General features: G+C 63.4%; 210 protein-coding genes, 2 tRNA genes, 1 other RNA gene and 2 pseudogenes (2 of these 215 cut by a window edge). 106 read left to right on the forward strand and 109 right to left on the reverse strand.

Annotation, left to right across the window (positions count from 1 at the left end; genetic code table 11):
* Positions 1 to 51, forward strand: partial view of a beta-ketoacyl-[acyl-carrier-protein] synthase family protein gene (locus KPG71_RS07095; RefSeq protein ID WP_216337409.1) — the final stretch only. Its footprint begins 1,161 nt before the window's first position; 51 of the gene's 1,212 nt are visible here — the last part of the coding sequence; its start codon lies beyond the left edge, outside the window; it ends in the stop codon at positions 49 to 51.
* 90 nt (positions 52 to 141) lie between these two features.
* On the opposite strand, the gene KPG71_RS07100 is transcribed toward KPG71_RS07095, so the two are convergent.
* Positions 142 to 831 (reverse strand): invasion associated locus B family protein, encoded by a 690-nt coding sequence (locus KPG71_RS07100; RefSeq protein ID WP_216337410.1) that lies wholly within the window; start codon positions 829 to 831, stop codon positions 142 to 144.
* Positions 832 to 1,317: 486 nt separating this feature from the next.
* On the opposite strand from KPG71_RS07100, the gene KPG71_RS07105 reads away from it, so the two are divergent.
* On the forward strand, positions 1,318 to 2,868 hold the full coding sequence (locus KPG71_RS07105) for a helicase HerA-like domain-containing protein (RefSeq protein WP_216337411.1): 1,551 nt from the start codon (positions 1,318 to 1,320) through the stop codon (positions 2,866 to 2,868).
* 11 nt (positions 2,869 to 2,879) lie between these two features.
* Here KPG71_RS07105 and KPG71_RS07110 read toward each other — a convergent pair whose 3' ends face one another.
* Positions 2,880 to 3,842, reverse strand: a complete 963-nt coding sequence (locus KPG71_RS07110) for a phosphotransferase (RefSeq protein ID WP_253196148.1) — start codon at positions 3,840 to 3,842, stop codon at positions 2,880 to 2,882.
* Positions 3,843 to 3,945: 103 nt separating this feature from the next.
* Here KPG71_RS07110 and KPG71_RS07115 point away from each other — a divergent pair, with 103 nt between their 5' ends.
* From KPG71_RS07115 to dxs, 3 genes are read left to right on the forward strand one after another with little or no spacing between them, the layout of a single operon-like run.
* On the forward strand, positions 3,946 to 4,188 hold the full coding sequence (locus tag KPG71_RS07115) for an exodeoxyribonuclease VII small subunit (RefSeq protein WP_216337413.1): 243 nt from the start codon (positions 3,946 to 3,948) through the stop codon (positions 4,186 to 4,188).
* Between the two features lie 5 nt (positions 4,189 to 4,193).
* The gene (locus KPG71_RS07120; protein WP_216337414.1) at positions 4,194 to 5,063 is read left to right on the forward strand and encodes a polyprenyl synthetase family protein; all 870 of its coding nucleotides are present in this window, start codon (positions 4,194 to 4,196) and stop codon (positions 5,061 to 5,063) included.
* A 29-nt stretch (positions 5,064 to 5,092) separates the two neighbouring features.
* Positions 5,093 to 7,021, forward strand: coding sequence for a 1-deoxy-D-xylulose-5-phosphate synthase (dxs, locus tag KPG71_RS07125; RefSeq protein ID WP_216337415.1), 1,929 nt, complete (start codon positions 5,093 to 5,095; stop codon positions 7,019 to 7,021).
* A gap of 109 nt (positions 7,022 to 7,130) precedes the next feature.
* Here the strand turns inward: dxs and KPG71_RS07130 are convergent, their stop codons facing one another.
* From KPG71_RS07130 to KPG71_RS07155, 6 genes are all read right to left on the reverse strand, one after another.
* Positions 7,131 to 8,435, reverse strand: coding sequence for a branched-chain amino acid ABC transporter permease (locus KPG71_RS07130; protein ID WP_216337416.1), 1,305 nt, complete (start codon positions 8,433 to 8,435; stop codon positions 7,131 to 7,133).
* Positions 8,432 to 9,442, reverse strand: a complete 1,011-nt coding sequence (locus tag KPG71_RS07135; RefSeq protein WP_216337417.1) for a branched-chain amino acid ABC transporter permease — start codon at positions 9,440 to 9,442, stop codon at positions 8,432 to 8,434. The genes KPG71_RS07130 and KPG71_RS07135 overlap by 4 nt, the downstream gene beginning before the upstream one ends.
* Entirely contained in the window at positions 9,442 to 9,801 is a 360-nt protein-coding gene (locus KPG71_RS07140) for a hypothetical protein (RefSeq protein WP_216337418.1), read from the reverse strand. Before KPG71_RS07140 ends, KPG71_RS07135 begins: the two co-directional genes overlap by 1 nt.
* A complete protein-coding gene (locus tag KPG71_RS07145; RefSeq protein ID WP_216337419.1) occupies positions 9,798 to 10,514 on the reverse strand; it encodes an ABC transporter ATP-binding protein in 717 nt (238 codons plus the stop codon). The genes KPG71_RS07140 and KPG71_RS07145 overlap by 4 nt, the downstream gene beginning before the upstream one ends.
* An 81-nt stretch (positions 10,515 to 10,595) precedes the next feature.
* Positions 10,596 to 11,378 (reverse strand): ABC transporter ATP-binding protein, encoded by a 783-nt coding sequence (locus KPG71_RS07150; protein ID WP_216337420.1) that lies wholly within the window; start codon positions 11,376 to 11,378, stop codon positions 10,596 to 10,598.
* 108 nt (positions 11,379 to 11,486) lie between these two features.
* The gene (locus tag KPG71_RS07155) at positions 11,487 to 12,677 is read right to left on the reverse strand and encodes an ABC transporter substrate-binding protein (protein ID WP_216337421.1); all 1,191 of its coding nucleotides are present in this window, start codon (positions 12,675 to 12,677) and stop codon (positions 11,487 to 11,489) included.
* A 167-nt stretch (positions 12,678 to 12,844) separates the two neighbouring features.
* Between KPG71_RS07155 and KPG71_RS07160 the strand changes: the two genes are divergently transcribed.
* A complete protein-coding gene (locus KPG71_RS07160) occupies positions 12,845 to 13,915 on the forward strand; it encodes a PQQ-dependent sugar dehydrogenase (protein ID WP_216337422.1) in 1,071 nt (356 codons plus the stop codon).
* Positions 13,916 to 14,091: 176 nt separating this feature from the next.
* Here the strand turns inward: KPG71_RS07160 and KPG71_RS07165 are convergent, their stop codons facing one another.
* A complete protein-coding gene (locus KPG71_RS07165) occupies positions 14,092 to 15,096 on the reverse strand; it encodes a GlxA family transcriptional regulator (protein ID WP_216337423.1) in 1,005 nt (334 codons plus the stop codon).
* A 175-nt stretch (positions 15,097 to 15,271) separates the two neighbouring features.
* Here KPG71_RS07165 and KPG71_RS07170 point away from each other — a divergent pair, with 175 nt between their 5' ends.
* Positions 15,272 to 16,645, forward strand: coding sequence for a class II 3-deoxy-7-phosphoheptulonate synthase (locus KPG71_RS07170; RefSeq protein ID WP_216337424.1), 1,374 nt, complete (start codon positions 15,272 to 15,274; stop codon positions 16,643 to 16,645).
* 116 nt (positions 16,646 to 16,761) lie between these two features.
* Here KPG71_RS07170 and KPG71_RS07175 read toward each other — a convergent pair whose 3' ends face one another.
* Positions 16,762 to 17,430 (reverse strand): PAS domain-containing protein, encoded by a 669-nt coding sequence (locus KPG71_RS07175; protein WP_253196149.1) that lies wholly within the window; start codon positions 17,428 to 17,430, stop codon positions 16,762 to 16,764.
* 180 nt (positions 17,431 to 17,610) lie between these two features.
* Here KPG71_RS07175 and KPG71_RS07180 point away from each other — a divergent pair, with 180 nt between their 5' ends.
* The 10 genes from KPG71_RS07180 to phoB all read left to right on the forward strand — a co-directional run bounded on the left by KPG71_RS07180 (position 17,611) and on the right by phoB (position 27,153).
* Positions 17,611 to 18,501, forward strand: a complete 891-nt coding sequence (locus KPG71_RS07180) for a YicC/YloC family endoribonuclease (protein WP_367397319.1) — start codon at positions 17,611 to 17,613, stop codon at positions 18,499 to 18,501.
* A gap of 82 nt (positions 18,502 to 18,583) precedes the next feature.
* The gene (gmk, locus tag KPG71_RS07185; protein ID WP_216337425.1) at positions 18,584 to 19,228 is read left to right on the forward strand and encodes a guanylate kinase; all 645 of its coding nucleotides are present in this window, start codon (positions 18,584 to 18,586) and stop codon (positions 19,226 to 19,228) included.
* Positions 19,225 to 19,755 (forward strand): gamma carbonic anhydrase family protein, encoded by a 531-nt coding sequence (locus KPG71_RS07190; RefSeq protein WP_216337426.1) that lies wholly within the window; start codon positions 19,225 to 19,227, stop codon positions 19,753 to 19,755. Before gmk ends, KPG71_RS07190 begins: the two co-directional genes overlap by 4 nt.
* Complete coding sequence (locus KPG71_RS07195) at positions 19,752 to 20,789, forward strand: cell wall metabolism sensor histidine kinase WalK (protein WP_216337427.1); 1,038 nt, start codon at positions 19,752 to 19,754, stop codon at positions 20,787 to 20,789. The genes KPG71_RS07190 and KPG71_RS07195 overlap by 4 nt, the downstream gene beginning before the upstream one ends.
* A 181-nt stretch (positions 20,790 to 20,970) precedes the next feature.
* Positions 20,971 to 22,011 (forward strand): substrate-binding domain-containing protein, encoded by a 1,041-nt coding sequence (locus KPG71_RS07200; RefSeq protein ID WP_216337428.1) that lies wholly within the window; start codon positions 20,971 to 20,973, stop codon positions 22,009 to 22,011.
* 86 nt (positions 22,012 to 22,097) lie between these two features.
* Positions 22,098 to 23,570 (forward strand): phosphate ABC transporter permease subunit PstC, encoded by a 1,473-nt coding sequence (gene pstC / locus KPG71_RS07205; protein ID WP_216337429.1) that lies wholly within the window; start codon positions 22,098 to 22,100, stop codon positions 23,568 to 23,570.
* Positions 23,567 to 24,895 carry a phosphate ABC transporter permease PstA gene (gene pstA, locus KPG71_RS07210; protein WP_216337430.1) on the forward strand — a complete coding sequence of 443 codons (1,329 nt, stop codon included), beginning with the start codon at positions 23,567 to 23,569 and terminating at the stop codon, positions 24,893 to 24,895. The genes pstC and pstA overlap by 4 nt, the downstream gene beginning before the upstream one ends.
* A gap of 18 nt (positions 24,896 to 24,913) precedes the next feature.
* Positions 24,914 to 25,711 (forward strand): phosphate ABC transporter ATP-binding protein PstB, encoded by a 798-nt coding sequence (pstB, locus tag KPG71_RS07215; RefSeq protein ID WP_216337431.1) that lies wholly within the window; start codon positions 24,914 to 24,916, stop codon positions 25,709 to 25,711.
* 12 nt (positions 25,712 to 25,723) lie between these two features.
* Entirely contained in the window at positions 25,724 to 26,443 is a 720-nt protein-coding gene (gene phoU / locus KPG71_RS07220) for a phosphate signaling complex protein PhoU (RefSeq protein WP_216337432.1), read from the forward strand.
* Positions 26,444 to 26,463: 20 nt separating this feature from the next.
* On the forward strand, positions 26,464 to 27,153 hold the full coding sequence (gene phoB / locus KPG71_RS07225; RefSeq protein ID WP_216337433.1) for a phosphate regulon transcriptional regulator PhoB: 690 nt from the start codon (positions 26,464 to 26,466) through the stop codon (positions 27,151 to 27,153).
* Positions 27,154 to 27,381: 228 nt separating this feature from the next.
* On the opposite strand, the gene KPG71_RS07230 is transcribed toward phoB, so the two are convergent.
* Positions 27,382 to 28,293, reverse strand: a complete 912-nt coding sequence (locus KPG71_RS07230) for a LysR substrate-binding domain-containing protein (RefSeq protein ID WP_216337434.1) — start codon at positions 28,291 to 28,293, stop codon at positions 27,382 to 27,384.
* A gap of 106 nt (positions 28,294 to 28,399) precedes the next feature.
* Between KPG71_RS07230 and KPG71_RS07235 the strand changes: the two genes are divergently transcribed.
* The 4 genes from KPG71_RS07235 (at position 28,400) to KPG71_RS07250 (ending at position 32,445) form a co-directional block, all read left to right on the forward strand.
* Positions 28,400 to 29,623, forward strand: a complete 1,224-nt coding sequence (locus KPG71_RS07235; protein WP_073031409.1) for an acyl-CoA dehydrogenase — start codon at positions 28,400 to 28,402, stop codon at positions 29,621 to 29,623.
* 119 nt (positions 29,624 to 29,742) lie between these two features.
* Positions 29,743 to 30,999 carry an FAD-binding oxidoreductase gene (locus tag KPG71_RS07240; RefSeq protein ID WP_216337435.1) on the forward strand — a complete coding sequence of 419 codons (1,257 nt, stop codon included), beginning with the start codon at positions 29,743 to 29,745 and terminating at the stop codon, positions 30,997 to 30,999.
* 250 nt (positions 31,000 to 31,249) lie between these two features.
* Positions 31,250 to 31,693, forward strand: coding sequence for a type II 3-dehydroquinate dehydratase (gene aroQ, locus KPG71_RS07245; RefSeq protein ID WP_216337436.1), 444 nt, complete (start codon positions 31,250 to 31,252; stop codon positions 31,691 to 31,693).
* The gene (locus tag KPG71_RS07250; protein ID WP_216337437.1) at positions 31,690 to 32,445 is read left to right on the forward strand and encodes a LuxR family transcriptional regulator; all 756 of its coding nucleotides are present in this window, start codon (positions 31,690 to 31,692) and stop codon (positions 32,443 to 32,445) included. The genes aroQ and KPG71_RS07250 overlap by 4 nt, the downstream gene beginning before the upstream one ends.
* Positions 32,446 to 32,783: 338 nt before the next feature.
* Here KPG71_RS07250 and tsf read toward each other — a convergent pair whose 3' ends face one another.
* Both tsf and rpsB read right to left on the reverse strand, forming a co-directional pair.
* On the reverse strand, positions 32,784 to 33,659 hold the full coding sequence (gene tsf / locus KPG71_RS07255) for a translation elongation factor Ts (protein WP_216337438.1): 876 nt from the start codon (positions 33,657 to 33,659) through the stop codon (positions 32,784 to 32,786).
* A 78-nt stretch (positions 33,660 to 33,737) separates the two neighbouring features.
* Positions 33,738 to 34,520 carry a 30S ribosomal protein S2 gene (rpsB, locus tag KPG71_RS07260; protein ID WP_216337439.1) on the reverse strand — a complete coding sequence of 261 codons (783 nt, stop codon included), beginning with the start codon at positions 34,518 to 34,520 and terminating at the stop codon, positions 33,738 to 33,740.
* Between the two features lie 226 nt (positions 34,521 to 34,746).
* On the opposite strand from rpsB, the gene KPG71_RS07265 reads away from it, so the two are divergent.
* From KPG71_RS07265 to KPG71_RS07280, 4 genes are all read left to right on the forward strand, one after another.
* Positions 34,747 to 35,655 carry a pseudouridine-5'-phosphate glycosidase gene (locus tag KPG71_RS07265; RefSeq protein WP_216337440.1) on the forward strand — a complete coding sequence of 303 codons (909 nt, stop codon included), beginning with the start codon at positions 34,747 to 34,749 and terminating at the stop codon, positions 35,653 to 35,655.
* 118 nt (positions 35,656 to 35,773) lie between these two features.
* Entirely contained in the window at positions 35,774 to 36,475 is a 702-nt protein-coding gene (locus KPG71_RS07270; protein WP_216337441.1) for a DUF502 domain-containing protein, read from the forward strand.
* Positions 36,476 to 36,591: 116 nt separating this feature from the next.
* Positions 36,592 to 38,229, forward strand: a complete 1,638-nt coding sequence (locus tag KPG71_RS07275; protein WP_216337442.1) for a tetrathionate reductase family octaheme c-type cytochrome — start codon at positions 36,592 to 36,594, stop codon at positions 38,227 to 38,229.
* Positions 38,222 to 38,884 (forward strand): cytochrome b/b6 domain-containing protein, encoded by a 663-nt coding sequence (locus KPG71_RS07280; protein ID WP_216337443.1) that lies wholly within the window; start codon positions 38,222 to 38,224, stop codon positions 38,882 to 38,884. The genes KPG71_RS07275 and KPG71_RS07280 overlap by 8 nt, the downstream gene beginning before the upstream one ends.
* Positions 38,885 to 38,890: 6 nt before the next feature.
* Here KPG71_RS07280 and KPG71_RS07285 read toward each other — a convergent pair whose 3' ends face one another.
* Complete coding sequence (locus KPG71_RS07285; protein WP_216337444.1) at positions 38,891 to 39,907, reverse strand: patatin-like phospholipase family protein; 1,017 nt, start codon at positions 39,905 to 39,907, stop codon at positions 38,891 to 38,893.
* 96 nt (positions 39,908 to 40,003) lie between these two features.
* Positions 40,004 to 40,777, reverse strand: a complete 774-nt coding sequence (locus KPG71_RS07290; RefSeq protein WP_216337445.1) for a 3-hydroxybutyrate dehydrogenase — start codon at positions 40,775 to 40,777, stop codon at positions 40,004 to 40,006.
* Between the two features lie 302 nt (positions 40,778 to 41,079).
* Between KPG71_RS07290 and KPG71_RS07295 the strand changes: the two genes are divergently transcribed.
* From KPG71_RS07295 to KPG71_RS07305, 3 genes are all read left to right on the forward strand, one after another.
* On the forward strand, positions 41,080 to 42,915 hold the full coding sequence (locus KPG71_RS07295) for an extracellular solute-binding protein (protein ID WP_216337446.1): 1,836 nt from the start codon (positions 41,080 to 41,082) through the stop codon (positions 42,913 to 42,915).
* 22 nt (positions 42,916 to 42,937) lie between these two features.
* Positions 42,938 to 43,051: an entericidin EcnA/B family protein gene (locus tag KPG71_RS07300; RefSeq protein ID WP_159437749.1), complete on the forward strand. Its 114-nt coding sequence runs from the start codon at positions 42,938 to 42,940 to the stop codon at positions 43,049 to 43,051.
* A 215-nt stretch (positions 43,052 to 43,266) separates the two neighbouring features.
* Positions 43,267 to 43,887, forward strand: a complete 621-nt coding sequence (locus KPG71_RS07305) for a thiamine phosphate synthase (protein ID WP_216337447.1) — start codon at positions 43,267 to 43,269, stop codon at positions 43,885 to 43,887.
* Positions 43,888 to 43,973: 86 nt separating this feature from the next.
* Here the strand turns inward: KPG71_RS07305 and KPG71_RS07310 are convergent, their stop codons facing one another.
* The 3 genes from KPG71_RS07310 to KPG71_RS07320 all read right to left on the reverse strand — a co-directional run bounded on the left by KPG71_RS07310 (position 43,974) and on the right by KPG71_RS07320 (position 45,874).
* The gene (locus tag KPG71_RS07310) at positions 43,974 to 44,705 is read right to left on the reverse strand and encodes a lysophospholipid acyltransferase family protein (protein ID WP_367397320.1); all 732 of its coding nucleotides are present in this window, start codon (positions 44,703 to 44,705) and stop codon (positions 43,974 to 43,976) included.
* Positions 44,706 to 44,803: 98 nt separating this feature from the next.
* On the reverse strand, positions 44,804 to 45,574 hold the full coding sequence (locus tag KPG71_RS07315; protein ID WP_216337608.1) for a GNAT family N-acetyltransferase: 771 nt from the start codon (positions 45,572 to 45,574) through the stop codon (positions 44,804 to 44,806).
* A gap of 117 nt (positions 45,575 to 45,691) precedes the next feature.
* The gene (locus tag KPG71_RS07320; protein ID WP_073031381.1) at positions 45,692 to 45,874 is read right to left on the reverse strand and encodes a DUF3553 domain-containing protein; all 183 of its coding nucleotides are present in this window, start codon (positions 45,872 to 45,874) and stop codon (positions 45,692 to 45,694) included.
* Positions 45,875 to 45,901: 27 nt separating this feature from the next.
* On the opposite strand from KPG71_RS07320, the gene KPG71_RS07325 reads away from it, so the two are divergent.
* Entirely contained in the window at positions 45,902 to 46,507 is a 606-nt protein-coding gene (locus tag KPG71_RS07325; RefSeq protein ID WP_216337448.1) for a histidine phosphotransferase family protein, read from the forward strand.
* On the opposite strand, the gene KPG71_RS07330 is transcribed toward KPG71_RS07325, so the two are convergent.
* The 8 genes from KPG71_RS07330 to KPG71_RS07365 form a co-directional block, all read right to left on the reverse strand.
* Positions 46,504 to 47,769 carry a glutamate-5-semialdehyde dehydrogenase gene (locus KPG71_RS07330; RefSeq protein ID WP_216337449.1) on the reverse strand — a complete coding sequence of 422 codons (1,266 nt, stop codon included), beginning with the start codon at positions 47,767 to 47,769 and terminating at the stop codon, positions 46,504 to 46,506. The genes KPG71_RS07325 and KPG71_RS07330 overlap by 4 nt on opposite strands.
* Before the next feature lie 47 nt (positions 47,770 to 47,816).
* Complete coding sequence (proB, locus tag KPG71_RS07335) at positions 47,817 to 48,923, reverse strand: glutamate 5-kinase (RefSeq protein WP_216337450.1); 1,107 nt, start codon at positions 48,921 to 48,923, stop codon at positions 47,817 to 47,819.
* Positions 48,911 to 49,948 carry a GTPase ObgE gene (obgE, locus tag KPG71_RS07340; RefSeq protein WP_216337451.1) on the reverse strand — a complete coding sequence of 346 codons (1,038 nt, stop codon included), beginning with the start codon at positions 49,946 to 49,948 and terminating at the stop codon, positions 48,911 to 48,913. The genes proB and obgE overlap by 13 nt, the downstream gene beginning before the upstream one ends.
* A 31-nt stretch (positions 49,949 to 49,979) precedes the next feature.
* Positions 49,980 to 50,519 carry a GNAT family N-acetyltransferase gene (locus KPG71_RS07345; protein WP_216337452.1) on the reverse strand — a complete coding sequence of 180 codons (540 nt, stop codon included), beginning with the start codon at positions 50,517 to 50,519 and terminating at the stop codon, positions 49,980 to 49,982.
* Between the two features lie 170 nt (positions 50,520 to 50,689).
* Entirely contained in the window at positions 50,690 to 50,959 is a 270-nt protein-coding gene (gene rpmA, locus KPG71_RS07350) for a 50S ribosomal protein L27 (protein WP_216337453.1), read from the reverse strand.
* Positions 50,960 to 50,973: 14 nt separating this feature from the next.
* Positions 50,974 to 51,648: a 50S ribosomal protein L21 gene (locus KPG71_RS07355; protein WP_216337454.1), complete on the reverse strand. Its 675-nt coding sequence runs from the start codon at positions 51,646 to 51,648 to the stop codon at positions 50,974 to 50,976.
* Between the two features lie 193 nt (positions 51,649 to 51,841).
* Entirely contained in the window at positions 51,842 to 52,681 is an 840-nt protein-coding gene (locus KPG71_RS07360) for a DUF2059 domain-containing protein (RefSeq protein WP_253196150.1), read from the reverse strand.
* Positions 52,678 to 53,535 (reverse strand): DUF2059 domain-containing protein, encoded by an 858-nt coding sequence (locus tag KPG71_RS07365; RefSeq protein WP_253196151.1) that lies wholly within the window; start codon positions 53,533 to 53,535, stop codon positions 52,678 to 52,680. Before KPG71_RS07365 ends, KPG71_RS07360 begins: the two co-directional genes overlap by 4 nt.
* Before the next feature lie 119 nt (positions 53,536 to 53,654).
* Between KPG71_RS07365 and KPG71_RS07370 the strand changes: the two genes are divergently transcribed.
* Together KPG71_RS07370 and KPG71_RS07375 are read left to right on the forward strand one after the other, a co-directional pair.
* Positions 53,655 to 53,744 (forward strand) — tRNA-Ser (locus tag KPG71_RS07370).
* Positions 53,745 to 53,903: 159 nt separating this feature from the next.
* Positions 53,904 to 54,110 carry a hypothetical protein gene (locus tag KPG71_RS07375; protein WP_216337455.1) on the forward strand — a complete coding sequence of 69 codons (207 nt, stop codon included), beginning with the start codon at positions 53,904 to 53,906 and terminating at the stop codon, positions 54,108 to 54,110.
* Positions 54,111 to 54,125: 15 nt separating this feature from the next.
* Here KPG71_RS07375 and KPG71_RS07380 read toward each other — a convergent pair whose 3' ends face one another.
* Both KPG71_RS07380 and KPG71_RS07385 read right to left on the reverse strand, forming a co-directional pair.
* The gene (locus tag KPG71_RS07380; protein ID WP_073031364.1) at positions 54,126 to 54,842 is read right to left on the reverse strand and encodes an RlmE family RNA methyltransferase; all 717 of its coding nucleotides are present in this window, start codon (positions 54,840 to 54,842) and stop codon (positions 54,126 to 54,128) included.
* Positions 54,842 to 55,954: a Ppx/GppA phosphatase family protein gene (locus KPG71_RS07385; RefSeq protein WP_216337456.1), complete on the reverse strand. Its 1,113-nt coding sequence runs from the start codon at positions 55,952 to 55,954 to the stop codon at positions 54,842 to 54,844. The genes KPG71_RS07380 and KPG71_RS07385 overlap by 1 nt, the downstream gene beginning before the upstream one ends.
* 234 nt (positions 55,955 to 56,188) lie before the next feature.
* Between KPG71_RS07385 and KPG71_RS07390 the strand changes: the two genes are divergently transcribed.
* The 3 genes from KPG71_RS07390 to KPG71_RS07400 are packed head-to-tail and all read left to right on the forward strand — an operon-like array spanning position 56,189 to position 58,535.
* Positions 56,189 to 56,485 (forward strand): virulence factor, encoded by a 297-nt coding sequence (locus tag KPG71_RS07390; RefSeq protein WP_216337457.1) that lies wholly within the window; start codon positions 56,189 to 56,191, stop codon positions 56,483 to 56,485.
* Between the two features lie 26 nt (positions 56,486 to 56,511).
* Positions 56,512 to 57,447, forward strand: a complete 936-nt coding sequence (locus KPG71_RS07395; protein ID WP_216337611.1) for a methylenetetrahydrofolate reductase — start codon at positions 56,512 to 56,514, stop codon at positions 57,445 to 57,447.
* A gap of 20 nt (positions 57,448 to 57,467) precedes the next feature.
* Positions 57,468 to 58,535, forward strand: a complete 1,068-nt coding sequence (locus KPG71_RS07400; RefSeq protein ID WP_216337458.1) for a methyltetrahydrofolate cobalamin methyltransferase — start codon at positions 57,468 to 57,470, stop codon at positions 58,533 to 58,535.
* A gap of 90 nt (positions 58,536 to 58,625) precedes the next feature.
* Here the strand turns inward: KPG71_RS07400 and KPG71_RS07405 are convergent, their stop codons facing one another.
* Positions 58,626 to 59,231, reverse strand: coding sequence for a response regulator transcription factor (locus KPG71_RS07405; RefSeq protein ID WP_216337612.1), 606 nt, complete (start codon positions 59,229 to 59,231; stop codon positions 58,626 to 58,628).
* Positions 59,232 to 59,450: 219 nt separating this feature from the next.
* On the opposite strand from KPG71_RS07405, the gene KPG71_RS07410 reads away from it, so the two are divergent.
* The 6 genes from KPG71_RS07410 to KPG71_RS07435 all read left to right on the forward strand — a co-directional run bounded on the left by KPG71_RS07410 (position 59,451) and on the right by KPG71_RS07435 (position 72,524).
* Complete coding sequence (locus tag KPG71_RS07410; RefSeq protein WP_216337459.1) at positions 59,451 to 59,894, forward strand: molybdopterin-dependent oxidoreductase; 444 nt, start codon at positions 59,451 to 59,453, stop codon at positions 59,892 to 59,894.
* Positions 59,785 to 62,493, forward strand: coding sequence for an ATP-binding protein (locus KPG71_RS07415; protein WP_216337460.1), 2,709 nt, complete (start codon positions 59,785 to 59,787; stop codon positions 62,491 to 62,493). The genes KPG71_RS07410 and KPG71_RS07415 overlap by 110 nt, the downstream gene beginning before the upstream one ends.
* A gap of 154 nt (positions 62,494 to 62,647) precedes the next feature.
* Positions 62,648 to 63,769, forward strand: coding sequence for an efflux RND transporter periplasmic adaptor subunit (locus tag KPG71_RS07420; protein WP_216337461.1), 1,122 nt, complete (start codon positions 62,648 to 62,650; stop codon positions 63,767 to 63,769).
* Positions 63,766 to 66,858 carry an efflux RND transporter permease subunit gene (locus KPG71_RS07425; RefSeq protein WP_216337462.1) on the forward strand — a complete coding sequence of 1,031 codons (3,093 nt, stop codon included), beginning with the start codon at positions 63,766 to 63,768 and terminating at the stop codon, positions 66,856 to 66,858. The genes KPG71_RS07420 and KPG71_RS07425 overlap by 4 nt, the downstream gene beginning before the upstream one ends.
* A gap of 93 nt (positions 66,859 to 66,951) precedes the next feature.
* Positions 66,952 to 68,754, forward strand: coding sequence for an autotransporter assembly complex family protein (locus KPG71_RS07430; RefSeq protein WP_367397321.1), 1,803 nt, complete (start codon positions 66,952 to 66,954; stop codon positions 68,752 to 68,754).
* Complete coding sequence (locus KPG71_RS07435) at positions 68,754 to 72,524, forward strand: translocation/assembly module TamB domain-containing protein (protein ID WP_216337463.1); 3,771 nt, start codon at positions 68,754 to 68,756, stop codon at positions 72,522 to 72,524. The genes KPG71_RS07430 and KPG71_RS07435 overlap by 1 nt, the downstream gene beginning before the upstream one ends.
* Before the next feature lie 78 nt (positions 72,525 to 72,602).
* Here KPG71_RS07435 and KPG71_RS07440 read toward each other — a convergent pair whose 3' ends face one another.
* Positions 72,603 to 73,250 carry a phosphoribosyltransferase gene (locus tag KPG71_RS07440; protein WP_216337464.1) on the reverse strand — a complete coding sequence of 216 codons (648 nt, stop codon included), beginning with the start codon at positions 73,248 to 73,250 and terminating at the stop codon, positions 72,603 to 72,605.
* 126 nt (positions 73,251 to 73,376) lie between these two features.
* Complete coding sequence (locus KPG71_RS07445) at positions 73,377 to 74,300, reverse strand: LysR family transcriptional regulator (RefSeq protein ID WP_216337465.1); 924 nt, start codon at positions 74,298 to 74,300, stop codon at positions 73,377 to 73,379.
* Positions 74,301 to 74,467: 167 nt separating this feature from the next.
* Here KPG71_RS07445 and KPG71_RS07450 point away from each other — a divergent pair, with 167 nt between their 5' ends.
* The 5 genes from KPG71_RS07450 (at position 74,468) to eda (ending at position 81,598) form a co-directional block, all read left to right on the forward strand.
* Positions 74,468 to 75,478, forward strand: coding sequence for a TAXI family TRAP transporter solute-binding subunit (locus KPG71_RS07450; protein ID WP_216337466.1), 1,011 nt, complete (start codon positions 74,468 to 74,470; stop codon positions 75,476 to 75,478).
* A gap of 99 nt (positions 75,479 to 75,577) precedes the next feature.
* Positions 75,578 to 77,821, forward strand: a complete 2,244-nt coding sequence (locus KPG71_RS07455; RefSeq protein WP_216337467.1) for a TRAP transporter permease — start codon at positions 75,578 to 75,580, stop codon at positions 77,819 to 77,821.
* Positions 77,805 to 79,064 carry an FAD-binding oxidoreductase gene (locus tag KPG71_RS07460; protein ID WP_216337468.1) on the forward strand — a complete coding sequence of 420 codons (1,260 nt, stop codon included), beginning with the start codon at positions 77,805 to 77,807 and terminating at the stop codon, positions 79,062 to 79,064. The genes KPG71_RS07455 and KPG71_RS07460 overlap by 17 nt, the downstream gene beginning before the upstream one ends.
* 63 nt (positions 79,065 to 79,127) lie before the next feature.
* Positions 79,128 to 80,948 carry a phosphogluconate dehydratase gene (gene edd / locus KPG71_RS07465; RefSeq protein ID WP_216337469.1) on the forward strand — a complete coding sequence of 607 codons (1,821 nt, stop codon included), beginning with the start codon at positions 79,128 to 79,130 and terminating at the stop codon, positions 80,946 to 80,948.
* Complete coding sequence (eda, locus tag KPG71_RS07470; protein ID WP_216337470.1) at positions 80,948 to 81,598, forward strand: bifunctional 4-hydroxy-2-oxoglutarate aldolase/2-dehydro-3-deoxy-phosphogluconate aldolase; 651 nt, start codon at positions 80,948 to 80,950, stop codon at positions 81,596 to 81,598. Before edd ends, eda begins: the two co-directional genes overlap by 1 nt.
* Here eda and KPG71_RS07475 read toward each other — a convergent pair.
* A complete protein-coding gene (locus KPG71_RS07475; protein ID WP_216337471.1) occupies positions 81,589 to 82,293 on the reverse strand; it encodes a GntR family transcriptional regulator in 705 nt (234 codons plus the stop codon). The genes eda and KPG71_RS07475 overlap by 10 nt on opposite strands.
* A gap of 241 nt (positions 82,294 to 82,534) precedes the next feature.
* Between KPG71_RS07475 and KPG71_RS07480 the strand changes: the two genes are divergently transcribed.
* The 12 genes from KPG71_RS07480 to KPG71_RS07535 all read left to right on the forward strand — a co-directional run bounded on the left by KPG71_RS07480 (position 82,535) and on the right by KPG71_RS07535 (position 95,078).
* Entirely contained in the window at positions 82,535 to 84,079 is a 1,545-nt protein-coding gene (locus tag KPG71_RS07480; RefSeq protein ID WP_216337472.1) for an ABC transporter substrate-binding protein, read from the forward strand.
* A gap of 97 nt (positions 84,080 to 84,176) precedes the next feature.
* On the forward strand, positions 84,177 to 85,142 hold the full coding sequence (locus tag KPG71_RS07485; RefSeq protein WP_216337473.1) for an ABC transporter permease: 966 nt from the start codon (positions 84,177 to 84,179) through the stop codon (positions 85,140 to 85,142).
* 12 nt (positions 85,143 to 85,154) lie between these two features.
* Entirely contained in the window at positions 85,155 to 85,994 is an 840-nt protein-coding gene (locus KPG71_RS07490; RefSeq protein ID WP_200797764.1) for an ABC transporter permease, read from the forward strand.
* A gap of 3 nt (positions 85,995 to 85,997) precedes the next feature.
* Positions 85,998 to 87,608, forward strand: a complete 1,611-nt coding sequence (locus KPG71_RS07495; RefSeq protein WP_216337474.1) for an ABC transporter ATP-binding protein — start codon at positions 85,998 to 86,000, stop codon at positions 87,606 to 87,608.
* Positions 87,605 to 88,984: an amidase family protein gene (locus KPG71_RS07500; protein WP_216337475.1), complete on the forward strand. Its 1,380-nt coding sequence runs from the start codon at positions 87,605 to 87,607 to the stop codon at positions 88,982 to 88,984. The genes KPG71_RS07495 and KPG71_RS07500 overlap by 4 nt, the downstream gene beginning before the upstream one ends.
* 109 nt (positions 88,985 to 89,093) lie before the next feature.
* Entirely contained in the window at positions 89,094 to 89,828 is a 735-nt protein-coding gene (locus KPG71_RS07505) for a succinate dehydrogenase/fumarate reductase iron-sulfur subunit (RefSeq protein ID WP_216337476.1), read from the forward strand.
* A complete protein-coding gene (locus tag KPG71_RS07510) occupies positions 89,821 to 90,153 on the forward strand; it encodes a succinate dehydrogenase (RefSeq protein WP_216337477.1) in 333 nt (110 codons plus the stop codon). The genes KPG71_RS07505 and KPG71_RS07510 overlap by 8 nt, the downstream gene beginning before the upstream one ends.
* Entirely contained in the window at positions 90,150 to 90,491 is a 342-nt protein-coding gene (gene sdhC, locus KPG71_RS07515) for a succinate dehydrogenase, cytochrome b556 subunit (RefSeq protein ID WP_253196152.1), read from the forward strand. The genes KPG71_RS07510 and sdhC overlap by 4 nt, the downstream gene beginning before the upstream one ends.
* Before the next feature lie 3 nt (positions 90,492 to 90,494).
* A complete protein-coding gene (locus tag KPG71_RS07520) occupies positions 90,495 to 92,252 on the forward strand; it encodes an L-aspartate oxidase (RefSeq protein ID WP_216337479.1) in 1,758 nt (585 codons plus the stop codon).
* Positions 92,249 to 93,208 (forward strand): fumarate hydratase, encoded by a 960-nt coding sequence (locus KPG71_RS07525; protein ID WP_216337480.1) that lies wholly within the window; start codon positions 92,249 to 92,251, stop codon positions 93,206 to 93,208. Before KPG71_RS07520 ends, KPG71_RS07525 begins: the two co-directional genes overlap by 4 nt.
* Complete coding sequence (locus KPG71_RS07530) at positions 93,205 to 94,413, forward strand: CaiB/BaiF CoA-transferase family protein (protein ID WP_216337481.1); 1,209 nt, start codon at positions 93,205 to 93,207, stop codon at positions 94,411 to 94,413. Before KPG71_RS07525 ends, KPG71_RS07530 begins: the two co-directional genes overlap by 4 nt.
* Positions 94,410 to 95,078, forward strand: a complete 669-nt coding sequence (locus KPG71_RS07535) for a fumarate hydratase C-terminal domain-containing protein (RefSeq protein ID WP_216337482.1) — start codon at positions 94,410 to 94,412, stop codon at positions 95,076 to 95,078. Before KPG71_RS07530 ends, KPG71_RS07535 begins: the two co-directional genes overlap by 4 nt.
* Before the next feature lie 2 nt (positions 95,079 to 95,080).
* Here KPG71_RS07535 and KPG71_RS07540 read toward each other — a convergent pair whose 3' ends face one another.
* The 3 genes from KPG71_RS07540 to KPG71_RS07550 are packed head-to-tail and all read right to left on the reverse strand — an operon-like array spanning position 95,081 to position 97,868.
* Positions 95,081 to 96,214, reverse strand: a complete 1,134-nt coding sequence (locus tag KPG71_RS07540; protein ID WP_216337483.1) for a mandelate racemase/muconate lactonizing enzyme family protein — start codon at positions 96,212 to 96,214, stop codon at positions 95,081 to 95,083.
* A complete protein-coding gene (locus KPG71_RS07545) occupies positions 96,211 to 96,954 on the reverse strand; it encodes a sulfite exporter TauE/SafE family protein (protein WP_216337484.1) in 744 nt (247 codons plus the stop codon). Before KPG71_RS07545 ends, KPG71_RS07540 begins: the two co-directional genes overlap by 4 nt.
* Positions 96,951 to 97,868, reverse strand: a complete 918-nt coding sequence (locus KPG71_RS07550; protein ID WP_216337485.1) for a LysR family transcriptional regulator — start codon at positions 97,866 to 97,868, stop codon at positions 96,951 to 96,953. The genes KPG71_RS07545 and KPG71_RS07550 overlap by 4 nt, the downstream gene beginning before the upstream one ends.
* Positions 97,869 to 98,017: 149 nt before the next feature.
* On the opposite strand from KPG71_RS07550, the gene KPG71_RS07555 reads away from it, so the two are divergent.
* From KPG71_RS07555 to KPG71_RS07570, 4 genes are all read left to right on the forward strand, one after another.
* Positions 98,018 to 98,995 (forward strand): tripartite tricarboxylate transporter substrate binding protein, encoded by a 978-nt coding sequence (locus KPG71_RS07555; protein WP_216337486.1) that lies wholly within the window; start codon positions 98,018 to 98,020, stop codon positions 98,993 to 98,995.
* Between the two features lie 76 nt (positions 98,996 to 99,071).
* Positions 99,072 to 99,563, forward strand: coding sequence for a tripartite tricarboxylate transporter TctB family protein (locus KPG71_RS07560; protein WP_216337487.1), 492 nt, complete (start codon positions 99,072 to 99,074; stop codon positions 99,561 to 99,563).
* Positions 99,560 to 101,086 (forward strand): tripartite tricarboxylate transporter permease, encoded by a 1,527-nt coding sequence (locus KPG71_RS07565; RefSeq protein WP_216337488.1) that lies wholly within the window; start codon positions 99,560 to 99,562, stop codon positions 101,084 to 101,086. The genes KPG71_RS07560 and KPG71_RS07565 overlap by 4 nt, the downstream gene beginning before the upstream one ends.
* The gene (locus KPG71_RS07570) at positions 101,076 to 102,659 is read left to right on the forward strand and encodes a thiamine pyrophosphate-binding protein (protein WP_216337489.1); all 1,584 of its coding nucleotides are present in this window, start codon (positions 101,076 to 101,078) and stop codon (positions 102,657 to 102,659) included. The genes KPG71_RS07565 and KPG71_RS07570 overlap by 11 nt, the downstream gene beginning before the upstream one ends.
* Here the strand turns inward: KPG71_RS07570 and KPG71_RS07575 are convergent.
* The 4 genes from KPG71_RS07575 to dctP all read right to left on the reverse strand — a co-directional run bounded on the left by KPG71_RS07575 (position 102,656) and on the right by dctP (position 107,237).
* Positions 102,656 to 103,912, reverse strand: a complete 1,257-nt coding sequence (locus tag KPG71_RS07575) for an aminotransferase class V-fold PLP-dependent enzyme (protein ID WP_216337490.1) — start codon at positions 103,910 to 103,912, stop codon at positions 102,656 to 102,658. The two genes, KPG71_RS07570 and KPG71_RS07575, sit on opposite strands and share 4 nt — an antisense overlap.
* Before the next feature lie 253 nt (positions 103,913 to 104,165).
* Complete coding sequence (locus KPG71_RS07580; RefSeq protein ID WP_216337491.1) at positions 104,166 to 105,467, reverse strand: TRAP transporter large permease; 1,302 nt, start codon at positions 105,465 to 105,467, stop codon at positions 104,166 to 104,168.
* Positions 105,467 to 106,210: a TRAP transporter small permease subunit gene (locus KPG71_RS07585; RefSeq protein WP_216337492.1), complete on the reverse strand. Its 744-nt coding sequence runs from the start codon at positions 106,208 to 106,210 to the stop codon at positions 105,467 to 105,469. Before KPG71_RS07585 ends, KPG71_RS07580 begins: the two co-directional genes overlap by 1 nt.
* On the reverse strand, positions 106,164 to 107,237 hold the full coding sequence (gene dctP / locus KPG71_RS07590; protein ID WP_216337493.1) for a TRAP transporter substrate-binding protein DctP: 1,074 nt from the start codon (positions 107,235 to 107,237) through the stop codon (positions 106,164 to 106,166). Before dctP ends, KPG71_RS07585 begins: the two co-directional genes overlap by 47 nt.
* Positions 107,238 to 107,946: 709 nt before the next feature.
* Here dctP and KPG71_RS07595 point away from each other — a divergent pair.
* Both KPG71_RS07595 and KPG71_RS07600 read left to right on the forward strand, forming a co-directional pair.
* Positions 107,947 to 109,023 (forward strand): zinc-binding dehydrogenase, encoded by a 1,077-nt coding sequence (locus tag KPG71_RS07595; RefSeq protein WP_216337494.1) that lies wholly within the window; start codon positions 107,947 to 107,949, stop codon positions 109,021 to 109,023.
* A gap of 188 nt (positions 109,024 to 109,211) precedes the next feature.
* Positions 109,212 to 110,153, forward strand: a complete 942-nt coding sequence (locus KPG71_RS07600) for a DMT family transporter (protein WP_216337495.1) — start codon at positions 109,212 to 109,214, stop codon at positions 110,151 to 110,153.
* 126 nt (positions 110,154 to 110,279) lie between these two features.
* Here the strand turns inward: KPG71_RS07600 and KPG71_RS07605 are convergent, their stop codons facing one another.
* Both KPG71_RS07605 and KPG71_RS07610 read right to left on the reverse strand, forming a co-directional pair.
* On the reverse strand, positions 110,280 to 111,122 hold the full coding sequence (locus KPG71_RS07605) for a thioesterase family protein (protein WP_216337496.1): 843 nt from the start codon (positions 111,120 to 111,122) through the stop codon (positions 110,280 to 110,282).
* 201 nt (positions 111,123 to 111,323) lie between these two features.
* On the reverse strand, positions 111,324 to 112,508 hold the full coding sequence (locus tag KPG71_RS07610) for a CaiB/BaiF CoA-transferase family protein (RefSeq protein WP_216337497.1): 1,185 nt from the start codon (positions 112,506 to 112,508) through the stop codon (positions 111,324 to 111,326).
* Between the two features lie 486 nt (positions 112,509 to 112,994).
* Here KPG71_RS07610 and KPG71_RS07615 point away from each other — a divergent pair, with 486 nt between their 5' ends.
* Entirely contained in the window at positions 112,995 to 113,999 is a 1,005-nt protein-coding gene (locus KPG71_RS07615) for a LysR family transcriptional regulator (protein ID WP_216337498.1), read from the forward strand.
* Positions 114,000 to 114,088: 89 nt separating this feature from the next.
* Here KPG71_RS07615 and KPG71_RS07620 read toward each other — a convergent pair whose 3' ends face one another.
* From KPG71_RS07620 to KPG71_RS07705, 18 genes and pseudogenes are all read right to left on the reverse strand, one after another.
* On the reverse strand, positions 114,089 to 115,105 hold the full coding sequence (locus KPG71_RS07620) for a 3-hydroxyacyl-CoA dehydrogenase family protein (protein WP_216337499.1): 1,017 nt from the start codon (positions 115,103 to 115,105) through the stop codon (positions 114,089 to 114,091).
* The gene (gene bktB, locus KPG71_RS07625) at positions 115,102 to 116,286 is read right to left on the reverse strand and encodes a beta-ketothiolase BktB (protein ID WP_216337500.1); all 1,185 of its coding nucleotides are present in this window, start codon (positions 116,284 to 116,286) and stop codon (positions 115,102 to 115,104) included. Before bktB ends, KPG71_RS07620 begins: the two co-directional genes overlap by 4 nt.
* Before the next feature lie 94 nt (positions 116,287 to 116,380).
* Positions 116,381 to 117,397, reverse strand: a complete 1,017-nt coding sequence (locus KPG71_RS07630) for a phosphotransferase family protein (RefSeq protein WP_216337501.1) — start codon at positions 117,395 to 117,397, stop codon at positions 116,381 to 116,383.
* A complete protein-coding gene (locus KPG71_RS07635) occupies positions 117,394 to 118,602 on the reverse strand; it encodes an acyl-CoA dehydrogenase family protein (RefSeq protein WP_216337502.1) in 1,209 nt (402 codons plus the stop codon). The genes KPG71_RS07630 and KPG71_RS07635 overlap by 4 nt, the downstream gene beginning before the upstream one ends.
* Before the next feature lie 11 nt (positions 118,603 to 118,613).
* Positions 118,614 to 119,342 carry an SDR family NAD(P)-dependent oxidoreductase gene (locus tag KPG71_RS07640; RefSeq protein WP_216337503.1) on the reverse strand — a complete coding sequence of 243 codons (729 nt, stop codon included), beginning with the start codon at positions 119,340 to 119,342 and terminating at the stop codon, positions 118,614 to 118,616.
* A gap of 9 nt (positions 119,343 to 119,351) precedes the next feature.
* The gene (locus KPG71_RS07645) at positions 119,352 to 120,539 is read right to left on the reverse strand and encodes an acyl-CoA dehydrogenase family protein (protein WP_216337504.1); all 1,188 of its coding nucleotides are present in this window, start codon (positions 120,537 to 120,539) and stop codon (positions 119,352 to 119,354) included.
* Positions 120,540 to 120,557: 18 nt separating this feature from the next.
* Positions 120,558 to 121,496, reverse strand: a complete 939-nt coding sequence (locus KPG71_RS07650; protein WP_216337505.1) for a hydroxymethylglutaryl-CoA lyase — start codon at positions 121,494 to 121,496, stop codon at positions 120,558 to 120,560.
* Complete coding sequence (locus tag KPG71_RS07655; RefSeq protein ID WP_216337506.1) at positions 121,493 to 122,275, reverse strand: enoyl-CoA hydratase/isomerase family protein; 783 nt, start codon at positions 122,273 to 122,275, stop codon at positions 121,493 to 121,495. Before KPG71_RS07655 ends, KPG71_RS07650 begins: the two co-directional genes overlap by 4 nt.
* Entirely contained in the window at positions 122,262 to 123,203 is a 942-nt protein-coding gene (locus KPG71_RS07660) for a 3-keto-5-aminohexanoate cleavage protein (protein ID WP_216337507.1), read from the reverse strand. Before KPG71_RS07660 ends, KPG71_RS07655 begins: the two co-directional genes overlap by 14 nt.
* Positions 123,204 to 123,218: 15 nt before the next feature.
* Positions 123,219 to 124,472: an acetyl-CoA hydrolase/transferase family protein gene (locus tag KPG71_RS07665; protein WP_216337508.1), complete on the reverse strand. Its 1,254-nt coding sequence runs from the start codon at positions 124,470 to 124,472 to the stop codon at positions 123,219 to 123,221.
* Positions 124,473 to 124,581: 109 nt separating this feature from the next.
* The gene (locus KPG71_RS07670; RefSeq protein WP_216337509.1) at positions 124,582 to 125,016 is read right to left on the reverse strand and encodes a Zn-ribbon domain-containing OB-fold protein; all 435 of its coding nucleotides are present in this window, start codon (positions 125,014 to 125,016) and stop codon (positions 124,582 to 124,584) included.
* Positions 125,013 to 126,182, reverse strand: coding sequence for a hypothetical protein (locus KPG71_RS07675; RefSeq protein ID WP_216337510.1), 1,170 nt, complete (start codon positions 126,180 to 126,182; stop codon positions 125,013 to 125,015). The genes KPG71_RS07670 and KPG71_RS07675 overlap by 4 nt, the downstream gene beginning before the upstream one ends.
* A 511-nt stretch (positions 126,183 to 126,693) precedes the next feature.
* A complete protein-coding gene (locus KPG71_RS07680) occupies positions 126,694 to 128,166 on the reverse strand; it encodes an aldehyde dehydrogenase (protein WP_216337511.1) in 1,473 nt (490 codons plus the stop codon).
* 368 nt (positions 128,167 to 128,534) lie between these two features.
* Positions 128,535 to 129,758, reverse strand: coding sequence for an efflux RND transporter periplasmic adaptor subunit (locus KPG71_RS07685; protein WP_367397322.1), 1,224 nt, complete (start codon positions 129,756 to 129,758; stop codon positions 128,535 to 128,537).
* A gap of 2 nt (positions 129,759 to 129,760) precedes the next feature.
* Positions 129,761 to 132,124: an ABC transporter permease gene (locus KPG71_RS07690; RefSeq protein ID WP_216337512.1), complete on the reverse strand. Its 2,364-nt coding sequence runs from the start codon at positions 132,122 to 132,124 to the stop codon at positions 129,761 to 129,763.
* A complete protein-coding gene (locus KPG71_RS07695; RefSeq protein ID WP_216337513.1) occupies positions 132,124 to 132,849 on the reverse strand; it encodes an ABC transporter ATP-binding protein in 726 nt (241 codons plus the stop codon). The genes KPG71_RS07690 and KPG71_RS07695 overlap by 1 nt, the downstream gene beginning before the upstream one ends.
* A gap of 382 nt (positions 132,850 to 133,231) precedes the next feature.
* Positions 133,232 to 133,315 (reverse strand): annotated as a pseudogene (locus KPG71_RS19625) (IS6 family transposase); the annotation flags it as partial.
* A gap of 167 nt (positions 133,316 to 133,482) precedes the next feature.
* Entirely contained in the window at positions 133,483 to 134,172 is a 690-nt protein-coding gene (locus KPG71_RS07705; RefSeq protein WP_216337514.1) for a helix-turn-helix domain-containing protein, read from the reverse strand.
* 225 nt (positions 134,173 to 134,397) lie between these two features.
* On the opposite strand from KPG71_RS07705, the gene KPG71_RS07710 reads away from it, so the two are divergent.
* Both KPG71_RS07710 and KPG71_RS07715 read left to right on the forward strand, forming a co-directional pair.
* Positions 134,398 to 135,825 carry an FAD-binding oxidoreductase gene (locus tag KPG71_RS07710; RefSeq protein WP_367397323.1) on the forward strand — a complete coding sequence of 476 codons (1,428 nt, stop codon included), beginning with the start codon at positions 134,398 to 134,400 and terminating at the stop codon, positions 135,823 to 135,825.
* Between the two features lie 74 nt (positions 135,826 to 135,899).
* Positions 135,900 to 136,274 (forward strand): group 1 truncated hemoglobin, encoded by a 375-nt coding sequence (locus tag KPG71_RS07715; RefSeq protein WP_216337516.1) that lies wholly within the window; start codon positions 135,900 to 135,902, stop codon positions 136,272 to 136,274.
* A gap of 370 nt (positions 136,275 to 136,644) precedes the next feature.
* Here the strand turns inward: KPG71_RS07715 and KPG71_RS07720 are convergent.
* The 12 genes from KPG71_RS07720 to KPG71_RS07775 all read right to left on the reverse strand — a co-directional run bounded on the left by KPG71_RS07720 (position 136,645) and on the right by KPG71_RS07775 (position 150,257).
* A tRNA-Ser gene (locus tag KPG71_RS07720) sits at positions 136,645 to 136,734 on the reverse strand.
* Between the two features lie 59 nt (positions 136,735 to 136,793).
* Positions 136,794 to 137,513, reverse strand: a complete 720-nt coding sequence (locus KPG71_RS07725) for an alanyl-tRNA editing protein (RefSeq protein ID WP_216337517.1) — start codon at positions 137,511 to 137,513, stop codon at positions 136,794 to 136,796.
* A complete protein-coding gene (locus KPG71_RS07730) occupies positions 137,513 to 140,008 on the reverse strand; it encodes a DUF3772 domain-containing protein (protein ID WP_216337518.1) in 2,496 nt (831 codons plus the stop codon). Before KPG71_RS07730 ends, KPG71_RS07725 begins: the two co-directional genes overlap by 1 nt.
* Positions 140,005 to 141,036 carry a cysteine synthase A gene (locus KPG71_RS07735; RefSeq protein ID WP_216337519.1) on the reverse strand — a complete coding sequence of 344 codons (1,032 nt, stop codon included), beginning with the start codon at positions 141,034 to 141,036 and terminating at the stop codon, positions 140,005 to 140,007. The genes KPG71_RS07730 and KPG71_RS07735 overlap by 4 nt, the downstream gene beginning before the upstream one ends.
* A 56-nt stretch (positions 141,037 to 141,092) precedes the next feature.
* Positions 141,093 to 142,238 carry an NUDIX domain-containing protein gene (locus KPG71_RS07740; RefSeq protein ID WP_367397324.1) on the reverse strand — a complete coding sequence of 382 codons (1,146 nt, stop codon included), beginning with the start codon at positions 142,236 to 142,238 and terminating at the stop codon, positions 141,093 to 141,095.
* A complete protein-coding gene (locus tag KPG71_RS07745) occupies positions 142,210 to 142,668 on the reverse strand; it encodes a TrgA family protein (RefSeq protein ID WP_216337520.1) in 459 nt (152 codons plus the stop codon). The genes KPG71_RS07740 and KPG71_RS07745 overlap by 29 nt, the downstream gene beginning before the upstream one ends.
* Complete coding sequence (locus KPG71_RS07750) at positions 142,668 to 143,876, reverse strand: cyclopropane-fatty-acyl-phospholipid synthase family protein (RefSeq protein WP_216337521.1); 1,209 nt, start codon at positions 143,874 to 143,876, stop codon at positions 142,668 to 142,670. The genes KPG71_RS07745 and KPG71_RS07750 overlap by 1 nt, the downstream gene beginning before the upstream one ends.
* Positions 143,877 to 143,954: 78 nt before the next feature.
* Positions 143,955 to 145,376, reverse strand: coding sequence for a deoxyribodipyrimidine photo-lyase (locus tag KPG71_RS07755; RefSeq protein ID WP_216337522.1), 1,422 nt, complete (start codon positions 145,374 to 145,376; stop codon positions 143,955 to 143,957).
* A gap of 51 nt (positions 145,377 to 145,427) precedes the next feature.
* Positions 145,428 to 146,648, reverse strand: a complete 1,221-nt coding sequence (locus KPG71_RS07760; protein ID WP_216337523.1) for an aminotransferase class V-fold PLP-dependent enzyme — start codon at positions 146,646 to 146,648, stop codon at positions 145,428 to 145,430.
* An 87-nt stretch (positions 146,649 to 146,735) separates the two neighbouring features.
* Positions 146,736 to 148,439, reverse strand: coding sequence for a BCCT family transporter (locus KPG71_RS07765; RefSeq protein WP_216337524.1), 1,704 nt, complete (start codon positions 148,437 to 148,439; stop codon positions 146,736 to 146,738).
* 340 nt (positions 148,440 to 148,779) lie between these two features.
* Positions 148,780 to 149,175, reverse strand: a complete 396-nt coding sequence (locus KPG71_RS07770; protein WP_216337525.1) for a VOC family protein — start codon at positions 149,173 to 149,175, stop codon at positions 148,780 to 148,782.
* A 170-nt stretch (positions 149,176 to 149,345) separates the two neighbouring features.
* Entirely contained in the window at positions 149,346 to 150,257 is a 912-nt protein-coding gene (locus KPG71_RS07775) for an MBL fold metallo-hydrolase (protein ID WP_216337526.1), read from the reverse strand.
* A gap of 854 nt (positions 150,258 to 151,111) precedes the next feature.
* Here KPG71_RS07775 and ssrA point away from each other — a divergent pair.
* The 7 genes from ssrA (at position 151,112) to KPG71_RS07810 (ending at position 156,058) form a co-directional block, all read left to right on the forward strand.
* Positions 151,112 to 151,467, forward strand: a transfer-messenger RNA (tmRNA) gene (gene ssrA, locus KPG71_RS07780).
* Between the two features lie 108 nt (positions 151,468 to 151,575).
* Positions 151,576 to 152,823 (forward strand): chromate efflux transporter, encoded by a 1,248-nt coding sequence (chrA, locus tag KPG71_RS07785; protein WP_216337527.1) that lies wholly within the window; start codon positions 151,576 to 151,578, stop codon positions 152,821 to 152,823.
* Between the two features lie 59 nt (positions 152,824 to 152,882).
* Positions 152,883 to 153,362 carry an SspB family protein gene (locus tag KPG71_RS07790; protein WP_216337528.1) on the forward strand — a complete coding sequence of 160 codons (480 nt, stop codon included), beginning with the start codon at positions 152,883 to 152,885 and terminating at the stop codon, positions 153,360 to 153,362.
* Between the two features lie 107 nt (positions 153,363 to 153,469).
* Entirely contained in the window at positions 153,470 to 154,027 is a 558-nt protein-coding gene (locus KPG71_RS07795; RefSeq protein WP_216337529.1) for a class I SAM-dependent methyltransferase, read from the forward strand.
* Positions 154,028 to 154,081: 54 nt separating this feature from the next.
* Positions 154,082 to 155,476 carry a class II fumarate hydratase gene (fumC, locus tag KPG71_RS07800; protein ID WP_216337530.1) on the forward strand — a complete coding sequence of 465 codons (1,395 nt, stop codon included), beginning with the start codon at positions 154,082 to 154,084 and terminating at the stop codon, positions 155,474 to 155,476.
* Positions 155,477 to 155,571: 95 nt separating this feature from the next.
* Positions 155,572 to 155,751, forward strand: coding sequence for a DUF4169 family protein (locus KPG71_RS07805; protein ID WP_073032005.1), 180 nt, complete (start codon positions 155,572 to 155,574; stop codon positions 155,749 to 155,751).
* A gap of 82 nt (positions 155,752 to 155,833) precedes the next feature.
* On the forward strand, positions 155,834 to 156,058 hold the full coding sequence (locus tag KPG71_RS07810) for a ribbon-helix-helix domain-containing protein (RefSeq protein ID WP_216337531.1): 225 nt from the start codon (positions 155,834 to 155,836) through the stop codon (positions 156,056 to 156,058).
* A 5-nt stretch (positions 156,059 to 156,063) separates the two neighbouring features.
* Here KPG71_RS07810 and KPG71_RS07815 read toward each other — a convergent pair whose 3' ends face one another.
* From KPG71_RS07815 to KPG71_RS07840, 6 genes are all read right to left on the reverse strand, one after another.
* Positions 156,064 to 156,684, reverse strand: a complete 621-nt coding sequence (locus tag KPG71_RS07815; RefSeq protein WP_216337532.1) for a class I SAM-dependent methyltransferase — start codon at positions 156,682 to 156,684, stop codon at positions 156,064 to 156,066.
* A gap of 47 nt (positions 156,685 to 156,731) precedes the next feature.
* Positions 156,732 to 157,553 (reverse strand): DUF2189 domain-containing protein, encoded by an 822-nt coding sequence (locus tag KPG71_RS07820; RefSeq protein ID WP_216337616.1) that lies wholly within the window; start codon positions 157,551 to 157,553, stop codon positions 156,732 to 156,734.
* A gap of 110 nt (positions 157,554 to 157,663) precedes the next feature.
* Positions 157,664 to 158,791 (reverse strand): peptide chain release factor 2, encoded by a 1,128-nt coding sequence (prfB, locus tag KPG71_RS07825; RefSeq protein ID WP_216337533.1) that lies wholly within the window; start codon positions 158,789 to 158,791, stop codon positions 157,664 to 157,666.
* Positions 158,792 to 158,909: 118 nt separating this feature from the next.
* Positions 158,910 to 161,432, reverse strand: coding sequence for a PBP1A family penicillin-binding protein (locus tag KPG71_RS07830; RefSeq protein WP_216337534.1), 2,523 nt, complete (start codon positions 161,430 to 161,432; stop codon positions 158,910 to 158,912).
* A 90-nt stretch (positions 161,433 to 161,522) separates the two neighbouring features.
* Positions 161,523 to 162,737, reverse strand: coding sequence for an N-acetylmuramoyl-L-alanine amidase (locus KPG71_RS07835; protein WP_216337617.1), 1,215 nt, complete (start codon positions 162,735 to 162,737; stop codon positions 161,523 to 161,525).
* 151 nt (positions 162,738 to 162,888) lie between these two features.
* Entirely contained in the window at positions 162,889 to 164,040 is a 1,152-nt protein-coding gene (locus KPG71_RS07840) for a pyridoxal phosphate-dependent aminotransferase (RefSeq protein ID WP_216337535.1), read from the reverse strand.
* A 61-nt stretch (positions 164,041 to 164,101) separates the two neighbouring features.
* Here KPG71_RS07840 and KPG71_RS07845 point away from each other — a divergent pair, with 61 nt between their 5' ends.
* The 3 genes from KPG71_RS07845 to KPG71_RS07855 are packed head-to-tail and all read left to right on the forward strand — an operon-like array spanning position 164,102 to position 166,720.
* Positions 164,102 to 165,430, forward strand: a complete 1,329-nt coding sequence (locus tag KPG71_RS07845; RefSeq protein ID WP_216337536.1) for a M48 family metalloprotease — start codon at positions 164,102 to 164,104, stop codon at positions 165,428 to 165,430.
* A 4-nt stretch (positions 165,431 to 165,434) separates the two neighbouring features.
* Positions 165,435 to 166,187, forward strand: coding sequence for a DsbA family protein (locus KPG71_RS07850; protein WP_216337537.1), 753 nt, complete (start codon positions 165,435 to 165,437; stop codon positions 166,185 to 166,187).
* Positions 166,187 to 166,720 carry a glutaredoxin family protein gene (locus tag KPG71_RS07855; protein ID WP_216337538.1) on the forward strand — a complete coding sequence of 178 codons (534 nt, stop codon included), beginning with the start codon at positions 166,187 to 166,189 and terminating at the stop codon, positions 166,718 to 166,720. Before KPG71_RS07850 ends, KPG71_RS07855 begins: the two co-directional genes overlap by 1 nt.
* A gap of 2 nt (positions 166,721 to 166,722) precedes the next feature.
* Here the strand turns inward: KPG71_RS07855 and hisI are convergent, their stop codons facing one another.
* Complete coding sequence (gene hisI / locus KPG71_RS07860; protein ID WP_216337539.1) at positions 166,723 to 167,085, reverse strand: phosphoribosyl-AMP cyclohydrolase; 363 nt, start codon at positions 167,083 to 167,085, stop codon at positions 166,723 to 166,725.
* Between the two features lie 67 nt (positions 167,086 to 167,152).
* Here hisI and KPG71_RS07865 point away from each other — a divergent pair.
* Positions 167,153 to 167,470: pseudogene (locus KPG71_RS07865) on the forward strand (iron-sulfur cluster assembly scaffold protein); the annotation flags it as partial.
* A gap of 47 nt (positions 167,471 to 167,517) precedes the next feature.
* Here KPG71_RS07865 and KPG71_RS19830 read toward each other — a convergent pair.
* The 7 genes from KPG71_RS19830 to KPG71_RS07890 form a co-directional block, all read right to left on the reverse strand.
* A complete protein-coding gene (locus KPG71_RS19830; RefSeq protein ID WP_367397331.1) occupies positions 167,518 to 167,586 on the reverse strand; it encodes a hypothetical protein in 69 nt (22 codons plus the stop codon).
* A gap of 73 nt (positions 167,587 to 167,659) precedes the next feature.
* Positions 167,660 to 168,022 (reverse strand): hypothetical protein, encoded by a 363-nt coding sequence (locus KPG71_RS07870; protein WP_216337541.1) that lies wholly within the window; start codon positions 168,020 to 168,022, stop codon positions 167,660 to 167,662.
* Positions 168,023 to 168,325: 303 nt separating this feature from the next.
* Entirely contained in the window at positions 168,326 to 168,448 is a 123-nt protein-coding gene (locus tag KPG71_RS19750; protein WP_268238414.1) for a hypothetical protein, read from the reverse strand.
* A 145-nt stretch (positions 168,449 to 168,593) separates the two neighbouring features.
* Positions 168,594 to 170,684 carry an ATP-dependent DNA helicase RecG gene (gene recG, locus KPG71_RS07875; protein WP_216337542.1) on the reverse strand — a complete coding sequence of 697 codons (2,091 nt, stop codon included), beginning with the start codon at positions 170,682 to 170,684 and terminating at the stop codon, positions 168,594 to 168,596.
* Positions 170,681 to 172,930, reverse strand: coding sequence for an NAD-dependent DNA ligase LigA (ligA, locus tag KPG71_RS07880; protein WP_216337618.1), 2,250 nt, complete (start codon positions 172,928 to 172,930; stop codon positions 170,681 to 170,683). The genes recG and ligA overlap by 4 nt, the downstream gene beginning before the upstream one ends.
* A 173-nt stretch (positions 172,931 to 173,103) precedes the next feature.
* On the reverse strand, positions 173,104 to 173,820 hold the full coding sequence (gene ctrA / locus KPG71_RS07885) for a response regulator transcription factor CtrA (protein ID WP_216337543.1): 717 nt from the start codon (positions 173,818 to 173,820) through the stop codon (positions 173,104 to 173,106).
* A gap of 97 nt (positions 173,821 to 173,917) precedes the next feature.
* Positions 173,918 to 174,199 (reverse strand): DUF1153 domain-containing protein, encoded by a 282-nt coding sequence (locus tag KPG71_RS07890; protein ID WP_216337544.1) that lies wholly within the window; start codon positions 174,197 to 174,199, stop codon positions 173,918 to 173,920.
* 123 nt (positions 174,200 to 174,322) lie between these two features.
* On the opposite strand from KPG71_RS07890, the gene mnmA reads away from it, so the two are divergent.
* Positions 174,323 to 175,462, forward strand: coding sequence for a tRNA 2-thiouridine(34) synthase MnmA (mnmA, locus tag KPG71_RS07895; protein WP_216337545.1), 1,140 nt, complete (start codon positions 174,323 to 174,325; stop codon positions 175,460 to 175,462).
* Between the two features lie 43 nt (positions 175,463 to 175,505).
* On the opposite strand, the gene KPG71_RS07900 is transcribed toward mnmA, so the two are convergent.
* The 8 genes from KPG71_RS07900 to KPG71_RS07935 all read right to left on the reverse strand — a co-directional run bounded on the left by KPG71_RS07900 (position 175,506) and on the right by KPG71_RS07935 (position 183,285).
* Positions 175,506 to 176,135 (reverse strand): FMN-binding negative transcriptional regulator, encoded by a 630-nt coding sequence (locus KPG71_RS07900; RefSeq protein ID WP_216337546.1) that lies wholly within the window; start codon positions 176,133 to 176,135, stop codon positions 175,506 to 175,508.
* A 145-nt stretch (positions 176,136 to 176,280) separates the two neighbouring features.
* On the reverse strand, positions 176,281 to 177,072 hold the full coding sequence (locus tag KPG71_RS07905) for a xanthine dehydrogenase family protein subunit M (protein ID WP_216337547.1): 792 nt from the start codon (positions 177,070 to 177,072) through the stop codon (positions 176,281 to 176,283).
* A 13-nt stretch (positions 177,073 to 177,085) separates the two neighbouring features.
* Positions 177,086 to 179,455 (reverse strand): xanthine dehydrogenase family protein molybdopterin-binding subunit, encoded by a 2,370-nt coding sequence (locus KPG71_RS07910; RefSeq protein ID WP_216337548.1) that lies wholly within the window; start codon positions 179,453 to 179,455, stop codon positions 177,086 to 177,088.
* A 58-nt stretch (positions 179,456 to 179,513) separates the two neighbouring features.
* Positions 179,514 to 179,999: a (2Fe-2S)-binding protein gene (locus tag KPG71_RS07915; protein ID WP_216337549.1), complete on the reverse strand. Its 486-nt coding sequence runs from the start codon at positions 179,997 to 179,999 to the stop codon at positions 179,514 to 179,516.
* An 81-nt stretch (positions 180,000 to 180,080) separates the two neighbouring features.
* Positions 180,081 to 181,076, reverse strand: a complete 996-nt coding sequence (locus KPG71_RS07920; protein WP_216337550.1) for a molybdopterin-binding protein — start codon at positions 181,074 to 181,076, stop codon at positions 180,081 to 180,083.
* Positions 181,073 to 182,038, reverse strand: a complete 966-nt coding sequence (locus KPG71_RS07925; protein WP_216337551.1) for an XdhC family protein — start codon at positions 182,036 to 182,038, stop codon at positions 181,073 to 181,075. The genes KPG71_RS07920 and KPG71_RS07925 overlap by 4 nt, the downstream gene beginning before the upstream one ends.
* A 110-nt stretch (positions 182,039 to 182,148) precedes the next feature.
* On the reverse strand, positions 182,149 to 182,730 hold the full coding sequence (locus tag KPG71_RS07930) for a YeeE/YedE thiosulfate transporter family protein (protein ID WP_216337552.1): 582 nt from the start codon (positions 182,728 to 182,730) through the stop codon (positions 182,149 to 182,151).
* A 3-nt stretch (positions 182,731 to 182,733) separates the two neighbouring features.
* Positions 182,734 to 183,285 carry a YeeE/YedE thiosulfate transporter family protein gene (locus KPG71_RS07935; RefSeq protein ID WP_216337553.1) on the reverse strand — a complete coding sequence of 184 codons (552 nt, stop codon included), beginning with the start codon at positions 183,283 to 183,285 and terminating at the stop codon, positions 182,734 to 182,736.
* A 163-nt stretch (positions 183,286 to 183,448) separates the two neighbouring features.
* Between KPG71_RS07935 and KPG71_RS07940 the strand changes: the two genes are divergently transcribed.
* Positions 183,449 to 183,841 carry a nuclear transport factor 2 family protein gene (locus KPG71_RS07940; RefSeq protein WP_216337554.1) on the forward strand — a complete coding sequence of 131 codons (393 nt, stop codon included), beginning with the start codon at positions 183,449 to 183,451 and terminating at the stop codon, positions 183,839 to 183,841.
* An 11-nt stretch (positions 183,842 to 183,852) separates the two neighbouring features.
* Here KPG71_RS07940 and KPG71_RS07945 read toward each other — a convergent pair whose 3' ends face one another.
* Together KPG71_RS07945 and KPG71_RS07950 are read right to left on the reverse strand one after the other, a co-directional pair.
* Complete coding sequence (locus tag KPG71_RS07945) at positions 183,853 to 185,115, reverse strand: VWA domain-containing protein (protein WP_216337555.1); 1,263 nt, start codon at positions 185,113 to 185,115, stop codon at positions 183,853 to 183,855.
* 33 nt (positions 185,116 to 185,148) lie between these two features.
* Positions 185,149 to 186,072, reverse strand: coding sequence for a MoxR family ATPase (locus KPG71_RS07950; protein ID WP_216337556.1), 924 nt, complete (start codon positions 186,070 to 186,072; stop codon positions 185,149 to 185,151).
* A 220-nt stretch (positions 186,073 to 186,292) separates the two neighbouring features.
* Here KPG71_RS07950 and KPG71_RS07955 point away from each other — a divergent pair, with 220 nt between their 5' ends.
* The 12 genes from KPG71_RS07955 to KPG71_RS08010 all read left to right on the forward strand — a co-directional run bounded on the left by KPG71_RS07955 (position 186,293) and on the right by KPG71_RS08010 (position 197,255).
* The gene (locus KPG71_RS07955; protein ID WP_216337557.1) at positions 186,293 to 187,255 is read left to right on the forward strand and encodes a phosphoadenosine phosphosulfate reductase; all 963 of its coding nucleotides are present in this window, start codon (positions 186,293 to 186,295) and stop codon (positions 187,253 to 187,255) included.
* A 79-nt stretch (positions 187,256 to 187,334) separates the two neighbouring features.
* The gene (gene pyrC / locus KPG71_RS07960) at positions 187,335 to 188,375 is read left to right on the forward strand and encodes a dihydroorotase (RefSeq protein WP_216337558.1); all 1,041 of its coding nucleotides are present in this window, start codon (positions 187,335 to 187,337) and stop codon (positions 188,373 to 188,375) included.
* Between the two features lie 76 nt (positions 188,376 to 188,451).
* Complete coding sequence (locus KPG71_RS07965) at positions 188,452 to 189,126, forward strand: orotate phosphoribosyltransferase (RefSeq protein ID WP_216337559.1); 675 nt, start codon at positions 188,452 to 188,454, stop codon at positions 189,124 to 189,126.
* 255 nt (positions 189,127 to 189,381) lie between these two features.
* Positions 189,382 to 190,869, forward strand: a complete 1,488-nt coding sequence (locus KPG71_RS07970; protein WP_216337560.1) for a replicative DNA helicase — start codon at positions 189,382 to 189,384, stop codon at positions 190,867 to 190,869.
* A gap of 134 nt (positions 190,870 to 191,003) precedes the next feature.
* Positions 191,004 to 192,041 (forward strand): alanine racemase, encoded by a 1,038-nt coding sequence (alr, locus tag KPG71_RS07975; protein WP_216337561.1) that lies wholly within the window; start codon positions 191,004 to 191,006, stop codon positions 192,039 to 192,041.
* Entirely contained in the window at positions 192,038 to 192,823 is a 786-nt protein-coding gene (locus tag KPG71_RS07980; protein WP_216337562.1) for an ABC transporter permease, read from the forward strand. The genes alr and KPG71_RS07980 overlap by 4 nt, the downstream gene beginning before the upstream one ends.
* An 11-nt stretch (positions 192,824 to 192,834) precedes the next feature.
* Positions 192,835 to 193,479, forward strand: coding sequence for a hypothetical protein (locus tag KPG71_RS07985; RefSeq protein ID WP_216337563.1), 645 nt, complete (start codon positions 192,835 to 192,837; stop codon positions 193,477 to 193,479).
* Positions 193,476 to 194,222, forward strand: coding sequence for an ABC transporter ATP-binding protein (locus KPG71_RS07990; protein ID WP_216337564.1), 747 nt, complete (start codon positions 193,476 to 193,478; stop codon positions 194,220 to 194,222). The genes KPG71_RS07985 and KPG71_RS07990 overlap by 4 nt, the downstream gene beginning before the upstream one ends.
* Positions 194,223 to 194,273: 51 nt before the next feature.
* Positions 194,274 to 194,735 (forward strand): paraquat-inducible protein A, encoded by a 462-nt coding sequence (locus tag KPG71_RS07995; RefSeq protein ID WP_216337565.1) that lies wholly within the window; start codon positions 194,274 to 194,276, stop codon positions 194,733 to 194,735.
* Positions 194,736 to 194,774: 39 nt separating this feature from the next.
* A complete protein-coding gene (gene radA / locus KPG71_RS08000; RefSeq protein ID WP_216337566.1) occupies positions 194,775 to 196,139 on the forward strand; it encodes a DNA repair protein RadA in 1,365 nt (454 codons plus the stop codon).
* Positions 196,140 to 196,161: 22 nt separating this feature from the next.
* Complete coding sequence (locus KPG71_RS08005; protein ID WP_216337567.1) at positions 196,162 to 196,773, forward strand: CvpA family protein; 612 nt, start codon at positions 196,162 to 196,164, stop codon at positions 196,771 to 196,773.
* A 35-nt stretch (positions 196,774 to 196,808) separates the two neighbouring features.
* Positions 196,809 to 197,255 carry a DMT family transporter gene (locus tag KPG71_RS08010; protein ID WP_216337568.1) on the forward strand — a complete coding sequence of 149 codons (447 nt, stop codon included), beginning with the start codon at positions 196,809 to 196,811 and terminating at the stop codon, positions 197,253 to 197,255.
* Here KPG71_RS08010 and KPG71_RS08015 read toward each other — a convergent pair.
* Positions 197,249 to 198,484 carry an alpha/beta fold hydrolase gene (locus KPG71_RS08015; RefSeq protein WP_216337569.1) on the reverse strand — a complete coding sequence of 412 codons (1,236 nt, stop codon included), beginning with the start codon at positions 198,482 to 198,484 and terminating at the stop codon, positions 197,249 to 197,251. The genes KPG71_RS08010 and KPG71_RS08015 overlap by 7 nt on opposite strands.
* 157 nt (positions 198,485 to 198,641) lie before the next feature.
* Between KPG71_RS08015 and KPG71_RS08020 the strand changes: the two genes are divergently transcribed.
* The 3 genes from KPG71_RS08020 (at position 198,642) to KPG71_RS08030 (ending at position 200,939) form a co-directional block, all read left to right on the forward strand.
* Complete coding sequence (locus KPG71_RS08020; protein ID WP_216337570.1) at positions 198,642 to 198,842, forward strand: hypothetical protein; 201 nt, start codon at positions 198,642 to 198,644, stop codon at positions 198,840 to 198,842.
* A gap of 195 nt (positions 198,843 to 199,037) precedes the next feature.
* On the forward strand, positions 199,038 to 200,492 hold the full coding sequence (purF, locus tag KPG71_RS08025) for an amidophosphoribosyltransferase (RefSeq protein WP_216337619.1): 1,455 nt from the start codon (positions 199,038 to 199,040) through the stop codon (positions 200,490 to 200,492).
* A 180-nt stretch (positions 200,493 to 200,672) separates the two neighbouring features.
* On the forward strand, positions 200,673 to 200,939 hold the full coding sequence (locus tag KPG71_RS08030) for a pilus assembly protein PilP (protein ID WP_216337571.1): 267 nt from the start codon (positions 200,673 to 200,675) through the stop codon (positions 200,937 to 200,939).
* A 138-nt stretch (positions 200,940 to 201,077) separates the two neighbouring features.
* Here the strand turns inward: KPG71_RS08030 and KPG71_RS08035 are convergent, their stop codons facing one another.
* Positions 201,078 to 201,650 (reverse strand): biotin transporter BioY, encoded by a 573-nt coding sequence (locus tag KPG71_RS08035; protein WP_216337572.1) that lies wholly within the window; start codon positions 201,648 to 201,650, stop codon positions 201,078 to 201,080.
* 114 nt (positions 201,651 to 201,764) lie between these two features.
* Between KPG71_RS08035 and KPG71_RS08040 the strand changes: the two genes are divergently transcribed.
* The 4 genes from KPG71_RS08040 to KPG71_RS08055 all read left to right on the forward strand — a co-directional run bounded on the left by KPG71_RS08040 (position 201,765) and on the right by KPG71_RS08055 (position 205,171).
* Positions 201,765 to 202,418, forward strand: a complete 654-nt coding sequence (locus tag KPG71_RS08040; protein ID WP_216337573.1) for an SDR family oxidoreductase — start codon at positions 201,765 to 201,767, stop codon at positions 202,416 to 202,418.
* Positions 202,419 to 202,500: 82 nt separating this feature from the next.
* Positions 202,501 to 203,283, forward strand: a complete 783-nt coding sequence (gene surE / locus KPG71_RS08045) for a 5'/3'-nucleotidase SurE (protein ID WP_216337574.1) — start codon at positions 202,501 to 202,503, stop codon at positions 203,281 to 203,283.
* Positions 203,280 to 203,936 carry a protein-L-isoaspartate(D-aspartate) O-methyltransferase gene (locus tag KPG71_RS08050; protein WP_216337575.1) on the forward strand — a complete coding sequence of 219 codons (657 nt, stop codon included), beginning with the start codon at positions 203,280 to 203,282 and terminating at the stop codon, positions 203,934 to 203,936. The genes surE and KPG71_RS08050 overlap by 4 nt, the downstream gene beginning before the upstream one ends.
* Positions 203,937 to 203,998: 62 nt before the next feature.
* Positions 203,999 to 205,171, forward strand: coding sequence for a LysM peptidoglycan-binding domain-containing M23 family metallopeptidase (locus tag KPG71_RS08055; protein WP_216337576.1), 1,173 nt, complete (start codon positions 203,999 to 204,001; stop codon positions 205,169 to 205,171).
* 70 nt (positions 205,172 to 205,241) lie between these two features.
* On the opposite strand, the gene KPG71_RS08060 is transcribed toward KPG71_RS08055, so the two are convergent.
* The 8 genes from KPG71_RS08060 to KPG71_RS08095 all read right to left on the reverse strand — a co-directional run bounded on the left by KPG71_RS08060 (position 205,242) and on the right by KPG71_RS08095 (position 212,131).
* Complete coding sequence (locus KPG71_RS08060) at positions 205,242 to 206,078, reverse strand: ATP-binding protein (RefSeq protein WP_367397325.1); 837 nt, start codon at positions 206,076 to 206,078, stop codon at positions 205,242 to 205,244.
* Complete coding sequence (gene tatC / locus KPG71_RS08065; protein ID WP_216337577.1) at positions 206,075 to 207,061, reverse strand: twin-arginine translocase subunit TatC; 987 nt, start codon at positions 207,059 to 207,061, stop codon at positions 206,075 to 206,077. Before tatC ends, KPG71_RS08060 begins: the two co-directional genes overlap by 4 nt.
* Complete coding sequence (tatB, locus tag KPG71_RS08070; RefSeq protein WP_216337578.1) at positions 207,058 to 207,537, reverse strand: Sec-independent protein translocase protein TatB; 480 nt, start codon at positions 207,535 to 207,537, stop codon at positions 207,058 to 207,060. The genes tatC and tatB overlap by 4 nt, the downstream gene beginning before the upstream one ends.
* Positions 207,538 to 207,544: 7 nt before the next feature.
* A complete protein-coding gene (locus KPG71_RS08075) occupies positions 207,545 to 207,769 on the reverse strand; it encodes a twin-arginine translocase TatA/TatE family subunit (protein ID WP_216337579.1) in 225 nt (74 codons plus the stop codon).
* 174 nt (positions 207,770 to 207,943) lie between these two features.
* Entirely contained in the window at positions 207,944 to 209,029 is a 1,086-nt protein-coding gene (locus KPG71_RS08080; RefSeq protein WP_216337580.1) for an ABC transporter ATP-binding protein, read from the reverse strand.
* 89 nt (positions 209,030 to 209,118) lie between these two features.
* Positions 209,119 to 210,261 (reverse strand): PLP-dependent aspartate aminotransferase family protein, encoded by a 1,143-nt coding sequence (locus KPG71_RS08085; RefSeq protein ID WP_216337581.1) that lies wholly within the window; start codon positions 210,259 to 210,261, stop codon positions 209,119 to 209,121.
* Complete coding sequence (locus KPG71_RS08090) at positions 210,261 to 211,007, reverse strand: aspartate/glutamate racemase family protein (RefSeq protein ID WP_253196153.1); 747 nt, start codon at positions 211,005 to 211,007, stop codon at positions 210,261 to 210,263. Before KPG71_RS08090 ends, KPG71_RS08085 begins: the two co-directional genes overlap by 1 nt.
* The gene (locus tag KPG71_RS08095; RefSeq protein WP_216337582.1) at positions 211,004 to 212,131 is read right to left on the reverse strand and encodes an anhydro-N-acetylmuramic acid kinase; all 1,128 of its coding nucleotides are present in this window, start codon (positions 212,129 to 212,131) and stop codon (positions 211,004 to 211,006) included. The genes KPG71_RS08090 and KPG71_RS08095 overlap by 4 nt, the downstream gene beginning before the upstream one ends.
* A gap of 63 nt (positions 212,132 to 212,194) precedes the next feature.
* Here KPG71_RS08095 and tyrS point away from each other — a divergent pair, with 63 nt between their 5' ends.
* Positions 212,195 to 213,448 (forward strand): tyrosine--tRNA ligase, encoded by a 1,254-nt coding sequence (tyrS, locus tag KPG71_RS08100; RefSeq protein ID WP_216337583.1) that lies wholly within the window; start codon positions 212,195 to 212,197, stop codon positions 213,446 to 213,448.
* 186 nt (positions 213,449 to 213,634) lie between these two features.
* The gene (gene arsB / locus KPG71_RS08105) at positions 213,635 to 214,654 is read left to right on the forward strand and encodes an ACR3 family arsenite efflux transporter (protein ID WP_216337622.1); all 1,020 of its coding nucleotides are present in this window, start codon (positions 213,635 to 213,637) and stop codon (positions 214,652 to 214,654) included.
* 214 nt (positions 214,655 to 214,868) lie between these two features.
* On the opposite strand, the gene aroB is transcribed toward arsB, so the two are convergent.
* Both aroB and KPG71_RS08115 read right to left on the reverse strand, forming a co-directional pair.
* Positions 214,869 to 215,984: a 3-dehydroquinate synthase gene (gene aroB, locus KPG71_RS08110; protein WP_216337584.1), complete on the reverse strand. Its 1,116-nt coding sequence runs from the start codon at positions 215,982 to 215,984 to the stop codon at positions 214,869 to 214,871.
* Positions 215,981 to 216,541, reverse strand: coding sequence for a shikimate kinase (locus KPG71_RS08115; protein WP_367397327.1), 561 nt, complete (start codon positions 216,539 to 216,541; stop codon positions 215,981 to 215,983). Before KPG71_RS08115 ends, aroB begins: the two co-directional genes overlap by 4 nt.
* Before the next feature lie 112 nt (positions 216,542 to 216,653).
* Between KPG71_RS08115 and KPG71_RS08120 the strand changes: the two genes are divergently transcribed.
* From KPG71_RS08120 to KPG71_RS08135, 4 genes are all read left to right on the forward strand, one after another.
* Entirely contained in the window at positions 216,654 to 216,803 is a 150-nt protein-coding gene (locus tag KPG71_RS08120; protein ID WP_188744968.1) for a hypothetical protein, read from the forward strand.
* The gene (locus KPG71_RS08125; RefSeq protein WP_253196154.1) at positions 216,790 to 218,316 is read left to right on the forward strand and encodes a hypothetical protein; all 1,527 of its coding nucleotides are present in this window, start codon (positions 216,790 to 216,792) and stop codon (positions 218,314 to 218,316) included. Before KPG71_RS08120 ends, KPG71_RS08125 begins: the two co-directional genes overlap by 14 nt.
* Before the next feature lie 4 nt (positions 218,317 to 218,320).
* Positions 218,321 to 219,295, forward strand: coding sequence for a site-specific tyrosine recombinase XerD (locus tag KPG71_RS08130; protein ID WP_367397328.1), 975 nt, complete (start codon positions 218,321 to 218,323; stop codon positions 219,293 to 219,295).
* A 158-nt stretch (positions 219,296 to 219,453) separates the two neighbouring features.
* Positions 219,454 to 220,764, forward strand: a complete 1,311-nt coding sequence (locus tag KPG71_RS08135; protein WP_216337586.1) for an HlyC/CorC family transporter — start codon at positions 219,454 to 219,456, stop codon at positions 220,762 to 220,764.
* A gap of 115 nt (positions 220,765 to 220,879) precedes the next feature.
* On the opposite strand, the gene KPG71_RS08140 is transcribed toward KPG71_RS08135, so the two are convergent.
* Positions 220,880 to 223,309: an FAD-dependent oxidoreductase gene (locus tag KPG71_RS08140; protein ID WP_216337587.1), complete on the reverse strand. Its 2,430-nt coding sequence runs from the start codon at positions 223,307 to 223,309 to the stop codon at positions 220,880 to 220,882.
* Positions 223,310 to 223,533: 224 nt separating this feature from the next.
* Here KPG71_RS08140 and KPG71_RS08145 point away from each other — a divergent pair, with 224 nt between their 5' ends.
* On the forward strand, positions 223,534 to 225,951 hold the full coding sequence (locus KPG71_RS08145; protein WP_216337588.1) for an FAD-dependent oxidoreductase: 2,418 nt from the start codon (positions 223,534 to 223,536) through the stop codon (positions 225,949 to 225,951).
* 157 nt (positions 225,952 to 226,108) lie between these two features.
* Positions 226,109 to 226,708, forward strand: coding sequence for an NTP transferase domain-containing protein (locus KPG71_RS08150; protein ID WP_216337589.1), 600 nt, complete (start codon positions 226,109 to 226,111; stop codon positions 226,706 to 226,708).
* A 134-nt stretch (positions 226,709 to 226,842) separates the two neighbouring features.
* Here the strand turns inward: KPG71_RS08150 and KPG71_RS08155 are convergent, their stop codons facing one another.
* Positions 226,843 to 229,294 carry the 3' portion of a Hint domain-containing protein gene (locus KPG71_RS08155; RefSeq protein WP_216337590.1) on the reverse strand. 2,231 nt of this gene lie beyond the right edge of the window, so 2,452 of the gene's 4,683 nt are visible here — the last part of the coding sequence; its start codon lies off the right edge, out of view; its stop codon occupies positions 226,843 to 226,845.

The following is a 229,294-nucleotide window of genomic DNA, read 5'->3' on the forward strand; positions in this document are numbered from 1 at the left end:
TTTGCCTTTGGCGGGCTGAACGCGGTTCTGGCGCTCAGGAAATTCGCCTGATCGCCCCCCAACATGACACAGCCCTGAAAAGAAATGGCGCCGCGTGATCCTCTCAGGCAGCGCCTTGTTTGCAATCTGCTTGGGGGCAGATCAGTTCTGCACCACCGTCACATTGTCGAAGGCAGCGGTGAACCCGTCCAGCGAGGCCTTGATATTGACCGTCTGATCCGGGGCCTGTGCCGGAACGATCTGCAGGTTTGCAGCCCCACCGGCCTTGAACGCGTTGATGTCTTCCTGCGTCAGGCCGATCCGGGCAAAGCAGCCCACCATCGAGCAGAAGGAATAGGTATAGGTCTTGGCGCGACCGCCATCGACAGAGATGCGCAATTCTTCGGTCAGCAAGGTCCCGAGCGGCACGACGATGGTCGCCCCGGCCACGGCCTGCGCCCCTTCGGCCAGACGGAACAGGCTGAACTCGGCCACCGGATTACCGGCCTCTTCGGTCAGGAGCTGGTACATCTGGCAGGGGTCTTCCTCGGCTTCGCTGCGGAAGCATTTCAACTGCCAGTCACCGTATTGTTCCTTGATATAGGTGGGGTCCTGCCGCTGGCGGCCCATGTCCAGCGCCTCTTCGTCAGAGCCCGCTTCCTCTTCGCTGCCGTCTGCGGTTTCCCCGGCATCCTCGGCTGCGGCACCCTGATCTGTCGCGGTATCCGCTGCAGGTTGCTCTTCGGTCGCGGTCTCCGCAGCAGCGTCGCCGCTGGCCTCTTCCTGGGCGTGAAGGGCGGTGCCGAGGCTGAGCAGAGCCACCAGAGGCAGGGTCGAAATAAGTCTTGGCATATGATCCCCATGGAATGACAATTTGTACTGTGCGCGCATCTATCACGATGCCGCGCGGCTGTCAGGATAAAACAGAACTGCGTGGCGGGGTGCAAGGCGGAAATCCGCTTTGGGCCTCCCATGCCAAACTGCCGTTGGGACAGCGCGATTGCAGGCTATGTCCGAGGTCCGGACGCAGGCCGCCCGACGGTAGCAACCGCCATAAAAACGGAAAAGAGACCTTTCGGTCTCTTTCCCTAGTATCTCCCTGTCGGACTGGCCGACTTAGTAATTGAGGGAACGCTAAGACAGTTATCGCTATCCGTCAACAGGCTAACTGAAAGAGTTTCGCCTAAAAAATGCCGCGCCCGAAGGCGCGGCCAGTTCAGACAGGGAGGAAGTGCCCCGCCCAGGAGGACATGAAGGGCCGGGCACCGCGATTCACACTGGCACCAAATGGTTAAGGTTGTATGTTCACAGCGTGAAAAACCGGCAGGGGGCAGTGACGTGGACAACAAGGTATTCGTTGGCGGCGGTGGCGCGGACTATGGCATCAAGCAGGGGCTGACGCTGAAATACGCCAACCGGCACGGGTTGATCGCCGGGGCGACGGGCACCGGCAAGACCGTCACACTGCAAATCCTGGCCGAGGGCTTTTCCGCTGCCGGGGTTCCGGTGTTCCTGTCCGACGTCAAGGGCGACCTCTCGGGGCTGGCGGCGGCGGGCAGCGCGGATTTCAAGCTGCACAAATCCTTCACCGAACGGGCCACGACCATCGGTTTCGACGATTACGGCTATGCGGCCTTCCCGGTGACCTTCTGGGACCTGTTCGGCCAGCAGGGCCACCCGGTGCGCACCACGCTGGCGGAAATGGGGCCGCTCCTGCTCAGCCGCCTGATGGATCTGTCCGAGGCGCAGGAGGGCATCCTGAACATCGCCTTCCGCGTGGCCGACGAACAGGGCATGCCGCTTCTCGACCTCAAGGATCTGCAATCGCTTCTGGTCTGGGTGGGCGAGAACCGGCAGGAATTGTCGCTGCGCTATGGCAATGTCTCGCCGCAATCGGTGGGCGCGATCCAGCGCCAGCTTCTGGTGCTGGAAAATCAGGGGGCCACCGATTTCTTTGGCGAACCCGCGCTCGATCTCGCCGACATGATGACCACCGATGCCGATGGCCGGGGCCGGATCAACATTCTGGCGGCGGATCAGCTCATGGGCTCGCCGCGCCTCTATGCGACCTTCCTGCTGTGGCTTCTGTCGGAACTGTTCGAGGAACTGCCCGAGGTGGGCGATCCCGACAAGCCGAAACTGGTGTTCTTCTTCGACGAGGCGCATTTGCTGTTCGACGACGCGCCCGACGCACTGGTCGAAAAAGTCGAACAGGTGGCCCGCCTCATTCGTTCCAAGGGCGTCGGGGTGTATTTCATCACGCAAAACCCCGATGACGTGCCCGAGGATATCCTCGGGCAGCTCGGCAACCGCGTGCAGCACGCGCTGCGCGCCTTTACCGCGCGCGACCGCCGGGCGCTGAAACGGGCCGCGGAAACTTATCGCCCCAACCCCCGCTTCGATACCGCCGACGCGATCCGCGATGTCGGCGTGGGCGAGGCCGTGACCTCGATGCTGGAAGACAAGGGCGTGCCCGGTATTGTCGAACGCACCCTTATCCGCCCGCCCTCGTCGAAACTCGGGCCGATTGATGACGCGACCCGGCGCACGGTGATGGCCGCATCGCCCGTAGCGGGCAAGTATGACACCGTTCTGGATCGCGAATCGGCCCATGAAATCCTCACCCGCCGCGCCGCCGAAGCCGCGCAAAAGGCCGAACAGGCCGAAAAAGCCGCCGAAGAGCAATCCATGGCCGAACGCGAATTCAACGCCGGTCGCCGCTATTCCGGCAAACGGGTCGGGCGCTCGACCTCGGGAAGTGCCGAGGAGGGCGGCATCGCCGGGTCCATCGGCGCGGCCATCGCCGGTGTCGTGATGAAGGAACTCAAGGGCACCACCGGCAAACGCATCGTGCGCGGGATACTGGGCGGGCTGTTCAAGGGGCGCTGACGCCCGGCGCCTCACAAGGCGCGTAAATCCTCCAGCAACGCGGCGGACATCCGCCGCGCCCGCCGGATGCGCGAGTCCGACAGGGCAGGGGTCTCCACCCTCAGCAACGCCTCGATTCCCAGCATGAAGGGCATGATGACCAGCCGTTCGGTCCCGCTCATCGCAAAGCGCTCGGCAAAGGCCTCCAGCCCCATACGATCCACCCCCAGATACATATGCCCCGAGGGGATCATGCCGCGCCGCCCCATATGCATCAGGAACCGCGCAATATCCTTGTAGATCGGCATTTTGGCCGACCCGCCGGTGTCGATCCCGGTCAGGGTGCCGCCGCACGCAATCAGGTTGTTGGGGTGGAAATCGCCATGGCTGATCGCGACGCGCCACTCGATACCGTCGATTTGCCGCGCCAGACGGCCGAGTTCCGACAGGATCGCAGCCTCCAGCTTGCGCAATTCCTCGAACGGCTGTTTGCGCGCCGCTCGTTCGGCCCGCTGCAACCAGCCGATATGCCCCGCCTCCTGCCAGCTTTCCGAACTTTCGGTATATTGGCGCAGCCATTGCGCCGCCGGGTCCAGCCATTGGGCACGTTTGCGCGGCGGGGCCTTCCACAGCAGTTTGAACAGCGGCTTGCCCTCGACCTCCTGCACCGCGATCATCCCGTGTTCGGGCGAGAAATAAAGCGGCTCGACCACGCGGAACGGGCCCTTGTTCATTTCGGGCCAGATGCGTTGCAATTCGGCCCATTCACGGGCCGCCGCGGTGTCGTGCCCGTCCAGAAAGAAGCGCCAGACACAGGGCCGCCCGTCGATATGACCCCGGCAAACGGCTCGTTGCCCCGGCACCAGACGCAACATATCGTCCATCCCGGCCCCGGCCAGCGCCGGATCGTCCGCACGCGCCGCCTCGAACCGTTCGGCCAGGGCCCAAAGGGCCTCCATGTCCGGCAATCGCGATGTCGCATCTGCATCTGTCATGCGCGCACAATCCCGCAGCCCCGTGACAGCGTCAACCGAATTGAACCCGTCCGGCTGCGCGGATAAGGTATGCGCACATTCCTTAAGCTGACAGGGCGCGCAGATGACCGACACCCCCGTAAACGAAATGTCTTTCGAGCAGGCCATGAAGGAACTTGAGCAGGTCGTGGGCCAGCTCGAGCGCGGCGATGTGGCGCTGGAGGATTCGATCAAGCTCTATGAACGCGGGGCCGAGTTGAAGAAACGCTGCGAGACCAAGCTGAAAGAGGCCGAGGAAAAGGTTGCCGCGATCACGCTGGACGGCGATGGCACGCCCACCGGAACCACCCCGGTCGAGGGTCTCTGACGCCGATGAAGGATGAAACTGCGGGGTATCAGGCCGCCCGCGTGCAATCTCATCTCGATCAGGTTCTGGCACCGTTTGGCGACGGGCCGGTGGCGCAGGCCATGCGCTATGCGGTGTCGGGCGGCAAGCGCATCCGCGCCCGGCTGGTGATCGAAGGCGCGCGCCTGCATGGCGTGGCCGATTCCCGCGCGCTCTGGCCCGCTGCCGCGATCGAGGCGATGCATGCCTATAGCCTCGTGCATGACGATCTGCCCTGCATGGACGATGACGACATGCGCCGGGGCCAGCCCACCGTGCATGTCAAATGGGATCAGGCCACCGCCGTTCTAGCCGGGGACGCGCTGCAATCGTTGGCCTTTGAACTGGCCGCCCATCCCGACGGTGCCCAAACCGACGCGGCCCGCGCCGATCTGGCGCTCAGCCTTGCGCGCGCGGCGGGCGGGCAGGGGATGGTGCTGGGGCAGGCGCTCGACATCGCCGCCGAAACCGCCAGCCAGCCCCTGACGCTCGAGGAAATCACCCATCTTCAGGCGGGCAAGACCGGCGCCCTGATCGAATGGGCCGCCTGCGCCGGGCCGCGCATGGCGCAGGCCGATCGTGCCCCGCTGGCCTCTTACGCGCAGGCGCTCGGGCTGGCCTTCCAGATTCAGGACGACGTGATCGACGCCACCGGCGATGCCGCCACGGCAGGCAAGGCCGTGGGCAAGGACGCGACCGCCGGAAAGGCCACCTTCGTGTCGCTGCTTGGGCTCGACGCCGCCCGCGCCCGCGCCGAAACCCTTGTTGAGCGGGCCTGCGAGGCCCTATCTGTCTATGGTGACCGAGCCGAGACCTTGCGGGCGCTGGCCCGCTTCGTTATCTCGCGCAATAGCTGAGTATTGCCCCAAGGAGGGCGCGCGCCATCATGTCCACCCGACCCGAAACGCCCCTGCTGGATCAGGTCAACAGCCCCGCTGACCTCAAACGGATGTCCGATGCCGAATTGACGCGGCTCGCGGACGAGCTGCGCGCCGACACCATCGCGGCGGTGTCGGAAACCGGCGGACATCTGGGGGCCGGTCTGGGTGTCGTGGAACTGACCGTCGCGCTCCATGCGGTGTTCGACGCGCCGCGCGACAAGATCATCTGGGATGTCAGCCATCAATGCTATCCCCACAAGATCCTGACGGGACGGCGCGACCGGATGCGCACCCTGCGCCAGAAGGACGGGCTCTCGGGCTTCACCAAACGCTCGGAATCGCCCTACGATCCCTTCGGCGCGGCGCATAGCTCCACCTCGATCAGCGCCGCGCTCGGCTTTGCCGTGGCGCGCGATCTGGGCGGCGCCAGCGACACGGGTCATGGCGACGCCATCGCCGTGATCGGCGACGGGGCCATGTCGGCGGGCATGGCCTTCGAGGCCCTGAACCACGCGGGCCATCTGAAAAAGCGCATGATCGTCATCCTGAACGACAACGAAATGTCCATTGCCCCGCCCGTGGGCGCGCTGTCGTCCTACCTGTCCCGCCTCTATGCCGGTGCACCGTTCCAGGAATTCAAGGCCGCCGCCAAGGGGGCCGTCTCGCTCCTGCCTCCGCCGTTTCAGGAGGGGGCGAGACGCGCCAAAGATATGCTCAAGGGCATGACCGTGGGCGGCACCCTGTTCGAGGAACTGGGCTTCAGCTATATCGGCCCCATCGACGGGCATGACATGGACCAGCTTCTGCCGGTCCTGCGGACCGTTCAAGCGCGCGCCACCGGGCCGACCCTGATCCACGTCATAACCAAGAAGGGCAAGGGCTACGCCCCGGCGGAATCGCGCCGCGATGGCGGCCATGCCACGGCGAAATTCGACGTCGCCACCGGCGAGCAGAAGAAAGCCCCCTCAAACGCGCCCAGCTACACCCGCGTCTTTGCCGAGGCGCTGCTGGATCACGCCGGACAGGACGACAAGATCTGCGCCATCACGGCAGCCATGCCCGATGGCACGGGGCTGGATCTGTTCGACAAACGCTATCCCTCGCGCTGCTTTGACGTGGGCATCGCCGAGCAACACGCCGTGACCTTCGCCGCCGGTCTGGCGGCGGGCGGCATGAAACCGTTCTGCGCGCTCTATTCCACCTTCCTGCAACGCGGTTACGATCAGGTCGTGCATGACGTGGCCATCCAGCGCCTGCCGGTGCGTTTCGCCATCGACCGCGCCGGGCTTGTGGGGGCCGACGGCCCCACCCATGCGGGCGCGTTCGACGTGGCCTATCTGGCGAACCTGCCGGGATTCACCGTCATGGCCGCCGCCGACGAGGCCGAACTGAAACACATGGTCGCCACCGCCGTCGCGCATGATGACGGGCCCATCGCCTTCCGCTATCCGCGGGGCGAGGGCGAGGGGGTGGAAATGCCCGCACGGGGCGAACCGCTGGAGATCGGCAAGGGCCGCATGATCCAACAGGGCGGGCGCGTGGCGCTCCTGTCCTTCGGCACCCGTCTGGGCGAGGTGATGAAAGCCTCCGAAGGATTGCGCGCGCGCGGCATCACGCCCACCGTGGCCGATGCCCGTTTCGCCAAACCGCTGGACGAGGCGCTGATCCTCGACCTGGCGGCAAATCACGAGGCGCTCATCACCATCGAGGAAGGCGCCATCGGCGGCTTCGGCAGCCATGTGGCACAGCTTCTGGCCGAACACGGCGTTTTCGATCACGGGCTGAAATTCCGCTCCATGGTGCTGCCCGACATCTTCATAGATCAGGCCAGCCCGGCGGATATGTACGCCACCGCCGGCCTCAACGCCGCCGATATCGAGGCCAGGGTGCTCGACACGCTCGGCATCGCCCGGATCGGCAGCCAACGCGCCTGACACCGCCCACCACGCCGCGGAGCATTATTGCCCACCGACAAGACGGGTGCGTTTCCTTCATCTTTCCCGAAATACTCCGGGGGGTCGGGGGCTGGCCCCCGATCCGGCCCTATTTTTCCGGGATCAGCCCGCGCGGGCTGAATCGCAGCACCAGCAGCAGGATCAGCCCCATCGTCAGCAGCCGCATATGCGCCGCACTGTCCAACAGGTGCGCTTTCAGGGCGCTGCCATCGGCCATCGGCGCGGTGATCGTCTGCATCAGCCAATGGCCCATCGGCTCCACCTGCACCCACAGGAACCAGATCAGGAACCCGCCCAGAACGGCCCCGAAATTGTTGCCCGAGCCCCCGACGATCACCATCACCCAGATCAGGAAGGTAAAGCGCAGCGGCTGGTACGAGGTCGGAATCAACTGCCCGTCCAGCGTGGTCATCATCGCCCCCGCGATGCCGCACACCGCGCTGCCCAGAATGAAAATCTGCAAATGCCGCCGGGTCACGTCCTTGCCCATGGCCTGCGCCGCCACCTCGTTGTCGCGAATGGCGCGCATCATCCGGCCCCAGGGGCTTTTCAGCGCCAGCTGCGCCGCCACCAGGATCAGCACCAGAACCACGGTGAACAGCGCCGCATAGCCCAGCTTGATATAAAGCGACGAGGCCGTGACCGGATCGAGCCCCAGCCCCTGCACCTGCTCCACAAAGCCCGGATCGTTCTGCAGGTCGATCTCATAGGGCACCGGGCGCGGGATGCCGTTCACGTTCTTCACGCCCCGGCTCAGCCAGTCCTCGTTTTTCAGCACCGCAAGGATGATCTCGGCAATCCCCAGCGTGGCGATGGCCAGGTAATCGCTGCGCAGGCCCAGGGCCGCCTTGCCGATGATCCATGCCGCGCCCGCCGCCAGCACCCCGCCCACGGGCCATGCCAGCAACACCGGCAGGCCCAGCCCGCCCAGATACCCGGTGCCGGCGGGGTTGACCGCCTCGACCGCCTCGACGCCGGGATCGAACACCGCGCGATAGGCAAAGAAACCGCCCACGAGGATCGCCAGCATCACCAGCCCGCGCAGCTTGGACGGGGCCATGAAACGATGCGCCAGAATGGCGGTCCCGATCACCGCCGCGCCACAGATCAGCCCCGCAATCACTTGAACGCCGCCCGCCGCCCAGGCCTCGGTCGTGGGCGGCATCGCCACCAGAACCGTGGCCAGCCCGCCAAGCGCCACGAACCCCATGACACCCACGTTGAACAGCCCCGCAAACCCCCATTGCAGGTTCACGCCAAGGGCCATGATGGCCGAAATCAGCCCCATGTTCAGGATCAGGAGCGCCGCGTTCCAGCTTTGGAACAGGCCCGTCCCCACGATCAGCGCCGCAACCCCGGCGAACAGCGCGGTGTTTCTCATTGTCTCGCTCATACCGCTTTCCCCCGGAAAAGGCCCGTCGGGCGGAACAGAAGCACGATCAGCAGGATGACGAAGCTGACCGCGAATTTGTAATCGGTGCTCAAAAGCTGCACCAGCCCCTCGGGTTCAAGACTTTCGGGCAGGGTATAGCCCAGCACCTTTTTCCACGCATAGGTGATCGTGACCTCGGAAAAGGCGATGACGAACCCGCCCGCGATCGCCCCCAGCGGATTGCCAAGCCCGCCGACGATGGCGCTGGCAAAGACCGGCAGCAGAAGCTGGAAATAGGTAAACGGCTTGAAACTCTTGTCCAACCCGTACAGCACCCCCGCCACGGTGGCCAGTGCGGCGACGATCAGCCATGTCACCATCACCACCCGGTCCGGGTTGATCCCCGACAGCAGGGCCAGATCCTCGTTGTCCGAATAGGCGCGCATGGATTTCCCGGTGCGCGTGCGATTCAGGAACCAGAACAGAAGCGCCACAACGATCACCGCCGTGATCACCGTCAGGCCCTGCGTGGTCTTGATCGCCAGCCCCTCGCGCAGCCCGGTCATTTCCTTGAAATCGCGCGCCGAAATGATGAACCGCTCGCCATCGGCGAACCGCTGGTCGCCGGGGCCGATGATGAAGCGCACCAGACCGTTCATGATGAACATCACGCCGATGGACACGATCACGAGGATCACCGGCTTGGCCTTCTGCTCGCGATAGAACCGGTATACCGCCCGGTCAGTCAGCAGCAGCAGCGCCATGCAGCCCAGAATGCCGAACGGCAGCGCCAGAAGCGCGGTGGGCAGCGGCCCAAGGCTCAGCCCCCAGCCCTGGAACAGCCATGTGAACAGGATCGTGGTCATGGTGCCAAAGGCCATCGTGTCGCCATGGGCAAAGTTCGAGAACCGCAGGATGCCATAGATCAGCGTGACCCCAAGCGCACCAAGCGCCAACTGACTGCCGTAGGCAATCGCCGGGACCAGCACGAAATTGGACAGCGCGACAAACGCGTTCAGCAGGTCCATTACAACTCTCCCTCGCAGGTTCCGGTGAATTCCTTGGCGCCGTTGCCGCGATAGAGGAACCCGCCATCGGCGTGCAGGTCCATACCGTGACTGCCGCCGAAATTATCCAGTGTGATCCGCGTGATACCGCCGCTGCGTGCGATCCGCGCAGGGTAGGGGCCTTGCCGGTCGATCCAGAGCCGCGCCTTCGCCGCGCCGGTCGGGCTCACCTCGATGCTCAGGCGGGACGCCGCGCATCCGCCGCCATCCGTCCGGCACCGTTCGCTGGCCACGCAATCCAGCCCCCGGGCAAATACAGGCCCGGCCAGTCCGGCCCATAGTGCTGTGGCCCCGATGATCCCGGACACCCGCATGCTCATCCCCCCAGAAAGCTGCGGCGCACGTCGGGATCGGCCAGCAACTCCTTGCCGCTGCCGGTATGCGCGTTCGCCCCCTGCACCAGAACATAGCCCTTGTCGGCGATCTCCAGCGCCTGTCGGGCGTTCTGTTCCACCATCAGCACCGGCAGCCCGGTGCGCGCGATTTCAAGGATGCGGTCGAACAGTTCATCCATCACGATGGGGCTGACCCCCGCCGTCGGCTCGTCCAGCATCAGAACCTTGGGCTTGGTCATCAGCGCACGGCCCACGGCGACCTGCTGACGCTGACCGCCGCTCAACTCGCCCGCTGCCTGATGGCGTTTTTCGCGCAGGATGGGGAACAGGTCGTATACCTGCTCCATCGTGTTGCTGAAATCGTCCTCGCGGATGAACGCCCCCATCTCAAGGTTCTCTTCCACGCTCATCGAGGTGAAGATGTTATGCGTCTGCGGCACAAATCCCATGCCCTGACGCACCCGTTCCTGCGGCGACAGCGCGGTGATGTCCTGCCCGTCCAGCCGCACCGCGCCCTTGCGCAGGCTCAGCATGCCGAACACGGCCTTCATCGCCGTGGACTTGCCCGCGCCGTTCGGCCCGACGATCACCGCGATCTCGCCGCGATCCACCGCCACGGTGCAATCGTGCAGGATGTCTGGCCCGGTCTTGCCATAGCCGCCGGTCATCGCCTCGCCGATCAAAAAGGGTTCAGACATGACGCCCCCCTTCTTCCGTTTTCAGTATCCGGTGGGCAAGCGGCGCCCCGACAGCGGATGACGATGCTCTTGCACTCGCGATCATGCGCCCACCATGTCCTTGTTTTTCAGCCCCGTGCCCAGATAGGCCTCGATCACCTGCTCATTGGCCTTGATCTCGGCCAGCGTGCCCTCGGCCAGAACCTTGCCCTCGGCCATGCAGATCACCGGATCGCAGATGCGTTCGATGAAATCCATGTCGTGCTCGATCACCACGAAGGTATAGTTGCGCTCGCGGTTCAGTTGCAGGATCGCGTCGCCGATGGTGTTCAGCAGCGTGCGGTTCACGCCCGCGCCCACCTCGTCCAGAAAGACGATGCGCGCATCCACCATCATCGTGCGGCCCAGTTCCAGCAGCTTTTTCTGCCCGCCCGAAACCTCGCCCGCGCGCTGTTCGGCCAGATGCTCGATGGTCAGGAATTCCAGAACCTCGTCGGCCTTGGCGCGCAGCGCGCGTTCCTCATCGGCGATGCGGCGGCGACCGAACCATGTGTTCCACAGGGTTTCCCCCGATTGTCCGCCCGGCACCATCATCAGGTTTTCCCGGCAGGTCATCGACCCGAATTCATGCGCGATCTGAAAGGTGCGCAACACCCCCTTGTGAAACAGCTCATGCGGCGGCAACCCGGTGATGTCCTCGCCCGCCATGCTCACCCGCCCCGAGGTCGGCGGCAGCACACCGGCGATCACGTTGAACAGCGTCGTCTTGCCCGCGCCGTTCGGCCCGATCAGCCCGGTGATCGACCCTTCGGCAATCGACAGCGTCGCGCCGTCGACCGCATGAAATCCGCCGAAATGCTTGTGCAGGTCGTGAACCTCGATCATCGCCCCGTCATCCCCCGGTTCGCATGTCTGTCATCATGATCCGCCCTTTTACGCAAACAGCCCGAGGAGTCCATCCTCGGGCCGTTCTTCTTTACGCAGGGAAAACCCTCAACGATAGCGGACCGTAACGATCTCGCCGTTCTCGATCTCGATCTCGCGGAACACGCCGGCGGCTTCTCCGGGGCCGATCAGTTCGACATCGGTCGCGCCGACATAATCCACCTCACCGCCTTCGGCCAGAATGTCCAGCGCCTTGCCCAGCTCGCCCGGCAGGATCTTTTCACCCGGCGCATTGGCCACGTCCATGATCCGCGACTTGAACTCGTTCGCATCGGTCGAGCCCGCCGCCTGCATGGCCATCAGGATCAGCGCCGCGGCGTCATAGGCCTCCTTGGAATAGACCGATCCCCCTTCGACACCGGCCGCTTCGGCCATGTCCTCGTAGATCTTCGCGCCTTCGCTGTCCGAGCCCGGATTCTGCCCGAACGAGCCGTCGATCGCATCGCCGAAATTCTCGACCAGCGCGTCGCCGACCATCCCGTCGGGGAACACGAACGTGTCGAACGCGCCGGTGTCCAGCGCGGCCTGCACCACGCCCGATCCGCCCTGATCGACATACCCGGCCACCACCAGCGCATCGCCCCCGGCCGCGGCCAGCGCGCCGACTTCGGCGGAATAGTCGGCCTTGCCGTCCTCATGAGGCGTCGACAGCGTGACTTCGCCGCCAGCCGCCTCGAACGCCTGCTGGAAGCTGTCCGCCAGCCCCTTGCCATAATCGTTGTTGGTATAGGTCAACGCGACGCTCTGGATACCGCGCTCCATGATGACCTCGGTCATGATCGTGCCCTGACGCGCATCCGACGGGGCGGTGCGGAAGAACAGGCCGTTATCCTCGACCGACGACAGCGCCGGCGATGTCGACGAGGGAGAGATCATCACGATCCCGTTCGGCACGGCGACATTGGACAACACGGCGCCCGATGCGCCCGAACACATCGCGCCCATGATGGCCGAAACGCCGTCGGACGTGACAAGGCGTTCACCGGCAGCGGTGGCCGCGCCCGCGTCGATGCAGGTGGCGTCGCCGCGCACCGGCTCGACGGTCTTGCCGTCCAGCAGCTTGCCGCTGTCGCTCACCTCGGCAATCGCCACCTCGGCGCCACCGGCCATCGCCGGGGCCAGCGATTCCAGAGGCCCGGTAAAGCCCAGCAGAATACCGATCTTGACGGTGTCGTCAGCAGCGCTCGCGGCGCCCGCGCTCAGCGCGGCGGCGGCAGTGGCCATCAGGAATTTCTTCATCGTCTCTCTCCCATGCAGAAGGTTGTCTTCAGACCGGACCCTATCCCGCCATTTGCGAAACGCAAGAGCATAACGCGCGCCACAACCGCGCCGCGCCGGTTGACCGGACGGCAACGCACCCCATGTGATAGACAGTCCCCATAGCCGTCCCCCCGCAGGAGGTGCCGATGATCCGCCTGATCGCCACGCTTGTCGTTCTCGGCCTTGCCGCCGCCCCGGCAATGGCCCAACGCATCACGCCGGTCGCCGACGGTTTCGACGCCCCCTGGTCCATCGGCTTCCTGCCCGACTGCAGCGTTCTGGTGACCGAACGCGATGGCCGCCTGTTGCGCCTCGACGGCGATACCCGGCACGAGATCACCGGCCTCGGCCCGATCGCCGCACAGGGGCAGGGCGGCCTGCTCGACGTTCTGGTGCCGCGCGACTTCGCCAGCAGCCGGACCCTGTTCTTCTCCCATGCCAAACCGCAGGCCAACGGCGCGGGCACCGCCGTGGCCCGCGCCCGCCTGTCAGACGACAACCACAGCCTGACCGACTGGCAGGTGATCTGGGAAATGCGCCCCGGCTCCTCCGGCGGGCGGCATTTCGGCTCGCGCCTGGTCGAGACCCCCGACGGCGCTCTTTTCGTCACGGTCGGCGAGCGCGGGGATCGCCCATCCGCCCAGGACCTGAGCCGTGAAAACGGCTCGGTCCTCCGCATCGCGCGCGACGGCTCGGTGCCGCCCGGCAATCCCTTTGCCGCGCGTGCCGATGCACGCCCCGAAATCTGGTCCTACGGCCACCGCAACCCGCAAGGCGCGGCGCTGGACCTTTCGGGGCAGCTTTGGGTGGTGGAACACGGCGCGCGCGGCGGGGATGAAATCAACCGCATCACACCGGGCGCCAATTACGGCTGGCCGGTGATTTCCTACGGCACGCATTATTCCGGGGCGAAAATCGGCGAGGGCACGTCGAACCCCGGCATGGAACAGCCCGCCTATTACTGGGATCCGTCCATCGCCCCCTCGGGCATGATGATCTATTCCGGCGCGCTCTGGCCCGACTGGCGCGGCGATTTCTTCGTCGGCAGTCTCAAATTCGACCATATCGCGCAGCTTTCGGGCGATCCGCTGCGCGAGGTCCGCCAGATCGCCACCCCCGAAACCCTGCGCGTGCGCGACATCCGCGAAGGCCCCGATGGCGCGATCTGGTTCCTGTCCGTGGGGCAGGGCGCGCTCTATCGCATGACGCCCGACTGACAACGCCCCGGCAGGCGAGACACGTGCATCGGCCTGACGGCGCAGCGCCTTGCCTTCATCTTTCCTGAAATACTCCGGGGGGTGAGGGGCGTCCCGGAAACGATCTGCAGGATCGTTTCAGCCCCGAACAAGCCCGCAAGGGCGACGGGGGCAGCGCCCCCGCACCGCGCGTCCGGTCAGACCGACAACCGGCTCGATTGCGTGCCGCGCTCGCGGTAAGGCGTGGTGTTGTAATGCGCCCGGTAGCATTTCGAGAAATGCGAAGGGCTGGCGAACCCGCAGGCCAGCGCCACGTTGATCACCGTCATGTCGGTCTGCATCAGCAGGTTGCGCGCCTTTTGCAGGCGCAGTTCCATGTAATACCGCTTGGGGCTGCGGTTCAGGTAGCGGCGGAACAGCCGTTCGAGCTGCCGGGTGGACATGCCCACATCCTTGGCCAGGACCGAGGGGCTGATCGGCTCCTCGATATTGGCCTCCATCATCTGGATCACCTGGCTCAGCTTGGGGTGGCGCACGCCGATCCGGGTCGGCACGCTCAGCCGCTGGGTGTCCTGGTCGGTGCGGATCGAAGAATAGATCAGCTGATCGGCCACCGAATTGGCCAGTTTCTCGCCGTGGTCGTCCGCGATCAGCTTCAGGAACAGGTCGATCGAGGATGTCCCGCCCGCGGTGCTCATCCGGTTGCCGTCCACCACGAAGACCGACTTGGTCAGTTCCACCTCGTCGAACTCCTCGACGAAACTGTCGTGGTTCTCCCAATGGGTCGTGGCGCGCTTGCCATCCAGCAGCCCCGCGCGCGCCAGCGTGTAGGCCGCCGTGCACAGCCCGGCGATCTTGACGCCCCGGCGGGCCTCGCGGCGCAGCCAGTTCAGCATTTTCTTGGTGGTGGCGGCCTGCACGTCTGCACCCCCGCACACGATGACGGTATCGTCGCGGTTCAACTCGTCGAGCCCCATGTCCGTTTCAAACACCGCCCCCGCCGAACAGGCGATTTTCCCGTCCTCTGAATCGGCCGCCAACGCCCAGGAGTAAAGTTCCTGACCGGACATCCGGTTGGCGATGCGCAGGCTGTCCAGAGCGGCGGAAAAACTCAGCAGCGTGAAGTTTTCCAGCAACACGAAAACGAACCGGCGCGGGGCCGTCGGGCTGTCTATGGCGACTGTTGGCGTAGCAGGCTTCATATTCGCTCGGACTTTCCTTTTCCGCTCCCTGACCCATTTGGCTGTTGCGCGTGATTCTGTCGTTTGACAAAAGTCAGACCCGCGCCTTTGCGTCAAGAGCGTCAAATCATATATGGTATCCCGATACTCGCTTTTGTATAGCAAAGGTTCCGAAGCCTCAAACCGGAGACGAACAATGACGACGACATGGCAGAAGTCCGACTGGCGCGCGAAACCGCGGGTCCAGATGCCGGATTATACCGATCCCGCCGCCCTGGCCGAGGTCGAGGCCCGCCTGTCGCACTATCCGCCGCTTGTCTTCGCCGGTGAGGCGCGCCGCCTCAAGCGTGAACTCGGCGCCGCCTCGCGCGGCGAGGCGTTCCTGCTGCAGGGCGGCGATTGCGCGGAAAGTTTCGAACAGTTCTCGGCGGACGCGATCCGCGACACGTTCAAGGTGATGCTGCAGATGGCGATGGTGCTGACCTATGGCGCCAAGGTGCCGGTGGTCAAGGTGGGCCGCATGGCCGGTCAGTTCGCCAAACCGCGCAGCGCGCCGACCGAAACGGTCGATGGCGTCGAACTGCCCAGCTACCGCGGCGACATCATCAACGAACTGGCCTTCACCGAACAGGCCCGCATCCCCGATCCCAACAAGATGCTGCAGGCCTACACGCAGGCCGCGGCCACGCTGAACCTGCTGCGCGCCTTTTCCACGGGCGGGTTCGCCGATGTGCACCGGGTGCATTCCTGGACGCTCGGCTTCACCGACGACGAAAAGGCCGCCAAGTACCGTGAAATGGCCAACCGCATTCAGGACACGCTGGATTTCATGGCCGCCGCGGGCATGACCGCCGAAACCCAGCACGAGCTGGGCACCGTGGATTTCTACACCAGCCACGAGGCCCTGCTGCTGGAATACGAAGAGGCGCTGACGCGGCTCGATTCCACCTCCGGCAACTGGCTGGCGGGGTCGGGGCACATGATCTGGATCGGCGACCGCACCCGTCAGCCCGACGGAGCGCATGTGGAATTCGCCCGCGGGGTGCTGAACCCCATCGGCCTGAAATGCGGCCCCAGCATGGAAACCGACGACCTCAAGCGCCTGATGGCCACGCTCAACCCGGAAAACGAGGCCGGGCGCCTGACCCTGATCGCACGGTTCGGCGCGGGCAAGGTGGGCGATCACCTGCCGCGCCTCATCCGCGCGGTCGAACAGGAAGGCGCCAAGGTGGTCTGGGTCTGCGACGCGATGCACGGCAACACGATCAAGTCGGCCACCGGCTACAAGACCCGGCCGTTCGACTCGGTCCTGCGCGAGGTGCAGGAATTCTTCGCCGTCCACCGCGCCGAGGGCACGATCCCCGGCGGCGTGCATTTCGAGATGACCGGCCAGGACGTGACCGAATGCACCGGCGGGATGCGCGCGGTGAGCGAGGAAAACCTCTCGGACCGCTACCACACGGCCTGCGATCCGCGCCTCAACGCCAGCCAGTCACTGGAACTGGCCTTCCTCGTGGCCGAGGAACTGTCGAACCTGCGCGAAAGCCGCCAGACCGCACAAGCGGTCTGATCCGGCGCCGCGACAGCCGACCCGGAAACGGAAAGGGGCCCTTGCGGCCCCTTTTTTATCTGCACCACACCAGCCAAAACTCCGGCCCGGACTGCAAGGCCGGGCCGCGCCCCCTTTCAATCCTTCGTCACCAGCCGCAGGTACGGCCGCTCGCTCATCAACGGGGCGCGCGTCGCCGACAGGGCAGGGGCGGGGCGCTCCGGCTCGGCGACTGCGCCCGTATCTATCCCGGTGATCCGGCTGCGGCTGATCGCAAAGCGGCGCGGCGCGAGCCCGCACGGCCCCTCCGTCACCAGACACCCCAGGGCGCGCGAGATATCGCCCAGATCGCTGCGCAAGGGCATCATCACCAGCCGCCCGGTCAGCGGCGCAGAGCCCATCCGCCGTTCGGCCACCAGATCCAGATCCAGCGTCGCGGGCCTGTCGAACAGATCGACCAGACACTCGGCCAGCCTGTCGCGGTCGCCGGGGCGCAGGAAACTGCTCAGCGGCATGCCACGCACCTCCATGCCCATCAGGTCGTTCAGATGGTTGCCCGCGATCCGCAGCCGCACCAGCCCCGGCGCGATCCGTTCGGCGACAAAGGCCTCGGACAGAACCGGCGCGATCCCGCGCGGGTCGATATCCGACCGGCGCGGCACATCGCCCGACTTGCGCATCCTGCTCCAATACCGGCGAAAGGCCTCGATATCGCGGGCCCGCAGGCCCTGTGCGTGTCGCGCCAAACCCGGCGCTCCGGTCAGATCCGTGATCATCTGCTCACCTGTTCCCCATGTGACGGACATCGCGCATTCGGGCGGAGATCCCCCGCGCCTCGTTGCAATCTGCCACGGTTCCATATGAATTTGTCTAAAATTCCAACCAAATGGTTAACCGTCCGGCGCCCGGCCGCCCGGTATGGCAATGCTTGCCTCGCCGGGGCAGAGTGGCTAGGACAAACCCGCAACCGTGCCGGAGGAATACCCGTGCTCAACTCTATGACGGCCTTCGCTTCGGCCACCGGAACCCATCAGGCCCATGGCTGGACATGGGATTTGCGCAGCGTCAACGGCAAGGGGCTGGATTTGCGCCTGCGCGTTCCCGACTGGATCGAGGGGCTCGAAGCCGCGCTGCGCGCCCGGCTCGGCAAGGCGCTGACGCGGGGCAACGTGAACCTGTCGCTACGCGTCCATGCCGAGGACCAATCCGGCCAGCTCACCGTCAACGACGCCCTGCTCGACGATATCCTGACCGCGATGGCCCATGTCGAAGCCCGCGCCATGCAGACCGGCGTCACGCTGGCCCCGTCCACGCCCGCCGACCTGCTGGCCATGCGCGGGGTGCTCGACGCGGGCGGCGGCGACCAGGACACCGCGCCGCTGCGCGATGCGCTGCTCAAGGATTTCGAGACGCTGCTCACCGGCTTTCTGGAGATGCGCGCCAGCGAGGGCGCGGCGCTCCGCTCCATCCTGTCCGGGCAACTCGACCAGATCGCCAAGCTGGTGGAGCAGGCCGCCGCGGCCGCACAGGTCCGGGAGGGGCAGATGGCCGAGACGCTGCGCGCGCAACTGGCCCGCGTGACGGACAATGCCGATCCGGTCGACGAACCCCGTGTCGCGCAGGAACTGGCGCTGATCGCGGTGAAATCCGACATCACCGAAGAGCTCGACCGCCTGCGCGCCCATGTCGGTGCCGCGCGCGATCTGCTGTCGCAGGGCGTGCCCATCGGGCGCAAGCTGGATTTCCTGTCGCAGGAATTCAACCGCGAGGCCAACACGCTCTGCGCCAAGTCGCAACATACCGGGCTCACGGCGATCGGGCTGGACCTGAAGGCGGTGATCGACCAGATGCGCGAACAGGTTCAGAACGTGGAATAGGCCCGACGTGGCGCAGCCGGGGGTTTCACCCCCGGACCCTCGAGAGTATTTGGGGAAAGATGAAGACAAGGAACTGGGACAGATGAGCAACCGCCGCGGCCTTTTGATCATTCTCAGCTCGCCCTCGGGCGCGGGCAAATCGACGCTGACGCGGCAATTGCGCGACTGGGACCCGAGCCTGAGCTTTTCGGTCTCCGCCACCACCCGCACCCCGCGCGAGGGCGAGGTGGACGGCAAGGATTATCATTTCCTGTCCGAGCCCGAGTTTCAGCGCCAGGTGGCCAATGGCGACATGCTGGAACATGCCCATGTGTTCGGCAATTTCTACGGCTCGCCGCGCGGCCCGGTGCAAACGGCCATCGAGGGCGGCGATGACGTGCTGTTCGACATCGACTGGCAGGGCGCGCAGCAGATCCAGAACTCGGCCCTGGGCCAGCATACGCTGTCGATCTTCATCCTGCCGCCCTCGATCCGCGAATTGCACCGCCGTCTTGTGAAACGCGGGCAGGACAGCGCCGAGGTGATCGCCAAGCGCATGCGCAAAAGCTGGGACGAGATCAGCCATTGGGCCGAGTACGATTACGTGCTGATCAACGACGATCTCGACGCCACCTTCGAGCGGCTGAAGACCGTGGTTCAGGCGGCGCGGCTCAAGCGCATTCAACAGCCGGGCCTCAACGCCCATGTCAAACAGCTTCATACGGAATTCGAGGAAACCACATTATGACCCTGTATTCGCTTGACGGCCACGCCCCGCAGATCGCCGACGACACATGGACCGCGCCCGACGCCAACCTGATCGGGCGGATCGTGCTGGAGCGGGCGGCCTCGGTCTGGTTCGGCAGCACCCTGCGCGGCGACAACGAGGAGATCGTGATCGGGCCGGGCAGCAACGTGCAGGAGAACTGCGTGATGCACACCGATATCGGCTTTCCGCTGACCGTCGGCGCGGGCTGCACCATCGGGCACAAGGCGATGCTGCATGGCTGCACCATCGGCGACAACACCCTGATCGGCATGGGCGCGACGGTCCTGAACGGCGCGGTGATCGGCCGGAACTGCCTGATCGGCGCGGGGGCCCTGGTGACCGAAGGCAAGGAGATCCCCGATGGCAGCCTCGTGATGGGCGCACCGGCCCGTGTGGTGCGCAGCCTCGATGACGCGGCCATCGAGGGGCTGCGCGCCTCGGCCCTGCATTACCAGCAGAACATGCGCCGCTACCGCGATGGCCTGATACCCCTCTCCGGGTCATGACCGAAGGCAAGATCTCGACCCTGTTGCAGGCCATTCCGCTGCCCGCCCTCCTGATCGGGCAAGGCGAGCGGATTCTGGGGGCCAACGCACAGGCGCTGGCCCTTCTGGGGCAGCAGATCGTGGGGCGGCATTTCATCACCGCCCTGCGCCAGCCCACCGTGCTGGACGCCATCGAAGGCACCCTGCGCGACGCCAAACCGCGCAAGACCCGCTATCTCGGCAGCGATGGCGCGCAGGACACCAGTTTCGTGGTCAGCGTGTCCAAGGTGGAGACCGAACTGGGGCAGGGGGCGCTGGTCTTTTTCGAGGATGTCACCCATCTCGAACAGGCCGGGCAGATGCGCCGCGATTTCGTCGCCAATGTCAGCCATGAGTTGCGCACGCCGCTGACCGCGCTGATGGGCTTCATCGAAACCCTGCAAGGCCCCGCCAAGGGCGATGCCGCGGCCAGCGAGCGCTTCCTGTCGATCATGATGGCCGAGGCGCAGCGCATGGAGCGCCTGGTGCGCGACCTCCTGTCGCTCAGCCGGGTCGAGGCCGAGGAGCGCGTGCGCCCCACCGACAAGGTGGATCTCAAACAGATCGTCGAAAGCGTGCTGCATTCGCTGCGCCCGGTGGCCAGCGCGTCGGATGTGACATTGCAAACCGACATGGACGACACCCCGGTCATCGTGCCCGGCGACCGCGACCAGCTGATTCAGGTCGTCACCAACCTGACCGAGAACGCCATCAAGTACGGCGGCGGAAACGGCACCGTCACCCTCTCGCTCAGCACCACCGAGCGCGCCCCGCAACTGCGCGGCCCGGCGGCGATTCTCAGCGTCTGCGACACCGGGCCGGGAATCGACCAGGTTCACATTCCCCGCCTGACCGAACGGTTCTACCGCATCGACACCCACCGCTCGCGCGAGCAGGGCGGCACGGGGCTGGGGCTGGCGATCGTCAAGCATATCGTCAACCGCCACCGGGGCCGCCTCAGGATCGAATCCGCCCCCGGCCAAGGGGCCGAATTCAGGGTGATTCTGCCCCTGTGACCCGTCGGCGCGCCGCCCGCGTAGCCGCGCCCGGCCACAATGCGATAATTTCGGCATAATCCGGCGGCTGTCATGAAACTGTTACAAAACTTTAACAAAAGCGTCGTCACCCACCGATAGCACCGCGCCAAGAGGTACCGCCTGGGGCCTCCGAACCGGACACACCAATCAGGAGCTATCCATGTCCTATATCAAGATGACCGCCTCGACGCTCGCCATTGCCGCCGTCTCGGCCACCGCCGCTGCCGCGCGCGACAACGTACAGGTCGCCGGCTCGTCGACCGTGCTGCCTTACGCCTCGATCGTGGCCGAACTCTTCGGCGACAACACCGACTTCCCGACCCCGGTTGTCGAATCGGGCGGTTCGTCGGCCGGTCTCAAGCGCTTCTGCGAAGGCGTCGGCGAAAACACCATCGACGTGGCCAACGCCTCGCGCGCCATCCGCGAAAAAGAAATCAAGGCCTGCGCCGAGAACGGTGTCACCGACATCATCGAAGTGCGCATCGGCTATGACGGCATCGTGTTCGCCAGCCAGCAATCGGGCCCGGCCTACACCGCCTTCCAGCCTGCCGACATCTTCAACGCCATCGGCGCCACCGTCCTGAAAGACGGCGCACTGGTCGAGAACCCCCACAATACCTGGGCCGAGTTCAACAGCGATCTGCCCGACGCCGAAATCGCCATGTTCATCCCCGGCACCAAGCACGGCACCCGCGAAGTCTTTGAAGACAAGGTCCTGCTCAAGGGCTGCGAAGACACCGGCGCCATGCAGGCGATGATGGACAGCGGCATGGACGAAGACGCCGCCGAAGACGCCTGCCTCGACGTTCGCCAGGACGGCAAGTCGGTTGATATCGACGGCGACTACACCGAAACCCTGGCGCGCATCGACGCCAACACCAACGGCATCGGCGTGTTCGGCCTGGCGTTCTACGAGAACAACACCGACAAGCTGAAAGTCGCCACCATGGGCGGCGTGTCGCCCTCGACCGAAACCATCGCTTCGGGCGAATACCCGGTCTCGCGCCCGCTGTTCTTCTACGTGAAGAAGGCCCATATCGGCGTGATCCCCGGCCTCAAGGAATACGCCCAGTTCTTCGTGGCTGACGAGATCGCAGGCCCCGGCGGCCCGCTGTCGAACTACGGCCTCGTCGCCGACCCGGAACTGGCCGGCACCCAGACAGCCGTCGCTGACGAGACGACCATGGGCGAAGGCATGTAATCGAAAACGGTTACAGGCGGGGGGCGGCATATTCCGCCGCCCCCTTTTCCTTTTAGGACCTTTTCAAAACAACCTGCGAGGGGCACATGCCACTGTTCTGGCTCATCATGATCGTCCTGGCGATCGCCGCTGTCGGCTATATCCTGGGCCGGCAACGCGCCCTGGCAAGCGCCGGGGGCAATACGTGTCACCTGCACTCCTTGCCGTCCTATTACGGCTGGAACGTCGCCATGAAGGCGGCTGTCCCGGCCTTCCTCCTTCTGATCGTCTGGCTGCTGGTGCAGCCGTTCTACATCAACGCCACCGTTGCCGAGATGATCCCGGACCGCACCGTGGCCGATAACGCCTCGCGCGGGCTGGTGATGGCCGAGGTGCGCCGCACCGCCGAAGGGCTGGACAACGCCGTGGCTCAGGGCCTCATGGCCGAAGGTTTCGCCAGCGATCTGCGCGCCGATATCACCGATGTCACCCAACGCCTCAAGGACGCGGGCCAGATCGTCACCTCCACGGTGACCCAGCCTGTCCTGAACGCCGCACAGCGCTACCGCGTGATGAACGCCACCGGCACGCTGTGGATGTCCATTGCCGTGATCGTGCTGGCCCTCGCCGGGGCCTTCTGGGGACTCAGGGAGGCGCATTCCGATTTCCGCGCCCGCAACACCGTTGAACAGGGCATTCGCGCCATCCTCATCGGCGCCGCCTCCATCGCCATCCTGACGACCGTGGGCATCATTCTCAGCCTCGTGTTCAACACGATCGAGTTCTTCCGCCTCTACCCGGCCTGGGATTTCTTTACCGGGCTCAACTGGGCGCCCAGTTTCTCGGGCCGCGGCGGCAGTTCCGATCTCGGCGTCCTGCCGCTGCTCTGGGGCACGTTCTACATTTCCATCGTGGCGCTTGCGGTGGCCGTGCCGGTGGGGCTTTTCTCCGCCGTATATCTCTCGGAATACGCAAGCCCCCGTGTCCGCTCCATCGCCAAGCCGATGCTCGAGGTGCTGGCCGGTATCCCGACCATCGTCTACGGCCTGTTCGCCCTGCTGACGGTCGGCCCGCTGCTGGTCTCGGTCTTCGGGCGCGACGGGCTGGGCTGGATGCAGGCGGGCACCGCCGTGATGACCGCCGGACTGGTCATGGGCATCATGCTGATCCCCTTCGTCAGCTCGCTCTCCGATGACATCATCAATGCCGTGCCGCAGGCCATGCGCGACGGGTCTTACGGGCTGGGCGCGACCCGGTCTGAGACGATCAAACAGGTGATCCTGCCCGCCGCCCTACCGGGTATCGTCGGCGCGATCCTTCTGGCCGCCAGCCGCGCCATCGGGGAAACCATGATCGTGGTGCTGGGGGCAGGGGCCGCCGCGAAACTCTCGCTCAACCCGTTCGAGGCCATGACCACCGTCACCGCCAAGATCGTCAGCCAGTTGACCGGCGACGCCGATTTCGCCTCGCCCGAGGCGCTGGTCGCCTTCGCCCTCGGCATGACCCTCTTCGTGATCACCCTGGGCCTCAACGTCTTCGCCCTCTACATCGTGCGCAAATACCGGGAGCAGTACGAATGACCGACGCATCGCTCAACACTTCGGGCGCGCCGCGCAAGGGCTCGCTCCATGTGCAGGACGCCAGAACCACCCGCCGCAACCGCGCCGAGGCCCGCTTCAAAGGCTACGGGATCGCCGCGATCCTTGTGGGGCTGTTCTTCCTCGCCGTGCTGACCGTCTCCATCGTGCGCTCGGGCGCACCGGCCTTCACCCGCACCGTGGTCGATGTCGATTTCACCATGACCGCCGCACAGGTGGACGCCGCCGAAAGCGAACTGTTCAAGACCAAGGCCTATCAGACCGTCTTCATCGACGCGCTGAAATCGCAACTCGACGAAAGCGGCCTAGAGGTCGAGGTCGACAATGACGCCATCGAACGCCTGCTCGGCAAGATCGGCGGCGACCTGCGGACCTTCTATGCCGACAACCCCGACAAGGTGGGCGAGAGCGTTTCGTTCCAGCTTCCGGCCTCCTCGCGCGTGGATGGCTACTTCAATGGCCGGATCACCCGCGACAGCATCGAAGACAGCCGCTTCCTGATGGCCACCGACCTCGATCTGGTGGACGCGCTGCAACAGGCCGGGATCATCAAGGGCGCGATCAACTGGACCTTCATCACCGGCACCGACGCGGGCGTGGATAACCCCGGTGGGGCCGGCATCGGCGCTTCGGTCGTCGGATCGTTCTTCATGATGCTGGTGGTGCTGTTCCTGTCGCTGCCCATCGGCGTGGCCGCCTCGATCTACCTTGAAGAGTTCGCACCGCAAAACCGCTTCACCGACCTGATCGAGGTGAACATCTCGAACCTCGCCGCCGTGCCCTCCATCGTGTTCGGCATCCTTGGCCTTGCGGTGTTCATCCAGTTCATGCACATGCCCCAATCCGCGCCGCTGGTGGGCGGGCTGGTGCTGACGCTGATGACCCTGCCGACGATCATCATCTCGACGCGCGCCTCGCTCAAATCCGTGCCGCCCTCGATCCGCGACGCGGCGCTCGGGGTGGGGGCGTCGAAAATGCAGGCGGTGTTCCACCACGTCCTGCCGATGGCCATGCCCGGCATCCTGACCGGCACCATCATCGGCCTCGCGCAGGCGCTTGGCGAAACCGCGCCGCTCCTGCTGATCGGCATGGTGGGCTTCGTCGCGCGCGGCTACCCCGACGGTATCATGGCCGGCTTCACCGAGGCCAACTCCGCCATGCCCGCCCAGATCTACACCTGGGCCGCCCGCGCCGACGCCAGCTTCTACGAGAAAGCCTGGGGCGGGATCATCATCCTGCTGGCCTTCCTGCTGACCATGAATATCATTGCCATCATCCTGCGCCGCCGCTTCGAGCGCCGCTGGTAAGCCAAAGGGACCCCTCCCATGTACGACGCCCCAACCCCGGAGAACCGCGTGACCGACCAGACAATCAAATTCTCCGCCCGCAAGGTGCAGGTCTATTATGGCGACACCCATGCCATCAAGGACGTGGATGTCGATATCGCCGACAACACCGTGACCGCCTTCATCGGGCCATCCGGCTGCGGCAAGTCCACCTTCCTGCGCTGCCTGAACCGGATGAACGACACCATCGACGTCTGCCGCGTCGAGGGCGACATCCTGCTCGACGGCGAAGACATCTACGACAAGAAGGTCGATCCCGTGCAACTGCGCGCCAAGGTCGGCATGGTGTTCCAGAAGCCCAACCCCTTTCCCAAGTCGATCTACGACAACATCGCCTATGGCCCGCGCATCCACGGTCTCGCCAATTCCAAGGCCGACCTCGACGAGATCGTCGAAAAGGCCCTGCGCCGCGGCGCCATCTGGGACGAGGTCAAGGACCGGCTCGATGCCCCCGGCACCGGGCTTTCGGGCGGCCAGCAACAGCGCCTGTGCATCGCCCGCGCCGTGGCCACCGAACCCGAGGTGCTGCTGATGGACGAACCCTGCTCGGCGCTCGACCCCATCGCCACGGCCCAAGTCGAGGAGTTGATCGACGAGCTGCGCCAGAACTACTCGGTCGTCATCGTCACCCACTCGATGCAGCAGGCCGCCCGCGTCAGCCAGAAAACCGCGTTCTTCCACCTCGGCAGCCTCGTGGAATTCGACGACACCGAACAGATCTTCACCAACCCCAAAGATGAGCGCACCGAAAGCTACATCACCGGCCGTATCGGCTAAGGAGTGACCCAAATGTCCGATCAGCATATCGTTTCATCCTTCGATCGCGACCTCGAAGGCATCCAGGCCCATATCATGAAGATGGGCGGCCTTGTCGAAAAGGCTATCCTCGATGCGGCGACCTCGCTGGAAACCCGCGACGAGGAACTGGCCGAAAAGGTCCGCGCCGGAGACCGCGCCATCGACGCGCTCGAAGAGCAGATCAACGAGGAAACCGCGCGCCTGATCGCCCTGCGCGCGCCCACCGCCATCGACCTGCGCCTGATCCTCAGCGTGATGAAGATCGCGGGCAATCTCGAACGGATCGGCGACTACGCCAAGAACATGGCGAAACGCACCACCGTCCTGTCGCAGATGTCGCCGATCAACGGCGCCACGGCGGCGCTGCGGCGCATGGCGCGCGAGGTCGAACTGATGCTGCGCGACGCGCTCGATGCCTATATTCAGCGCGATCCCGACCTGGCCGGCGACGTGGTGCAGCGCGATCACGATGTCGATCAGATGTATAATGCGCTGTTCCGCGAATTCCTGACCTTCATGATGGAAGACCCGCGCAGCATCACGCCCTGCATGCACCTGCATTTCATCGCCAAGAACACCGAACGCATGGGCGATCACGTCACCTCGATCGCCGAACAGGTGATCTATCTCGTCACCGGCGAGATGCCGGACGAGCCGCGCCCCAAGCGCGACCGCACCTCGCATGACGCCAGCATCGCCCCCGAGGCCTGAGTTAAGGAAAGACACAGATCATGGCCACCGATCAGCCTTCCGTTCTTCTGGTCGAGGACGAACCGGCGCAGCGCGAGGTGCTGCGCTACAACCTCGAAGCCGACGGGTTCAGCGTGACCGCCGCCGAAAACGGCGAAGAGGCCCTGTTGCTGGTGGACGAGGCCGCGCCGGACCTGATCGTTCTGGACTGGATGTTGCCCAATGTCTCGGGGATCGAGGTCTGCCGGCAGCTCAAGACGCGCTCGGACACCCGCAGCGTGCCGATCATCATGCTCTCGGCCCGCTCCGAAGAGGTGGATCGCGTGCGGGGCCTCGAAACCGGGGCCGACGATTACGTGATCAAACCCTATTCGGTGATCGAACTGATGGCCCGCATCCGCGCGCAACTGCGCCGCACGCGGCCCTCGGTGGTGGGCCAGCGCCTGGAATACGAGGACATCATCCTCGATGCCGAAACCCACCGCGTGACCCGCGATGCCAAGGAGTTGAAACTCGGCCCGACGGAATTCCGCCTGCTCTCGACCTTCATGGAAAAACCGGGGCGCGTGTGGTCGCGCGAACAATTGCTCGACCGGGTCTGGGGGCGCGACATCTATGTCGATACCCGGACAGTGGACGTTCATATCGGACGGCTGCGCAAGGCGCTCTGCAAGCACGGCGGCGACGATCCGCTGCGCACCGTGCGCGGGGCCGGGTACGCCCTCGGCTGAGGCCCCGGAAAATTCAAAATTTTCCGGCCCGGAGTTTTTTCAAAACTCCGGCAACTCCGCCCGAAAATCGCGGTTTGCGTCCATGTTGGGCGCAAATTCTTCCACAGCCCCCGATTTTCGTACAAAACCCGCGTACACATCGTACAAAACGTACGAAACGCTCGCTGGCACGCGGTTTTCGCAACCATGCATACCCCGCATGATCGCCTCATGCGCAAATATCATGGATCAGCGGGGCAGGGCGTCTTCGTCCTCGACCTGCGTCGCCAGCCACTCGCGAAACTTTTTCAGGGCCGCATCGCGCGATTTTTCCACCGGCCAGACCAGATGATAGGCGCCAGGGCTGGTCGTCGGCCCGCCCCAGGCGCGCACCAGCCGCCCGGTGGCAAGGTCCTGTTCCGCCAGGTAATCGGGCAGCAGCGCCACGCCCAGCCCGTGCAGCGCCGCCTGTGTGATGGTCGCGAACTGGTCATAGATCGTCCCCGTCACCGGGCCGGTTTCGATCCCGTGCGCCGCGAACCACGCCCGCCATGCCTCGGGACGGGTCTCGATATGGAGCAGCGGCAGGGCCAACAAATCCTGCGGCCCGCGCGGCGCTTTCCCGGCAATCAGGCCCGGCGCGCACACTGCCACCACCGCCTCGGCCTTCAGCCGCAGCGCCTGCGTTCCCGGCCAGTCCGCCGCGCCGAAATGTATCGCCGCATCAAAGGGTTCCGCGCCAAAGCTGAACGGTTTCAGACGTGTGGACAGGTTGATCGTCACCTCCGGGTGCAGGCGGGCGAACTCGGCCAGGCGCGGCACCAGCCAGCGCATCCCGAAGGTCGGCAGGATCGCAAGATCCAGACTGCCGCCCGACGGGTTCACGCTCAGCTTCAGCGTCGCCTGCGTGATCTTGTTCAGCGCCGCGCGGATTTCGGCGGCGTAATCGGCCGCCTCGGGCGTCAGCACCATGCGCCGCCCTTCGCGGATCACCAGCGTCACGCCGGTCTGGTCCTCCAGCGCCTGTATCTGGCGGCTGACCGCGCTCTGGCTCAGGTTCAGATCGTCCGCGGCGGCGGTGGCGCTGCCCAGACGGTCCAGCGCCTCCAGCGCCCGCAAAGCGCTGGTCGAGGGCAGGAAGCGGCGGGGCAGGGTGGCCATGTATGCGTAAACCTCATGAATAAATGCAGTTTTCGCGTTATTTCTTACCCGAAGGTTAATGTATGGTGCAAGAAACCCGCAATTTCCTCATAAGGAGCGCCGAAAAATGAGCCTCGACACCCCCGCCCTCAAGGCCAAGGACAAACCGGACCTCGGATCGTTCAACTGGGAAGACCCGTTTTTGCTTGAAAATCAACTGCTTGAAGAAGAGCGTATGATTTCGCAAAGCGCCCGCACCTTCGCGCAGGAAAATCTTCAGCCCCGCGTGACCGAGGCCTACGCCCAGGAAAAAACCGACCCCGAAATTTTCCGCGAAATGGGTGAAATGGGCCTTCTGGGCACCACCATTCCCGAAGAATATGGAGGTTTGTCAGCGGGTTACGTCTCCTACGGCCTCGTGGCGCGCGAAATTGAACGCGTCGATTCGGGCTACCGCTCCATGATGAGCGTCCAATCCTCCCTCGTCATGTATCCCATCTACGCCTACGGCAGCGAAGAACAACGCCGTAAGTATTTGAATGGATTGGCAAAAGGCGAGTTGATCGGTTGCTTCGGCCTGACCGAACCCGATGCAGGCAGCGACCCGGCAGGCATGAAAACCCGCGCCGAAAAGATCGACGGCGGCTATCGCCTCAACGGCTCCAAGATGTGGATCTCTAACAGCCCGATCGCCGATGTCTTCGTGGTTTGGGCCAGGTCCGAAGCCCATGACGGCAAGATTCGCGGCTTCGTCCTGGACAAGGGCATGAAGGGTCTGAGCGCCCCGAAAATCCAGGGAAAACAAAGCCTTCGCGCCTCGATCACCGGCGAAATCGTGATGGACAACGTCGAGGTGGGAGAAGATGCGCTGCTGCCCAATGTCGAAGGGCTGAAAGGGCCTTTCGGATGTCTTAACCGGGCGCGCTACGGCATCGCCTGGGGCGTCATGGGCGCCGCCGAAACCTGCTGGCACGCCGCCCGCCAATACGGCCTCGACCGCCACCAGTTCCGCCGCCCCCTGGCCCAAACCCAGTTGTTTCAAAAGAAACTCGCCGACATGCAGACCGAAATCGCGCTCGGCCTTCAGGCCGCGCTCCGTGTGGGCCGCCTGATGGACGACGCCAGCGCCGCGCCGGAAATGATCTCGCTGATCAAACGCAACAATTGCGGCAAGGCTCTGGATATCGCCCGCATGGCCCGCGACATGCATGGCGGGAACGGAATTTCCGAGGAATTTCAAGTCATTCGCCACATGATGAACCTTGAAACCGTGAACACCTACGAAGGCACACATGACGTTCACGCGCTGATTTTGGGCCGCGCGCAAACCGGCCTTCAGGCATTCTTCTGAAGAGCGGACACGCGGGGTGTTGCCTTTGGCGTCAGGCGCGGTAACGTGCCTGAACCGTTTCAGAATACCGTCAGCATGAGCCAGCACATTTCACCCCCGAAACATGCCGGGGCCGTCTCATGAGCGGCCTCGGCTCCCTCTGGCGCGACAGCGCCGCCGAGACCTTCACCGCGCGCACCCTGCAAGGCGAGTTCAGCGCCGATCTGGTGATTCTCGGCGGCGGCTTCACCGGCCTCTCCGCCGCCCTCGAAGCCGCAGGGCAGGGGGCCGATGTCATCCTGCTCGAGGCCGAAACCATCGGGCATGGCGGATCGGGCCGCAATGTCGGGCTTGTGAATGCAGGGCTCTGGCTGCCGCCCGACGCCGTATGCGCCACGCTTGGGCAGGATGCCGGGGAACGCCTGAACAGCGCGCTCGGCGCCGCGCCCGAACTGGTGTTCAACCTGATTGAATCCCACGACATCCAGTGCGAGCCGCGCCGCAGCGGCACCTTGCATCTGGCGCACGCGCCCAAAGGCGCTGCGGACCTGAAAAAACGCTACGATCAACTGGCCGCGCGGGGCGCTCCCGTCAGCTTGATCGACAGCGCCGAAACCGCGCAGAGAACCGGGGCGCAGGGGTTTCACGGTGCATTGCACGACGCCCGCGCCGGAACGATTCAGCCCCTGGCGTATGCCCGTGGCCTGGCCCGCGCCGCCGAAGCCGCGGGTGCGCGGATTTTCGAACAGACCCCCGTGATGTCGGCCATGCGGCATGGCGGGCAATGGGTTGTCCGGTCCTCCGGGGCCAAGGTGCGCGCCAAGGCGCTGCTGATCGCGACGAACGCCTATCATAAGCCGCTCGAACAGATGGCAATCCCGCAGGTTCCGACGGTGAATTTCTTCCAGCTCGCGACCGAACCGCTTGGCGACAATATCGCCGGGACGATCCTGCCGGGCGGCGAGGGGTGCTGGGACAGCGCGCTGATCATGTCGTCGCTGAGGCGCGATGCGGCCGGGCGCATCATTCTGGGCGGCATGGGCGACGAGAGCGACATTCAACAAGGATGGGCACGCCGCAAGCTCATCCGGCTGTTTCCGCAACTGGAAAATGTCGCGATCACGCATTCCTGGGCCGGAAAGATTTCGATGACATCCGATCATTTGCCGAAGATCCTGCGCCTCGGGCCACAGGGGATGTCCGTCTTCGGCTATTCCGGCCGCGGGATCGCACCCGGCACATTGTTCGGTCGCGAAGCGGCCCGTGCTTTGCTGTCAGGGGACGAAGCCGGATTGCCGATAAACCCCATCGAACAGCACAGCGAACGGTTTACCCGGCTCAAGACCGCCATATTCGAAACCGGCGCACGCATGGTGCACGGCCTCAGCGCCAGATGAAAACACCGGGTGGAGGGCGGTTCTGGATATATACAAAAGGCACATAATCAGTATTATGTAAATAATTAATACTGCAAAGCAGTACCCGTAGAAGACAAAATCGGTTTACAAACAACGCTCAACGCAACATCTTTAATGTCAGACACGGATATATCCGTTTGCGCGACTATCTCAATCACCGCGCAACTCCCACTCGACTCGCGCCATGTTCACGGGCTATTAAACTGGATAGCACAAGGAATTTAACTCCATGACCTCTATTCTCGTCCTGAACGGGCCGAACCTGAACCTGCTGGGACAACGCCAGCCCGAGGTCTATGGCACGACGACACTGGCCGATATCGAAGCACTGTGCCGCGATACCGCCAGCGCCCTGAGCGTTGAACTGACCTTCGTCCAAAGCAACTCCGAAGGCGCTCTGATCGACGCAATCCATGCCGCGCGCGGAACGCATGACGGGATCATTCTGAATGCCGGCGCCTATACCCATACATCGGTGGCGCTGATGGACGCGCTAAGCTCGGTCGACCTGCCCGCCATCGAATTGCACTTGTCCAATGTTCACGCGCGTGAAGAGTTTCGTCATACGTCCTATATCGCCAGGGTCGCCGTCGGCGTGATCTGCGGCTTTGGCGCCCATGGTTATGCGCTTGCGCTTCGGGCCATGGCACAGCATCTCGACGCCAGCGGATGATTTCAAGCGACCAAATCAACACCCTGATCAACGCCAGCAGCATCGAAGAGCTGTGGACGCGGCATACGCGGCAAATGGCTGATTTCGGGTTCGACCGGATCATGTACGGCTATACCCGGTACTGCACCGAAACGTCTTTCGGCGACCCGGAAGATTTCGTGTTGCTGACCAATCATTCCAGCGACTACACCGACGTGTTCATCGGCGAAGGCCTGTATTTCCATGCGCCGATGCTGCGATGGGCTCTGCACAACGAAGGCGCCTGTTCCTGGACGATCCTGCGGGAATGGGGTGACGCCGGCACACTGTCGGACGATCAGCGCAAGGTTCTCGAATTCAATCGTTCCAAGGGCGTGTGCGCGGGCTATTCCATCAGTTTCAAATCGGTGGCGCCACGGTGCAAGGGTGCGATTGCGCTGACCGCCCGCGACGGGCTTGACCAGGTCGAGGTCGATCGGGTCTGGGAACGGCACGGCAGGGAAATTCTGACCCTCAACAATGTCGTGCACCTGCGCATTCTCACCCTGCCCCATACCTCGCCGGGACGGAAACTGACCAAACGACAATCCGAGGTTCTGGGATGGGTCGGCGACGGCAAGACCATACAGGATATCGCCCTCCTGATGGGGCTGACCCCCGCCACCGTCGAAAAGCACTTGCGACTCGCCCGGCAGTCGCTGCGGGTCGAGACAACCGCGCAGGCGGTTCTCAAGGCGGCATTGCAGAACCAGATGTTTGTTATTGAACCCTAAAAGATTACTGCAAAACCAATAATTTAGAGAAAATTAATCGTTTGGTAAGGAAAATCTTACTTTCTTAACGGCGAAATTCCGCGCAAACTGGTTGACGTTCCGTGAGTGGTGGCTTTGAGCCAGGGAACATCAGGCCGTCAAATCTCCGTTATTATGGGGCTCTGTCGCCTGCCGGTTTTACAGCCGGACCCCGGTCGCCAGTTCTATTGTTTCGGACTGGCGGCCGGACCTTATACCCCGACAGATCCCGGTGACTTTCCTTGCCCCCTGCCCCTGCGCAGTAAAAAACGGCGCCGCCCACAAGGACCGGCGCCGCAATTCCGCGATGAAGGATTCGCTTAGCCCTGAACGGCCTTGGCCACTTCGGCAGCGAAATCTTCTTCTTTTTTCTCAATGCCTTCGCCCACTTCCAGACGGACATAGCCGGTGATCTCGGCCCCGGCGTCCTTGGCGGCGGCCTCGACGGTCAGATCGGGGTTGATCACAAAGGCCTGGCCCAGCAGGGTCACTTCCGCCATGTATTTCTTCATGCGGCCTTCGATCATCTTCTCGATCACGTTGTCCGGCTTGCCCGACTCTTTGGCGATGTCGATCTGAACCTGGCGTTCCTTGTCGACAACCGACGCATCCAGTTCGGCTTCGTTCAGCGCGGCGGGGTTGGTTGCGGCGATATGCATGGCAACCTGCTTGCCGAACGCCTCGTCGCCGCCCTTCAGCGCGACCAGAACGCCGATCTTGCCCATGCCATCGGTCATGGCGTTGTGGACATAGGACACGACAGTATCCCCCTCGATCGAGGCCATGCGGCGCAGCGACATGTTTTCGCCGATGGTGGCGATCTTGTCGGTGATGGTGTCGGCAACGGTCTTGCCACCCAGATCGGCGGCGTTCAGCGCGTCGATGTCAGCGGCGCCCAGGGCGGCTTCGGCGATCTTGCCGACCATCTCCTGGAACTCGGCGTTCTTGGCGACAAAGTCGGTCTCGGCGTTCACCTCGACAGCCACGCCCTTGCCACCGTCTACCTTGACGGCAACCAGGCCTTCGGCGGCGGTGCGGCCCGATTTCTTGGCGGCCTTGGCCAGACCCTTGGTGCGCAGCCAGTCAACGGCGGCGTCCATGTCGCCGTCGTTTTCGGTCAGGGCTTTCTTTGCATCCATCATGCCTGCGCCGGTTTTGTCGCGCAGTTCTTTTACCTGTGCAGCTGTGATCGCCATTTTGGCTCTCCTTGGGGAATCATCGAATGGGTCAGAGGCGGGCTTGCCCGCCTCTCATGTCAGTTTCGTGAAAGCGGCTCAGCTTTCTGCCGCGGCCTCTTCGGCGGCTTCGGCAGCAACCTCTTCGACCGGCGCATCGACCATCGCGCCCACGTCGACGCCGGCGGCGTTCATCTGGGCTGCGGTGCCGTCCAGAGCGGCGCGGCTGACCAGATCGCAATACAGCGAAATGGCGCGTGCGGCGTCGTCATTGCCGGGGATGATGTAATCCACGCCATCAGGCGAGCAGTTGGTATCGACCACAGCCACGACCGGGATGCCCAGCTTGTTGGCTTCGGCCACGGCCAGCGCTTCTTTCTTGACGTCGATGACGAACAGCATGTCGGGCAGACCGCCCATCTCACGGATGCCGCCCAGGCTGGCCTGCAGCTTCTCCTGGTCGCGCTCGAGGCCCAGACGTTCCTTCTTGGTCAGGCCTTCACCGCCTGCGCCCAGAACTTCGTCGATCTCCTGCAGACGCTTGATCGACTGCGAAACGGTTTTCCAGTTGGTCAGCGTGCCGCCCAGCCAGCGGTGGTTCATGTAATACTGGGCGCATTTCTCGGCCGCATCCGCGACCGGCTGCGAGGCCTGGCGCTTGGTGCCGACAAACAACAGACGGCCACCCTTGGCGGCGGTTTCGCGCACGGCGTTCAGCGCGGCGTCGAGCAGCGGAACTGTCTGCGTCAGGTCCATGATGTGGATGCCGTTGCGCGCACCGTAGATGAACTCGCCCATGCGGGGGTTCCAGCGCTGCGTCTGGTGGCCAAAGTGAACGCCAGCTTCCAATAGCTGACGCATGGTGAACTCAGGAAGAGCCATGGTCTTTATCCTTTCCGGTTTCTGCCTCGGCACGGGGAAGAGAAGCGGATGCTTCAACCGGTGGACTGCTGGGGATGTCTCCCCCAACGGCCCGCCCGTACCTGCGGTGTAAGTGGCGCGCGTATACGCCCATGTTTCGCGCAGCGCAACCCCCCTGCCCCTTGCATCGTCGCATTATGCAGGGCCAAATGCCGCAGACCTGTCCGCAACAGCCGGAAAGACGCGCATGACCCTTCTGCATATCGCGCCCGACGTGGCCCGCGCCCTCGACGCGGGCGCGCCCGTGGTGGCGTTGGAATCGACGATCATCACCCACGGTATGCCGTGGCCGCAGAATATCGAAACCGCCCGCATCGTGGAACGGACCGTGCGGGATGCGGGCGCGACCCCGGCCACCATCGCCGTGCTGGAGGGGCACTTGCATATCGGCCTGACCGATGCGCAACTGACGGCCCTCGCCCAGGCACGCGGCACCGCCAAGCTCAGCCGCGCCGATCTGGCCGCCTGCATGGCCAGCGGCGGCACCGGGGCCACCACCGTCGCCGCCACCATGATCGCCGCCGCCCGCGCCGGCATCGACGTGTTCGCCACCGGCGGGATCGGCGGCGTGCATCCCGGTGCGGAAGACACGTTCGACATTTCCGCCGACCTGCACGAACTGGCCCAGACCCGCGTCAGCGTGGTCAGCGCCGGGGCCAAGGCGATCCTCGACCTGCCCAAAACGCTGGAGGTTCTGGAAACCCTCGGCGTGCCGGTCATCACCTGCGGCCAGGACGATTTTCCCGCCTTCTGGTCGCGCCGCTCGGGCCTGCCCGCACCGCTGCGCATGGATGATCCCGCCACCATCGCCCGCGCCCACCGGCTCCGCGCCGCACTGGATTTGCCCGGCGGGCAACTCATCGCCAACCCGATCCCACCCGAGGCCGAGATTCCGCTGGAAACGCTCATGCCCCTGATCGACCGCGCCCAGTCCGACGCCCGCGCCCAAGGCATCACCGGCAAGGCGCTCACGCCGTTCCTTCTGCAGCGCATCTTCGATCTGACCGACGGGCGCTCTCTGCGTGCCAACATCGCACTGGTGTGCAACAACGCGGCCCTCGCCGCCCGGATCGCCGCCGCAATTTGCGCCAGCTGAACGCCCACCGATCGGGCAGCCCGCGCCACCCGGCCGCGATGCGTGGCGCAAACCCATTGTGAGCGCCCTGCAAACCCCTTAGATAGCGGATATTGCTCAGCAAAGCAGTTATGCCCAGATGACCACGCCTTTCGACGACCTTCCAGACCCGACCCGCAAACCCGGCAGGTTCGCCGGGCTGCGCGCCAGCTTCCTGACGGGGATCGTCGTGATCGCCCCCGTCGCCCTGACGATCTGGCTGATCTGGTCGCTGATGGGCTGGGTGGACAGCGTGGTGCTGCCGCTGGTTCCGGTCAACCTGCGCCCCGAGCATTACATCGGCATCAACCTGCGCGGCGTCGGCCTGATCATCTTCCTGATCTTCACCGTGATCGTCGGCTGGATCGCCAAGGGGCTGATCGGCAAGTCCCTGATCCGCTTCGCGGAATCTCTGGTCAACCGGATGCCGGTGGTCCGCTCGATCTATTCGGGCGTCAAACAGATCGCCGAAACCGTCTTCGCCCAGTCCGAGCGCAGCTTCGAAAAGGCCTGCCTCGTGCAATACCCGCGCAAGGACATCTGGGCCGTGGGCTTCATCTCCACCGCCGCCAAGGGCGAGGTGAATGACAAGGCCGAAACCGGCTCGGACCTGCTCAGCGTCTTCGTGCCCACCACCCCGAACCCGACCAGCGGCTTCCTGCTGTTCTTTCCGCGCGAAGACGTGATCGAACTGGACATGAGTATCGAGGACGCGGCCAAGCTCGTGATTTCGGCGGGGCTGGTCTATCCCGGTCAGGCCGACCCGGACGAATCCCGGCCCAAGGCCGGCAAATCCGACTGATCGCGCGCCCATACAGAAAACGCGCATGTTTCACCTTGCGCCAGATCAAGGCCACGGGCGACAAAATCATATTCCAATTTCGGAATGCAGATTCTGTCAACGCCTAAGGTGCGCCCATGATTCGCCTCTTGCCACCACTCCTGCTGTCGGTCCTCGCCGTCGCGGGGTCCGCCCTCGCCCAACAGGGCACGGCCCCCGCCCTGCCCGGCTCCGGCAGTACCGCGGATCACTCCAAGTTCGAGAGTCTGCAAAAAGAGTTCACCTCGGGCCCCGAAGTCACCCGTGCCTGCCTGTCGTGCCATACCGAGGCCGACGATCAGGTCATGCATTCCATCCACTTCAAATGGGAGTTCGAACACCCCGAAACCGGCCAGATGCTGGGCAAGCGCAACGTGATCAACGCATTCTGCGGCTCGGTCGCCGGAAACGAGCCGCGCTGCACCTCCTGTCATGCCGGCTATGGCTGGGAGGACATGAATCAGAGCTCGGCACAGGCGCAGGCGACGCCCGATTGCCTCGTCTGCCACGACACTTCGGGGCAATACACCAAAACCGCCACCGGCGCGGGCCACCCGCCGCTCGATCCGGTGCCGGAAAATTCCAAAACCATCACCGGCGCGAAATCCTGGGCCGTCGATCTGGGCAAGGCCGCGCGCAGCGTCGGCATGCCGGGGCGCGACAATTGCGGCAACTGCCACTTCTACGGTGGCGGCGGCGATAACGTGAAACACGGCGATCTGTCCTCAGCGCTTTACCAGCCCGCGCTCGCCACCGACGTGCACATGTCCCCCGACGGGCAGAATTTCACCTGCGCCACCTGCCATGTCAGCGATCAGCACAACTGGGCCGGATCGCGCTACATGATGCAGGCCACCGATCCCCACGGCACCGGCAAACCCGGCGAGGCGCGCGGCGCCGCCACCTGCGAAAGCTGCCACGGCAACACGCCCCACCCGGCGGGGCTGAAGGGCATGAAGCTCAACGACCATACCGACACGCTGGCCTGCCAAAGCTGCCACATCCCCGAATTCGCCCGTGGCGGCGTGGCCACCAAAACCGTCTGGGACTGGTCCACAGCGGGCAAGCTCGACGAACAGGGCCGCGCGATTTCGATCTCGGACTATCTCGAATCCGACGGCGATCACCGCCACACCTACCTGTCCACCAAGGGCGATTTCGAATGGGGCGAAGAGGTGGTGCCCTATTACGCATGGTTCAACGGCGTGGTCGAATACACCACCGGCGACCTCAAGATCGACCCGACCCGGACGGTCGAGATTAACCCGATCCACGGCACGCCCAACGCGCCCGACAGCCGCATCTGGCCCTTCAAACGCATGGAAGGCCGCCAGCCCTATGACAGCGTGAACAACGAACTGGTCTATACCCATGTCTGGGGCCCCACCACCGACACCGCGCTCTGGACCAATTTCGACTGGGCCAAGGCGATCGACGCGGGCATGAAAGCCGCCGGCGAGGAATATTCGGGCGAGTTCGACTTCGTCGATACCTATATGTACTGGCCCATCACCCATATGGTCGCCCCCGCCGAGGACGCCGTGGACTGCGAAAGCTGCCACGCCAAAGACGGCCGCATGGCCGGGATCACCGGCGTGAACATGCCCGGCACCGCCCCCTACGATACGGCGGGCATCCTGGGCCTCGCCATGTTGCTGGCCTCCCTGGGCGGGGTGCTGATCCACGCCGCCATCCGCCTGCTGCGCCCTTCGAAAAACGGAGCCTCCCATGACTGAGCGTTACGTCAAGGTCTACCCCCGGTTCGAGCGCTTCTGGCACTGGACGCAAATGGTGCTGATCGTGGCGCTGCTGTTCACCGGCCTGGGGCTGAACGGGCTGCACGCGCTGATCCCCTTCGGCCCTGCGGTGATGCTGCATACCGTGGCCGCGCTGGCGCTGATCGTGCTGTGGGTCTTCGCCATCTTTTGGCACCTGACCACCGGCACGTGGAAACATTACGTGCCCACCCGCAACGGGCTGGTCCGGGTGGCGAAATTCTACCTGTTCGACATCTTCAAGGGCGATCCCCACCCCTATCGCAAGGCCTATTGGCGCAAACACAACCCGCTGCAGTCGATCACCTACCTCGCGCTCAAGGTCATCCTGTTCCCGGCGATCTGGATCACCGGCCTTCTGGCGCTCGGCTGGAATGTCTGGGAAGGCGCCGAAAACGCCACCGCGCTGGCGGGCTGGGTCACGGGCATCCACCTCGTCGCCGCCTACGCCATCGCCGCCTTCGTGATCGCCCATGTCTACCTGCTGACGGTCGGGCATTCCTTCCGCGAGCACGTCAAACCGATGATCACCGGCTTCGACAAGATCGACCTCACCCCCGAGGAAGAGGCCTATCTCGAAACCGACGAACCGGACCGTATCAAACCGCTGACCTGAGCGGGCTCACGAAAACATCGCCGCCATATCCACCGTGCCGCGCCTGTTCAGCGCGCCGCGGTGCTGGCTCAGGAAGGTCTCCGCCGCCGCCCGGCCCGCATCGCGCAGCTTGTGCAGGACCCAGGGCGTCGGCACCAGCTTGCTGGCCACCGACAGCTCTCCCATCAGCGCGTCATCCGAAATCATGTGCACATGCACCCGCTTCATCGCCCCTTCGCTCATCGCCCCCTGATCCAGCAGGCGCTGCACGAAATGAATGGCGCGCAATTCGCGCAACAGCGACGAATTGAAACTGATCTCGTTGATCCGGTTCTGAATCTCCTGCGGGCTGCGCGGCACCTCTTCGCGCTCCAGCGGGTTGATGTTCACGATCACGATATCCTCTGGCAGATCGGGCTCGAACAGCGGAAACAGCGCCGGATTGCCGGTATAGCCCCCGTCCCAGTAATGCGCCCCGTCGATCTCGACCGCCTGGAACAGCGTCGGCAAACAGGCCGAAGCCAGAATGCTGTCGGTCGAAATTCCGTCTCCGGTGAACACCCGGATCTTGCCCGAATGCACGTTCGTCGCACTGACGAAAAACCGCGGCCCCTCGTCGGCACAGACCGTTTCGTAATGAAATTGCTGCACGATCCGCTCCAGCGGATTGCGATAAAACGGCCCATAGGCATAGGGCGACATGACCCGGCTCATGGTGTCCACGGCGGCAAAAGGCATGGACGCCTCCAGCGCCGCGCTCATCAGCCCCGGCGCAGGCCCCGCCATCCAGGCGGGCATCCGCATGTCCTGCACCGCTCCCATCTGGCCCCACAGCCAGTCCAGATTGGCTTTCGCGCCCGCGCGCCCGTCTTCCAGCAACCCCGACTTGAACGCCGCCCCGTTCAGCGCCCCCGCCGAGGTGCCCGAGATCGCCGCCACCTCGATCCCGTCATCCTCTAGCAAACGGTCCAGCACGCCCCAGGTGAACGCGCCATGCGCGCCCCCGCCCTGAAGCGCCAGATTGATCCGCTTCTTTTTGCTCACACCGCTCCCCGTTTCTTCTTGCCCGAAATATCCCGGGGAGCGCGAGGGGCTGGCCCCTCGCCCCGGTCGGATCGCGCCAGCGATCCGAGGCCCCGATCACAACGCCGTCCAGCCGCCGTCGACGCTGATCGTCGTGCCCGTCACCTGCGCCGCCGCATCCGAACACAGGAACAACGCCGTGCCGCCCAGTTGCTCGACCGTGGCGAACTCCTTCGAGGGCTGGCGCTGCAACATCACGTTCTTGATCACGTCCTCGCGGGACATGTCGTATTCCTTCATCGTGTCGGGAATCTGCGCCTCGACCAGCGGCGTCAGAACGTAACCGGGGCAGATCGCGTTGGCGGTGATCGGCTCCTGCGCGGTTTCCAGCGCCGTGACCTTGGTCAGCCCGACGATCCCGTGCTTGGCCGCCACATAGGCGGATTTGAACGGGCTGGCGGTCAGCCCGTGGGCGCTGGCGATGTTCACCACCCGGCCCCAGCCCGCCTTGCGCATCATCGGCAGCGCTGCGGCGGTGGTGTGAAACGCCGAATTCAGGTTGATCGCGATGATCGCGTCCCATTTCTCGGTCGGAAACTCGGCAATCGGCGCGACATGCTGGATGCCCGCATTGTTGATCAGGATATCGCAGGCCCCCGCTTGTTCGATCAGCGCGCGGCATTCCTCGGGCTTCGACATGTCCGCCCTGATGTAGCGCGCGCTCACCCCATGCTCTTTTCCGATTCGCTCCGCCAGCGCGTGATCGTCCTGCGAATCGGTGAACGAATTCAGAACCACGTTGACCCCGGCCTTCGCCATCTCCTCGGCGATGCCCAGCCCGATCCCCGAGTTCGATCCGGTAATGACGGCTGTCTTGCCTGCGACACTCATCTGCGTACCCTCCATGACATATGCATACGCAGCATAATTGCCGCATTCGCGAATGCCACCGGAAAACACGAACACTCGACTGTGCCCTTTTGCGCGGCCCGGAACCGGACGAAAAAAAACGCCGGCACAAGGCCGGCGTTAAGTTATTGAGGCAGGTTTCATACAGGCAAGAAACCTATCGAGCAGTGACCCCTTTATAAGCAATCCGGCGCTCTCATCCAAGCTAAAAGTTTGAAAACCCATGAATCCGTCACTACGGTCCCGGCTCAAGCACACAAGGCGCAGCGGAGATTGTTGCCAGAATGAGACCGTTTTTTTTCCTGCCATTAAAGGCCGCCGCACTGCTCGTGGCCGGGCTTTTCACCTGTCAAGCGGCATGGTCCGACCCCGCGCATGGCATAGCTATGTATGGCGACCCCGCCCTGCCACCTGATTTTGTGTCCCTGCCCTATGCCAATCCGGACGCGCCCAGGGGCGGGCGCGTGGTCACCGGCAATGTGGGCAGCTTCGATTCGCTCAATCCCTTCGCGCTGAAAGGCACGCCGCCCTGGCAGTTGCGCCACCTCACGCACGAATCCCTGATGGGCCGATCCTGGGACGAACCGTTCACGCTCTACGGTCTTCTGGCCGAATCGGTCGAGACCGGGCCGAATCGCGAATGGGTGGAATTCACCCTCCGCCCGCAGGCCCGATTCTCCGACGGCAGCCCCGTTACCGTCGCCGATGTGATCTGGTCCTACGAAACGCTCGGCACCAAGGGGCACCCCCGCTACCGCACCTTCCAGGACCAGGTCGCAAGCATCGAACAGACCGGCCCGCGCAGGGTCCGGCTGACCTTCAACACCGAAGACCGCGAACTGGCGCTCATTGCCGGGCTGCGCCCGATCCTGCAGAAGGCCCAATGGGAGGGGCGCGATTTCGCCGATGCCACCCTGCGCGACATTCCCATCGGCTCGGCCCCCTATGTGGTGGCCGATTACGAGGTGGGCCGCCACGTCATCCTGCGCCGCAATCCCGACTACTGGGGCAACGATCTGCCCCTGCGGCGCGGCACCAACAATTTCGACGAGATCCGCATCGAATTCTACGGCGACAACACCGTGCTGAAAGAGGCGTTCAAGGCCAAGGCCCTGTCATGGATTCGCGAATTCAACGCCGACCGCTGGGAAACCCAGTACGATTTTCCCGCCATCCGCTCGGGCGAGATCGTCAAATCGGAGATCCCCCATTCCAAACCCTCGGGCATGACCGGATTCGTGATGAACACCCGTCGCCCGCCGCTGGAGGACTGGCGGGTGCGCGCGGCGCTGATCCACGCCTTCAACTTCGAATATATCAACGACACGCTCACCGGCGGGCGGCAGCCGCGCATCACCTCGTATTTCTCGAATTCCGACCTGGCGATGCAGCCCGGACCGGCTACGGGGGCCGTGCGCGCCCTGCTGGAACCCTTCGCCGAAACCCTGCCCCCCGGCACGCTCGAAGGCTACGCCCTGCCCACCGGCGATGGCTCGGCCCGCAACCGGAGCAACCTGCGCAAGGCGATGGCGCTTCTGGAACAGGCCGGGTGGACGGTACAGGACGGCGTGCTGAAAAACGCCGAGGGGCAGCCGCTCGAACTGACCGTCCTGTTGCAGCAGGATGCGCTGATTCAGCAGGCCACCGCGATCATGGATATCTACGCCCGCGCGCTGGAACGCCTCGGCATCGCGCTCGACGTGCAATCCACCGACAAGGCGCAATATGCCGAACGCGAGCGCATGTTCGATTTCGACCTGACCTTCATGCGCCGCTCGCTCTCGCTCAGCCCTGGCAACGAACAACGCTTCTACTGGGGCTCCGAGGCCGCCGACCAGCCCGGCAGCCGCAATCTGATGGGCATGCGCTCGCCCGCCGCCGACGCGATGATCGACACCATGCTGACCGCGCGCAGCCGCGAAGACTTTGTCGCCGCCACCCGCGCGCTGGATCGCGTGCTGACCGCCGGGCGCTATGTGATCCCCATTCATCAATACGCCGTGGGCAGAATTGCCCATATCCGCGAATTGCGCTATTTAAAGGATCATCTGCCGATCTACGGGGACGGCATCGGTTTCCTCCCCGAGGTCTGGTGGTACGAAAAAGATCAAGAGCAGTAAGACCCACAAAGAGGTAAACCCCATGCGCAACCTGATCGCTCTGGCCCTGATCGCGGCCCTGTCGGCCTGCGCCACCGTCGATGGCGTCGGGCGCGACATCTCCGGCGCGGCGCGCGGCGTGCAAAGCTGGTTCTGAGGCTGGCGCAGCCCCGCGCGGAATCGACAGTTTAGGAATAGGCGGTGTTGAGGACTTTCTCCTGCGCGAAACAGCGCCGAAGGCGCCGCGCCACAAGGAAACACGCCTCCAGTCCTCTGTCGGTCATCCTGCCCCGTCACCAACAAACCCCACTTGGCGCGCCCGGTCCTTCCACGCTATAGGGGCGGGAACCGATAACGCAGGAGCGCCCGACAATGGCCGAGCCCGAGCAGCCGCAGATCTACCTCATCACCCCGCCCGAGATCGAGCTCTCCACCTTCCCGGATCGGCTGGCTCGCGTGCTGGACGCGCACGAGGTCGCCTGCGTGCGCCTCGCGCTGGCCACGCGCGACGAAGACCGCCTGTCGCGCGCCGCCGACGCCTGCCGCGAGGTGACCCACGCCCGCGACATCGCGCTGGTGATCGACAGCCACCTGATGATGGTCGAACGGCTGGGGCTCGACGGGGTTCACCTGACCGACGGCGCGCGCTCGGTCCGTGCCGCGCGCAAAGAACTGGGTGCCGAGGCCGTCGTCGGATCGTTCTGCGGCACCTCACGCCACGAAGGCATGAACGCCGGTGAGGCCGGGGCGGACTATGTCAGTTTCGGCCCCGTAGGCGCGACCGGCCTTGGCGACGGGTCCGTGGCCGATCCCGACCTGTTCGAATGGTGGTCGCAGATGATCGAACTGCCCGTCGTCGCCGAAGGCGCGCTCGATGCCGCTCTGATCCGGGCCCTGACGCCGGTCACCGACTTTTTCGGCATCGGGGACGAGATCTGGAAAGCCGACGATCCCGCCGCCGCCTTGGGCGATTTGATCGCCGCGATGGGCTGAGTTGCGTCCCTGATGGACACAGGTTCCGGCTGACGGCGCTGATTTCGTACTAAACCCGCGTACACTTCGTACAAAACGTACGAAACTCAGCTCATCCGCCGCTCAGGCGGCAGGCCTTGCCGCACGACCTGCTCCACATGCGCCGCCAGATCCTTTCGGCTGGCGAATTTATCAACCTTTTCAGGGGGATGGTAAACGACTTTGACCCCACCCTGCCGCGCCGAGGCCAGCACCCGCAACAAATGCGGCCCAAACTCCATATCACCCCACCACCCGTAAAACCGCGCATCCGCCCCCTCCGGCGCGGTATAGATCAGGCTGACCGGCTGTATATACATTTCATGCCTCAGATCGGGCGTGAAGAACGCCTGAAAAAGTGCTGATTTAAAAGGTAAAACCCGCATATTGTCGGTCGATGTTCCTTCGGGAAAAAACAGCAGTTTATGCCCCGCCAGCAACCGGGCCTCGAACATTTCCTTCTGCCGCTTCGCCTCTCGCGGATCGCGGTTGATGAACACGGTCCCCGTGATCTTCGCCAAAGTCCCAATCCCCGGCCACCCGGCCACCTCGGATTTGGAAACAAAATAGATTCGCTTACGGGCGTTCAGGGAAAAAATATCCAGCCATGACGCATGGTTAGACACCACTGCTCCAGCGTTTTTCATGGGCGTTCCACGGCTTTCAAACCGCATCCCCAGGATCACGAACGCCATACGGCAAACCCATTGCGTGATGAACGGCGTCCAAGGTCGATGCAACCCGTACAACACCCGCTCAGGCCCACGCAGCAGCACCGTGGCCACCACGCCCGAGGTCAACACGAACGTCAGAACCCCGCCCCTCAATACCGCATATACCCACCCCAAAGGCGGGATCGGATCATCGGGTGGAACATCCCCCGAATTCCAGATGAAATTCACCTTGTAACGCCCTTGGAATAAATAGTTTTTTGCTTTTCGCTCATATCGCTTGTATCCACGACAAGGCAAACATCCGTGGTATTGAATGCCCGATCGACAAAGGCCCCGTCGCCGACGAATCCGCCGAGCCGCAGATAGGCCTTGATCAACGGCGGCACCTGCAACATCGCCGCCCGCCGGTCCAGGTTTTCCTCGGGAATCAGGTTCATCGTCTGATAATGCGCCGCCTGCGCACGCACCCGCAACGCCTCGGGCGCCAGGTGTCGGTGATAGAGTAATGATAACGGCTGCGCCAGGTCCTGCGGGTTGGTGCCATGAAAACTGGCGACCCCGAACAGGATTTCCACCTCATGTTCCGCGATATATGCGGCCAGTGCGCTCCACAGGTGATAAAGACCGGCCCCACCGCGATAATCGGGATGAAGGCACGAGCGGCCAAGCTCCATAACCTTTCGATTACAATGCCTTAGAGAGGAAAGTTCATATTCGTCTTCGGAATAGAACTGCCCGGCATCTGCCGCCTGATCGTCGCGCAGCAGGCGATACACGCCCACCACCGCACCATCGGCGGCATCGTCGAGCAATAGCAGATGATCGAAAAACGGATCGAAACGATCCTGCTCCAGCCGCGCGTCGTGATCGACCATCGGCCCACTTCCGCCCAGTTCCTTGATGAACACGTCATAGCGCAAACGCTGCGCCGCACGCAGTTCGTCAGCGGTGGCCGCCAGTTTGACGCGGAATTGCGGGGGTTTGTCCGGGCTCATGGGCGTCTGGATGTCCTTGCGCGTTGTGCCGGGGTTGTAGGAAAGCTGCGTTGCAAAGGCAACGGTCTGAAAAACGGCGATCACCCGCAAGGGGCGTTAACCGTTTGATAACCAAAATTATGGATCAATCACGGGAACAAGTCCAATACGCGAACCATCAATCACGACCTTGCCAACCTCTTGAAAGTTCACGGTAATTCTGTTGCCTATATTGGACTGAACTTGCCCGGTCCCCCAATCCGGTTGATCGGGGTGGCGCACCAGCATACCGGGTTCCAGTAACGCGTTCAGGTCTGACATCGCCTGTCCTGTCTTAGGGAGTAAAACATGACCCATCATAGCGACATGATAGCGGCACTGGTAGGGTCGCGCATCTGTCACGACCTGATCAGCCCCGCAGGGGCTGTCAGCAACGGGATCGAACTCCTGGGCATGGCCGGGGCTACCGATGGACCGGAAATGCAGCTTCTGCGCGACAGCGCCGCCTCCACCAACGCCAGGATTCGCTTGTTTCGTCTGGCTTTCGGACAGGCATCTGACGGGCAAGGCGTAGCCCGCGATGAGATCACAGGCCTTTTGTCCGAGCTTCACGAAAACCGGCGGATCAGCCTGGCGGCCTTCCCCGATCAGGATTTCGACAGGATGCAGGCCAAGGCCCTGATGCTGGCGGTGCTCTGCGCGGAACAGGCATTGCCCTTTGGCGGACAGCTACGTGTAAACATGCATGAGGGCCTGTTTCAAATCCGCGCCGAAAGCGACAGGCTCGGTGCCGACCCGGCCCTTTGGGCCTTGTTGCAAGGCGATCCCGCGACCGATGTGCAAGACGTGCCGCCCTCTGCCGTCGAGTTCCTGTTGCTGCCCCGGCTGCTCGGACGGATGGGCCGTCCTTGTGAGGTACAGATCACCGGAAAAACCGCCGAGATTGCCTTTTAGCCGCGAACCGCGCCGTCGGCCTCGACCAGATACTTGAAGCTCGTCAGCTGCGTCGCCCCCACCGGGCCGCGCGCGTGCAGCTTGCCGGTGGCGATACCGATTTCCGCGCCCATGCCGAATTCGCCGCCATCGGCAAACTGGGTCGACGCATTACGCATCAGGATCGCGCTGTCCAACTGCTTGAAAAACTTCGACGCAACCTGATCGTCTTCGGTGATGATGCAATCGGTATGATGCGAGCTATAGCGCCGGATATGCGCAATCGCCTCGTCCTCGTCCGCGACGACCCGAGCGGCGACAATACTGTCGAGAAACTCCTTGCCCCAATCTTCATCGCCCGCAGCTTGTGTTCCGGGGATGACTTGCAAGGTTTCGTCGGCGCGCACTTCCACACCGGCGTCGATCAGGGCGCGCAGAAGCCCCTGTCCGATGGTATCCACCACTTCGCGATGAATCAGCAGGCATTCGACAGCGCCACAAATTCCGGTGCGGCGAGTCTTGGCATTCATCACCACTTTCAGCGCCTTTTCAGGGTCGGCCTCGCGGTCGATATAGATATGCACGATCCCTTCGAGATGCGCAAAGACGGGCACGCGCGCCTCGCGCTGGACCAGCCCGACCAGCCCCTTACCGCCACGGGGAACGATCACGTCAATCATGTCCACCATGGTCAGCATTTCCTGCACCGCTGCACGGTCCCGCGTGGGCACCAGTTGCACCGCGTCTTCGGGCAGACCGGCGGCACGCAAGCCTTCGACAAGGCAGGCATGGATCGCCCCGGAGGAATGAAAGCTCTCCGATCCGCCCCGCAGGATCACCGCGTTCCCCGATTTCAGGCACAGCGCCCCGGCATCGGCCGTGACGTTGGGCCGACTTTCATAGATCACGCCAATCACCCCGATCGGCGTGCGCACCCGGCGGATATGAAGGCCCGACTCCATGTCCCACTCGGCCATGATCTCGCCCACCGGGTCGGGCTGTGCGGCCACGGCGCGCAGACCGTCAACGATCCCCCTGATCCGATCCTCGGTCAAAAGCAGGCGATCCATCATCGCCTCGGTCAGTCCCTTGTCGCGACCATAAGCGAGATCCTTTTCATTCGCCTCGATGATCTCGGCACGGCGGGCCCAGACGGACTCGGCGGCGCTCTGCAACGCCTGCGCCTTGCTTTCCGACGTGGCCACAGCCAGCTCTGCCGCGGCGGCTTTGGCGCGGGCACCGATATCGGCCATCAGGGCGGGAATGTTATCTGTATCGCTCATCGGGACATATCCTTGAAAGTCGGCTTTAGTCTGTCTTCGGAGGTGGTTCAGAACGCCATGTCATCACGGTGAATCAATGGCCCGCGGGCAGGATAGCCCAGAACCGGCTCGATTTGCGCCGAACGAAGCCCCTTGATCTGATCTGCGTCCACAGCATCATAGCGCGTCAACCCCTGCCCCAGAACATGGCCCTCGGGATCGACGATTTCCAGCGGATCGCCGCGCCCGAAACGCCCCTCGATGGCCTTTACGCCGGCGGGCAACAGGCTGCTGCCGCTGCGCAGCGCGCGCGCCGCCCCGGCATCCACCACCACGCGCCCGCGCGGTTTCATCGCCGCGATCCACGCCTTGCGTTTCTGTTGCGGATCGCCTTGTGCCTTGAACCATGTCGCCGCCGCGCCCTTGGCCAGTTCCTGAACGGGATTGAATACCGAGCCTTCGGTGATCGCCATGTCACAGCCCGCCGCCGTGGCGGTCTTGGCCGCCATCAGCTTGGTTTTCATTCCCCCTTTGGACAGGCCCGACCCCGCATCCCCAGCCATGGCCTCTATCTCGGGGGTGATCGTTTCGATCACGTCAAAACGGCGCGCATCCGGGTTTTGTGCCGGGTTGGCCGAATAGAACCCGTCGACATCCGATAACAGGATCAACTGATCGGCTCCTGCAGTCACCGCCACCTGTGCCGCCATCCGATCATTGTCGCCATAGCGGATTTCATCCGTCGCGACCGTGTCGTTTTCATTGACGATAGGCACCGCGCCCAGGCTCAGCAATTGCTCCAGCGTCGCACGCGAGTTCAGATAGCGGCGGCGGTCGGCGCTGTCTTCCAGCGTGACCAGAACCTGCGCGGCCTGCAATCCATGTTCAGCCAAGGCCTCGGCATAGGCGCGAGCCAATTGGATTTGCCCAACCGAGGCCGCCGCCTGCGATTGTTCGAGCATGAGTTCCGACATCGGCAGTCCAAGCGCCCCGCGACCAAGGGCGATAGACCCGGACGAGACGAGGATCACATCCTTGCCCTGATCCCGCAACCACGCAACGTCCTGCACAAGCGCACGCAGCCATGCGGCGCGCAACTGGCCGCTGTCGCGATCCACCAAAAGCGCCGAGCCGATCTTGATGACCAGTCGTTTGGCCTCGGTTACGGTTGCCACGGCTCGGGCTCTTCATCTTGGGCGGTGCGGCGCAGGCGGTCGTCGTCAATCCGGGAACGCAGCGCACGCAGCACCTCGGTCGTGCCCTGACGTGCGACGCCCGACATTTCCAGTACCGTACCGCCACAAGCCTGTTCCAACTCGGCCCGCGCAGCGGCACGTTCTTCTTCATCCAGCGCGTCGATCTTGTTCAGGACGGTGACACGCGGTTTATCGGCCAGATCGCCGCCATAGGCCTCCAGTTCATGAATGATGGTGCGGTAATCCTCGGCGATGGTGTCCGAGGTGCCATCCACCAGATGCAGCAAAACCGCGCAACGCTCGACATGCCCCAGGAACAGGTCGCCAAGCCCCCTGCCCTCGCTTGCGCCGCCGATCAGGCCGGGGATGTCGGCCACGACAAATTCGACGTCGTCCACGCCCACGACCCCCAGATTGGGATGCAGCGTGGTGAACGGATAGTCGGCGATCCTGGGGCGCGCGTTCGACGTGGCGGCCAGGAAGGTCGATTTGCCCGCATTGGGCAAGCCCAGGAGACCCACATCTGCAATCAGCTTCAACCGTAGCCACAGGGTACGCTCCACCCCCGGCTGGCCGGGATTGGAGCGGCGCGGTGCCTGATTGGTGGAGCTTTTGAAATGCAGGTTGCCCCAGCCCCCGTTGCCGCCCTTGGCCAGCAGTACGCGCTGGCCCACCTCGGTCATATCGGCGATGACGGTTTCCTGATCCTCGTCCAGAATCTCGGTCCCGACGGGCACGCGCAGCACGATGTCGTCGCCATCCTTGCCAGTACGTTGCTTGCCCATTCCGGGTTGGCCGTTTTTTGCAAAGAAATGCTGCTGATAGCGAAAGTCGATCAGCGTGTTCAGGCCGTCGACAGCCTCGGCCCAAACCGACCCGCCTGTGCCACCGTCTCCGCCATCGGGACCGCCATATTCGATATATTTTTCACGGCGGAAGCTGATACAACCGCCACCGCCGCTGCCAGACCGGATATAGACCTTTGCCAAATCGAGAAATTTCATGTCGTCTCCTTAAGCAAAGGTCTCACCCGGCTCAATCCATTTTGAGGCTGTAGGTCCAGGTGGCGACCTTTGCATTGCGCGCCACACTGAACGATTCCGCGTCCCCGAGATACTGGAATCCGTTATTGGTCAACACCCGCGCCGAAGCCGCATTGTCCTGAAACACGGTGGCAAAGAAGGTCCGGCATTCCAACGGATTGGCCCCGATCAGGGCCGCTACCGCGCTCGACGCCACGCCCGAGTTCCAATAGGCCGGGGCCACCCAATACCCGATTTCACACTGGTTGCAGTCCATCCGGTCAAGGCTGATCACGCCCATCAGTTCGGGACCGCCTGCTTTCGTGCCGTCCATGGCCCAGACATATTCATCGTTTGCATCGTCGCAAGCACGCGCAACGAAGGCCTCTATCGTACCCGGCGGCAAGGGATGCGGGATCGAGGTCGTTGCCTTTGCGACGCGTTCGTCGCTGGCATAGAATTCGATCAAACCGGCATCCGAGGCGCGCAACGGGCGCAGGTCGAACCTGTCTGCCTCGATCGCGGGTTGATTAACGATGGGGTCGTGTAACATTCGCCTTCTCCTCCTGGCGATACGGATGAACAATGATCACTCGGGACTGGCCTGTCTCCTCTTCAAGCGCGGTCCGTCAATTGTCAGGCGATGCGCCCGATTGCCCAAACAACGAAAAAGGGACCGGCGTTTCCGCCGATCCCCTGGATTTCTAACCCTGTACGGTCGGCTTACTCGGCGGCCTCTGCCGCTGGCATGACCGAAATGAAGGTACGGCCCTTGAGGCCCTTGTGGAATTTCACAGCACCTTCGATGGTGGCGAACAGCGTGTGGTCCTTGCCCTGGCCAACATTGGCACCCGGCCAGAACTTGTTGCCACGCTGACGCACGATGATGTTGCCGGGAATGACGGCTTCGCCGCCATACTTCTTGACGCCAAGGCGGCGACCCGCTGAGTCGCGACCGTTACGGGAGGAACCGCCTGCTTTCTTGTGTGCCATATCGTGTTACTCCTTTAGCCCTTGACCAGTTCTTTGGCCTGATCGACCCAGCCTTCACGCTCGATCCGGCCTTTGAAGGACAGCTTTTCATCCATATCAGCAATGTCCGCTTCGGTCCATGCTGCGATCTGCGCGAAGGTGGTGACACCGGCTTCGAGCAGTTTTTTCTCCAGCGCGGGACCGACGCCCGACAACTGTTTCAGATCGTCACCAGCGGCATCGGCCTTCTTGGCGGCTTTCTTGGGTGCGTCTTTCTTGGCTTCGGCCTTTTTCGGCTCGGCTTTCTTGGCCGGCTTCTTGGCTTCGGCAGCACCGGCGGCCACGGCAGCGACCGACCCGGCACCGACAGCGGCCTTGACGCCCGACTTGTCGCCACCTTTTTCCAGAATCTCGGTCACACGCAGCAGCGTCAGTTGCTGACGATGGCCCACCGTGCGCTTCGAGCCATGCTTGCGGCGACGCTTGACGAATTTGATGACCTTGTCACCCTTGACCTGGTCGACCACCTCGGCCTGAACGGCCGCACCCTCAACGAAGGGCGCGCCGATCACCGGCTTGTCGCCGCCCAGCATCAGCACTTCGTTGAACTGAATTTTTTCACCGGCATCGGCTGCCAGCTTTTCAACGCGCAGAACGTCACCCGACTGCACCTTGTACTGCTTGCCACCGGTTTTGAGAACCGCAAACATCTGCATTTCCTTTTCCATTGCCGCGTTCTGTGGTCGCCCGCGTCCCTCGCGGGTGTTTCCGGCCCCTGGCCACCTCGAACTGCGCGCCCTTCATTCCGGGCGATAGTTACACCTCCCGCGCAGGATCTCCTGCCGGGATGCGCGCTTATTCAAAAGATCGCGGTCGAAGTCAAGGGGCCGATCCCCTTAATCGTCAGAGTTTTTCGCTCTGCATATGCCGGGCCACGGCGCGGCCCAGAATATAGGACAACTCTTCGTACATGCGATTGAACGCGTCGAACATCGCCCGGTTCAAAACACGCCCGGCCGGAGTACGGTAAAATTCGACATAGGCTTGCAAATCCTCTGGTTCCAAAGGCTCATAGGCCATGAGAAGAAAGGCGTTCATCCAGTCGCGCGCATCTTCACGAACGGTATCTTCCTGACTCCAGACATCGGACAGGATATCGTCCTGCGACATCTCCAGAGCCCCACCGTCGACCAACCCGTTATAAAACATCAGGTTCGAGTTCAGCGCCCCGGTAACATTGCGCTCGATCAGGTCGCTGTCGCGTATCAGTTGCGAGATCTGCTCCAGCACCGGCGCATTTTCGTCGCGGCGCTGTTCCAGGCGGTCGCGCGCGGCTTCTTCCACCGCACTGTCCAGAAATGCCCGCCGCGCAGCAATTTCCAGCCCCACGATATTCTGCCCGCGCGGAGTTTGCATAAAGTCCAGCATCGGCGTCAGATCTTCACCGGCCAGCGCATCGGCAAATCCCCGTACGACGAGCGCGCGCATCTTGTCCGCGTCATGGATGCGGTTCACGACCCGCTGCCAGCTAACCGCATCGGCATCGGGCAACATGTCGGCACCGACCTCCTTGCCATATGCCACACCCTCGTCGTGCATGACATGCACGGTTTCCTTGATCTGAAGGGCGTTCAGCAGCGCCTCGAATTGCGCCTGCGTTTCGTCAGCCGTGGCAGAACCGGCCAGCAGAAGCAGACCGCCGAGCATGGCGCTCAGCATCAGCGAGGCCGCCCGCCTGATCATAGGTCCTGTCCCCGGCTCAGAGTGGCCATGCGCGCGGCCAAAACCTCGAACCGGCTGGCCATGATTTCATACTGGACGGCGTTCATCAATTCATAGACCCGTTGCATCTGCGGCTCTTTCAGTGCCTCAAGATACGCGACCAGATCGTCGTTGGAAATATCACGATACGTATAAGCGGCTCCGGACAAAGCGGATTTACTCAGCGAAACGCGCAGGTCGGACTCGTTGGCGCGCATCAGGGCGCGCAGCGCACCCTCGTCCAGTTCGTTTTCCAGAACCCCGGCATAAGACGCCGCCATCAGAAAGCGCACCTGCACTTCCTGAACGGCGCGCATAGCCACGTCATCGCCATTCACCGCAGTGGTCAACCCGCGCAGCACATCAATTCTTTGGTCGCCCTGTTCCACCATTTCGCCAATCAGCGCCTCGCCCCGCTCGGCCTTGGCGGCGTCATCCTCGGTCATGTGCGAGGCGTTCTCGACCTCGACCAGACGCTGCCCGAGCGGCGAGGCATAGAACGCAGCGGCATGGGTCAGCAATTCGTCGCTCAGAGTTTGTTCCAGAATAGCCAACGCAGTCGCACGCATCCCGTCGGTGTCAAACACGTCTTCTGCCGCATGGCGCCATTCGGTTCCGAAATCACTGGCCTGCATACCGAGCATCTGCGGCGCATCCGTTGCAGACAGGGCGATACTGTCCAGCGCAACACCGAATCCCGTCACCTCCAGAAACGCCTGCAACCTGTCGCGATCGGCGGCCCCGGCCGGGAACGTCGCAACTGTAAGGGCAAGGATCGCCAGTATCAGCCGTACCGGGCGCATTGCGACTGCTGCTGGTTGGGTCAGGACTGTCATGCGCGCTCCTTTCTCTGCAGGGCCTTTTTCCAACCTAGGTGAAAACGACGCGTAAACAATGCAAAACCCCCCTTGTCATCGCCGCGAAAGGAAATTAAACGCAGCCCCCAGACCCCCGCGGAGAGGTGCCGGAGTGGTCGAACGGGGCGGTCTCGAAAACCGTTGATCCTTCACGGGATCCCAGGGTTCGAATCCCTGTCTCTCCGCCATCTATCCGGCTTCCGGATTGTCGACGGCATCCCATATCATGCACTGCGCTGTCGGCGATGAGACCCGATTTGCCACGCTTGGGCTATAGTTTCGCACCGCTCTGGCCTTAATGCTGTGTCAAGGGTCATATCGCACCCTTGCTGTGAAAGGTGACGATCATGACCCGACCCGGACATCCTGTCTTTCCGGCCCGCCATGAGCGGCTGTTCGAATTGATCCGTCAGCGCAATATGGCTAGGGATGTCCAGTCGCGGCTGACCCTCGGTCAGCACATGGCATTGAGCGACGTTCAGGAACGGCAGGCATTTCTGGCAGACGCGATACGCTCTCTGACGGTCGGGCACGACCAATCGCCGGTCGCATAAGGAATGCGGGCGATGTCAGCCCCGGAACCCGGTGGCAACAACGAATTTTTCGGAACTGTCGGGCCGTGATGCGGGCGGCTTGACGTTGGCCACCTTGGCAAACCGTTGTTTTAACAGTTTTTGCAACTCGCCCTCGGCCCCGCCCGCCAGCACCTTGGATACAAAGGTGCCGCCCTCTTCCAGCACGTCGAATGCCAGGTAGGCCGCCGCCTCGCACAGCGCGATGATCCGCAGGTGATCGGTTTGCTTGTGCCCGGAGCTGGCGGCAGCCATATCGCTCATCACCACGTCGGCCTTGCCGCCCAGCCAGGCCTTGACCTTCTCATCGGCGTCGTCCTCCATGAAATCGAGCTGGTGGATTTCGCAACCCGCGATCGGTTCGACCTCCTGCAGATCGACGCCTAAAATGCGCCCTTGCGCCTTGCCCTGCTTTTCTCCGAGTGCGTTCACGCGCGGCACCGCCACCTGACACCATCCCCCCGGGGCACAGCCCAGATCGACCACCCGCGCACCCGGAACGAGGAACCGGTATTTGTCATCCAGCTCCATGATCTTGAACGCGGCGCGACCACGATAGCCTTCGGCCTGTGCTCGTTTGACATAGGGATCGTTCAATTGCCGCTGCAGCCATCGTGTCGATGACGATTTACGCCCCCGTGCCGTCTTGACCTTGACCGTCAGGTCACGTTGTCCACGCCCCGAGGTGTTCTTGCCGTCCGGTCGTTTCGCCATTAGCCCTGTCCATCTTTCAGCGCGCCGTCACCCGACATCAGCGCATATAACATCCCCTCGCGCAGCCCCCTGTCAGCGACCGATAACCGGTCGGTGGGCCAGCAACGCAACAACGCCTGCAGAATCGCCGCACCGGACATGATCAATGCCTGCCGGTCCATTCCGATCCTCGGGTCGCGCCGCCGCCCCGCCGGGCCGAGCGCAAGGTATTTCCGAATGACGAGGTCGATCTCGTCGCTGGTCATGCACAAGCCATCAACCTTGTTGCGGTCATAGCGCCGTAGCCCCAAATGGCTGGCGGCCACGGTCGTGACGGTGCCGGATGTCCCGATGATCTGGAACCCGTCGCGGGATTGCTCATTCTTGTACGGCGCGAATTCGGCCAGGTTTTCTTCGAAAAACCAGCTCATCAATGCGAATCGTGCACTGTCATCTTCAACGTCATGGAACTGGTCGCGCAAGGTAGCCACGCCAAGCGGCACACTGATCCAGTCGACCACCCGCGCACCGGGGCGCCCATCGTCGGTGCGGTAGAACCCGCTGTGCATTCGCATGATCGCGCGAGAGCGCTCGGGCGCGGGAACATCGCGCAGGTCGATCCACACCAGTTCGGTCGATCCGCCGCCGATATCGACGACCAGCAATTGCTCGGTTCCGGGATTGACCAGCGGTGCGCAGGACACCACGGCAAGCTGCGCCTCTTCCTGCGGCTTGATGATGTCCAGATACAACCCGGTTTCCTTGCGCACGCGGCTCAGAAACGATTTGCCGTTGCTGGCGCGTCGGCAGGCCTCGGTCGCGACCAACCGCATACGACCCACGTCATGGCGTCTGATCTTCTGCTGGCATACGCGCAGCGCCTGGAGCGTACGATAAATGGCCGAACGCGACAGCCGCCCGGTTTTCTCAAGCCCCGCCCCGAGCTGAACGGATTTCGAAAAGCTGTCCACGACTTTGAACTGATTGCCCTCGGGCCGGGCAATCAGCATACGGCAACTATTTGTGCCCAAATCCAGCGCGGCATAAAGGTCCGCCGGACCGGGGGAGCTCAGTGCGGGGCTCTCTACCTGTTTCGGGAGTGCGCCCGCACCGTCGGGACGCCTGGGCGCCATTTTGCACGCCCTCCATTTCGAGTTACGTCGAAAGTAGTGCCTCGGGCGGCGCGGCGCAAGCACTGCCGCGCTTCATGATCATCATGAACGCTTTTCCGGCAGCGGGCTGTGGCGGCCCGCCCTGCCCGACAGTATTCTGAAAACGTCGCTTGATGCGCGCGTTCTGTCGAAAACCGTCCCCGCGTGTCGATGCGACTGCATTACAGAGGGACCACTGAGGAAGAGGAATCAGCGATGGTTGACGTCACAGTCGTATATTGGCGGGACATTCCCGCGCAGGTGATTGTCGGCAAGGGCCGCCGGGGTGCGAAAAAGCAACTTCCCGAACGGTTCGAGCAAGCCATTGACCGCGCCGCGATGAAAATCGGCGCACAGGATACCGATGCCTATCTGGCCGAATGGCGCAAGGCCGCGCCCTATCCGGTCGAAGGCGATGCTTCCGAGGTGGCCGAGGCCGAAGCGGCCCGGTTGGACGCCGAATACGATCAGGAGCGCATCAAGGCCCTGATCGCAAATGATGGCTGGGCATGAAACCCGGATCGCTATGGGAGGCCGCGATGGCTTTGTTGAACTTCAGAAAGCGTGACGCAGGCGCTGCGGCCCCTGCCCCCGTCAATCCACAGGTCGAGGCCTTTCTCAAGGGCTATTCGATCGAGGTGATGCCGCGCACGGCCGAAAAGGTCGATACCTTCCGCGATCTGCTGCCCGAGGGGACGCGCGTCTATATTGCGCATATCGAAGGCACGCCGATCGACGACATGGTCGCCACCGCCGCCCGCCTGGCGCGCGAAGGCTATCCCGTCATGCCCCATTTCCCCGCCCGCATCATCCGGGATCAGGCCACCCTCGCCGACTGGATCGCTCGTTATCAGGGCGAGGCCGGGGTTGACCAGGCCCTGTTGCTGGCCGGTGGCGTGGAAAAGCCGCACGGCAGGTTTGACAGTTCCATGCAATTGCTGGAAAGCGGTGAATTCGACAAGGCGGGGTTCAAACGCCTGCATTTCGCCGGTCACCCCGAGGGCAACAAGGACATCGACCCCGACGGCAGCATGAAAAACGTCGAGGAGGCCCTGCGCTGGAAACAGAAATTCTCGGAGCGCACCGATGCGCAGATGGCACTGGCCACGCAGTTCGCCTTTGACGCCAAGCCGATCATCGCCTGGGCCGACAACCTGCGCGAGGCCGGGATCGACCTGCCCGTCCATATCGGCATCGCCGGCCCCGCCAAATTGCAGACACTGATCAAGTTCGCCATCGCCTGCGGCGTCGGCCCGTCTTTGAAAGTTCTGCAAAAACGCGCTATGGACGTGTCGAAGCTCCTGCTGCCCTACGAACCGACCGAGGTTCTGACCGATCTGGCCGCCCACAAAGCCGCCAACCCCGATTTCAATATCGAGTCGGTCCACTTCTTCCCGCTGGGCGGCATCAAGACCAACGCCACCTGGGCCATCGAACACGGTGGAACCTCCACCGTGCCCGCAAACGCATCCTGAGCGAAGGACAGAAAGAAAACATGACCCGCACAGTCGTCGAAAGCAAAACCAAAACCGCCATTATCGGGTTCGATCAGCCCTTTTGCGTGATCGGGGAACGGATCAACCCTACCGGTCGCAAGAAACTGGCCGCCGAGCTTGAGGCTGGCGATTTCTCGACCGTCGAAAAGGATGCCATCGCACAGGTCGAGGCCGGAGCGACCGTTCTCGACGTGAATGCGGGTGTGGTTTACAACTCGAACCCCAACCCGAACGAAACCGAACCGCCTTTGATGACCAAGATGATCAATATGGTTCAGGGGCTTGTCGATGTGCCGCTGTGCATCGACAGTTCGGTGCCCGGCGCGCTCAAGGCCGGGCTCGAGGCTTGCGAAGGCCGCCCGTTGTTGAACTCGGTAACCGGCGAAGAGGATCGGCTCGAACTGGTTCTGCCACTGGTCAAGAAATACAACGTGCCGGTCGTGGCGATTTCAAACGACGATACCGGTATCTCCGAAGATCCCGATGTGCGCTTTGCCGTGGCCAAGAAGATCGTGGAACGCGCCGCCGATTTCGGCATTCCAGCCCATGACATCGTTGTTGACCCGCTGGTCATGCCGATCGGTGCAATGGGGACCGCCGGTTTGCAGGTGTTCACCCTTGTGCGCCGCCTGCGCGAAGAACTGGGCGTGAACACCACATGCGGCGCATCGAACATCAGTTTCGGCCTGCCCAACCGTCACGGCATCAATAACGCCTTCCTGCCGATGGCGATGGGCGCTGGCATGACCTCGGCGATCATGAACCCGGTGGCCCTGCCGGTGAAACAGTCCGAGATCGAGGCCAAGAAGGCCGAAGTTGCCGCATCCGGCCTCGAACTGCCTGCCGACATGGACGACGAAACCTTCTGCCAGTTGTTCGGCCTGGGATCGACCAAGCCGCGCCCCGGCAAGGAAATGGAGGCCATTCGCGCCGCCAACTTCCTGACCAACAACGACCCGCATGGCGGTGAGTGGATCAGGTTCAACAAGGCCCCGGCCAAACCCGGCGAAGAGGCCGCTGGCGGTCGTGGCGGCCGCGCAGGTGGCCGCCGCCGCCGCCGCGCCTGACAATATCTTTGTTCCAGAGAAAAACCCCGCGCCGGTCATACGGCGCGGGGTTTGCATTTCAATCGGCGTCTTGCAGGTGCCCTGTTCGCATCAGCACAGGTCGAGATCACGTGCCAGCATCGCCGCATGCGTCCGGTTGCGGGCGTCCAGCTTGCGCGACAAGGTCTTGACATGCAGCTTGACGGTGACCTCCTGAATATCCAGATCGCGCGCGATCTCCTTGTTGGACATGCCATCGGTCAACCGGCGCAACACATCGGTTTCGCGCGGTGTCAGCTTGACCTCCGACAATCCACGTCCCCGCTGCAGTTCGACATCCTCGGGCACATAGATCTCGCCGGCAATCATGTGCTCGACTGCCGCGACCAAGGCGTTGGGCGCCAATGTCTTTGGCACAAATCCCGCAGCCCCCATGCGCAGCGCCCGTTGCGCAACACCGGTGGGGGCCGTTCCCGACAATATCGCCACCGGGCCCGTCGTTTGCGCAATCATCCGGGTCAGACCGTTCAGGCCATCCATCTCGGGCATGGAATAATCCAGTAAAACAAGCTCGTAAGGGCCATTCCTGTTCTCTATGGAGAGAGCGTCATCAAGACTGCAGGCTGTCTCGATTTCAATGTCCGTTTGTTGGCGCAAATAATCCGCGATGGTTTCACGTACCAAATCATGATCATCGGCGATCAGTATTTTTTTCATTGAGCCCTCTTTGACGGAGTCGCCGAACTTATAAGCCAATTCGCGATCCACTCTAGGCCCTCCCTATCCGGTTGCATAGGGACATGGTGCAGTTTTGAGCACTATAATCTATGTAAGTATACCGCGATGTACGTATTATTCGAGTTGAGGGGGGGGTATTCATTGACCCGGATTCTGGCAGGTTTTCTTCTGTTCGCATTCGTTTTGGCAACCGCATACGTGACCCCGGCTCACGCGGAACCCGATACGGTGGTATTGTCCATAGACATCGACGATGGCGACTCTGCAACACACCATATCGAGTTGACGCTCGAAGACCTGCAGGCCCTGCCCGCCACGCAATTTGCCACCACGACCATCTGGACAAGCGGACCACAGGTGTTTTCGGGCGTCTGGTTGTCTACCTTGCTGGAACAGTTGGAAATCACCAGTGGCGTTATCGAACTGCAGGCGATCAACGATTATCGCGTCAGCCTGCCGGTCGAACAGGTAGAACCACGGGGGGCGCTGGTGGCGTATCGACGCAACGGGGATGTCATGACGGCACGCGAAAATGGGCCGCTCTGGCTGGTCTACAATTATGATTCAGACCCCGAATACAGATCGGAGACCTACTATTCGCGCAGTATCTGGCAACTGGACCGTATCAGCGTTTCGCGCTAGCACGGGGGCATTGTCGTTCCTGGCGGACCTGGATGTGCCCCTCTTAAGTCCATTTTTCAGCCGTTTGATGCGCCGCCGGGCGCAACTGATACTGTTCGGCGCGCTTTCCCTTGGGTTTTTGTTCGCTACCGGCCTGTTGACGATGCAGGTTTTCTTCAAGCTCGAAGAATATGGCAGTTCGTCGGTCGACAATATCGAATGGACCATGGCCCAGATCGAGGTCGAACAGGTCAAGTTGTCCGCCGCGCTGGAAAGGCTGGATGCCCCCACGCCGCAAAGAATTAACGATGCACGATCACGATTCGACGTGTTTTACAGCCGGATCAACACCATTCAGCAAAGCCAGACATACAGCCGCGCGCTGAACGGAACCGAAGCGGAACGACAACTTCAGGACGTTCAGGATGTCCTGCAACACCTGATTCCGATCTTCGATGCCGGTGACGACGAATTTCTGGCGCGGCACCAGAGGGCAAAAAACGCCATCAACGGATTGACACCGGCCATCCGGCGAATGTCCAGTGCAGGCATTGCCATCGATGCGAATCGCAATGAAGCCGAACGTGCCACACTTACCAGGAAGCTGGTTCAGTTAACGGTTCTCAGCCTTTTGCTGTTGATAACCTTGCTGTCGCTCGCGTTCCTGTTGTGGCGGCTTTACCGGCTTTATCGGACCCGCGCGCTTGAAAACCGGGTCACGCTCAATCGGTTGGCAACGATTCTGAACACCTCGGACGATGCGGTTGTCGTTTTTCGTCCGGACGGTCAAATCGTCGATACCAACGATACCGCCCGCACCCTTTTCGGTCTCAGCCAGACGCGCGGACCGGACACCGCTCACCCTTCCCGGATTATTTCGGATATCCTTGGCCGGCAACAGCCAGACGGCAATGTGACGCCTGTGACGGGGCAGGAACTGGTCGACTCATGCGGCGCCGGACCTGGCCACGTTGCCGCATCCATGGCCCGAAGGGCAGACGGGGTTTGGTTTCCGATCGAACTATCCGCCAACATGGCATCGCGATCCGGCGACAATGTCTGCATTTGTTTTCTTCGCGATATTTCGGATCGTCTCAGTGCCGAAGCCGAGGTCATGGCGGCGCGCGACAAGGCCCTGTCTGGCGAACGCGCCAAGGCCACCTTTCTGGCCCGTATAAGCCACGAGATGCGGACGCCTCTGCACGGCATTCTCGGCACGTTGGACTTGCTGGAAGAAACAGCACTCAGCCCGGAGCAGTGGCGATACGCGGAAGTCATGAAATCCTCTGGCCAAATTCTCCTCAACCAAATTGATGACACTCTGGATGTCACGCAAGCGGATGATCTCGAACTTGCCATGTCGCCAGTCGCGTTCGATCTGGACCGGATGCTGGAGGATTTGATGTTCAGTCAGCGATCCGAGGCGCAGGCGCACAACACTACTCTGGAACAAGTTCCGCGAAAAAAACCACTCGGCATGGCGTTTGGAGACCCGGAGCGGGTTCAACAGATTCTGCTCAATCTCATTTCGAATGCGATCAAATTCACTCGCGACGGGCGCATAACGCTCGAGGCAAGCAGGTCCGACGGCGACCAGCCGAATATCGTTGAATTTCAGGTATCCGATACCGGAATCGGGATTTCCCAATCGGATCTGCCACGAATCTTTGATGACTTCGTCCGCTTACCGACGCCGGGCGACGACCCCGTTCAGGGAACGGGCCTTGGGTTGGGCATCGCGCGCAACCTCGTCACGTTGATGGGCGGGCAGATCGGCGCGGAAAGCATCGAGGGAGAAGGCAGCCTGTTCTGGGTGCGCCTGCCGTTGCCCGGCCGGTCCCCGGTTATTGCGGACAGCAGCGCCAAGATCAGAACGCGCGCCGCGCGCCCGTCTCCGCCCATGGCCGTCCTGTTGGTCGAAGATAACGAAACGAACAGGTTTGTCCTGCAACAGATGTTGCGGTTGGATGGTCACTCGGTAACGCTGGCCCATGATGGCGCCGAAGGCGTCGCACTGGCCCGCGACAGGGCATTCGACTTGATCCTCATGGATATCAACATGCCCGGTCTGGATGGAATTGCAGCAGCGCGCCAGATCCGACAGGCCGGAACCGGTGCGGCGAAAGCGCGGATCGTGGCGTTGACCGCCCATTATTCCAAGGAACTATGGCCGTCCATGCGAAACGCCGGCATAGACGATGTACGCACCAAACCCCTCGGCCTTGACGGGCTCAGGGCCATCCTGGGCAAGAAAAGCGAACAGCCCGACACTTCGGCACCATTCATTTCCGACATCTACGAAGACATGCGGGCGGCAATTTCCCCAAAGCGGCTCGATGCGCTGGTGCAGTCCTTTGTCGATGAAGGCGACAGTATCGTCACGCAAATTCAATCCGGGCAACTGATCGCCGACACCGACACGGCCAATTTTCTACATCGCGTCGCCGGGTCCGCTGCCGTTCTCGGCGCGCTTCGGGTTCAGGGCCTGCTTGCGCATGCCGAATCCGCAGCACGACATGGCGATCACGAAACCCTGAGCAAGAAACTCGAGAGTTTTCCGGATGTCTGGGCGTCGACTGTCGAACAGTTGCGGTTGTTGTCGGGAACATCTGCCGCCTGACACAACGACAAGACGACACCCGGCCCCGGCTTCACAATCACGGGGTTGTTAAGAGCCATTGACAACGCTTTGTGAGTTGTCATCGCTTTTTCCTGCTATAACCTCCAGAAGACCCGCAAGCATCCCGCTGCGGGATCGTTTGGGGATTCTCTGCGTGTCTGTATGGAAACAACTCTTTCTTCTGTGCCTGCTGGGGGCCTTGGCCTACGGCGGATACGAGGGATATCAACGCTATCTGTCTCCTTCTGACACATCCCTTCCCGCCGCCAATGCACAAAAGTCCGGAAGTTCGACCATAGTCGAGGTCACCGCAGCCAGCGTCGCAACGCTGCGCCATACGGTGGAAGCCGTGGGAACCACACGCGCCAGACAATCCGTCGAGATCGTGCCCGAAGCCGAAGGCCGCATCGTGGAACTGGCAATCACACCCGGCGCCAAGGTCGAGCGGGGCGCAGTGCTGGTCCGACTGGACGACGCCATCGCACGCGCCGACCTTGCCGAGGCGGAGGCCCGTCTCAAGGAGCGCTCACAAGCCCTAGACCGCATCCGGCAACTGCGCCGTACCAATGCAGCTGCCGAAGCGACGCTGGAAGAGGCCGAGGCCCGCCGAGCCGAAGCGCTGGCTCAGCTGGACCGGGCCGCCCGGCGTTTGGAGGAGCGCACAATCACCGCGCCATTCGCGGGGATCGTGGGTCTCAGCAATGTGGACACCGGGGCGCGCGTGGATCAAAGCACATTGATCACGAAACTGGATGATCTCGACGAGATCGAGATCGAATTCGCGTTGCCCGAAACCCTGTTTGCGCAGGTTTCGATGGGTCAGGCCGTGACGGCCACCAGCGCAGCGTTCCCCGGCGAACAATTCCAGGGTCAGATCGAAGCCAAGGACAGCCGGATCGACCCGGTAAGCCGCTCGTTCCGCACACGCGCCATCCTGCCAAATCCCGAAGGCACGCTGCCTGCGGGTATGTTCATGTCGCTGGAATTGATCTTGTCCGAAGCCGAGCGTGTTGTCGTCCCCGAAGAGGCCCTGGTGTTTCAGGCCGCCGAAACCTATGTCTTCGTGGTTAAAGACGGATCCGCCCGCCGCGTCCCGCTCGAGACCGGACAGCGGCGCGACGGTATGGTCGCGGTATTGGCGGGGCTCGAGGTTGGGGAACTGGTCGTGATCCGGGGGTTGCAAACCCTTCGCGACGGAAGCCCCGTCGAGATTCTCGGTGAAGACGCCGGCAACGAAAGTACAGCGCAAGCCGAGTCCGAGGACGACAATACATGACCTTGTCCGACATATCGGTCCGGCGTCCCGTTCTGGCCGCCGTCGCCAGCCTGTTGCTGATCGTGTTCGGCCTCGGGGCGCTGCGGGATGTCCCGGTCCGAGAGTTGCCGGACGTTGACAATGCCGTGGTGTCGATCACCACGACCTATCACGGCGCCGCCCCCGAAGTCATCGACACCGACATTACCGAAACCATCGAAGGGGCTGTGGCCTCGATCGCGGGTATCCGCTCGATCAGTTCGGAAAGCCGTCAGGGCCGCTCACGCGTCACGATCGAGTTCGAGGCGGGCCAGAACGTGGACGTGGCCGCCAATGACGTGCGCGATGCCGTCGGTCGCGTATTGGACAACCTCCCTGAAGACGCCGACCAGCCCGAGGTCGAGAAAGCCGATGCGGATGCCGATCCGGTGATGCGTCTGGCAGTGATGTCGGACCGGATGACGACCGCAGAGATCACCGACTATGTCGACCGTTTTATCGTGGATCGTCTGGCGACACTTGATGGCGTGGCGAATGTGCGTATCTACGGCGACCGATCCTTTGCGGTGCGCATCTGGCTGGACCGGCGGGCATTGGCCGCGCGCAAACTGACCGTCGCCGATGTGGAACAAGCCCTGCGCCGCAACAACCTGGAGCTTCCGGCTGGCGAAGTGGAATCGCGGGACCGTCAGTTGACGGTGCGCCTGAACAGCCGCCTGGCAGGGGTCGAGGACTTTCGTGACGTGGTGCTGGACAGGGTGGCCGGATATCCGGTGCGCCTGCGTGATGTCGCGCGGGTGGAGCCGGGTGTGGAAAACGACATCACCATCGCCCGCAGTGACGGACGCGATGCGGTCGGCATGGCGATCCAGCGGCAGAGCCAGTCGAACACCTTGCAAATTTCCAACGCCGTGCGCGCCGAAGTCGCCCGTCTGACCCCGACCCTGCCCGAAGGCATGGAGATCATTATCGGATCGGATGACGCGCTTTTCGTAGGGGCCTCGATCCGCGAAGTGGTAACCGCCCTGGCCATCTCGCTGGCGCTGGTCGTGCTGGTGATCCTGCTGTTCCTGTGCAGCGTCCGGGCCACATTGATCCCTGCCATCACGATCCCGGTATCGCTGTTGGGCTGCATCATCCTGATCGCCCTGTGGGGCTTTTCGGTGAACACCCTCACCCTGCTTGCGCTGTTGCTTGCCATCGGGCTGGTGGTGGACGACGCAATCGTGGTGCTGGAAAACATTCAGCGCCGGATCGAGAACGGCGAAACGCCCCTGGTCGCCAGCCTGAAGGGCGCACGTCAGGTGACCTTTGCCGTTCTGGCAACCTCGGTCACGCTGATCGCTGTTTTCGTGCCGCTCTCGTTCATGCCCGGCCAGGTGGGACGCTTGTTTGTCGAATTCGGTTGGGTCATGGCCGGCACCGTCGCGATTTCCACCTTCGTGGCGCTGACCGCCTGCCCTGCCCTTGCCTCCAAGGTGCTCAAGGCCGGAACGGGCATAGTCCCTTCCGACGAATATGCACCGCGCGGCTGGTTGCAGAAAGGCTATGCCGCGCTGCTGGCCCGTGCCTTGCGCATACCGTTGGTGGTTCTGGCGATCGCGGTGGTTGCCTCGGGCAGCGCATATTTTTTCTATGACAGCCTGCCGCGCGAATTGGCCCCGCGCGAAGATCGCGGCGTGGGTTTCGTACCGCTGACCGCACCACAGGGCAGTACCGTGGCCTATACGGATCAGGCCGCCCGGCAAGTCGAGGAAATTCTCGCTCCGCTGCAAGAAGAAGGCATTATCGAAACCGTTTTCACCTTCACCGGCTGGGGCAATCGCGCATGGCGGTCCTTTGTGGTGTTTCGTCTTGCCCCCTGGGAAGAACGCGACCTGCCCGTATCCGATGTCGTGCGCCGCATTGCACCGCAAATGGAGCAGGTGACGATTGCACGGGGCTTTCCTGTCACGCCAGCCGGGCTAGGCCTGAGAGGCAATTCCACCCCGGTCCGGGTGATCGTCGGCGGCCCGGATTTCGACAGCGTCAAACGCTGGTCGCAGCAATTGCTTGACCGGGCCGAAACCATCGGCGGGCTCGTCAATCCCGAAATCAATTTCGAACAGAACCTGCCGCAACTCGACGTGACCATCGACCGCGAACGCGCCGACGATCTGGGCATTTCCGTGGATACCATCGCCAACACGATGCAGACGATGCTGGCCTCACGGCAGGTGACGACCTTTGTCAGCCGCGGGCGCGAATATCCGGTGATCGCACAGGCCGAGCAGGCGGACCGCCGCACGCCGTCCGATATCAACAATATCTTCGTGCGCTCCGGTGACGGGGAAACACTGGTGCCTCTCGGGGCCCTGGTAAGCGTAACCGAAAACGCTGCGGCCTCGTCTTTGCGCCGGTTCGACCGCTTACCGTCGATCCAGCTGTCCGGAGCCCTGGCCCCTGGTGCCGATCTGGGCACGGTTCTGAACGAAGTCGAAACGGCAGCCGCCGAGATATTGCCCGCCGAAGCCGCGCTTGGCTACGAGGGGCAATCACGCACGTTCAAGGATACATCCGCCGGAGTGGGGCTGGTTTTTGGCCTCTCGGTCTTGATCGTATTTCTGGTGCTGGCCGCCCAGTTCGAAAGTTTTCTGCATCCGGTCACGATCCTGCTGACCGTTCCCGCCGGCGTGGCGGGCGCAGTCTATGCGATGGCCATAGGCGGGCTGTCGATCAACGTTTACAGCCAGATCGGGATCATCCTGTTGATCGGTCTGGTCGCCAAGAACGGAATCCTGATCGTGGAGTTCGCCAACCAGCTACGCGACGAGGGGCTGGAGGTGCGCGATGCGGTCCTGCAGGCTTCGGTCCTTCGGCTGCGGCCAATTATCATGACCGTGATTTCGACCGTTCTGGGCGCCCTGCCCTTGGTTCTGGCCTCGGGGGCCGGGGCTGAAAGCCGCAATGCGATAGGCACGGTGATCATTGCCGGTCTGCTGTTCGCCACACTTCTGATGCTGGTCGTCACGCCAATTCTATACGATCTTCTGGCGCGCTTGACTCGCCCGCGCGGGGCTGTTGAGAAAGCACTGGAACAAGAGTTGAAACAGGCTGAACGAATAAAGTGATTCAGTGGTGGCGGTTTTCTGCTACGATCGGATTTTACCCATCTAAGGCCGGGGGAATCGGGATATGTACACTCGGGAAACTGGAGTGCTCAGGTGGGTAGCAAGGTAAAGATCGGACAGTTTTTCGGCGCCATTCTGTTGGGTGCCGGGATCGGAGCAGGCACCGCTTGCGCGACGGAATGGGGGCTTGTGGCGCCCGGAGCGCCGAAGGATCTTGCGGATCAGTTACGGGCTGTTTCCACCGTCGGAGGTACCGCCGAGCGCGAGGAAACGACACCGCAGGACCTGCTGGCTGCGGCACGGGCGGACTATGCCCGTATGGTCAGTATCCTTTACGAAGCCGGGTATTATGGCGGCACGGTAAACATCGCCGTGGACGGGCGTGAAGCCGCTGAAATCCCTCCCTTGGCCGCGCCGTCCCGGATAGACAACATCGCCATTCTAGTTCGGCCCGGCCCTCGCTTCGCTTTTTCCACCGCACGTATCGCGCCCATCGTTCCCAGTACGGAGTTGCCCGAGGGGTTCGCTCCGGGTGAACCGGCGCGCAGCGGATTGATAAGCGAGGCCGCGCGCGCCGGTATCGACGGGTGGCGCGAGTTCGGTCATGCCAAGGCCGATATCCGCGACCAACAGATCACCGCCAACCACGCGCGCCGCACCCTGTCCGCCGATATCCGGCTTGATCCCGGTCCGAGGCTTCGTTTCGGCGACCTGATCATCATGAACCGCGGGGCAGTCCGCCCCGAGCGTATCCGCGCCATAGCCGGACTGCCGACCGGACAGACGTTCTCGCCCGACGCACTTGCCGAGGCCGAGCGCAGGTTGCGGCGCACCGGGGCTTTCAGTTCGGTCAGGCTGGCGGAATCCGACACCATCAGTCCCGGTCAGCGCCTCGATATCGAGGCCGGTCTGGTCGATGCCAAGCCACGCAGAATCGGTGTCGGGGCTGAATTGTCGTCGCTTGAGGGGTTCGGGCTGTCGGCCTTCTGGATGCATCGCAACCTGCTGGGCGGAGCCGAGCGGCTGCGGATCGAAGGTGCGGTCGAGGGCATCGGCGGCGACACGGGCGGGCTCGATTATCGCCTGTCGGGTCGCTTTGACCGGCCCGCGACCTTCACCCCGGAAACCGGCCTGTACCTCGAAGCGACCCTGGCCGAGGAAGACGAACCCGACTATCGCGAACGCAGCCTGCAAGTTGGCGGCGGCCTGACCCATATCTTCAGCGACAAACTGACCGGCGAGGCCGGGCTGGCCTATCGCTACTCCGAGATCGACGACGATCTGGGGACACGCACGCTGGAACATCTGCTGATGCCGCTCAGCCTGACCTATGACACGCGCGACAACCAACTGGATGCGACAAAGGGGCACTATGTCGATCTGAACGTCACGCCCTTTGTCGGTCTCAACGACAACTCGGGCGGGGCCTGGGTAATGGGAGACGCACGCGGCTACTGGGGGTTTGGCGCAGATGACCGGTTCGTTTTTGCCGCACGCGCACAAATCGGCTCGGTCAGCGGGGCCAGCCTGAGCGAATTGCCACCGGGAATGCTGTTCTTCTCGGGAGGGGCCGGAACGGTGCGCGGCCAGCCCTATCAGGACCTGGCGATTGATCTCGGTGGAGGACGCCGTATCGGTGGACGATCCTTCATGGCCTTTTCCGGGGAAATACGCGCGCCGCTCAGGGGCAATTTCTCGGCCGTCGCGTTTTATGACATCGGGTTTGTCGGACGTGACAGCTGGAGCACGGATAACGGCAACTGGCACAGCGGTGTGGGCCTTGGCCTGCGGTATGCAACGGGCATAGGTCCGATCCGGGTCGATCTTGCGACACCCGTAGATGGCGGCAAAAGCGGAAATGTCGAACTCTATATCGGCATTGGACAGGCATTCTGATGCGTGCAGTTTTATCCATAGCGATCTTCCTTGTCTGGGCGACAGGGCTGTGGGCCCAAAGCGCGGGTGACAGTGCCGAAACGGGCCGTGATCGCGGCCTTTTGCAGGGGTTCATCGAAGACAACCTGTCGGATGCCGGACGCGAGGTTCGCATTGAAGGTTTTGCCGGTGCCCTGTCGTCACAGGCCACGCTGGACGAGATGACCATTGCCGACGATCAAGGGGTATGGCTCACTCTGCGCGGGGTGACGCTCGACTGGACGCGCAGTGCGCTGTTGCGCGGGCGGCTCGAAGTCGACCGCCTGACCGCCAAAGAAATCCTTTTGCCGCGCCTCCCTCAAACCGAAGGAGGCGTCGAAACCGAGGATGCCGTCGCACAACCCTTTGCCCTGCCCGACCTGCCCGTTTCGGTTCAGATTGGTGAGTTGCGCGCGGACAAGGTCGCGCTCGGGGCACCGATTTTGGGTGAGGCGGCGGATTTTTCTGCGGAGGGCGCACTGTCATTGGCCGGCGGCGCGGGGGATGCGGCCCTCACCATCGAGCGTCTGGAGCGCAACGACACCTTCACACTCGAAGCGGAATATAGCAACGAAACCCGGATTCTTGCCCTTGATCTCGACCTGACCGAGGATCAGGGCGGCATCCTTTCAGGTGTATTGAACCTGCCCGAACGCCCCGCACTCGGGCTTCGTGTGACCGGAGAAGGCCCGATTGACGCTTACGAGGCACGGGTTGCATTGACGCGCAACGGCGTGCGGCGCCTCGGGGGAACCGTCTCGACGGAAGCGGTTTCCCAGACACCGGATGCGCCCGACACGCAAGATGCCGTTGCCCGTCGTTTCGCGGCCCGTCTGGGTGGGGATATCCGACCGTTCTTTACGTCCGAACTCCGCCGCTTTTTTGGGGGCCGGTCACGACTTGAGCTGAACGGATGGCGCACGGTTGGCGGTGGAACAGTGCTGGAAGAGATGACCTTGCAGACGGCGCAGCTGCAACTTTCCGGCGGTTTGGAACTGGATTCGCGCGGATGGCCAGTGCGCTTTGATCTGGATGGCAGCCTTGGTGGTGATGGCCTCGTCCGCCTGCCGGTGTCCGGGCCTCCCCTGCGCCTTGAAACGGCGCAGATCAGCGCCGCGTATGATGCGGCACTGGGCGAAACATGGCGAGCCACCGCACAGGTGGTCGGGTTGCAGCAGGAGGGTCTGCTTTTGCAACACGCGCAACTCTCCGGAGACGGGCGTATCGTGCTGGAGGGAATCCGCCAGGTATCGGGCGAACTGGATTTCGCGCTCAGCGGATTGCAGCATGACGACCCCGCGCTCGCCCAGGCGATCGGCTCCGCCCCCGAAGGCCGGACGCAATTTTCCTGGCGCGATGGCGAGCCGCTCCATATCAGTAACCTGGCCCTGTCCAGCGGCGATCTGACCCTGTCAGCAACTGGCAATATCGACGGGCTTGCAGACGGGTTTCCGGTCTCGGGCGACGCCACGCTTCAGGCGGGTGACCTGACGCGCTTTGCCCCCATTGCAAAGCGCAACCTTGCAGGGAGTGCCGTGGCAAACCTGTCCGGAACAGCGGCAATCCTGGGAGGCGCGTTCGATCTGACCCTGGAGGCAACGACAAATGCCCTGGCCATTGGCGAACCGCGCCTGGACCGTTTGCTGGCCCCCGAAACCCGCCTGAACATCGCTGTGCAGCGCGACGAGACCGGCACCGCTCTGAAACGGTTGTCCGTCAATAGTTCTGCGGTCGAGGCATTGATTTCAGGCAGGCTGGATGAAACCTCGGGAACGCTGAACGTCGATGCAACGCTCAGCGATGTCTCTCTGGTCGAACCACGCCTTGCCGGCCCGGCCAGCGTGACGGGCGATATCGGCTGGACACAATCCGGCGGCCTGACACTGACGGGACTGAACGCACAGGTGGCCGATGCGACCCTGACCGCCACGGGGCAGCTTGATCCGGCGGACCCTGCCCTGCCCGTCAACGGCACGGCAACGCTCGAGGCAGCCGACCTCGCACGGTTTGCGCGACTGGCGGGCCGTCCATTGGCCGGGCAACTGTCATTGCAGGCGACCGGCGAGGGCGCTGTCAAAGGCGATACTGCAGTGATCGACGCCACGTTAAACGGTCAAAATCTGCGCAGCGGCATTGCGGCGCTGGACAACTTGGTGACCGGAACCGTCAGCGCACGGCTGGATGCCTCGCGATCAGACGGTATGATCGACCTTCGCACGCTTCGGCTCGACACCCCACGCCTGACGGTCGATGCCAACGGGTCCGGGGCTGGCGCACCGATCCAGATCACGGCCCGTCTGGCCAATCTCGGTCTTCTGGCCGACGGTCTTGACGGCCCGGCCGAAGCGCGCGGCACCCTTCGCCTGCATGACGATATGGGGCGCGACATCGCCGTCGACCTGAACGCCAGCGGCCCCGGCGGTACGGTGGCACAAGTTTCGGGCGACATCCGGGACCATGGCCAGTCGCTCGACCTGACAATGAACGGAAACGCGCCGCTTGCGCTGGCAAATCGTTTCATAGCACCACGGTCGGCCTCCGGCATGGCCCGGTTTGATTTGCGTATCGCCGGGGCCCCCGCCCTTTCCTCGGCTTCGGGGCGGATTACCCTGTCCGACGGGCGCGTCGCGCTCCCTTCGTTGTCGATGGCTTTCGCCGACATGAACGGAACCATCGACCTGACCGGAGAACGCGCCAACCTGCAGATCAGCGCGGACGGTCGCGAAGGAGGGTCGGTCTTGTTGCGCGGGCCGATCAATCTGGCGGCGCCGTACCCCGCCGACCTGTCCATCCTGCTGAATGCTCTGCGCCAAAGCGATCCCGATCTCTACACAACACAGGTCAGCGGCATGGTTACCGTCAACGGGCCGTTGCTGGGCAGGGCAAGGATCGGCGGGCAACTGCAACTGGGTGAAACCGAAATTCGCGTGCCGTCTTCCACGATCGCCAGTGTCGGTCTGCTTCCGCAAATCCGACATGTCGGGGAACCTTCAGAGGTGACCACGACCCGTCGCCGCGCCGGTCTTATACAGGAGGAAGAGCCACCAGCCGGGCCCGCTCTCGCGTTGGATCTGACCATTTCAGCCCCCAACCGCATTTTTGTCCGGGGGCGCGGGCTCGATGCGGAACTCGGCGGGCGGATCAGGGTCACCGGAACGACCAATGACGTGGTGCCGAGCGGTATGTTCGAACTCATTCGCGGTCGCCTGGACATTCTGGGCAAACGCCTGACCCTCGACGAAGGGCGTATCGACCTGCGCGGGGCTTTCGATCCGTATCTGCGCTTTGTGGCAAGTACGGAGTCCGAAGACGCCACCTTGCGCGTCGTCATCGAGGGGCTGGCAAGCGCGCCGGAGATAACTTTCGCCTCGACACCCGACCTTCCGCAGGAAGAGGTCGTCGCAAGACTGATCTTTGGCCGGGGGTTGGACAAGATTTCCGCATTCCAAGCCGCGCAACTGGCCGCAGCGGTTGCGACACTTGCCGGGCGTATGGACGACGGATTGCTGGGCGGGCTGCGGGAATCCGTCGGCCTGAGCAATCTCGACGTCACCACCACCGATGACGGATCGACCCAGCTCACTGCCGGGGCCTATGTCAGCGAGAACATCTACTCCGAGATCAGCGCAGACAGCGAAGGCAATCAGCAGATCGACCTGAATCTCGACCTCTCGCGCAGCGTGACCGTGAAGGGGCGGCTCGATTCCGAGGGCAGCACCGGCATCGGAATCTATTTCGAGAAAGATTATTGAGCCTTTCCCTCACTCAGATGCCGCCGCCGACCTGCGAGGGGTTGAGACTGTTCGACAGGCGCTTTTCATGTCGAACAGTCAGGTTGCAAGATCCTGCAGCATAAGGTCGACGACCGTGGAATCGGCAACCTGATCGAACACCCGATACGCTCCGCCCACGGCTCCGAAATGCAAATGGGGTTCCGGGCAGACGATGCGGTCGACCTGATTTTCCAGATCCGCCAGAACATCCGCACTGGCCACCGGAACCGCAAGAATTATGCGCTTTGGTCCTTGCTGCCGCAACGCCACCAGGGCGGATCGAACTGTGGTGCCGGTGGCAATACCGTCATCCACCAGAATTACGGTTTTCCCGCGCACCGGCACTTTGGGCCTTTGACCCAGATACGCCTGCCGCCTGCGTTCCAGTTCATCCAGTTCGGGCTCGGCCAGCCTTGCGACATCCTCGCGGGTCAACCCATAAAGCTGTGCAACGCTCTCGTTGACCACTAGGCCGTCATCCCCCGGCCCCGTCACCGCTCCTATCGCAAGTTCCGGATTTCGCGGGGCCCCGACTTTGCGTACCAGTAGCAAATCCAGGGGCGCATTGAGGGCGCGGGCGATCACCGCACCGATGGGCACCCCTCCACGAGGCAATGCCAGCACCACGATATCATCGTCCATGAGGGGCGGCAGGGCTTCAAGAACCTGCCGCGCGGCATCTTCCCTGTCCTGATAGATCGTCATCGCATCGGCCTTTTCCAGTGATCGGTTTTCGGGATCAGTGACAAGTCTACCATATCGGCGTTCACCTTCGCAGGGGCGGCGGGATCGCAGGCATGTGGCATCCAGCCATGTCCCGACAAGTACGCCTTAAAATGCGGCATTGATGCGTTGCACTTCCTCGATCCACATTTCAGTGAAGGCCGACGCCAGATGGGATGGCGGCCGGTGCGCCGGCGCCAGGACATTGAACCCCACTTCGATCTTCGGCTCGAACGGCCGAAACGCGATACCGCAGGCCTGGGCCCCGCGATATTGCCGATAGCTTTCCGCGCTCAGAACATCGACCACGGCACAGGCTTCTCCCAGTTCGACGAAGTTCAGCAACGGGATGAAATACTGCGTCTGGAACCGTGGCCGAAACTCTGCCCCCGCCTGATGAAAGGCGTCTTTGGTGTCGCGATAGGTTGCATGCCGTTCATTGAGGGTGGCCATCGGCCTGCCATTCAGATCCTCGGGGGTAATCACCGGCTTCAAGGCCAGCGGATCGTCCGCAGGCACCGCACACAGACAAAGCGTGGCGGTGGGTTTGATCGTCACGAGTTGCGACGACCCGGCGAATTCCTCTCCCAGGTCCGCGATGCCCAGATCATAAGACTGTGTCGAAATCAATTGATGAACCTGCGGGGAACTGCGGGTCAGGATCGTGACATGGATATCCTGCCTGTCATGGGTCAGCCGGCTGACCAGACGCGGCAGCAGGAATACCGATGGTCCGGGCATGGCCACCAGGCGCAGTTCGCCCCGCGTCAGCGCCTTCAGGTTCTGCAGGTTTTCCCGCGCCGTATCCATGCGGCCGATGATCTCGGTGGCTTCGGCCAGCAGGTAATGCGCCTCAGGCACAGGATGCAACCGTCGGGACCGGCGTTCAAACAGGGGCATCCCCAGTTCATCCTCCAGCGATGCGATCGCGGTACTGATGGCAGGCTGCGTTCGCCCAAGGTTACGCGCCGCCTGCGAGACGGTGCCGCACAGCATGACTTCGCGAAACGCGCTGAGTTGGGACAGATTCATGAGCAATTTGTATAAGCAGTTTTTATAATATTCAAAAAATTTTCGATTTGCGTTTATGATCCACAACGTGCACCGTGCCATTGGACGGGGGCGGTCGCTCCTGTTTGAGCAACTGCGCATCCCCAAAAAGCGCAGGGTCAATCATTCCTCAGGGAGATATGTACACAATGGGACGACTCAGAAATTTCACCATCGCAGCAATTGCCGGTCTTGGCATGGCCCTGCCCGCCGCAGCGCAGGACATGAAGTTCTTCCGCATCGGCACCGGCAGCGCGGGCGGCACCTATTTCCCGATTGGCGGGATTATCGCCAATGCCATTTCCAACCCTCCGGGGTCGCGCCCCTGCGAAGAAGGTGGCAACTGCGGTGTGCCGGGTCTGGTGGCCATCGCGCAATCGACCAACGCGTCGGCCCACAACGTAAACGCCGTGCAGGCCGGTCAGATGGAAGCGGGCCTGACAGGCGCCGCAACGCTGCATTTCGCCTATAACGGCACGGATGTCTTCGAAGGCAACGCCAAGCCCGACCTGCGCGTGATCGCCAACCTCTTCCCCGAAGACCTGCACCTTGTTCTGCCGAAAGACGCGAAACTGGACAGCCTGGCCGATCTCGAAGGCAAACGCGTTGGTATCGCCCAGGCCGGGTCGGGCACGCAAATCGCGGTCGAACTGATCCTTGCGACGCAAGGCATCACCCGCGACAACATCGAAGAGGCCGAACTGAACAACACCCAGAGTGCCGAGCGGCTGGCTGACGGTCAGCTGGATGCCTATTTCTATGCCGCCGGCACTCCGGTCGCCGCGATGATCCAACTCGACAACACCAAGGGCATGGAACTCTACGACTGGAGCGAGGAAGAGTTGACAGCTGGCAACGAGGCCGTGCCGTATTACATCAAGTCGATGATCCCCGCAGGCACCTATCCGGGCGTCGACTATGACGTCGATACGCTTGCCGTTTCCGGCATTCTGGTGACCAACGCCAATCAGGACGAAGATCTGATCTACGAGATCACCAAGGCGCTGTGGTCCGACACGGCGCGCAAACTGATGGACAACGGCCACCCCAAGGCCAAGGTGATCACTATGGACACCGCGCTTGACGGTGTCGAAGGCATCGGCGTGCCCCTGCATCCGGGGGCCGAACGCTTCTACAAGGAAGTGGGCATGCTGGACTGACAGAGTCCGAGCAGCCACGGGCCAACCTGACCAGGTTGGCCCGTTTTCTCTGGCGTGCCCAAAGCGCGCCACCATCTCCTATCGCCGAGGAATTGCCGAATGGCCAGTGATCGCCTGTCCACGGACCTGGACACCAAGCAGCTCGAAGAGCTGGAAAAGAAATACGACAGCGCCCTCAATACCCGAGACAACGGGCCGACCCTGACACGGGCCATCTATTGGGCGACCATTCTGTTCGCGGCCTACCATGTTTGGACCGCCGGGTTCGGAACGCCGGTGGATCATATCCATATGGGCATTCACCTGGCCGGGCTTTTCCTGTTCATCTTCATCTATTTCCCCGTTCGGCGCACACCTGCCAGCCTCTCCTATGACGGCGCGGGACCACTGAAACCGGGCAATGTTCCGCTTTACGACTGGGCGATCTCCTTGGCGGCAATGCTGGCCGCGCTGTTCTTGTGGATCAGCTGGCGCGGCCTCGACATCCTTGGCCTCGACATTCCCGAACAGGCTCTGCGTCAGGGCAACCCGACCACGGTCGACGTGATCCTGGGGACCGTCCTGATCTTTGCCACTCTCGAAATCGCGCGACGCACAATCGGCTTTGTCCTGCCGTTGATCATTCTCGTTTTCATGGCCTATGCCCTGTTCGGCCCGTCGATGCCGGTGCAAATCCTGCAACATCCGGGGGTCGACTGGCATCAGTTCGTCAACAACATGTATTTCCCGTCCGAGGGGATATTCGGCATCACCCTGTGGGTCGTCTCGACCGTGGTGTTCCACTTCGTCCTTTTCGGCGTCGTGGCGCAGCGCATGGGGCTGGGGCAGTTCTTTGTCGACAACGCCATGATGCTGGCCGGACGCTATACCGGCGGACCTGCCAAGGTCTCGGTGGTGTCCTCGGCCTTTTTCGGAACCATCTCGGGCAGTTCCATCGCAAACACCGTCTCCACCGGCTCATTGACCATCCCGAACATGAAAAAGATGGGCTATCCGGGCCATTTTGCCGGAGGGGTCGAGGCGGCCTCGTCGGCAGGTGGACAGATCACGCCGCCGATCATGGGCGCGGCCAGTTTCCTCATGGCCGAGTATCTCGAGGTGCCCTACACCACCATCGTGATCGCGGCCATCGTACCGGCCATGATGCATTACATCGGCGTCCTCTCGATCGTGCATTTCACCGCCAAACGGCTGGGGCTGCATGCCTATCCCAAGGATCAGTTGCCGAAATTCATGCAGGTCTGGCGCGATGGGTGGTATACGATCATCCCGCTGATCGCCCTGCTGATCGTTCTCTTTTCCGGTTATTCCCCCAACATGGCGGCCTTTATCGGACTGGCCCTGTGCATCGTGGTGGGGTTTTGCGCCTTTGACCGCCCGCTGACACTCGCCATTCCACTGGCGTTACTGGCCTTCATATTCTGGAAGGCCTCCCCCGCCAGCGGCGAGGGCTTTTCGGCCACGCTTGCCGGTATCCTTGCGGCACTCACTATTGTCGGCTCGCTGCATCGGAACGAGCGGAAGGATTTCAAGGACCTGATCGACAGCTTCCATGTGGGTGTTCAATATGCCCTCGCGGTCGGGGCGGCCTCGGCAGCGGTGGGCATCGTCGTGGGGGTCATCAACACCACCGGCGTCGGCTTTCGCATGGGCTTCATGGTCACGAACGGTGCGGCGGATATCGCGACATGGCTGCACGGGGTCATCGGATGGATTCCTGTCGAGGCCTTCACCCAGCCCTCGCTCCAGCAATTCATCTCGCTGGTTCTGATCGCCATGGCCTGTATCCTCATGGGGGCGGGCCTGCCGACCACGGCGCTTTATATCATGCTGGTGGCCGTCGCGACGCCCGCGCTCAGCCAGCTTGGCGTGCCGCCGCTGGCGACGCATATGTTCGTGCTGTATTACGGCGTGATATCCGAAATCACCCCACCCGTCTGCGCCTCGGCCTATGCGGCTGCGGGCATCGCAGGGTCCAACCCGTTCCGCACCGGCCTGAACGCCTTTACGCTGGGGTTGGGCAAGCTGCTGGTGCCAATGGTCTTTGTTTACGCGCCCACGATCCTGATCGTCCTGCCCGAACATTTCACCCTGATGTCCTTCATCCAGGTTTCGCTGACCTGTGCGGCGGGTGTGTTTGCCATCGGCACCGCCGTGGCCGGGTATTTCATCGACCGTATGGGCGGGCTGTCGCGGTTCTTCATGATCGCCGGAGGTTTGCTGCTGGTCGCGCCAAGCGGGTCGAGCGACCTTCTGGCGCTTGCGGTCATAGCGCTGGTCGCCCTGCCCCAGTTCCTTCGCAAACGTGCAGAGGGGACCGTCAACAATGCCACCGAACACTGATCGGCCCGTCACCATACTGGGCGGCGGGGCCGTCGGCCTCTGCACGGCCCTGGAACTGACCGGGCACGGCGTGCCTGTGCGCCTGATCGACCGCGATACGCCGGGAACCGGCGCATCCAGCGGAAATGCCGGAGTGATCTCGCCCTTTTCCGTAGTGCCCCAATCCATGCCCGGCGTGTGGAAAAAGGCTCCCGGCTGGGTGCTGGACCCTCTTGGCCCGGTCACCATTCGCGCACGCCACCTGCCCCGCTTCCTGCCGTGGGCGTTAAGGTTCATCCGGAACGGCACCGAAACGACAGCGCGCCAAACCTCCACCGCGATGGCAAACCTGACCTCGGGCAGCATCGAAATGTACCGTCGCCACTTGTCCGGCACGGGCCATGAGGGGCTGGTCCGCAGCGCCTGCTACGTTCTGGCCAGCCGCGACCCCGCGCTGGTCTCGGACAGTGGGCTGGACAGCGAGTTGCGCCGCGCGGCCGGAGCGCGGGTGGAACGGATCGGCGCGGCCGATCTCCACGATCTCGAACCCGATCTCGCCCCCGAATTCCGCGCGGCGGTACTGATCCACGGGCAAGCCCGCGCCACCTCGCCGGGACGGATCATGCAGGTCCTTACCGACAAGCTGCGTGCCATGGGGGGAGAGGTGCTGCAAACCGAGATCCGCGATCTGCGCCCCGATCCGCAAGGCGGCTGGACACTCGATTGCACGGGGGAAACCCTGCATGCCGACCGGCTGATCGTTTCGGCAGGGGCATGGTCGGCCCGCCTCTTGGCCCCGTTGGGGCTGAAATTGCCGCTCGAGGCCGAGCGCGGCTATCATGTGATGTTCGCCGATCCAGGCGTGACGCTGAACAACTCGGTCATGGATACCGACCGGAAATTCGTGGCCAGTTCGATGCAGGACGGCCTGCGCGCCGCCGGAACGGCGGAATTCGCCGGTCTGGACGCTCAGCCCGATCCGCGCCGGGCCGAAACGATCGCCACCGTCGCGGGTCACATGCTGCCCGGCCTGAACATCGCCCGGAAAACCACCTGGAGCGGGCTGCGCCCCTCCTTTCCCGACAGCCTGCCCGCAATCGGGGAGGTTCCCGGCCACAAGGGGCTGTTTGCGGCGTTCGGACATTCGCATTACGGTTTGATGATGGCGCCGGGTACAGGCCGTATCGTGGCCGATCTGGTTCGCGGCGTCCGGCCCAATGTCGATCTGGCCCCCTACAGGGTCGATCGCTTCGGTTCCGTTTGAAACCCATTGGCCCGGCTGATATGTTATCGCTAACGCGCATATTTGCATCAGCCGGACCCGCCAATGCCGATCAACCCGATCATTCAGGACGTCACCGACCGTATCCGAAAACGGTCCGCTCCGCATCGAAACGCCTATCTCGAACGAGTTCGTCGTGCTGGCGAAACCGGCCCGAACCGGGCACATCTGAGCTGCGGAAACGAGGCGCACGCCTATGCCGCCATGGGCGCTGACAAGGAGCGGCTCGCCACACATCGCGCCCCCAACCTGGGTATCGTGAGCGCCTATAACGACATGCTGTCGGCGCATCAGCCCTTCCACCGATTTCCCGACCTGATCAAACAGGCGGCACGCGCAGCCGGTGGCACGGCGCAGGTCGCGGGGGGTGTTCCGGCGATGTGCGATGGCGTCACCCAGGGCCAGCCCGGCATGGAGCTTTCGCTGTTCTCCCGCGACGTGATCGCGATGGCGGCGGGCATCGCGCTGAGCCACAACACGTTTGATGCGGCGGCATTTCTGGGCGTATGCGACAAGATCGTTCCGGGCCTGGTGATCACGGCAGCGACCTTCGGCCACCTGCCTGCAATCTTCATGCCTGCCGGGCCGATGACATCGGGCCTGCCGAACGATGAAAAGGCCAAGGTGCGTCAGAGATTCGCCGCCGGAGACATAGACCGCACGGCATTGATGGCCGCCGAAATGGCCAGTTATCACGGCCCCGGCACCTGCACATTCTACGGCACCGCCAATACCAACCAGATGCTGATGGAATTCATGGGCCTGCACCTGCCCGGCGCCAGTTTCGTCACCCCCGACACGCCGTTGCGGGATGCGCTGACCAGGGCGGCAAGCGAACGCGTGCTGGCGATCACGGCGCTTGGCAATGCATATGCCCCCGCGGCCGAAGTTCTGGATGAACGCGCCTTCGTGAACGGCATGGTCGGGCTGATGGCGACGGGTGGCTCGACCAATCTGGTTCTGCACCTGCCCGCGATGGCCCGCGCGGCAGGTATTACCCTCTTGCCCGAGGATTTCGCCGCCATTTCATCGGTTACCCCCCTGATGGCCAAGGTCTATCCCAACGGTCTGGCCGACGTGAACCACTTCCACGCGGCGGGCGGTCTCCAGTTCATGATCGGAGAGCTTTTGCAGGCTGGATTGCTACAGGACGATGTCAAAACCGTCGCCGGTCCGGGCCTGAGCCGCTATACGCAGGAGCCGAAACTAAAAGATGGCGTGGCCGTTTGGGGGGATGGCCCCGACCAGACCGGCAACGACCGGATTCTGCGCCCTGCGACAGATCCGTTTCAACCCACCGGCGGGTTGCAGGACCTGTCGGGCAATCTTGGCAGCGGGATCATGAAAGTCTCGGCTGTCGATCCCGATCTACACGTGATCGAGGCCCCGGTGCGCGTGTTCCACGATCAGGATCAGGTCAAGGCCGCTTTCCGCGCTGGCGAATTCACCGGGGATTGCGTGGTCGTCGTGCGGTTTCAGGGACCGCGTGCCAATGGCATGCCCGAGCTGCACGGGTTGACACCGACGCTGTCGGTCCTGCTGGATCGCGGACTGCGCATCGCGCTTGTCACCGACGGGCGCATGTCGGGGGCCTCGGGCAAGGTGCCCGCCGCCTTGCACATCAGCCCCGAGGCCGCGCTTGGCGGCCCCCTGGCGCGGCTGCGGGACGGTGATGTGGTGCGCGTCGATGCCCGCGCCGGGCGGCTTGACGTTTTGAATGATGGCGTGCTCGACCGCGCACCGGCCACGCCGGACCTGTCGGCCAATTCGCGCGGAACCGGGCGCGAACTGTTCGAGCTTTTCCGCCAATCCGCCGGTTCGACAACGCTTGGCGCGTCTTCGCTTTTCCCGCAGGAGCCCTCCTGATGACCCCGCAAGAGATCAGCCGCCGGACCCGCGCACTCTGCACCCTCGCGCCGGTCATTCCGGTTCTGGTCATCGACGACCCCACCACCGCCGCACCGCTTGCGCGTGCGCTTGTCGCCGGGGGCTTGCCCGTTCTAGAAGTGACCCTCCGCACCCCCGCCGCGCTGGACGCGATGGCCCAAATGGCGCTGGTCGAGGGGGCCATTGTCGGGGCCGGAACGGTCCTAAAAGCCGAGGATGTAAAGGCCTGCAAAGCCGCCGGAGCACGCTTTGCCGTTTCGCCGGGCAGCACCGCGAACCTGCTCGACGCCTGTGAAGCCGCCGCGCTACCCGTCTTGCCGGGGGCCGCCACGGCGAGCGAAGTCATGACCCTTCTGGAACGCGGCTATGACATGTTGAAATTCTTCCCAGCCGAAGCCGCGGGCGGCGTGCCCGCGCTCAAAGCCATCGGCGCACCCTTGCCGCAGGTGTCGTTCTGTCCGACCGGTGGGATAACGCCGGACAGCGCCCCGTCCTATCTGGCCTTGCCCAATACGCTTTGCGTCGGCGGCAGTTGGGTCGCCCCATCCGACACCATTCTGGCCAAAGACTGGAACCGGATTACGGAGCTGGCCCGCGCCGCCAGCCGTATGCCCCGCGCTCAAACCTGAGCGCCGCTTTCGGCTTCGAGCTTGCGGAAATGGCCGACCACGGCCTCGCGGGCGACACCGATATGATAATCCATAGCCTCGCGCGCGGCGGTTTCATCCCCGGTCTCCAACGCATCGACGATCAGATAATGATTGCGCGCCACCTTTCCCGGCTCGTCGAACACCCTTTCGATCAGCGCCGTGCAGGCCTGAATTTCCGAAGCCAGCTTGTCGAAGACGGCCAGAAAGCGGCGATTGCCGCTGTGTTCCACGATTGTCCGGTGAAATTGCAGGTCGATACCGATCTGATAGATCAACTGGCTGTCCTGTGACAAATCGATCATCTCGTCAATCTGCGCCAGCAATGTCGGAATGATTTCGCTGCTTCGCCCTTCGCGGACGACACGCGCCGTGGCCTCGCGCTCGATGCACAGGCGCAATTCGTACAGCGAATCGAGATCGTCGGAATCGATCGTGCGTACGAAAAACCCGCGATTGGCTTTTGAAACCAGCAAACCCGCGCTTTCCAGCAACCGCCCCGCCTCGCGCACCGGCGCGCGGCTGACACCCAGATCCCTCGCAATCACGGATTCCGCGACCCTGTCGCCGGGTTTCAGGCGACCCGATACAATCGCATCGGTCAGCATCTGCGCGATCCTCTGTGACAAGGCATCGCGCGCAAGAGGTTCGAAAAGTGGCTGCTTCTGACGCGTCATGGTTCAACGCTAACGCTCAAATTGTCGCCTGTCGACAATTTTGCTTGACTCTTGCGCCCCCCCCCGACGAACCTGTGTCAGTGGAGGGTTGCGCTAACGGCCAAATCCCCGCACGATTACAACTGCGCCAGAAGATCGGGACACCGGCAGAGCGCAAAAGGAAAACACTGGCGGATACGCTTGCCCGCCCGAAATGGCGGGTGGTGGTACTGTGCCGGACAATTCCAATTGGGAGATACAGATGAAGAACCTCGTTACCGCATCCTTGCTGTCCCTCGGGCTGGCCCTTCCGGTCACCGCCCAAGACGCAGGCGGGCGCCTCGACATCGTGGTGCAGCCCGAACCGCCCAGCCTGATGCTGGGCCTGGTTCAGAACGGCCCCACGCAGCTTGTCGCGGGCGACATCTATGAAAGCCTGCTGCGCTATGACACCGATCTGAACCCGCAGCCGTCGCTGGCCGAGTCCTGGGAAATCTCGGATGACGGCATGACCTACACCTTCCACCTTCGCGAAGGCGTCAAATGGCATGACGGGGAGCCCTTTACGGCCGAAGATGTCGTTTTCTCGGTCGATACATTCCTGCGCGAAACCCATGCGCGCCTGCGCGTCAGCCTTGAGCATGTGGATACGATCACAGCGCCGGACGATCATACCGTCGTCTTCAAGATGAAGAACCCCTTTGGCCCCTTCATCGGCGTGTTCGAGGCCGGCACCATGCCGATGGTTCCCAAACACATCTATGAAGGCACCGATTTTGCCACGAACCCGGCGAACAACACGCCCATCGGCACTGGCCCCTTCAAGTTCGAGGAATGGCAGAAGGGCAGCTATATTCACCTGGTCAAGAACGAGGATTATTACCTCGACGGGCAACCCTATCTGGACGAGGTCTATTACCGGGTGATCCCCGACGCCGCCTCGCGCGCCGTCGCTTTTGAAAATGGCGAGGTCGATGTTCTGCCCGGCGGATCGGTCGAGAACTGGGACGTCAAGCGCCTGACCGAGATGGACAACGTCTGTTCAACCGGCAAGGGCTGGGAATACTTCGCGCCGCACGCCATGGCATGGATGAACAACCGCGAAGGCCCGACCTCGGACAAGCTGTTCCGCAAGGCCGTCATGTATGCGATGGACCGCGAATTCGTGAAAGACGTGATCTGGAACGGTTTCGGCAAGGTCGCGACCAGCCCCGTGTCGTCCAAGACCAATTTCTACACCGACGACACGATCATGTACGATCAGAACCCCGAAAAGGCCAAGGAATTGCTGGCCGAGATGGGCTATGACGGCACGCCGGTGCGCATCCTGCCCCTGCCCTATGGCGAAACCTGGCAGCGTTGGGCCGAGGCGATGAAACAGAACCTCGAAGAGGTCGGCATCAACGTCGAAATGGTCGCCACCGATGTCGCGGGCTGGAACCAGAAACAGGCCGAATGGGACTTCGATATCGCCTTCACCTACCTCTATCAGTACGGTGATCCGGCGCTTGGCGTTGCGCGCAGCTACCTGAGTTCGAACATCGCCAAAGGCAGCCCGTGGAACAACGTCGCCGGCTATGACAACCCGGAAGTGGACGAAATGTTCGCCGAGGCCGCCGTTGGTGCGACCCCGGAGGCACGTCAGGAAATCTATACGAAGATTCAGCAGCAACTGGTCGATGACGTCCCCGTTGCCTGGCTGCTCGAAATCGAGTTCCCGACGATCTATCGTTGCGAAGTTCAGGATCTCGTCACCACCGCCATCGGCGTGAACGACGGGGCGCGCGACGCCTGGATCAAGCAATAACGCCCCGCGCGTTTTCCCGGCTGGCCCGGACTGAAATCCGGGCCGGTCCTTCCTGTCGCGCATTGCGCGTTCCACGACAAACCGTCAGGTTGACCATATGACACTTGCCGCCGCCATATTCGGGCGCGCCGCCAAGGCGGTGATCACGCTCCTGCTGATCGTCATCCTCAATTTCTTTCTCATCCATGCCGCGCCGGGTGACCCGGCGATGGTCATGGCAGGCGAGGCCGGAGCCGCGGACGAGCAATTCATCCAGCAACTGCGCGAACAGTTCGGACTGGATCAGCCGCTTTACGTCCAGTTCTGGAATTACGTCTCGGGCGTTCTGCAACTGGATCTGGGCTATTCCTATCGCCAGCAGATGCCGGTCCTGGAGTTGATCCTCGATCGCCTGCCTGCCACATTGCTGCTGACGCTGACCGCCTTTGGCATGTCGCTGCTTCTGGGCATCGTGTTCGGACTGGCGGCGGCGGCGCGTCAGGGCAAGTGGGGCGACACGGCGATCACCTCGATGGCGCTTCTGTTTTACGCCACACCGCTGTTCTGGGTGGCGCTGATGGCCGTGGTGCTGTTTTCGGTCAAGCTGGGCTGGTTCCCCGCCTTCGGTTACGAAACCGTCGGTGCGGGGTTCACCGGGCTGGAAATGATCCTGGACCGGCTGAAACACCTGTTCCTGCCCGCGCTGACGCTGGGGCTGTTTTTCATGGCGGTCTACCTGCGCATGACACGCTCTTCGGTGCTGGAAGTCAGCCAGATGGATTTCGTCAAGACCGCTCGCGCCAAGGGGCTGGCCGAAGGCACGATCCGCCGCCGCCACATCCTGCGCAATGCGCTGTTGCCAGTGGTCACGCTGGCGGGTCTGCAAGCCGGGCAACTGGTGGGCGGTGCGGTTCTGACCGAAACCGTCTTTGCATGGCCGGGCATCGGGCGGCTCATGTTCGAAAGCCTGACCGCGCGGGACTACAACACCCTCCTGGGCGTGTTCCTTGTCTCGGCGGCGATGGTCATCGCATTCAACATCATCACCGATATCGTCTATCGGTTGATCGACCCGCGAATCTGAGGAGGCAGGACAATGATGGATTTCCTCAAACGCTTTTCCCGCAACCGCGGTGCACTGATCGGGCTGATCATACTGCTCACCGTTGTCCTGCTGGCGGTATTCGCGCCGCTGCTTTATCCCGACAGCCCGTGGAAAATGGTGCAACGCCCCTTCCTGCCACCGTTCAGCACCGATGGCTTCTTGCTGGGCACCGACACGCTGGGCCGCGATGTCGCGGCGGGGCTGGTGCACGGGGCGCGGGTATCGCTGATCGTCGGGCTGGTCTCGACCCTCGTGGCATTGCTGATCGGCGTGCCGCTCGGCGCCTTCGCGGGGTTCTATGGCGGGCTGATCGACGACGGCGCCATGCGCTTTACCGAGTTTTTCCAAACAATCCCCAATTTCGCACTGGCCATCGTTCTGGTCGCCATTCTGGAACCCACCCTGCCCACGATCACGCTGGCCATCGCCATCGTCAGCTGGCCGCCCGTCGCCCGCCTCGTCCGGGCCGAGGTACTGTCGCTGCGCAAGCGCGAATTCGTCGATGCCGCCCGTCTGGCGGGGCTGTCGAACACGCGTATCCTGTTCGGCCATGTGTTGCCCAATGCCATGTCGCCGATCATCGTCATGGCCTCGCTGATGGTGGCCACGGCGATCCTGCTGGAAAGCTCGTTGTCGTTCCTCGGGCTCGGTGATCCCAACATCATGAGCTGGGGCTACATGATCGGGGCTGCGCGCACCGTGATCCGCTCGGCCTGGTGGCTCAGCTTCATTCCGGGCGTGGCGATCCTGCTGACGGTGCTGTCCCTCAACCTAATCGGCGAAGGGCTGAACGACGCGCTCAACCCGCGTCTGGCCAGAAAGGGGCGCTAAGACATGGATGCCGTTCTTTCCATTCAGGACCTCGCGATTTCGCTGCCTCCGGGGGCCGATCGCGACTATGCCGTCCAGAATATCAGTTTCGATCTAAATGCCGGTGAAATCCTGTGCGTCGTTGGTGAATCCGGGTCGGGCAAGTCGATGACCGCCAATGCGCTGATGGGCCTGTTGCCCGATCAGGTCGAGGTCGCGCGCGGTGCCGCGCAGTTCGAAGGGCGCGACATGCTCGCCTTGCCCGATACCGAGCGGCGCAAGCTGCGTGGCGATCGGATCGGCATGATCTTTCAGGAGCCGATGACCGCGCTCAACCCGCTGATGCGCATCGGCGATCAGATCGCCGAGGTGTTCGAGGCCCATAACCGCCACACGCCCCCGGAACGGCGCGAAAAGGCGCTGGCCCTGATCCGCGAGGTCGGTCTGCCCGACCCCGAAAAGATCATCCGCGCCTATCCGTTCCAACTGTCCGGCGGTCAGCGCCAGCGCGCGATGATCGCCATGGCCCTTGCGCTGGACCCCGCGATCCTGATCGCGGACGAGCCCACAACGGCGCTCGACGTGACCACACAGGCGCAAATCCTCGACCTGATCAAGACGATCCAGGAACGCCACGGCATGGCGGTGATGTTCATTACCCATGATTTCGGTGTCGTCGCAGAAATAGCCGACCGCGTGATCGTCATGCGGTATGGCGAGATCGTCGAACAGGGCTCCGCCCGGGAGGTGCTCAGCAACCCGCAGCACGACTATACCCGCGCCCTGCTCGACGCGATCCCCTCAGATAGCGTGCCCACCCCCGAGCCGGTCACCGAACCGCCGGTCCTGGAAGTCCGCGATCTGCGCAAGACTTTCGTCACCTCTGGCGGCCTGTTCAAACCGACGCGCAGCGTAACGGCCATTGACGGCGTATCGTTCAGCATCGCGCGGGGCGAGGTTCTGGGTATCGTCGGCGAATCCGGCTCGGGCAAATCCACCGTGGGCCGCGCCATCGTGCGGCTGGTCGAAGCCGACAGCGGCGAGGTGATCCTTGACGGGCAGGACATGAACACCCTGACCCCCGCCGAACTGCGCACCGCCCGCCGCCGCGTGCAGATGATCTTTCAGGATCCTTACGCCTCGCTCAATCCGCGCAAGAAAATCCTGCACGCGCTGTGCGAAGGTCCGATCGTGCAGGGCGTGCCCAGGGACAAGGCCCACGCCCGTGCCCGTGAATTGCTGGAAATCGTCGAACTGGACCCCGGTGCGGCCGACCGATACCCGCATGAATTCTCGGGCGGGCAGCGTCAACGCATCGGCATCGCCCGCGCGCTGGCGATGGACCCCGACCTGATCATCGCGGACGAGGCGGTTTCGGCGCTGGATGTCTCCATTCAGGCGCAGGTTCTGGAACTGCTGCGCGATCTGCAACAGCGCCTTCACCTGTCGCTGATGTTCATCACCCACGACATGCGCGTGGCGGCGCAACTGTGTGACCGGGTGGCAGTGATGCAATTCGGCAAGCTGGTCGAGATCGGCCCGGTGGCCGAGGTGTTCCTCAATCCCAAGGCCGAATACACCCGCAACCTGCTGGCCGCCGTGCCCGGCACCGAATGGCAGGTGGGCGCCGCATGACCCCGCTCTGGAGCCTGACCGCCACCGAACTGGTTCAACTCATTCAGCGTGGCGATGTCAGTGCCCGCGACGTCACCGAAAGCACATTGTCGCGCATCGACGCCGTGAATGCGGAGTGCAACGCCATTGTCTCCCGCTGCGATGACGAAGCCCTTGCCGCTGCTGACGCAATAGATGCCGCCCGCGCGCAGGGGCTGGACACCGGGCCGATGGCGGGTGTTCCGATCACCATCAAGGTCAATACCGATCAGGTGGGCCATGCCACCACCAACGGGTTGCGCCGCCAGCGCGACCTGATCGCGACGCAGGACAGCCCCGTCGTGTCGAACCTGCGCAAGGCCGGGGCGGTCATTGTCGGGCGCAGCAATACCCCGGCGTTTTCCCTGCGCTGGTTCACCCGCAATTCCCTGCATGGCCATACGACCAACCCTCGCGCTCCGGGGATCACCCCCGGCGGGTCGTCGGGCGGGGCCAGCGCGGCGGTGGCCGCCGGGATGGGCCCCGTGGCGCATGGCACCGATATCGCAGGCTCCATCCGCTACCCGGCCTATGCCTGCGGCATCCACGGCCTGCGCCCGTCGCTTGGCCGCGTTCCGGCCTTCAACACATCGGCGCCTGACCGCAATATCGGCGCCCAACTGATGGCGGTGTCCGGCCCCTTGGCCCGTTCGATTCCCGATCTGCGGCTGTCGCTTGCCGCCATGGCGCAGCCCGACCTGCGCGATCCCTGGTACACGCCCGCCCCGCTGCACGGCCCCACCCTGCCCCGGCGCGCGGCGCTGTGCCTTGCCCCCGACGGGATGGAGGTCGACGCCCCGGTCAAGGACGCCCTGCGCGCCGCCGCCTCGCGCCTTGCCTCGGCTGGCTGGCAAATCGACGAGGTCGACACCCCGCCCGTCCACGAGGCCAAGCGCCTGCAACTGATCCTGTGGCTGTCGGAGATGCGCATCGGTGCGCATGACGCCATCATCGACGAGGACGACCCCGACGCGCTGGCGATCTACGACTATCTTCAGGCCATCGTGCCCGAGTCCGAACCGCCTGCGGTGCTGGAAGCCTTGCGCGGTCGCTCGCGCCTCATGCGGCAATGGCGGGTCTTCCTGTCCGACTACCCTGTGATGCTGTGTCCGGTCTCGGGCGAATTGCCGTTTGACGATCTGCGCGACGTGATCAGCCAATCCGAATTCGAAACGATCATCGCGGCGCAGGCGCTTCAGATCGGCCTGCCCTTCCTCGGGTTGCCGGGGCTGAGCGTCGCCACAGGAACGGCACAGGGCCGCCCCGTCGGAGTGCAACTGGTCGCGAACCAGTTTCGCGAGGATATCCTCTTGGACGCCGGGGACATCATCGCCGGAATCGTACCGACGACATTATAGGCTGCTGTTAGTAAACCTAACGATAACTCTAAGAATTTATTCCTTTTTGTTAGCTGTATTCGGAAATATAACTGGTTGCCGAACCTGAACTCAGCGACGGAGCCCTCTTTTGTCCAAGCCGGAACAGACACTCGACGTTACGGTCTGGCGCGGCACTGCGGCGGGCGGCAAACTTGAAACCCACAAGGTTCCGGCGCGCGACAATCAGACTGTTCTGGACGTGGTCAGCTGGATTCAGCACCATTCCGATCCCACCCTGACCTATCGTTTCGCCTGTCGTGTCGGCATGTGCGGCAGTTGCGCGATGATGGTCAACGGAATCCCCCGCTGGACCTGCCGCACCCATGTGGGCAAGGTGGCGGATGAGGGAAAACTGACCATCGAACCGCTGCGCAACCTGCCGGTCATCAAGGACCTGGCCGCCGATATGGACCCGTTTTTCGATAAATGGGTCGCGGCGGAGGGGCTGCATCACCCCACCCAATCCCGGCAGGACCCGATCGAGCCGATTGACGCAACCACCCCGGCGCGCAAGCAGGCCAATGCCGGGATCGAATGCATCAATTGCGCGGTCTGTTACGCCGCCTGCGATACGGTGGCGGGCAATCCCGAATATCTCGGCCCCGCCGCCCTGCAACGTGCCTGGACCTTGCTGAACGACACTAGGGATGGCGCACGGGCCACGATCCTTGATGCGGTGTCGAGCGTGGGCGGCTGTCACAATTGCCACTCGATGGGCTCCTGCACACAATATTGCCCGAACGAGCTCGATCCGATGAGCGCCATCGCCGGCGTCAAACGCGAAACGGTGCGCCATGCCCTGCGGAGGCGCAAGGATGCTTGACCTGCGGCTATACATGGCGCAGCGCCTGTCGGCGCTGATCATGGCGCCGCTCGTTCTGGGGCATATCGCGGTGATGATCTATGCCATTCAGGGCGGGCTCAGCGTGTCGGAGATCCTTGGCCGCACCCAGGGATCGGCCTTCTGGTTCGCGTTTTACGGCCTGTTCGTCCTGGCGGTATCGATACATGCCGCCATCGGCCTGCGGGTGATCGCACATGAATGGGCGGGGCTCCGGGGCACGGCGTTGTCATTGTTCACATGGGCCACCGGCCTTGGCCTTTTTACACTCGGAGCACGCGCCGTCTGGGCCGTGACCTTCGCATGAAAACACCACCACGCGCGCACCCCCTTTGGCTGGCCTTCATCCTGCACCGCCTGTCCGGTCTGGCGCTGGCGCTGTTCCTGCCGCTGCATTTCTGGACCCTGTCCAAGGCCATCACCGCCCCCGACAGTCTGGACAGCTTCTTTGCGCTGACTGAACTTCCCGTCGTCAAACTGGCCGAATTCGGGCTTGTCTTCTTGCTTGCCGTTCACCTGTTCGGCGGGCTGCGCCTTCTCGCGCTGGAGTTCCTGCCCTGGAGCAACAGCCAGAAAACACTGGCCGCCGCCGCCGTGGGCGTTGCGGTTCTGGTGTCCGGCTCCTTTTTCCTGAATGCGATCTGACCCATGCGTCCTGACATCGATCATCACGACACCGATATCCTGATCCTCGGCACCGGCGGCGCGGGCCTGTTCGCTGCGCTGCACGCGCAACAGACCGCCCCCGAGGGGACGAAAATCACCATCGCCGTGAAGGGGCTGATCGGGAAGTGCGGCTGCACCCGCATGGTTCAGGGCGGCTATAACGTCGCTCTTGGCGGCGGCGATACGGTCGAGCGGCACTTCATGGATACGATCAACGGCGGCAAATGGCTTCCCAATCAGGATATGGCCTGGCGGCTCTGCGAACAGGCCGTGGTCCGCATTCACGAGTTGGAAAACGAAATTGGCTGCTTTTTCGACCGCAACCCCGACGGCTCCCTGCACCAAAAGGCCTTTGCCGGACAAACCGCCGACCGGACCGTGCACAAGGGCGACCTGACCGGCATCGAAATCATCAGCCGCCTGATGGAACAGGTCCTTTCGCGCCCCGTCGAGAAGTTACAGGAACACCGTGCCATCGGCCTGATCCCCACCCGTGACGGCAGCGCGCTGGCTGGCGTGCTGATGATCGACATGCGCACCGGGCGCTTCCGCTTCGTACGGGCCAAGACCGTGCTGATGGCCACCGGCGGCGGCCCGACCATGTACAAGTATCACACGCCCTCGGGCGACAAGACGATGGACGGGCTTGCCATGGCGCTGCGCGCGGGCCTGCCGTTGCGCGACATGGAAATGGTGCAGTTTCACCCCACCGGCCTTCTGGCGGGCGATCACACAAGGATGACCGGCACGGTTCTGGAAGAAGGGCTGCGCGGTGCTGGCGGGCATCTTCTGAACGGGTCCGGCAATCGCTTCATGTTCGATTACGACGGCAAGGGCGAACGCGCCACGCGCGACGTGGTCAGCCGTGGCATTTATGAGGAAATGCGCAAAAGCAACACCTCGGAAAACGGTGGGGTCTACATCTCGATGGGGCATCTCGGCCCGGAATTCGTGGCCGAGAAGTTCAAGGGCATGGTCAAGCGCTGCGCCGATTGCGGCTTCGATCTGGCCGGTGGCCGGGTCGAGGTGGTGCCGACCGCGCATTACTTCATGGGCGGTGTCGTGGTCGATGTGGATACCCGCACCGCGCTTGAAGGGCTTTACGTGGCGGGCGAGGATGCCGGCGGCGCGCATGGCTCGAACCGGCTGGGCGGCAATGGCGTGGCCAATTCAACCGTCTATGGCGGTATCGCGGGCGACACGATGGGTGTCGATATTCGTCAGATGGGCGCCCTGCGCGACCCCGACCCCGAGGTTCTCGAGGCCGAAATCGCCCGCGCCATGCGCCCCTTTGCCCGGCCCCCCGGCGCGCTTCACCCGCTGCGCCAGACCCTGCAAGAGGTCATGTGGGATGAGGTCGGCGTCATGCGCACCGCCGACAGACTGGAGCGCGGCATCGCCTGCGTCGACGACATCCGCGCCGAACTGATGGAAACCGGCGTCGCCGCCGACTCCCTCGCCTTCAACCTGACATGGCATGACTGGCTGAACATGGCCTCGCTTTGTGATATATCCGAAGTGATCGCCCGCGCCGCCCTGTGGCGCGAAAACTCGCGCGGGGCGCATTTCCGCGAGGATTTCCCGGATCAGGGTGATCTGGACAGTTCGTACTTCACGGTTGCGCGGCAATCCGGCGAGTCCGTCGAGGTCAGCCGCGAACCTGTTCAATTCACCATCGTCCGCCCCGGCGAAACCATCCTGCCCAAGGGCGAACCCGATACACTGGTGGCCGCACAATGATACCCATCGACCTGATCCAGAGCACTGCCGAAACCCTGATGGACAAGGCCGCCATCGAAATCCCGCAGGATTATCTGGACGGCCTCAAAGTCGCCGCCGAAACTGAAGATGGCGACCTGTCGTCCTTTGTTCTTCAGGCCATGCTGGAAAATTACGAGGCCGCCAAGGAAGACCGCCGCGCCATGTGCGGCGATACCGGCGTGCCGCGCTGGTACGTCAAGATGGGCAACACCGCGCAGGTCGAAGGCGGCATGTGCGCCCTGGAAACCGCCCTGCGCCGCGCCACAGCAAGCGCCACCAACGGCGTGCCTTTGCGCCCCAACCGCGTGCATCCCCTCTGGCGCACGGACCATGACAACAACGTCGGCATTGGCGCGCCGGAAATCGAATACGGGTTCGAACCCGAAGGCGACTGGATCGACCTGATCACCGTTCACAAGGGCGGGCTGTTCGGCACCGATTACCGGATGTTGTTCCCCTCGGACGGGATCGAGGGCATCAAGCGGTTCTATCTCGATACGCTCGTCGCCTTCGGTAAGCGCGGCCTTGCCTGCCAGCCCGCGATCATCGGCATCGGCCTTGGCGGGTCCAAGGACACCTGCATGGTCCTGGGCAAACGCGCCGCCACCCTGCGCACCGTGGGCAGCCGCAATTCCGATCCGAAGATCGCCGCGCTCGAGGACGAGTTCAAGGACCTAGGCAATTCCATCGGCATGGGCGCGATGGGCTTTGTCGGCAAGAACATGGTGATCGACTGCAATATCGAGGTCGGCTATTGCCACACCGGCGGCATGCAGATGAGCGTCCACGCCTTCTGCCTCAGTTCCCGCCGCGCCGTGGCCCGGCTTTACCCCGACGGGCGGGTCGAATACCGCACCGACCCCGACTGGTTCACCCCCTATCAGCGCCGCGACAGCGTGGATTGGCCAGCCATGGCGCAGGACGCTGCGGAATGAGTGCCGCGCCGCCTCTGGCCGGGGTGCGCATCCTCGACCTGACCCATGTTCTGGCCGGACCCTATGCCACGGGCCAGCTTGCCCTCATGGGAGCCGAGGTGATCCGCGTCGAACGTCCCAATGGCGACGATTTCGTGCGCCGCCATGGCGGCAGCGAAGACATGCGCGCCGCCGGACTCGGGGCGTCGTTCCTCAGCCAGAACGCGGGCAAGAAATCCACGGTGATCGACCTCAAGACCAAAGAGGGCCTCGATCTCGTCATGGATCTGGCCGCCTCCGCCGACATACTGGTCGAGAATTTCCGCCCCGGCGTGGCCGACCGGCTGGGGCTGGATTTCGAAACCGTCCGCGCGGTGCGCCCGGATGTGATCTATGCCAGCATTTCGGGCTTTGGCCCCGACGGCAAATTGTCGGGGCGACCGGCCTATGATCATATCCTTCAGGGCCTCAGCGGGCTGATGGCCATGACGGGCACCCCCGACAGCGGCCCGCAGCGCGTCGGCTTTCCCATCGTCGATTACGTCGCCGGACAGGCCCTTGTCGCCGCCATACTTGCCGCCCTGATCCAACGTGACCGACACGGCAGCGAGGCACAGAAACTGCATGTCTCGATGCTCGATGCCCTTGTCAACCTGATGGGGCCCTATGCCGTCAACTGGCAAGCCACCGGGCAGATGCGCGGGCTGGAAGGCAACCGCGCCTTTTCGGATTCGCCCTTCTCGGGCCGCTTCGACACGTCCGACGGCCAGATCGTGGTGACGGCGAACACCCCGGCACAGGCCATGCGCCTGTGCGCGGCCCTGGGCGACCCGACTCTGGCAGACGAACCCGATGCCGGCCGCGTCCGCGCGGCGCTCGATACCGCCTTCGCGCAGCGCACTACCAAGGACTGGGACGAGAGACTGGCCGACGCACAAGTGCCTGCTGGCCCGGTTCTGGGTCTTGATGAGCTGCTTGCGGATGACGACCTGTCCAGACTGCTTGACTGGCACGATCTGAATGTACCCGAACTCGGGCGCAGCTTCCGGGTTCCCGGCCTCACCTTTCGTGCCCCTTGGGCACCCGACACGCTGCCAAACGCACCGCGCTTCGGGCGGGACTCACGGCAGGTTCTGGCCGATCTGGGTCATGGCCGCGAACGGATAGATGCACTGATACAGAACGGCGTCATACAGGACGATCCGGACAGGAGGACCATTCGATGAAACCGCGTGAGATCCGCCTCAGCACCACCCCCACCAACGAAGACATCGCGCAGCTTCGTCTTGGCGACATCGTCTATCTGGACGGGCTGATGTATACGGCGCGCGAAGGCGTCTACATGCGCGCGCTGGAACAGCAGGCCAATATCCCGATGGAACTGCCCTCGCAAAGCGCGGCGAACTTCCACTGCTCCCCCGCCGCCGTGATCCGCGAGGATGGCAGCTTCGACATGGGCGCCGTCACCGCCACCGCCTCGTTCCGGTTCGCCAAATGGTTGCCCGAATGGATCGCCAAGACCGGCGCCAAACTGATCATCGGCAAGGGCGGCATGTCTTCAAAAGACTACAAGGAATATTTCGTTCCCAACGGCGCGGTCTACCTGTCCACCGTGGGCTACGGCACCGGCGCTTTGCTGGGCCGCGGGGTCGAAAATGTCGAGGCCGTTCACTGGCACGAGGAACTCGGCCTTGCGCAGGCCATGTGGGTCATCAAGTGCAACCGGATGGGACCATTCATCGTGGCTTCGGACATGCAAGGAAACTGCCTGTTCGAACGCGAAAATGCCAAGATATCCCAACATCTTGCGCGGGTTTATGAAGGTACGAAACCCGCCGTCCTGAAACGCTATGGCGAAACCGATGACCGCAGCGACGAGGTGATCGGCTGATCTTAGCCGCTGATGTCCAGCTCCAGCGTGCGGAACCGCTCGATCTCTTCGGGCAGCGCGTCGATTCCCAGGCCCGGCATATCCGGGATCGCAAATATCCCGTTGCAAACGGGCCCGCCCGCGAAAAAGGCGTCGCGCAGCGGATTGGTGTTCACATCCAGTTCCAACAGGCCCGCGCCGCCCGCTGCCGCAAGCACATGCGCCGATGCGCTCAACCCGATGCCACCGCCAAGGAAATGCGGGCAATAGGTCAATCCGGCCTCCACCGTCTGACAGGCAACGGCAAAGCAGCCGCTGACCCCGCCCCATTTGGCCAAGTCAGGCTGAATGAAAGTTAATGTTTTACCTTCAACAACTTCGCCAAATGCTTTGAAACCCGTTATATTTTCACCGGCGGCCAATGGAATGTCACAGGCTTTCGCCAAAGTCTCCCACTCCTGCGCGGGACGATCCGCACGGATCGGTTCTTCCAGCCAGCCAAGGGGCAATCCCTCCGCCTGCGCCGCAAAACGCAAGGCCGCATCCAGCGTCCAGGACTGATTGGCGTCCGCAAAAAGCCGCTCCTGCGGCCCCAGCCCGTCGATCAGCATCTTCAAATCCGTCATGTCGCGCTCTTCGTCGAACCCGATCTTTACTTTGAAGGCCTCTATTCCCTGCGCCCGCGACGCTTTGATCGCCTCGACCGCGCGCGACACATGCAACCCGCTGGCATAGACCGGCACGGATGCCGACGCGCCGCCGGACAACCAGTGTGCCAGAGGCATTCCGGCCCGGCGCGCCGCCATATCGCAAAGCGCCGTGTCGAGCCCGGCCAGAACCTGCCGGAACGGGCCCCATTCGCCGCATTGCAACGCGCGTGTTTCGGTGCGTTCGGTCAATTCGCGCCACAGGCGTTGCGGGTCGTCACCGGCCTGCCCCAACACAAGATCGGCGATATCTTCGTTCAGAAGACGCGCCCGATGCTCGGCCCCGGCAATAGGCCAGTTGGCGAAAATCTCACCCCAGCCGAAGGCCCCGTCGCTATCCTCGACCCGCACGAACACCGCAGGGCGGTCGCGCATCACCCCAAAGGACGTCGCGACCGGCGCAGGGGTCGGCGCGCGAAAGACATGGACGTTCAATCGTGCAATGCTCATAGCACCTCCCGCAGCATCAGGATCGTGCCCGATACCAGGCACATGCCGATCAGAAGCCGGCGAAACAGATCGTCCGACAACCGCTTGAAAACCGTGATCCCGATCTGCGCCGACAGCAATGCACAGGGCAGCGCCACGGCCAGATACAGCAGCGTCTGCCCGTCATAGACGCCCCGCAGCGCCAGCATCAGCGCCGTCACCCCCAGAATCACCACGTTGAAGGGCTGCAAAACCGCCCGCGTTTCCGCCTTGGGCCAGGGCCGCATGGAACACCACATCGTCGGCAACGCCCCCGAAAGCGACGCCGCGCCGCCCAGGATGCCACCAAGAAACCCGACGCCGACATCGGCCACCGGCGTTGGCCTCTCAAACCGCGGCAACGACCGGCGCAAGGTAAAGAACCCGCCGTAGAGCAGAAGGAACCCCGCGATCACCAGCTTCAACGTCCGCGCCTCGATCACCGACAGCGCCAGCAATCCCAACGGAATGCCCACCAGCCCCGGCACGACGAAACGCGCCATGCGCCCCGCCCTGTCCCAGATCGCGCCGCGCACAACCCAAAGCCCCTGCAGGCCGCTGATCACCGACAGGATCACCACCACGGCCACGGCCTGTTCAGGGGTCATGACTTTCAGGAAAAACCCAAGCGCGAACAGGGCCGTCCCGAACCCGGCCAACCCGTTGATGAACCCGCCCATGACCGCCCCGAGCACCACCGGAAAGATCGTCTCGAAACTCATGCCGCGCCGCCCTCTGTACCGGGTTCCAGCGGATGGAACACGCCGATATCCACGGCCCGCGACAACGCGGCGTGCAGTTCGTCCAGAACACGCATGCGCGCGGTGTCGCGCCTGTGAACCAGCCCCAAATGACGCGTCGGCGCATCCTCGGGCAGCGCCAGCCGCTTGACCGGCACCGGGTTTGCCGTCGTGACACATCCCGCAGGGACGATGGAAACCCCGAGATTGGCGTAGACCATGCTGGAAATCGCTTCCAGCCCCTCCAGTTCCATGGTTTCGCGCACCCTGATCCCCTTGCTTTGCAACCAGGCTTCGATCGTCTGACCGACAACCGCATCGCGGTTGAACCGGATGAACGGCAACCGGCCGAGCAATTCCATCGGATCGTCGCTGTCGCAGTCCTGCGCGGCAAGCAGTTGCATGGGCTCTTCGGCGATTTCGCGATAGTCCAACCCCTGCGGCATCACCATGGGGCGCGAGATGATCGCCGCATCCAGCGTCCCGCGCTCGATCTGGGCGATCAGATGCGTGGTCAGTCCCGGATAAAGCCGCACATGCAGCCCCTCGAACCTCTGTTTCAGAACTGAAATCGCCAACGGGGCCAGGCCGGTCAATGTGGTCGGCACCGCGCCAAGCGCGACATCTCCCTTCAGGCTGTCCTGACTGACAACCGACGAAACGATACTGTCATAGGCGCGCACCACCTCGCGCGCCTTGGCCACGATGGCCCGGCCCGTCGGCGTCAGTTCCGGGGTCCGCCGCGAGCGGTCGAAAAGGGTGATCTGCCACTCCTCTTCAAGCGCGCGCATCTGCTGGCTAACGGCGGCATGGGTCACATGCACGGCCTCGGCGGCGGCGCTGAACGTGTAATGATCATCGACCGCTATCAGGGTGCGCAGCATTCGGATCGACATGTCGGGGCCACCTACCGTTAGATAAAGTAACTGTTTATGTAATCGAATATTACTTCTATAAAGTTTTACTTAAAGTTATACAAAGTCAAGAACCGCGCAATATCATTCTGGATGTCGTATAAAGCGGGTCATGAAAAGGGAGGAAAAACATGAATTTCAAGACGTTTCTGGCCACCAGTGCCACAATGCTCGGCTTGACCGCCACGGCAGCCCTGGCCGAGTATCCCGAGCGCCCGATCAATATGGTCATCCCCTACGGTGCAGGCGGGGCCACCGATATTTCGGCCCGCACCATCGCGGAACCGTTGGGGGCGGCGGTGGGTAAACCGCTTGTCATGGCGAACGTCACCGGCGCGGGCGGGGCCACCGGCTCGGTCGCCGTGCAGAACGCCACGGCCGATGGGTACACGATGCTGTTCGCACGCGTGGGATCGCATTCGGTAAACCCGGCGATGAAGGCCACCCTGCCCTATACGCTCGACGATTTCCGCTTTGTCACCGTCTATGAAATCAACCCCGTGGCCTGTGCCGTGGCGCCCTCCTCGGGGATCGAGGACATGGACGGCCTGATAGCCAAGGTTGCCGAAGGCGGTGTGTCCTACAGTTCCTCGGGCGTGGGCTCGATGCTGCATCTCGCCGGGGCGATGGTGCTGCGTGAATTCGGCGTCGAAGACCCGCTGAACGCGGCCACCCACATCCCGCAAAAAGGCGGCGGTGCCGCGGCGACTGCCGTTCTGAACGGCACTGCCACGTTCATCTGCACCAATTCCTCGGCGCTGGCCAGTTTCGTGGCCAACGGGCAGTTGAAACCGATCCTCGTCACCACCGCGGAACCGATCCCCGGTTTCGACGCTCCCACGGCTGCCGATCTCGGCAAGCCCGCGCTGCATCAGCTCGTCGGCTGGACCGGCATCGCAGGGCCCGCCGGCCTGCCCGATGACGTGGCCGAAAAGTGGGGCGCATGGATGGCCGAAGCCACCGCCGACGAAGAGTTCGTCGATAAGATGACCGCCCGCGGGTCGATCATCCGGCTGATGAACCCCGAAGAGGCCAACGACTTCATCACCGGCCAGTACGAAACCTTCCGCAAACTGGTTGACGAGTTGGGAATGCGCGTCGAAGGTTGAACACCCGCCCCTGAAATCCAGGCAACGTGCCGGGCCCGCCCCGTCAGGCCCGGCGCACCACCGAGAGAGGCGTCGCGTGACAAACCGAACGATCCAGTTGCAACTTGGGATCGGGGCCTGCGTGGCCGCCCTGTTCCTGATCTTCCATGCAATACCCACATGGGTATCGGCCCCCAGCAACATATCCAACATCATCCTGTCGCCTCTGTTCTGGCCCTATACGCTGGCCGGGGTGACGATCCTCGCCGGGCTTGGCCTGATCGCCGCCGGGCTGCGCGCGCCGTCAGATGACGCGCCGGTGAACACGCCGGTCGACGACACGACCGCCGCGTGGGTTCGGCTGGCGAGCATGGCGGCGATCATGACCGCAACGATGTTTCTCCTGCCCCGGCTCGGCATGGTCTGGACCTCGATGCTGGTCTTTGCCGCCACGGCCTTCCTGTTCAAAACCCGCCACCCCCTGACCGCGATGATCTGCGCCGTGGCCGTCCCGCTGGTGCTCTATGCCTTTTTCGCCCATGTGGCGGGCGTCGCGATCCCGCAGGGGCATTTCGTGAGACTTCCATGAGCTTTTTCGACAGCCTGATGGCCGGACTTTCACTGGTCGGACATATCGAAGCCTTCCTTGCCCTTGCCGGGGGCGTGGCCATCGGTGTGATTGGCGGCGCGATCCCCGGCATGTCGGCCACCATGGCCGTCGCGCTGACCCTGCCCTTTACCTTCGCCATGCAGCCGATCACCGGCATCCTGCTGCTGCTCGGGGTCTACAAGGGCGGCATCTTCGGCGGGTCTATCCCCGCCATCCTGATCAAGACCCCCGGCACCCCGGCCTCCTCGGCCACCATCCTCGACGGATACCCGATGGCCGAAAAGGGCGAGGCGGGCCGCGCGCTCGGCATGGCGCTCTGGGCCTCCTGCACCGCCGACCTGATTTCGAACCTCGCCCTGATCATCTTTGCCGGGTGGCTGGCCTCGTTCGCGCTCAATTTCGGCCCGCCCGAATTCTTCACCCTGATCCTGTTCTCCCTGACCATCATCGCGGGCGTGTCGGGCGACAGCCTGCTGCGCGGCGCGCTCTCGGCCATTCTGGGCCTGTTGCTGGCCACCGTCGGCCTCGATCTGGTTTATGGCACCAATCGCTTTACCTTCGGCGATCCGAACATGATGGGCGGGCTGAACTTCATCGCCGTCCTGATCGGCCTGTTCGCCATCCCCGAGGTGCTGGCCATGGCCTGGCACCCGACGGCCCATCTGGGCAAGGCGCGCTCGCTTGGCAGCAACCGGGTGACCTTCGCCGATTACAAACGTTCGTTCCGCTCCATCGTCCGGGGCAGCCTGATCGGCGTCTTCCTCGGCTCGATCCCCGGCATCGGCGCCGCCCCCTCGGCCTTCCTCAGCTATTCCGAGGCCCGCCGCAAATCGAAGAACAAGGAAAACTTTGGCAAGGGCGAGGTCGAAGGTGTCGCCGCGTCCGAGGCCGGCAATAACGGCGTCGCAGGCGCAACCCTGATCCCCTTGCTGGCCCTCGGTGTGCCCGGAGACGTGATCACCGCCATCATCATCGGCGCCTTCATGATCCACGGGCTGCAACCGGGGCCAATGATGTTCATCCTGAACGTGGATATCATCTATGGCCTGTTCATCGGCCTGATCGTCAGTTCCGTCTTCCTGTTCTTGATCGGCAGCGCGGCCATTCGCGGCTTCAAGTTCGTGGCCGACATCCCCAAACGCCTCCTCATTCCCGGCGTTCTGGTGCTGTGCATCTACGGGGTGTTCGCGGTGAACAACAATATCTTCGACGTGGGCGTCATGTTCGTCATGGGCTGGGTCGGTTACATCATGATGCGCTACCACATCCCCGCCGCCCCCTTCCTGATCGCCTTCATCCTCGGCCCCCTGCTCGAAGACAACTTCCGTCAGGCGATGCTGATGTCGGGCAGCGACTGGAAAATCCTGTTCCGCGGGCCGATCACGTGGTTCTTCTGGTCCGTCACGGCCATCACCGTGATCGCCATCATTCGCGTGGGCATCAAGGCCACCCGCGACAGCCGCCGCGCCAGGGCGGAAAGACGGGCCCGCGATGCAGGCTGATACAACCCAACGCGGTGCCGACCTTCTGGTGCGCACCTTGTCGCGCGCGGGCATCACACGGATTTTCGGCCTTTCGGGCAACCAGATCATGCCGATTTTCGACGCCTGCCTCGATGCCGGAATCGAGATCGTGCACACCCGCCACGAAGGCGCCGCGGTCTTCATGGCCGAGGCCTATGCCCAACTCACCGGCACGACCGGCGTTGCGCTGGTCACGGCGGGCGGCGGGCTGACCAATGCGGCGGGCGCGCTGTTTTCGGCGCGGGCCTCGGATACGCCGGTACTGCTGCTGTCGGGTGACAGCCCGCTGGCGCAGGACGGGCGCGGCGCATTTCAGGAACTCGATCAGGCCTCGATCACAGCGCCCCTGACGAAACTCTCATTCCGCGCGCAAACCCCGTCGGACCTGGCCGAGGGCGTCATCAACGCCCTCCAAACGGCGCAATCGGGCTGTCCCGGCCCGGTGCATATCGCCCTGCCCTTCGACCTGCTGTGCGATGCCTGCACGCACCCCATACCCAAACCGCCAACCACGGATCGCACCGCTGTCCCTGACATCACGGGCATCACCAAGGCATTGGCACAGTCCGCCAAACCCCTGATCCTGCTGGGCTCGTCACTCACCCCGACCCGCGCGCCGGGCCTGCGCGATGCGCTCCAACTCGCCTTGCAGGCACCCGTCCTGCCGATGGAAAGCCCGCGCGGCCTGAACGATCCTTCGCTCGGCGATGTTCGGCAGGCCGTGGATCAGGCCGATCTGATCGTCTCCCTGGCCAAGCGGATCGACTTCACCCTTGGGTTCGGGGCGGGATCGGCACGTTGGATCGTGGCTCATGCCGAGCAAGCAGAAATCGACCGCGCCAAACGCAACCTTGGCGATCGCCTGATCACTGGCTTGCCCGTTGCCTCAGCGCCGCTCACTGACGCGCTGAAATCCGTCACGGGCCAACCCGCACGCACCGATTGGCTGTCAGAGGTCGAGGCCCTGACAGCCAAACGTCCCGATACGTCACCAACAAACAATCACATCACATCGGACAGCCTGTGCAGGACGGTCCAGCAAGCCCTGCCATCCCGTGCAGGCAGCATCGTGATCAGCGATGGGGGCGAATTTGGCCAATGGGCTCAGGCCCTGACGGCAACGGATACCCGCGTAATCAACGGCATATCCGGCGTCATCGGCGGCGGCCTGCCCTATGGCATCGCCGCCTGCGCCGCGCGCCCCGGCGTGCCTGTGGTGGTGTTGTCGGGCGACGGATCTGCCGGGTTCCACCTGTCCGAGTTCGAAACCGCCGCCCGCGCCGGCCTGCCGGTGCTCATGGTGATCGGCAACGATTGCCGCTGGAACGCCGAACACCAGATCCAGCTGCGCGACTACGGTGCCGGGCGCCTGTCAAACTGCGATCTGACGCCTGCACGTTACGATCTGGCCGCCGTCGCCCTTGGCGCGCATGGCGAATACGTCACCTCACCTGCCGATTTGGCCCCGGCGCTCGAGCGCGCCCTTGCCAGCGGCAAACCGGCCTGTGTCAACGTCATGATCCACGGCCTGCCCGCCCCTTCGGGACATTAGCCCCCGGTCACGTCCTTCATCACCGTCAGGAACCGGCGCAGTTCGTCCTCGGTGTTGTAATGCGACAGCGACACGCGAACGCAATCCTCCAGCCCCAACGGCCCGAGAATATTGCCGCAATAATGGTCGTTCTTGCGGATATGCACGCGAATGCCATGCGCACGCAGATGGCTCACCAGCGCGCCCGACTCCATACCCTCGATCCGCAAGGAAACAACGCCCTCGCGCCCCTCGACAGCATCGCCGCCTATCAGTTGCACCCCCGGCATGTCCTTCAGCCCCGGCAGGTTGCCCACGCCCGAAAGCGCCCCGCGCATCAGCATGGCCTCCTGTTCGGCAATCGCATGGCCCGCAGCCTCCAGCAGGGCGCGGCGATCACCGGCATCGCTCACCTGCCCGCCCAGCCACTCCAGATAGGCCACCACATCCGAAAACGTCGCATAGGCCCCGGTGTCGCGCGTTCCCAACTCCCAGTTTTCCGCGGCACCGCCCAGGATCTGCTCTTTCGGGCAGCCGCTCAGCCGGTCCGAGGCCCAGCCAACTCCGTAGCCATGACGCGAAAACATCTTGTAGGGCGACACCGCATAGCCATCCGCCCCGATCCCGCCCACGTCCACCGCGCCGTGGCTGGCATGCTGTATCCCGTCCACGACGATGAAACATTCGGGCGCAACCGCGCGCACCTCGGCGATTATCGCGCCCACATCCACCGTCATCCCCGTCACCGGCGAAGTATGCACGATACTGACCACCCGAAGATCGGGCGTCAGGTGCTTGCGATAAGCCTCGGCCTTGACTGTGCCGCTGGCATCGTCATGCGCCACGCGGATCAGCTCGCGCCCCGTCACATCCGCCCACCGCGTCATCGCCGACACCGATGCCGGATGCTCCAGCGTGCTGCCCAGCATCCTGCCCCCCTCCGCCGCACCGAGCGCCGCCGTGCGGATCAGACGGAACAGCACCTCGGTGCCGCTTTCCCCCACGAACACCTGCCCGCCCGGCGCGTTGAAGAACAGGCGCATATCCGCCTTGCCCCGCGCAATCGTCTCCATCAGCGCGCCCGAGGCCGGATTGTCGCGCCCCTGATTGTCCGGGTAGCCCGCATAGGCCGCCGAGGTCTCGATCACCGATTTGAGCCGCAACGCCCCACCCGCGCTTTCAAAGAATATCCGCTCTCCCTCGAAGGGGCAGGTTTCCACATGGGCAAAGCGGCCTCTGACCGCCTCCATCAGGCCGGGGGTGCTGGCAATCATCTCTCATGGCTCCGCATCGTTGGGATTCAACCCACATGCATCGCGATTGCGCCCCGAAGGTCAAGCCGCGCAGGCGGTATATTCGCAGGAGAAGAGGATGGTGCCGGAAATGGGTGGTACGGCATCACCGTCAGAGGGATGAGTTCTGGAACGGTCTTGAAATATAGAAGCGGCGCATCGACTTTTGTCGGCGCGCCGCCCGGCTCTGGATCGCGCAGTTTTTCTGCGTATTTGTTGCTACGGGCTTCCCGGATTAGCGATAGATCAGGTCCGGCAACCAGGTTGCGATACCGGGGAAGGCAATCAGCAAGAACACCATCAGCAGCATCGGAACAAGGAACGGCAAGGCACCAATGGCAACATCAGCAAATTTGCCGCCCCGTTTCCGAATCCCGTGCGCAACATAGAGATTCAGCCCGATCGGCGGCGTGATCAAACCCGCTTCCATCAGGATCGTGATAAGAATCCCGAACCAGACACCCGTAAATGCAGGTTCCCCCAGCTCCGCGATGATCGGGAAAACGATCGGCATGGTCGTCAGCATCATCGACAGTGTTTCCATGAACATCCCGAGTACAAGATAGAAGGCCACGATGATCAGGACGGTTTCAACCGGCGTCAGCCCAAGGGCGGCGATATAGTCCAGAATTGCCTGTGTGATCCCCATGAATGCGAAAATGAAGTTCAAGAACAGCGCCGCAAGGATAATGAACATGATCAGACCCGTGGTCTTCATCGTTCCCAAGGCGGCCTCGGCGACCATTTCCATGCTCAGGCTACCGTATAGCTTCGCCAGGATCAGCGCCACGACAACACCGATAGCAGCGGCCTCGGTAGGGGTTGCGATACCGATGTAGATAGACCCGACGACCGAAACGAACAGCGCAATCGGTCCAATCAGATCCGGCAAAGTCGCAAACCGGCTTTTCCAGCTTGTTTCCACCCGGTTACCGCCCCATTCCCGCTTGAACAGACAGGTCAGAAGGATCACCGCCATGAAAATCCCGGCAAGCAGCAGACCGGGGATGATACCGGCCATGTAGAGCTCGGGGATCGAGGTTTCGGTGATGACGCCGTAGAGGATCAGGTTGACGGACGGCGGGATCAGGATACCCAGCGTTCCGCCGGCGGCAATCGAGCCCATGAACAGACGTTCGTTGTACTTGTGACGTTCAATCTCGGGATAGGCTGCAACACCGATGGTGGCACAGGTGGCAACGGATGACCCCGACGTCGCCGCAAAAAGCGCGCAGGTGCCGATATTGGCGTGCATCAGCCCGCCGGGCAACCATGTCAGCCACTGGGCCACAGCGTTGTACATCTTCCGTGCCAGCCCGGCGCGCAGCATTATTTCGCCAAGCATGATGAAAAGAGGCGCCGATAGCAGCAGAAAATCTGCGCTTTTTTCCCAGTAGATATTCCCGATGGCACGGGCCAACCGGCCATGCGTGAACATCTCATCAAGGCCGAAACCCAGTAGTCCAAGTACCGCGCCGACCGGAAAGGCCGCGATCAATAGCACCAGGATGGCAAGAACGATAAAGAATGCGGGCACTAGCGATGCTCCTCATTGTCAGCGGCTGCCTCCGAAGCGACAGACGGGGCGTCGTCAATATGTGTTTCTTCTTCGATGGTCTCGTCGATGCTGGGAATCCCGGCAACGCGGTTCACCAGCGGCCAATCCCGGCGCAGCAGCCCGGCCAAGCTGTAGAGACAAAGGAAAACCGCCGTCGCCGTGAACAGAATGATCCCAAAAACCCAGATGGATTGCGGAATCCACAACGGGATCTGAACTACGCCAACACTGTGCGCACCGCTTTTCCAGGACTTTGAAAACAGGCCATAGACAGACGACGACAGCATCCACCCGAAATAGGCCACCGCAATCATCGCCGCAAAGTCCAGAAAGGCCCGCAATTTGGGCGACAATCTCGAATACATCACATCGATGCGGATATTGGCGCGATCCAGCAACACATATGGGTAAGCCATTGCCGTGGCCATGGCGAAAACCATGCCCGAAATTTCGCTGGCACCTCCAAGTGTCGCGCCGACGAATTTGCGAAGAAACACGTCAACCGTGATCATCACAGAGATACCGATGATCCCAAGCCCGCCGCAGATTGCCGCGATCCGAGAGACCCTTTCCAGATGAGTATGTATAGACTTAAGCGCCACGACCCTACCCTCTCGTTGGATGAAGTATGTGCTGAGGCCTTGCGACCGCAGCACTTCGTGTTTTGCCAGCGCGTTATTCAGCGCTGATCGACATACCAAGCACCTGGCCGGCGGTCGCATTCCACTGCGCTTCAGCGTCCTTGCCAGCGCGTTTCGCCCAACGGGGGACAACAACGGATTCGACCCGTTCGCGCAGGTCAGCACTGTCTTCTTCGCTCAATTGGACAAAAGTCATGCCTGACGGCTCACCTGCCTCGCAAGGACCGTCGGTCAGGCACGCGGCCATGGTCGCTTCGACTTCGGGGGTATAATCGCGCATGTCTTGCTCGACCTTGGCAAACTGCTCGGTCAGGAAGGATTGGGTTTCTTCGTTCAACCCATTCCAGGTGTCGAGGTTCATCGCGTAAAAATGGGTCGAGTAACCGGCATGCACATCGACAACAGCGTTTGCCACCTGCCCAATACCATAGCCATAGGCCGCGGACGGCGATGTGATGGCGCAATCGATCACACCACGCTCCAGCGCCGGGATCACGTCAGCAAATGGCATGGTAACCGGGATGGCGCCCATGGATTCCGCGAAATCGGAAAATGTCGTGCTGTGCACACGAACACTCAGGCCCTTCATCGTGGCCAGGCTGAAGTTCTCCAACTCGTCGTCTTCGAGACGGCAATAAGCCTGAAGCGCGGGCTGCTGCGACCACCCCATCAGACGCGCGTTGAAATGTTCACCCAGTTGTTCATTGAACAGATCACGATACGCATCCTGAATCTTGAACATGACCGAAGAGTCCCCGGTCAAACCCGGCAGTTCCATCCCTTCCACAACCGGCGCCTCGCCAGCAATGTAACCCGGAACACCCCAGCTGATGTCGTTGGTGCCAAGACGCAGCAGGTCCATCATCTCAAAGCCCGACAGGCCCAGTGTGGTGTATGAAACGGTATGCGCCGAAATGGCCTGATCCGAAGCGTCGGACAACTGCTCAAAGAACGGGACAACCTGATTGACGGTGAACACGTCGGTATGGTTCCCGACCACGACCTGAAGCTGTATTTCGTTCAGGTCCGCCATCGCGGCGGTGCCGCCCAGAATGGTGGACATGGCAAGAGCCGCAACTGCGGACTTTTTGATAGAGCGATGGATCATTGTCTCCTCCAGTTTGATCCGGCCTGTTTCTTATCCTTATAGCAAAAGGCGTTTGAAACGGGCCTTTCCTTCATAGTGCGATAGCGCGCTTTGCATTCCTTGTTCCGCTATCGTTTCCAACACGGGCGACGTTCAGTCCCGAGTTCGAACGGCCCCCTGGTTGTTCCGTGTGGCCGGGGTAGTCAGCTTGCCAAGCGCTTCTGTCTTTCCGCCCCCTCCCAGTTACGCGAGCAGCGAATTCGATGGTTCCAGACGTTCGGCTCTGGCCCGCTTTTCTGTAGAGCCCGAAAGCCCCGACAAAGATAGAGGAGGACACCCTATGTGAGAGTTAGGCTCTGCTTATACCAAAGCCGGAAAAGACTCCGCTTCGGGGCCCCAGCCCACTTGGGGGCCCTTTTAACTCTGTAGAAACCGCTCGTTCGCACCAAAGCTGGCTATGATCGCCATCGGCGCAATCTATGGATTGGATAAACTCCTTTTGCTGAGGTGCCCTGACCTTAATAATGCGCCATGAATACAGCGCCCGGCATGGCGCACCTGCTTCAGGCAACTTTAGCGCTCTTTGATCACGGGCGATGTGGACAGCATTCTGGATCACGCACCCCGACGGGATGGTTTGTTTGCGCGCCCGCGGCGGAGGAATTGCGTTGCGCAAAGGCACACTCGAACATCATCTGGCAAAATGCTGGCGAACTGAAAGGACAACAACATGCGCGGAGTGGTCTTCACCGGCAACAAAACGCTCGAAATCGCGAATTTCCTCGACCCGACACCGGGCCAGGGCCAAGCCGTCGTAAGAATGAAAGCGTCGGGCATGTGCGGCAGCGATCTGCATTTTTATCGCGCCGAAAATGTTGCCGAAATGACCCGCCAGATGGGCCTGAAAACCATGTTCGATCTTGGCCAGACAGATGACCCGCGGGTGATCGCCGGGCATGAACCCTGTGGCGTGATCGAAGCCGTCGGGCCGGGCGTCAATCCCGATCAGTTCAAACCGGGCGACCGGGTGATCGTATTCCACTACGAAGGATGTGGCTGCTGCGATCATTGCCGGACCGGCTGGACTCAGATGTGTGACGAGGGCTCCCTGCCACATGGCGTCGCAAAACACGGCGGCCACGCCGATTATCAGGTGGTTCCTGCCGACCGACTGGTAAAGATGCCCGAGGAAATTTCCTTTGTCGGCGGCGCAGCGATCGCCTGCGGGACCGGCACGGCGTTTGGTGCGCTGGTGCGTCTGAACGTAAGCGCCCGCGACTCTGTCGTGATCTTTGGGCTGGGTCCGGTCGGGCTGTCGGCGGTGCAACTGGCCGCAGCCATGGGGGCCGAGGTGATCGGCGTCGACATCGACCCGGCACGCGTGAACCAAGCCAGGGCATTCGGGGCTCATCACGTCATCAATGCCAAAGAGAAAGACCCCGTCGAAGAAGTCAGGAAACTGACCCGTGGCATGGGCGCGACCTGCGCATTGGACTGTGCGGGGGGCGAGATAGCCAAGCAGCAAGCCGTCCGGTGCACCGCCGTATGGGGCCGCATTGCCATGGTTGCCGTCGGCGGTGATCTGAACGTCGTCAGCTGGAGCGACCTGATCCGCCAGCAACGCACCGTTATCGGGTCCTGGACCTTCTCGATCACGGGCATGAAAGACTGCGCCTGTTTCATCGCTGATCATGGTGTTGATGTGGACAAGATATTCTCGGATCGCTGGGATCTGGACGACGCCGAACAAGCCTATCAGGTGTTCGACAAACAGGCTGGCGGCAAAGGCGTTTTTGTCTTCGACTGAACCAATCCCTTGAAACCGCTGCAGAGACGACCTTGGCTTATGACCCCGACTCTCAAAGGCGCATGGGAGTAATTTCGCCCCGCATCCGATCTGAAGGCCTGCCACCCAAGGCAGAGTCGGGCACCCCCAAATATTTGCAACGGCAGAAAAGCGGCATACCCGCACAATCAAAAGGCAAGATTTGAGTCATGACCGGGCACCAACAGCAACCCTTCAAAGGGATCGTACTGAAGCTAGTGCAGGTTTTCCTTGTGGTTCTGATGCTGACGATCATCAAATGGATCGACGGGTTGCCGGTTACCGAACTGATGTTCTTCCGCTCCTTTTTTGCCTTCTTGCCGCTCCTGATCTTCGTCGTGATCCGCGGAAACCTGAAATCCGCGATCCACACCCGCCGACCATTGGGGCATTTCCTGCGCACATTGCTGTCCCTGGCCACAACGGGACTGACGTTCGTTGCGGTGCGTGCGCTGCCCCTGCCCGAGGCGGTGACGCTGCAATATACGCAACCCATGTTCGTCGTCGCGCTATCGGCAGTGCTGTTGCGCGAACCGGTGCGGGCCTTTCGGTGGGCCGGTGTCGCCGTTGGTTTCTGCGGGGCTCTGATCATTACCTATCCCAAGCTTACGCTTTTGACAGAAGGCGGCGCAGATGTTTCACAGGCCGAGTTGGTCGGCACTGTCGCCGCCCTGGCTGCGGCGGCGGCTTACGCGCTGAACGTTCTGACGATCGGGCAATTGGTCAAGACCGAAAGCTCGATTACAATTTCGCTTTGGCTGGGCATCTATTGTTCCGTCCTCCTCTTGCTGACCGCCCCCTTCGGATGGGTCATGCCGACCCTGGAGCAATTCGCATTGCTGGTGCTGGTTGGCCTTGTGGGCGGCGCCTTGCTGATCGCGTTGTCCGAAAGCCTGCGTGCCGCTCCCGCCTCGACCACGGCGCCGTTTGAATACGCCTCCCTTTTGTACTCGTCGGTACTCGGCTACGCCGTTTTTGGCGATGTCATCGGCGCCAACACTCTTGTTGGCGGGGTACTGCTGATCTGTGCGGGCATCGCCATATTGTCCCGTGAACGTCATCTCAAACGCAACCTCACGGCCAATTCCGTAAACACACCACCCGAGGCATGAGAATTGCCCGAACCGGACAGAACTGACAAACCAACAGCGAATATCTGCGGACACGGAAGATTTGCCCGACAGTATCGCCACCTGCGTCAGCTACAATGGCTCCGGGGTGTTTCCCCCTGCTCCGGATTACCTGGAAACGCTGTTACTTGAGCGCAGTATCTCGGGCACTCGCGTTACGCGGCGAGATGTCATGTCCACGAACAAGACGCATTGGGCGATCTGCGCGACCACCTCTTCTGTTGGCGTGATCAGCCAGCAGTTGAGAAAGAGACTGCTACGTCCGGTCGACGTGATCCGCGCGATGCTGCGCAAGCGGGTGCCGGCGGCGCAGGGCTGGAAATGGGTCACCTTCATCTCGGCCCCCATCCGTGAGATCTTGTAAGTACGAATATACTCGTCATTGAAACCGAGCCCCGCCAGCAGGGCATTGGATGCAATGGCGACGCGCCGCACCACGCCCTCAGTTGGCAGTGCACCCGTATGATCGACCTCTGCCGGATGCACAAACCCGTGTTCCAGAACCGTTTCCTCATGGCCCCACGGCGTTGCAACCTCAAGGCGCCTGCCGTCAAGTCCCCGAGGCAAGGCCAGCGTGATGTCGTCAGTTGCGACACGCGGCAGGAAATCCGCCGCAAGGCCGGGCTGATCAAGACTCGTGGCCGACAAGCGGCCGTTCGAGGACAGCAGATGAACCAACGCCCCGGCATAGGCCCCGTCTGCCACAACGGCAGAGCGGACCGTGACGTTTGCAGTCTGAAACAGCTCGCGATGGAAGCGTGAATGACGTGTCACTTTGCTATTGCCAGTGCTGGCCATGCCACTCATGTCGGCGATAACATCGCTGGCCTGTTGAAAGGACCGCAGGTAATTGCGGATATTCCAGTGTTGATTGTGGTCACATTCCCATGCTTCGACCCGGGTGTGGTAGGTCGGCATGCCGACCGAGCATATGGCCTTCTTCATGTCCATCGCGCCGTGCGAAATAACAGCCACGGCCCGGCCAGTTCATCCGGGGCTGAATTTGGAACCGCCATCTGTCTCTCCCCCCGCTCCAATGACCGCGCCCCCCAACCTCCAGCGATTCCGCAGAAAATAACCGGGCAGGGTTATGCGCGATTCGGCATCACGCGGAAAAGCAGTTTCGCACCCAGTTGGCCTGAATGACACCTCTCACGACGTGGTTTCGTGCAAAGTGCCCTCCGCAAACATGGTGTCCACGTCTTCTGCGGCCAAGACTTCCAGCGCAACCTCGCGGGAATGCGCGCCAATATCAGGGGCCCATACGGGCTTGCCCGGGCGCTCTCCGTTGATCCGCCAGGGTGCACGGACGAGTTGCTGACCGTTGCGCTCTGGCTCGAACATATCCAGCCATTGCATCTGTTCGTTATCGGGCAGTTCGTCGACCGAAACCACCGGAGCAAACGGCACGTCGGCCTCAACAAGGCGGCGCTCCCACTCGGCTTTGTCATGCTTGATGAATTCCGCTTCGACCAGAGGCCGCAACTCGAAGTAATTCGCGCGCCGGTCGGCATAGGTTTCAAAGCGCGGGTCGGTGCCAAAATCCGGGTTTTCCATGGCCTTGAGGAAGGCGTGCCAAAACTTCTGCGGGGATGAAAGGTGAACCGCCAACGCCGACCCGTCCGAGGTGCGCAGGCAGAAACTGTTGGCCGCCGGGTGGCGGCTTTCGCGGTGGGGCCGTTCGCCGGTTTCAAACATCTGGGTCACGGCGTCCACGGTCATCGTGGTCATCGCCTCCAGCAACGAGGTCTTGAGCACCGCGCCCTCGTGCTCGGGATCGCGTTCGCGCCCGACAAGGGCCGAAACAACGCCGAGCGCCATCACCAGCCCCGTCGTCAGATCACCGATGCAGGTGCCCGCCAGTTGGAAACCGTCTTTGTCACTCATCAATGACAGAAAGCCGCTCATGCTGAGGCCGATGGTGTCATATGCAGCCCTGTCCCGCCACGGGCCGCCATCACCGAACCCCGAAGCCGAGGCATAGACGATCGACGGATTGACCTGTCGGACCACATCGGCCCCAAGGCCCAGCCGTTCCATGACGCCGGGCCGGGCGTTCTCGATCACAACGTCGAACTTTGGCAACAGCCTCGTGATCAGGTCCATCCCCTCCGGCGACTTGAGGTTCACCGCAAGGCTTTTCTTGCCGGCGTTTGCCTGAACGAAATAGGGGCTGCCGGTGCCCTCACCACGCCGGAACGCCTCGCCGCTCCTGACCGGCTCGACCTTGACGACCTCTGCACCGAGCATGGCCATAAGTTCAGTCGCATAGGGTCCGGCGATGAAAGCACCAAAGTCCAGGACTCTGATACCGGCGAGGGGTTTGTTGGTTGTCATAGTGACCTCTGCAATGAATTCTTAGAGTGCGGCTGCACCGGACATGGGTGTACGAGGCCTGCTCACCCCCGCAGCCCCCTGAAACGACTGCGCTTCGCCCCCGCTTGGAAACGGCAATGGCACGTCTGACAAAGGCGTCATTGATGCCGGACTGCAGGGTCTGGTGGTGATGGCCGTCTTCATGTTTGGCGTTTCTCGTCAGGCTTTCCGGCGCGGCTTTGGCACCTTGTTTTTCGACGCTATTAAACCATTACGCGCCCTCTGATCGTCAATTCGAAACACGCCAAGCAAAGCCTATGGCTTCTCTAGGAAAGGTCGAAGGGGACAGCGCGGGAACGACAAATTTAAAGTGACCGACCGAACTCGACCGTGCCACGCAAACCACGCCCAGATGATCCAAAACCAAGACCTCATGAAAACCTTGCAAAGAAAAAGGCATAGGAATAGCCTATATATTGGGAGATCTTCGACTTGGGGAGGAGGCATATGCCTCGGGAGGACAAGGCGCATACGGTCGTCAATTTTCGCCATCTGGCCTATCTCAAAGCCCTTGCCGAACACGGGTCTATTTCTGCAGCCGCTAGTGCATTGAATATTTCGCAGCCTTCGGTGTCCGAAGCCATTGCGCGCCTGGAAAAGGACCTTGGAATAAAGCTGGCAATCCGGGAATCCCGCGGGGTCCAGATGACGGAAGCGGGCGATATCCTCGCCCGTGGCGGCAGCCAGATTCTGGAGGCGCTCGAAAATCTGATCTCGGAAGTGCGCAATCGCTCGACCGAACCGCGCGGCAGGGTTTCGGTCGGCATGCCGCCCGGATTGAGCCTGCTGCTTTCGGTGCCCCTTCTTGAAACGATCTACGCAGAATACCCCGAGATCCACCTTTCGATCTCCGAGGCCGTCTCCGGAGACGTTCTGGACTGGATTGAAAAGGACAGGCTGAATCTTGGGCTGGTCTACGAAACCTATGACAACGCGTCCTATTCCTTTGAACCCGTTCTGGTCGAAGAACTGTTCCTTGTCACTGCCCCCGACAACTGGGATGGAGAAATCGGGCCGGATGGCATCGCGGTTGACCCCGTGTCACCGCAGCGGCTTGCCGAACTTCCGTTGATCACAACGGGATATCAGGCGTACGGAACACGTGGCCTTCAGGGAAAGTTCGCGCGCACTCTGGGTATCGAACTGAACGTCATCACGACGCTCGACTCCCTGCCGCAGATTCTGGAAATGGTCGGGCGCGCCAGCGCTTATGCGATCCTACCGCACGGGGCGGTGCACAAACAGGTCGAAGACAGGCGGCTGACACTTGTCCGGATCGACGGAAGCGGCCTGCGGCGTACGGCCTACCTTGCGCGCAAACGCCTCAAAGCCGTGCCCAAGGCGGTGGACATCGTTTCAGAACTTATCAAGGTCATCATGCAGGAACTGATTGAAAAATACGGGATCGAAGGGACGCTGCCCAAAGTCGACCCCCAAGGGGACGAATCCTGACCGGCATAACGCAACGCCGTGGGCACATACGCGCAAATGCCGGGACAGTGCCGACCTGTCCTATGACAGGGCCAACACAAGATACATCCTCAAACGCCTTGTTTTGCCATCAGTTCACCGGGCAGCACCCCAAACCTGAAGGCCAGCCGCGCACCGTGGTCGATGGCCTCCAACGTAGCCGTTCCTTCAGCCAGCAACTCGGATACCGGCAACAGGATGGCCTGCGTTAGCCGCGCGGATATTTGATCCTGTGCCGCAACACCAGGCGGTTCCGGAGACGGGTCCAGCTCCCATGGCTGATTGTCCTTGCCATGAGCTTCAAGGCTGGCCGCCGGTTCATAGAACGGGCCAAGCGCTGCCAGATTGCGCACCGCATTCAGGTTGGTCGCCGTCCCGATGATGTTCATCACGGCAAAGGGCCCAAGCGCCAGACCGAACGCATCTTTTGCAACGGCATCGATCTGTGCCGCCGTCGCCACCCCTTCATCCAACAGCCGCACCGCTTCGTTCGTGTAAGGGCAAAAGAAACGGTTCAGCGCAAAACCGTTCTGATCCTTGCACGGAATGACCTCTTTCCCGATCAGTTTCAGGAATGCGGCAGCGCTCTCCAATGTCTCCGGTGCGGTGTCCGCTCCTTGAATCAGCTCGACCACGGGGTTGATTTCCGCCGGGCTGAAATAGTGCGTCCCGCAAAACCGGGCCGGGTTCTTCAGCACCTGCGCGATATCGGAAATCCGCAGGCAGCTGGTGTTGCTGGCAAGGAGCGTATCGTCGGGTACCACCTTCTCGATGGTATCGAAAATGGTACGCTTGAGATCAAGGTTCTCGAACACTGCCTCGATCACCACGTCGGCCCCGGCCAGCGCGCTCATCTCATCCGACAACGAAAGCCGGGCTTTCATGGCCTCCACCGTGTCGGCCTCTATTCGGCCCTTCTGGACCTGGCGCGACAGATAGCTGGCAAGCTTGGCCTTGGCGGCCTCCAATATATCCGGTTTCCGATCGACAAGCACAACCTTCAACCCCGAGGTAACGGCATTGATCATGATGCCCGCACCCATCGTACCGGCCCCAACGATTCCAAGTGTCCGGATTTCTTTGGTCATAGCGCGAGATTCTCCAGGATCAGCGCAATGCCCTGCCCGCCACCGATGCACATTGTGGCCGCACCGTAACGCCCCTTGGTGCGCTTCAGTTCATGCACGAGTTTCGTAGTTATGATCCCGCCGCTGGCACCGATCGGGTGGCCAATGGCAACAGCTCCACCATTGGGGTTCACCTTCAGCGGGTTCAATCGCAATTCCGCCGCGACGGCACAGGCCTGTGCCGCAAACGCTTCGTTGGATTCGATGACATCAAGATCATCGGCCTTCAGCCCCGCCTTCGACAGGGCATTCTGCATCGCCGGAACCGGGCCAATGCCCATATATTCCGGCGCCACCCCGGCATGGCCATAAGACACCACACGGGCCAGCGGACTGAGGCCCCGCTTCCGTGCGGCGGCCTCCGTCATCAAGACAACGGACGCGGCCCCGTCGTTGATGCCCGACGCATTGCCTGCCGTGACGCTGCCATCCTTCTTGAAGACCGCACGCAACTTCGACATGTCTTCGAGTGTCGCCTGCGCGCGCACATGTTCGTCTGTCCTGAACTGATGTGTTCCCTGACGGCTTTTGACAGAGATCGGAACGATCTGCTCATCGAAATAACCGGCCTCGATTGCTTTTGCCGCCCGCCGATGACTTTCGACGGCGAAGCGATCCTGATCGTCCCGGCTGATCCCGAACTTCTGCGCAACATTTTCCGCGGTGACCCCCATATGGCCATTGCCAAAAGGATCCGTGAGGACGGCAGTCATCATATCGATGACCTGCGTGTCGCCCATTTTGATCCCCCATCGGGCACCCGGCATCAGATAACCGGCCCGGCTCATGCTTTCCGTACCACCGGCCAGAACGGTTTGCGCATCCCCCAGCATAAGAACCTGAATGCCCGAGATAATCGCCTGCAACCCTGACCCGCATAACCGATTCACCGTCAGGGCGGGCGCGCGATCCGCCAACCCTGCCCCCAACGCAACCGTACGCGAGACATACATGTCACGCGGTTCGGTATGGATCACGTTGCCATAGAAAGCCTGATCGACCTGCGAGGCCTCCAGCCCGGCTTGGGCAATGGCTGCCTTCGCCGTTTCAACACCCAGTTCAGTCGGGGCAATCCCGGCAAGTGACCCGCCGAAATCGCCCACGGCTGTGCGCATTGCGGATACCAGAACAACGTCCTGCATGTCTTCTCCTGTTTCAGTGTTCATTGCGATGGCTGCGGGTCGACCGCCAAGGCTCCCCTCGATAACCTCGATACCCCCGGCGGCCCTGTGGTTCTCAATCCTGCCCTTTGGTCAGGTCGAGGCCGCGGCGGGCGAATTGCCGGGCGAGGTGGCTGGGGTCGACACGGTCCGCCCCTGCGGCGGTGCCTGCGCGCACCCGGTCGGCGATGCCCACCCAGATCACTGCGAAGCGGAAGAGCGCGAAGGCCTTGTGAAACGCGGTGAGCGGCGCCGTGCCCGGCGCCCCGGCCATGTAACGCGCCACGAACTCGGCCTCCGAGGGCAGCCCGAGCGCCGCATGGTCGAGGCCGAGGATGCCGCCATATTCTTCGGGCGCGGTGTGCCATGCCATGCAGCAATAGCCGAGATCCGCCAGCGGATGCCCCAGTGTCGAGAGCTCCCAGTCGAGGATCGCGACCACGCGCGGCTCGGTCGGGTGGAACAGCACGTTGCCCATGCGGTAATCGCCGTGAGCCAGACTCACCCGCCCGTCATCCTCGGGCTGATGCGCCACCAGCCAGTCCGAGAGCCGGTCGAGCTCGGGGATGGGCGCGTGGGCGCTCTCCCGCCACTGGCGCGACCAGCGGCCGATCTGGCGCTCGAAATAGTTGCCGGGCCTGCCGAACTCCCCGAGCCCCACCTCGTCGGGCCGGACCGCATGCATGGCGGCCATCGCATCGGCCAGCCCCATCCAGAGCGCACGCCGCTCACCCGGCTCCGCCGCCTCCAGCGCGCCATCCGCAAAGACCCTGCCATCGACCCGCTCCATCAGGTAGAAAGGCGTGCCGAGCGTCTCCGGATCGTCGTGGTAAAGCACCGGCGCCGGTACCGGCACCCCGGTGGGGTGCAGCGCTTCGAGGACCCGGTATTCCCGGTCGATGGCATGCGCGCCGCGCAGGATCGGCCCGCGTGGCTGCTTGCGCAGCACCATCCGCCGGACGCCGTAGGTGATGAAATAGGTGGGATTCGACTGCCCCCCGGCGATGCGCTCGAGCGCCATCTCCGCCTCTTCGCCGAAGCTGTCCGCGAGGACCTGCCGCAACGCCGCCGGTTCGAAATCCGCCCCGCTCATTCACCCACATCCCATTTCCAGAAATCGCGGCCCTCGGTCTCGACATTGCGGTGCAGCACCATCTTGTGAACCTCGTCCGCCCCGTCGACCAGCCGCGCCTGACGGGCATAGCGGTAAATCCATTCCAGCGGCGTGTCCTTGGAATAGCCGCGCGCGCCGTTGATCTGGATCGCCGTGTCGGCGGCCTTGTGCAGCACGTTGGCGACATGGACCTTGGCCATCGACACCTCCTTGCGGGCATAGCCGCCCCGGTCCAGCTCCCACGCGGCTTTCATCACCAGCATCCGGCCGATCTCGATCTGCATGGCGATGTCCCCCATCATCATCTGCACGCTTTCGCGTTTCGACAGCCGTTCGCCGAATGCAAAGCGGTTGTGGGAATACTCGCTGGCGATCTCGACACAGCGCTTGGCCAGCCCCAGCCAGCGCATGCAATGGGTCAGACGCGCCGGCCCGAGACGGATCTGGGTCAGCTTCAACCCGTCGCCCTCAGTCATCAGCAGGTTTTCGGCGGGGATTTCCATATCCTCATAGACCACCTCGCAATGGCCGCCATGTTCCTCCGGCCCCATGATGGGAATACGGCGGTCGATACGGAAGCCCGGGGTGTCCTTGCGATGCAGAAAGGCCGACAGCCCCTTGCGCGGATCGTCCGAGGTGCGCGCGATCAGGATGAAGTGATCCGAGTCTTCCGCACCGGTGATGAACCACTTGCGGCCGCGCACCACGTAGCTGTCACCCTTCCTCGTGGCCGTGGTCAGCATCATGCCCCCCGGATCCGAGCCCGAACCCGGCGCAGGTTCGGTCATTACGAAGGCCGAACGCACGTCGCCGCGCACGATGGGCTGCAGCCAGCGCTCTTTCTGCGCCTCGGTCCCGACCTTTTCGAGCACCTGCATGTTGCCGTCATCGGGTGCGGCCGAATTGAACACGACCGGCCCGAAGATCGAGCGGTTCATCTCCTCGTAGCACACCGCCATGCCCTTGATGCCCAACTCCTGCCCGCCGGTCTCCTTCTTCAGCTGAAGACACCACAGCCCCTCCGCCTTCGCCTTGTCGCGCAGGTGGTCCAGCACGTCGGCCCTGATGTTCTCATGCGGATCGTAATGCGCGCGATCCTCTTCCAGCGGCATGATCTCGTCTTCGACAAACCGCGCAATCCGAGCGCGAAAATCCTCAATCCGGGGCGATATCGTGAAATCCATTGAAAGTTCCTTTACAGAGACGACACGAGGTGGCCGCCATCGGCTATGATTTCGGTGCCAGTCATGAAAGCGCTGGCGTCGGAGGCGAGGAGGAGGAGCGGGCCGTCGAGGTCGGTCATCTGGCCGAGGCGGCGTTGCGGCACCCGTTTGATGAGGGCCTGCCCGGCCTCGGAGGCAAAGAACGCGCGGTTGAGGTCGGTCTCGATATAACCGGGACAGAGCGCGTTGACGCGGATGCCGTGGCGGGCCCATTCCAGTGCGAGGCTCTTCGTCATCTGCACGACGCCGGCCTTGGCGGTGGCATACGCCGAGAGGTTGCCGGCGACGCGCAGGCCGAGGATCGAGGCGATATTGACGATGCTCCCGCCTTTGCCGGCCGCGACCAGCGCCTGCCCGGCCGCCTGCGCGACACGGAAAACGCCGTTCAGATCCGTATTGATGACCCAGTTCCAGTCGTCCTCGGCGGTTTTCAGGGCAGGACCGTCATAGGTGACGCCTGCATTGTTGATCACGATGTCATAGGGCCGGTCAAAGGCCGCCTTCACGCTTTCGCTGTCGGTGACATCCATCGCCACGGCGCGCGCGCCTTGGCCGATTTCGGCCACCAGTGCCTCCAACCGGTCCAGGCGGCGGGCGGCACAGGTCACCTGCGCCCCCTGCCCCGCCAGAACCCGCGCAAAATGTGCACCCAGACCGGAAGACGCCCCCGTCACCAGTGCGGTTTTTCCTTGCAGTGTCATATGCGGCCCTCAATAGGATTTCGGCAGTTCGAGAACGCGTTCCGCGATGAAGGACATGATCAGCTCGCGGGTCACGGGGGCGATCCGGGGCAGCATGATTTCACGCATGTAGCGCTCGACATGATACTCCTTAGCATAACCAAAGCCCCCATGTGTACGCACCGCACGGTCACAGGCATCGAATGCCGCGTCGGCAGCGAGGAACTTGGCACTGTTGGCCTCGGCTCCGCAGGATTTGCCACCGTCATAGAGCCGCGCGGCATGCCAGACCATCAGGTCTGCCGCCTCGAGCGCCATCCAGCTTTGCGCCAGCGGATGCTGGATCGACTGATTCTGCCCGATGGGACGGCCGAAGACGACACGTTCGGCGGCATAGTCGGCGGCTTTTTCCAGGGCGCGGCGGCCCACGCCGATCGCCTCGGCGGCCACCAGGATACGCTCGGGGTTCAGACTGTCGAGCAGCAGCTTGAAGCCCGCGCCCTCATCGCCGATGCGATCCTCTTCGGGCACTTCCAACCCGTCGATGAAGATCGAGTTGGAGTTCACCGCTGCGCGGCCCATTTTCTCGATGGGCGTCACCCCGATCCTGGAGCGGTCGAAATCGGTATAGAACAGGGTCATCCCGTCGATAGGGCGCTTGCACTCTTCGATCGGCGTGGTGCGCGTCAGAAGCAGGATCTTGTCCGCCTGCTGCGCCGTCGAAGTCCACACCTTCTGGCCGTTGACGACGTAACGGGCGCCCTTCTTCACCGCGCGGGTGGTGATATGCGTGGTATCGAGCCCCGCATCCGGCTCGGTCACGCCGAAACAGGCCTTGTGCGATCCATCGACCAGCGGCGGGATCATCCGGTCCTTTTGCTCCCTGGTGCCGTGTTTCACCATCGCATGTGGACCGAACAGGTTGATATGGATGGTGGAACACGCCGCCATGGCGCCTGCCGAATTGCCGATCAACTGCATCAACAAGGCCGCATCGGTCACCCCGAGATTCGCGCCGCCATATTCCTCGGGCATGGTGATGCCCAGCCATCCCGCGTCGGCCATCGCCTTGTGGAACTCGTGCGGGAATTCGGCTTTGCGCTCTTTTTCCAGCCACCATTCATCATCGAACTTGTCACATAGCTGGCGCACCGAATCCGCGATTTGCAGACGTTCTTCGGTGACGTCGATACCTGCGGGAAGATCGGTTTTTTTCATCGTGAATACTCCATCGCCTCAGGGGTGGCGGTTAAAAACGCCTGCATGGGCAAGCTTGCTTGTCAGGGGGTGGCCGACGATGTCCTCGGCCAGTCTGGCCGCGTCGATCAGGGCCGGGATGTCGATGCCGGTGTCTATACCCAGCCGGTCGCACAACAGCGCCAACTCCTCGGTCGACACATTGCCCGCCGCCGACTTGTTCCCGGCAAAGGGACAGCCGCCCAGGCCCCCGACCGAAGCATCGAACCGGGCCACACCGAGTTCCAGCCCGGCCAAGGCATTTGCGATGCCCAGTCCGCGCGTGTCGTGCAGATGCAGCGCGACAGGATAATCCCAGCGGTCGCGCACGGCGCCGACCAGCGCGCGCACCTCGGCGGGCCCCGCCGCGCCGATGGTGTCACACAGGGTGATGTTGGACGGCGGCGTACCCGCCTCTTCGCAAACGCCGACCAGATCGGCACAGCGCCGCAGGGCCTTTTCAACCGGGATATCGCCCTCGTAATTGCACCCGAAGGCGGTGAAGAGATAGACCGGACCGCAGCCCAGGCCGTTCTCCGAATAGGTCTGGCGCAGCTTGCGCTGCCCGTCCAGTTGCTGTTCGGGCGTGCGGTTGTTGTTCTTCAGAAGGAACGTGTCCGAGGCGCTACCAGAGGTGATCGCCGGCGTCTCGAGCCCGCTTTGCAACGCCTGCAAGAAGCCCTTTTCACTCAGCCACATGCAGCCATAGGACACGCCTCCACGCCTGGTGATCCCCTCGGCGATCCCGAACGCATCGGCCATCTGCGGCACGACCCCGGGGTTCACGAAGGACACGCATTCGATCTCGGGCACACCGGTTTCAGACAGCGCGTCGATCAGGCGAATCTTGTCGGCGGTCGCGATCGAGGGCGGTTCGAACTGGAACCCCTCGCGCGGGCCGACCTCGGTGATATGTACGCGGGACGGAAGATCGCTCATGTCCCGCTCCACTTCGGCGCGCGTTTTTCGGCAAAGGCGGCAAGCCCTTCCCTTGCGTCCCCGGTCAGCGGCATCAGGCCGATCTGGCTTTCGAGGAAGGCAATGGATTGCTCGAATGTCATCCCCGACGTGGCCGAAAGCGCGTATTTCCCGCGACGGATGGCGGTCGGCGATTTCGACACGACCCGCTCGACCAGCCAGTCGGTTTTCGCGTCCAGCTCGTCCGGCCCGGCCACGTAATTGACCAACCCGCAGGCCAGCGCCTCCTCCGCGCTCAGCATCTCGCCGGTATAGCACATCTCCGCGAAGGTGCGGGCGGGCAGCATGGATTGCAGCAGTGCCGCCACCTGCATCGGGAACAGCCCGACCTTCACCTCGGGCAGGCCGAATTTCGCGGTGCGGTCCGCCACGGCCATATCGCAGATCGCGAGCAGGCCCATGCCGCCGGCCAGGCAGAAGCCGTTGATGCGCCCGATCACCGGGACCGTCGCCCGGCGGCCGGCGCGCAGCAGGTTGGCGTAGCTGGAAACCGGCTGCGCATAGTCGAACCCGAAGGTGTCGGCCCCGGGGGTCAGGTCCGCCCCGGAACAAAACGCCCTGTCCCCCGCGCCGGTCAGCACGATGGCGCGGATATCGGGATCTTGCGAGGCCTCGTCGAAGGCCGAGGTCAGCCGCAGGATGAGATCGTCATTCACCGCATTGCGCCGCTCGGGCCGGTTCAGGGTCAGGCGCAGGACATTGTCCGCACGTGTCGCGATCAGAATGTCAGAAGTTGACATCGTGACCCCCCTTCAGTTCCAGCATTTCGCGCGCCTCCTCGGGCGTGGCAACCTCCAGGCCCAGATCCTCGATCATCCTGACCGCGAACCGGACCTGCGCGGCATTGCTTTCGGCCAGCTTCCCCCGGCCCAGCCACAGCGAATCTTCCAGCCCGACACGCACGTTGCCGCCCATCATCGCGGCCTGGGCCGCGATCTGCATCTGCTTGGCCCCCGCGCCCAGAACCGACCACTGGTAATCGTCCCCGAACAGCCGGTCGGCGGTGCGCTTCATGTGCATCACGTCCTCCGGGTGCTGGCCGATGCCACCCAGGATGCCGAAGACGCTCTGGATGAAGAACGGCGGCTTGATCAGGCCGCGATCGGCGAAATGCCTGCAGGTATAAAGATGGCCGATATCGTAGCACTCCACCTCGAAGCGGGTGCCGTTGTCGGCGCATTTCGTCAGGATCGTCTCGATGTCCTTGAAGGTGTTCCTGAAAATCCGGTCGTCGGAGCCGCGCAGGTAATCCTCCTCCCAGTCGTGCTCGAAACTGTCAAAGCGCTTGAGCATCGGGAAAAGACCGAAATTCATCGACCCCATGTTGAGGCTCGCGACTTCGGGCTTGTAATGCAGCGCCGGGCCGAGACGCTCGTCGGTGGTCATCAGGGTGGAGCCGCCGGTGGTGATGTTCAGCACCGCATTCGTGCGCTGCTTGATCACCGGAAGGATATTCCTGTAAGCCTCGACCGACTGGTCCGGAATACCGCTTTCCGGATCACGCGCATGCAAGTGGATGATCGCCGCACCCGCCTCCGCCGCACCAATTGCTGCATCGCTGATCTCCTCAGCCGTCACCGGCAAATGCCGCGACATCGACGGCGTATGTATCGATCCCGTAACCGCACAGGTGATAATCACTTTGTTTGACTTCTTCTTCGGAGCCATGTCGGGTCTCCTCCCTTACATGAGTTTCTCTGCTTCGGCCCTCAACGCCGCCCGATCGTCGGGATGAGCGATCCCGGCCAGTGCAAACGCCCGTTCGCGCACGGATTTGCCCCGCAGATTGGCAATGCCGTATTCCGTCACCACGGTTTCGACGAAGGTCCGCGACAGCGAAACGATATCCCCGTCGAGCTTGGCAACGATGCGCGGCCTGCCCTGGTTGGTCTGCGACCGGAGGCCAAGGATGAACTGCCCCCCCTCGACCTGACCGCCGACGGCGAAATCAATCAGTCCGCCCATCGAACCGGCCTGCTTGCCCCCGATGGTTTCGGCATTGACCTGGCCCAACAGGTCGACCTCCAGCGCCGAATTGACCGAAACCACCGTTTTGCGCTCGACGAAGGCTTCGGGTGTATGCGTGGTCAGCGCATCGGCCAGGGCGATTGCGGGGTTGTCGGCAACCCAGTCATAAAGCGCCTGCGAACCAAAGATGTCGCCAGTATGAGCCTTGGGATTATCCGGTGTCGCGCAGCCTGCTTCGATCAGGGCCACGGTGGGGTCCGTGAACGTGTTGATAAAACGCAGATCCCGTGCCCCCCGCTCAATCAGTGCATTCGCGGCGGCCAGCGGGATCCCTCCGACCCCGAGACTCAGCGATACTCCGTCGGGGATCAGCCCGGCGATCTTGCTTCCGATCTCGGAATCGATCTCGTCCAGAGGCCGATTGGGGTATTCGATCAGCGCCGCGTCGCCCGCAACCATGATATCGATCCGAGAGGCATGGATACGCGAATCCCCCAAGGTGCGCGGCATCCGGGGATTCACCTGGGCGATCAACAGCTTGGCGCTGCCGGCAATCGCCTTGGAGGCGGTGCAGCATACGCCGAAACTGTGATACCCCTCCTCATCCGCAGGCGAGACCTGTATCAAACCGACATCGAACGCGGTTTCATTCAGATAGCGTGCAGTCTGAAGCCATGTCATCGGCAGGTATTCCGCGGTTACATCCGCTGCCGTCTTGCGCAAAAGCGTGCCGGGCAGGAACCATGTCTTGAAACGAATGTTCCTGGCGGCGGGCATCTGCAAAAACTTGTAGCCACTCAGGAGCATCCCGCTGATCACGGTCACATCGGTAATATCCGCCGCCCGCTCCCACAGCGCCGATGTCAGCACTCCGGGTTCGGCACTCAGATGCGGAAAGGCCACCGACATGCCATCCTGAACATGGGCCATCGCCTCGTCGGCACTTAGCCATTTGGGGGTCTGGGTCATTGGCTGTTGTCCTTGTTGACACCCCGCTCCGATGATCGGGCCGCCACAAACAACGGGCGGTCGCCGGAAAACGGGTTTCTTTTCATTCTGATCCTCACGAAGGGTCGGGTCAGTCCGGCACCTCGGTCGTTGCGTTGCCAGCCTCGTCGACCGGCAAGAAGTACGGAAGCGCGAGCCGGTCATCGATCCTGATAACTTTGCATTCCAGCGGCATGCCGATCTTCAGGTCCACATCCATGCCCTGCGGAATACCGCTGACCATGCGGACACCCTCTTCGAGATCCACAAGGGTAATGACGTAAGGCACCTGATCGGCCAGCAACGGATGCACCGCATGCCGTGCCACGGCGAAGGATTTCAGCGTTCCCTTGCCTGTGGCCGGTTTCCACCCCGTATTGAACGACCGGCACTTCGGACAGATCGGCGACGGCGGGTGATGCGCCGAACCGCAGTCGTTGCAGCAGTTGAGATGAAGCGTCCCCTCGGCAAGGTGCTGCCAATAGGGTTCACGAAGAAACTCATCGCCTGGTCTGATTACGGTCATGCGCGCCCCAACACCATTGAACTTGCCCCCCTGAGGGTGACGAATGCGGTTTCGGCGTCCACCTGGTTCGGTGACTCGCCCCTTAGCTGCCGGACGCCCTCGGCGATCGTGTTCAGCCCGTGGAAATACCCCTCGGACAAAAGCCCGCCATGGGTGTTGACCGGCAGTTTCCCATTCGGACCGTTGCCGCCGGAGGTCATGAAATCATGCGCCTCACCTCGTCCGATGAACCCGAAATCCTCAAGCGCCAGCGGCACCATCATCGAGGTCGCATCGTAAAGCATCGCCACATCGATATCGGAAGGCGACAGCCCGGCCCTGCCGAACAGCTGCTCGCCAGCCTCCTCGGGAACAAGGCTGTAGGTCTTGTCGGCATACAGGTACATCGGAACAGAGCCCGGATGCACGTATTGCCCGGCCGCCAGCACATCGACGGCCTTCGCACTCATCGCGCGGGCCCGTTCTTGTGAAACGATCACCAGCGCAAGGGCGCCGTCGGTTTCCAGACAATAGTCATAAATCCGCAACGGCTCGGTGATGACACGCCCGGCGCGGTATTCTTCCATGCTGAGCTTGCGATCCCGCAGAAGCGCCCGCGGGTTGTTGTTGGCATAGCCCCGCTGCGTCACCGCGACAGACCCCAGCATGTCGGTGAACTGCTCGTCGGTCAGCCCGTAATGCCCCTTGTATGCCTGCGCATAAAGAGCGTGGTGCTGCCCCGGAACCAAAAGGCCGAAGGGCGCTGAATAGACATCGCCCGGCGGCTCGGGCTGCCGGTTGACAAGCTGTCCGTCCTCTTCCGACAGGATGCGCTCCCCCCGGCCATATCGAACCCCCGAGCGGGCATTCAGCGTGCGATAGAAAACAATGCACGACGCCAGACCGGCCTGGATGGCGGCGGACGCCTGCGCCACGGCACCGCAGCAATTCACCCCGCCGAACTCCGTTTCCCCATAGTAGTTCAGTTTGGGCAGGCCAAGCGCGTTCATGATCGCGGCTTCGGTGGTGTGATCCCATGTATAGCGAACGAGCCCGTCGATATCGTTGACCTCCAGCCCCGCATCCTCCAGCGCAGCCAGAATTGCCTCCAGCGCAAGCTTGAGTTCGCTGCGCCCTGAGTTTTTCGAAAACTCGGTTTGACCGATACCGACGATACTCGTCTTCATGACGCTACCGGTTGGAAGCTGAACATCATTCCCTCTCCTCTGCAGGACTTCTGGCGACGATTTATTACTGACCCGGTCCGTACCAGTAAACGACGCAGGGCCTTCCCCTACAGCCGCCCGAGGAAAGCCATAGCCTCTGCCTTTGTTTCGACGATCATGGGTATGACGCCTCTATGGCCGCGTTTGATCGGGCCGCCACCGTGCTCCGACAGAATGGGTGACGTTTCCGGGCATGCCTCGCCATGATCGTTCGCAAAACCGAAGGACCGGCGGGCCATGCGAACAATCGGGCGCGCTCACAGGCGGGCCGCCCCATTGGCGATTGTCTGTAAACTGAAAGCGTGGCGGCTGTTTACCGAGCGACCCGCACGAACACCCTGCCAGCCGCCTGAAACGTCGGCACATCAACCGCAACCAGGGGCCGAAACGCCGGAAACCCCTGGCACCCGCGCACAGCGGTCGCCAGGGGCGTTATTCACCTGTTCGGCAGGACGCCGGATACACCGCCATGTCAGGCGATGCTGTCCGCATATTCCTTCGGAAGACCGATGGATTTGAGCTCGACATAAGGCTCGAACCCTTCCCAGCCGCTTTCCCGGCCGATGCCCGATTCTTTCACCCCGCCGAACGGCGCATGGAACCCGAAGGGAGCGCCATTGATCTCCAGAACGCCGGTTTTCACACGGTCGGCAACCGAGATGGCCCTTTCGATATCCTGCGAAAAGACGGACCCGCTCAGGCCATAAGGCGAGTTGTTGGCGATCGCGATGGCGTCATCCTCGTCGTCGTAGGCAATGACCGACAGGACCGGGCCAAAGATCTCTTCCTGTGCCAGTCGCGACTCAGGACCGACGCCCGCAAACAGGCTGGGACGCACGAACCAGCCCTGGTTCAGCCCGTCCGGGCGGCCAAGGCCACCGGTCACGAGCTGCGCCCCTTCCCGGATGCCGATGTCGATATAGCGCTCGACATTGTCGCTCTGCTTTTCGCTGACCATCGGGCCGATATGCGTGGCCTCGTCCAGCGGGTCGCCGACAGGCATCGAGGCAACCATCTGCCCCAGGGCCTCGACCACTTCAGACTCACGCTTTTTCGACACCAGAACACGGGTCTTGAGCGTGCAAATCTGACCCGAGTTGCGGAAGGACAACAGGCGCATCGCCTCGACCGCGGCCGGAATATCGGCATCGTCAAGAATGATCCCTGCGGATTTGCCCCCCAGTTCCAGCGTGATAGGCCGCAAGAGTTCTCCGCATTTCGCAGCCAGATGACGCCCCGCGCCAGTGGAGCCGGTAAAGGTCACCTTGTTCACGCCCGGATGTAGCACCAGGTATTCGGCTTCGGCGCGATCACAGGTCAGGACGTTCAGAACTCCCTCGGGCAGTTGGGCTTCTTGCGCCAGTTCCGCCAGCAGATACGCGCTGAAAGGGGCCAGAGATGCCGGTTTCAGAACCACCGTGCAACCCGATATGAGCGCCGGGCCAAGTTTCTGGATTACGGTCATCATCGGCGCGTTCCACGGCGTGATCAGGGCCGCAACCCCTTTTCCATAGCGGCGCACCAATGCATTGCCCGAGGCCGACTGGCGAAGTTCGCTCCACGGATAGGTGTTCAGGGCGATCTCGCGCTGTTCATCCAGCATCATCAGGGGCACCGTTGTCTGGATCGTGCGCGACTGAGTGATCGGGCTGCCCATCTCGGCGGTAATCGCCTGCGCCATGTCTTCCTTGCGGCGCTCGAACGCGGCGCGCAACCGCCCGACCGCGTCGACACGTTCCGCAACCGACATACGCGGCCAGGGGCCGGTGTCATAGGCCCGGCGGGCCGCTGCGACAGCCGCATCGACATCCTCGCGGGAACCGCTTGGGACCGTTGCAATCACCTCTTCGGTGACCGGAGAGATCGCTTCAATATGGCCCGTCCCTTTCGTCGGGGCCCATTCGCCCCCGACGAAAATCGTGTCTCTGCTATAGTCCGTGCTCATCTCGGCACCCTCCAAAAAGCGTCCAGTTCATCGCGCATCCGCAAGCCCGCCCGGCTCGGCACGGCGCAGTCCGGGCGCCGTACCGGCTTGGCCGGGTGATCTGTTGCATCTGTCAGTCGCGCAGGCCCGGTCTCCCGGTGCCATAGCTTGCACCTTCCGGCTCAGGAAATGCCACCACCTCAGCGGCGCCATCGGTTTCGCCAATGCAAGGGATCGGTGCTGCCTAAAGATCGAGCGCGAGGAGAGGTTGCGCTTCTGGGGCACCACTGCAGGCCACGCGCGCCCCTGCCCGGCTCAAGCCGGTTTCCTCTGACACGTCCCATTTGGCCGATCCGCAGGGGTCGGCAAGGTGGACGCCAGCGCCCGCGTCAGAACGCTTCGGCCCCGGTCTCGCGCATCTCGATCCGGGTTCCATTCTCGATGGAGGAGGCGGGGTAAGCGATCACGCGTGCGCCCTCCTCGACGCCTAGGACGATCTCGGCCCAGTCGCCCGACATGCGTCCCACCTCCACCGACCTCTGAGCTGCCCGACCATTCTCCTCCACGAACAGCGCCCATTCGCCCGCCGAACGGAAGAGCGCGCTTTGCGGCACCTGGAGCACGTCCTCCCCCTCCCAGGTGACGAGGGTCACGTAGACGCGGTAGCGGTCGCCAAGGCCGGCGCGCACCGCTGCCGGAGACAGGATGTCGAGGACGACCGGCACGCGTTGCTCGTCGATGCCAAGGGCCGAGACGCGTGTGAAGGCCGAGGGCTCGACCTGCCGGACTTCGGCATCGAGCACCGTGTCGCCGCCCCAGCGCTCGATGCGGGCGCGGGTCCCGGGCACCACGCCGATCGCGTCGTTCGAAAGAAGGTCGACATAGATTTCGAGATCCTGCGGATCGCCGATTGTCAGGAGGGTTTCGCCCGCTTTGACCAGCCGCGCGCTCTCGTCCACAAGGTCGAGGACGACGCCGGTGCGTGGAGCGGCAATCTTGACGCAGCAGGAAGCAGGCTCGTCGAGGCCGCGCGTCTCGGGGCCTTCCAGTTGTGCCTCCATCCGGGCAAGCGTGGCCCGCCTCATGTCGAGATCCGACTGTGCCACGTCCCGCGCCGCGCGCGCCGATAGCGCGGCCTGCACAGCATCCTCCAGCATAGCCTGAGCGAGCGTGCCGCGGTCGGACAGCGCGCGAGCCCGGTCGAGTTCGGCCTCGAGATGCGTGAGTTCGGTCTCGGCCCGGGACAGGCCCGCCTCGGCCAGACGCACAGCTGCCTCTGCCTCCACCACGGCGGCCTCGGCCAGCCTTCGGTCGCGCGCATCGAGGAAGGGCGGCTCGGCCGGTTCGATCGCCGCGACGATGGTCTCGCCCGCTGACACGGCGTCTCCGACATGGACGGGTGAGCGCCGGGCCTGTCCGGTGACGGGCGCGGTCACGAGCCAAGTGTCGCGCACGCGGGTGATCCCCTCCGCCGAGACGGTGACCTGCATCTGCGCGCGGCGCGCGGCAACAAGATCCACGAGCACCGGCGCGGGCAGCAGCGCCCAGACGAGCCCACCGAGCACAAGGGCGACGAGCAGCGCGACGAAGACTGTTCGGGAGGATCGGAGCACGGTTATTCCTTCTGCTTGAGCGAATGAACGATATCGATGCGGTCCAGCCTACGCCGCACAACGAGGACGGAGGCAAGCGCCGTCGAGATGACGAGCAGGGCGGCAACGGCATAGGTCCGGCGGGTGACAACCACCGGGATCGTGACCACCTCCGTGGAAAAGCCTTCTGCCATGAGCATGCAGAAACCGTAGCCGACAAGCCAGCCCACTGGAATAGCGATCAGGGTCAGGAGCATCTGCTCGGCCACGAGCACATAGGCCACTTCGCTGCGGCGAAACCCGAGCACCCGGAGCGACGCCAGCTCGTAGGCGCGCTCAGCCAGCTGGATTCGGGCGGCGTTGTAAACGACGCCGATGGTAATGAGCATCCCGAGCGACGCAAAGATCACCGTCATCGTCACCAGGCTTTCGTCAAGAGTATCCTCGAACTGGCGCCGTATGTCACTCCAGAGCGTGAAGCGCGCGATGGTTGGGGTCTCCTGCACCTCCGCCTGAAGCTCGGAGAGCGCATTTCGGTCGATGGCGAGATGCAGCATGTTGACCTGCGGCGCCTGACCGATCAGCCGGAAAAACGCCTCCCCGTTCATGTAGGCGTCCTGCCCAAGGCTCTGGCGGATCACGGCGGAGACCGGGATCTCCCAGGTTCCGCGAGGGGCGCTCAGGAGATCCACCCGGATTCGGTCGCCCGGCCGCACTCCGAGGCCTTCCGCCAGACCCGCCGCAAGGACGAGGCCCGTTGCGGGTATCTCCAGGGCCTCGCCGTCGTTATCGAGCAGCCGCGAGAGCCGGGCATCCTGCGCGCGCCCCTGAAGGCTCACGAGCCGCGATTCCGTGCCGCTCACGAGCCGTACCGGCACGGCGTAAAGACCCTCGGCCACCATGACGCCCGGCAGGGCAAGCGCATCGAGCTCGGCGCGCGAATTGACCGGACGGGCAAGCGTCACGGTCGCATCCTGCCGGTTGGCGCGCTCGAACAGCTCTTCGAGAATGAGGTCGATCGCGTCGAAGGTGAAGAAGGACGCGACGAGCACCGCGACCGATCCGGAAACACCGAAGAGCGTCACCGCCGCGCGCCACGGCCAGCGCACCAGCGAGCGCAGGATCATCATCGTCGTTTGCCGGAACCGAAGCAGTCCCCCCAGCCGGTCGAGCCATCCGCGATTGTAGACCGGTGGAGCAGGCGGCGACATGGCGACAGCCGGCGCAAGCCGCGTCGCGGCCCGCACGGCGCTCAGCCCTCCAAGGACCGTCGTCGCCATCCCAAGCAGACCGGAGATTGCCATCGGCGCGGCTCCCGGCCGGTAGAGCAGGCTTGGGAACCGGAAGTAGCGCGTGTAGATTTCCGTCAGTCCATGCCCCAGCAACCAGCCGAAGCCCCAACCGAGCAGGATGCCGACAAGACCGATTCCGACAGTCATCTTCGTGTAATGCGTCGAGACCGCCCACGTCTTGTAACCGATTGCCTTGAAGAGCCCGATCTGCGCCCGGTCGAGAGCGACAAGCCGCCCAAGGACCATGTTCACCAGAACCGCCGAGACGGCGAGGAAGATCGGCGGGAGAACCGTCGCCATGGTGCCGAGCTGCTTCAATTCGCCTTCGATGAAGATATTCGAGGGCTGCCGGTCGCGCCCGTAGGCGCCGGTTCCGCCATAGGGCGCGAGGATACGGTCGACACCTGCAATGACCGCCCTTTCCTCTGCCCCCCGCGCGAGCGTCAGCGTCAGGTCGTTGAACGCGCCCGAAAGGTCCTTAGCCGAGGCGGCGGCGCGTTCGCTCAGCCAGAGAATGCCGAAATTCTCGTCGTCGGGTTCAATAGCACCGGAGCCGACGGTATAAATGTATTCGGGCGAAATCACGACGCCCGTGACCCGCAGGGGCCGCATCTGACCGTTCAGAACGGCGCGGAAATGGTCACCGGGCCGCAACCCGTTGGCCTCGGCGAAGGCCTCGGAGACGGCGACCTCCTCCAGATGGTCGGGCCGGGGCATGCGCCCATGGCGTACCACGGGGACATTCAGCACCGGTTCGCCGCTCGGCGGTATGGAGACGACGATGGCCGATGCCGGTTCGGGCTTGCCTTCGAGATCGACCATCGCCGTGAACACCACGCGCCCTTCGACCCGCGCCACCCCGTCGAGCCGCGCGATCTCGGCCAGCAGGCTGCGGGGCGCGCGGGTGAGCGTCGCGAAGACATCGGCGAAGCGGTTCTGCTCGTAATAGGCGGCCCGCGTCGCCTCGAGCGAACGCTGCGTGCCGGTTGACAGGATCAGCACCATGATCCCGCAGCCAAGCACCAGCGCGATAGCGAGGCACTGCACCCAGATTTGCCGCAGGTCGCGCAGGAGCTTGCGGTCGAGCGTCCGCATCACCAGCTCACCTCCGAAGGGGCGACGCGGGCCTCGTTCTCTTCCACATGAGTGATCCGGCCGTCCGCCATGTAGACCACGCGATCGGCGATGCGGCGGATTTCGACATTATGGGTGATGAGTGCGGTGGCGGTCCCGAGGTTGCGATTGACTTCGATCAGCGCGTCGAGGACCGTCACGCCGGTCTTGCTGTCGAGCGCACCGGTCGGCTCGTCGCAGAGCAGGATCTCGGGGCGCTTGGCGATGGCGCGCGCGATCGAAACGCGCTGCTGCTCCCCTCCCGATAGCTCGGAGGGGAAATGATCGAGGCGCGTTGAGAGGCCCACCTGCTCCAGTGCCTCTTCCGGGCGCATCGGGTTCTCGGCAATCTCGGTCACGAGCGCCACGTTCTCGCGCGCGGTTAGACTGGGCACCAGGTTGTAGAACTGGAAAACAAAGCCGACATGAGCGCGCCGGAATTCTGTCAGTTCCTCGTCATCGAGGTTCGTAAGCTCGCGGTCGCGAAAGAAGATGCGACCGGATGTAGGACGGTCGAGGCCTCCGAGGATATTGAGCAGCGTAGATTTTCCCGATCCCGATGCGCCGAGAAGCGCGACGACCTCATGTGGGTAGAGCGAAAAATCGATGCCACGCAGCGCATTCACAGCGACCGCCCCCGTACGGTAGACTTTCGTGACATCTTTGGTGCGTAGGACCGCTGGTCTTTCTGGGGGCAACGCTGACATGGTAAAACAATAGCGATTCCGGTATAGTTTGTGCCTTGATCGAGAGCAATTACCGCTGCACTGTCAATGATGACGGAGTTGAGATGCAATCCGTGACAGCCTGCCACGCGACGTGAAGAACGCCAACCACGAAGAACACATGCGCATGCCGGACCGCCAGCTTTTCGGCCTATTCACATCCCGCGCCACCGCGTCCGGACTAACGGCAAGAGATTTTCCAGACTGCCTGACGTCAGACATGCCGATGCCAGCTTGTCCAAGTCCAAGCGCACCGCCCGGCGGGTGCTCGCGATCATCCAAAAGAACGCATGGGAGTGCGCCGTCAGACTCAAGCTGACCCGTCAGGCCGCGAAAAGGCCCCGCCACTCGGCGAGGGCGGCGGCACCGTCTGGTGGCTCACCTCTACATCCCGCTCGTGCAACAGGTCCTCCACGTTCCGAAGCGACAGAGGGAAGCGAATATACAGTCTCGGGAGATGTCTTGAAATATCGAAACGGGCTGCGCTTCTGGGGCATCCCTGCAGACCACGAGACCGCCCTGCCCCGCTCAAGCCGCTTTCCCCTGACACATCCCTCTCTTGGTTTGGGCTTCGTCGTTGCCGCCGCCGTCAGGACGGCGCAGCCCGCAACTCGTTTACGACACCAGCTTCTTTTCTTTCGCGAAAGGACTCAGCCCGAGCCAACTCTGCATCGCTGCAGCCACGGAAGTGGGGCCAGTGAGTTCAAGCCTCTGCGAAACCTCAGAGACAGTTGACAGCCCCATCCAGATCGCGGTCATCGTCCGCAGATCGGTTTCGACGTAGAGATCGACATCAAACCCCGGATCTGCAAGGCAAAGATCCACCTCTCCGTTCGCCTCGACGATCAGCCACCATGATCTCTTGCCGGGTGACAGTTCCGGGAAGCGGAAGTTCAGCACCGTACGTCCCGGAGGCAGCGGCGACGGGTCGAGGTTGCGGCGCATATCCCACATGAGCAAGGAGACATCGAGCCGTTCAAGCGAGGGTTCTGCTTCGACCCACTTCTGCCCCCAGATTCCGAAGGCTTCGACAATCGGCAGCAGGTCCTTCCCGGCTGGAGTCAGGAGGTAGTCGACGGCCTGGGAACGCGGCACGGGGCGTCGTTCGACGATCCCTGCGGCCTCCAGTTCCCGCAGTCGTTGCGCCAGCAGCGACCTCGACATGCGCGGTACGCCGCGCCGGATGTCGTTGAACCGGGTCGAGCCAGCCACGAGCTCTCTCACGAGTACCATGGTCCATCGCGTACAGAGCACCTCGGCGGCCATGGCGACGGGGCAGAACTGGTAGTAGCTGGCGTTGGACATTGGTGTCCTCCTCCCTGGCTCGACACACATTAGCAAATCCACATGGATAAATCACCGGTCCATTTACTGGACCAGCCGGTCCAGTCCCGACACTGGTTTCGAAACGTGTGGATATTCATCCTCTCCATGAACGGCCGCAGAAGGCAGATCAAAGGAGGAGGTGCCCTGTCCGACACCGCCGTTCTCACAGGATAAAGGGAGGACGAGATGAAAAACCAAATTGATGTGAACGAGCTGCACGGGGGCATGAAAAGCATCCGTGGCGAGGAATTGGAAACATTTGCGGCGATGTTGCGCGGTCGTCTCATGGTGGAGGGCGATCCGGATTACGATACTGCGCGAACGATCTGGAACGGCATGATCGATCGCAAGCCGTCCCTGATCGTGCAGGCTGCCGGACCTGCCGACATTCGGGCGGCCGTGACCTTCGCGCAGGAGAATGGGTTGCGTATGGCCGTCCGCGCGGGAGGACACCAGATCGCCGGTCTTGCGGTGGAAGAGGGTTCCATGATGTTGGACCTTTCGGCCATGCGTTCGGTGCGAGTGGATGCCGAAGCCGGCATCGTTCGCGTGGAACCGGGGGCAACGCTTGGCGATGTCGATCACGAGACACAGGCTTTCGGCTTGGCCGTTCCGGTCGGTGTGAACTCGACCACCGGTATCGCGGGGCTGACGCTGGGCGGGGGCTTCGGCTGGATCACTCGTAAGTACGGCATGACAATCGACAACCTTCTCGCCGCCGATGTTGTTCTGGCCAGCGGCGATTGTGTCCGGGCCTCGCCACGCGAGAACCCCGATCTCTTCTGGGCGCTGCGGGGCGGTGGCGGCAACTTCGGCGTCGTCAGTTCTTTCGAGTTTCGCGCCCACCCAGTCGGTCCGGACGTGTTGTCCGGCCTTGTCATCCACCCGTTCGAGGATGCCGCTGCGCTACTGCCGAAGTTCCAGGAACTTTGCGAACGGGCGCCGGATGAACTGACGATCTGGTCGGTCTTGCGCAAGGCCCCTCCGCTACCATTTCTTCCCGAGGAATGGCATGGACGTGAGGTCCTGATCTTCGCCGCCTGCTACTCGGGCGACATGGCGGACGGCGAATTGGCAATGCGCGACCTTCGTGCGCTCGGCACACCGATCGTCGACGTCATCGGACCGCATCCCTTCACCGGCTGGCAGGCCGCCTTCGATCCCCTGCTGACACCCGGCGCGCGCAACTACTGGAAAAGCCGCGACTTCCTGAGCCTCAGCTCAGGAACGATCCGGTCCATCCTCAATGCTGTCGGCGATGTTCCGGATCCGCAGTGCGAAGTCTTCATCGCCCATGTGGGCGGGGCGATGGCGCGTGTGGCGTCTGATGCCACGGCCTACCCGCAACGGGCGAGCCACTTCGTCATGAACGTCCACACCCGCTGGAATGATCCCGGTAAAGACGCGGCCTGCATCGACTGGGCGCGACGGCTTTTCCAAGACACAGCGGCAGATGCGGCCCCCAGCGTCTATGTGAACTTCATGCCCGAAGACGAACCCAACCGCCTATGCGACGCTTATGGCGGCAACATGCAGCGCCTACGGGAGATCAAGGCGCACTACGATCCGGGCAACCTTTTCCGGGTCAATCACAACATTCTGCCCCTGGCCGCGGAGCAGGCGGCGCAATGATCCCGGCGCAGGCCCGGTTGCCGGGCCTGTACCTCTTCACCCAAACAGAAACTCTGTGCCAGGAGCAAAGACAGATGGAAGAGACACTCTACCGCCGTCTTGGAGGCCAGCCGGGGATCAAGGCCCTGGTCGACGACATCATCGAGGCCCACATGAACAACCCGACGCTGAGCCCGCGTTTCCTACCCTACCGGGAGACGCCCGAAGATCTGGAGGCCGCGAAGGCACATCTTTGCGACTTTCTGGGCGCCGGGTCGGGCGGGCCAGAGGAATACTCCGGACCGGACATGGTGTCCGCGCATCGCGGCATGAACATCAGCGCAGCCGAGTACATGGCGGCTCTCGATGATATCATGGCCACTCTGAGCGAACACGGAATCGACGATCAGACCTGCAAGGATGTCCTGATGATCAGCTTCACGCTGAAGTCCGAGATAGTGGGAAAATAACCCTGCTGCGCCCAGGCTTCACGTGGCGGCAGAAGCCAGACCAGCCTGATCTGCCCCGCTCAAGCCGGTTTCCTCTGACACCTTCGCACAGCCTGCCACTCTAACATTTCGAAAACAGTTCCGTCTGAAACCCGCGTGACCAACTCAAACGGACCAATACCGCAACGACATTTTCCCATTTATTTACAGTCACTTAAAGGTTCTGCGCCAAAACTGCGCAGTCATTAGGTCCGAAGAATTTGGGCCCCGAAAGAACACTTTATGGCTTCCTTGCATGGAGGCCGGCGCTCAGCCCCTCCCGCACAACCGTCGAAAACAACGGAAAAATCCTGCCGCAGCCGGATCGGGAGAACGCTTTCGCGGGGGTGCGTGGCGGAGAGACAGGGATTCGAACCCTGGAGACGGTTTCCCGCCTACACACTTTCCAGGCGTGCGCCTTCGACCACTCGGCCACCTCTCCGTGGCGCCCTCTTTAACGCCGGCCTTACCGGCAGTTCAAGAGCTTTCTGCGCCCCGCGCTCAATCGTCCAGATGAAGATAGACGCGGCGGTTTCGGCGGCCCTTTTTCTCGATCTTTCCAAGGCGCAGGCGGCCGATCTCGCCGGTGCGCGCCACATGGGTGCCGCCGCAGGGTTGCAGATCGACCTGCTCCGCCCCCTGCCCGATCCGCACCAGCCGCACCTTGCCCGCCCCGCGCGGCGGCGCGACCGACATGGTCCTGATCAGGCCCGGATTGGCGGCCAGTTCCGCATCGGTGATCCAGTCCTCGCGCACCGGCAGGTCGCAATCCACCAGATCGTTGAGCGCCGCATCCAGCATGTCCTTGTCTTCGGGCGCGTCGGGCATGTCGAAATCCAGCCGCCCCTTGCGCGCCGTGATCGCCCCGCCCGTGACCGGCAGGGGGATCACCACCGACAGCAGATGCAGCGCCGTATGGACCCGCATATGCCCGTGCCGACGCGCCCAGTCCAGCCGCTGCGTCACCCTCTGGCCCACCGGGGGCAGGCCCTGCGGCTCGGCGGGAACAAGCGCGATCCCGCCCTCGTCGGTCTTCACCGCCGTCGCCACCTCCATCATGCCGCCCGGCCAGTCCAGCCGCCCGCTGTCGCCCGGCTGCCCGCCACCTGCGGGATAAAACACCGTCCGGTCCAGAACGACGCCGCCCTCGGGCGTGTGCGCCACGACCTGCGCTTCACCGTCGCGCAGATACGGATCGTCACGAAACAGGGCCTGCGTCATTACCGCCCGTCCCCGCCATCCGGCTCACCGCCATCCTCTGCATCGGGAATGTCATCGCGCGTCATATGCGCCGCGGCGGGTGTCTCGTCATCGGGCGGGCGGGCGCCCTGCCCGGCCGTATCGTCCCTATCCTTCGCTGCGGTGGCCCCGGTCAGAACCTCGGGATTGCGCAGCCAGATATCCTGTTGCGTGAACGGAATCTCGATTCCTTCCTCGGCAAAGCGGCGGGCGATCTCGTGGTTCATGTCCGATTTGACGTTCAGCACGAAATTCACGTCGCGCAGAATGGCCCGGATCTCGAAATCCAGAGAACTGGCTCCGAATGTCTGGAACACAACGTAAGGCGCGGGGTTCATCAGAACCAGAGGATGCGCCTTGGCGATGTCCAGCAGGATCTCCTCGACCCGGCGGGTATCGGTGCCATAGGCCACGCCCACCGGCACGATCACCCGGCCCACCGTGTTGCCACGGGTGTAGTTCGTCACCGTCCCGCTGACGAAATCCGCATTGGGCACGATCACGTCGGTGCGGTCGAAGGTCTCGATCCGGGTCGAGCGCACCGAGATATCGCGCACCGTCCCGTGCTGACCGCCCACCTCGATCCAGTCGCCCTCGGAAATCGGGCGCTCGATCAGCAGGATGATGCCGGACACGAAGTTCGACACGATGTTCTGCAGGCCGAAACCGATCCCGACCGACAGCGCACCGGCAACAATGGCAAGGCTGCTCAGGTCGATGCCCGCGCTGGTGATGGCGATCAGCGCGGCCAGGAAGATGCCGATATAGCCCACCCCCGACACGATGGCATTGCGCCCGCCGGGATCGATCCTGGTTTTCGGCAGAACGCTATTCTTCAGCGCCCCCTGCAACAGCCGCGTCGCCACGAGGCCGATCACGAACACGATGGCCAGCGTCAGGAAGATGGTGGGCGAAATGCGCGTGTTGCCGATGGTGATGCCTTCCACGAACTGCGTCCACAGCTCTGTCAGGTCGGTCACCCGTGCGCCCCAGATCAGCGCGAAGACCGGCACCGACAACAGCACCAGAACAAAGCCCACCAGCACCGGGATCAGCGAATCCGCCGCACCCTCGCGATTGCCGCTCAGCAGGGCATAAAGCTCGACCACCACGCGTTGCAGCACCACCAGCGCCGCCAGCACCATCAGCGACAGCACCGACGGGAACAGCAGGAACTTCGACAGGCCGACATAGCCGACAGCGGCCAGAACCGGCGCCGCCACGGCCAGCGCGACAAGGGTGCGCGCCAGCAGCCGGGTCATGCGGGCGCGATAGGTTTCCTCGCCGGTATCCTCGGTGGATTCGGCGGTATGCAACAGCAACAGCCGCCCAAGCCGCCACAACAACAGCGCGGCCACCACCACCAGCGGAAACAGGATCACGTTGCCCGCCGCCTCGGACCAGCCGAATGTTTTGCCCATCGAATCCAGGAAATGATGCAGCCCTATGGCCAGGCCCAGCAACGCCCCGTACCACCGCCCGGCCCGGCGGGCGTCGCCATCCAGGTTCAAGGGCGGGGCGCGCATGTCGTCGGTCGGGAAAATCTGCGTCGCCAGCCACCGCGCCACGAGAAAGACCAGCGCCGCCTCGAGCGCGGTTTCGAACACCCGGTCCATCCGCGTGCCCACAAGGCCGGTCAGATACACCGCCCCGGCCAGGAACATCAGCCCGATGAACGGCAAAACGAAACTGCCGAGCGATATCATGAAACCGGCGATCCAGCGCCCGGCGCTTTCGCGATCCCGCAGAATGCGCCGCGTCAGGCGGCGGCTCCACTTGCGCCCCCGCGCCACCAGGATCGCCCCGACCACCACCAGAATGGCCGACACCGGCAAGACCGCCAGCGCCTCTTCGCGCTGTGTCGGGCTGCTCCAGATCGCCACCGTCTCCGAATGCAACCCGTCCGCAGAGTCGATCAGCGCCGAAACCCCCGCCCGCCAATGCACCGGATTGGCCGGGGACGGCCCGAAATCCAGCAGCTTTTCGGTCTGCCGGTCCCGCATGATCTGGTCGATCCCCTTGACCAGCCCATCGGCGCGGCTATGCGCCAGTTCCGCACGTTTCGCCGGGGCCTGCAGGTCGGCCAGACGCGCGTTCAACTCGTCGCGCTGCGAGGCGATCTCGGCGGATTCCTGGCCGCCCTCGGGGGCGGGGCCAAGCGCATCGAGCTGTCTCTGAACGGTCGCGATGGTGCTGGCATTGACGTTCTGCGCGGCCTGAAACCGTTCGCGCCACCGCGTCAGTTCCTCGCGCAACTCCTCCAGCGCCGGAATCGAGGCCTGCGCCTCTTCGACCACCTCCTCGGCGCGTACCGCCGTTTTTTCCCAGGCGTCGTAATCCGGCGCGGCGTTTTCGGACGGCCCCGAAACCTCCGCCTGCTCCTGCGCAAAGGCGCCCTGTATCCCTGCGCCGCCCAACAGCGCAGCCAGCGCAACGATGGCAAATGCAGCCAGACTCCGGCGCAACGGGCCTGTCATTCAGCGAACACTCCGGGAATGCTGCGCGGGGCTTGATCCAGCCAGCCGGGGGTCGGCAGGCCCTTTTCGCGCAGGAACTCTGGATTGAACAGTTTCGACTGATAGCGCGTGCCGTAATCGCACAGCACGGTCACGATGGTATGGCCCGGCCCCATTTCCCTGGCCATGCGGATCGCCCCGGCCACGTTCACCCCGGTCGAGGCCCCCATGCAAAGCCCCTCGTTTTCCAGCATGTCGAACACGATGGGCAGCGCCTCTTCGTCAGGCACCTGGCAGGCGAAATCGGGGGTGAACCCTTCGAGGTTGCGGGTGATGCGGACCTGTCCGATCCCCTCGGCGATGGATGTGCCCTCGGCCTCCAATTCGCCGGTGGTGTAGTAGGAATAGAGCTTCGCCCCCATCGGATCGGCCAGCCCGATCTTCACGCCCTTGGGCTGCAGGGCCATGGCGACCCCCGCCAGCGTCCCGCCCGAGCCACAGGCGCAAATGAACCCGTCCACCTTGCCGCCGGTCTGGTCCCAGATTTCCGGGCCGGTGGTTTCGATATGCGCCTGACGGTTGGCGACATTGTCGAACTGATTGGCCCAGATCGCCCCGTTTGGTTCGGTTTTGGCAAGTTCTTCGGCCAAACGCTCGGAATAACGAACAAAATTGTTCGGATTTGAATAGGGCGCGGCAGGCACCTGAACCAGGTCTGCCCCCGCGAGGCGCAGCATGTCCTTCTTTTCCTGGCTCTGGGTTTCGGGAATCACGATCACCGTCTTGAAGCCCAGAGAGGCCCCGACCAGCGCAAGACCGATGCCGGTATTGCCCGCCGTGCCCTCCACGATGGTGCCGCCGGGTTTCAGTTCCCCGCGCGCCACCGCGTCACGGATGATATACAGCGCGGCGCGGTCCTTGACCGACTGGCCGGGATTCATGAACTCGGCCTTGCCCAGAATTTCGCACCCGGTTTCCTCGCTGGCCCGGTGCAGCCGGATCAGGGGGGTATGTCCTACGGCCTCGGCCAGATCCTTCGCGATGCGCATTGCCCGTGCTCCTTGTCAAATCATCCCCACAGATTTAGCCCCCGCGACAGGGGAACTCAAGCAATCCCCCGCAACCGATCACGTTCCATTGAAAGCCACATCAGGCACATGATCAGCGGGCCGTTATCGGCCTCGCCACTGCGCAACAGGTCCATGGCGCGCGCATAGGGGATGACATGCGTGCGGATATCTTCCGCTTCGCTGTCCAGCCCGCCCATGCCGCGTTTTTCCTCAGGTAGATCGCACAGCCCCAAAAACAAATGGAAATATTCCGTCGAACACCCCGGCGAGCAGTAATGACTGGAAATTCTCTCCAGCCGATGCAGATCGAGCCTCGCCTCCTCGGCGCATTCGCGACGGGCCGTGTCCTCCGGGGTTTCCCCGGCATCCACCCGCCCCGCCACCGGCTCCAGCGCCCAGGGCCGCGGATCGCCGCGCCCGAACGGCCCCATGCGGAACTGTTCCACCAACAGCACCCGGTCGGTGCGCGGATCGTAGGGCAGCACGATCGCCGCATCGCTGACCACGAAAACCTCGCGCCGCAGCAGATCGCTCTGCCCGCCACCGAATTGCGGATGGCGCAGCGCATAATCCCGCGTCAGGAAAAACCCTTCATGCGGCGTCTCGACATGATCGACCTCGACCTTGTCCGCCCCGGTCGCGCTGCGCAGATCGGCGGGCACACCCCTGGCCGCCGCCATCCGCGCCCCGGCACGGGACAGGATCATCGGCATCCGCCACGCCAGTTCCGCCGGGGTCTTGCGCCCGAAATACCCCATCGCCTCGGCACAGGCCGCTTGCGCGATCCCGCCCCAGCGGGGGTGCCAATCCCCGAATGTCCAGTCCCGCGCCGCCTCGGGCGCATGCGGTGTCACGAAACAGATGGCCCCGGCGCCCTCCGCCGTTTCGGCCCCCGCCTCTTCGGCGCCCAGCCCTCCGGCCAGAAACCGCAGCCGCGCCAGAACCTCCGGCGAGACATCCCGCACCAGCAGCCCCGCCGTGGAATGCCCCTCCCGCGCCACCAGCGCGGGGAAACACGTCCTGTCATCGGTTTTCAGCGCATATCCGGGCAGTTCGGCCGCCTGCGCGTCAAGCGCACCGGCCTGTCCCGCCACGATCTCCAGAATCGGGGCCCACGCCAGTGGTCCGCACAGGAACAGCGCGCCCGTCACGTCATGACCAACGCCGCGCAACCCACTCACCGATCAGCCCGGTCACCAGGCCCGCGATCACAAGCGTTCCGATCACCTGCGCATCGACCAGAACCAGCGCGTATTCCGTCATGATCTTGAACATGGCGTTGATCGCCTGCATCAACCCGGTAAAGCGCCGGTCCAGCGCCATCGCCAGCATCTCGTTCAGGCTCTGGACGAAGAGCCCCCAGAACACCAGCGCCACCGCCCCGGTCAGCCCCGCGCTCAGCCCGTTGGGATAGCCCCGGCCCAGCCGTTTGCCGACCACGCGCCAGCCCACCAGTATCCCCAGCGCGGCATTGACGAAATTGAATATCCCGAAATCCGTGCCCTCGGGCATCAGCGGGCGGATCAGGTCCGAGACCAGCCACCCGGCCGCCCCCAGCAGAACAGCCGCCACAAGGCGGCCCATTGTCGGCATGTTGTCTGTCAGCGGCATCAGGACGGCCTTGCAATCGTGATCTGTGTCACATCGCAATTACCCCCTTGGAACGCCCCCGCACAAGAGGTCAGATAGAAATTCCACATCCGGCGGAACCGCTCATCAAAGCCAAGGCCCGCGATATCGTCCCATTTCGCGTTGAATGTCTCGTGCCAGCGGCGCAGGGTCTGGCTGTAGCTCTGCCCGAACTCGACCGAGCGCCGCACCTGCAACCCGGCCTTTTCCACCTCGGCCCGCAACACCGCCGGGCTGGGCAGCATCCCGCCCGGAAAAATGTATTTCTGGATGAAATCCACCCCCTTGCGATAGGCCTCCCAGCGATGATCGGCCACGGTGATGATCTGCAAGGTCGCCTGCGCGCCGGGGCGCAGACGCTCGCGTACCGTCGTGAAATAGGCCGGCCAGTATTGCTGACCGACCGCCTCGAACATCTCGATACTGGCGATCCCGTCATAAAGGCCCGTCTCGTCGCGGTAATCCTGCAGGCGGAACTCCACCCGGTCCGACAGCCCGGCCCGCGCGATGCGCTCTTTCGCATAGTCGAACTGCTCCTGACTGATGGTCAGCCCCGTCACCTTCAGCCCGCGCTCGGCGGCGGCATATTCGGCAAACCCGCCCCAGCCACAGCCGATCTCAAGCACATGATCGCCCGGTTGCGCGCCCATCTGATCGACCATGCTGGCGTATTTCGCGATCTGCGCCTTTTCCAGGCTCTCCTGCCCGTTATCGAAAAGCGCGCTGGAATAGGTCATCGTATCGTCCAGCCACAGCCGGTAGAAATCGTTGCCCAGATCGTAATGATAGCTGATGTTCCTGCGCGCCTGCGCCTTGGTGTTGCGCTGCAACCAGAACCGGATTTTCTCGTAGAACTGCGCGATCACCTGACCGGGATAGCTGTTATACATCTCGTCGTTATCCGCATTCACCAGATCCATGAAGGATTGCAGGTCGGGCGTGCTCCACCAGCCCTCCAGATAGGCGTCGCAAAATCCCAGATACCCCTCGCGCACCATCCGGGCAAAGACATCGCCCTGATGCACCGCGATTTCCGCCACCGGGCCGGGGGCCGCGCCCCCCGCCCTGAAAACGCGCCCATCGGGCAGGCGGATGTCCAGACGCCCCTGCCTCAGGTTTTTCGCCGCCGCGAAACATTGCTCGAAATAGCGCGGCAGGCCCTCCTGTCCGCCGGTCTCCGTCAGGATCATGGTTCCGGTCCGTCCCTGTTGCGTTGGACCAAGGCTAGGTCGCGAAACCCCCGTCACGCAAGGATTTTCGCGCCCGCATCAAAAGCCCCGGCGCTCATAGGCGTCCAGCGCACGGGCGCGCCCCTCCTTCACGCCGACCACCGGATCGGGATAGTCATCCCTCGCGCTCAACCCCCAGCTGCGCGGGATCGCGTCGAAATAGGACAGCGCGGTTTCGCTCGGCTGACGATACGTTTCGGCGATCCAGCGCCGCCGGTAGACGCCCTCGGGGTCGAACTTTTCGGCCTGCGTTTCGGGGTTGAACACCCGGAAATAGGGCGTCGCATCCGGCCCCGACCCGGCGCACCACTGCCAGCCCATCGCGTTGCTGGCCGGGTCCCAGTCGGTCAGGCAATCCTCGAACCACGCCTGCCCGATCCGCCAGTGGCACAGCAAATGCCTGGTCAGGTAGCTGGCCACGATCATCCGCGCTCGGTTGTGCATCCGCCCGGTGACATACATCTCGCGCATCGCCGCATCGACAAAGGGAATGCCGGTGCGCCCCTGTTTCCAAGCGATCGCATGTGGATGGTCCTCATCCTCGTTCCACGGAAACGCCGCCCATTCCTCGCGCCAGTTGTCGCTGACGATGCGCGGCGTGTGCCATGCCAGATGATAGGCGAACTCGCGCCAGACCAGTTCTTTCAGCCATGTCTCGGCCCCCGCCTTGCCCTCGTCCATCGCGCGCAGCCCCGCATACCAGCACCGCCGGACCGAGATTTCCCCAAGCGCAAGGTTCTCCGACAGCCCCGAGGTGCCCTCGACCCCCGGCATATCGCGCTGCTCCCTGTAGGGGGCAATCGCCGCGCCCGTGAAGGCACCCAGACGCCCCTGCGCCGCCTCTTCCCCCACGCGCTGCCAGGGCAGGCACACATTGGCCCCCCGGTTCATGGCGCGGCCCAACCGCCAGTCCTCCAGCGCGTCGCTCACAGGCCACGCCTCCGGCGCCGGGATACGCGCGGGCGCAGGCTTGGGCGCGGGAACGCCGCGCTCGCGCACCGCCGTCCAGAACGGCGTATAGACCTTGTAAAACCCGCCGGTCTTTGTCTCCACGCGCCACGGCTCGAACAGCAAATGCCCGACATGGCTCACCGCCTCCAGCCCATCGGCTTTCAGCCCCGCCTTCACCCCGGTATCGCGCGCGACGCTGTCGGGATCGTAGGCGCGCGACCAGTGCACCGCCCCTGCCCCGGTCTCGGCCACCAGATCGCGCAGCACCTGCAACGCATCGCCCCGACGCAGGATCAGGCGGCTGCCCGCCGCCTCCAGCCGCTTGCCCAGATCGGCCAGCGACAGGCCCAACCGCCATTTCGGCGCGGCACCCAGCCCTTCGCCCAGCGGATCGAGGATGAAGACCGGCACCACAGGCCCGCCGCGCGCAATCGCCGCCATCAGCGCGGGATGATCGCTCAGCCGCAGATCGCGCCGCAGCCACAGGATCGTCGCCTTACCGTCACCCATATCCGCCCCTTCGGTCATCCAAGCATGTTACGGCCTGTCACCGGGACTGGATCAAAGAATGTCGTCCAGCGCATTCAGAAGCTTGTCGATCTCCTCGCGCCGGGTGTAATGCACGAAGCTCAGCCGCAGCACACCCAACTCCCGGTCGATCCCCAACGCCTTGAGCGGGCGCACCGCGTAAAAATCGCCGCCCCCCGCCATGATCCCGCGGTCCGCCAGGTCCGCCGCCGCCAGGGCCGCTGGACGGTTCAGCGCCACGGCCACCGTCGGCGCGCGTTGCGCCGCCACGTCCGGGCCCAGCAAGCGCACCGCATTGCGCCCTTTCAGATGATCCAGAAGAGGCTGCAACAGCTCCTCCTCATGGGCGCGCATCAGGTCATGCACCCCCTGCCCGCGCTCGGACGCATCGCCGCCGATCCCGTGATGCGCGGCCAGCGCATCGAAATAGTCGGCCATGCCCGCACTGGCCGCCACCTGCGCATGATCCGGCCCCGCCGGGGTGAACCGCTTGTATAAAACATCGCCATTGAAGAAATGCGCCTGATTGGGCAACAGATTGCCCAATTCGCGCCGGATCACCATGATCCCCTGATGCGGTCCATAGGTCTTGTAGGTGGAAAACAGGTAGATATCCGGCCCCATGCCGCCCACATCCGGCAGGCCATGCGGCGCATAGCTCACGCCATCCACGCAAACGAACGCCCCCGCCGCATGGGCTGCGGCGGTGATCCCGACCACAGGGTTGATTGCGCCGATCACGTTGGAACAATGCGGAAAACAGACCAGCCGCACCTTGTCGTCCAGCAGCGCCTCAAGATCTTCCAGCCGCAACAGCCCGCTTTCCGGGTCGATCCGCCATTCGCGGATCTCGATCCCCTCATCGGCCAGACGCCGCCACGGCCCCGAATTGGCCTCGTGATCCTGATCGGTGACGATGATCGCCTCGCCGGGGCTCATCCACTGGCGAAAGGCCTGCGCCAGAACATAGGTGTTCTGCGTGGTCGAGGGGCCGAAACTCACCTCGTCGGTCGCGACCCCCATCAACGCCGCCAGCCGGGCGCGCGCCTCGTCCATCTCCTCGCCCGCCAGGCGGCTGGCCTCGTAGGGGCCATAGGGCTGCACCTTGCGCTGGCGGTAATACCGCTCCAGCCGCGCGATCACCGGCGCACAGGTATAAGACCCGCCCGCATTCTCGAAAAACGCCTGATCCTGCAATGTCGGCTCGTCGAAGGCGGGGAATTGCGCCCGCACGAAATCAATATCGAGTGTCATGGTCCCTCCTGCCGGTCCGGGCCCACTGAAATGCAAAAGGCTCCGGGGAACAAGCCCCGGAGCCCTTTCATTCGTCTATGGCGGCGTTTACCGCTTTTCCGAGGCCAGCCCGCGCCAGATGGCATAGCACATGACCAGCAGAACCAGCGTGAACGGCAGCCCAGTCGAGATCACCGCCGACTGGAGCGACGCCAGCCCGCCCCCGATCAGCAGCACGATCGCCACCGCGCCCTCGAAGATGCACCAGAACACGCGCTGCGCCACCGGGGCGTCCACCTTGCCGCCTGCGGTGATCGTGTCGATCACCAGCGACCCGGAGTCCGACGAGGTGACAAAGAACACCACCACCAGGACGATCCCGATCACCGAGGTGATGGTCGCCAGCGGCAGTTGCGACAGCATGTAGAACAGTTTGAGTTCCAGCGCCGCGTTCTTCGCCCCTTCATAGCCGTCCGCCACCACCTGGTTCAGCGCGGTGCCTCCAAAGACGGTCATCCACAGCACGCAGACCAGCGTCGGGATCAGCAGCACGCAGATGATGAACTCGCGCACGGTGCGGCCACGGCTGACGCGGGCGATGAACATGCCCACGAAGGGCGACCAGCTGATCCACCACGCCCAGTAGAACGCCGTCCAGCCCTGGCTGAAGTTCACGTCTTCGCGTCCGAACGGATTGGACAGCGCGAAAAGGTTCTGGAAATAGGCCCAGAGACTGTCGAAGAACAGCGTGATCAGAAAGATCGGCCCGCCGACAAGGAACACGAACACCAGCAGCAGCGCCGCCAGCCCCATGTTGATCTCCGATAGCACCTTCACACCGCCATCGAGGCCACGCACCACCGAGACCAACGCCACCGCGGTGATTCCCGAAATCAGGATGACCAGCAGCAGCGGATTGTTCGCAACGCCGCTTTCCTCACTGTTGCCATAGGTGATCCCCATGAAGGCGCGCGTGCCCTCGGCCGCATCGCCGCTGCCGAACAGGTAGGTCAGCCCCGAGGCCGTCTGCTCGGCCCCGAAGCCCAGCGAGGTCGCCAGACCGAACAGTGTGGCGAACACCGCCAGCGTGTCGATGATATGGCCGGTCCAGCCCCAGACACGCTCGCCGAAAATCGGATAGAACGCCGACCGCAGCGTCAGCGGCAGGCCCTTGTTGAAGGAAAACAGCGCCAGCGCCAGCGCCACGACCGCATAGATCGCCCAGGGGTGCAGCCCCCAGTGAAAGATCGTCGCCGCCATGCCAAGGCGTTGCGCCGCGGCCTCATCGCCGCCAGCCGCCCCCAACGGGGCCCAGTCCGTGCGCAGACCCTCCTCCACGGAGGTGCCACCCAGCGAACTCGAGAAATGGCTCATCGGTTCCGAAACCCCGAAGAACAACAGCCCGATGCCCATCCCGGCGGCGAACAGCATCGCGAACCAGCCGATATAGCTGTAATCGGGGGTCGCTTCGGCCCCGCCCAGACGCACGCTGCCATAAGGCGTGACGATCAGCAAAAGGCAGAAAATCACAAAGATGTTCGCAGCGCCGAGGAAGAACCAGTCAAACCCCTTGGTCACCGCCGAGAACATCCAGCTGAAGGCACTGCTGGCCTGATCCGGCAAGGCCAGCGCGTAGAACACGAAGGCGACGATGGACAGCCCCGAGATCAGAAAAACGGGATTGTGAATATCCAGCCCGAAAGGCCCGATTTTCGCTTCGATATTGTCCTGACCGATCTCGTAATCGGTGTCGATCAGGTCCGAATGCCCTTCCGGGGCAGGGATTCCCTGATTCGTTGTATCATCTGACATGTATGTCCCCTCTATACTGCAATTCAGGCCGAGAATTCCGGCGCGTTCCTGTCGGGGAAGCCCCGCCTTTGAACGCGCTCCGGGCGATGCCCGTTGCTCCCTGGTGTTTCCGGATCGCCGCAAACAAGCGTCCGAACTCCCTTATTTTATGACGAGAAGGCGTGCCGCCCTGTTCGCTCTCATTGCCCGAGCGTAACAAGCGGCCTTCCGAAAAAGCAACCAATTGCGGCTTCTTTTTGTGTGAATACGACCTGCGTGACAATTTGCGGCCTTCAACCAAACCGCGAATCATCCGCGCGGGCGCATCCCCGGTTGACGGATTCGCGCCGGCGCGCGCGCCCTAGCCGTACCGCCCGCCGCGCTGCAAAACCTCGATCTGATAGCCATCGGGATCGGCAACGAAAAAGAATGTCGCGATCACCGCGCCGCCCGGAGCGAACTCGACAATCTTGCGCGGGGCCAGCCCCTCGGCCTCGAACCGCGCATGTTCGGCGGCCAGATCGTCCACCGAAAACGCCAGATGCCCATAGCCATCGCCCAGGTCATAGGGTTCGCTGCGCCCCTTGTTCACCGTCAGTTCCAGCTCGAACCCGGTTTCGCCGTTGCTGAGGTAGACCAGCGTGAAATCGTCGAAATCCAGCCGCTCGGCCACCTCGAGCCCAAAAGCCCTGCGGTAGAACGCGACCGACCGCGCCTCGTCCAGAACGCGGATCATGCTGTGAATCGCCTTGGCCATGCGATGCCTCCTTGCCTGTGCTCGGTTTCAGCGCCGCAGATCGAACCACCCCGGCGCCCACCCTCGCGGCATACGCCCTTTGGCTCCGGGTGCAAACAGCTCGCGGGGCAAACACGAAACACCTGAGCACCACACCGGCCCCATGCCCGGCCCGGTCTACAAGGTGCCCCTCACTCCCACTCCATCTGTTCATAGGTCGTCTGCGCATTGCGCCCGGCGAGGCTCTCGAACTGCTCCAGATAGCTCCAGCGCGCCTGGTCGACCTCCGGGGCCTCCATGATATCCCCGCCTTCGTCGATCAACGCACCGATCCTGCCCCGCAGGTTCACCAGATAGTCATAACTATCCGCTGTGGCAGTCTCCAATGTCGTCGGGCCGCCATGCCCCGGCACCACATGGGCGGGCGCAAAGGCCGCCATCGCCCCGAACGCCTCGATCCAGCTTTTGACGTTCGATTGCCCGCCCACGCCAAGGATGCGCTCGACATAGACGATATCGCCGGTGAACATCACATCCCGCTCCGCCAGCCAGACGAAACTGTCCCCCGGAGTATGCGCCGCCCCGCGATGCATGATCTCGAAGCTCATACCGCCGACCTCCAGCAGATGATCGCTCCCGAAGGTCACATCGGCATAGGACGGCTCGGTTCCTTCCAGCCCCTCGCCGATCAGTTGCGACAGCCCGGTCATCTGCATCGAGCCCCGGTCCTTGTGGTCCGCCACCGCCGCGTCCGAGGCGATCACCACCGCCCCCTGCGCCTGCCAATAGCCATTGCCGAGCCAGCGATGATCCTGCCCGCCCGTGTCGATCACATGGGTCACGGGCAGATCGGTGATCGTGTCGATCGCCGTGTCGATCATTTCGGCCCCCTTCCACGATCCGCCCGGATCAATCAGGACCACGCCATCGCGCGTGACCACCACCCCGAAAGTGGCGTTGTTGCCCAGATTCTCCGGGTCGCGCTGCACCTTCGGCCCGACCAGCGCCCAGACATCATCGGTCACGGGCTCTACCGCCAGCACATCGGCGAAAGCCGCCTGCGGCAGGAGCAATGCAATGACCGCAAAAACGTGATGTTTCATAATGGGCCCTCCTCCGGTCGGCCTGTTGCTGGCCGCCAACAAATGCGAAATACCGCATATATGCAACCCACCCGCGCCGCGCGCCACCGCTGCGCCTGCCCCGGCAGAGGTTGGCGGCACAGATGTGACATTGCCCGAACCGCCCATCGCCAATCCGCGGAATGGCGATCAAACGGTCCTTCAGCACAGTTTATGCCGGCCAAATCCGAATTATGCTGGCCAAATCCGAAAGAGATCAAAGTGGCGCACCATCCTCACCCAATCGCCAGCCCATACGGGCGGTCTGGCGATGCGCGGCAGCCTTCGGCGCTGTTCCGCGTGAGAGGAAAGACCTTTACGATTCCAATCCAGACAACAGCCGGACATGGTGCCGATGGCCGGTATGCAGGACGGAGCGAACATTGCCTTGCCCGGACTCAAGGCGCGCCTTGCGCGCCGCCGGGCATCGCCCGACCGCCCACCGGGCGGGCGATCCTGCATCGGTAGCCCGCGAACCACCGTTGGATGTGACCTCACCATAAATCACCATCGAAAGACCGTCGGTCGCCCACCCGCGGCCGGGCAATGCCCGGCGCACAAAGTCGTCGTCGGGCTCAATCCGGATATCTTCCCCATCATCCGGCCTCACCCCGTACTTCCATCCATTTCACCTCGCTCGTGCACGGCCTTCATGCTTCGCGCCGACATCCCGGTCATGACACGAACTGATTAACCGGGCGTTACCCCAATGCGCACCGGTCTCCGCAATCGTCCTCACCCGCCCGGTTTGCGCCCCTGATGGACGCAAATGTCCGAACACCCCCCGATTTTCGTACGAAACCCGCGTACACATCGTACAAAACGTACGAAACTCTCCCCTTTGCAAATCGCGCGCGGCTCCCTATATTCACCCTGTTCCCTCGGGGACTATGGACATAAACGCGCTCGTAATAAGCGGATCGGACCCGGGGGCGGTACCCGGCGGCTCCACCAAAAAAACCTTTCGTTGGAGGGGGTTAGGGGGCCGAAACAGGATCGACGAACGTCTAAAGGTGTTAGCTTTGTCCCGGTGAGATACCACCGTTATCGGTTCGCTAAAGCATAATTGCCAACGACAATCGTGCTCCGGTCGCCGTTGCTGCGTAAGCAGTAACAAGACCGAAATCTTAAGCCCAGCCCTCTAGCAAGGTCTGGCGGGGTTCGCAGGCACCTGGCAACAGAAGCCTGCACTTCACCTTAAAAACCGCCTTCAACCAATTGAATTCATGATATTTTCATGACACGCGCCATGCGTGGTGAAAACGCTTGAAATACATGGCGCGCACTGTATCACCGCTATATGCGCCCCGATCTTGTTAACCTTTTCCGCGTTTTCGCCCGCATCGGCCTGCTGTCCTTCGGCGGCCCCGCCGCGCAGATCGCCCTGATGCATACGGAACTGGTAGAACGCCACAAGTGGCTGGAAGAAAAGCATTTTCTGGGCGCGCTGTCGTTCTGCATGCTGCTTCCCGGCCCCGAGGCCATGCAACTCGCCACCTACGCCGGCTGGCGCCTTCGTGGTGTTCCCGGCGGCCTGATCGCGGGCCTTCTGTTTGTCCTGCCCGGCGCAGTGGTGATCCTCGGGTTGGCGTTGGGCTATGCCCATTACGGGCAAGTCCCTGTTATTCAAGCGTTTTTTACCGGCATCAAGGCGGCGGTGATCGTCATCGTCCTGCAGGCATTGCTGTCCCTCGCCCGCCGCGCCCTGACCCGCCGTGCCGATTGGGCGCTCGCCCTCCTGGCCTTTGCCGCCATGTTCTTCCTGTCGCTCCCCTTCCCCCTGATCATCGCCGCCGCCGCCCTCACCGGCCTGCTGCTGGCACCGCCTGCAGGCGCTCCTTCGGCCCCTCTCCCCACCCATCGGACCCCGCCCCGAACCCTGCGCACCATCGCCATCTGGTCCTCTCTCTGGGCTGCACCGGTCCTGATCGCGTGGCTCATGAATGCACGCTTTCTCACTGATATTGCACTGTTTTTCTCGAAACTCGCCATCGTGACCTTCGGCGGAGCCTATGCCGTCCTAGCCTATATGACCCAGGCCGTGGTCGAGACCCACGGCTGGCTCAGCACCGCACAGATGATCGACGCACTGGGCCTTGCCGAAACCACCCCCGGCCCCCTGATCCTCGTGACCGAGTTCGTCGGTCTGCTCGCCGGGTTTCAACAGGGTGGCACCGCACTCGCCCTTATGGCGGGCGCCATGACGCTCTGGGTCACCTTTACACCTTGTTTTCTATGGATTTTCACCGGCGCCCCCTATGTCGACGCCTTGCTGGCCCGCCCCCGCCTCAAAGGCGCGCTGGCCGGGATTTCGGCAGCGGTCACCGGCGTCATCCTGAACCTGTCGATCTGGTTCGCGCTCCATGTTCTGTTCGGCACCGTCACACGCGGGGACTTCGGACCCACACCGCAACTCGACAGCTTCCAGCCCCTCAGCGCCGCATTGACCGTGCTGGCCGGTGTTTTGCTGCTATGGTTGCGTTTGCCAATGACTGTTGGCCTCGCCCTGATGGCCGCCGCGGCCGGAGTCGTGCATCTTGTCACTTGACGCCTCTTTCGTTTTGGATTGAATCCCCTATGCTGCGGCTCAGGAGGACAGCACAACCCATGTCTGCTTCGATTGATTACGGAAAACTGATGCACCACGCCATGCGCGGTCTGATCCGTCAGGTGCTGTGCGATGTTCGCGATCACGGTCTGCCCGGCGCGCATCATTTCTTCATCACTTTCGATACCACCCATCCGGACGCGCAACTGGCCGATTGGCTGCGCGAACGCTACCCCTCCGAGATGACGGTTGTGATGCAGCACTGGTTCGACAATCTGGAGGTCACCGACGAAGGGTTTTCCGTCACGCTGAATTTCGGGGACGCGCCCGAGCCGCTTTATATTCCCTATGACGCGATCCAGACCTTTGTCGATCCGTCCGTGGAATTCGGCCTGCGCTTCGAATCTCCGGACGAAGATGCGCCGCACGACCCCGACCCCGATCACGAGCCCTCCACCGATGGCGCGGACGACACCGGCGCGGACGGTGAGGAGCATCACGATGCCGAGGTCGTCAGCCTCGACAGTTTCCGCAAATAGCGCTTCCATCTGCGTGAAGTTTTCTTGAAGATTTCGTCGCACGACTTGTCCGTCGCGCGGCAACGGCTATGCCTTTCCCGACACGACAGCGAGCGCGGAGGGAGAACATGGCAAGTGGTTTAGGATTGTTCCTGGGCGAGGTCCTGCGCCACCCTACCGAGGTCGTCGCGATAGCGCCCTCCTCCGCCGCCGTTGCCCGACGCATGACGGACGGCCTTGACGGCATCACCGGCCCGGTGGTCGAGATCGGCCCCGGAACCGGCAGTTTTACCCGTGCGATCCTCGCCCGCGGCGTCGCCCCCGAGCAACTGACCCTGATGGAAACCAACGCCCGGTTCTGCGACAGCCTCGAACGACAATTTCCGGGCGTGCGGGTTCTCAACCGTCCCGCGCAAGAGATCGACCAGATCGGACTTGAAGGGATTTCCGCGGTGATTTCCGGTGTTCCCGTGCTGGCCCGCCCCACCATTCAGCGCGAAGTGGTCGGGCGCGCATTTAACGTCATGGCCCCCGAGGGGTTCTTCAGCCAGATCACCTACAGCCCCAATGCGCCGATTGCCTCGCCAATGCAGCGCGAACTGGGTTTGCGCGCCACAAAACGCGCCACGGTCTGGGTCAATCTGCCACCCGCCCGCGTATTTGTGTTCCATCGTATACATCATTGATCTTTCCGCTCTATCCGATAAGAGAAAACAACCTTTCGCGATGGAGTACAGATCATGACCGCCACCCGCACAGAGACCGACAGTTTCGGCCCCCTCGAGGTTCCCGCCGACAAATACTGGGGCGCACAGACACAGCGCTCGTTGATGAACTTTCCCATCGGCTGGGAAAAGCAGCCCGTCGCCATCGTGCGCGCCCTTGGCGTCATCAAGAAGGCCTGCGCACAGGCCAACAAGGCCAATGGGGACCTCGACCCGAAACTGGCCGACGCCATCGTTCAGGCTGCGGGCGAGGTGATCGAAGGCAAGTTCGACGACAACTTTCCGCTGGTCGTCTGGCAGACCGGGTCGGGCACGCAGTCAAACATGAACTCGAACGAGGTGATCGCCAACCGCGCCATCGAAATCCTCGGCGGTCAGATCGGCAGCAAGGATCCGGTTCACCCCAACGATCACTGCAACATGGGTCAATCCTCGAACGATACCTTCCCGACCGCCATGCATATCGCCACCGCGATGAGCGTGCGTGACGTTCTGCTGCCCGGCCTTGAAAAGCTGCTCAAGGGGCTCGAAGCCAAGGCCGAGGAATTCAAGGACATCATCAAGATCGGGCGTACCCACACGCAGGATGCCACGCCGCTGACGCTGGGACAGGAATTTTCCGGCTATGCACAGCAGGTCCGTCAGGGCATCGAGCGCATCAAGGCCGCCCTGCCCGGCATCTACGAACTGGCACAGGGCGGCACCGCCGTGGGCACCGGGCTGAACACCAAAAAGGGATGGGGCGAACAGGTGGCCGCCAACATGGCCGAAATCACCGGCCTGCCCTTCGTGACCGCGCCCAACAAGTTCGAATCGCTCGCAGCCCATGACGCCATGGTGTTCATGTCCGGCGCAGTCGCGACGGTGGCCGGGTCCTGCTACAAGATCGCCAATGACATCCGTTTCCTGGGCTCCGGCCCCCGTTCGGGCCTGGGCGAGTTGATCCTGCCGGAAAACGAACCGGGATCGTCCATCATGCCGGGCAAGGTCAATCCGACGCAGGCCGAGGCGCTGACACAGGTTGCCGCCCACGTCATGGGCAATGACGCCGCGATCAAGTTCGCCGGCAGCCAGGGCCATTTCGAGTTGAACGTCTACAACCCGATGATGTCCTACAACCTGCTGCAATCCATCCAGCTTCTGGGCGATGCCGCCGACAGCTTTACCGAGCGTATGCTGAACGGCATTCAGGCCAACGAGGACCGGATCGAGAAACTGATGCGCGAATCCCTGATGCTGGTCACGGCACTGGCGCCTGAAATCGGCTATGACAATGCCACCAAAGTCGCCAAGACCGCGCACAAGAACGGCACCACGCTCAAGGAAGAGGCGATCGCGCTCGGGTTCGTGGACGAGGACACCTTTGATCGCGTTGTGCGCCCCGAACAGATGATCGGCCCCAAGGGCTGAGGGGGCGGATTTGAACGGCACTCATCAGGGCGGTCCAGTGGGCCGCCCTTTTTCATCTGCTGGACGAACGGCGAAACCGGTATATGGTTAACTCCATGAACAATGTCATCAACCTGAACCAGTTCCGCAAACAAAAGGCGCGGGCCGAAAAACGCGCAAAGGCCGATGAAAACGCCGTACAGCATGGGCGCAGCAAGGCCGACAAGGCGCTCGACACCGCGCGCGCCGAAAAATCCCGGCAAGACCACGAGGCGCACAAGCGCGACGACGAATGAAACACCCGGTGCCTTCGTCTGTGCCAAGATACTCCGTGGGACTCGCCGCGCGCGGCGACAGGGGCCGTGCCCCCGCCACGTCATGACAGGACGGCCGGTCAAACACTCGCTCACCCTGCGTGGGCATCGCACCAGCGTGTCGCTCGAAGACGAGTTCTGGCAGGCCTTCCGCGACATTGCGCAGCAGCGCGGCCAGCCGCTCAATGCCCTGGCCGCCGAAATCGACGCCGAGCGAGGCGTGGATATCGGCCTCGCCTCGGCGATCCGGCTGTTCGTGCTGCGCCACTATCGCGATCGGGTGAATTGAAGCCCTCAGACCTTGCGCGCGACGATGAACCGGCTGGGCGGTTTGGCCGGATAGTTCCCCGTTTCCAGTATCTCGAACCCTTGCGCACGGATCGCCTTTTCCAGATCCGTGATGTCGAGAAATTTCACTGGGGGCGCCTTGCCGATCATCTGCAGCCCCGCGATCAACGCCCGGAAATGCCAGGCATTGCGCCCGAGACAAACCGTTTTCGAAATGAACACCCCACCGGGCTGCAACAACGCGCGCACGCGCCTGATCGTGGCCTCCATATCGTCCAGCAGGTGCAACAGGTTAAACGCCAGAACCGCATCGAATGTCCCCGGCGCGAATGCATCGCAAAACGCATCGGCCTGCCGGAATTCGACATTCGCACCGGGATGATCGGCCAGCTTTTCACGTGCGATGGCCACCATCTCGGATGAAATATCGGCGGCGGTCAGATGCGCAACCGCCGGCGCGAGCTTGAGCGCCGTGGTGCCCGTTCCGCAGCCCAGTTCCAATACCTTGTCGTCTTCGCCCAGATAGCTGCGCGTCAGCGCCAGTGTCGTTTCATAGGCGGCTTCATCCCGCACAGGGCGCGCGGCGTAGCGGCGCGCGACGCCGTCCCAGAACGTCCTGCCTGTCATGGCAATGTCTCCTTGTTTCGGGATGCCAACGCCATCTCCGTGCCGGATCAGGCCGGTTTACGATCTGCCGGAGCCTGCCCCATCAACGCATCCTCCTGACCGGCCTCACAGATGAGCCGATACAGATGCCATGTCGCGTGGCCCAACAATGGCAAGACTATAAACAGCCCCAGAAACCCCGGTATCAGCGCGACAAAAGTGACCACGGCAATGAACACGCCCCAGGCGAGCATCGGAACCGGATTGGCCAGAACCGTCTGAAAACTGGTGATCATCGCGGTCACGAAATCCACTTCGCGATCCAGAAGCAGCGGCAACGCCACCACCGTGATCATATAGAGCAACAGCGCAAACCCCGCCCCCACCGTCGTGCCCACGGCAAGCATCGTCAGCCCCTCCTGTGTCAGGTAGACGTCGAACGAGCTTGAAATATTGGTCATCGTCGAAAAACCCAAGAACAATGCGAAAATCATGTGCGCCAGAAAGAACCAGAACAGGAACATGATGATGATCACCGCGCTGATCGACGGCAGTTGCCGCCGCCGCTGATGTGCGATGACGCCGAAGACCGCGCCGGGTTCCAGCGGCAACCCTTGTTCCAGCCGGTGACTGACCTCATACAAACCCACGGCCGCAAAAGGCCCGAACAACGGAAATCCGACCGCAGCGAAGATCAGCCAGTAACTTTGCCCGGTGATCCATGTGATCCAGACCATGATCCAGCCGATCACCACATAGACCCCACCGAAGATTAGGGCATATCCGGGGGCGCGTTTTATGTCGGTCCACCCGCGGCGCAGTGCCTCTTTCAGCATATCGAACGTCACCATGCCCAATTCGGGCACGCCAAGCGGCTTGCTCTCCTCCATCACCATCGCTCGGTTTCCTCCCTGTTGAGGGAAGACTAACCAAGCAACGGCCATGCGCAAAGACAGAATTCCGCTTCCGATCCGGCAAGGCAGGCGCGAAAGGCCGGGGCTCAGTCCTCGCCCTGTGCCTCGGCACGGGATTTGCCGCTGACATTCATCGCCAGCGTAGCCGCCATGAACTGATCCAGATCGCCGTCCAGTACGCCCTTGGTGTCGCTGGTTTCGACGCCGGTGCGCAAATCCTTGACCATCTGATAGGGCTGCAGCACGTAGGACCGGATCTGGTTGCCCCAGCCCGCATCGCCCTTGGCCTCGTGCGCTTCGTTGATGGCCTCGTTGCGCTTGTCCAGTTCCAGTTGGTACAGCCGCGATTTCAACGCCTTCATGGCGATATCACGGTTCTGGTGCTGGGATTTTTCGGAACTGGTCACGACGATCCCCGTGGGATGGTGGGTGATCCGCACCGCCGAATCCGTCTTGTTGACGTGCTGCCCCCCCGCACCGGAACTGCGGTAGGTATCGATACGAATATCGCTGGGGTTCACCTCGATTTCGATATTGTCGTCGACCACGGGATAAACCCAGACCGAACAGAACGACGTGTGCCGCTTGGCCGCCGAATCGAAGGGGGAAATGCGCACCAGGCGATGCACGCCGCTTTCGGATTTCAGCCAGCCATAGGCGTTGTGCCCGCTGATCTTGTAGGCGGCGGATTTGATCCCGGCCTCGTCCCCCGAGGTTTCGGATTGCAACTCGACCGTATAGCCATGCTGTTCGGCCCAACGCACATACATGCGCGCCAGCATCGACGCCCAGTCACAGCTTTCGGTGCCACCCGCCCCCGCGTTGATTTCAAGGAAGGTATCGTTGGCATCCGCTTCGCCGTTCAGCAGCGCCTCCAGCTCCTTGGCAGCGGCTTTCTTGGCCAGCGCCTTGAGCGTTTCCTCGGCATCGGTGACAACATCCTGATCGTCTTCCATCTCGCCCAGTTCGATCAACTCGACATTGTCGGTCATGTCCTGCTGAATCGAATCGTGGGTTTCGATGGCGTCGACAAGGCTCTGCCGGTCGCGCATGAGTTTTTGCGCCTTGGCCGGATCGTCCCACAGGTTGGGGTCCTCGACCCGCGCATTGAATTCCTCGAGCCGGTGCCTGGCGGTTTCCCAGCCCATCCGCTGGCGCAACAGCTCCAGCGAATTCTCGATTTCGGAAACAACGGTCTGGATTTCGGCGCGCATCTGCATGTCCTTGGTCTGCTCAGATGCGGGTGATACCGCAGCGCGCGATGCCGGGCAAGATGCCGTGCACCGGGCGCGAAACGGTATCCGGGTCAGCCCGTTGTCCGAGGAGCAGGCCCTAGTACAAACCGCCCGAACTCAGGCTGCCAAAGCTGGCCTTGCCCCCGACCTTGGCCTTGCGTCCGGTCGAGGTGGTCACCTCTCTGACCTGTTCGGTCTCGCCGCGCTGGAACAACTCCAGATCGGTGCCCATCGCAAAACCACCCGTCACGTTGAAGCCAAAGACCGGCTCTTCCCCGTCGCGGAAATACTCGGCCACCACGAAATCGCCCTGCGCATCGTCGGCCAGACGTGCACCTGTGAAACGGTCGATCTTGAGGAAATGCCCACCCGGCGGCACCTTGAACGGCCCGCCGCCGTATTTCTTGATCGCCTCCGACATGAACTCCTGAAATACTGGACCACACATCGACGATCCATAGGCGCCACGCCCCAGACCCCGCGGTTGGTCATAGCCGATATAACACCCGGCAGCGATATTGCTGGTGAATCCCACAAACCACACGTCACGCGCATCGTTGGTGGTGCCGGTCTTGCCCGCCACGGGCACCGGCAGATTGATCGCACCGCTGGCCGTGCCGCGATCCACCACGCCTTTCATCATCGACGTTAGCTGATAAGCGGTGATCGCATCCATAACCTGTTCGCGGTCCGATACGATGCGCGGCCCCCGCGTTTGCGGTATGCCGGGATCATCGCAATCTACGCAGTTGCGCGGATCGTGCGAATAGACGGTCTTGCCGTAACGGTCCTGCACCCGGTCCACAAGCGTAGGTTCGACCCGCTCCCCACCATTGGCGAACATCGCATAGGCCGCCACCATGTTATAGAGCGTGGTTTCCTCGGACCCCAGAGAATTGGCCAGAAACTGCCCCATGTCCTCATAGACACCGAACCGCTCCGCGTAATGGGCGACCACATCCATCCCGACCTCCTGGGCCAGACGAATGGTCATCAGGTTCCGCGATTGTTCGATCCCCGTGCGCAACGGCGTCGGGCCGTAGAACTTGTTGGACGAATTGCGCGGCCGCCAGATACCCTGCGGCGTGTCGATTTCGATCGGGGCATCGACCACGATTGTCGCGGGGCTGTATCCGCTGTCCAGTGCGGCGGCGTAAACGAAGGGTTTGAAGCTCGACCCCGGCTGACGTTTTGCCTGGGTGGCGCGGTTGAACACCGAATGCTGATAGGAAAACCCGCCCTGCATCGCCAGAACGCGGCCCGTATTCACATCCATCGCGACGAAACCGCCCTGCACCTCAGGCACCTGCCGAAGCGTCCAGCGGATGAACTCCCCGCTGTCGTCCTCGGTCATCTTGCGCACGAGCACGACCTCGCCCCGCTCGAAGGTTTCCTGAAAATTGCCCGGCAGCCATGCGATATCGTTGCGCGGCACCACATGCGGCACGTTTTCGTCCGGCGCAACGCCTTCGATGCCAAGGCGCATCTGCTGATCCTCGATCTCGAGGATCACCGCAGGATACCATATTCCATCCAGTTCGACGTCACGCGGCACCGCAGCTTCGGACAGGGCCTTGCGCCATGCCTCTTCGCTCTCCAGCGCCTCTTCGGGCAGCACCACGCCCGTTCCCCGCCAGCGGCCACGGCCCCGGTCATAAATCTCCAACTGCCGGCGTAGCCCCTGCGCCGCCTCGACCTGCATTTCAGGGTCGATCGTGGCGCGCACGCTCAGACCGCCGCTAAAGAATTCGCCCTCCCCGAAATCCTGGCTCAGCTGGCGGCGGATTTCATCGGTGAAGTAATCGCGCGGGGGCAATCCGGCGCTGAACGGTTCGAAATCACCGTTCTGGACCGATCGCAGCGGCTGCGCCACCTCGGTTTCATAGGTCGCCTGATCGATATACCCGTTTTCGTGCATTTCTTTCAGCACGAAATCGCGCCGTTTCAACAACCGCTCATGATCGCGCACCGGATGGTAATCCGACGGTGCCTTGGGCATCGACGCCAGCATCGCCGCCTCATGCGGCGCAAGTTCACGCAGCGACTTGTTGAAATAGGTCTGGGCGGCAGCTGTGACACCATAGGAGTTCTGCCCGAGGAAAATCTCATTCAGATAGAGTTCAAGGATCTTGTCCTTGCTCAGTGTTTCCTCGATCCGGGTGGCAAGGATGATTTCCTTGATCTTGCGCTCAATCCGCCGATCCCCCGACAGCAGGAAATTCTTCATCACCTGCTGGGTGATCGTGGACGCCCCGCGCACATTCTGCCCGCGCGACCGAACCGCCTCGACCATCGCCGCCGCGATACCGCGCGCGTCATACCCGCCATGAGTATAGAAATTCTTGTCCTCGGCGCTGATGAAGGCCTGCTTCACCAGATCGGGAATGTCCCCGGCAGGTGTGAACAACCGGCGCTCACGCGAGAATTCGTCGATGATCCGCCCTTCGCCGGAATAGATGCGGCTGATCGTCGGAGGCGTGTAATTGGCCAGCGACTCGTGACTCGGCAAGTCCTGACCATAGATATGGAAAACCGCCGCGATACTCAGCGCGACCAGCATCAGCCCCAGCGTCAGAAGGCTGAAGATCGTTCCGAAAAATGTTCCAAATGCCCTGAGCACATCAGCCCCCGCTCGGTTTCACAGCTTCATATAGGCATCCCCGGCAGGCCCGTCAAAACACATCTTGGCCCGCCACGCGCCACCGGCATGTCACTGCCGCACAAGATCGGCCGTCGCCGCATCCGCAATCCGCCAGGCGGCCAGCGCATCGCGCAACGCCGCTGCCATTTTCGCGCGCCATGCCGGGTCGGACAGGTTCTTCAGATCGCGAGGGCTGGACAAAAACCCAAGCTCCAGCAGCACCGACGGGATGTCCGAAGATTTCAGCACCGAAAACCCCGCATGCCGCAACGGGCGCGAATGCAGCGGCAAACCGTAATCCTTCAACCCCAGACGGATCGCCCCGGCCAGCCGCTCGGCCCTCGGCTGCGTTTCAAGGCGCGCCAGATCCATCAGCACGTCCGCCACCACGTCGTCCTTCCCGCTCAGGTCCACCCCGGCCAGCATATCGGCCCGGTTGTGCCGCTCGGCCAGCGCGGCACTGGCCTTGTCGCTGGCGCTGTCTGACAGGGTGTAAACCGTCGCGCCATGCGCCCGGCCCTCGCTCAGTGCGTCGGCATGCAGTGAAATGAACACATCCGCCCGCATCCGGTGGGCCAGCGCAACCCGCCGCTCCAGCGAAACAAAGCTGTCATCCTCGCGCGTCAGCGCCACCTCGAATCCATCGGCGCGCAGCAAAACCTCTTTCAACTCGCGTGCGAAGGTCAGCATCATGTCTTTCTCGGCAATACCCGCCACCTCGGCACCGGGGTCGATCCCTCCGTGGCCAGGGTCCAGCACGACAACCAGCGGAGCCTCGCCCCTCTGCCGGGGTCGCCTCTCTGCCTTCAGGCCCCGGCCCGGAGCATCCCATCCCGGCAAAGCGGGCGCCCCGGCGGCAGCCGCAAAATCCTCGCCCGACACGGGCACCAGATCCATATCCAGTTGTGCGCGCCCCGTTTCGGCATCGACAGTCAATCCCACACCAACAGGCGACAAGGGCTCGGACAGGTCCAGCACCATTCGCGACCAGCCGGGGCGAAACCCGCCCACACGCACCGCCGACACCTTGCCGCTGCGGTCCAGTGCCGCGGCCTCGACACCCTGCCAGTCCACCTCGCGGAAATCCAGCACCAGACGCGCCGGATCGGCCAGAGTGAACACCCGGTAAGGGACACCCTGACTCAGGCTCAGCGCGATCCGCACGCCGTTGCCACTGTCCTCGATCACACTTGCTGCCGGGTCCAACCGTGCCAGGCCGCTGAAATCACGTTCCTGCGCCCCCGCAATCCCGGACCACATCGCCAGCATCGCGGCCAAAATCATCCTGATCATACTGCTCATCCGCCGTTCATCCGGTCTGTTGCTCGACAGGGTACACTACCGGCGCAACGCTTGCATAGCCCCGCCCTTCTCCTGCCCGAAAATATCCTGGGGGTGAGGCCGAAGGCCGAGGGGGCAAAGCCCCCTTGCCCCGTCAGATAACGCCGCGCGCCTTCATGAAACGCGCCAGCCGGTCCAGCCCCTCTTGGATATCCGCCGTGGCGCGGGCATAGGAAAACCGGATCGTCCCGCCGCCGCGCACCGGATCGAAATCCAGCCCCGGCGTCACCGCCACCCCCGCCTTTTCCAGAATTTCGGCGGCGAAGGCACGGCTGTTATCGGTGATATGGCTGACGTCGGCGTAGACATAAAAGGCTCCGTCAGGCGGCGCGATCCGGTCGAATCCGGCCTCGGGCAAACCCTCCAGCATCAGCGCACGATTGGCGCGGTAGACCTCCATGTTGGCCTGCAACTCCTCATGGCAGTCCATCGCGGCCAGGGCCGCGACCTGGCTTGCGTGTGGCGGGCAGATGAACAGGTTCTGCGCCAGCCTCTCAACCACACGCACATGATCTTCGGGCACCACCATCCAGCCCACACGCCAGCCGGTCATGCTGAAATATTTGGAAAACGAGTTGATCACATAGGCCTCATCGCTGATCTCCAGCGCACTCACCGCCTTGGCCTCGTATTCGATGCCGTGATAAATCTCGTCGCTGATGAAGCTGGCCCCCTGCGCTGCCGTGGCCTCCATCAGCGCCGCCAGATCGTCACGGCCCAGCATGGTCCCCGACGGGTTGGCCGGGCTCGCCACCAGAAGCCCCTGCAAATCGCGCCCCTCCAGATCGCCAGAGACAGGTTGCAGGCGGTTTTCCGCTGCCGTTTCGATATCGACTGGCACAAGGTCCAGCGCCCGCAGGATCTGGCGGTAACTGGGATAGCCCGGAGCCCCGATGCCAACCCGGTCCCCGGCATCGAACAGTGCAGTAAACGCAAGGATGAACCCACCCGAACTGCCCGGCGTTATCACCACGCGCTCGGGGTTCAGGTCCAGATCGTACCATTCTCCGTACAGTTTCGCGATCCGCGCCCGCAGCGCCGGCAGGCCAAGCGCCACCGTATAACCCATCGGCTGATCGTCCATCGCCTGTGCCAATGCGGCACGCGCGCCCTTTGGAGCCGGAGTGCCCGGCTGGCCAACCTCCATGTGGATGATATGACGCCCGGCCTCTTCGGCGCGGCGCGCGGCCTCCATCACATCCATCACAATAAAGGGATCGACCCCGGATCGGGTTGAGTTCCGCATCGCTTTCTTCCTAGACTGCCCGTGATACGCCCCGTTTCGCCCGGAAAAAGGCCTGCCGTCAATGCAAGTTCTTCGCCTTCTCGTGATCAGTGCGCTGATTGGGCTGACCCTGTCCAGCCCGGCACGCGCGCTGTCGCTGCTGCGCGATCCCGATATCGAATACGCGCTGAAGCAACTGGCCGCACCTCTTCTCAAGGCAGCGGGTCTCAGCCCGACACGCGTCGATATCCTCGTGATCGACGACCGCAGCCTGAACGCTTTCGTGGTCGATCGCGAACATATCTTCATCCATTCCGGCCTGTTGCTGAAGATGGAAACGGCGTCGATGCTGCAGGCGGTGATCGCACACGAGGCGGCCCATATCGCCAACGGCCACCTGATGCGTCGCACGGTCAACCTGCGCACCGCGCGCACTGCCGCCGGACTGGGGGCTGCTCTGGCCGCGGCTGCGGCCGTTGCGGCGGGCGCGGGCGAAGCCGCAGGCGCTGCTGCCATCGGGGCCAGCAACTCGGCGATGCGCATGTTCATGTCCCATACCCGCGCCGAAGAAAACGCCGCCGATCAGTCAGGCCTGCGCTTCATGGCCCAATCCGGGGTCGATCCGCAGGGCGCGGTCGAAGTCATGGATATCTTCCGCGGGCAAGAGGCGCTCAGCCGCTACCGCCAGGACCCTTACGCACGTACGCACCCCCTGTCCGCCGACCGCTTCCGCGTGGTGCGCCGGCTGGCTGCAGGGTACGCGGGCAACACCCGCGACAATCCGGAAGCGAATTATTGGTTCGCGCGCGCCAAGAGCAAACTGTCGGCCTTTCAGCGCGCACCCAAATGGACGCTCAACCGCGCCGGAGAATTCGGCTATGCCGACGTCAAGCTGATGCGCCAGGCGGTCGCCTATCACCGCCTCTCGCAAACCTCCAAGGCGGTCCGAACCATCGACCAGGCCATCGCGCAGCGCCCGAACGATCCGTTCCTGCTGGAACTCAAGGGCCAGATCCTGATGGAATCGCGCAATTTCGGGGCCGCCGCCGCCGCTTATGGCCATGCCGTCAACATGGCGCCGAACAACGCGCTGATCCTCGGCTCCTATGGCCGTGCGCTCATGGCGCAGGGACAAACCGGCAAGGCTCAGACATATCTCGAAAAAGCCCGCTCGCTGGATGGCCGTGACGCCCGCGTGATGCGCGATCTGGCCGCCGCCTATGCCCGGCAGGGCAACAAGGGCATGGCCTCGCTCGTTACCGCAGAACGCTACGCCATGACCGGGCGGCTGGAAGATGCCGGACTGCACGCGCAGCGTGCTTCTGATCTGTTGCCGCGCGGCTCCACCGGCTGGCGCCGCGCACAGGATGTGTTATCTGCGGCCAAAGCCGCTGAAAAGAAACGGAGATGACTGAATGAAATTCGCCCCCCTTGCCGCGCTGGCCCTTGGCGCCACCCTGGCCATGCCCGCACAGGCGCTGGACCTGACCTCGATGACCGACGCCGAGCGCGAGGCCTTCCATGCGGAAATCCGCAATTACCTGATGGAAAACCCGCAGGTGATCATGGAAGCGGTCGCCGTGCTGGAGCAACGCCAGCAGGAACAACAGGCGCAAGACGACATCGCCCTGGTAAAGAACAATTCCGAGGCGCTGTTCAACGACGCCTCCTCGTGGGTCGGCGGCAATCCCGATGGCGACATCACGCTTGTGGAGTTTCTCGATTACCGCTGCGGCTATTGCAAACGCGCCTTCCCCGAAGTCGAAAGCCTTGTGGAAACCGATGGCAACATACGCGTGGTCGTCAAGGAGTTCCCGATACTCGGCGAACAATCCCTGCTGGCCGCGCAATTCGCGATTGCCACGCTGCAAACGGCAGGGGATGAGGCCTACAAGCAGGTGCACGATGCGCTGATGACCTTCAACGGCGACATCTCCGAACCCGCGCTGCGCCGCGTGGCCGAAGGTTTCGGCATCGACACGGATGCGATCATGGCCCATATGGACAGTGACGAGGTCGCCGGGGTCATCGCCGCCAACCACGCGCTTGGCCAGCGCATGAACATCACCGGCACACCCACCTTCGTCATGGATGAACAGATGTTGCGCGGTTACGTTCCGCTGGACGTGATGCAACAAATCGCCGCCGAGGTCCGCAAGGACAGCTGATGGGCTTGCTAAATCGCATGACATGGGGCCTGCCGATTGCGGCGGGCCTCGGTGCACTGATGGTCGCCCCCGCCGGGGCCGAGACGGATTTCACCGATCTCACCCCGACAGAACGCGCCATTCTGCACAACGAACTGCGCGAGGTCCTGCTCAGCGTTCCACAATTGCTGCCCGATGCGCCCGCACCGCAGATCGACCCTTACAAGGATGCCGTCGCCGATGACCTGACCCGGTTATCCGAGCGCGAAGAGGCGCTTTACGGCGCGCATTTACCCGGCTTTGGCCCGCCCGATGCAGCGCTGACCATTGCGCTGTTTACGGCCCCCGACTGCCCGGAATGTGACCGGGCACAGGCCGATCTGCGCATTTTGGCCAAAACCCACGACCTGCGCGTCACATTGATCGACATCACCGAACAGGCCGATCTGGCCCGCGCATTGGAGCTGGACATGGCCCCGTCCTATGTGCTGCCCGACATGATGTTGCGCGGGCATATCCCGCCCATCGTTCTGGAACGCTATCTCAGCCGATAGGCTCAGCCCTCCATCGGGGCCATCAGCTCGACTTCTTCACCATCGCGCACGGCGGTATAGAAACAACTGCGCCGGTTGGTGTGGCAGGCGGGGCCGGTCTGGTTGATCCGCACCAACAGGCAATCGCGGTCGCAATCAACCCGGAAATCGACCAGCTCCTGCACATGCCCCGAGGTCTCGCCCTTGATCCAGAACGCCTGCCGCGACCGGCTCCAATAGGTCACACGCCCGGTCTCCAGCGTGCGCGCCACGGATTCGGCATTCATCCACGCCATCATCAGAACCTCCCCCGACTGCGCATCTTGCGCGATTGCCGGAATCAGGCCGCGATCATCGAATTTCAGCGTGGCGGGATCGAAAGACATGCTTGAAAACCTTTTGCATCTGGTGTCAGGGCCTCTATCTATTGGGTCAGACACGAAAGGGAAAGTCATGAGCGGCGAAACCGACCTGATCAAGCTCTACTCGGCACGGATTCTCGAACTGGCCGCCGATATCCCGCATCACGGGCGGCTGGATGCGCCCGACGCATCGGTCAAACGCCGCGCGCCGCTTTGCGGCTCGACCGTCACCGTGGATATCCGTACCGACGGCGAGGCGATCACCGACTACGCCGCCGAGGTAAAGGCGTGCGCCCTCGGGCAGGCCGCCGCCAGCATCGTGGGCAGGCACATCATCGGCTGCACCTACGATCAGGTGATCGCGGCGCGCGATGCGCTGAAAGAGATGCTCAAGCATGACGCCCCCCCCCCGCCCGCACCGTTCGACGGGCTCGAAGTGCTGCGCCCGGCGCAGGACTACAAGAACCGCCATGCCTCGATCATGCTGACGCTGGAAGCGACGGTCGAGGCGATGGAACAGGCCAGGGCGGCCCATTCTTGCGCCTGACGGCGTCAATCAATCCCGCGAACCAGAACCGCAATCACTTGCCGAACCTCTTTATCCGTCGCCTATACGGCAATGTTTGATGCCCCCTTTGGTCGCACAGGCCGCGACCCCCGATCCACCGGCCTTGAAGCGTGTCGGCACAGCTTTGCTTTGGGTCGGCGTGGTGTCCTGATTGGCGCGTTTATCGGGTCTGGTATTGTTGCGGGTGTCTTTCACCGGTGCGGTCGTGGCCTGTTCGGCCAGCGGCACGTTTGCGGAATGCGTCCCGATGCTCCCCTTGATTGTCTCGACATACCCGGCGAAGCCGAGTTCGACCATGCGGGTTCCGGATTTTTGCGCCTGCTGATGGTAATCAATCCCCAGCATGACCAACGCGATGACGACGATCAGAACCAGATTGTGCCACCTGAACATTTCGAATGCCCCATACCGCATACCATGTGTTGCGGTAAAACCATTCGACTAAGACTTCAAAATGGCAGGGCCGCGGCGATTTCGGGACTCGATATCCACTGCTCCAAACAAAAAAACCGCCGCTCACCCGGTCGGGCGGCGGCGGAAGGAAAAGCGGGTTCCGTGGGTCGTCCGTCACTTTCCGGGGCAGAAGAGGCAGATCGCCCCCGGACGGGACTTGGGACAGTCAGTCAGACACATCGGCACGCTTGGGGACAGGCGATGTATCGGGCATGACGGACGCGGAACGTCGCAGGCAGAAACTCAGACAAGCCCGGGCAGGTAAAGCCCCGCCACCAGCGTGACCATCAGCGCAGCAGCGCCGATGAAGTCTCCCAACAGGGTCTCCGACGAGCGTTCAGCGGTGGTTTTGATCTGGCGAAGCATGGGTGGCTCCTTTCCGTTTGGCGTTGTTGCCTCTTTGTTCTCATTTTCTTAACACCCTGTAAAGAACTTTATGAGAACATTCGCGAACTTTAGCGGAATACAATCACTAAGCCACTGAATTTACCGTAAAGTTTTTGGAACACCCCTACCCGACAGAAATCAGCCTGATCGCCTGATCCTGTTCCATCAGCCACAGCAGCACCCGTGCCGCACGGCCGCGTTCGCCCTCCAGCCCCGGATCGTCGGTCAGCAGCTTGCGCGCATCCGACTGCGCCACCGCCATCAGCGCCGATTGCGCCTCCATATCCGCCACCCGGAATTTCGGCAGGCCCGATTGCGCCGTCCCGATCAGATCGCCCGCGCCGCGCATTTCCAGATCGACCTCGGCAATGCGGAACCCGTCCTCGGTATCGCGCATCGTGGTCAGCCGCCGCTCGCCACCCTCGCTCAGCGGAGCCTGATACATCAGCAAACAGGTCGAGGCCGCCTCGCCCCGCCCGACACGCCCCCGGAGCTGATGCAACTGCGCCAGCCCGAAATGCTCGGCCCGTTCGATCACCATGATCGAGGCATTGGGCACGTCCACCCCCACCTCGATCACCGTGGTCGACACCAGAACCGATGTATCGCCGCGCTGGAACGCCGCCATCGCCGCGTCCTTTTCCTCGGGCGGCATCTGGCCATGCACCAGCCCCACCACGCCCTCGCCAAGCGCCGCACGCAGACGCGTGAACCGATCCACCGCGCTGCTCAGGTCTACCGCCTCACTTTCCTCGACCAGCGGACACACCCAATAGGCCTGCCGCCCCTCGGCAATCGCACCGCGCAGGTGATCCACCACCTCGTCGATGCGGCCCATATTGACCAGCGCCGTCTTGATCGGCTTGCGCCCCGGCGGTTTTTCATCCAGCACGCTCACATCCATGTCGCCATATTGCGCCAGGGACAGCGAGCGCGGGATCGGCGTGGCCGTCATCACCAGAACATCGGCCTGCGCGCCCTTCTTGCCCAGTTCCAGCCGCTGGCGCACACCGAAACGGTGCTGCTCGTCTACAATGGCCAGCCGCAGATCGGCGAATTCCACGTCCTTCTGAAACACCGCATGGGTGCCCACCAGAATATGTATATCCCCGCGCTTCAGCGCCTCCAGCTTGGCGCGGCGCTCGGCCCCCTTGTCGCGCCCGGTCAGGATTTCGATGACCACGCCCGCCGCCTCAGCCAAGGGGCGTAACCCCTGCAAATGCTGCCGCGCCAGAATTTCGGTGGGGGCCATCATCACCCCCTGCCCGCCGGCCTCGACCGCGATCAGCAGCGCCTTGAGCGCGACCAGCGTCTTGCCCGCCCCCACATCGCCCTGCAAAAGGCGATTCATGCGGGTCTCTTGCGCCATGTCCCCCGCGATCTCGGCAATGGCGCGTTTCTGCGCTCCGGTCAGTTCGTAGGGCAACGCCTCCAGCACCTGCGCCTGCAACGCGCCCGTGCCCACCGTCGCGCGCCCCTTGGCGCGCCGCAGTCGCGAGCGCGCCAGCGCCAGCGTCAACTGATGCGCCATGAATTCGTCATAAGCCAACCGCTCGCGCGCCGGATCGGCAGCCGCCAGATCGCCCATATCCAGTGGGTTATGCGCGCGTCTCACCGCCTCGGCCCAATCGGGCCAGCCGGTTTGCGCCTTTTGCGCGGGGTCGATCCACTCGGCCAGATCAGGGGCGCGCGTCACCGCCGACTGCGCCGCCTTGCGCATCACCTTTTGGGTGACCCCGGCAGTCAACGGATAAACGGGCTCGAAATCAGGAATTTCCCCAGCCTCCTGCGGCTCGAGGATATGATCAGGATGCACCATCTGCGCCATCCCGTCGAACAGTTCCACCTTGCCCGACACCACACGCCGCGCGCCCGTGGGCAGTATCCGCCGCAGGTATTCGTCACGGGCATGGAAAAACACCAGTTGAAACGCCGTCGCCGCATCCTCGACCGTCACGCGATAGGCTCCGCCGCGCCGCGAGGGGGCGCGATGCTGGCCCACTGTCACCTCGACCGTCACGACACCCGGCAATTCGGCCCCTTGCACCGTGTCGCGCTTGCGCCGGTCGATCCCGGAATACGGCAGGGTGAACAGCATATCGCGCGGCTTTTCGATATCCAGAGCGGCCAGGTTCTGCACCGTCTTGGGGCCCACACCCTCCAGCGTGTCGAGCGCCGCGAACAGCGGAAACAGGGGTTCGGGCCGCCCGCTCATGCGTCCCCGATCAGGCGCAGCCAATCATCCTCGTCGATTGTTTCGACGCCCAGATCGGCGGCCTTTTTCGCCTTGCTGCCCGCGCCGGGGCCAGCGACGAGCAGATCGGTCTTGGCGCTCACACTCCCCGAGACCTTGGCGCCCAGGGATTCCGCCCGTGCCTTGGCCTCGGCCCGTGTCATCTTTTCCAGCGTTCCGGTAAACACCACCGTCTTGCCCGCCACCGGGCTTTCCGACGCCGGTGCATCGGGCGGCACGATCGTCAGATGGGCGCGCAATGCATCAAACGCCGCGCGTTCCTCGGCATTGGCGAAGGCATCGCTCAACGACAAGCCAAGGATCGCGCCGACCCCGTCGATCCCGATCAGGTCCTCCCAGGCGGCGCTCGCCTGTTGCGGCACGTCGCATCGCGCAACAGCGGCGGCGCGGGTGTCCTTGATCTGTGCGCGCCGGCCCTCTTCGGCGGCGGCGATCCGCTCGGCCTCTTCCGCCTCGTCCGCCGCGCGATGGGCCAAAGCGGCGGGGCGCGCCTCGTCCAGGGCGCGCGCCATCGCGTCCCAGTCCCGGTAATGCAGCGCCAGATCGCGGGCGGCCACCTCACCCACATGACGGATACCAAGGCCAAAGATCAGCCGCGCCAGCGGAATGGTGCGTTTCTCGTCAATGGCCGCGAATAGGTTGCGCGCCGAGGTTTCGCCCCAGCCATCGCGGTTCTTCAATTTGGCAAGGTTCTGCGCATCGCGCTTTTCGAGCGTGAATATGTCGGCAGGCGTGCGGATCGGCAGCGTCGCGTCATGATAGAACATTTCGACCTGTTTCGCGCCCAGCCCCTCGATATCAAAGGCCGCGCGGCTGACGAAATGCTTCAATTTCTCCACCGCCTGTGCCGGGCAGATCAGCCCCCCGGTACAGCGGCGCACCGCATCGCCCTCTTCGCGGATGGCCTCGCTGCCGCATTCGGGACAGGAGTGAGGGAACGCATAAGGCATCGCGTCCTCGGGACGCCTCGACAGGTCCACATCGGCCACCTTGGGGATGACATCGCCTGCACGGTAAATCTGCACCCAGTCACCTACGCGAATATCCTTGCCGCCCCGAATTTCGTTTCCCCTGGCATCGCGCCCGGCAATATAATCCTCATTGTGCAGGGTCGCGTTGCTGACCACGACGCCGCCGACCGTGACAGGATGCAGCCGCGCCACCGGGCTCAGCGCGCCGGTGCGGCCCACCTGAATGTCGATCCCCTCCAGCCGGGTCCAGGCCAGTTCGGCGGGAAACTTGTGCGCAACCGCCCATCGCGGCGTGGTGCTGCGATAGCCCAGCCGGTGTTGCAGCCCCAGGTCGTTGACCTTGTAAACCACCCCGTCGATGTCATAGCCCAGTTCGGCGCGCTGCTGTTCGATACGACGATACTGTGCCAGCATTTCGTCCGGGCCATCGCACAGCGCGGTCAGCGGGTTGGTCTGAAACCCAAACCCGGCCAGCCGCTCGATCGCCTGCATCTGGGTTGCCGCCAGCGGCTCGGAATGCTCTCCCCAGGCATAGGCAAAAAACTTCAGCGGGCGGCGGGCGGTGATTTTCGGATCCAGCTGGCGCAGGCTGCCCGCGGCGGCATTGCGCGGGTTGGCGAATGTCTTGTCGGATTTTTCCGCCTGCCGCGCGTTCAGCGCCTCGAAGTCCGCATGCGCCATGTAAACCTCGCCGCGCACTTCCAGCACCTCGGGCGCCTCCGTCAGCGCCAGCGGAATATCGTCGATGGTGCGCGCGTTGGCCGTCACGTTTTCGCCCACGGCACCATCGCCGCGTGTTGCGGCCTGTACCAGCTTGCCACGCTCGTATCGCAGCGACAGGCTCAGCCCGTCGATCTTGGGCTCGCTGGTAAAATTGAGCGGCGCATCGCGCTCCATTCCCAGATAGCGCCGGATACGGGCATCGAACTCGGTAATCTCGTCCTCTTCGAACGCATTGCCAAGGCTTAGCATCCGCACGGCATGTGTGACTTTCCCAAAACTCTCGGCGGGGCCGAATCCCACCCGGTCGCTGGGGCTGTCGGCGCGTTTCAGGTCGGGAAAGCGGGCCTCGATGGCACTGTTGCGGCGCACCAGCGCATCATATTCGGCATCCGCCATGATCGGCGCATCATCGGCGTGATAGGCCCGGTCGGCCTGCGCCAGAACATCGGCCAGCCGCGCCAGTTCGGCTTTGGCCTGCGCCTCGCTCAGTTGCTCAACAGCCACCTGCGCCATGTCCGCACCTGCCGCTGCTTCGCCCTTGCGCTCTGCCGTCATCGCAGCTCTCCGCCCTTGCCCTCGGAGCCGGTCCGGCCCCGTTCCATCGGGTCAAAGTGATAGGGCGCGCAAGGCCCGAGGTCCAGACCGTGAGTGGTGGCAACTTGCCTGAACCTTGTCGAGCGGTGGGCTCAGGCGCCGATGGCCAGCCGTTCGCCGTCCATCTGTTCGGGTTCCGGATCGCGCAGCACATACCCCCGGCCCCAGACGGTTTCGATATGGTTGTGACCACCCGTCGCCTCACTCAGCTTCTTGCGCAGCTTGCAGATGAACACGTCGATGATCTTGAGTTCCGGCTCGTCCATGCCGCCATAGAGGTGGTTGAGAAACATTTCCTTGGTCAGGGTCGTGCCCTTGCGCAGGCTCAGCAATTCCAGCATCTGGTATTCCTTGCCGGTCAGGTGCACCGGCTGGCCATCTACATCGACGGTCTTGGCGTCGAGATTCACGTTGACCCTGCCCGTCCGGATCACCGATTGCGAATGTCCTTTCGAACGGCGGATGATCGCATGGATACGCGCCACCAGTTCTTCGCGATGGAAGGGCTTGGTCAGGTAATCGTCGGCCCCGAAGCCGAACCCCTTGATCTTGCTCTCGGTATCGTCCGCGCCGGACAGGATCAGGATCGGCGTTTCGATCCGGGCCAGACGCAACTGGCGCAACACCTCATGCCCGTTCATGTCCGGCAGCCCCAGATCCAGCAGGATCAGATCGTAATCGTAAAGTTTGGCCAGATCGATCCCTTCCTCACCCAGGTCGGTCGTGTAGACGTTCAGGTTCGCATGGGTCAGCATCATCTCGATACTTTTCGAGGTCGTAGGATCGTCTTCCACCAGAAGCACACGCATAAAAATCACTCCGCTAAGTATTCACAACTGTCCGAGCGACCTTGGCCGAAATTGGTTAACCACAAGTTACCCGGATGGAACAAATAGAGACTTCTCCTTATGGTTGTCCAGCGCCCTTGTGCCGCACCGTGGCTTTCCGGCCCTCCGCACCATGCAGGCTCAGCGCCTCGAGCCACTCGTGAAACTCCTCCTCGCTCAGCCCGTATCGCTTTTGCGCCTCGGCCTGTGTTATCAGCCCGTGCAGCACCCCGCGCACCACTGCACGCTTGCGCGCCGCCGTCCAGCGCCGGGTATCGCCGGTCGGCAGATCGGCCCGGCTCATGACGCTGCCATCGGGCAATGTCACCGCCCGCAGTCCCTCGACCCGTTTCAAGAACATCACACTCACCCTTTTGTCGTTCACCGCACAAATCCTGCGCGCCCACGCTTAACGACCGGTGAAACCCGCCCTTGAGAGTGTTTAGGATTTTCCTATATTCCGCACGATCAAGGAGACCCGCACATGCCCCTCGACACGACCCTCAATTCCCTTGGCTTCGCCAAGCCCCCCGCCGAGACGCGCGTCGTCGTCGCCATGTCCGGCGGCGTGGACAGTTCGGTCGTGGCCGCGCAACTGGCCGAGGAAGGCTATGACGTGGTCGGCGTGACGCTCCAGCTTTACGATCACGGCGCGGCGCTGGCCAAGAAAGGCGCCTGCTGCGCGGGCATCGACATCCACGACGCCCGCCGCGTGGCCGAGGACATGGGCTTTCCCCATTACGTGCTGGATTACGAGAACATCTTCCGCGACGCGGTGATCGACGAATTCGCCGACAGCTACCTTGGCGGGGCCACCCCCGTGCCCTGCATCCGCTGCAACGAGCGCGTGAAGTTCAAGGATCTGCTGGAAACCGCCAAAGACCTCGACGCCGATTGCATGGCCACCGGCCACTACATTCAGCGCAAGATGGGCGCGCATGGCCCCGAACTGCACAGCGCAGCGGACGCCAATCGCGACCAAAGCTATTTCCTGTTCTCGACCACACCGGAACAGCTCGATTACCTGCGCTTCCCGCTCGGCCACCTGCCCTCCAAGGATGCCACCCGTGAACTGGCCGCGCGGTACGGCCTGCAAGTGGCCGACAAGCCCGACAGTCAGGACATCTGTTTCGTGCCCGACGGCAACTATGCCAGCGTGATCGAAAAACTGCGTCCCGGCGCGGCGGAACCCGGCGAAATCGTGCATGCCGACGGTCGCGTTCTGGGCACGCATGACGGGGTCATCCATTATACCATCGGCCAGCGCCGCGGCCTTGGCATCGGCGGGCTGAGCGAGCCGCTTTATGTGGTCAGGCTGGATGTGGACAACAAGCGCGTCGTCGTCGGCCCCAAGGATATGCTTTCAACCCGGATCGTGCCGGTGCGCGAGATCAACTGGCTGGGAGATACGCCCTTTACAGCACAACCCGAATGGCATGTCTCGGTCAAGGTCCGCTCCACCCGCCCCCCGCGCGAGGCGATCATCCGCCCCCTGTCGGACACCGAGGCCGAGGTCGAACTGCTGACTCCCGAAGAAGGCGTCAGCCCCGGTCAGGCCTGCGTGTTCTACGAAACCGGCAGCAGCCGCATCCTCGGCGGCGGCTGGATCTGGCGCGGCTATTGAAACGCCGCGCCACCCCCGTGGCACCGGCTCACGACAGTAAGCCTCAGTCGTCCTCGTTCAGGCGGCGTTCCATGCGTCGCGCCAGTGCATCTTGGCCCGATGCCTTCAATCCCGAGATCGCACCGATATAGTCACGGTCCTCACGGTTCTGGCTCAGCTTCGATTTTGCAATCAACCGGGTGACCTCGATACGAAACGCAACGATTCCGCCCAGCATCTGCTGCATGTACTCGCCCGGAGCATCGGCCATGCGCCAGGCATTCCTGCCATTCACCCTGCGCTCGTGAGTGCGCGTCAACAGCCCCACAGCCGCACGCTTGGCATGTTCGTCGTGCTGAAACGTGATGCCGCCATATGCGTGAACCACCTGATAATTCCATGTCGGAACATGCCGATGACGGTCCTGTTTCGTCGGATAATAATTCGGCGAGACATAACCATCCTCGCCGCGAAAGATCACCAGAACCTCCTGCCCGTCGGCAAGTACCCGATGCATCTCGTTGGCCAGAGCGACATGACCGATCAAATTCGAATCCGGCCCGGATAGCAGAGGGATGTGATTGGCGATCAGGCCCTGTTCCGTTTGCGCCACGATGCAGGCAAGAGGCGCAGCCTCCATGATTGCCTTGATCTCCTGCGGATCGATCTCCTGAAAATGCGGCGGAATATACATGCCTGGGGTCCCTCTGGATGGCATTCACCAGCACAGATCTAGAGGACTGGACAGCCCTTCGCAAACCCGTGCCTGCGACACATGAACAAAAGAAAACCCCGCCCGTGGTCACAGGCGGGGCTTTCGGTCTGTCAGGCGCGGCGCGTCAGCCTGCGGCGGCCACGGCGCGTTTGGTCATGACGCCCACCAGATGCGCCCGGTACTCGCCCGAGCCATGCAAGTCCGAGATCATGCCATCGCCCGAGAGGCTGAGCCCTTCGATGGCTTCGGGCGAGAAGTTCGAGCCAAGCGCCGCCTCGGCCTCGGACCAGCGGAACACGCCCTCTTCCGACGCGCCGGTGATGGCGACGCGCACCCCATCGGCGTATTTCGCCACAAAGGCGCCCACCAGCGCAAAGCGCGATGCGGGTTGTTCGAACTTCATATAGGCGGCGGTCTCGGGCACCGGGAATTTGATCTCGGTAATGATCTCGCCCTCGTCCAGCGCGGTGGCGAACATCCCCTCGAAGTAGTCGTCAGCGGCGATTTCGCGCGTGTTGGTCACGATGATCGCCCCCGAGCCGAGCGCCGCCGCCGGATAGCACGCCGACGGGTCGTTATTGGCAAGGCTGCCGCCGATGGTGCCCCGGTTGCGCACCGCCGGATCGCCGATGTTCCCGGCCAGTGCGGCAAGGGCCGGATATTTTCCCGCACCCGCCGCCACCTCGGCATGGGTGGTGGCCGCGCCGATGCACAGCCGCCCCGCGTCGTCCTCGCAGATACCCTTGATCTCGTCGATGGCGGTCAGGCTGACCAGCACCTCGGGCATGGCCAGGCGCTGTTTCAGCGTCGGAATCAGCGTTTGCCCTCCGCCAAGCGCCTGGTTTTCATCGGACGCGGCCAGCAGTTTCACCGCATCGGCCAGCGTGGTCGGGCGTTCGATATCGAATGCATACATTGTCGGTTTCTCCTTACTTGGCCGATTGGATGGCTTGCCAGACACGGCCCGGCGTCACCGGCATGTCCACGTGATCCAGCTTGATACCGCCCGATTGCAGCGCATCGACAACGGCATTGACCACCGTGGGACTGGAGCCGATGGCGCCCGCCTCCCCGCAGCCTTTGACGCCAAGCGGGTTATGGGTGCAGGCCGTGCCGTTGGAATGATCCACCGAGAAGAACGGCACATCATCGGCGCGCGGCATGGCGTAATCCATATAGCTGGCCGACAAAAGCTGCCCGTCCGCATCATAGGAACAGTTTTCAAGCAACGCCTGCCCGATCCCCTGCGTCAGGCCGCCATGTACCTGCCCGTCCACGATCATCGGGTTGATCACATTGCCGAAATCGTCGGCGGTGGTGAACCGTTCGATCGTGACCTTGCCGGTGTCGGGATCGACCTCGACCTCGCAGGCATAGGCCCCTGCCGGGTAGGTAAAGTTGTTGGGATCGTAGAACGCCGTTTCTTCCAGCCCCGGCTCGATCTCTTCGAGCGGATAGTTATGCGGCACATAAGCGGCAAGGGTCACATCGCCCCAGGCCACCGACTTGTCGGTGCCCGCAACGCTGAACTGGCCGTCCTTCAATTCGATATCGGCCTCCGAGGCCTCCATCAGATGCGCGGCGATCTTCTTGGCCTTGTTGATGATCTTCTCGGTGGCTCGCACCATGGCCGAACCACCCACGGCAATCGAACGCGACCCGTATGTGCCCATGCCCATCGGCGTGTTGGCGGTGTCGCCATGTTCGATTTCGATCATGCTCTCGTCGATCCCGATCATGTCGGCCACCACCTGCGGGAACACGGTTTCATGCCCCTGCCCATGACTGTGAGAGCCGGTCATCACGGTGATGCCGCCGGTGGCATTGACCCGCACGGTGGCGGATTCGTAAAGGCCCGCACGCGCGCCCAACTGTCCCACCAGATGCGACGGCGCGATACCGCAGGCCTCGATAAAGCAGTTGATGCCAAGGCCGCGCAGCTTGCCGTTCTTCTCGCTTGCCGCACGGCGCGCGGCGAAACCGTCGAAATCGGCCCGCGACTCGAGCTTGTCCATCAGCCGGTGGAAATCCCCCGAGTCGTATTCGACCGCCACCGGGGTGGCATAGGGGAACTCGGTCACGAAATTCTGCCGGCGCAGCGCAATGGGATCGAGTCCCAACTCGCGCGCCGCCTTGTCGATGACGCGCTCAAGCTGATAGGTCGCCTCGGGACGACCCGCGCCGCGATAGGCATCGACCGGCACCGTGTTTGTAAACACCGCCTTGACGTTCACGTAGATCAGCGGCGTCTTGTAATTGCCCGCCATCAGCGTGCCATGCAGCCATGTCGGAATGGACGGCGCAAAGGTGGACAGATACGCGCCCATGTTCGCGTAGGTTTCGGTGCGCACGGCGGTGAAATTGTTGTCCGCATCCAGCGCCAGTTCGATCTTGGTCACATGATCGCGCGCCTGCGCATCGCTCAGGAACGCCTCCGAACGGCTGCAGGTCCATTTCACCGGGCGGTTCAGTTCGCGCGCGGCATAGGTACAGAACGCCTCTTCGGCATAATGATAGATCTTCGACCCGAAACCACCGCCCACATCCGGCGCCACGACGCGCAGCTTGTGTTCGGGGATGTTCAGCACGAAAGCCCCCATCAGAAGGCGGATCACATGCGGGTTCTGGGATGTGGTGTAAAGCGTGTGTTCGCCGGTTCCCCGATTGAAATCGCCCACGGCCACGCGCGGCTCCATCGCGTTGGGCACGAGCCGGTTGTTGATCAGTTCCAGCGTGGTGACATGCGCAGCCGATTTGATGGCGTCATCGACGGCCTGCTTGTTCTCCTCGACAAACCCCCAGTCGAAACACAGGTTGTCGGAGAGGTCGTCATGCACTTTCGTGCTCCCGTCCTCGAGCGCGGCCTTCATGTCGATCACGGCGGGCAGGTCTTCGATGTCGAGCTCGATCGCCTCGGCGGCGTCGCGCGCCTGTTCGCGCGTCTCGGCCACGATGGCGGCAATGGGATCACCCACATGGCGCACCTTGCCCTCGGCCAGAATGGGATGGCGCGGCTCTTTCATCGGCTCGCCAAACCGGTCGGTGACCTGCCAGCCGCAGGGAATGCTGCCCGCGCTTTCGAAATCCTTGCCGGTGAAGATGCGGATCACGCCCGGCATGGCTTCGGCGCCGCTGGTGTCGATGCCGTTGATCTTTCCATGTGCCACGTCCGAGCGCAGGAAATGCACATAAGCCTGACCATGCAGGTTGATGTCGTCGGTATAATTTCCAGTTCCGGTCAGGAACCGGGCGTCTTCGCGCCGCTTGCTGCTGGCGCCGATGCCTCCATCCTTGGGCATTGCAATTCTCCTCCCGTTGGGTGACGCGCAGGATCGCGCGCCCTGTGCCGTGATCGGCTTATTCCGCAGCGATCTTGCTCACGTCCTGGCCGGATGCGGCCATGATCGCCTTGACGATGTTGTGATAGCCGGTGCAGCGGCAGATATTGCCTTCGAGGTAATCGCGCACCTCGGCCTCGGTCGGCGTCGGGTTCTCGGCCAGCAACGCCTTGGCCGACATCACCATGCCGGGCGTGCAGAAACCGCATTGCAGGCCGTGATGCTGGTGAAACGCTTCCTGCACCGGATCGAGCGTGCCATCGGGCGCGGCCACGCCTTCGATGGTCAGCACCTCGGCACCGTCGGCCTCGGCGGCGAACATGGTGCAGGATTTGACCGCCTTGCCGTTCACATGCACCACGCAGGCACCGCACTGGCTGGTATCGCAGCCCACATGCGTGCCGGTCAGATCAAGCGTTTCTCGCAGGAATTCGACAAGCAGCGTGCGGCCTTCGACATCGCCGGACGCGGGCTTGCCATTCACGGTCATGTTGACCTGTGGCATTGAGAGTCCTCCCATTTGGCTTTTCATTGTTGGCTGGTTGGGAGTTAAGCACGGGTCCGGTCAGTTGAGAACCCGGTTTTTTCATTTTGCCGGACGGGGATGACGTGGCTGCGGTCGCGTGGGAATTTCCTTGAGCAACCCGCCCACGCCCATCGCCGCCATCGCCGCGCTGTCCACCGGAACGCCGCAGGCCACGCGCGACAGCACCCAGTCGGCCCCGTGCAACACCGGCGACCGTGCGCTGCCCGGCAAACCGATCACGGGCCTGTCCCCGATCTGCCCCAGAAACAGCAGGTTCCCCGGATCGACGGGCAGGCCAAAGCGCTCCACGCGCCCGCCCGCAAGGCGCAACGCCTGCGGCGCCGTGTCATGCACATCCGACGTGGCCGACGCCGTAAGGATCAGCACGATATCGCCCCGCGCCTGCCCGATCGCATCGGCCAGCGCCGTCTCGTCATGCGGGCAGCGCAGGGTTTCCAGCAGCGTCATATCCAGGCCGCTGATGCGGTTTTCCACCGCCTCGAGCCCCTTGTCGCCGGGCGCGCCGGGAATCTCGGTCAGGATCAGGCTGGCCGTCTCGTGGACCGGCACCGCCAGCCGGATCGCGCCCGAAGCATGTTGCGCGGCACGGTGCACGGCCTCGGACGGCACGCCATAGGAAATGATCTTGATCGTCGCCACCATGCCGCCCGCCTGCAACTGATGATAGGGCGCGACGGTGGCCACCGTGATCATCGAATCGACGGCATTCGCCGCATTGATCCGCCCGGCATTCAGAACCACCACCCCGGCCCGGTCCGCGATCAGGTTGACCCGACCCGTAAAGGGTTGCGTCAGGTGGATATCCCCCACCCCGTCCAGCATGGCGCTGGCCAGCGCCTGCGCGGCGGCATCTTCGTGCATATCGCCCGGATCAAGCCGCGCAACCGTCACTTCGGCAATCCCGGCGGCCTCCAGTTGCGCCAGATGCCCGGCCGTCAATATCACCCCCTTGCGCAACCGCCCGGCGGGCAGTTTCAGGGAATGCGCCAGAATCGCGCCCGCCGCCTGTTGCACCGGAACCGGGCCGAATTTCATGAGCCCTGCCTCAGAACCCGTGTCATTTCCGCCAGAATGCTGACGGCGATTTCCGCCGGGCCAGCCGCCCCGATATCCAGCCCGATGGGTCCGTGGATCAGGGCGATCCGATCATCGCCATAGCCCTTGTCGCGCAAGCGTTCGACACGTTTGGCATGGGTGCGGGTGGACCCGAGCGCGCCGATATAGAACACATCGCTATTCAGCGCCTGTTCCAGCGCCGGGTCATCCAGTTTCGGATCATGCGTCAGCAGCACCAGCGCGGTGCGGCTGTCCAGCCCAAAGGCTTTCACCCCCTCGTCGGGCCAGTCGTGCAGGATGGTTTCGCCGGGAAACCGCTCGGCGCTGCCGAAACTTGCGCGCGGGTCGATCAACAGCGGATCATAGCCCGCGATCCGCGCCATCGGCACCAGCGCCTGCGCGATATGCACCGCGCCGACGATGATCAGGCGCAGCGGCGGGTTGTGAATATTGACAAAGGTTTCGCCATCCTCCTCGAACCCCGAACGATCCATGCGAAAGCGCTCGCTATGGCCGGTGCGGTCCAGCCGTCGCGCGGCCTCGAGGCCGGTCACATAGGCGACGGGCTCCCGCGCGGCGCGCGCCGCAACCAGCTCTTCCAGCAGATCGACGGGCATCACCGGGCCAACAGGTTCCACCAGAACGCGGATCGTGCCGCCACAGGCCAGCCCCACGGCAAAGGCATCGCCATCGCTGACCCCGTATTCCAGCATCACCGGCTTGCCATCTTCGATGGAGTCCAGCGCCTCGGCCACCACGGCCCCCTCGACGCACCCGCCCGAAACCGAGCCCGCGATCTCGCCCTCTCCGGAAATCGCCAGTTGGCTGCCCACGCGCCGGGGGGCGCTGCCCCATGTCTGCACCACCGTGGCCAGCGCCGCGCCCTTGCCCGCGCGGTGCCAGTTCAGCGCGATTTCCGGGATGTCGTCAAAACGGTCCATTCGCATTCTCCCTCACGGGCAATATGGGACCCGACCGGGCGCGCGACAAACAAAAAAGACCGCCCCCGCGAAGCAGGGACGGCCCAGTGGTCGGAATGATATTCGCGGGCTTATTCGGCGGGGGCCACGGCCTCGCCACCGCCACGCAGGCGTTCGGGCAGCGCAATGGCAACGGCCACGAAGGCCAGCCCCATCACGATCCCCAGAATGTCGCCCGACACCGGCAGGATGCCGTCATAGCCCGACCCCGGCACGGTGCCGAGGGTCAGCTTTTCGCCCTCCAGCAAACCAGCCGATTTCCACGCAGGATAGGTGACCATATAGGCCGCCGCCCCCAGCAATCCGCCAGCGATGAAGAACATCGCGTCCTTGCGCCCCGATGCGGCGGCACAGACGCCGGTGCCCGGACAATAGCCCGCAGCGGCCCAGCCCGCGCCCAGAAGAAGCCCGCCGATGAACACGCCGACATAGGCGGTTTTCACGCTCATGTGGCCGACATCGACAAGGCCAAGCATCTGCCCGCCGAACATCAGGACCGAGGCGGTGCCGATGGCCAGCAGGATGGTTTTCATCAGGTGCAGGTTGGTCAGGTTCAGCATTTTGCCGATCCAGTTGGGGTTGGTGGCCCCGATCCGGTCCAGCACGGCGCCGAACGCGGCGCCGATCACGACTGCGAGTATGATGGATGACATGGTTCAGCCCTCCCGCTTGTACATCATGATGGCGACAGGCACGGCGGCGGCAAACGCCCCGGCGGCGAAGATATAGCCCGACACGGCGGTCTGCATCATGCCCGACATCATGTGCCCCGAGGTGCACCCTCCCGCCAGACGCGCACCGTAAAGCACGATGAACCCACCAAGGAACGCCACGGCATAGCGTTTCGCGGGAGTGTCGCCGTAGTTCGCGTACCAGATCGCGGGCAGTTTGCGTTCCTCCGCAGGCACACCACCGCGCGCCATCGCCGACAGGAACGCGCCAAGCGCCATCGCCAGCACGAAAACGAAACTGTAGTTCAGCGGATTGGCCGCGTTTCCGGCGTATTTGCCGCCCGATTTGGCCATATAGGCGTTCGTCGAGGTATAGCCGTCATCGGTCTGAGTGATAAATTCGGGCGAGACGGCATCGGTAACGATCGCATCCAGAATGACGAACTGCGTGGAGACGCCAATCGGCTTCACCAGCAGAACCGCCAGAAAGAACACGAGCCCCAGAACCACCCCACCGGCTTTCCAGTTGAGGACCATTGGTTTTCCTTCCAGAAATTACATTCTGGTTATTGAATATATTAATTCGCGAAGGCGCGCAATGATTCATGTCAATCCCCGCGCATATGACCCGCCTGGTCGTGTTTTCCCGGAACACGGGTGAAATGATGTAGAATGACGCTGTGACACAAGGTGGAAAACGATGACAAATCCTGATGCCATGACGGAAATGGCGGCGGGGTATACCGCAGCCTGGAATTCCAGATCCGCCGAGGCCGTTGCCTCGTTCTATGCCGAAGATGGCGAAATCATCATCAACAACGGCGAGCCGTGGACCGGACGGGCGCGGGTTCAGGACATGGCGGCCGGGTTCTGCGCGGATGTGCCCGACCTGACGCTGACCTGTGATGATCTGCGCTGTTCCGGCTCGCATGTGATCTTCGTCTGGACCTTCACCGGCCACGATGCCGCCACTGGCAACCCGCTGACTGTCCGGGGCTGGGAGGAATGGGAGATCGACGACGACCTGAAGGTCAAATCCTCGCGCGGGTGGTTTGATGCGGACGATTACGCACGTCAGGCGGCGGGCGGTTAGGCGCGCCGCGCTCAGCCGTCCAGCATCGCCATCAGCCGGGCCTTGTCGCCCATGTCGTCCGGGCGCGAGATCGCCTCGGCAAGTTCTTCCAGCGTGGCGATGGAATGGCCCGCACGAAAAGCATCGACATGGGGCAGCATGGCGCGAATGCCGGTGGCGCGAGGCGCGAACCCCTCCCACCGCAGCAACGGGTTGAGCCAGATCAGACGGCGCGCGCTGAGGTGCAAACGCTCCATTTCCTTGTCCAGCGCCTGTGCATCGCCCCGGTCAAGCCCGTCGGTGATCAGCAGCACCACCGCCCCCTGCCCCATCACCCGGCGCGACCAGTCCCGGTTGAAGGCATGCAGGCACTCACCTATGCGCGTTCCGCCCTCCCAGTCCTGCGCCTCCTGCCCGGCGGCGGCCAGGGCGGCATCCACGTCGCGGGTGGCAAGATGCCGGGTGATGTTGGTCAGGCGCGTCCCGAAGGTAAAGGCGTGCACCCTGGCCCACCCGGCCCCCTTTTCATTGGCCACCGCATGCAGGAAATGCAGCACCATGCGGCTGTACTGGCTCATCGAGCCGGAAATATCGCACAGCACCACCAGATTGGGCCAGCGCGGGCGCGGCTTTTGCAGATGCACGCGGCGCAGCTCACCGCCCCGCCGCATGGCCGCGCGCAAGGTGCGCCGCGCATCCAGACGATGCCCCTGAAGGCTGGCCATGCCACGTCGGGATTTGAGCGGCTTCACCGGCAATTGCAGCCGCGCCAGCATCCGTTTGGCCTGCGCGATCTCGGCGGTGGACATCTGTTCGAAATCCAGCGTGCGCAGGCGTTCTTCGGCCGACATGGTGGCCGAGGCGTCGATCTCGATCTGGGTGTCGTCACTGTCCTGTTCGCCCTCTGGCGCGGGCATTTCGGGCTGATGTCCGTCCAGCAACGCCTCGGCGGCGCGTTTTTCCGCCGATTGGGCGGCCCGCTCCTCCTGCACGCCACGAATGGCGGGCAGCATCATCGACATCATGTGTTCCATGTAGCGCGGATCGCGCCAGTACAGGCGGAAGATCTGGCCGAATACTGCGCGATGTTCGGGGCGGTTCACGAAACAGGCGCGCAGCGTGTAGTAGAAATCGTCTTTCGAGGTGAATCCGGCCGCCTGCACCGCACGGATCGCGTCGATCACCCGGCCCGGCCCGATGGGCAGCCCCGCCTTGCGCAGGGCGCGCGCGAAATGGGTGATGTTGTGGGTCAGCCGGGGATTGTCCGGCAGGTCGAGCGCGGGATATTCAGGCATGCGATTGCAGAGGATATGGACCGGAAAGAAGGCTCATGCCCGCTCCAGCCCCGCCCGCGCCTCGTCCAGTATCCGTTTGGCCTCGGAGCCCTGCAATTTCTGGATATCGTCCTGATATTTCAGGATCGCACCAAGGGTGTCGGAAATCACCTCGGGGCTGAGGGATACCACATCGAGCGCCAGCAGGCATTTGGCCCAGTCGATGGTTTCCGCCACCCCCGGCTTCTTGAACAGGTCCTCGGTGCGCAGGCGCTGAACAAAGGCCACCACCTCACGGCTAAGCGCCTCGGCGGCCTCGGGGGCGCGAGCGTGCAGGATTTCGATTTCCCGGTCGAAACCGGGATAATCCACCCAGTGATACAGACAGCGCCGCTTGAGCGCGTCATGCACCTCGCGGGTGCGGTTCGAGGTCACGATCACGATGGGCGGCTCGGGCGCGCGGATGGTGCCCAGTTCGGGGATGGTCACCTGAAAATCACTCAGCGCCTCCAGCAGGAAGGCCTCGAACGGCTCGTCGGTGCGGTCCAGTTCGTCGATCAGCAGCACCGGCGCGCCGCCCGGTTGCGGGCGCATGGCCTGCAACAGCGGGCGTTCGATCAGGTATTGCTCGGTAAACAGCTCGTCCTTGAGCGCATCGCGATCCGCGCCCGCCCCCTCGAATCCCATCGCCTCGGCGGTGCGGATGGCAATCATCTGCTCGGCGAAGTTCCATTCGTAAACGGCGCTGGCGGCATCCAGCCCCTCGTAGCATTGCAACCGGATCAGGCGGCGGCCCAGCATGGCGGCCAAAGCCTTGGCGATTTCGGTCTTGCCGACACCGGCCTCGCCCTCCAGAAACAAGGGCCGCCCCAGCGTCAGCGACAGGAATACCACCGTCCCGAGCGCACGATCGCAGACATATCCCTGATCGCCCAGCATCGCCTGCACATCGTCGATCGAGCCCGGTATCCCTGTCATTCCCGCCTCCCTCATGATTGCCCATGACAAGTGCACGGCAAGCCACGACCCGTCAAGCACCGCGCCGGTTGCAACCGCTCGACAAATCGGCCGGGAAGGCCGAAAAGGCCCTTGGATTCTTCAAAGTTCTGCCCAGATTCGTTTCTATTCACCGGACCAGCCGCCAGACCCACAGGCTGTTGAAAAAATGGGCGGACATTTGGTACGAGGACCGAGCAGTATGCAGGACAGCCCGCGAAGCTTTGACACATCCCTGGCCGGTCTGGGCTGGGCGGACTGGCTGCGCGCTGCTGACGAGATCGTCGAGGCTGACGGCCATGTCGAGAACCTGGGGCCCGATCATGCCGCCGTCTTCTACGAAGACAAACCCATCCTGCTTGTCACGTTCGAAACGCACAAGGGGCTCGCCAGCCTGTCACCAGCCGCGCACCCCATCGGCTGGACCTTGGTCAAGGCGCTTGGCTGGTCGCACCTGTCGGTAGTGGCCCGCGAAGACAGCTGGTTTCGCGATCGCCACGTCTACGGCTATTTCGACCGGCTGGCCGATGACGGGTTTTTCGACGAATTCGACCAGGTGATATTCTATGGCGCCGGGGCCTGTGGCTATACGGCGGCGGCGTTTTCGGTGGCCGCGCCGGGGGCCAGGGTGCTGGCCCTGCACCCGCAGGCCACGCTGGACCCGCGCGTGACCGAATGGGACGACCGTTTCACCCACATGCGGCGCACCGCCTTCGACGACCGTTACGGTTACGCCCCCGACATGCTGGATGCGGCCGAACGTGCGGTCGTGATCTACGATCCCGAGGTCCGGCTCGACGCCATGCACGCCGCATTGTTCACCCGGCCCAACGTCATGAAATTCCGCATGCGGTTTCTGGGCGAGCAGCTCGAGCGCGACCTGATGGGCATGGGCGTGTTGCTGCGCATACTGGCGCAGTTCAGCGCCGACCGGCTGGACCGGCGGGCCCTGGCACGGCTTTACCGCGCGCGCCACACCCATGTGCCCTACCTCAAGCAGGTTCTGGCGCGGCTCGAACAGGACGAACGGCATTACCTGACGGCCCTCTGGTCGCAATGCATCTTGCGCCGCACACCCGGCCCCCGCTTCCGGCGGGCCTCGCGCGCGGCCTATGCCGTGGCCCAAGAGCAAGGCCTGGCGATGCCGCCCTGCGACGTGGAGTGATCCCGCCCCCCGGCGGGGCCAGCGTTTTTGCGCCTGTTCCATCTGGCACCGTCCCGCACGATTGTGTAAAGCGCAGGGCATGAGCCAAAGCCTGACCCTCCGCCGCCCCGACGACTGGCACCTGCATCTGCGCGACGGCGCGATGCTGCGCGCCGTTCTGCCCGAAAGCGCGCGCCACTTCGCCCGCGCGATCATCATGCCCAACCTCGTGCCGCCCGTCGTCACCGCGGACGATGCCCGCGCCTATCGCGACCGCATCATCGCCGCCCTCCCCGAGGGCACGGCGTTCACGCCGCTGATGACGCTCTACCTCACCGAAGAGACAGACTCCGCCGACGTGGCCCGCGCCCATGCCGAGGGGCTGATCACCGCGGTCAAGCTCTACCCGGCGGGCGCCACCACCAATTCGGCCAGCGGCGTGCGCGATTTCGACAAGGTCCGCCCGGTGCTCGAAGCCATGGCCGAGGCGGGCTGCCCACTCTGCGTGCATGGCGAAGTCACCGACCCCGAGATCGACATCTTCGACCGCGAGGCCGTGTTCATCGACCGCGTTCTCGACCCGGTGCGCCGCGCCACGCCGGGGCTGAAAGTGGTCATGGAACATGTCACCACGCGCGACGGGGTGGAGTACATCACATCCGCCGACAGCGGCCTTGGCGGCACCCTCACCACCCATCACCTGATCATCAACCGCAACCATATCCTGGTGGGCGGGATCAAGCCGCATTACTACTGCCTGCCCGTCGCCAAGCGCGAAGAGCACCGCCTTGCCCTGCGCGCCGCGGCCACCGGAGGCGATGCGCGCTTCTTCCTCGGCACCGACAGCGCACCGCATACCGACGCCAACAAGCAAAGCGCCTGCGGCTGCGCGGGCTGTTTCACCGCCACCAACACCATGTCGATCCTCGCCCATGTGTTCGAAGAGGAAAACGCGCTGGACCGGCTGGAAGGCTTCGCCGCGCTCAACGGACCGGCGTTTTACGGCCTCCCCGCCAATGAGGACACGATCACCCTGACCAAGACCGACCGGCCGGTGGCCTACCCCGAACAGATCGTCACCGGCGATGGCCCCGTCACCCTGTTCGATCCCGGCTTTCCCCTGTACTGGCAGGTCGACTGACCGCTTTCTTCTTGCCTGAAATATCCCCGCCGGAGGCATGAAATCTCTGGTGCCCCGCCCGCAAAGGACAGAAACGATGATCCCCACCTCCTACCCCTCCGCCGAGGAAATCGCCCGCCTGACCGCGCGCATGCTGCTGGAAATCGGTGCGGTGCATTTCAACGCGGACGAGCCCTTCACGCTGGCCAGCGGCCTGCCCTCGCCCACCTATATCGACTGCCGCAAGCTGATCTCCTACCCGCGCATTCGCGCGACGCTGATGGATTTCCTGACCGTCACCGTGATGCGCAACGCCGGGTTCGAGGCTTTCGACAATGTCGCTGGCGGCGAGACGGCGGGCATCCCCTTTGCCGCGCTGGTGGCCGAACGCATGGCCCTGCCGATGACCTATGTGCGCAAGAAGCCCAAGGGCTATGGCCGCAACGCCCGGATCGAGGGCGACATGAGCGAAGGCCAGCGCGTTCTGCTGGTCGAGGACCTGACCACCGATGGCGGCTCCAAGCTGAGCTTCGTCGACGCGATCCGCGACACCGGAGCCACCTGCGGGCATACGGCGGTGATCTTCTACTACGGTATCTTCCCCGAAACCGAGAAGACGCTGGGTGATCATGGCGTGGCGCTGCACCACCTGTGCACGTGGTGGGATGTGCTGGCCGAGGCCCGCGCGCAGGGCGCATTCGACGACGCCACACTGAACGGTGTCGAATCGTTCCTCGACGATCCCCGCGCCTGGCAGGCCGCGCGCAGCTAGGCCGCGCCGGAACGAATCGCGCTTTCCTTGTGCGGCTGCGGGCCTGTCGGCTGCTCAAAAAAGCGGGGCTGCGTCCTATTGGCAACGCCCCGCCGGATGGCCACGGTTGCAAACACAAGATGTTGACGCACCCACCCGCAAAAGGGCAATATGAGCCACTGAAACTTATCCACAGGCCGTCCACAGCTTTGTTCCACATTGCCCGCCCGCACCGGGCGGCGCTATGACCGGGCCTCAGCAGGATCGGGGGAGAGCATGAACGAGGTCACCAGCTTCAACGCCACAGGCACCGAAGTCGAGAACACGGAGACCATGCCGCACTCGATCGAGGCCGAGCAACAGCTTCTCGGCGCGCTGCTGACCAATAACGACGTGTATGATCGCGTCGCCTCGATCATCAAGCCGCACCATTTCTACGACCCCGTTCACCAGCGCATCTATGAAACCGCCGTGGCGCGGATCGCCAAGGGCAACCTTGCCTCGCCGGTGACGCTCAAGGCGTTTCTCGAAGACGATGAGGGCCTCGGGGAACTGGGCGGCCCGGCCTATCTGGCGAAACTCGCGGGCGCGGCGATCAGCGCCTTCGCGGTGCGCGATTACGCTCAGATGATCCACGACACCGCAATCCGGCGCGAACTGATCGGGCTGGGCCATGACATCGTCGGCAAGGCCACCCGCGCCGAGGTGGAAAGCGAGCCGCGCGACCAGATCATCGAGGCCGAGCAGAAACTCTACAAGCTCAGCGAACAGGGTCAGTCCGAAAGCGGCTTCCAGTCCTTCCTCAAGGCCGTGACCGACGCGGTGAACGTGGCCAACGCCGCCTATCAGCGCGAAGGCGGGCTGGCGGGCGTGTCCACCGGGCTGATCGACATGGACAAGAAACTGGGCGGCTTGCACAAATCCGACCTTCTGATCCTGGCCGGTCGCCCGTCGATGGGCAAAACCTCGCTGGCGACCAACATCGCCTATAACGTGGCCAAGGCCTATCGCAAAGGCACCCTGCCCGATGGCACCGAAGGTACGGTCGATGGCGGAGTCGTGGGGTTCTACAGCCTTGAAATGAGCGCCGAGCAGCTTGCGGGCCGGATTCTCGCCGAAGCCTCGGAAATCTCGTCGCACAAGATCCGTCAGGGCGACATGGAAGAAAGCGAATTCCGCCGCTTCGTCGATGCCGCCAAGGAACTGGAATCCTGCCCGCTCTTCATCGACGACACCCCCGCCCTGCCGATCGCGCAGCTTGCCGCGCGGGCGCGGCGGCTGAAACGCACCCACGGGCTCGACCTGCTGATCGTGGACTATCTGCAACTGGTGCGCGGCACCTCCGACAACCGGGTGCAGGAGATCGCGGAAATCTCGATGGGGCTCAAGGCCATCGCCAAAGAGCTGAACATCCCCGTCATGGCCCTGTCGCAGCTGTCCCGCCAGGTCGAAAGCCGCGACGACAAGCGCCCGCAACTCTCGGACCTGCGCGAATCCGGGTCGATCGAACAGGATGCCGACGTGGTGATGTTCGTGTTCCGCGAGGAATATTACGTGGAACGCGAAAAACCCTCGGACGAGAAACTCGATGAAATGGCCGCGTGGCAGGACCGCATGTCGCACCTGCACGGCAAGGCCGAAGTCATCATCGGCAAGCAGCGTCACGGCCCCATCGGCACGGTCGAACTGTCCTTCGAGTCGCAGTTCACCCGGTTCGGCAACCTCGTCAAACCCTGGCAACAGAACGGCGAACAGGAGTTCTGAGGCTCCCGCTTGCCCGGTCCGAAACGATCCGACAGGCGCAACGGTGCGACCAACGCGCCGCTTCGCCCCGTCTTGGCGCGGGTCGGGCCTGTTTCCACTTGACCCCTGCCCGCATCCTGTCAAAACCCGTGGTCATGAGTACCGCGACCCTGACGATTGATCTCGATGCCATCTGCGCCAACTGGCGCGCACTGGATGGCCAAAGCACCAGTGAAACCGCCGCCGTGGTCAAGGCCGACGCCTATGGGCTGGGGGCCGGGCGCGTGGCGCGCGCATTGGCGAGGGCCGGCGCGCGCACGTTTTTCGTGGCCGTGGCCGAAGAAGGCGCCGCGCTGCGCGAGGCGCTCGGGCCGGGCCCGGTGATCAACGTCTTTTCCGGGCACATGCCGGGCGATGCCGACATGATCGGCGACATGGACCTCGTGCCGATGCTCAACTCACTCGACCAGATGATCCGCCATGTCGAGGCGCTGCCGGGCCGCCCCTTCGGCGTGCAACTGGATTCGGGCATGAACCGCCTGGGGATGGAGCCCGCCGAATGGGCCGCCACCCGCGAGGTGGCGCTCGGCCAGTCCCCCACCCTGCTGATGAGCCATCTGGCCTGCGCCGACGAGCCCGACCACCCGATGAACCGCCAGCAACTCGACTGCTTCCGCGACATGACCGCCGATACCGGCGTGCCGCTGTGTTTCGCCAATACCGGCGGCGTGTTGCTGGGGCCGGACTATCATTTCGACATGACCCGCCCCGGCATCGGCCTCTATGGCGGCCGTCCGTTCGAGGAGGCGCGCCCGGTGGTCACGCTGGACCTGCCGGTGATCCAGTGCCGCGATCTGGAGCCGGGCGAAACCGTCGGCTACGCCAACAGCTTCACCGCCCAAAGACCCACCCGCATCGCCACCGTGGCGGCGGGCTATGCCGACGGCATCCATCGCGCCATGGCTTCGGCCACCCATATGCTGGCCGAGGGCACGCCCTGCCCGCTGGCGGGGCGCATCTCGATGGACCTGATCAGCGTGGATGTCACCGATCTGGGATACGACCCCAAATCGCTGCAACTTCTGGGGCCGGAACAGGGCGTCGATGTGCTGGCCGACAACGCGGGCACCATCGGCTATGAAATCCTGACCGCGCTCGGGCCGCGCTATGCCCGCCGGTATCTGGGCGGATGAGCGCGATCACCCGTCCCCTCGGCCGCCTCGGGCGGCAGGTTCTGGCCGCGCTGGCGATGGTCGGGCGCGTGGCGATCTTCGCCGCCGACACCGTCACCCACCTGGCCCGCCCGCCATTTTACGGGCGTGAATTCCTGCAGGCGCTGATGCAGATCGGCTGGCTGTCGCTGCCCGTGGTGGGCATGACCGCGCTGTTCACCGGCGGCGCGCTGGCGCTGCAGATTTATGCAGGCGGCGCACGTTTCAACGCCGAAACGGTGGTGCCCTCCATCGTCGCCATTGGCCTCACGCGCGAACTCGGGCCGGTTCTGGGCGGGCTGATGGTGGCCGCGCGGGTGGCCTCCAGTATCGCCGCCGAGATCGGCACCATGAAAGTGACCGAACAGATCGACGCGCTGGTGACTCTGTCCACCCACCCGATGAAATACCTCACCCTGCCCCGCGTTCTGGCCGCCACGCTGGCGGTGCCGGTGCTGGTCGGCGTCGGCGACGTGATCGGAATCATGGGCGGGTTTCTCGTGGGGGTCGGGCGGCTCGATTTCGGCGCGGGCACGTACCTGCACAACACCATCGACTTTCTCGAAACATGGGATGTGGTCTCGGGGCTGATCAAGGGGGCCGTGTTCGGCTTCATCGTGGCGCTGATGGGCTGCTATTACGGCATGCAGTCGGGCCGCGGCGCACAGGGCGTGGGCCGCGCCACCAAGGCCGCCGTGGTCGCCGCCAGCGTGCTGATCCTCGCCTCGAACTACTTGCTAACTGAGCTATTTTTTACAAGTTGAGGCTTTTATCGATGACAAGAAAAATAATTGAAATTCTAAAAGCAGAGCTTTCGCATGTTAGTTCTGAAACCGATGTATCACAGGAAAGTTTAGATCGACTGGATTTGATAGTTGACGCAGCCTTGGAGACACTTCCAAGACAATTCAAAAGTGTCTTTAGCGATCTAAGCAACAACCATTCAACTTACAATGGCACAGAAAATATTGCCATCGTAAGAAGGCTCATCGGAATTCTACAGTTTGCAGATGAAATTAAAAGTGTGGAACAAGAGGAACATAGCGACAATCTTATCCCAACTTTTGAAATTAGTCCGCAAGATAAGACTCGAATAGTAGAACTATGCGAAAAGATGCGTCGTATCATTTTTGTTACCGCAGACTTTGATGAACCCCATAGGTTAAGGCTGCTCAATAGAATTGCAGCGATCGAAGCAGAAATTCATAAACCAAAAGGAATGTTTGATGTAGTTCGGGGGGGGATAAACGACATAGGGGAAACTCTCGGGAAATTTGGAAAGGACATCAAGCCACTGACAGAACGAATGAAAGAAGTCGTCAGCATTACCAGAAAAGGTACCAAAGCATACGATCAGCTTCCTGAGCCTGAAGACGTCAAACGCCTCCCTTCACCAGAGAATGACGGCGAAGAGGAATGATCGAACTCAAAGACGTTCATAAGGCATTCGGCAGCAACAAGGTGCTCCAGGGGGTCGACCTGACCATCCCGACCGGCACGTCGATGGTGATCATCGGCGGTTCGGGCACCGGGAAATCCGTGGCGCTGAAATGTATTCTGGGGCTGATCCGGCACGATGCGGGCGAAATCCTGCTCGATGGCAAGGACGTCACCAAAGGCGACCGCGACGCATTTCTGGCGCGTTTCGGCATGCTGTTTCAGGGCGGCGCGCTGTTCGATTCCCTTCCCGTCTGGCAGAACGTGGCCTTCCGCCTGCTGCGCGGCTCACTCAAGCGGCCCAAAGACGAAGCGCGCGAAATCGCCATCGAAAAACTGCGCCGCGTCGGGCTCAAACCCGAGCAGGCCGATAAGTTCCCCGCCGAACTGTCCGGCGGCATGCAAAAACGCGTTGGCCTTGCCCGCGCCATCGCCGCCGAGCCGGAAATCATCTTTTTCGACGAACCCACCACGGGCCTCGATCCGATCATGTCGGGCGTGATCAACGATCTGATCCGCGAAATCGTGGTGGAAATGGGCGCCACCGCCATGACCATCACCCATGACATGACTTCGGTGCGCGCGATTGCCGACAACGTGGCGATGCTGCATGACGGGGTGATCAAATGGACCGGCCCGGTGGCCGAAATGGACTCCTCGGGCGACCCTTACCTCGATCAGTTCATTCACGGCCGCGCCGAAGGCCCGATCGAGGCGGTGCGTTAGAGACGCCCCCACGGGCTTTGCCACCGAAGAAGAACCGGGTAAGCCACAGTCATGCTCAAATACGCCAACCTCGCCCTGCTTGTCCTGTTCCCCGTCGCGTGGTTCGCGCCGCTGATCCGCGCGGGGCTGAACCTGCCGCTGTTCGGCCTCAGCGAGATCAGCGTCGTCTCGGGGCTGCAAAGCCTCTGGAAAAGCGACGTGGTGCTGGCGCTGATCGTCACCGTCTTCGCCCTCTTCGCACCCTATATGAAAACCATCGGCCTCGCGCTGATCCATTTCGGCCTGCTGCGCCGCAAGGCGCTCCCGGCGCTGCAAATCCTCGGCAAGCTGGCAATGGCCGACATTTTCCTGATCGCGCTCTATATCACGATCTCCAAGGGCATCGGTCTGGGCCGGATCGAGGTGGCCTGGGGCCTTTACCTGTTCACCGGCTGCATTCTGGCCTCCATCGCCATCGGCCACCTGAGCGAAAAACGCCGCCCCCGCGCGGGGAATGGCGCGCAGGCCGAATAGGGGTTTGACGCCCCGCGGCCCATCGGGCAATAGCGACGCATGGCGAAACTCAACACCTTCACCTGCTCGGCCTGCGGGGCCTCGTTCTCGAAATGGTCGGGGCGTTGCGACGCCTGTGGCGAGTGGAACACCATCATCGAAGAGGCGCCGCTATCCGCCGGTCCCGCCTCGAAATCGCTGGGTGCCAAGCGTGGCACGCCGATCACCCTGACCGATCTCTCGGCCAGCGAAACCCCACCACCGCGCACCGCCTCGGGGATGGACGAACTCGACAGGGTGCTGGGCGGCGGGCTGGTTCCGGCCAGCGCGATCCTTGTCGGCGGCGATCCGGGTATCGGCAAATCCACCCTGCTTCTGCAAGCCGCCGCGCGTTTCGCGCAGGCGGGGCTGAAAACCTTCTATGTCTCGGGCGAAGAGGCCAGCGCTCAGGTGCGGATGCGCGCGCAGCGTCTCGGGCTGGCCGATGCGCCGGTGAAACTGGCCACCGCCACCAGCCTGCGCGACATCCTGACCACGCTGGAAAGCGAAGCCCCCGATCTGGTGATCATCGATTCGATTCAAACGGTCTGGGCCGATAACGTCGACAGCGTGCCGGGCAGCGTCAGCCAGGTGCGCGCCGCCGCGCACGAACTGACCACCTTCGCCAAGCGCAAGGGCGCCTCCGTCGTCATGGTCGGCCATGTCACCAAGGAGGGGCAGATCGCCGGGCCGCGCGTGGTGGAACACATGGTCGATACCGTTCTCTATTTCGAGGGCGAGCGCGGCCACCAGTTCCGCATCCTGCGCAGCGTCAAGAACCGCTTCGGCCCCGCCGACGAAATCGGCGTGTTCGAGATGACGGGCGGCGGTCTGGCCGAAGTCGCCAACCCGTCCGAGCTGTTCCTCTCGGGGCGCGGCAACCCCGCCCCCGGGTCGGTCGTGTTCGCAGGCATCGAAGGCACGCGCCCGGTGCTGGTGGAAATGCAGGCGCTGGTCGCCCCCACCCCGCACAGCCAGCCACGCCGCGCCGTGGTGGGCTGGGACGGCGCGCGTCTGGCGATGATCCTCGCCGTGCTCGAGGCGCGCTGCGGCATCCCCTTTGCCGGGCTCGATGTCTATCTCAACGTCGCGGGCGGCATCAAGATTTCCGAACCGGCCGCCGATCTGGCCGTCGCCGCCGCGCTGCTGAGTGCGCGCGAGGACACCAGCCTGCCGACGGAAACCGTGGTTTTCGGCGAAATTAGCCTGTCCGGCGCCCTGCGTCCGGTCGGCCAGACCGAAAACAGGTTGAAAGAAGCGCGAAAACTTGGTTTCACATCAGCAATTGTGCCATCGGGCGGAAAACCCGGCGGCGACGGTGGGCTGGCACTCACCCGCATGGGCGATCTGACCGCTTTTGTCGGGGACGTGTTCGGCGCAGGATAAAAAGCCGCAAGGGACAGGACATATGGAAGGTTTCACCATCATCGACGGCGTCGTGGCGCTGGTTATCGTCTTGTCGGCGCTGCTGGCCTATTCGCGCGGCCTCGTGCGCGAGGCGCTGGCCATCGCGGGCTGGATCGTGGCCGGCATTCTGGCCTTCATCTTCGCACCGCAGGTCGAGCCGCTGATCAAGGAAGTGCCCGTCGTCGGGGATTTCATCGCCGACAGCTGCGAATTGTCGATGATCGGGGCCTTTGCCGCCGTGTTCGCCGTGGCGCTGATCGTCGCCTCGCTGATCACGCCGCTGTTTTCCTCGCTGGTGCAGCGCTCGGCGCTCGGCGGGCTGGATCAGGGGCTCGGCTTCCTGTTCGGCGTGGCACGCGGTGTGCTGCTGGTGGCCATCGCCTATTTCGTCTACGAAACCGTCGTGACCAGCCAGAACATCGCCGCCATCGACGACAGCCGCTCGGCCCGCGTGTTCAGCCGCATGACCGAAAAGGTGCAGGACGGCAACCCGCAACAGGCGCTCGGCTGGATCACCCTGCAATACGAAGAACTGGTCAGCGCCTGCGACGCGCCCGCCGATGCCGCCGATCCCGCTGCAACGCCCGAAACGACCACGACCGACGGCAACTGACCGGCCCGGCCCCGGCCCGCGATGAAGGACGCGCCATGATCAACACGCCCTTTCTGGCCTTCTTCCTCGTTATCGTCGCCGGGGCGGCCATTGCCCTGCAATCGCCCCTCAACGCCGCGCTCGGCCGCCATATCGGCAGCAGCCTCGGCGCGGCCACGATCTCGTTCGGGGTGGGCTTTGCCGTGCTTCTGGCGGTCACGCTGGCCTCCGGCGACGGCGGGCGGCTGCTCGACGCGGCCCATGCCCCGCGCCTTCTTCTGACCGGCGGCCTTCTGGGCGCGTTCCTCGTCTGGGCCACGCTGGCCAGCGTTTCGGTCCTTGGCGTGCTGACCATGAGTTCGGTGCTGATCCTCGGGCAGATCGTCGCGGCGCTCGCCATCGACCATATGGGCCTCTTCGGATTGGTCGCGCGCGAAGTTTCCCTGACCCGTCTCATGGCCGCCGGTCTGGTCGCGGCGGGCGTGGTCCTGTCACGCTACTGACCCCGCGCCGCGCGATTGCCTGTTCCGTTCCCGGATTGCGTCGCCAGAAACCGGTCCACCGCCGACATCATGGCCTGCCAGCCCGCATCCTGCGGCAGGGCGATGTGATTGGGGCTGTCGAACGCGAAAAACCGGGCATCCGGCAACCCCTGCGCCAGTTTCTGCCCTTGGTCGAACGGCTGCACCGCATCGCGCCGCCCATGCCCCACCAGAACCGGGCAGCGCACCTTGTCCAACTCGCCGGACACATCGAACATGCCGATGGCCTGCCGCAACTCCACCGCCCGCTGCGGGGTGGCGGATTGCAATTGCATCTCGATAAAGCTGTCGATCTGCTCGGGTGTGCCTTCGGGCATGAACAGGCTTGAAAACGCGGTCATGAAGGCACTGTCCGGGTGGCCCCAGCCGCCTTGGATCAGGCTCAGGAACGTATCCGTCATCGACTCGCTGCGCGCCTTGTCGCGCAACAGGCTGCCCTGAACGAAACCCGACACCAGCACCAGCGCGCTTACACGCTCGGGGTGACGCGCCGCAAAGGCCAGGGCCACCGGCACGCTTTGCGACACCGCGAAGATCGCCGCGCGCTCCACCCCCGCCGCGTCCAGCACAGCGGCCATGTCCTCGACGAACCCCTGCAAGGTCAACGCGCCGCAGTCACGCTCGGACAGGCCGGTGCCGCGCTGGTCGTATTGCAACAGCCTGCGCCCCTGCCCCAACCGGTGTATCAGCGGCCGCCAGACCGGGCTGCTCCAGTCCAGTTCCAGGTGTGACAGCCAATGCCCCGCCCGCAACAGCACCGGCCCCTCCCCCGACACCTGCCACGCGATCCCGCTGCCATCCGCCGAACTCGCCATGCGGATTTCGGGAATGTCCTGCACGTCGGGTGGCGGCAGTCCGACAGCCCCGTCGCCCTCGTCCTCCTGACACTCGACCGGCACCGCCATCTCCAGCCCCACCCGGTTGACCGTGCGAATAACCGCCTGCCGCCGCCCGTCGTCGCCGACGGCAGCGCGCGCCGCACTGATCCGGGCGCTGATCGTGGCCTCGGATACGATGCGCCCCTGCCAGACGTGGTCGATGATCTGGTCACGGGTCACGATCCGATCCGCGCAGCGCACCAGCAATTCCAGCAATGCAAACACCTGCGGTTCGACATGAACATCGCCTTGCGTCCGCGTCAGCCGATGGCGGCGCAGGTCCAGAACGCAATCTGCAAAGCGATATTCCATCCCCGGATTAAAGCATCAAACCCCGCCCCCCGGAAAAGAAAAACCGCCGGTCGGGGCAAAATCAGGAAAATCCCAAGGGTTTCGCAAGCCTGCCTTCAAGCGCTCCGCCACCGGCCCCGGCATCATGGGCGCATCGCATCAACCACAGGAGAGCGACATGCCCAAGGTCACCCCCACCCCGATCCGCTATCGCCCCGACGGCTCGATCGACACGGCCTATCACATGCAGGCCGGTCGCAGGCTGCGCAGCGAAAAGGCGCATGACCTTATGGGCCGCGCGATCGCCCCGCCAGCCCCCACCCGGCCCGCACGTTTCCACTGGCTTAACCGGCTCTTGCGCCCTCTGGCGCTGCGCTGACACCCGCCGCGCGACGGGGTCGCCCGGACGGACCCGAAAAACCCGTTCAGGGTTTCTGCGGTGCCGCCGGGCGGCACAGGCCGGAGCGTTGCAATCAGTTTCCTGTGATAGTTTCGTGACATATGCGCCCTCAGCCACTAAGTAAGGGCCGAAAAGAGACAGACCGGGATTCGGAGACGCCCCTTGTCCAAGCATATGCCCCCTGCCCATCCGTTCGACGACGACAAGTTGAAAGAAGAATGTGGCATCTTCGGCGTGATCGGCCTGACCGACGCGGCGAATTTCGTGGCCCTCGGGCTGCACGCCCTGCAACATCGCGGACAAGAGGCGGGCGGCATCGTCTGCCACGATCCCGAACAGGGCTTCAACAGCGCCCGCCGCTTCGGCTATGTGCGCGACAACTTCACCAAGCAATCGCTGATGGAAACCCTGCCCGGCCCGCTGGCCATCGGGCATGTGCGCTATTCCACCGCCGGCTCCAAGGGGCCGACGCAAATCCGCGACGTGCAGCCGTTCTTTGGCGAATTCGCCATGGGCGGCGCGGCGATTGCCCATAACGGCAACATCACCAATGCCGACGCCCTGCGCCGCGAGCTGATCGAACGTGGCTCGATCTTCCAGTCCAGCTCGGACAGCGAATGTATCATCCATCTGATGGCCCGTTCGCTGCAACGCACCATCCCCGAACGGATGGAAGACGCGCTGCGCCGGGTCGAAGGCGCGTTTTCCGTCGTCGCCATGACCCGCACCAAACTGATCGGCGTGCGCGATCCCCTGGGGGTGCGCCCGCTCGTGCTGGGACAGGTCGGCGATGGCTGGGTGCTCAGCTCGGAAACCTGCGCGCTCGACATCATCGGCGCCAAGTTCGTGCGCGAGGTGGAGCCCGGCGAAATGGTAGTGATCTCGGACAAGGGCGTCGAAAGCCATTTCCCCTTCCGCCCGCAATCGCCGCGCTTCTGCATCTTCGAACATGTCTATTTTTCGCGCCCCGATTCGATCATCGGCGGGCGCTCGGTCTATGAAACCCGCCGCCAGATCGGCGTGGAACTGGCGCGCGAGGCCCCGGTCGATGCCGATCTCGTCTGCCCCGTGCCCGACAGCGGCACGCCCGCGGCCATCGGCTTCAGCCAGGAATCGGGCATTCCCTACGCGATGGGGATCATCCGCAATCAGTACATGGGCCGCACCTTCATCGAACCCACCGAGCAGATCCGCAACATGGGCGTGCGCCTCAAGCTGAACGTCAACCGCGCCCTGATCGAGGGCAAGCGCGTGATCCTCGTGGATGACAGCGTGGTGCGCGGCACCACCAGCCGCAAGATCAAGGAAATGATCCTCGATGCCGGCGCGAAAGAGGTGCATTTCCGCATTGCCAGCCCGCCCACAGCCTGGCCCTGCTTCTATGGGGTGGACACGCCGCAGCGGGAAAAACTGCTCGCCGCCACCATGAGCGAAGAGGAAATGCGCGACCATCTCGCCGTCGACAGTCTCAAGTTCATCTCGCTCGACGGGCTTTACCGCGCCGTGGGCGAATCGTCGGGGCGCAACGCCAAATGCCCGCAATATTGCGATGCGTGTTTCTCGGGCGAATACCCGGTGGCCCCCTCGGACATGATCGAAAAGGGCTTCGAGGTGAAGGCGGCGGAATAACGCCGCCTCACCTGCCCCGCTCCCCCCTCCACCAGACCGAATAAGCGGTTTGCCGCCCCGTGCCGCTTGGGGCTGCAGCGGCTTGCCGCCGATACCCTGTTCCCCCTGTTTTACCTGTCCGCCACAGGGTCTATAGGCCTCACTCCGATAGTCACAACGCGATACAGGCAGCACCGACACATGGCACAAACCACCGCCAGCACCGCCAGGATTCAATCCGCCGCCACGCAGGAAAACGTCCTGCCCCGCCGACAGGTCGCGCTTCTGGGAACCTTCATGAAACCGAACGGCGCCGAGGCGCTGATTCTCGACAGCCGGGGCCGTCTGCACACCGTCACGCGCGGCGACAGGATCGGCCGCGCCGTCATCGTCGCCATCGAAACCGGCGCGCTGCACCTGGCCGAAGAAGGGCGCACCCTCGTCCTGCACATGCCCGGCGAGGGCTGACGGCCAACGCCCGGAAAGTGTTCTGCTCCACGCAAGCCATTGATCTGGCCCGGACCGCAAGGCCGGGCCGCGCCCGCCCCCTCACATGAAAACGCCGCCCCGGCACGGGACGGCGCATTGCCTCGCTGACCAGCAGGCTCAGCCTTTCGCGCGGTGCGCCTCGACAGCCTTCCAGCCACCCCGGACAACCATCGCGGCAATGGCCGACTTGACCACCATCCCCACAAGGAACGGCATCATGCCCACCTGAACGGCGGTCTCGAACCCGATAAAGGTGCTCAGCCAAGCAACCCCCGGCACGAATACCAGAAGCGTCACGACCGCGCCCGCCACCGTCGTGCCGATCAGACCGCGCGCAAGCCCTTTCTCGGCGGCCAGCCCGGCCAGATACGCCATCGGCACGAACCCGAACAGGAACCCCGCCGTCGGCCCCACCAGCGACGCGCCATTGCCGCCACCGGCAAATACCGGCAGCCCCATCGCGCCCTCGGCCAGATAGGCCAGCAGCGTCAACGCTCCCAGCCGCGCGCCATAGGTCAGCCCGACAATCAGGATCGCCAGCGTTTGCAGGGTCATCGGCACCGGGTACATCGGCACACTCACCTGTGCGGCCAGCGCCACGAAAAGCGACCCGCCAAGAATCAGACCGGCGGTGTTGAGCAGGGTTTGCTGGCCGATCACGGCCTTGCTGAGAACTCTGTCCTGCGACATGGAATTGTGTCTCCCTGTGTTTATGTCATAGATGGGCGCGACATTTTGGATCGCGGGGGCGGTTGTCAATCAAAGGCACTTGCCATCGCGGCAATCAGGTGAGATTTCCCGAACATGACCGAAACACCGGAACAAAAGATTGCCCTCGTCACCGGCGCATCGCGCGGCCTGGGCTTCGCGCTCGCCGTGGAACTGGCGAAAACCCACCATGTCGTCGCCGTCGCCCGCACCACCGGCGCGCTCGAGGAACTGGATGACCGCATTCAGGCGGCGGGCGGTCAGGCCACGCTCGCGCCGATGGACATCGCCAATGTCGATGCCATGCGCCAGCTTTGCCGCTCGATCCACGATCGCTGGGGCACGGTGGCCACATGGGCGCACACCGCCGTTTACGCCGCGCCGCTCGCGCCCGCCGGGCATATGGACGAAAAGGCATGGGAAAAATCGGTCGAGGTGAACGTCACCGCCACGGGCCGCCTGATTCCCTTTGTCACGCCGCTTCTGGGCGACACGGGCCGCGCCCTGTTTTTCGAGGACGACCGCGCGGGGCAGAAATTCTTCGGCGCTTATGGCGCGACCAAGGCGGCCCAGATCGCGCTGGCGCGCAGCTGGCAGGCCGAAACCGCGCGCACCGGCCCGCAGGTGCATGTGCTTGCGCCCCAACCGATGGCCACCGCCACCCGCGCGCGCTTCTTCCCCGGCGAGGATCGCGCCCCGCTGGCCAGCGCCACCGACGAGGCCCGCCGCCTGTTGGCCACACTTGAATAGGCGCGTGCCCCAAACGCTTGCCGCATCTGCCTTGCCCGGATAGACAGGCAGACGAAGCAGGCAAGACAAGGGGCACGGGGCATTGCGCATTCTCATCACCAATGACGACGGGATCAACGCCCCCGGACTGAAGGTTCTCGAAGAGATCGCCACCGGCCTCGCCGGCCCCGAGGGCGAGGTCTGGGTCGTCGCCCCCGCCTTCGAGCAATCCGGCGTCGGCCACTGCATTTCCTACACCCGCCCGATGATGGTCAGCCAGATGGGCGAACGCCGCTTCGCCGCCGAGGGCAGCCCCGCCGACTGCGTGCTGGCCGCGATCCATGACGTGATGGCCGACGCCCGCCCCGATCTGGTGCTCTCGGGCGTGAACCGGGGCAACAATTCGGCCGAGAACGCGCTTTATTCCGGCACCCTGGGCGGCGCGATGGAAGCCGCCCTGCAAGGCTGCCGCGCCGTGGCGCTCAGCCAGTATTACGGCCCCGCCGTCAGGGACACCCCCGACCCGTTCGAAGCCGCCCGCCTGCACGGCCTGCCCACCCTGCGCAAACTGCTGGAGCGCGGTGTGTGGACCGAAGACGATTACGGCATCTTCTACAACATCAACTTCCCGCCCCTCCCGGCAGCCGAGGTCAAGGGCGTCAAGGTCGCGCCGCAGGGCTTCCGCCGCGACATGGGCTTCGGGGTGCAACCCATCCACTCTCCCTCGGGGCGGCGCTTCCTGTGGGTGACCGGGGCACCGCAGCAGCAACCCACCTCACCGGGCACGGATGCCGACATGAACCTCAAGGGCTATATCTCGGTCACGCCGATGCGCGCCGACCTGACGGCCCATGACGCGCTGGAGGCGCTCAAGGCGATAGAATGACCGACGACGCCAGCGATATCGCCGAACGCAAGATGCAGTTCCTGTTCGCGCTGCGCTCCAAGGGCGTGACCGACATGCGCGTGCTGACGGCGATGGAAAAGGTCGATCGCGGCCCCTTCATCCGCGGCTATTTCGCCGCCCGCGCCTACGAGGACATGCCCCTGCCCATCGCCTGCGGCCAGACGATTAGCCAGCCCTCGGTCGTCGGTCTGATGAGCCAGGCGTTGCAGGTCACCCCCCGCGACAAGGTGCTCGAGGTCGGCACCGGCAGCGGCTATCAGGCCGCGATCCTCAGCCACCTCGCACGCCGGGTCTATACCGTCGACCGCCACAAGCGGCTGGTCACCGAAGCCAGCGAGATTTTCCGCGATCTCGACCTGACCAACATCACCGCCGTCACCGCCGACGGCAGTTTCGGCCTGCCCGATCAGGCCCCGTTCGACCGCATCCTCGTGACCGCCGCCGCCGAAGACCCGCCCGGACCTCTCTTGGCGCAGTTGAAAATCGGCGGTATCATGGTGCTGCCGGTGGGGCAGTCCGATGCCGTCCAGAGCCTGATCCGCGTCACGCGCACCGAAACGGGCCTTGACTATGACGAGCTGCGCCCGGTGCGGTTCGTGCCCCTGGTCGAAGGGCTGGGGCGCGACAGCTGACGAGTTTGACACGCAGAGGCCCCGGCCAACAAGGGGCGCAGGAGCATGAGGACAAGATCGAGATGACATTCCCCTTCCCCAAAGCGCCGCTTCTCGCGGGCACCGCATGCCTGGCGCTGGCCGCCTGTCAGCAGCCGCTCGATTACGACCTGCGCGGCGCCTTCGGCAATGCCCACAGCACGGCAGAGGCCGCGCAGACCGCCACCACCGCCCGTCCGCAGCCCGACAGCCGCGGCATCATCTCCTATCCCGGCTATCAGGTGGCCGTCGCCCGGCGCGGCGATACCCTGGCCAGCCTCGCTGCGCGGATCGGTGCCGATGCGCAATCCCTGGCGCAGTATAACGGCATGCAAACCGGCGATCCGCTGAACAAAGGCGAGGTCATCGCCCTGCCCTCGCGCGTGGCCGAACCCGCCGGCGGTCCGATCCAGCCCCTCGGCGAGGTGGACATCACCACCCTGGCCGGCGATGCGATCAACTCCGCCCCCGATACCTCCACGGTCCAGAGCAGCACACTGCCCCCGGCGCAAACCGGGGTTGAGCCCGTGCGCCACAAGGTCGAGCGCGGCGAAACCGCCTATACCATCGCGCGGCTCTATAACGTCTCGGTCCGCAGCCTTGCCGAATGGAACGGGCTCGGGGCGGACTTCTCGGTGCGCGAAGGGCAGTTCCTGCTGATCCCGGTCGCCCTGTCCGACAGCGGAACGGATGCGAACCAGAGCAGCGCCGCCACCGCGGTCACCGCCCCCGGCGCCGGATCGCCCACGCCCGAACCGCCCTCGGCCTCCACGCCGCTGCCCGAAAAGGACACGACACCGGCGGCCAAACCCGTACAAACCACCAGCGCCCCCGATCTGGGCGCCACCCAGACCCAGACGAACTCGGGCGCGCGCATGGCCTTTCCGGTGCGTGGCGACATCATCCGCGATTACGCCAAGGGCAAGAATGACGGCATAGACATTTCCGCCGCCGCAGGCGCGCCGGTGCGCGCCGCCGCCGACGGTGTCGTGGCCGCGATCACCGAAGATACCAACGGCATCCCGATCATCGTGGTCAAACACCCCGACAACCTGCTGACGGTCTATTCCAACATCGCCAATGTCGCGGTGAAGAAGGGCGATAACGTCAAGCGCGGCGGGAAACTGGCCGAGATTCGCCGCGACGGTGCGGCAGCCCTGCATTTCGAGGTGCGCGACGGCTTCGACAGCGTCGATCCCAACGATTACCTGAGCTGACCCGCACAGGCATCACGAGGGGCCAGCCCCTCGTGCTCCACGGGGTATTGTCGCCGGGAAAACGCCCCGATCAGAGCGCGACGCCGCGCCGCCCGGCAAGATCGGTGAAATACTGCCAAGCCACCCGGCCCGACCGCGCGCCGCGCGTGGCCTGCCATTCGATCGCCTCGGCGCGCAGCGTGTCGTCGTCGATTTCGATATCATGGGCATCGCAATAGCCCCGGATCATGGCCAGGTAATCGTCCTGCCCGCAGGGATGGAAGCCCAGCCACAGCCCGAAGCGATCCGACAGGGAAACCTTCTCCTCGGTCGCCTCCGACGGGCTGATCGCCGAGCCGCGCTCGTTCTCGATCATGTCGCGCGGCATCAGGTGGCGACGGTTCGAGGTGGCGTAGAACACCACGTTCTCGGGCCGCCCTTCGATCCCGCCATCCAGCACCGCCTTGAGCGACTTGTAATGCTGGTCGTCATGGCTGAAGGACAGGTCGTCGCAGAACAGGATGAACCGCGCCTCGCTGCCGCGCAGATGGTTCAGCAGGCGCGACACGCTTGGCAGGTCCTCGCGCTGCAATTCGACGATCTTCAGCGGCAGGTCTTCGGCGCGCACGGCGGCATGCACCGCCTTGACGAGGCTCGATTTCCCCATGCCCCGCGCGCCCCACAGCAACGCGTTGTTGGCCGGCAGGCCACGCGCGAACTGGCGGGTATTCTCCAGCAGCGTATCGCGCGAGCGATCCACCCCCACCAGAAGCGACATATCCACCCGGTTCACCTGCGGCACGGGCTCCAGCCGGTCGGGCTCCACATGCCACACAAAAGCGTCGGCAGCGTCGAAATCGGGGGCGTTCAACGGCGCCGGAGACATACGCTCCAACGCCGCGGCGATGCGCTCAAGCGGGTCGCTCACTTGGAATTGTCCTTGTCGTCGTCTTCATTGTCGAACTCGTCCAGCAAGGGATCGTCGAACTCTTCCTCACCATACGGGTCGCTGTCGTGATGCGCGGCCGTTTCGGGTTCGGCATCGGCTTCTTCTGCCGCGTCCTCGTCCTCATCCTCGTCGAACCACAGCCCCTCGGCGCGCAACTGCGCCTCGCGCTTGGTTTCGACCCGGCGCACCAGCCAGATGGAAATCTCGTACAGTCCATAGACCACCACGAACAGGATCACCTGCGTTATGACATCGGGCGGCGTCACCAGCGCGGCCAGCACCAGAATGCCCACCACCGCGTATTTGCGCACATTGCCCAGGCCTTCGGCACTGACCAGCCCGGCCTTGCCCATCAGCGTCAGCAACACGGGCAACTGGAAGCACAGGCCAAAGGCCACGATGAACTTGATCGTCAGGTTCAGGTATTCCTGCGCCGAGCCCTGGAACACCACGCTCAGCGGCGCGGCGTTCTGCGGATCGCCCGTCGGCAGCGCCTCGCCGCCCTGCCCGAATTGCTGGAACCCGAGGAAAAAGTCATAGGCCAGCGGGGTGACCACATAAAACGCGAATGCCGCGCCCAGAATGAACATGAAAGGCGAGGCGATCAGGAACGGCAGGAACGCGCCCTTTTCCGATTTATACAGCCCCGGCGCCACGAACCGCCACATCTGGTTGGCGATGAACGGAAACGACAGGATGAACCCGCCAAGCAGCGACACCTTGATCGCCACGAAGAACCCTTCCTGCGGCGAAATGAAGATCAGGTCGCAATCCTGCCCCCGGCTGGCCAGCACCTGACACAGCGGCGCGGTCAGGAAATTGAAGATCGGCGTGGCCACCGTGAAACAGATGATCATGCCGATCAGGAAGGCGACGACCGATTTGATCAGCCGCGAGCGCAGCTCGGTCAGGTGCTCGATGAGCGGTGCCGAACTGTCTTCGATCTCGTCAGAGGGGCTCATGCCTTGTTGTCCTCGGCAGTATCCGTCGCGGTCTTGCCCGCATCCTTGGTATCGGATGCGTCCTCCGCGGCGGCGGCCTTCGCCTGCTCGGCCTCTTCGGCGGCGCGGCGTTCCGTGGCCTTTTCAGCGGCCTTGGCGCGGATCTTGTCGGCCTGCGCCTGACGTTCCTCGCTCAGCTCGCTTTTCTTCTTGGGGCCGGCCATGGTGTCCTGGGTAAAGGTCGAAGAGGCCTTCTTGACCTCGTCCATGGCGCTGCCCACCGGGTTCGTGGCCTTGCGCAGGCTGTCCGAAACGTCCTTGACCCCGGCCTCGTCGGCGGCGTCGTTCATGGCCTGGCTGAAATCGCGGGCCATGCGCTTGGCCTTGCCCACGAAATTGCCCACCGTCCGGAACATGCCCGGCAGATCCTTGGGGCCAACGACGATCAGCGCGACGATGCCGATCACCAGCAGCTCGGTCCAGCCCAGGTCGAACATCTAGGGCTCAGGCCTTGTCTTTTTCGTCTTCGGGGGTCACGTCGCGCGCCGTGTCGGCGGCGTCGGCGCTGGCATCCTCGATTTCCTTGTTGCCCTCGGCAACACCCTTCTTGAACGAGGTGATGCCCTTGCCCACCTCACCCATCAGCGACGAAATCTTGCCGCGACCGAAAAGCACCAGCACCACCACAGCGATCAGAAGAAGCCCCGGAAGGCCGATATTGTTCAGCATAATGTCTCTCCCATTGTCGGGGCCTGTTTTTGCGCGGCCCCGGCATTTCGTCAACCGTATCTAAGCCCTCTGCGCGCGGGTTGAAAGACGCAATCCCGCCGCAGGCCCCACAAATCGGCAATTTCCTTTGTCCGATGGCCGGAAAACGCCGCCGATGCCGCGCGAACCGCGCTCTCAGGCCCTGACCGGAAAGGTAAAACACTTGTCGCGCCGGATCATCAGCCACAGCGGCTTGCCGGGCTTGGGCAGGAACACGTTGGGCACCGTCGCGCGCATGATCGAGCCGTCATGATCCATGCGAAACTCCACAAGGCTCTCGCTGCCCATGAAGCGCGCCCGCCGCACCACGCCGCGCGCCGCCGTGCCCATTTCGATCGTCGGGTCCGGGCCGCGCCCGTTGCGGTCAAAGTCGATCTTGATGTGCTGCGGGCGGATGACGATATCCACCTCGCTGCCCTCATGCACCCCTGGCGTCAGGAACCGGCCAAAGGCGGTATGCACCAAAGCCCCGTGAACTTTGCCGCGTATCACGTTGATATCGCTGAAAAACGCCACCGCGTCCCGATCCACCGGCGCGTTGTAGATGTTATAGGGGGCGCCCTGCTGCACGATCCGGCCGTCGCGCATCAGCGCGATCTCGTCGGCCATGCGCATCGCTTCCTCGGGTTCGTGCGTGACCAGCAGAACGGCGGTGTCCTGCTCGCGCAGGATATCCAGCGTTTCGTCGCGAATCCCGTCGCGCAGCCGGTTGTCCAGCCCCGAAAACGGCTCGTCCATCAGCATGATCGACGGGCGCGGTGCCAGCGCGCGGGCCAGCGCCACGCGCTGTTGCTCCCCACCCGACAGCTCGTGCGGATACTTGTCGCCATAGCTGGACAGCCCCACACGCTCCAGCAACTCATCGACACGGCGCTGGATATCGGCCTTGTCGCCCGACAGGCCGAACGCCACGTTCGCCCCCACCGTCAGATGCGGAAACAGCGCGAAATCCTGAAACATCAGCCCGATATGGCGGCGCTCGGGCGGGATACGGAACGACGTGTCGCAGACAAGGTTGCCATCGACCCAGATTTCCCCCGAATCCTGCATCTCGACCCCGGCGATCATCCGCAGCGTGGTCGATTTCCCGCAGCCCGACGGCCCCAGCAGGCAGGTCACCTGCCCCGGCATCACCTTGAGCGAAACATCGTCCACCACGCGCCGCCCGTCGTAATTGCGCACGAGGTTGCGAATCTCAAGTCTCGGGGTCGCTGACTGCACCTTGGCCTCTTGTCTTTCCGATCAATTTGATCGGATTTGCTTTGACTGGCAGATAGCAACCCCACCGCATTTGCGCAAGAGAGCGCGCCTCACCCGCCCAGCGCCTGTTCGAAATCCGCGATCAGGTCGCCCGCATCCTCGATCCCGACGGACAGGCGCAGCAAGGTGCCGGGAATGCCGCTGTCGGGCTCGATGGTGGCGCGATGCTCGACCAGGCTTTCGACCCCGCCCAGCGACGTGGCGCGATGGAACAATTGCAACCGCCCCGCCACCCCGATGGCGCGGGCCGCATCGCCACGCACCAGAACCGACAGCAGGCAGCCGAAACCGCCGCTCATCTGCCGCGCTGCCACCTCGTGCCCCTGATGCCCCGGCAGGCCGGGATACCAGACCGCCTCGATCCCCTCATGCGCGTCCAGCGCCTGCGCCACACGCAAGGCGTTCTCGCACATCCGCTCCATGCGCAGGGGCAGCGTGCGCAATCCCCGCATCAGCAGCCACGCCTCGAACGGCCCGAGGATCGCCCCGCCGTCATGACGTTCACGGGCGATCTGCTGCCAGACGCGCGCCGCACGGTCCCGACAGGACAGGACACCGGCCACCACATCTGTATGACCGTTGATCGACTTGGTCGCCGAATGCATCGAAATATCCGCGCCAAACTCCAGCGCCCGCGTCAGCACCGGCGAGGCCGCCGTGCCATCCACCGCCAGCAGCGCCCCCGCGCCATGCGCCAGATCGGCGGCGCGCGCGATATCCACGGTTTTCAGCCACGGGTTCGACGGCACTTCGATCCAGACCAGATCGGCGGGGCTCTCGCAGGCCGCGCCCAGCGCCGCGGGATCGGTCGCATCCACCTCCTCCAGCGTGATGCCGTGGCGCGCGCAATGGCCCCGCACCCAGGATGTCACGCCCCAGTAGATGCCCGATTGCATCACCACTCGCCCCCCGTCCGGCACCGTGCGGAACAGCGCCGTGACCGAGGCCATGCCCGACGGGAACAACAGGCTCTCCTCGGCGCCCTCCAGTTGGCGGATCACCTCCTCGGCCTGACGCACGGTATCGTTCTCGTCGCGGCAATACATGTTGCGCGGATGCAGCAAGGCATTGTCCGCCCCCCGCGCATAGGTCGTCGCCACCGAGATACCGGGAATCACCCCGCCATCCCCCGCATTCAGCGCCCCCGCCGCGCGGGCGGCGATTGTGGCCGGTTTCAACCGCTTGTCGTTCATCAATGCTCTCCGTTCCGAAACAACCGCCCCGGCCCCCAGCCGTCGGTGTCTTCGATCCCGCCCAGCCGCAGCACATGCCACATCAGCGCGAGGTTCGAACTGACCACCGGCAGGCCCAGCGCCGCCTCGACATCGTCGATCAGGCCAAAGGTGCGCAGGTTCGTGCAACTGGTGAAAATCGCCTCGACGCCCCCGGTGCGGCCGGTGTCCAGCATCGCGGCGCGGGTGCTGTCCTCGCTGATGCGCGCCACGCTCCAGTCCTCGCTCATGCCATAGCTGGCCTCGGCCACCACTTCGATCCCGTCCTGCGCCAGCAGCGCGCGCACCGGCGCCGAAACCGTATCGACATAGGGCGACACCAGCGCGATCCGCCTCACCCCCAGATGCTTCAGCGCCGCGCGCACCGCGCGGGCCGGATCGGTCACCGGCACATCGGGATGCGCCGCGCGGATCAACTCGCCCACCCGGTCGCTGCCGATCACCGTCGCCCCCGAGGTGCAGCCATAGCCCACCGCATTCAGCCCCGCAGGCAGGCGCGCCGCGGTCGAGGTCATCTCGCCCTCCATCGTCGACAGGTCCTCGGGCGTCACATGGGCGTTCGCCGGAATGCGCGCATGCAAAAGGTTCACCTCGCGCCCGTCGATCACCTGCCGCGCCTCGTATTCCAGCGTTTCGTCGGTGCTCAGAACGATCAGGCCCAGCCTGCGGCCCCGCCCGGCCCCCTGATCCAGCTCATAAGGTATCATGCGCCTCCTCCTCCCATCGTCCGGATGGCATTCGACGGGCGGCTGATCGTGCCTCCCGACACGCCCGCGCGCACGCCCGTCGTGCCGGGGCAGGATGTCGGCAGCCCCCGCGCCACGCGCACCGCCAGATGCGCGAACGCCTGCGCCTCCAGCATGTCACCATCCAGCCCCACGGCCTCCACCGGCTCCACCGGGCAATCCAGCGCCACGCGCAGCATCTCCATCAGCACCGGGTTCTTGCGCCCGCCCCCCGTGACCAACAGGCGCTCGGGCGGTTCGGGGCAATGCTCCATCCCGCGCAGCACGGCAGCAGCGCTCATCCCGGTCAGCGTGGCCACCGCGTCGGCATCGTCCAACTCCTCCACCAGCGCGATCATGTCCCGGAACGCATCGCGATCCAGCGACTTGGGCGGCATCCTGAGGAAATAGGGCTCGTCCAGGAACAGCTCCAGCGCCCCCTGCGCCACCTCGCCCCGCCGCGCCAGCGCGCCGTCCCGGTCAAAGGGCTGGCCGCGTCGCGCCATCGTCACATCGTTGATCGGCGCATTCGCCGGCCCGGTATCAAAAGCCAGCAACGCGCCCTCCTCCTCGGGGCGCTCCTTGCGCGGGTCCACCCATGTCAGGTTGCCCACCCCGCCAAGGTTCAGAAACGCCAGCGGCGCGGTCGCCCCCATCCATTTGGCGCAGGCGAAATGGTAAAACGGCGCCAGCGGCGCGCCCTCTCCGCCCAGCCGTATGTCGGCGCTGCGGAAATCCCAGACCACCGGCACGCCCAGCGCCTCGGCCAGCGCATCGCCATCGCCCAGCTGATGCGTCCCCCGCCCCTGCGGCTCATGCGCCAGCGTCTGACCGTGAAACCCGATCAGCCCGACACCCTCGAACCCGCTCAGCGCCTCGATATGCGCGCGCTGCACCACCTCCAGCACCTCGTCCAGATCGTCCACCGGCCAGCGGCCCAGCGCGGCGCTCAGCACTGCCTGTTCCTGCGCCGAATACGCCCGGTACACGCTATCGCCAAAGCCATAAATCCGCTCGCCATCGGTGTCGACCACGGCGGCATCCACCCCATCGAGCGACGTGCCCGACATTGCGCCCAGTGCCCGGATACGCCCCGCTTTCAACATGGCCTTTCCCTTCGCGTGTTCCGTGCCTATACATGCCGCGCAATCAAGACCGGGACAAGCGATATGACCTACCACCCCAAGTCCGAATTCCTGCGCATCATGCAAGAGCGCGGCTTCCTCGCGGACTGCACCGACCTTCAGGCGCTGGACGACAGCCTGATGGCGGGCGCGGTGACGGCCTATATCGGCTATGACGCCACCGCGAAATCACTACATGTGGGGCATCTGCTGAACATCATGATGCTGCGCTGGCTGCAAAAGACCGGCCACCGCCCGATCACCCTGATGGGCGGCGGCACCACCAAGGTGGGCGATCCCTCCTTCCGCTCGGACGAACGCCCCCTGCTGGACGAGTCGCAAATCGCCGAAAACATCGGTGGCATGCAGCAGGTCTTTGCCCGCTACCTGTCATACGACGACACCACCGGCGCGATGATGCTCAACAACGCCGAATGGCTGGACGAGCTGAAATACATCGAGTTCCTGCGCGACATCGGGCGGTATTTCTCGGTCAACCGGATGCTCAGCTTCGAGTCGGTGAAATCGCGGCTGGACCGGGAACAATCCCTGTCCTTCCTCGAATTCAACTACATGATCCTGCAGGCCTACGACTTCCTCGAGTTGAACCGCCGCTATGGCTGCACCCTGCAAATGGGCGGCTCGGATCAGTGGGGCAACATCGTCAACGGCATCGACCTGACCCGCCGCGTCGAAGGAAGCGAGATTTTCGGCCTCACCTCACCGCTCTTGACCACCTCGGACGGACGCAAGATGGGCAAATCGGCGGGCGGCGCGATCTGGCTCAATGGCGACATGCTCAGCCCTTACGAATTCTGGCAGTTCTGGCGCAACACCACCGATGCCGATGTGGGCCGGTTCCTGAAATACTACACCGAACTGCCCGTCGACGAATGCGACCGGCTCGGCGCGCTGCAGGGCTCTGAAATCAACGAGGCCAAGGTGATCCTCGCCAACGAGGTCACCACCCTTCTGCACGGGGCCGAGGCCGCACAGGCCGCCGAGGCCACCGCCCGCGAAGTGTTCGAAAAGGGCGGCACCGGCGATGACCTGCCCACACTCGACCTCAGTGTCGCCGATCTGGCCGATGGCGGGATTTCCGTGGTGCAACTGATCGTCAAGTCGGGCCTTGCCAAATCCGGCAAGGAGGCCAAGCGCCTGATCGCCGAAAACGGCGCGCGGCTCGATGACGCCCCGCTGACCGATGCCGGGCTGATGATCGACGCCGCCGCCCTGGCCTCACCGATCAAGCTGAGCGCGGGCAAGAAGCGTCACGCGCTGGTCAAGCTGGCCGACTGAACGAACGCGCTGCCCAAAGCCCGGCGGGCTTTGGGCCATCCGCCACCGAAAAACGGCGATGAGAGCGGCGACAAACCGTTGCATCCGGCCACACACTTCGATACTTCTCAAAATAACGAAATTCCAAACCTCACCCGCAAGGACCCCGCAATGGCCGATCAATGCACGCCCCAAACGCTGCCCGTCATGGGCATGTTCGAACGCTGGCTGTCGCTCTGGGTGGCGCTGGCTATCGGCACGGGGCTGCTTCTGGGCAATATCGTTCCCGGCCTCTTCCAAACGCTTGCCGCTCTGGAAATCGCCTCGGTCAACCTGCCGGTGGCGCTGCTGATCTGGGCGATGGTCTACCCGATGATGATCGGCGTCGATTTCACCGCCCTGCGCGACATCGGCGAACGCCCCAAGGGGCTGATCGTGACGCTGCTGGTCAACTGGCTGATCAAGCCCTTCACCATGGCCGCGCTCGGCGTTCTGTTCTTCAACCATGTCTTTGCCGGGCTGATCCCGCCCGACGATGCACAGGCCTACCTGGCCGGGGTGATCCTGCTGGGCGCCGCGCCCTGCACCGCGATGGTGTTCGTCTGGTCGCAACTCACGCGCGGCGATGCCACCTATACGCTGGTGCAGGTCAGCGTGAACGACGTGATCATGGTCTTCGCCTTCGCGCCCATCGTGGCCTTCCTGCTGGGCGTTACCGACATCGCCGTGCCGTGGGAAACACTGGTGCTGTCGGTGGTGCTCTACATCGTCATTCCGCTGGTCGCCGGGCTGTTGACCCGCGCACGCCTCATGGTGCAGGGCGGCGAAGCGGCGGTCGACACCTTCCGCGACCGGATCAAGCCCGTCACCGTGATCGGCCTTCTGGTCACGGTGATCCTGCTGTTCGGGTTTCAGGGGCAGGTGATCCTTGAAACGCCGCTGGTCATCGCCCTGATCGCCGTGCCGCTGCTTCTGCAAAGCTATGGCATCTTCGCACTGGCCTACGGCCTGGCGCGGCTGTGGCGCATCCCTTTCAACGTGGCCGCCCCCTGCGCGCTGATCGGCACGTCGAACTTTTTCGAACTGGCCGTCGCCGTAGCGATCAGCCTGTTCGGCCTCGGGTCGGGGGCGGCGCTGGCCACCGTCGTCGGCGTTCTGGTCGAGGTGCCGGTCATGCTGTCGCTGGTCGCTTTCGCCAACCGCACCCGCCACTGGTTCCCCGGCTGAGGCCACGCGCCCGCGCATCGGCCTCCCGCACATCCGGCGCACCAGACCGCCAGCACGGCGCCATGACGGCCTGAGCACCGCTACGACCGCCAACCGGAAACGCCATATCAGGCGCTGTATCAGGCCGGTTTGCGTCCCACATGGACGCAAATTTCGTGGATGACCCCGATTTTCGTACAAAACCCGCGTACATTTCGTACAAAACGTACGAAACTCAGCCGCGCTGCGCCAAAGCCTCGGCCAGAAGGCCGCGCACGGCGTCCGCGTCCACGTCCGAGGTCACGAAGGCCTCTCCGATGCCCCGCGCCAGAATGAAATGCAGCTTGCCCGAGACAACCTTCTTGTCCTGCCCCATGAGGTCCAGAAGCCCATCCGCATCCGGCAATTCCCCTTCAATATCAGACAGATCGACCTTCATCTTCATGTTTCGAAGATGCGCACGCACGCGGCTCGGGTCCTCCTGGCTGCACAGCCCCATCCGGGCCGACAACTCGAAGGCCAGCGCACATCCGATGGCCACCCCCTCGCCATGCAGCAAGCGGTCGGAATACCCCGTCGCAGCCTCCAAAGCATGACAGAATGTATGACCCAAATTCAAAAGCGCCCGATCCCCCTGTTCGGTTTCGTCCCGCACGACGATCTCGGCCTTCATCTCGACCGAGCGTTTCACGGCGGCGATCCGGGCCTCCATATCACCTGCGGCAGCGCGTGAAGCGTTCTCCTCAAGCCATTGGAAAAACTCGGAATCTCCCAACAGCCCGTATTTCACCACCTCGCCATACCCGGCCAGGTAATCCCGCTCGGTCAGCGTGCCGAGAACCGCCGTATCGGCCAGCACCATGCTGGGCTGATGAAAGGCCCCGATCAGGTTCTTGCCCTGCGGCGCGTTGATCCCGGTCTTCCCCCCGACCGAGCTATCCACCTGCGCCAACAGGCTCGTCGGCACCTGCACAAACCGCACCCCCCGCCGCAACACCGCCGCGGCAAAGCCCACAAGATCACCGACCACCCCGCCACCAAAGGCGATCACGATGTCGTTGCGCTCGATCCTTTCGGCCAGGAGCCATTCGACAGCCCGCTCGAAATGCGGCCAGGATTTCGTGGCCTCGCCTTGAGGAAGGGTCATCACCGACGCAGTAATTCCCTTTTTTTCCAGTCCGTTGAGAAGCGTTGTTAAATGAATTTCAGCGACATGCTCATCCGCCACAATGGCCACGCGCGGACGGTGCAGCAAGGGCGCGATCAGCTCTCCCGCCCGCTCCAGCAATCCGGGACCGATATGAATGTCATAGGCCCGCTCACCCAGGGGCACATGCACCGTTTCCATCATTTCACCATCTCCAGAACATCTGCTCGCGCGGCCAACGCCTCGCGCACCTTTTCGGCCATCGCCTCGATCGAATACTCCGGCCGCGCCTCGACCCTCAGGTCGGCCATGCCATAGATCGGAACGCGCGCCTCGTAAATCTCGCGCAGCGTCGCATAAGGATCAACTGTGCGCAACAAAGGCCTGGTATTCTTGTGTTTTACCCGATTCCACAACAACTGAAGATCGGCCTTCAGCCACACCGACACCCCCTTGTCCGAGATCAGCTTGCGGTTTCTTTCAGCCAGAAACGCGCCGCCGCCCGTGGACAGGATACCGTGTTCGCCCTCCAGCAACCGGTCGATCACCTCTGTTTCCCGGTCCCGGAAAAACGCCTCGCCATCGCGGGCGAAAATCTCGGCGATGCTCATCGCCGCCGCCCGCTCGATCTCTGCGTCCGAATCCAAGAAAGGCACCCCGAGATCGGCTGCCAGGGCCTTGCCCACCGCTGTTTTTCCCGCCCCCATCATGCCGACCAGAACGACGGTTTTCTTCAGCTTCCACTGCTCTGGTGCACTCACTGTAGGCGCTCCCCTGCCAAAATTCGGGATCTCGCCACTGAATGACGTGATCTTGTCTGAAATGCCAGTTATAAAGTTGGAAAAAATACGGACCAATACAGGCAGGCCCAACATGTTCAGACTGATCAAATGGCTGTTTTACCTCGCCATTCTGGCGTTTATCGCGCTTGTGGGCTATGCTTATATCGGTCCTTTTTTCGGTGCGGATTTCTCTCCGCCCAGCAATGAGATTCGCCAGGAAATCATACTTGAGACAGGCTAAAGCCCTCCTTGTATCGCTATTGATGGTGTCCGCCGCGCAGGCGCAAGAGCCGCTTTCGGCCATCGACTGGCTGGACGAACCGGTATCGGTCAGCGTTGCGGCGCCACTGGCTGTGCCGCTCAACGCCCCGCCGGTGGCCGACGGTGTGGCCGTGCCGCGCGTAACGGTGATGCCGCTCGACGCGCAACAGTCCGATTCGGTCGGGCTGCTGCCGGGATCGACCACCGGATTGCCCACGACGCTGTGGCAGGCCAGCACCACCGACCGGCTCAGTGCGCAACTGTCCAACCTGCCCGCCACCCCCTTGCCCGCCACGCAGGCGCTTTACTACACGCTGCTGCTGGCCGAGGCCGACGCCCCCGCCGATGCCGGAACCGATGCCCGTTTCCTCAAGGCGCGACTGGATGCGCTCAGCAAATTCGGAGCGGTCGATCCCGCTCTCGCCCTGATGGAGCGTGCGGGCCCCGAAACCGAACCCTTGTTCGACCGGTGGCTGGACCTGTCGCTGCTGGCAGGGGCCGAGGACGCCCCTTGCGCCGCTCTGGCCAAGCGTCCGTCGCTGAGCCCCCGCTACAGCGCGCGCATTTTCTGCACCGCCCGCGCAGGAGATTGGCAGACCGCCGCGCTCACCTATGAAACGGCGCAGGCGCTCGGGCTTCTGACGCCGTTGCACGCCGATCTTCTGGCGCAGTTCCTGGACCCGGAAACCATAGACAACGGCCCGGCACTGGCCCCGCCGCCAGAGATGACGCCCCTGACCTTCCGCCTGTACGAGGCCATGGGCCGCCCCCTGCCCACCGGTGGCTTGCCGCGCGCCTATGCCATGGCCGATCTGCGCCCCACCGCCGGCTGGAAGGCCCGGCTCGAAGCCGCCGAACGTCTGGCGCAGGCCGGCGCTTTGCCGTCCAACCGCCTGCTGGGCCTTTATACCGAGCGCAAACCCGCCGCGTCGGGCGGCGTGTGGGACAGGGTCGCCGCGATACAGGATTTCGATCGCGCCCTGAGCAGCGCCGCCCCCGAGCGGATCGCCGCCACCCTGCCCACCGCTTGGCGCGCGATGCGGGCGCAAGGCCTGCAAATCGCCTTTGCCGAACTCTTTGGCGAGGCCCTGATCGCGCAACCGCTCCCCGATGGGCCCGCCTCCACGCTGGCCCTGCGCATCGCGCTTCTGTCTCCCGCCTATGAAAGCGCCGCGCCCAAAGCCGGGGAAACACTGCCCTTCCTGGCCGGTCTGGCCCGTGGGGCACCGCGCGCCGATCAGGCGCAAACCGAACTGGAACAATCCATCGTCGCGGCCTTCACCGCCTCTGGCCCCGCCCCGGCCTATGCCGGGTTGCTGAACAGCGGCAAGCTGGGCCAGGCGATCCTGACCGCAGCCTTGTCGCTGGATCGCGCGGGCCCACGCGGTTTCGACGAGATAACCGACGCCCTGAGCACCCTGCGCGCCGTCGGGCTTGAGGACACCGCCCGCCGCGCGGCCTTGCAACTGCTGCTGCTCGAAAGCCGGGGCTGAGATCGTGCCGGACACAGGGCGACGCTGGATTTCCACCTTTCTGGAGGCGCAGGCCGCCGAACTGGGTGCAGCGCAGAACACCCTGCAGGCCTATGCCCGCGATCTGGCGGATTTCGACACTTGGCTGACCTCCCAGGCACTCGATATTCCGGGCGCCACGCAACGGGACATCGAAAACTACCTTGTCCATTGCGATGCGCAGGGGCTGGCCCGGTCCACCCGCGCCCGCCGCCTGTCGGCCATCAAACAGCTTTACCGCTTCGCCTTTGACGACCGCCTGCGCGAGGACAATCCGGCAATCCGCATCAAGGGACCGGGCCGCGACCGGAAACTGCCCAAAACGCTGAGCGAAGAGGAGGTCGACCGCCTGCTTGCCGCCGCGCGCGGCCATGGCCGCTCGGACGCGGAGCGTGCGCGCAACACCTGCCTGATGGAATTGCTCTATGCCACCGGCATGCGGGTCAGCGAACTGGTCGCCCTGCCCGTCGCCGCCGCGCGCGGCGATCCGCAGATGCTGCTGATCAAGGGCAAGGGCGGCAAGGAACGCATGGTTCCCCTGTCTCCCGACGCGCGCGACCGGCTGGCCGAATGGCTGACGGTTCGCGACGCCGCACAGGACAAGGCCCGCGAAAAGGGGCGCGCGCCCTCACCCTTCCTGTTTCCATCGACCGGCAAGGCCGGGCATCTGACCCGGCACCGCTTCTACACGCTGATCAAGGAGTTGTCCGTCGCCGCCGGGGTCTCTCCGGCCAAGGTCACCCCGCATACGCTGCGCCACGCCTTTGCCACGCATCTTCTGGCCAACGGCGCCGACCTGCGCGCGATTCAGACACTTCTGGGCCATGCCGATGTCGCCACGACCGAGATTTACACCCATGTGCTCGAAGAACGCCTGCGCGATCTGGTGCAGCAGCATCATCCGCTGGCGGTGGCCGCACGGCGCAAATCGGGCGACACGCCCCCCTCGGACGATCCATAACCCGTCTCAAGCGCCCCATCGCCGCCCGCGCCACTCCGACGACGCACAACACCGATGCATCATGAGGCCCCGGATCGCCCGGCATCATGACATTCCTCCCTTGATTGCCGCCCGCCCGCGCCCCATAACCGCTATTGGACAAACGGACGCCCTGCTTCATGGAACCATCATCACTGACACTCGATGCCGCCTTCTGGATCACGGCTGCGGCGATCCTGACACTTCTGGTGCTGTCGGGCCTGTTTTCGGGCAGCGAGACCGCGCTCACCGCCGCCTCGCGCGGCAAACTGCGCGCCCGCGCCGACAAGGGCGATACCGGCGCGCAACAGGCGCTCGACATCACCGAGGACAACGAGCGGCTGATCGGCTCGGTCCTGCTGGGCAACAACCTCGTGAACATCCTCGCCACCTCGCTGGCCACGGCCATGTTCACCCGGCTGTTCGGGGAATCCGGGGTCGCGCTGGCCACGCTGGTCATGACCCTTCTGGTGCTGATCTTCGCCGAGGTGCTGCCCAAGACCTACGCCATCACCAATGCCGAAGCCGCCGCCGCGCGCGCCGCGCCGGTGATCCGTGTGGTGGTACGCGTCTTCTCCCCCGTGGTCAGCGCCGTGCGGCTGCTGGTGCGCGGGGTGCTGCGCGTCTTTGGCGTGAAAACCGACCCCGACAGCCAGATTCTGGCCGTGCGCGAGGAAATCGCCGGTGCCCTCTATCTGGGCCATTCCGAGGGCGTGGTCGAAAAAGAGGACCGTGACCGCATCCTTGGCGCGCTCGATCTCGGCGAACGCGCGGTCGAGGAAATCATGCTCCACCGCAGCCAGATCGAGATGATCGACGCCGAAAACGACCCGCAGGCGATCCTCGATCAGTGCCTGCAATCCAACCACACCCGCCTGCCCGTCTATCGCGACGATCCCGACAACATCATCGGCGTGGTCCACGCCAAGGACCTGCTGCGCGCCATGCACAAGCTGGTGATGGGCGGCGAGAATGTCAGCGCCGAGGCGCTCGAGCAGTTCGATATCTGCGACGTGGCGATGAAACCCTATTTCGTGCCCGAAACCACCACGCTCGACGACCAGATGCGCCAGTTCCTGCGTATGCGCAGCCATTTCGCGCTGGTGGTGGACGAATACGGCACGCTTCAGGGGCTGATCACGCTGGAGGACATCCTCGAAGAGATCGTTGGCGAAATCACCGACGAATTCGATCCCGACGCCGAACACCCGATCCGGCGCAGCGACGACAACCGTTTCCTTGTCGACGGGGCGATGACGATCCGCGACCTGAACCGCGCCACCGACTGGAACCTGCCCGATGACGAGGCCAACACCATCGCCGGTCTGGTCATCCACGAGGCCCAGATGATCCCCGAGATCAATCAGGTGTTCAGCTTCCACGGCTTCCATTTCGAAGTCGCCGCGAAATCCGACAACCGCATCACCAAGCTGAAGATCCGCAAGTTGTGATCGCCATCCGTGCACCACAGCCGGAAACTTGAAAAGTTTCCGCTCCGATTTCTTTTCAAGAAATCATGCCGTTGCACCTCAATCTTAAACCGCAGTCGCCCTGTCCTGAGCCTCCTCACGACCGCAATTTCTCGCCCCTCGGATCGAATGGCGGTTCGTGCAGGATCCGCCCCTTGTGCGGACGGCCGAGGATCATCACCTCCACCGCGTCGCCCGGCGCGGCTGTCCCGTGTTTGACATAGCCGAGCGCAAGGCTCATCCCCACGCTGTAGCCATAGGTCCCCGAGGTTACGCGTCCCACCGGCACACCGTCCTTGCGGATCGGCTCGCCGCCCGTGGCATCGGCGTTCGAGGCCGTCACCTCCGCCTCGTCCACCGCGATCAGCACCAGATCCTCGCGCGCAGGTTTTTGCAGCGCCTCCTGCAACGCGCCCTTGTTCAGGAAATCCTTGTCCATCTTGCAGAGCGGCGCCAGCCCCACCTCATGCGGCCAGTATTCCGGGCTGTATTCGCGACTCCACGAGCCATAGCCCTTTTCGATCCGCATCGACATCAGCGCCCGCGCGCCCACCGGGCCCGCGCCCACCTCTTTCCCGGCCTCCAGCAGCGCCGCGTAAAGCTGCGCCTGATCCTCGGTCGCACAGTGTAATTCCCACCCCAGATCGCCGGTAAAACTGACCCGCAGCGCAAGGCATTCGACCCCCGCCACTTTGATCGTCCGCGAGCGCATGAACGGAAAATCCCCGGTCGCCAGCGAGGCATCGGTCAGCCCCTGCAACATCTCGCGCGATTTCGGCCCGGCCACGTTAAAGCCGCAGATCGCCTCGGTCACGCTCTCGAAACTCGTGCCCTCGGGCAGTGGCACCATATCGAAGAACCGCTTGTGATAGCGTTCCGCCATACCCGAGCTGATCACCCGGAATTCATCCTCGGCCACCCGAGTCACCGTGGCATCCCCCGCAATCCCGCCACGCACGGAAATCAGCGGCGTCAGGCAGGACCGCCCCACGCTCTTGGGCATGGTGTTGGCGAAAACCGCATTCAGCCAGTCCTCGGCCCCCGGCCCCTTGACCCGGTACTTGGCAAAGTTCGAGATGTCGATGATGCCCGCCCGCGCGCGCAGCATCCGGCATTCCTCGCCCACCGGCCCCCACCAGTTCTGCCGGGTGAACCCGTTGCTGTCCTGCACGCCGGGCGCATCGGAAAACCACTGCGGATGTTCCCAGCCATAATTCAGGCCGAACACCGAACCCATCTGCTTTTGCACCTCGTAAACGGGCCGCGTGCGCAGCGGACGCCCCGCAGCGCGTTCCTCGTTCGGGTAATGGATGGCAAAGCGATGGGCATAGACATCCCTGACCTTCGCCTTGACGAACGCGCGGTCATTGGCCCATTCGCCGAACCGCGCCATGTCCCAGGCGAACATGTCGTATTGCATCTCGCCTGTCGTGATCCACTGCGCCACCATCAGGCCCATGCCCGCCGACTGGCTGAATCCGGGGATGATCCCGCCGCACATGAAATAGCCCTTCTTTTCCGGCACCGGCCCAAGGATCACGTTGCTGTCCGGGCTCCAGATCATCGGCCCGTTGATCACCCGCTTGATCCCGGCCTCGGCGGCCACCGGCACGCGCTCCATCGCGCGCATCACGTTTTCCATGATGCGTTCCAGATCGTCGGGGAACAGATCATGCGCGAAATCCAGCGGCGTGCCCTCCTCGGCCCAGAACCGCATGTCGCGCTCATAGGCCCCGATCAGCAGGCCCTTGCCCTCCTGGCGCAGGTAATATTCCCCATCCCGATCCGCGACCGAGGGCAGGCGGCGGTCCAGCCCCGCGATCCCGGCGATGGTTTCGGTGACGAAATACTGATGCTCGGTCGGTTGCAGCGGCACTTCGACCCCGGCCAGCTTCGCCACTTCACGCCCCCACAGCCCAGCGGCATTGATCACCCAGGGTGTGCGGATCTCGCCCTTGGGGGTCTCGACGATCCAAGTGCCGTCAGGCTGCTGCACCGTGGCCGTCACAGGCGTGAAGCGATGAATTTCCGCCCCCCGCTGGCGCGCGCCCACGGCATAGGCATTGGTCACGCCCGACGGGTCCACATTGCCGCCATCGGGTTCCCACATGATGCAGCGGATACCGTCGAAATTGACCAGCGGGTGAAGCTCCTGCGCCTGATCGCGGCCGATCTCGCTGAAATTCATGCCATAGAGGTCCGCCTTGGCGGCTTGCAGGCGCAACTGATGTTCGCGCGCCTCGGTCTGCGCCAGGTACAGGCTGCCGGGCTGGAACACGCCGCAGGACTGGCCGGTTTCCTCTTCCAGCCGGTTGTAGAGCGTCATCGTATAATGCTGCAGGCGGCTGATATTGGCGCTGTCATGCAGCCCGTGAATATTGGCCGCCGCATGCCAAGTGCTGCCGCTCGTCAGCTCGTCGCGCTCCAGCAGCACGACATCGTTCCATCCCGCCCTGGTCAGATGGTAAAGGATCGAGCATCCAATGACGCCCCCGCCGATGACGACGGCCTGTGCGTGGGTTTTCATGTCCAGTTCCCCGGCTGTTTCGCAACCAGCCTGACGCCCTTGCCGGCCCGGATGTTGCCGGTTCACGACATGATTGGTCGCAAGCATACAAGTCCGCACCGGGATTTCGCATCGCCCCGCCCCGGCCCCACGATAAACCAACAACGACACCCATTGTCGTTTTTCGACATGCCCGACCCTCCCGCGCGCCCCACTCTGATCCCGACAAGCAGCAGGAGGCCCCCATGAAAACCACCACCCGTGTGGCCGTGATCGGCGGCGGAGTCGTCGGATGCAGTGTGCTCTATCACCTGACGAAACTCGGCTGGTCCGACGTGATGCTGATCGAACGCTCGGACCTGACCAGCGGCAGCACATGGCATGCGGCGGGCGGGTTTCATACGCTCAATGGCGATACCAACATGGCCGCGCTTCAGGGCTATACGATCAGGCTCTACAAGGAACTCGAAGAGATCACCGGCCTCTCCTGTGGGCTGCACCATGTCGGCGGCGTGACGCTGGCCGACAATCGGGACCGCTTCGACATGCTGCTCGCCGAACGGGCCAAGCACCGCTACATGGGGCTGGAAACCGAAATCGTCACCCCCGAAGAGATCGCCAAAATCGCCCCCGTCACCAATACCGACGGGATCATCGGCGCGCTTTACGATCCGCTCGATGGCCATCTCGACCCGTCCGGCACCACCCACGCCTATGCCAAGGCCGCGCGCATGGGCGGGGCCAGCATCGAAACCCATTGCCATGTGCATGAAACCAACCAACGCCCCGACGGCACCTGGGACGTGGTGACCGACAAGGGCACCATCCACGCCGAACACCTGGTCAACGCCGCCGGTCTCTGGGCGCGCGAGGTCGGGGCGATGGCGGGCCTCTACCTGCCGCTGCACCCGATGGAGCATCAGTATATTGTCACCGGGGAGGTCCCCGAAATCGCCGCGATCATCGACGCGGGCGGCGAACACCCCCATGTCATGGACCCGGCCGGCGAATCCTATCTGCGGCAAGAGGGGCGCGGGCTGTGCATCGGGTTCTACGAACAACCCTGCCGCCCCTGGGCGGTGGACGGCACGCCGTGGAACTTCGGCCACGAACTCCTGCCCGACGATTTCGACAAGATCGAGGACAGCATCGCCTTTGCCTATCGCCGCTTCCCGGCGCTGGAACGCGCGGGCGTCAAATCGGTGATCCACGGCCCCTTCACCTTTGCCCCCGACGGCAATCCGCTGGTCGGCCCGGTGCCGGGGCTGCGCAATTACTGGTCGGCCTGCGCGGTGATGGCGGGCTTTTCCCAAGGCGGCGGCGTCGGCCTGATGCTGGCGCAGTGGATGACAAGTGGCGAATGCGAACGCGACGTCAGCGCGATGGACGTGGCCCGCTATGGCGACTGGATCACACCGGGCTACACCCGCCCCAAGGTGATCGAGAACTACCAGAAACGCTTTTCGGTCTCCTATCCGAACGAGGAACTGCCCGCCGCGCGCCCCTTCCGCCAGACGCCGATGTATGAGGTGTTCGACGGCCTCGGCGCGGTCTGGGGCCACCAATACGGGCTCGAGGTGCCCAATTATTTCGCGGCCCCCGACGAACCGCGCTTCGAAACCCCCAGCTTCCGCCGCTCCAACGCGTTTCAGGCCACCGCCCGCGAGGTCAAGGCCGTGCGCGAGGCGGTGGGCATCAACGAGGTGCAGAATTTCGGCAAATACCTCGTGACCGGCCCGAACGCCCGCGCCTGGCTCGACCGGACCATGGCCGGGCGCATCCCGAAGCCGGGGCGCCTGTCGCTCACCCCGATGCTCAGCCCCAAAGGCCGGATCATCGGCGATTTCACCGTCTCCTGCCTCAACGAAACCACCTTCCAGCTCACCGCCTCCTATGGCGCGCAGGCCTATCACATGCGTTGGTTCCAGCAGAACGAAGCCGAGGGCGTGCATGTCGAAAACATCTCGGACCGCCTCACCGGCTTCCAGATCGCCGGACCCAAAGCGCGCGAGGCGCTGTCCGCCTGCACGCGCGACCCGATATCGGACATGAAATTCATGGATATCCGCCACGCATGTGTCGGCATGGTGGATTGCCTCGTGCAGCGGGTCAGCTTCACCGGCGACCTGGGCTATGAAATCTACTGCGATCCGATGGCGCAGCGCGCGCTGTGGGAAACGCTCTGGACCGCGGGGCAGGCCCACGGCATACGCCCCTTCGGGATGCGCGCGATGATGTCGCTGAGGCTCGACAAGTTCTTCGGCGCATGGTTGCTGGAATACGGGCCCGATTACACCCCGGCGGAAACCGGGCTGGACCGCTTCATCAGCTTCACCAAAGACGCCGATTTCATCGGCCGCGCCGCCGCCGAGTCCGAACGCACAACCGGCCCCGCCCGCAGGCTGGCCGCGTTCGAGGTGGACGCCGACGATGCCGACGTCAACGCCTATGAACCCGTCTGGGTCGACGGCACGGTCCAGGGATTCTGCACCTCGGGCGGCTATTCCCACCACACCGGCAAATCCATCGCGCTGGCGCTGATCCCGGCCGAACACCTGCAGGACGGTCTGAAAGCCGAAATCGAAATCCTCGGCCAGATGCGCCCCGCCCGCCTGATCACCACGCCGCTGTTCGACGCCGACGGCACCCGCATGCGCGGCTGACCCGGCGCGCGCAAGTTCCCGCTGGCCGGATGCCCCCGGCGCGGATATTTTGAACCGGAAGAAGGACAGCCCCTGTCTTTCTTCTTGCAGAAATATCCCGGGGTGAATTGGCCGAAGGCCAAGAGGGGCAGCGCCCCTCCCCGATAACGGAGAGCACATGCCCGACGTCGCCATCCTGATCCCTGCCGCCGGGGCCTCGTCCCGGATGCGCGGACGCGACAAACTGCTCGAACAGGTGGACGGCCAGCCGCTCCTGGCGCGGCAGGTCCGCATGGCGCTGGCCAGCGGGGCCGGGGTGCTGGTGACCTTGCCCCCCGGCGACACCGCCCGCCGCGCCGTGCTGGAGCCCTCCGACAGGCTGACCGTGCAGGACATCCCCCAGGCCGCCGAAGGGATCGCCGCCTCGTTGCGCACCGGGGCGCGTTGGGCACAAGAACATGGCGCTTCGGGTCTCATGGTGCTTCTGGCCGACCTTCCGGATCTGCAACAGGACGATCTGGCGCAAATGCTGGCGGCCTTTTCCCGCCAGCCGGAGCGCGCAATCCGCGCCGTGGACAGCGCTGGCCGCCCCGGCCATCCGGTGATCTTTCCCGCCCGCCTGTTCCCGGCGCTGGCGCATGTCACGGGTGATCATGGCGCGCGCGCGGTTCTCGCGCGCGAAGAGGTCACCGCCCTGCCCCTCCCGGAAAACCGGGCAACGACCGATCTCGACACCCCCGAAGCCTGGGCCGCCTGGCGCGCGCGCACCGGACGGTAACGGCGTTATTGTTTGCGAAAACGAGATAATCCCGGCCAAAAGCCGGGATTATCCACGTCAGGAAAACAGGACAGCCCCTTCCCCGTTTCCAAGGGGCCGGCACGCCCCAAGGGCGTACCGACCAGCTGCAAACCCTATTTCACCAGAAGTTTCGCTTCGTGCTTTTTCAGCGAACGGCGTGCCGCCTGATACGATCCCAGACCCTCGGCATCGCGCAATTCGGGGAAGAGATCGTAGATCTCGTCGCGCTGCGCCGTGCCCATGCCGTCCATGGTCTGCTCACCGGGTTGGAAGCTTTCGGTCCAGGCCCCGTTCGACAGAACCACCTCGTGCTGATCGAACATGAAGTGGATATAGCTGACCGAACTGGCCTCGACCGCATCCACCCCATCGAGACCGGTCAGGTGCTTGGCCGCGGCCAGAACCTCGCGCTCCTCGAAATAGAGCGCGGTCCGGTCGTTGTTGATCAGCACCCTGTGGTTCGGGCTGACGACCATATCGGTCTCGGGCAACCCATGCCCAAGCGATCCGGCGCGGATCAGCACCGGCTTGAGATGCGGCGCCTGCAACAGCTCGCGGCCCTGCAGGTCGCGCCGGCCCAGCCAGCGGATTTCCTGGATGCCGTTGTCGCGGGTGATGATCCGGTCGCCGACCTGCAGGTCCTCGACCAGACGCTCGCCCTTGGGCGTGGCGATCACCGTGCCCGGCGTGAAGCAGGGGATGATGTTCTCGATATTCGAGAAGGTCATCGTGTCGGTGACATTGCCGTCGGCATCCTTGAACTCGACGAACCCGTCTTCCTTGTCGGCCGACGTGTAGTTGATCGTCAGGTTGCCGTTCGGGTTCGCCGCCTCGGCCGCGCCGGTCAGGTCCAGCGTGTCGTAATCGTCCGCCGGATCGCCCGATGTGGTGGTCTCGTTGCCGTCGACCACATCGCCCCCGGTGATCCCGGTGAAATAGTCGCGATCCGCCCCGCCGATCAGGTCATCCTGACCTTCTCCGCCAGAGATCGTGTCGTTCCCGGCCCCGCCGATCACCGTATCCGAACCTTCACCGCCGAACAGGCTGTCATCGCCCTCGTCGCCATAGATCAGGTCGTTGTCGACACCGCCATAAATGGTGTCGTTCCCGGTGCCGCCCAGCAGGGTGTCGTTGTCGTCCTCGCCATAGATCAGGTCGTCGCCGGCCCCGCCTTCGATATAGTCCAGCCCGTTTTCGGGAACCGGATCGGTGGCATCGGGGATTTCTCCGTCTATCCCGGCGATCGGATCGTTACCGAAGCCGCCCCAGATCGTATCGTTGCCGTCACCGCCATAGATCGTGTCCGAGCCGTGGCTGCCGGTGATCGAATCGTCACCCTCGTTGCCCTCGACATAATCGTCATCGATACCCGCGTTGATCGTGTCGTGGCCGGTGCCGCCGATAATCGTGTCGGCATCGTCGCCGGTGTTGATCACATCGTTCCCGGCCCCGCCATCGACGAAGTCGCGCCCGTCATCGGGGTTCGGATCGCTGGTGGCGGGCAGGCCCGTCGCCGGGTCGATCAGGAACGGGTTTGGCAGGGTGGGATCGTCTCCGACATAATCCGAGAACGCATCTATCCCGGCCTCGATCGTATCGTCGCCATCGCCGCCAAAGATCGAATCCGACCCCAGGTTGCCGTCGATGAAATCATGTCCGTCGCCGCCGTGGATCGTGTCGTCGTCGATCCCGCCGTCGATCACATCGTTGCCCGTGCCGCCGGTGATGCTGTCGGCATCGTCGCCGGTGCTGATCGTGTCGTTCCCGGCCCCGCCATGCACGGTGTCCATGTCGTCCATCTGGGCAGCCCCGGTTTCGAAGGGCACGCCGACGAATGTCTCGTGATCGTTGACGTTGCTGCCCGCGCCGGTGTCGATCACATCGTCGCCATCGCCGCCCAGCACGCTGTCACGGCCATCGCCGCCGGTCAGAACGTCATCGTCCTCGCCGCCGTCCAGCGTATCGTCGCCGGTGCCGCCATCCAGGGTATCCTCCCCGGCCATGCCCTGCAGGCTGTCGTCGCCCTCTTCGCCCAGCACACTGTCATTGCCCGTTCCGGCATCGACATCGTCATCGCCCAATCCGGCGATCACCGTATCGTCCCCGTCACCGGCCTGCACGATATCGTCCTCGGGGCCTTCGCCCGGCAGGATCGCATCGCCCGCGTCGATCATGTCGCCCTCGGGATCGCCCGTGTAGCTGTCGTCGATCAGGTCGCCGCCACCGGTGCCCTCGACAATCCCGTCACGCGGGTTTTCCGCCACGCTCACCGTGACCGTCGCGGTATCGGTGCCGCCGTTGCCATCCGCAACCGTATAGCTGAAACTGTCCTCGCCGCTGAACCCGGCATCCGGGGTATAGGTGATCGTCCCATCGGCATTGATCACGGCGCTGCCATTGGCCGGATCGGTGACATCCGTCACGCTCAGCGTATCCCCGTCCACATCCGTGTCATTGCCCAGAACCGGGATGGTGACATCGGATTCAAAATCCGTGGTCGCCGTATCGTCCTGCGCCAGCGGCTCGTCATTCACCGCGTTGATCGTCACGTTCACCGTGGCGGTA

This window comes from Roseovarius sp. PS-C2 (genome assembly GCF_018862045.1).
In the GTDB taxonomy this organism is placed as follows: domain Bacteria; phylum Pseudomonadota; class Alphaproteobacteria; order Rhodobacterales; family Rhodobacteraceae; genus Roseovarius.

Coding starts and splice junctions, on each gene's coding strand:
- KPG71_RS07100 (WP_216337410.1), bottom strand. CDS start 831: ATGCCAAGACTTATTTCGACCCTGCCTCTGGTGGCTCTGCTCAGCCTC.
- KPG71_RS07110 (WP_253196148.1), bottom strand. CDS start 3,842: ATGACAGATGCAGATGCGACATCGCGATTGCCGGACATGGAGGCCCTT.
- KPG71_RS07115 (WP_216337413.1), top strand. CDS start 3,946: ATGACCGACACCCCCGTAAACGAAATGTCTTTCGAGCAGGCCATGAAG.
- KPG71_RS07120 (WP_216337414.1), top strand. CDS start 4,194: ATGAAGGATGAAACTGCGGGGTATCAGGCCGCCCGCGTGCAATCTCAT.
- dxs (WP_216337415.1), top strand. CDS start 5,093: ATGTCCACCCGACCCGAAACGCCCCTGCTGGATCAGGTCAACAGCCCC.
- KPG71_RS07130 (WP_216337416.1), bottom strand. CDS start 8,435: ATGAGCGAGACAATGAGAAACACCGCGCTGTTCGCCGGGGTTGCGGCG.
- KPG71_RS07135 (WP_216337417.1), bottom strand. CDS start 9,442: ATGGACCTGCTGAACGCGTTTGTCGCGCTGTCCAATTTCGTGCTGGTC.
- KPG71_RS07140 (WP_216337418.1), bottom strand. CDS start 9,801: ATGAGCATGCGGGTGTCCGGGATCATCGGGGCCACAGCACTATGGGCC.
- KPG71_RS07145 (WP_216337419.1), bottom strand. CDS start 10,514: ATGTCTGAACCCTTTTTGATCGGCGAGGCGATGACCGGCGGCTATGGC.
- KPG71_RS07150 (WP_216337420.1), bottom strand. CDS start 11,378: ATGATCGAGGTTCACGACCTGCACAAGCATTTCGGCGGATTTCATGCG.
- KPG71_RS07155 (WP_216337421.1), bottom strand. CDS start 12,677: ATGAAGAAATTCCTGATGGCCACTGCCGCCGCCGCGCTGAGCGCGGGC.
- KPG71_RS07160 (WP_216337422.1), top strand. CDS start 12,845: ATGATCCGCCTGATCGCCACGCTTGTCGTTCTCGGCCTTGCCGCCGCC.
- KPG71_RS07165 (WP_216337423.1), bottom strand. CDS start 15,096: ATGAAGCCTGCTACGCCAACAGTCGCCATAGACAGCCCGACGGCCCCG.
- KPG71_RS07170 (WP_216337424.1), top strand. CDS start 15,272: ATGACGACGACATGGCAGAAGTCCGACTGGCGCGCGAAACCGCGGGTC.
- KPG71_RS07175 (WP_253196149.1), bottom strand. CDS start 17,430: ATGTCCGTCACATGGGGAACAGGTGAGCAGATGATCACGGATCTGACC.
- gmk (WP_216337425.1), top strand. CDS start 18,584: ATGAGCAACCGCCGCGGCCTTTTGATCATTCTCAGCTCGCCCTCGGGC.
- KPG71_RS07190 (WP_216337426.1), top strand. CDS start 19,225: ATGACCCTGTATTCGCTTGACGGCCACGCCCCGCAGATCGCCGACGAC.
- KPG71_RS07195 (WP_216337427.1), top strand. CDS start 19,752: ATGACCGAAGGCAAGATCTCGACCCTGTTGCAGGCCATTCCGCTGCCC.
- KPG71_RS07200 (WP_216337428.1), top strand. CDS start 20,971: ATGTCCTATATCAAGATGACCGCCTCGACGCTCGCCATTGCCGCCGTC.
- pstC (WP_216337429.1), top strand. CDS start 22,098: ATGCCACTGTTCTGGCTCATCATGATCGTCCTGGCGATCGCCGCTGTC.
- pstA (WP_216337430.1), top strand. CDS start 23,567: ATGACCGACGCATCGCTCAACACTTCGGGCGCGCCGCGCAAGGGCTCG.
- pstB (WP_216337431.1), top strand. CDS start 24,914: ATGTACGACGCCCCAACCCCGGAGAACCGCGTGACCGACCAGACAATC.
- phoU (WP_216337432.1), top strand. CDS start 25,724: ATGTCCGATCAGCATATCGTTTCATCCTTCGATCGCGACCTCGAAGGC.
- phoB (WP_216337433.1), top strand. CDS start 26,464: ATGGCCACCGATCAGCCTTCCGTTCTTCTGGTCGAGGACGAACCGGCG.
- KPG71_RS07230 (WP_216337434.1), bottom strand. CDS start 28,293: ATGGCCACCCTGCCCCGCCGCTTCCTGCCCTCGACCAGCGCTTTGCGG.
- KPG71_RS07235 (WP_073031409.1), top strand. CDS start 28,400: ATGAGCCTCGACACCCCCGCCCTCAAGGCCAAGGACAAACCGGACCTC.
- KPG71_RS07240 (WP_216337435.1), top strand. CDS start 29,743: ATGAGCGGCCTCGGCTCCCTCTGGCGCGACAGCGCCGCCGAGACCTTC.
- aroQ (WP_216337436.1), top strand. CDS start 31,250: ATGACCTCTATTCTCGTCCTGAACGGGCCGAACCTGAACCTGCTGGGA.
- KPG71_RS07250 (WP_216337437.1), top strand. CDS start 31,690: ATGATTTCAAGCGACCAAATCAACACCCTGATCAACGCCAGCAGCATC.
- tsf (WP_216337438.1), bottom strand. CDS start 33,659: ATGGCGATCACAGCTGCACAGGTAAAAGAACTGCGCGACAAAACCGGC.
- rpsB (WP_216337439.1), bottom strand. CDS start 34,520: ATGGCTCTTCCTGAGTTCACCATGCGTCAGCTATTGGAAGCTGGCGTT.
- KPG71_RS07265 (WP_216337440.1), top strand. CDS start 34,747: ATGACCCTTCTGCATATCGCGCCCGACGTGGCCCGCGCCCTCGACGCG.
- KPG71_RS07270 (WP_216337441.1), top strand. CDS start 35,774: ATGACCACGCCTTTCGACGACCTTCCAGACCCGACCCGCAAACCCGGC.
- KPG71_RS07275 (WP_216337442.1), top strand. CDS start 36,592: ATGATTCGCCTCTTGCCACCACTCCTGCTGTCGGTCCTCGCCGTCGCG.
- KPG71_RS07280 (WP_216337443.1), top strand. CDS start 38,222: ATGACTGAGCGTTACGTCAAGGTCTACCCCCGGTTCGAGCGCTTCTGG.
- KPG71_RS07290 (WP_216337445.1), bottom strand. CDS start 40,777: ATGAGTGTCGCAGGCAAGACAGCCGTCATTACCGGATCGAACTCGGGG.
- KPG71_RS07295 (WP_216337446.1), top strand. CDS start 41,080: ATGAGACCGTTTTTTTTCCTGCCATTAAAGGCCGCCGCACTGCTCGTG.
- KPG71_RS07300 (WP_159437749.1), top strand. CDS start 42,938: ATGCGCAACCTGATCGCTCTGGCCCTGATCGCGGCCCTGTCGGCCTGC.
- KPG71_RS07305 (WP_216337447.1), top strand. CDS start 43,267: ATGGCCGAGCCCGAGCAGCCGCAGATCTACCTCATCACCCCGCCCGAG.
- KPG71_RS07315 (WP_216337608.1), bottom strand. CDS start 45,574: ATGAGCCCGGACAAACCCCCGCAATTCCGCGTCAAACTGGCGGCCACC.
- KPG71_RS07320 (WP_073031381.1), bottom strand. CDS start 45,874: ATGTCAGACCTGAACGCGTTACTGGAACCCGGTATGCTGGTGCGCCAC.
- KPG71_RS07325 (WP_216337448.1), top strand. CDS start 45,902: ATGACCCATCATAGCGACATGATAGCGGCACTGGTAGGGTCGCGCATC.
- KPG71_RS07330 (WP_216337449.1), bottom strand. CDS start 47,769: ATGAGCGATACAGATAACATTCCCGCCCTGATGGCCGATATCGGTGCC.
- obgE (WP_216337451.1), bottom strand. CDS start 49,948: ATGAAATTTCTCGATTTGGCAAAGGTCTATATCCGGTCTGGCAGCGGC.
- KPG71_RS07345 (WP_216337452.1), bottom strand. CDS start 50,519: ATGTTACACGACCCCATCGTTAATCAACCCGCGATCGAGGCAGACAGG.
- rpmA (WP_216337453.1), bottom strand. CDS start 50,959: ATGGCACACAAGAAAGCAGGCGGTTCCTCCCGTAACGGTCGCGACTCA.
- KPG71_RS07355 (WP_216337454.1), bottom strand. CDS start 51,648: ATGTTTGCGGTTCTCAAAACCGGTGGCAAGCAGTACAAGGTGCAGTCG.
- KPG71_RS07360 (WP_253196150.1), bottom strand. CDS start 52,681: ATGATCAGGCGGGCGGCCTCGCTGATGCTGAGCGCCATGCTCGGCGGT.
- KPG71_RS07365 (WP_253196151.1), bottom strand. CDS start 53,535: ATGACAGTCCTGACCCAACCAGCAGCAGTCGCAATGCGCCCGGTACGG.
- KPG71_RS07375 (WP_216337455.1), top strand. CDS start 53,904: ATGACCCGACCCGGACATCCTGTCTTTCCGGCCCGCCATGAGCGGCTG.
- KPG71_RS07380 (WP_073031364.1), bottom strand. CDS start 54,842: ATGGCGAAACGACCGGACGGCAAGAACACCTCGGGGCGTGGACAACGT.
- KPG71_RS07385 (WP_216337456.1), bottom strand. CDS start 55,954: ATGGCGCCCAGGCGTCCCGACGGTGCGGGCGCACTCCCGAAACAGGTA.
- KPG71_RS07390 (WP_216337457.1), top strand. CDS start 56,189: ATGGTTGACGTCACAGTCGTATATTGGCGGGACATTCCCGCGCAGGTG.
- KPG71_RS07395 (WP_216337611.1), top strand. CDS start 56,512: ATGGCTTTGTTGAACTTCAGAAAGCGTGACGCAGGCGCTGCGGCCCCT.
- KPG71_RS07400 (WP_216337458.1), top strand. CDS start 57,468: ATGACCCGCACAGTCGTCGAAAGCAAAACCAAAACCGCCATTATCGGG.
- KPG71_RS07405 (WP_216337612.1), bottom strand. CDS start 59,231: ATGAAAAAAATACTGATCGCCGATGATCATGATTTGGTACGTGAAACC.
- KPG71_RS07415 (WP_216337460.1), top strand. CDS start 59,785: ATGGGCCGCTCTGGCTGGTCTACAATTATGATTCAGACCCCGAATACA.
- KPG71_RS07425 (WP_216337462.1), top strand. CDS start 63,766: ATGACCTTGTCCGACATATCGGTCCGGCGTCCCGTTCTGGCCGCCGTC.
- KPG71_RS07435 (WP_216337463.1), top strand. CDS start 68,754: ATGCGTGCAGTTTTATCCATAGCGATCTTCCTTGTCTGGGCGACAGGG.
- KPG71_RS07440 (WP_216337464.1), bottom strand. CDS start 73,250: ATGACGATCTATCAGGACAGGGAAGATGCCGCGCGGCAGGTTCTTGAA.
- KPG71_RS07445 (WP_216337465.1), bottom strand. CDS start 74,300: ATGAATCTGTCCCAACTCAGCGCGTTTCGCGAAGTCATGCTGTGCGGC.
- KPG71_RS07450 (WP_216337466.1), top strand. CDS start 74,468: ATGGGACGACTCAGAAATTTCACCATCGCAGCAATTGCCGGTCTTGGC.
- KPG71_RS07455 (WP_216337467.1), top strand. CDS start 75,578: ATGGCCAGTGATCGCCTGTCCACGGACCTGGACACCAAGCAGCTCGAA.
- KPG71_RS07460 (WP_216337468.1), top strand. CDS start 77,805: ATGCCACCGAACACTGATCGGCCCGTCACCATACTGGGCGGCGGGGCC.
- edd (WP_216337469.1), top strand. CDS start 79,128: ATGCCGATCAACCCGATCATTCAGGACGTCACCGACCGTATCCGAAAA.
- eda (WP_216337470.1), top strand. CDS start 80,948: ATGACCCCGCAAGAGATCAGCCGCCGGACCCGCGCACTCTGCACCCTC.
- KPG71_RS07475 (WP_216337471.1), bottom strand. CDS start 82,293: ATGACGCGTCAGAAGCAGCCACTTTTCGAACCTCTTGCGCGCGATGCC.
- KPG71_RS07480 (WP_216337472.1), top strand. CDS start 82,535: ATGAAGAACCTCGTTACCGCATCCTTGCTGTCCCTCGGGCTGGCCCTT.
- KPG71_RS07485 (WP_216337473.1), top strand. CDS start 84,177: ATGACACTTGCCGCCGCCATATTCGGGCGCGCCGCCAAGGCGGTGATC.
- KPG71_RS07490 (WP_200797764.1), top strand. CDS start 85,155: ATGATGGATTTCCTCAAACGCTTTTCCCGCAACCGCGGTGCACTGATC.
- KPG71_RS07495 (WP_216337474.1), top strand. CDS start 85,998: ATGGATGCCGTTCTTTCCATTCAGGACCTCGCGATTTCGCTGCCTCCG.
- KPG71_RS07500 (WP_216337475.1), top strand. CDS start 87,605: ATGACCCCGCTCTGGAGCCTGACCGCCACCGAACTGGTTCAACTCATT.
- KPG71_RS07510 (WP_216337477.1), top strand. CDS start 89,821: ATGCTTGACCTGCGGCTATACATGGCGCAGCGCCTGTCGGCGCTGATC.
- sdhC (WP_253196152.1), top strand. CDS start 90,150: ATGAAAACACCACCACGCGCGCACCCCCTTTGGCTGGCCTTCATCCTG.
- KPG71_RS07520 (WP_216337479.1), top strand. CDS start 90,495: ATGCGTCCTGACATCGATCATCACGACACCGATATCCTGATCCTCGGC.
- KPG71_RS07525 (WP_216337480.1), top strand. CDS start 92,249: ATGATACCCATCGACCTGATCCAGAGCACTGCCGAAACCCTGATGGAC.
- KPG71_RS07530 (WP_216337481.1), top strand. CDS start 93,205: ATGAGTGCCGCGCCGCCTCTGGCCGGGGTGCGCATCCTCGACCTGACC.
- KPG71_RS07535 (WP_216337482.1), top strand. CDS start 94,410: ATGAAACCGCGTGAGATCCGCCTCAGCACCACCCCCACCAACGAAGAC.
- KPG71_RS07540 (WP_216337483.1), bottom strand. CDS start 96,214: ATGAGCATTGCACGATTGAACGTCCATGTCTTTCGCGCGCCGACCCCT.
- KPG71_RS07545 (WP_216337484.1), bottom strand. CDS start 96,954: ATGAGTTTCGAGACGATCTTTCCGGTGGTGCTCGGGGCGGTCATGGGC.
- KPG71_RS07550 (WP_216337485.1), bottom strand. CDS start 97,868: ATGTCGATCCGAATGCTGCGCACCCTGATAGCGGTCGATGATCATTAC.
- KPG71_RS07555 (WP_216337486.1), top strand. CDS start 98,018: ATGAATTTCAAGACGTTTCTGGCCACCAGTGCCACAATGCTCGGCTTG.
- KPG71_RS07565 (WP_216337488.1), top strand. CDS start 99,560: ATGAGCTTTTTCGACAGCCTGATGGCCGGACTTTCACTGGTCGGACAT.
- KPG71_RS07570 (WP_216337489.1), top strand. CDS start 101,076: ATGCAGGCTGATACAACCCAACGCGGTGCCGACCTTCTGGTGCGCACC.
- KPG71_RS07575 (WP_216337490.1), bottom strand. CDS start 103,912: ATGATTGCCAGCACCCCCGGCCTGATGGAGGCGGTCAGAGGCCGCTTT.
- KPG71_RS07585 (WP_216337492.1), bottom strand. CDS start 106,210: ATGCGACCGCCGGCCAGGTGCTTGGTATGTCGATCAGCGCTGAATAAC.
- dctP (WP_216337493.1), bottom strand. CDS start 107,237: ATGATCCATCGCTCTATCAAAAAGTCCGCAGTTGCGGCTCTTGCCATG.
- KPG71_RS07595 (WP_216337494.1), top strand. CDS start 107,947: ATGCGCGGAGTGGTCTTCACCGGCAACAAAACGCTCGAAATCGCGAAT.
- KPG71_RS07600 (WP_216337495.1), top strand. CDS start 109,212: ATGACCGGGCACCAACAGCAACCCTTCAAAGGGATCGTACTGAAGCTA.
- KPG71_RS07605 (WP_216337496.1), bottom strand. CDS start 111,122: ATGGACATGAAGAAGGCCATATGCTCGGTCGGCATGCCGACCTACCAC.
- KPG71_RS07610 (WP_216337497.1), bottom strand. CDS start 112,508: ATGACAACCAACAAACCCCTCGCCGGTATCAGAGTCCTGGACTTTGGT.
- KPG71_RS07615 (WP_216337498.1), top strand. CDS start 112,995: ATGCCTCGGGAGGACAAGGCGCATACGGTCGTCAATTTTCGCCATCTG.
- KPG71_RS07620 (WP_216337499.1), bottom strand. CDS start 115,105: ATGACCAAAGAAATCCGGACACTTGGAATCGTTGGGGCCGGTACGATG.
- bktB (WP_216337500.1), bottom strand. CDS start 116,286: ATGCAGGACGTTGTTCTGGTATCCGCAATGCGCACAGCCGTGGGCGAT.
- KPG71_RS07630 (WP_216337501.1), bottom strand. CDS start 117,397: ATGAGCGGGGCGGATTTCGAACCGGCGGCGTTGCGGCAGGTCCTCGCG.
- KPG71_RS07635 (WP_216337502.1), bottom strand. CDS start 118,602: ATGGATTTCACGATATCGCCCCGGATTGAGGATTTTCGCGCTCGGATT.
- KPG71_RS07640 (WP_216337503.1), bottom strand. CDS start 119,342: ATGACACTGCAAGGAAAAACCGCACTGGTGACGGGGGCGTCTTCCGGT.
- KPG71_RS07645 (WP_216337504.1), bottom strand. CDS start 120,539: ATGAAAAAAACCGATCTTCCCGCAGGTATCGACGTCACCGAAGAACGT.
- KPG71_RS07650 (WP_216337505.1), bottom strand. CDS start 121,496: ATGAGCGATCTTCCGTCCCGCGTACATATCACCGAGGTCGGCCCGCGC.
- KPG71_RS07655 (WP_216337506.1), bottom strand. CDS start 122,275: ATGTCAACTTCTGACATTCTGATCGCGACACGTGCGGACAATGTCCTG.
- KPG71_RS07660 (WP_216337507.1), bottom strand. CDS start 123,203: ATGGCTCCGAAGAAGAAGTCAAACAAAGTGATTATCACCTGTGCGGTT.
- KPG71_RS07665 (WP_216337508.1), bottom strand. CDS start 124,472: ATGACCCAGACCCCCAAATGGCTAAGTGCCGACGAGGCGATGGCCCAT.
- KPG71_RS07670 (WP_216337509.1), bottom strand. CDS start 125,016: ATGACCGTAATCAGACCAGGCGATGAGTTTCTTCGTGAACCCTATTGG.
- KPG71_RS07675 (WP_216337510.1), bottom strand. CDS start 126,182: ATGAAGACGAGTATCGTCGGTATCGGTCAAACCGAGTTTTCGAAAAAC.
- KPG71_RS07680 (WP_216337511.1), bottom strand. CDS start 128,166: ATGAGCACGGACTATAGCAGAGACACGATTTTCGTCGGGGGCGAATGG.
- KPG71_RS07690 (WP_216337512.1), bottom strand. CDS start 132,124: ATGCGGACGCTCGACCGCAAGCTCCTGCGCGACCTGCGGCAAATCTGG.
- KPG71_RS07695 (WP_216337513.1), bottom strand. CDS start 132,849: ATGTCAGCGTTGCCCCCAGAAAGACCAGCGGTCCTACGCACCAAAGAT.
- KPG71_RS07705 (WP_216337514.1), bottom strand. CDS start 134,172: ATGTCCAACGCCAGCTACTACCAGTTCTGCCCCGTCGCCATGGCCGCC.
- KPG71_RS07715 (WP_216337516.1), top strand. CDS start 135,900: ATGGAAGAGACACTCTACCGCCGTCTTGGAGGCCAGCCGGGGATCAAG.
- KPG71_RS07725 (WP_216337517.1), bottom strand. CDS start 137,513: ATGACGCAGGCCCTGTTTCGTGACGATCCGTATCTGCGCGACGGTGAA.
- KPG71_RS07730 (WP_216337518.1), bottom strand. CDS start 140,008: ATGACAGGCCCGTTGCGCCGGAGTCTGGCTGCATTTGCCATCGTTGCG.
- KPG71_RS07735 (WP_216337519.1), bottom strand. CDS start 141,036: ATGCGCATCGCGAAGGATCTGGCCGAGGCCGTAGGACATACCCCCCTG.
- KPG71_RS07745 (WP_216337520.1), bottom strand. CDS start 142,668: ATGCCGCTGACAGACAACATGCCGACAATGGGCCGCCTTGTGGCGGCT.
- KPG71_RS07750 (WP_216337521.1), bottom strand. CDS start 143,876: ATGATCCTGACGGAGACCGGCGGACAGGAGGGCCTGCCGCGCTATTTC.
- KPG71_RS07755 (WP_216337522.1), bottom strand. CDS start 145,376: ATGGGTGACGGTAAGGCGACGATCCTGTGGCTGCGGCGCGATCTGCGG.
- KPG71_RS07760 (WP_216337523.1), bottom strand. CDS start 146,648: ATGACACTCGATATTGATTTCGTGCGGGCGCAATTCCCCGCCTTCGAC.
- KPG71_RS07765 (WP_216337524.1), bottom strand. CDS start 148,439: ATGTCAGATGATACAACGAATCAGGGAATCCCTGCCCCGGAAGGGCAT.
- KPG71_RS07770 (WP_216337525.1), bottom strand. CDS start 149,175: ATGGCCAAGGCGATTCACAGCATGATCCGCGTTCTGGACGAGGCGCGG.
- KPG71_RS07775 (WP_216337526.1), bottom strand. CDS start 150,257: ATGAAACATCACGTTTTTGCGGTCATTGCATTGCTCCTGCCGCAGGCG.
- chrA (WP_216337527.1), top strand. CDS start 151,576: ATGCGCCCCGATCTTGTTAACCTTTTCCGCGTTTTCGCCCGCATCGGC.
- KPG71_RS07790 (WP_216337528.1), top strand. CDS start 152,883: ATGTCTGCTTCGATTGATTACGGAAAACTGATGCACCACGCCATGCGC.
- KPG71_RS07795 (WP_216337529.1), top strand. CDS start 153,470: ATGGCAAGTGGTTTAGGATTGTTCCTGGGCGAGGTCCTGCGCCACCCT.
- fumC (WP_216337530.1), top strand. CDS start 154,082: ATGACCGCCACCCGCACAGAGACCGACAGTTTCGGCCCCCTCGAGGTT.
- KPG71_RS07805 (WP_073032005.1), top strand. CDS start 155,572: ATGAACAATGTCATCAACCTGAACCAGTTCCGCAAACAAAAGGCGCGG.
- KPG71_RS07810 (WP_216337531.1), top strand. CDS start 155,834: ATGACAGGACGGCCGGTCAAACACTCGCTCACCCTGCGTGGGCATCGC.
- KPG71_RS07815 (WP_216337532.1), bottom strand. CDS start 156,684: ATGACAGGCAGGACGTTCTGGGACGGCGTCGCGCGCCGCTACGCCGCG.
- KPG71_RS07820 (WP_216337616.1), bottom strand. CDS start 157,553: ATGGAGGAGAGCAAGCCGCTTGGCGTGCCCGAATTGGGCATGGTGACG.
- prfB (WP_216337533.1), bottom strand. CDS start 158,791: ATGCGCGCCGAAATCCAGACCGTTGTTTCCGAAATCGAGAATTCGCTG.
- KPG71_RS07835 (WP_216337617.1), bottom strand. CDS start 162,737: ATGATTTTGGCCGCGATGCTGGCGATGTGGTCCGGGATTGCGGGGGCG.
- KPG71_RS07840 (WP_216337535.1), bottom strand. CDS start 164,040: ATGCGGAACTCAACCCGATCCGGGGTCGATCCCTTTATTGTGATGGAT.
- KPG71_RS07845 (WP_216337536.1), top strand. CDS start 164,102: ATGCAAGTTCTTCGCCTTCTCGTGATCAGTGCGCTGATTGGGCTGACC.
- KPG71_RS07850 (WP_216337537.1), top strand. CDS start 165,435: ATGAAATTCGCCCCCCTTGCCGCGCTGGCCCTTGGCGCCACCCTGGCC.
- KPG71_RS07855 (WP_216337538.1), top strand. CDS start 166,187: ATGGGCTTGCTAAATCGCATGACATGGGGCCTGCCGATTGCGGCGGGC.
- hisI (WP_216337539.1), bottom strand. CDS start 167,085: ATGTCTTTCGATCCCGCCACGCTGAAATTCGATGATCGCGGCCTGATT.
- KPG71_RS07870 (WP_216337541.1), bottom strand. CDS start 168,022: ATGTTCAGGTGGCACAATCTGGTTCTGATCGTCGTCATCGCGTTGGTC.
- KPG71_RS19750 (WP_268238414.1), bottom strand. CDS start 168,448: ATGCTTCGCCAGATCAAAACCACCGCTGAACGCTCGTCGGAGACCCTG.
- recG (WP_216337542.1), bottom strand. CDS start 170,684: ATGAGCGGGCGGCCCGAACCCCTGTTTCCGCTGTTCGCGGCGCTCGAC.
- ligA (WP_216337618.1), bottom strand. CDS start 172,930: ATGGCGCAGGTGGCTGTTGAGCAACTGAGCGAGGCGCAGGCCAAAGCC.
- ctrA (WP_216337543.1), bottom strand. CDS start 173,820: ATGCGTGTGCTTCTGGTGGAAGACGATCCTACGACCTCGAAAAGTATC.
- KPG71_RS07890 (WP_216337544.1), bottom strand. CDS start 174,199: ATGTTCTTGAAACGGGTCGAGGGACTGCGGGCGGTGACATTGCCCGAT.
- mnmA (WP_216337545.1), top strand. CDS start 174,323: ATGCCCCTCGACACGACCCTCAATTCCCTTGGCTTCGCCAAGCCCCCC.
- KPG71_RS07900 (WP_216337546.1), bottom strand. CDS start 176,135: ATGTATATTCCGCCGCATTTTCAGGAGATCGATCCGCAGGAGATCAAG.
- KPG71_RS07905 (WP_216337547.1), bottom strand. CDS start 177,072: ATGTATGCATTCGATATCGAACGCCCGACCACGCTGGCCGATGCGGTG.
- KPG71_RS07910 (WP_216337548.1), bottom strand. CDS start 179,455: ATGCCCAAGGATGGAGGCATCGGCGCCAGCAGCAAGCGGCGCGAAGAC.
- KPG71_RS07915 (WP_216337549.1), bottom strand. CDS start 179,999: ATGCCACAGGTCAACATGACCGTGAATGGCAAGCCCGCGTCCGGCGAT.
- KPG71_RS07920 (WP_216337550.1), bottom strand. CDS start 181,076: ATGAAATTCGGCCCGGTTCCGGTGCAACAGGCGGCGGGCGCGATTCTG.
- KPG71_RS07925 (WP_216337551.1), bottom strand. CDS start 182,038: ATGGACCGTTTTGACGACATCCCGGAAATCGCGCTGAACTGGCACCGC.
- KPG71_RS07930 (WP_216337552.1), bottom strand. CDS start 182,730: ATGTCATCCATCATACTCGCAGTCGTGATCGGCGCCGCGTTCGGCGCC.
- KPG71_RS07935 (WP_216337553.1), bottom strand. CDS start 183,285: ATGGTCCTCAACTGGAAAGCCGGTGGGGTGGTTCTGGGGCTCGTGTTC.
- KPG71_RS07940 (WP_216337554.1), top strand. CDS start 183,449: ATGACAAATCCTGATGCCATGACGGAAATGGCGGCGGGGTATACCGCA.
- KPG71_RS07945 (WP_216337555.1), bottom strand. CDS start 185,115: ATGCCTGAATATCCCGCGCTCGACCTGCCGGACAATCCCCGGCTGACC.
- KPG71_RS07950 (WP_216337556.1), bottom strand. CDS start 186,072: ATGACAGGGATACCGGGCTCGATCGACGATGTGCAGGCGATGCTGGGC.
- KPG71_RS07955 (WP_216337557.1), top strand. CDS start 186,293: ATGCAGGACAGCCCGCGAAGCTTTGACACATCCCTGGCCGGTCTGGGC.
- pyrC (WP_216337558.1), top strand. CDS start 187,335: ATGAGCCAAAGCCTGACCCTCCGCCGCCCCGACGACTGGCACCTGCAT.
- KPG71_RS07965 (WP_216337559.1), top strand. CDS start 188,452: ATGATCCCCACCTCCTACCCCTCCGCCGAGGAAATCGCCCGCCTGACC.
- KPG71_RS07970 (WP_216337560.1), top strand. CDS start 189,382: ATGAACGAGGTCACCAGCTTCAACGCCACAGGCACCGAAGTCGAGAAC.
- alr (WP_216337561.1), top strand. CDS start 191,004: ATGAGTACCGCGACCCTGACGATTGATCTCGATGCCATCTGCGCCAAC.
- KPG71_RS07980 (WP_216337562.1), top strand. CDS start 192,038: ATGAGCGCGATCACCCGTCCCCTCGGCCGCCTCGGGCGGCAGGTTCTG.
- KPG71_RS07985 (WP_216337563.1), top strand. CDS start 192,835: ATGACAAGAAAAATAATTGAAATTCTAAAAGCAGAGCTTTCGCATGTT.
- KPG71_RS07990 (WP_216337564.1), top strand. CDS start 193,476: ATGATCGAACTCAAAGACGTTCATAAGGCATTCGGCAGCAACAAGGTG.
- KPG71_RS07995 (WP_216337565.1), top strand. CDS start 194,274: ATGCTCAAATACGCCAACCTCGCCCTGCTTGTCCTGTTCCCCGTCGCG.
- radA (WP_216337566.1), top strand. CDS start 194,775: ATGGCGAAACTCAACACCTTCACCTGCTCGGCCTGCGGGGCCTCGTTC.
- KPG71_RS08005 (WP_216337567.1), top strand. CDS start 196,162: ATGGAAGGTTTCACCATCATCGACGGCGTCGTGGCGCTGGTTATCGTC.
- KPG71_RS08010 (WP_216337568.1), top strand. CDS start 196,809: ATGATCAACACGCCCTTTCTGGCCTTCTTCCTCGTTATCGTCGCCGGG.
- KPG71_RS08015 (WP_216337569.1), bottom strand. CDS start 198,484: ATGGAATATCGCTTTGCAGATTGCGTTCTGGACCTGCGCCGCCATCGG.
- KPG71_RS08020 (WP_216337570.1), top strand. CDS start 198,642: ATGCCCAAGGTCACCCCCACCCCGATCCGCTATCGCCCCGACGGCTCG.
- purF (WP_216337619.1), top strand. CDS start 199,038: ATGCCCCCTGCCCATCCGTTCGACGACGACAAGTTGAAAGAAGAATGT.
- KPG71_RS08030 (WP_216337571.1), top strand. CDS start 200,673: ATGGCACAAACCACCGCCAGCACCGCCAGGATTCAATCCGCCGCCACG.
- KPG71_RS08035 (WP_216337572.1), bottom strand. CDS start 201,650: ATGTCGCAGGACAGAGTTCTCAGCAAGGCCGTGATCGGCCAGCAAACC.
- KPG71_RS08040 (WP_216337573.1), top strand. CDS start 201,765: ATGACCGAAACACCGGAACAAAAGATTGCCCTCGTCACCGGCGCATCG.
- KPG71_RS08050 (WP_216337575.1), top strand. CDS start 203,280: ATGACCGACGACGCCAGCGATATCGCCGAACGCAAGATGCAGTTCCTG.
- KPG71_RS08055 (WP_216337576.1), top strand. CDS start 203,999: ATGACATTCCCCTTCCCCAAAGCGCCGCTTCTCGCGGGCACCGCATGC.
- tatC (WP_216337577.1), bottom strand. CDS start 207,061: ATGAGCCCCTCTGACGAGATCGAAGACAGTTCGGCACCGCTCATCGAG.
- tatB (WP_216337578.1), bottom strand. CDS start 207,537: ATGTTCGACCTGGGCTGGACCGAGCTGCTGGTGATCGGCATCGTCGCG.
- KPG71_RS08075 (WP_216337579.1), bottom strand. CDS start 207,769: ATGCTGAACAATATCGGCCTTCCGGGGCTTCTTCTGATCGCTGTGGTG.
- KPG71_RS08085 (WP_216337581.1), bottom strand. CDS start 210,261: ATGAACGACAAGCGGTTGAAACCGGCCACAATCGCCGCCCGCGCGGCG.
- KPG71_RS08090 (WP_253196153.1), bottom strand. CDS start 211,007: ATGATACCTTATGAGCTGGATCAGGGGGCCGGGCGGGGCCGCAGGCTG.
- KPG71_RS08095 (WP_216337582.1), bottom strand. CDS start 212,131: ATGTTGAAAGCGGGGCGTATCCGGGCACTGGGCGCAATGTCGGGCACG.
- tyrS (WP_216337583.1), top strand. CDS start 212,195: ATGACCTACCACCCCAAGTCCGAATTCCTGCGCATCATGCAAGAGCGC.
- arsB (WP_216337622.1), top strand. CDS start 213,635: ATGGGCATGTTCGAACGCTGGCTGTCGCTCTGGGTGGCGCTGGCTATC.
- aroB (WP_216337584.1), bottom strand. CDS start 215,984: ATGATGGAAACGGTGCATGTGCCCCTGGGTGAGCGGGCCTATGACATT.
- KPG71_RS08120 (WP_188744968.1), top strand. CDS start 216,654: ATGTTCAGACTGATCAAATGGCTGTTTTACCTCGCCATTCTGGCGTTT.
- KPG71_RS08135 (WP_216337586.1), top strand. CDS start 219,454: ATGGAACCATCATCACTGACACTCGATGCCGCCTTCTGGATCACGGCT.
- KPG71_RS08140 (WP_216337587.1), bottom strand. CDS start 223,309: ATGAAAACCCACGCACAGGCCGTCGTCATCGGCGGGGGCGTCATTGGA.
- KPG71_RS08145 (WP_216337588.1), top strand. CDS start 223,534: ATGAAAACCACCACCCGTGTGGCCGTGATCGGCGGCGGAGTCGTCGGA.
- KPG71_RS08150 (WP_216337589.1), top strand. CDS start 226,109: ATGCCCGACGTCGCCATCCTGATCCCTGCCGCCGGGGCCTCGTCCCGG.